The organism is Enterococcus sp. AZ101, assembly GCF_050499005.1.
GTDB classification, from domain to species: domain Bacteria; phylum Bacillota; class Bacilli; order Lactobacillales; family Enterococcaceae; genus Enterococcus_L; species Enterococcus_L ureilyticus.
Genome location: NZ_JBMHEZ010000003.1, coordinates 346,029 through 576,714, shown reverse-complemented (window position 1 = coordinate 576,714; position 230,686 = coordinate 346,029). Strand labels below are relative to the sequence as shown.

At 35.2% G+C, this 230,686-nt stretch carries 229 protein-coding genes, 1 tRNA gene, 5 pseudogenes and 1 other annotated feature (2 of these 236 only partly in view); of the genes and pseudogenes, 173 read left to right on the top strand and 62 right to left on the bottom strand.

Features of this window, described 5'->3' with window-relative positions; all coding sequences use genetic code 11:
• From IGJ50_RS16655 to IGJ50_RS16630, 6 genes are all read right to left on the bottom strand, one after another.
• A protein-coding gene (locus IGJ50_RS16655) for a tyrosine-type recombinase/integrase (RefSeq protein WP_069640165.1) crosses the window boundary here: on the bottom strand, nucleotides 1-452 show its beginning. 652 nt of this gene lie to the left of the window's left edge; 452 of the gene's 1,104 nt are visible here — the first part of the coding sequence; its start codon is at nucleotides 450-452; the stop codon falls past the left edge of the window.
• Between the two features lie 380 nt (nucleotides 453-832).
• Nucleotides 833-2,056 carry a hypothetical protein gene (locus IGJ50_RS16650; RefSeq protein ID WP_429951538.1) on the bottom strand — a complete coding sequence of 408 codons (1,224 nt, stop codon included), beginning with the start codon at nucleotides 2,054-2,056 and terminating at the stop codon, nucleotides 833-835.
• 145 nt (nucleotides 2,057-2,201) lie between these two features.
• Nucleotides 2,202-3,401 (bottom strand): DUF916 and DUF3324 domain-containing protein, encoded by a 1,200-nt coding sequence (locus IGJ50_RS16645; RefSeq protein WP_069640163.1) that lies wholly within the window; start codon nucleotides 3,399-3,401, stop codon nucleotides 2,202-2,204.
• Nucleotides 3,402-3,729: 328 nt separating this feature from the next.
• Nucleotides 3,730-4,860 (bottom strand): hypothetical protein, encoded by a 1,131-nt coding sequence (locus IGJ50_RS16640; protein ID WP_069640162.1) that lies wholly within the window; start codon nucleotides 4,858-4,860, stop codon nucleotides 3,730-3,732.
• A gap of 18 nt (nucleotides 4,861-4,878) precedes the next feature.
• Complete coding sequence (locus IGJ50_RS16635) at nucleotides 4,879-5,676, bottom strand: hypothetical protein (protein ID WP_207121832.1); 798 nt, start codon at nucleotides 5,674-5,676, stop codon at nucleotides 4,879-4,881.
• A 35-nt stretch (nucleotides 5,677-5,711) separates the two neighbouring features.
• The gene (locus tag IGJ50_RS16630; protein WP_069640160.1) at nucleotides 5,712-6,530 is read right to left on the bottom strand and encodes a helix-turn-helix domain-containing protein; all 819 of its coding nucleotides are present in this window, start codon (nucleotides 6,528-6,530) and stop codon (nucleotides 5,712-5,714) included.
• Between the two features lie 1,032 nt (nucleotides 6,531-7,562).
• Here IGJ50_RS16630 and IGJ50_RS16625 point away from each other — a divergent pair.
• Nucleotides 7,563-8,956 (top strand): IS3 family transposase gene (locus tag IGJ50_RS16625; RefSeq protein ID WP_429949949.1). Its coding sequence is split into 2 segments (ribosomal slippage): nucleotides 7,563-8,103 and nucleotides 8,103-8,956, totalling 1,395 coding nucleotides; the frame shifts between segments, so codons are not numbered across the junction.
• Between the two features lie 91 nt (nucleotides 8,957-9,047).
• On the opposite strand, the gene IGJ50_RS16620 is transcribed toward IGJ50_RS16625, so the two are convergent.
• From IGJ50_RS16620 to IGJ50_RS16585, 8 genes are all read right to left on the bottom strand, one after another.
• Nucleotides 9,048-9,941 carry a ParB/RepB/Spo0J family partition protein gene (locus IGJ50_RS16620; RefSeq protein WP_069640043.1) on the bottom strand — a complete coding sequence of 298 codons (894 nt, stop codon included), beginning with the start codon at nucleotides 9,939-9,941 and terminating at the stop codon, nucleotides 9,048-9,050.
• Nucleotides 9,934-10,695 carry a ParA family protein gene (locus IGJ50_RS16615; RefSeq protein ID WP_069640042.1) on the bottom strand — a complete coding sequence of 254 codons (762 nt, stop codon included), beginning with the start codon at nucleotides 10,693-10,695 and terminating at the stop codon, nucleotides 9,934-9,936. Before IGJ50_RS16615 ends, IGJ50_RS16620 begins: the two co-directional genes overlap by 8 nt.
• A 15-nt stretch (nucleotides 10,696-10,710) precedes the next feature.
• Complete coding sequence (gene rsmG, locus IGJ50_RS16610; RefSeq protein WP_429951534.1) at nucleotides 10,711-11,427, bottom strand: 16S rRNA (guanine(527)-N(7))-methyltransferase RsmG; 717 nt, start codon at nucleotides 11,425-11,427, stop codon at nucleotides 10,711-10,713.
• Between the two features lie 231 nt (nucleotides 11,428-11,658).
• Nucleotides 11,659-12,417 carry a class II aldolase/adducin family protein gene (locus IGJ50_RS16605; protein WP_069640040.1) on the bottom strand — a complete coding sequence of 253 codons (759 nt, stop codon included), beginning with the start codon at nucleotides 12,415-12,417 and terminating at the stop codon, nucleotides 11,659-11,661.
• Nucleotides 12,418-12,423: 6 nt separating this feature from the next.
• Nucleotides 12,424-12,681 carry a hypothetical protein gene (locus IGJ50_RS16600; RefSeq protein ID WP_069640039.1) on the bottom strand — a complete coding sequence of 86 codons (258 nt, stop codon included), beginning with the start codon at nucleotides 12,679-12,681 and terminating at the stop codon, nucleotides 12,424-12,426.
• Between the two features lie 26 nt (nucleotides 12,682-12,707).
• A complete protein-coding gene (locus tag IGJ50_RS16595; RefSeq protein WP_069640038.1) occupies nucleotides 12,708-14,063 on the bottom strand; it encodes a PTS galactitol transporter subunit IIC in 1,356 nt (451 codons plus the stop codon).
• 334 nt (nucleotides 14,064-14,397) lie between these two features.
• Nucleotides 14,398-14,700, bottom strand: coding sequence for a PTS sugar transporter subunit IIB (locus IGJ50_RS16590; RefSeq protein WP_069640037.1), 303 nt, complete (start codon nucleotides 14,698-14,700; stop codon nucleotides 14,398-14,400).
• Complete coding sequence (locus IGJ50_RS16585) at nucleotides 14,693-15,163, bottom strand: PTS sugar transporter subunit IIA (protein WP_207121691.1); 471 nt, start codon at nucleotides 15,161-15,163, stop codon at nucleotides 14,693-14,695. Before IGJ50_RS16585 ends, IGJ50_RS16590 begins: the two co-directional genes overlap by 8 nt.
• A 197-nt stretch (nucleotides 15,164-15,360) precedes the next feature.
• Here IGJ50_RS16585 and IGJ50_RS16580 point away from each other — a divergent pair, with 197 nt between their 5' ends.
• Both IGJ50_RS16580 and IGJ50_RS16575 read left to right on the top strand, forming a co-directional pair.
• Complete coding sequence (locus IGJ50_RS16580; RefSeq protein ID WP_069640036.1) at nucleotides 15,361-16,119, top strand: DeoR/GlpR family DNA-binding transcription regulator; 759 nt, start codon at nucleotides 15,361-15,363, stop codon at nucleotides 16,117-16,119.
• Nucleotides 16,120-16,182: 63 nt separating this feature from the next.
• Complete coding sequence (locus tag IGJ50_RS16575; protein WP_207121689.1) at nucleotides 16,183-17,133, top strand: 1-phosphofructokinase family hexose kinase; 951 nt, start codon at nucleotides 16,183-16,185, stop codon at nucleotides 17,131-17,133.
• A 79-nt stretch (nucleotides 17,134-17,212) separates the two neighbouring features.
• Here IGJ50_RS16575 and IGJ50_RS16570 read toward each other — a convergent pair whose 3' ends face one another.
• Entirely contained in the window at nucleotides 17,213-18,607 is a 1,395-nt protein-coding gene (locus tag IGJ50_RS16570) for a M24 family metallopeptidase (protein ID WP_429951530.1), read from the bottom strand.
• 36 nt (nucleotides 18,608-18,643) lie between these two features.
• Nucleotides 18,644-19,345, bottom strand: coding sequence for a GNAT family N-acetyltransferase (locus IGJ50_RS16565; RefSeq protein WP_429951528.1), 702 nt, complete (start codon nucleotides 19,343-19,345; stop codon nucleotides 18,644-18,646).
• A gap of 268 nt (nucleotides 19,346-19,613) precedes the next feature.
• On the opposite strand from IGJ50_RS16565, the gene IGJ50_RS16560 reads away from it, so the two are divergent.
• The 13 genes from IGJ50_RS16560 to IGJ50_RS16500 all read left to right on the top strand — a co-directional run bounded on the left by IGJ50_RS16560 (nucleotide 19,614) and on the right by IGJ50_RS16500 (nucleotide 34,590).
• The gene (locus IGJ50_RS16560; protein ID WP_069640033.1) at nucleotides 19,614-20,351 is read left to right on the top strand and encodes a LytR/AlgR family response regulator transcription factor; all 738 of its coding nucleotides are present in this window, start codon (nucleotides 19,614-19,616) and stop codon (nucleotides 20,349-20,351) included.
• A 226-nt stretch (nucleotides 20,352-20,577) separates the two neighbouring features.
• Nucleotides 20,578-20,880, top strand: a complete 303-nt coding sequence (locus IGJ50_RS16555) for a WXG100 family type VII secretion target (protein ID WP_069640032.1) — start codon at nucleotides 20,578-20,580, stop codon at nucleotides 20,878-20,880.
• 71 nt (nucleotides 20,881-20,951) lie between these two features.
• Nucleotides 20,952-24,305 carry a type VII secretion protein EsaA gene (gene esaA / locus IGJ50_RS16550; protein ID WP_429951526.1) on the top strand — a complete coding sequence of 1,118 codons (3,354 nt, stop codon included), beginning with the start codon at nucleotides 20,952-20,954 and terminating at the stop codon, nucleotides 24,303-24,305.
• The gene (locus tag IGJ50_RS16545) at nucleotides 24,302-24,772 is read left to right on the top strand and encodes a hypothetical protein (protein ID WP_069640030.1); all 471 of its coding nucleotides are present in this window, start codon (nucleotides 24,302-24,304) and stop codon (nucleotides 24,770-24,772) included. The genes esaA and IGJ50_RS16545 overlap by 4 nt, the downstream gene beginning before the upstream one ends.
• A complete protein-coding gene (locus IGJ50_RS16540) occupies nucleotides 24,762-25,019 on the top strand; it encodes an EsaB/YukD family protein (protein ID WP_069640029.1) in 258 nt (85 codons plus the stop codon). Before IGJ50_RS16545 ends, IGJ50_RS16540 begins: the two co-directional genes overlap by 11 nt.
• 4 nt (nucleotides 25,020-25,023) lie before the next feature.
• On the top strand, nucleotides 25,024-26,256 hold the full coding sequence (essB, locus tag IGJ50_RS16535) for a type VII secretion protein EssB (protein WP_429951523.1): 1,233 nt from the start codon (nucleotides 25,024-25,026) through the stop codon (nucleotides 26,254-26,256).
• Nucleotides 26,257-30,735: a type VII secretion protein EssC gene (gene essC, locus IGJ50_RS16530; RefSeq protein WP_429951521.1), complete on the top strand. Its 4,479-nt coding sequence runs from the start codon at nucleotides 26,257-26,259 to the stop codon at nucleotides 30,733-30,735.
• A gap of 4 nt (nucleotides 30,736-30,739) precedes the next feature.
• Nucleotides 30,740-31,177, top strand: coding sequence for a YwqH-like family protein (locus IGJ50_RS16525; RefSeq protein WP_086314726.1), 438 nt, complete (start codon nucleotides 30,740-30,742; stop codon nucleotides 31,175-31,177).
• 24 nt (nucleotides 31,178-31,201) lie between these two features.
• Entirely contained in the window at nucleotides 31,202-31,468 is a 267-nt protein-coding gene (locus IGJ50_RS16520) for a TIGR04197 family type VII secretion effector (protein WP_429951519.1), read from the top strand.
• Nucleotides 31,465-32,877, top strand: coding sequence for a T7SS effector LXG polymorphic toxin (locus IGJ50_RS16515; RefSeq protein ID WP_429951517.1), 1,413 nt, complete (start codon nucleotides 31,465-31,467; stop codon nucleotides 32,875-32,877). Before IGJ50_RS16520 ends, IGJ50_RS16515 begins: the two co-directional genes overlap by 4 nt.
• A gap of 29 nt (nucleotides 32,878-32,906) precedes the next feature.
• Nucleotides 32,907-33,671, top strand: a complete 765-nt coding sequence (locus IGJ50_RS16510) for a hypothetical protein (protein WP_429951516.1) — start codon at nucleotides 32,907-32,909, stop codon at nucleotides 33,669-33,671.
• Nucleotides 33,668-34,123, top strand: coding sequence for a DUF5085 family protein (locus tag IGJ50_RS16505; protein ID WP_429951515.1), 456 nt, complete (start codon nucleotides 33,668-33,670; stop codon nucleotides 34,121-34,123). The genes IGJ50_RS16510 and IGJ50_RS16505 overlap by 4 nt, the downstream gene beginning before the upstream one ends.
• On the top strand, nucleotides 34,120-34,590 hold the full coding sequence (locus IGJ50_RS16500; RefSeq protein ID WP_429951514.1) for a DUF5085 family protein: 471 nt from the start codon (nucleotides 34,120-34,122) through the stop codon (nucleotides 34,588-34,590). The genes IGJ50_RS16505 and IGJ50_RS16500 overlap by 4 nt, the downstream gene beginning before the upstream one ends.
• A 67-nt stretch (nucleotides 34,591-34,657) precedes the next feature.
• On the opposite strand, the gene IGJ50_RS16495 is transcribed toward IGJ50_RS16500, so the two are convergent.
• Nucleotides 34,658-35,128: a helix-turn-helix domain-containing protein gene (locus IGJ50_RS16495; RefSeq protein WP_429951512.1), complete on the bottom strand. Its 471-nt coding sequence runs from the start codon at nucleotides 35,126-35,128 to the stop codon at nucleotides 34,658-34,660.
• Nucleotides 35,129-35,444: 316 nt separating this feature from the next.
• Here IGJ50_RS16495 and IGJ50_RS16490 point away from each other — a divergent pair, with 316 nt between their 5' ends.
• The 11 genes and pseudogenes from IGJ50_RS16490 (at nucleotide 35,445) to IGJ50_RS16440 (ending at nucleotide 44,861) form a co-directional block, all read left to right on the top strand.
• The gene (locus tag IGJ50_RS16490) at nucleotides 35,445-35,735 is read left to right on the top strand and encodes a hypothetical protein (RefSeq protein WP_429951511.1); all 291 of its coding nucleotides are present in this window, start codon (nucleotides 35,445-35,447) and stop codon (nucleotides 35,733-35,735) included.
• A gap of 128 nt (nucleotides 35,736-35,863) precedes the next feature.
• Nucleotides 35,864-39,082 (top strand): annotated as a pseudogene (gene essC, locus IGJ50_RS16485) (type VII secretion protein EssC); the annotation flags it as partial.
• 12 nt (nucleotides 39,083-39,094) lie between these two features.
• The gene (locus IGJ50_RS16480) at nucleotides 39,095-39,544 is read left to right on the top strand and encodes a hypothetical protein (RefSeq protein ID WP_207121815.1); all 450 of its coding nucleotides are present in this window, start codon (nucleotides 39,095-39,097) and stop codon (nucleotides 39,542-39,544) included.
• A 17-nt stretch (nucleotides 39,545-39,561) separates the two neighbouring features.
• Complete coding sequence (locus IGJ50_RS16475; protein ID WP_206838434.1) at nucleotides 39,562-39,834, top strand: hypothetical protein; 273 nt, start codon at nucleotides 39,562-39,564, stop codon at nucleotides 39,832-39,834.
• Nucleotides 39,835-39,849: 15 nt separating this feature from the next.
• The gene (locus IGJ50_RS16470) at nucleotides 39,850-40,320 is read left to right on the top strand and encodes a hypothetical protein (RefSeq protein WP_207121814.1); all 471 of its coding nucleotides are present in this window, start codon (nucleotides 39,850-39,852) and stop codon (nucleotides 40,318-40,320) included.
• A gap of 3 nt (nucleotides 40,321-40,323) precedes the next feature.
• A complete protein-coding gene (locus tag IGJ50_RS16465) occupies nucleotides 40,324-41,463 on the top strand; it encodes a hypothetical protein (protein WP_429951510.1) in 1,140 nt (379 codons plus the stop codon).
• A 48-nt stretch (nucleotides 41,464-41,511) separates the two neighbouring features.
• On the top strand, nucleotides 41,512-42,159 hold the full coding sequence (locus IGJ50_RS16460; RefSeq protein ID WP_206838426.1) for a hypothetical protein: 648 nt from the start codon (nucleotides 41,512-41,514) through the stop codon (nucleotides 42,157-42,159).
• Nucleotides 42,149-42,607 (top strand): hypothetical protein, encoded by a 459-nt coding sequence (locus IGJ50_RS16455; protein WP_206838423.1) that lies wholly within the window; start codon nucleotides 42,149-42,151, stop codon nucleotides 42,605-42,607. Before IGJ50_RS16460 ends, IGJ50_RS16455 begins: the two co-directional genes overlap by 11 nt.
• Complete coding sequence (locus IGJ50_RS16450; protein ID WP_206838420.1) at nucleotides 42,604-43,011, top strand: hypothetical protein; 408 nt, start codon at nucleotides 42,604-42,606, stop codon at nucleotides 43,009-43,011. The genes IGJ50_RS16455 and IGJ50_RS16450 overlap by 4 nt, the downstream gene beginning before the upstream one ends.
• Before the next feature lie 145 nt (nucleotides 43,012-43,156).
• Nucleotides 43,157-44,014 carry a hypothetical protein gene (locus IGJ50_RS16445; RefSeq protein ID WP_429951508.1) on the top strand — a complete coding sequence of 286 codons (858 nt, stop codon included), beginning with the start codon at nucleotides 43,157-43,159 and terminating at the stop codon, nucleotides 44,012-44,014.
• A gap of 25 nt (nucleotides 44,015-44,039) precedes the next feature.
• On the top strand, nucleotides 44,040-44,861 hold the full coding sequence (locus tag IGJ50_RS16440) for a hypothetical protein (protein WP_429951506.1): 822 nt from the start codon (nucleotides 44,040-44,042) through the stop codon (nucleotides 44,859-44,861).
• A gap of 72 nt (nucleotides 44,862-44,933) precedes the next feature.
• On the opposite strand, the gene IGJ50_RS16435 is transcribed toward IGJ50_RS16440, so the two are convergent.
• The gene (locus tag IGJ50_RS16435; protein ID WP_206838414.1) at nucleotides 44,934-45,143 is read right to left on the bottom strand and encodes a helix-turn-helix domain-containing protein; all 210 of its coding nucleotides are present in this window, start codon (nucleotides 45,141-45,143) and stop codon (nucleotides 44,934-44,936) included.
• A gap of 330 nt (nucleotides 45,144-45,473) precedes the next feature.
• On the opposite strand from IGJ50_RS16435, the gene IGJ50_RS16430 reads away from it, so the two are divergent.
• The 14 genes and pseudogenes from IGJ50_RS16430 to IGJ50_RS16365 all read left to right on the top strand — a co-directional run bounded on the left by IGJ50_RS16430 (nucleotide 45,474) and on the right by IGJ50_RS16365 (nucleotide 54,050).
• On the top strand, nucleotides 45,474-45,779 hold the full coding sequence (locus IGJ50_RS16430) for a hypothetical protein (RefSeq protein WP_429951504.1): 306 nt from the start codon (nucleotides 45,474-45,476) through the stop codon (nucleotides 45,777-45,779).
• 107 nt (nucleotides 45,780-45,886) lie between these two features.
• A pseudogene (locus IGJ50_RS16425) lies at nucleotides 45,887-46,513 on the top strand (FtsK/SpoIIIE domain-containing protein); the annotation flags it as partial.
• A gap of 125 nt (nucleotides 46,514-46,638) precedes the next feature.
• Complete coding sequence (locus IGJ50_RS16420) at nucleotides 46,639-46,824, top strand: hypothetical protein (RefSeq protein WP_242551070.1); 186 nt, start codon at nucleotides 46,639-46,641, stop codon at nucleotides 46,822-46,824.
• A 110-nt stretch (nucleotides 46,825-46,934) separates the two neighbouring features.
• Nucleotides 46,935-47,405, top strand: a complete 471-nt coding sequence (locus IGJ50_RS16415) for a hypothetical protein (protein WP_207121733.1) — start codon at nucleotides 46,935-46,937, stop codon at nucleotides 47,403-47,405.
• 115 nt (nucleotides 47,406-47,520) lie between these two features.
• Nucleotides 47,521-47,874, top strand: a complete 354-nt coding sequence (locus IGJ50_RS16410) for a DUF6560 family protein (RefSeq protein WP_429951502.1) — start codon at nucleotides 47,521-47,523, stop codon at nucleotides 47,872-47,874.
• Between the two features lie 200 nt (nucleotides 47,875-48,074).
• The gene (locus tag IGJ50_RS16405; protein ID WP_207121731.1) at nucleotides 48,075-48,701 is read left to right on the top strand and encodes a hypothetical protein; all 627 of its coding nucleotides are present in this window, start codon (nucleotides 48,075-48,077) and stop codon (nucleotides 48,699-48,701) included.
• Nucleotides 48,691-49,143 (top strand): hypothetical protein, encoded by a 453-nt coding sequence (locus IGJ50_RS16400; RefSeq protein ID WP_207121730.1) that lies wholly within the window; start codon nucleotides 48,691-48,693, stop codon nucleotides 49,141-49,143. The genes IGJ50_RS16405 and IGJ50_RS16400 overlap by 11 nt, the downstream gene beginning before the upstream one ends.
• A complete protein-coding gene (locus tag IGJ50_RS16395) occupies nucleotides 49,133-49,552 on the top strand; it encodes a hypothetical protein (RefSeq protein WP_429951500.1) in 420 nt (139 codons plus the stop codon). The genes IGJ50_RS16400 and IGJ50_RS16395 overlap by 11 nt, the downstream gene beginning before the upstream one ends.
• A gap of 46 nt (nucleotides 49,553-49,598) precedes the next feature.
• Entirely contained in the window at nucleotides 49,599-50,138 is a 540-nt protein-coding gene (locus tag IGJ50_RS16390; protein WP_429951498.1) for a hypothetical protein, read from the top strand.
• 308 nt (nucleotides 50,139-50,446) lie between these two features.
• Nucleotides 50,447-51,061 carry a hypothetical protein gene (locus tag IGJ50_RS16385; RefSeq protein ID WP_429951496.1) on the top strand — a complete coding sequence of 205 codons (615 nt, stop codon included), beginning with the start codon at nucleotides 50,447-50,449 and terminating at the stop codon, nucleotides 51,059-51,061.
• Between the two features lie 263 nt (nucleotides 51,062-51,324).
• Nucleotides 51,325-52,062 carry a hypothetical protein gene (locus IGJ50_RS16380; RefSeq protein ID WP_207121726.1) on the top strand — a complete coding sequence of 246 codons (738 nt, stop codon included), beginning with the start codon at nucleotides 51,325-51,327 and terminating at the stop codon, nucleotides 52,060-52,062.
• Nucleotides 52,063-52,563: 501 nt separating this feature from the next.
• Nucleotides 52,564-53,103, top strand: a complete 540-nt coding sequence (locus IGJ50_RS16375; RefSeq protein WP_429951494.1) for a hypothetical protein — start codon at nucleotides 52,564-52,566, stop codon at nucleotides 53,101-53,103.
• 73 nt (nucleotides 53,104-53,176) lie between these two features.
• Nucleotides 53,177-53,650 carry a hypothetical protein gene (locus IGJ50_RS16370; RefSeq protein WP_429951492.1) on the top strand — a complete coding sequence of 158 codons (474 nt, stop codon included), beginning with the start codon at nucleotides 53,177-53,179 and terminating at the stop codon, nucleotides 53,648-53,650.
• Nucleotide 53,651: 1 nt separating this feature from the next.
• Nucleotides 53,652-54,050, top strand: coding sequence for a hypothetical protein (locus IGJ50_RS16365; RefSeq protein ID WP_429951491.1), 399 nt, complete (start codon nucleotides 53,652-53,654; stop codon nucleotides 54,048-54,050).
• A 1,265-nt stretch (nucleotides 54,051-55,315) separates the two neighbouring features.
• Here IGJ50_RS16365 and IGJ50_RS16360 read toward each other — a convergent pair.
• From IGJ50_RS16360 to IGJ50_RS16350, 3 genes are all read right to left on the bottom strand, one after another.
• Nucleotides 55,316-56,368, bottom strand: coding sequence for a bifunctional transcriptional activator/DNA repair enzyme AdaA (locus IGJ50_RS16360; RefSeq protein WP_429951489.1), 1,053 nt, complete (start codon nucleotides 56,366-56,368; stop codon nucleotides 55,316-55,318).
• Nucleotides 56,369-56,383: 15 nt separating this feature from the next.
• Nucleotides 56,384-57,211 carry an isocitrate lyase/PEP mutase family protein gene (locus tag IGJ50_RS16355; RefSeq protein WP_429951488.1) on the bottom strand — a complete coding sequence of 276 codons (828 nt, stop codon included), beginning with the start codon at nucleotides 57,209-57,211 and terminating at the stop codon, nucleotides 56,384-56,386.
• Nucleotides 57,212-58,159: 948 nt separating this feature from the next.
• Entirely contained in the window at nucleotides 58,160-62,770 is a 4,611-nt protein-coding gene (locus IGJ50_RS16350) for an SdrD B-like domain-containing protein (protein ID WP_429951487.1), read from the bottom strand.
• 354 nt (nucleotides 62,771-63,124) lie between these two features.
• Between IGJ50_RS16350 and IGJ50_RS16345 the strand changes: the two genes are divergently transcribed.
• A complete protein-coding gene (locus tag IGJ50_RS16345; RefSeq protein ID WP_429951486.1) occupies nucleotides 63,125-67,402 on the top strand; it encodes an LPXTG cell wall anchor domain-containing protein in 4,278 nt (1,425 codons plus the stop codon).
• A 760-nt stretch (nucleotides 67,403-68,162) separates the two neighbouring features.
• Here the strand turns inward: IGJ50_RS16345 and IGJ50_RS16340 are convergent.
• From IGJ50_RS16340 to mnmE, 4 genes and pseudogenes are all read right to left on the bottom strand, one after another.
• A pseudogene (locus IGJ50_RS16340) lies at nucleotides 68,163-68,448 on the bottom strand (amidinotransferase); the annotation flags it as partial.
• 43 nt (nucleotides 68,449-68,491) lie between these two features.
• Nucleotides 68,492-69,250, bottom strand: a complete 759-nt coding sequence (locus IGJ50_RS16335; protein WP_429951485.1) for a peptidoglycan amidohydrolase family protein — start codon at nucleotides 69,248-69,250, stop codon at nucleotides 68,492-68,494.
• A 260-nt stretch (nucleotides 69,251-69,510) separates the two neighbouring features.
• Nucleotides 69,511-71,418: a tRNA uridine-5-carboxymethylaminomethyl(34) synthesis enzyme MnmG gene (gene mnmG / locus IGJ50_RS16330; RefSeq protein ID WP_429951484.1), complete on the bottom strand. Its 1,908-nt coding sequence runs from the start codon at nucleotides 71,416-71,418 to the stop codon at nucleotides 69,511-69,513.
• 13 nt (nucleotides 71,419-71,431) lie between these two features.
• Entirely contained in the window at nucleotides 71,432-72,829 is a 1,398-nt protein-coding gene (gene mnmE, locus IGJ50_RS16325) for a tRNA uridine-5-carboxymethylaminomethyl(34) synthesis GTPase MnmE (RefSeq protein WP_429951483.1), read from the bottom strand.
• A 279-nt stretch (nucleotides 72,830-73,108) separates the two neighbouring features.
• Between mnmE and IGJ50_RS16320 the strand changes: the two genes are divergently transcribed.
• Nucleotides 73,109-73,450, top strand: coding sequence for a hypothetical protein (locus tag IGJ50_RS16320; protein ID WP_069640156.1), 342 nt, complete (start codon nucleotides 73,109-73,111; stop codon nucleotides 73,448-73,450).
• Nucleotides 73,451-73,722: 272 nt separating this feature from the next.
• On the opposite strand, the gene jag is transcribed toward IGJ50_RS16320, so the two are convergent.
• From jag to rpmH, 4 genes are all read right to left on the bottom strand, one after another.
• Nucleotides 73,723-74,490 (bottom strand): RNA-binding cell elongation regulator Jag/EloR, encoded by a 768-nt coding sequence (jag, locus tag IGJ50_RS16315; RefSeq protein WP_069640157.1) that lies wholly within the window; start codon nucleotides 74,488-74,490, stop codon nucleotides 73,723-73,725.
• A gap of 15 nt (nucleotides 74,491-74,505) precedes the next feature.
• Nucleotides 74,506-75,333 carry a YidC/Oxa1 family membrane protein insertase gene (locus IGJ50_RS16310; protein WP_069640158.1) on the bottom strand — a complete coding sequence of 276 codons (828 nt, stop codon included), beginning with the start codon at nucleotides 75,331-75,333 and terminating at the stop codon, nucleotides 74,506-74,508.
• A 15-nt stretch (nucleotides 75,334-75,348) separates the two neighbouring features.
• Complete coding sequence (rnpA, locus tag IGJ50_RS16305; protein WP_069640159.1) at nucleotides 75,349-75,687, bottom strand: ribonuclease P protein component; 339 nt, start codon at nucleotides 75,685-75,687, stop codon at nucleotides 75,349-75,351.
• Nucleotides 75,688-76,642: 955 nt separating this feature from the next.
• Entirely contained in the window at nucleotides 76,643-76,777 is a 135-nt protein-coding gene (rpmH, locus tag IGJ50_RS16300; RefSeq protein ID WP_010762140.1) for a 50S ribosomal protein L34, read from the bottom strand.
• Between the two features lie 682 nt (nucleotides 76,778-77,459).
• Here rpmH and dnaA point away from each other — a divergent pair.
• Complete coding sequence (gene dnaA / locus IGJ50_RS16295) at nucleotides 77,460-78,803, top strand: chromosomal replication initiator protein DnaA (protein ID WP_069640138.1); 1,344 nt, start codon at nucleotides 77,460-77,462, stop codon at nucleotides 78,801-78,803.
• Nucleotides 78,804-79,003: 200 nt separating this feature from the next.
• On the top strand, nucleotides 79,004-80,134 hold the full coding sequence (gene dnaN / locus IGJ50_RS16290) for a DNA polymerase III subunit beta (RefSeq protein WP_069640137.1): 1,131 nt from the start codon (nucleotides 79,004-79,006) through the stop codon (nucleotides 80,132-80,134).
• 319 nt (nucleotides 80,135-80,453) lie between these two features.
• Here the strand turns inward: dnaN and IGJ50_RS16285 are convergent, their stop codons facing one another.
• Complete coding sequence (locus tag IGJ50_RS16285; RefSeq protein WP_069640136.1) at nucleotides 80,454-80,762, bottom strand: PadR family transcriptional regulator; 309 nt, start codon at nucleotides 80,760-80,762, stop codon at nucleotides 80,454-80,456.
• 304 nt (nucleotides 80,763-81,066) lie between these two features.
• Here IGJ50_RS16285 and yaaA point away from each other — a divergent pair, with 304 nt between their 5' ends.
• The 6 genes from yaaA to IGJ50_RS16255 all read left to right on the top strand — a co-directional run bounded on the left by yaaA (nucleotide 81,067) and on the right by IGJ50_RS16255 (nucleotide 87,780).
• The gene (gene yaaA, locus IGJ50_RS16280) at nucleotides 81,067-81,309 is read left to right on the top strand and encodes a S4 domain-containing protein YaaA (protein ID WP_069640135.1); all 243 of its coding nucleotides are present in this window, start codon (nucleotides 81,067-81,069) and stop codon (nucleotides 81,307-81,309) included.
• Nucleotides 81,296-82,423, top strand: coding sequence for a DNA replication/repair protein RecF (gene recF, locus IGJ50_RS16275; RefSeq protein ID WP_069640134.1), 1,128 nt, complete (start codon nucleotides 81,296-81,298; stop codon nucleotides 82,421-82,423). Before yaaA ends, recF begins: the two co-directional genes overlap by 14 nt.
• Nucleotides 82,420-84,369 (top strand): DNA topoisomerase (ATP-hydrolyzing) subunit B, encoded by a 1,950-nt coding sequence (gyrB, locus tag IGJ50_RS16270; protein WP_069640133.1) that lies wholly within the window; start codon nucleotides 82,420-82,422, stop codon nucleotides 84,367-84,369. Before recF ends, gyrB begins: the two co-directional genes overlap by 4 nt.
• Before the next feature lie 19 nt (nucleotides 84,370-84,388).
• Nucleotides 84,389-86,908, top strand: a complete 2,520-nt coding sequence (gyrA, locus tag IGJ50_RS16265) for a DNA gyrase subunit A (RefSeq protein ID WP_069640132.1) — start codon at nucleotides 84,389-84,391, stop codon at nucleotides 86,906-86,908.
• Between the two features lie 145 nt (nucleotides 86,909-87,053).
• Nucleotides 87,054-87,485 carry a hypothetical protein gene (locus IGJ50_RS16260; protein ID WP_207121520.1) on the top strand — a complete coding sequence of 144 codons (432 nt, stop codon included), beginning with the start codon at nucleotides 87,054-87,056 and terminating at the stop codon, nucleotides 87,483-87,485.
• Between the two features lie 127 nt (nucleotides 87,486-87,612).
• The gene (locus tag IGJ50_RS16255) at nucleotides 87,613-87,780 is read left to right on the top strand and encodes a hypothetical protein (RefSeq protein ID WP_157804678.1); all 168 of its coding nucleotides are present in this window, start codon (nucleotides 87,613-87,615) and stop codon (nucleotides 87,778-87,780) included.
• Nucleotides 87,781-87,898: 118 nt separating this feature from the next.
• Here IGJ50_RS16255 and IGJ50_RS16250 read toward each other — a convergent pair whose 3' ends face one another.
• Nucleotides 87,899-88,270: a PaaI family thioesterase gene (locus IGJ50_RS16250; RefSeq protein ID WP_429951478.1), complete on the bottom strand. Its 372-nt coding sequence runs from the start codon at nucleotides 88,268-88,270 to the stop codon at nucleotides 87,899-87,901.
• Between the two features lie 183 nt (nucleotides 88,271-88,453).
• Here IGJ50_RS16250 and IGJ50_RS16245 point away from each other — a divergent pair, with 183 nt between their 5' ends.
• The 9 genes from IGJ50_RS16245 (at nucleotide 88,454) to menC (ending at nucleotide 99,403) form a co-directional block, all read left to right on the top strand.
• A complete protein-coding gene (locus IGJ50_RS16245) occupies nucleotides 88,454-88,837 on the top strand; it encodes a YccF domain-containing protein (protein WP_429951476.1) in 384 nt (127 codons plus the stop codon).
• A 297-nt stretch (nucleotides 88,838-89,134) separates the two neighbouring features.
• Nucleotides 89,135-90,652 carry a zinc ABC transporter substrate-binding protein AdcA gene (locus IGJ50_RS16240; protein ID WP_429951475.1) on the top strand — a complete coding sequence of 506 codons (1,518 nt, stop codon included), beginning with the start codon at nucleotides 89,135-89,137 and terminating at the stop codon, nucleotides 90,650-90,652.
• A 165-nt stretch (nucleotides 90,653-90,817) separates the two neighbouring features.
• Nucleotides 90,818-91,318: an Abi family protein gene (locus IGJ50_RS16235; RefSeq protein WP_429951555.1), complete on the top strand. Its 501-nt coding sequence runs from the start codon at nucleotides 90,818-90,820 to the stop codon at nucleotides 91,316-91,318.
• A 723-nt stretch (nucleotides 91,319-92,041) separates the two neighbouring features.
• Nucleotides 92,042-92,857, top strand: a complete 816-nt coding sequence (gene menB / locus IGJ50_RS16230; protein WP_069640125.1) for a 1,4-dihydroxy-2-naphthoyl-CoA synthase — start codon at nucleotides 92,042-92,044, stop codon at nucleotides 92,855-92,857.
• An 18-nt stretch (nucleotides 92,858-92,875) separates the two neighbouring features.
• Nucleotides 92,876-94,348 carry an o-succinylbenzoate--CoA ligase gene (locus IGJ50_RS16225; protein ID WP_429951473.1) on the top strand — a complete coding sequence of 491 codons (1,473 nt, stop codon included), beginning with the start codon at nucleotides 92,876-92,878 and terminating at the stop codon, nucleotides 94,346-94,348.
• On the top strand, nucleotides 94,345-95,727 hold the full coding sequence (locus tag IGJ50_RS16220) for an isochorismate synthase (RefSeq protein ID WP_429951471.1): 1,383 nt from the start codon (nucleotides 94,345-94,347) through the stop codon (nucleotides 95,725-95,727). The genes IGJ50_RS16225 and IGJ50_RS16220 overlap by 4 nt, the downstream gene beginning before the upstream one ends.
• Complete coding sequence (gene menD / locus IGJ50_RS16215; RefSeq protein WP_429951469.1) at nucleotides 95,711-97,444, top strand: 2-succinyl-5-enolpyruvyl-6-hydroxy-3-cyclohexene-1-carboxylic-acid synthase; 1,734 nt, start codon at nucleotides 95,711-95,713, stop codon at nucleotides 97,442-97,444. The genes IGJ50_RS16220 and menD overlap by 17 nt, the downstream gene beginning before the upstream one ends.
• On the top strand, nucleotides 97,434-98,255 hold the full coding sequence (gene menH / locus IGJ50_RS16210) for a 2-succinyl-6-hydroxy-2,4-cyclohexadiene-1-carboxylate synthase (protein ID WP_429951468.1): 822 nt from the start codon (nucleotides 97,434-97,436) through the stop codon (nucleotides 98,253-98,255). The genes menD and menH overlap by 11 nt, the downstream gene beginning before the upstream one ends.
• A gap of 38 nt (nucleotides 98,256-98,293) precedes the next feature.
• Nucleotides 98,294-99,403, top strand: a complete 1,110-nt coding sequence (gene menC, locus IGJ50_RS16205; RefSeq protein WP_429951466.1) for an o-succinylbenzoate synthase — start codon at nucleotides 98,294-98,296, stop codon at nucleotides 99,401-99,403.
• Nucleotides 99,404-99,458: 55 nt separating this feature from the next.
• Here the strand turns inward: menC and IGJ50_RS16200 are convergent, their stop codons facing one another.
• Nucleotides 99,459-100,985 carry an AMP-binding protein gene (locus IGJ50_RS16200; RefSeq protein ID WP_429951465.1) on the bottom strand — a complete coding sequence of 509 codons (1,527 nt, stop codon included), beginning with the start codon at nucleotides 100,983-100,985 and terminating at the stop codon, nucleotides 99,459-99,461.
• Between the two features lie 307 nt (nucleotides 100,986-101,292).
• Between IGJ50_RS16200 and rpsF the strand changes: the two genes are divergently transcribed.
• The 5 genes from rpsF (at nucleotide 101,293) to rplI (ending at nucleotide 105,149) form a co-directional block, all read left to right on the top strand.
• Entirely contained in the window at nucleotides 101,293-101,595 is a 303-nt protein-coding gene (gene rpsF / locus IGJ50_RS16195; protein ID WP_010762119.1) for a 30S ribosomal protein S6, read from the top strand.
• Nucleotides 101,596-101,643: 48 nt separating this feature from the next.
• The gene (ssb, locus tag IGJ50_RS16190; RefSeq protein WP_069640118.1) at nucleotides 101,644-102,195 is read left to right on the top strand and encodes a single-stranded DNA-binding protein; all 552 of its coding nucleotides are present in this window, start codon (nucleotides 101,644-101,646) and stop codon (nucleotides 102,193-102,195) included.
• A 25-nt stretch (nucleotides 102,196-102,220) separates the two neighbouring features.
• Entirely contained in the window at nucleotides 102,221-102,460 is a 240-nt protein-coding gene (gene rpsR, locus IGJ50_RS16185) for a 30S ribosomal protein S18 (protein WP_010762117.1), read from the top strand.
• Between the two features lie 184 nt (nucleotides 102,461-102,644).
• Nucleotides 102,645-104,621 (top strand): DHH family phosphoesterase, encoded by a 1,977-nt coding sequence (locus IGJ50_RS16180; protein ID WP_429951463.1) that lies wholly within the window; start codon nucleotides 102,645-102,647, stop codon nucleotides 104,619-104,621.
• Between the two features lie 75 nt (nucleotides 104,622-104,696).
• On the top strand, nucleotides 104,697-105,149 hold the full coding sequence (gene rplI / locus IGJ50_RS16175) for a 50S ribosomal protein L9 (protein ID WP_429951461.1): 453 nt from the start codon (nucleotides 104,697-104,699) through the stop codon (nucleotides 105,147-105,149).
• 104 nt (nucleotides 105,150-105,253) lie between these two features.
• On the opposite strand, the gene IGJ50_RS16170 is transcribed toward rplI, so the two are convergent.
• The 4 genes from IGJ50_RS16170 to IGJ50_RS16155 are packed head-to-tail and all read right to left on the bottom strand — an operon-like array spanning nucleotide 105,254 to nucleotide 108,693.
• Entirely contained in the window at nucleotides 105,254-106,021 is a 768-nt protein-coding gene (locus tag IGJ50_RS16170) for a hypothetical protein (RefSeq protein ID WP_429951459.1), read from the bottom strand.
• Nucleotides 106,008-106,913, bottom strand: a complete 906-nt coding sequence (locus tag IGJ50_RS16165) for a DMT family transporter (protein ID WP_429951457.1) — start codon at nucleotides 106,911-106,913, stop codon at nucleotides 106,008-106,010. The genes IGJ50_RS16170 and IGJ50_RS16165 overlap by 14 nt, the downstream gene beginning before the upstream one ends.
• 2 nt (nucleotides 106,914-106,915) lie before the next feature.
• Nucleotides 106,916-107,779: a serine O-acetyltransferase gene (locus tag IGJ50_RS16160; protein ID WP_429951455.1), complete on the bottom strand. Its 864-nt coding sequence runs from the start codon at nucleotides 107,777-107,779 to the stop codon at nucleotides 106,916-106,918.
• A 29-nt stretch (nucleotides 107,780-107,808) separates the two neighbouring features.
• On the bottom strand, nucleotides 107,809-108,693 hold the full coding sequence (locus IGJ50_RS16155) for a PLP-dependent cysteine synthase family protein (RefSeq protein WP_429951452.1): 885 nt from the start codon (nucleotides 108,691-108,693) through the stop codon (nucleotides 107,809-107,811).
• Between the two features lie 319 nt (nucleotides 108,694-109,012).
• On the opposite strand from IGJ50_RS16155, the gene dnaB reads away from it, so the two are divergent.
• Nucleotides 109,013-110,383 carry a replicative DNA helicase gene (dnaB, locus tag IGJ50_RS16150; protein ID WP_010766608.1) on the top strand — a complete coding sequence of 457 codons (1,371 nt, stop codon included), beginning with the start codon at nucleotides 109,013-109,015 and terminating at the stop codon, nucleotides 110,381-110,383.
• Between the two features lie 55 nt (nucleotides 110,384-110,438).
• Here the strand turns inward: dnaB and IGJ50_RS16145 are convergent, their stop codons facing one another.
• Nucleotides 110,439-110,987 carry a GNAT family N-acetyltransferase gene (locus IGJ50_RS16145; protein WP_207121792.1) on the bottom strand — a complete coding sequence of 183 codons (549 nt, stop codon included), beginning with the start codon at nucleotides 110,985-110,987 and terminating at the stop codon, nucleotides 110,439-110,441.
• Nucleotides 110,988-111,233: 246 nt separating this feature from the next.
• On the opposite strand from IGJ50_RS16145, the gene IGJ50_RS16140 reads away from it, so the two are divergent.
• The 4 genes from IGJ50_RS16140 to IGJ50_RS16125 all read left to right on the top strand — a co-directional run bounded on the left by IGJ50_RS16140 (nucleotide 111,234) and on the right by IGJ50_RS16125 (nucleotide 114,793).
• Complete coding sequence (locus IGJ50_RS16140) at nucleotides 111,234-112,526, top strand: adenylosuccinate synthase (RefSeq protein ID WP_069640114.1); 1,293 nt, start codon at nucleotides 111,234-111,236, stop codon at nucleotides 112,524-112,526.
• Between the two features lie 156 nt (nucleotides 112,527-112,682).
• Nucleotides 112,683-113,549 (top strand): DegV family protein, encoded by an 867-nt coding sequence (locus IGJ50_RS16135; RefSeq protein WP_429951449.1) that lies wholly within the window; start codon nucleotides 112,683-112,685, stop codon nucleotides 113,547-113,549.
• A 135-nt stretch (nucleotides 113,550-113,684) separates the two neighbouring features.
• Nucleotides 113,685-114,128: a DUF3290 domain-containing protein gene (locus tag IGJ50_RS16130; RefSeq protein ID WP_206836138.1), complete on the top strand. Its 444-nt coding sequence runs from the start codon at nucleotides 113,685-113,687 to the stop codon at nucleotides 114,126-114,128.
• Nucleotides 114,129-114,151: 23 nt separating this feature from the next.
• Nucleotides 114,152-114,793 (top strand): DUF421 domain-containing protein, encoded by a 642-nt coding sequence (locus IGJ50_RS16125; protein WP_429951445.1) that lies wholly within the window; start codon nucleotides 114,152-114,154, stop codon nucleotides 114,791-114,793.
• A 68-nt stretch (nucleotides 114,794-114,861) separates the two neighbouring features.
• On the opposite strand, the gene IGJ50_RS16120 is transcribed toward IGJ50_RS16125, so the two are convergent.
• A complete protein-coding gene (locus IGJ50_RS16120) occupies nucleotides 114,862-116,493 on the bottom strand; it encodes an ABC-F family ATP-binding cassette domain-containing protein (protein ID WP_069639452.1) in 1,632 nt (543 codons plus the stop codon).
• Between the two features lie 416 nt (nucleotides 116,494-116,909).
• Here IGJ50_RS16120 and IGJ50_RS16115 point away from each other — a divergent pair, with 416 nt between their 5' ends.
• The 6 genes from IGJ50_RS16115 to IGJ50_RS16090 all read left to right on the top strand — a co-directional run bounded on the left by IGJ50_RS16115 (nucleotide 116,910) and on the right by IGJ50_RS16090 (nucleotide 124,122).
• Nucleotides 116,910-119,807: a sigma 54-interacting transcriptional regulator gene (locus IGJ50_RS16115; RefSeq protein ID WP_429951443.1), complete on the top strand. Its 2,898-nt coding sequence runs from the start codon at nucleotides 116,910-116,912 to the stop codon at nucleotides 119,805-119,807.
• 240 nt (nucleotides 119,808-120,047) lie between these two features.
• Nucleotides 120,048-120,542 carry a mannose/fructose/sorbose PTS transporter subunit IIB gene (locus IGJ50_RS16110; RefSeq protein ID WP_429951440.1) on the top strand — a complete coding sequence of 165 codons (495 nt, stop codon included), beginning with the start codon at nucleotides 120,048-120,050 and terminating at the stop codon, nucleotides 120,540-120,542.
• A 284-nt stretch (nucleotides 120,543-120,826) separates the two neighbouring features.
• Nucleotides 120,827-121,825 (top strand): mannose/fructose/sorbose PTS transporter subunit IIA, encoded by a 999-nt coding sequence (locus IGJ50_RS16105; protein WP_207121782.1) that lies wholly within the window; start codon nucleotides 120,827-120,829, stop codon nucleotides 121,823-121,825.
• A 33-nt stretch (nucleotides 121,826-121,858) separates the two neighbouring features.
• Nucleotides 121,859-122,665, top strand: coding sequence for a PTS mannose/fructose/sorbose transporter subunit IIC (locus IGJ50_RS16100; protein WP_010762081.1), 807 nt, complete (start codon nucleotides 121,859-121,861; stop codon nucleotides 122,663-122,665).
• Nucleotides 122,666-122,687: 22 nt separating this feature from the next.
• A complete protein-coding gene (locus IGJ50_RS16095) occupies nucleotides 122,688-123,599 on the top strand; it encodes a PTS system mannose/fructose/sorbose family transporter subunit IID (RefSeq protein WP_069639456.1) in 912 nt (303 codons plus the stop codon).
• A 139-nt stretch (nucleotides 123,600-123,738) separates the two neighbouring features.
• Nucleotides 123,739-124,122, top strand: coding sequence for a DUF956 family protein (locus tag IGJ50_RS16090; RefSeq protein ID WP_069639457.1), 384 nt, complete (start codon nucleotides 123,739-123,741; stop codon nucleotides 124,120-124,122).
• A 31-nt stretch (nucleotides 124,123-124,153) separates the two neighbouring features.
• Here the strand turns inward: IGJ50_RS16090 and IGJ50_RS16085 are convergent, their stop codons facing one another.
• Nucleotides 124,154-124,957, bottom strand: a complete 804-nt coding sequence (locus IGJ50_RS16085; RefSeq protein WP_429951437.1) for a hypothetical protein — start codon at nucleotides 124,955-124,957, stop codon at nucleotides 124,154-124,156.
• A 2-nt stretch (nucleotides 124,958-124,959) separates the two neighbouring features.
• A complete protein-coding gene (locus tag IGJ50_RS16080; RefSeq protein WP_083244320.1) occupies nucleotides 124,960-125,289 on the bottom strand; it encodes a PadR family transcriptional regulator in 330 nt (109 codons plus the stop codon).
• A gap of 443 nt (nucleotides 125,290-125,732) precedes the next feature.
• On the opposite strand from IGJ50_RS16080, the gene IGJ50_RS16075 reads away from it, so the two are divergent.
• The 4 genes from IGJ50_RS16075 to IGJ50_RS16060 all read left to right on the top strand — a co-directional run bounded on the left by IGJ50_RS16075 (nucleotide 125,733) and on the right by IGJ50_RS16060 (nucleotide 128,806).
• Nucleotides 125,733-126,260, top strand: a complete 528-nt coding sequence (locus tag IGJ50_RS16075; RefSeq protein ID WP_069639459.1) for an HdeD family acid-resistance protein — start codon at nucleotides 125,733-125,735, stop codon at nucleotides 126,258-126,260.
• Between the two features lie 18 nt (nucleotides 126,261-126,278).
• Nucleotides 126,279-126,680: a hypothetical protein gene (locus IGJ50_RS16070; protein WP_069639460.1), complete on the top strand. Its 402-nt coding sequence runs from the start codon at nucleotides 126,279-126,281 to the stop codon at nucleotides 126,678-126,680.
• 118 nt (nucleotides 126,681-126,798) lie between these two features.
• Nucleotides 126,799-127,587 (top strand): HNH endonuclease, encoded by a 789-nt coding sequence (locus IGJ50_RS16065; RefSeq protein WP_207121130.1) that lies wholly within the window; start codon nucleotides 126,799-126,801, stop codon nucleotides 127,585-127,587.
• Nucleotides 127,588-127,714: 127 nt separating this feature from the next.
• On the top strand, nucleotides 127,715-128,806 hold the full coding sequence (locus IGJ50_RS16060; RefSeq protein ID WP_069639462.1) for a DUF5105 domain-containing protein: 1,092 nt from the start codon (nucleotides 127,715-127,717) through the stop codon (nucleotides 128,804-128,806).
• 86 nt (nucleotides 128,807-128,892) lie between these two features.
• On the opposite strand, the gene IGJ50_RS16055 is transcribed toward IGJ50_RS16060, so the two are convergent.
• Nucleotides 128,893-129,090, bottom strand: coding sequence for a hypothetical protein (locus tag IGJ50_RS16055; protein ID WP_083244322.1), 198 nt, complete (start codon nucleotides 129,088-129,090; stop codon nucleotides 128,893-128,895).
• A gap of 165 nt (nucleotides 129,091-129,255) precedes the next feature.
• Here IGJ50_RS16055 and IGJ50_RS16050 point away from each other — a divergent pair, with 165 nt between their 5' ends.
• The 5 genes from IGJ50_RS16050 to dhaS all read left to right on the top strand — a co-directional run bounded on the left by IGJ50_RS16050 (nucleotide 129,256) and on the right by dhaS (nucleotide 135,023).
• Entirely contained in the window at nucleotides 129,256-129,834 is a 579-nt protein-coding gene (locus tag IGJ50_RS16050; protein WP_429951433.1) for a TMEM175 family protein, read from the top strand.
• Between the two features lie 464 nt (nucleotides 129,835-130,298).
• Entirely contained in the window at nucleotides 130,299-132,446 is a 2,148-nt protein-coding gene (locus IGJ50_RS16045) for a hypothetical protein (RefSeq protein WP_429951431.1), read from the top strand.
• Nucleotides 132,447-132,701: 255 nt separating this feature from the next.
• Nucleotides 132,702-133,568: an ATP-binding cassette domain-containing protein gene (locus IGJ50_RS16040; protein ID WP_429951429.1), complete on the top strand. Its 867-nt coding sequence runs from the start codon at nucleotides 132,702-132,704 to the stop codon at nucleotides 133,566-133,568.
• An 11-nt stretch (nucleotides 133,569-133,579) separates the two neighbouring features.
• The gene (locus IGJ50_RS16035; RefSeq protein WP_069639467.1) at nucleotides 133,580-134,341 is read left to right on the top strand and encodes an ABC transporter permease; all 762 of its coding nucleotides are present in this window, start codon (nucleotides 133,580-133,582) and stop codon (nucleotides 134,339-134,341) included.
• A 133-nt stretch (nucleotides 134,342-134,474) separates the two neighbouring features.
• On the top strand, nucleotides 134,475-135,023 hold the full coding sequence (gene dhaS / locus IGJ50_RS16030; RefSeq protein ID WP_069639468.1) for a dihydroxyacetone kinase transcriptional activator DhaS: 549 nt from the start codon (nucleotides 134,475-134,477) through the stop codon (nucleotides 135,021-135,023).
• Between the two features lie 43 nt (nucleotides 135,024-135,066).
• Here dhaS and IGJ50_RS16025 read toward each other — a convergent pair whose 3' ends face one another.
• Nucleotides 135,067-136,059 carry a dihydroxyacetone kinase subunit DhaK gene (locus IGJ50_RS16025; RefSeq protein ID WP_429951426.1) on the bottom strand — a complete coding sequence of 331 codons (993 nt, stop codon included), beginning with the start codon at nucleotides 136,057-136,059 and terminating at the stop codon, nucleotides 135,067-135,069.
• A gap of 314 nt (nucleotides 136,060-136,373) precedes the next feature.
• Between IGJ50_RS16025 and dhaK the strand changes: the two genes are divergently transcribed.
• From dhaK to rihC, 7 genes are all read left to right on the top strand, one after another.
• Nucleotides 136,374-137,357, top strand: a complete 984-nt coding sequence (dhaK, locus tag IGJ50_RS16020) for a dihydroxyacetone kinase subunit DhaK (protein ID WP_429951424.1) — start codon at nucleotides 136,374-136,376, stop codon at nucleotides 137,355-137,357.
• Nucleotides 137,358-137,432: 75 nt separating this feature from the next.
• Complete coding sequence (dhaL, locus tag IGJ50_RS16015; protein ID WP_429951422.1) at nucleotides 137,433-138,020, top strand: dihydroxyacetone kinase subunit DhaL; 588 nt, start codon at nucleotides 137,433-137,435, stop codon at nucleotides 138,018-138,020.
• Nucleotides 138,013-138,381 (top strand): dihydroxyacetone kinase phosphoryl donor subunit DhaM, encoded by a 369-nt coding sequence (dhaM, locus tag IGJ50_RS16010; RefSeq protein WP_429951420.1) that lies wholly within the window; start codon nucleotides 138,013-138,015, stop codon nucleotides 138,379-138,381. Before dhaL ends, dhaM begins: the two co-directional genes overlap by 8 nt.
• A gap of 24 nt (nucleotides 138,382-138,405) precedes the next feature.
• On the top strand, nucleotides 138,406-139,533 hold the full coding sequence (locus IGJ50_RS16005; protein WP_069639473.1) for a glycerol dehydrogenase: 1,128 nt from the start codon (nucleotides 138,406-138,408) through the stop codon (nucleotides 139,531-139,533).
• Between the two features lie 157 nt (nucleotides 139,534-139,690).
• On the top strand, nucleotides 139,691-142,282 hold the full coding sequence (gene mprF, locus IGJ50_RS16000) for a bifunctional lysylphosphatidylglycerol flippase/synthetase MprF (RefSeq protein WP_429951417.1): 2,592 nt from the start codon (nucleotides 139,691-139,693) through the stop codon (nucleotides 142,280-142,282).
• A 131-nt stretch (nucleotides 142,283-142,413) separates the two neighbouring features.
• On the top strand, nucleotides 142,414-142,746 hold the full coding sequence (locus IGJ50_RS15995; RefSeq protein WP_207121137.1) for a hypothetical protein: 333 nt from the start codon (nucleotides 142,414-142,416) through the stop codon (nucleotides 142,744-142,746).
• A 133-nt stretch (nucleotides 142,747-142,879) separates the two neighbouring features.
• Entirely contained in the window at nucleotides 142,880-143,803 is a 924-nt protein-coding gene (gene rihC / locus IGJ50_RS15990) for a ribonucleoside hydrolase RihC (RefSeq protein WP_429951415.1), read from the top strand.
• Between the two features lie 79 nt (nucleotides 143,804-143,882).
• Here the strand turns inward: rihC and IGJ50_RS15985 are convergent, their stop codons facing one another.
• The 4 genes from IGJ50_RS15985 to hisJ all read right to left on the bottom strand — a co-directional run bounded on the left by IGJ50_RS15985 (nucleotide 143,883) and on the right by hisJ (nucleotide 149,454).
• Entirely contained in the window at nucleotides 143,883-145,010 is a 1,128-nt protein-coding gene (locus IGJ50_RS15985; RefSeq protein WP_429951413.1) for a hypothetical protein, read from the bottom strand.
• Nucleotides 145,011-145,520, bottom strand: coding sequence for an RNA polymerase sigma factor (locus tag IGJ50_RS15980; RefSeq protein WP_429951411.1), 510 nt, complete (start codon nucleotides 145,518-145,520; stop codon nucleotides 145,011-145,013). It abuts the gene before it with no gap.
• Nucleotides 145,521-145,670: 150 nt separating this feature from the next.
• Nucleotides 145,671-148,307, bottom strand: a complete 2,637-nt coding sequence (locus IGJ50_RS15975; RefSeq protein WP_429951409.1) for a YfhO family protein — start codon at nucleotides 148,305-148,307, stop codon at nucleotides 145,671-145,673.
• A gap of 313 nt (nucleotides 148,308-148,620) precedes the next feature.
• On the bottom strand, nucleotides 148,621-149,454 hold the full coding sequence (hisJ, locus tag IGJ50_RS15970) for a histidinol-phosphatase HisJ (RefSeq protein WP_429951407.1): 834 nt from the start codon (nucleotides 149,452-149,454) through the stop codon (nucleotides 148,621-148,623).
• A gap of 1,282 nt (nucleotides 149,455-150,736) precedes the next feature.
• Here hisJ and IGJ50_RS15965 point away from each other — a divergent pair.
• Nucleotides 150,737-153,169, top strand: a complete 2,433-nt coding sequence (locus IGJ50_RS15965; RefSeq protein WP_429951405.1) for a MucBP domain-containing protein — start codon at nucleotides 150,737-150,739, stop codon at nucleotides 153,167-153,169.
• Between the two features lie 302 nt (nucleotides 153,170-153,471).
• On the opposite strand, the gene IGJ50_RS15960 is transcribed toward IGJ50_RS15965, so the two are convergent.
• The 6 genes from IGJ50_RS15960 to IGJ50_RS15935 all read right to left on the bottom strand — a co-directional run bounded on the left by IGJ50_RS15960 (nucleotide 153,472) and on the right by IGJ50_RS15935 (nucleotide 160,163).
• Nucleotides 153,472-154,719 carry a glutamate-5-semialdehyde dehydrogenase gene (locus tag IGJ50_RS15960; protein WP_429951403.1) on the bottom strand — a complete coding sequence of 416 codons (1,248 nt, stop codon included), beginning with the start codon at nucleotides 154,717-154,719 and terminating at the stop codon, nucleotides 153,472-153,474.
• 18 nt (nucleotides 154,720-154,737) lie between these two features.
• Nucleotides 154,738-155,538, bottom strand: coding sequence for a glutamate 5-kinase (gene proB / locus IGJ50_RS15955; RefSeq protein WP_429951401.1), 801 nt, complete (start codon nucleotides 155,536-155,538; stop codon nucleotides 154,738-154,740).
• Between the two features lie 149 nt (nucleotides 155,539-155,687).
• A complete protein-coding gene (locus tag IGJ50_RS15950; protein WP_429951399.1) occupies nucleotides 155,688-156,926 on the bottom strand; it encodes a DUF1015 domain-containing protein in 1,239 nt (412 codons plus the stop codon).
• A complete protein-coding gene (locus IGJ50_RS15945) occupies nucleotides 156,926-158,113 on the bottom strand; it encodes a phosphoglycerate dehydrogenase (RefSeq protein ID WP_069639490.1) in 1,188 nt (395 codons plus the stop codon). Before IGJ50_RS15945 ends, IGJ50_RS15950 begins: the two co-directional genes overlap by 1 nt.
• On the bottom strand, nucleotides 158,114-159,205 hold the full coding sequence (serC, locus tag IGJ50_RS15940) for a 3-phosphoserine/phosphohydroxythreonine transaminase (RefSeq protein ID WP_429951397.1): 1,092 nt from the start codon (nucleotides 159,203-159,205) through the stop codon (nucleotides 158,114-158,116).
• 262 nt (nucleotides 159,206-159,467) lie between these two features.
• Nucleotides 159,468-160,163, bottom strand: a complete 696-nt coding sequence (locus IGJ50_RS15935; protein ID WP_429951395.1) for a MurR/RpiR family transcriptional regulator — start codon at nucleotides 160,161-160,163, stop codon at nucleotides 159,468-159,470.
• Between the two features lie 42 nt (nucleotides 160,164-160,205).
• Between IGJ50_RS15935 and IGJ50_RS15930 the strand changes: the two genes are divergently transcribed.
• The 25 genes from IGJ50_RS15930 (at nucleotide 160,206) to IGJ50_RS15810 (ending at nucleotide 183,049) form a co-directional block, all read left to right on the top strand.
• Nucleotides 160,206-160,823 carry a hypothetical protein gene (locus IGJ50_RS15930; RefSeq protein WP_069639493.1) on the top strand — a complete coding sequence of 206 codons (618 nt, stop codon included), beginning with the start codon at nucleotides 160,206-160,208 and terminating at the stop codon, nucleotides 160,821-160,823.
• 13 nt (nucleotides 160,824-160,836) lie between these two features.
• A complete protein-coding gene (locus IGJ50_RS15925; RefSeq protein WP_429951393.1) occupies nucleotides 160,837-162,153 on the top strand; it encodes a PTS sugar transporter subunit IIC in 1,317 nt (438 codons plus the stop codon).
• 198 nt (nucleotides 162,154-162,351) lie between these two features.
• A complete protein-coding gene (locus IGJ50_RS15920; protein WP_207121144.1) occupies nucleotides 162,352-163,737 on the top strand; it encodes a hypothetical protein in 1,386 nt (461 codons plus the stop codon).
• Between the two features lie 111 nt (nucleotides 163,738-163,848).
• Nucleotides 163,849-164,328: a dUTP diphosphatase gene (locus tag IGJ50_RS15915; protein ID WP_069639496.1), complete on the top strand. Its 480-nt coding sequence runs from the start codon at nucleotides 163,849-163,851 to the stop codon at nucleotides 164,326-164,328.
• 104 nt (nucleotides 164,329-164,432) lie between these two features.
• The gene (gene radA, locus IGJ50_RS15910; RefSeq protein ID WP_069639497.1) at nucleotides 164,433-165,803 is read left to right on the top strand and encodes a DNA repair protein RadA; all 1,371 of its coding nucleotides are present in this window, start codon (nucleotides 164,433-164,435) and stop codon (nucleotides 165,801-165,803) included.
• 88 nt (nucleotides 165,804-165,891) lie between these two features.
• Nucleotides 165,892-167,034, top strand: a complete 1,143-nt coding sequence (locus tag IGJ50_RS15905; RefSeq protein ID WP_069639498.1) for a PIN/TRAM domain-containing protein — start codon at nucleotides 165,892-165,894, stop codon at nucleotides 167,032-167,034.
• On the top strand, nucleotides 167,021-167,746 hold the full coding sequence (gene ispD, locus IGJ50_RS15900) for a 2-C-methyl-D-erythritol 4-phosphate cytidylyltransferase (RefSeq protein WP_069639499.1): 726 nt from the start codon (nucleotides 167,021-167,023) through the stop codon (nucleotides 167,744-167,746). Before IGJ50_RS15905 ends, ispD begins: the two co-directional genes overlap by 14 nt.
• A gap of 9 nt (nucleotides 167,747-167,755) precedes the next feature.
• Entirely contained in the window at nucleotides 167,756-168,229 is a 474-nt protein-coding gene (gene ispF, locus IGJ50_RS15895) for a 2-C-methyl-D-erythritol 2,4-cyclodiphosphate synthase (protein ID WP_429951390.1), read from the top strand.
• Between the two features lie 15 nt (nucleotides 168,230-168,244).
• Complete coding sequence (gltX, locus tag IGJ50_RS15890; RefSeq protein ID WP_429951388.1) at nucleotides 168,245-169,702, top strand: glutamate--tRNA ligase; 1,458 nt, start codon at nucleotides 168,245-168,247, stop codon at nucleotides 169,700-169,702.
• A gap of 1 nt (nucleotide 169,703) precedes the next feature.
• Nucleotides 169,704-169,904 (top strand) — a binding site (T-box leader).
• A gap of 87 nt (nucleotides 169,905-169,991) precedes the next feature.
• Entirely contained in the window at nucleotides 169,992-170,540 is a 549-nt protein-coding gene (gene epsC / locus IGJ50_RS15885; RefSeq protein ID WP_069639502.1) for a serine O-acetyltransferase EpsC, read from the top strand.
• Nucleotides 170,524-171,936 (top strand): cysteine--tRNA ligase, encoded by a 1,413-nt coding sequence (gene cysS / locus IGJ50_RS15880; RefSeq protein WP_429951385.1) that lies wholly within the window; start codon nucleotides 170,524-170,526, stop codon nucleotides 171,934-171,936. The genes epsC and cysS overlap by 17 nt, the downstream gene beginning before the upstream one ends.
• Nucleotides 171,933-172,331, top strand: coding sequence for a Mini-ribonuclease 3 (locus IGJ50_RS15875; RefSeq protein WP_069639504.1), 399 nt, complete (start codon nucleotides 171,933-171,935; stop codon nucleotides 172,329-172,331). The genes cysS and IGJ50_RS15875 overlap by 4 nt, the downstream gene beginning before the upstream one ends.
• On the top strand, nucleotides 172,321-173,163 hold the full coding sequence (gene rlmB / locus IGJ50_RS15870; protein ID WP_429951383.1) for a 23S rRNA (guanosine(2251)-2'-O)-methyltransferase RlmB: 843 nt from the start codon (nucleotides 172,321-172,323) through the stop codon (nucleotides 173,161-173,163). The genes IGJ50_RS15875 and rlmB overlap by 11 nt, the downstream gene beginning before the upstream one ends.
• A gap of 68 nt (nucleotides 173,164-173,231) precedes the next feature.
• Nucleotides 173,232-173,762 carry an NYN domain-containing protein gene (locus IGJ50_RS15865; RefSeq protein WP_429951381.1) on the top strand — a complete coding sequence of 177 codons (531 nt, stop codon included), beginning with the start codon at nucleotides 173,232-173,234 and terminating at the stop codon, nucleotides 173,760-173,762.
• Between the two features lie 87 nt (nucleotides 173,763-173,849).
• Nucleotides 173,850-174,410 (top strand): sigma-70 family RNA polymerase sigma factor, encoded by a 561-nt coding sequence (locus IGJ50_RS15860; RefSeq protein WP_069639507.1) that lies wholly within the window; start codon nucleotides 173,850-173,852, stop codon nucleotides 174,408-174,410.
• Nucleotides 174,411-174,544: 134 nt separating this feature from the next.
• Nucleotides 174,545-174,790, top strand: coding sequence for a Veg family protein (locus IGJ50_RS15855; protein ID WP_010761984.1), 246 nt, complete (start codon nucleotides 174,545-174,547; stop codon nucleotides 174,788-174,790).
• A gap of 394 nt (nucleotides 174,791-175,184) precedes the next feature.
• A complete protein-coding gene (gene ispE, locus IGJ50_RS15850; protein WP_069639508.1) occupies nucleotides 175,185-176,036 on the top strand; it encodes a 4-(cytidine 5'-diphospho)-2-C-methyl-D-erythritol kinase in 852 nt (283 codons plus the stop codon).
• A gap of 255 nt (nucleotides 176,037-176,291) precedes the next feature.
• The gene (locus tag IGJ50_RS15845) at nucleotides 176,292-177,248 is read left to right on the top strand and encodes a metal ABC transporter substrate-binding protein (protein ID WP_069639509.1); all 957 of its coding nucleotides are present in this window, start codon (nucleotides 176,292-176,294) and stop codon (nucleotides 177,246-177,248) included.
• Between the two features lie 72 nt (nucleotides 177,249-177,320).
• Nucleotides 177,321-178,001, top strand: coding sequence for a metal ABC transporter ATP-binding protein (locus IGJ50_RS15840; RefSeq protein ID WP_069639510.1), 681 nt, complete (start codon nucleotides 177,321-177,323; stop codon nucleotides 177,999-178,001).
• The gene (locus IGJ50_RS15835) at nucleotides 177,974-178,810 is read left to right on the top strand and encodes a metal ABC transporter permease (protein WP_429951377.1); all 837 of its coding nucleotides are present in this window, start codon (nucleotides 177,974-177,976) and stop codon (nucleotides 178,808-178,810) included. Before IGJ50_RS15840 ends, IGJ50_RS15835 begins: the two co-directional genes overlap by 28 nt.
• A 266-nt stretch (nucleotides 178,811-179,076) precedes the next feature.
• On the top strand, nucleotides 179,077-179,904 hold the full coding sequence (gene purR / locus IGJ50_RS15830; RefSeq protein ID WP_083244324.1) for a pur operon repressor: 828 nt from the start codon (nucleotides 179,077-179,079) through the stop codon (nucleotides 179,902-179,904).
• Nucleotides 179,905-180,092: 188 nt separating this feature from the next.
• Nucleotides 180,093-181,238: an ArgE/DapE family deacylase gene (locus IGJ50_RS15825; RefSeq protein WP_429951375.1), complete on the top strand. Its 1,146-nt coding sequence runs from the start codon at nucleotides 180,093-180,095 to the stop codon at nucleotides 181,236-181,238.
• 248 nt (nucleotides 181,239-181,486) lie between these two features.
• The gene (locus IGJ50_RS15820; RefSeq protein WP_429951373.1) at nucleotides 181,487-182,005 is read left to right on the top strand and encodes a hypothetical protein; all 519 of its coding nucleotides are present in this window, start codon (nucleotides 181,487-181,489) and stop codon (nucleotides 182,003-182,005) included.
• A 12-nt stretch (nucleotides 182,006-182,017) separates the two neighbouring features.
• On the top strand, nucleotides 182,018-182,344 hold the full coding sequence (locus IGJ50_RS15815) for a DNA methyltransferase (RefSeq protein ID WP_429951371.1): 327 nt from the start codon (nucleotides 182,018-182,020) through the stop codon (nucleotides 182,342-182,344).
• 309 nt (nucleotides 182,345-182,653) lie between these two features.
• Nucleotides 182,654-183,049: a hypothetical protein gene (locus tag IGJ50_RS15810; RefSeq protein ID WP_429951369.1), complete on the top strand. Its 396-nt coding sequence runs from the start codon at nucleotides 182,654-182,656 to the stop codon at nucleotides 183,047-183,049.
• A gap of 677 nt (nucleotides 183,050-183,726) precedes the next feature.
• Here IGJ50_RS15810 and IGJ50_RS15805 read toward each other — a convergent pair.
• Nucleotides 183,727-184,188, bottom strand: a complete 462-nt coding sequence (locus tag IGJ50_RS15805; RefSeq protein ID WP_429951367.1) for a MerR family transcriptional regulator — start codon at nucleotides 184,186-184,188, stop codon at nucleotides 183,727-183,729.
• A gap of 533 nt (nucleotides 184,189-184,721) precedes the next feature.
• Here IGJ50_RS15805 and IGJ50_RS15800 point away from each other — a divergent pair.
• Nucleotides 184,722-185,768, top strand: a complete 1,047-nt coding sequence (locus IGJ50_RS15800; RefSeq protein WP_429951365.1) for an alcohol dehydrogenase catalytic domain-containing protein — start codon at nucleotides 184,722-184,724, stop codon at nucleotides 185,766-185,768.
• Nucleotides 185,769-185,899: 131 nt separating this feature from the next.
• Here the strand turns inward: IGJ50_RS15800 and IGJ50_RS15795 are convergent.
• Nucleotides 185,900-186,769, bottom strand: a pseudogene (locus tag IGJ50_RS15795) (transposase); the annotation flags it as partial.
• An 85-nt stretch (nucleotides 186,770-186,854) separates the two neighbouring features.
• Here IGJ50_RS15795 and IGJ50_RS15790 point away from each other — a divergent pair.
• The 10 genes from IGJ50_RS15790 (at nucleotide 186,855) to IGJ50_RS15745 (ending at nucleotide 192,092) form a co-directional block, all read left to right on the top strand.
• A complete protein-coding gene (locus IGJ50_RS15790) occupies nucleotides 186,855-187,091 on the top strand; it encodes a hypothetical protein (RefSeq protein WP_429951363.1) in 237 nt (78 codons plus the stop codon).
• A 185-nt stretch (nucleotides 187,092-187,276) separates the two neighbouring features.
• Nucleotides 187,277-187,501 (top strand): type II toxin-antitoxin system RelB family antitoxin, encoded by a 225-nt coding sequence (gene relB, locus IGJ50_RS15785; RefSeq protein ID WP_429951361.1) that lies wholly within the window; start codon nucleotides 187,277-187,279, stop codon nucleotides 187,499-187,501.
• Nucleotides 187,502-187,768 (top strand): type II toxin-antitoxin system RelE family toxin, encoded by a 267-nt coding sequence (locus tag IGJ50_RS15780; protein WP_429951359.1) that lies wholly within the window; start codon nucleotides 187,502-187,504, stop codon nucleotides 187,766-187,768.
• A 361-nt stretch (nucleotides 187,769-188,129) separates the two neighbouring features.
• Nucleotides 188,130-188,417, top strand: coding sequence for a TIGR04197 family type VII secretion effector (locus IGJ50_RS15775; RefSeq protein ID WP_429951357.1), 288 nt, complete (start codon nucleotides 188,130-188,132; stop codon nucleotides 188,415-188,417).
• The gene (locus tag IGJ50_RS15770) at nucleotides 188,417-188,548 is read left to right on the top strand and encodes a hypothetical protein (RefSeq protein WP_429951355.1); all 132 of its coding nucleotides are present in this window, start codon (nucleotides 188,417-188,419) and stop codon (nucleotides 188,546-188,548) included. The genes IGJ50_RS15775 and IGJ50_RS15770 overlap by 1 nt, the downstream gene beginning before the upstream one ends.
• Before the next feature lie 33 nt (nucleotides 188,549-188,581).
• A protein-coding gene (locus tag IGJ50_RS15765) for an IS3 family transposase (protein ID WP_429949650.1) occupies nucleotides 188,582-189,984 on the top strand; the annotation gives its coding sequence in 2 pieces (ribosomal slippage) (nucleotides 188,582-189,128 and nucleotides 189,128-189,984; 1,404 coding nt in all).
• 42 nt (nucleotides 189,985-190,026) lie between these two features.
• Nucleotides 190,027-190,326 carry a hypothetical protein gene (locus IGJ50_RS15760; protein ID WP_429951353.1) on the top strand — a complete coding sequence of 100 codons (300 nt, stop codon included), beginning with the start codon at nucleotides 190,027-190,029 and terminating at the stop codon, nucleotides 190,324-190,326.
• Entirely contained in the window at nucleotides 190,310-191,227 is a 918-nt protein-coding gene (locus IGJ50_RS15755) for a hypothetical protein (RefSeq protein WP_429951292.1), read from the top strand. Before IGJ50_RS15760 ends, IGJ50_RS15755 begins: the two co-directional genes overlap by 17 nt.
• Nucleotides 191,170-191,751, top strand: a complete 582-nt coding sequence (locus IGJ50_RS15750; RefSeq protein WP_429951351.1) for a hypothetical protein — start codon at nucleotides 191,170-191,172, stop codon at nucleotides 191,749-191,751. Before IGJ50_RS15755 ends, IGJ50_RS15750 begins: the two co-directional genes overlap by 58 nt.
• Nucleotides 191,751-192,092 (top strand): hypothetical protein, encoded by a 342-nt coding sequence (locus tag IGJ50_RS15745; protein ID WP_429951349.1) that lies wholly within the window; start codon nucleotides 191,751-191,753, stop codon nucleotides 192,090-192,092. Before IGJ50_RS15750 ends, IGJ50_RS15745 begins: the two co-directional genes overlap by 1 nt.
• Before the next feature lie 343 nt (nucleotides 192,093-192,435).
• On the opposite strand, the gene IGJ50_RS15740 is transcribed toward IGJ50_RS15745, so the two are convergent.
• On the bottom strand, nucleotides 192,436-194,403 hold the full coding sequence (locus tag IGJ50_RS15740; protein WP_429951347.1) for a bacterial Ig-like domain-containing protein: 1,968 nt from the start codon (nucleotides 194,401-194,403) through the stop codon (nucleotides 192,436-192,438).
• A 355-nt stretch (nucleotides 194,404-194,758) separates the two neighbouring features.
• Here IGJ50_RS15740 and IGJ50_RS15735 point away from each other — a divergent pair, with 355 nt between their 5' ends.
• Nucleotides 194,759-195,166 (top strand): DUF2871 domain-containing protein, encoded by a 408-nt coding sequence (locus tag IGJ50_RS15735; protein ID WP_429951345.1) that lies wholly within the window; start codon nucleotides 194,759-194,761, stop codon nucleotides 195,164-195,166.
• 824 nt (nucleotides 195,167-195,990) lie between these two features.
• Here the strand turns inward: IGJ50_RS15735 and IGJ50_RS15730 are convergent.
• Nucleotides 195,991-196,815, bottom strand: a complete 825-nt coding sequence (locus IGJ50_RS15730; RefSeq protein WP_429951344.1) for a hypothetical protein — start codon at nucleotides 196,813-196,815, stop codon at nucleotides 195,991-195,993.
• 84 nt (nucleotides 196,816-196,899) lie between these two features.
• Here IGJ50_RS15730 and IGJ50_RS15725 point away from each other — a divergent pair, with 84 nt between their 5' ends.
• Complete coding sequence (locus tag IGJ50_RS15725) at nucleotides 196,900-197,217, top strand: DNA-directed RNA polymerase subunit delta (RefSeq protein ID WP_429951342.1); 318 nt, start codon at nucleotides 196,900-196,902, stop codon at nucleotides 197,215-197,217.
• A 374-nt stretch (nucleotides 197,218-197,591) separates the two neighbouring features.
• Nucleotides 197,592-198,131 (top strand): hypothetical protein, encoded by a 540-nt coding sequence (locus IGJ50_RS15720; protein ID WP_429951340.1) that lies wholly within the window; start codon nucleotides 197,592-197,594, stop codon nucleotides 198,129-198,131.
• Nucleotides 198,132-198,643: 512 nt separating this feature from the next.
• Here the strand turns inward: IGJ50_RS15720 and IGJ50_RS15715 are convergent.
• Nucleotides 198,644-199,198, bottom strand: coding sequence for a TetR/AcrR family transcriptional regulator (locus IGJ50_RS15715; RefSeq protein ID WP_429951338.1), 555 nt, complete (start codon nucleotides 199,196-199,198; stop codon nucleotides 198,644-198,646).
• 123 nt (nucleotides 199,199-199,321) lie between these two features.
• Between IGJ50_RS15715 and IGJ50_RS15710 the strand changes: the two genes are divergently transcribed.
• Both IGJ50_RS15710 and IGJ50_RS15705 read left to right on the top strand, forming a co-directional pair.
• Nucleotides 199,322-200,449 carry an alpha/beta hydrolase gene (locus IGJ50_RS15710; RefSeq protein ID WP_429951336.1) on the top strand — a complete coding sequence of 376 codons (1,128 nt, stop codon included), beginning with the start codon at nucleotides 199,322-199,324 and terminating at the stop codon, nucleotides 200,447-200,449.
• 168 nt (nucleotides 200,450-200,617) lie between these two features.
• Nucleotides 200,618-201,151: pseudogene (locus IGJ50_RS15705) on the top strand (transposase); the annotation flags it as partial.
• A 268-nt stretch (nucleotides 201,152-201,419) separates the two neighbouring features.
• Here the strand turns inward: IGJ50_RS15705 and IGJ50_RS15700 are convergent.
• Nucleotides 201,420-201,893 (bottom strand): hypothetical protein, encoded by a 474-nt coding sequence (locus IGJ50_RS15700; protein WP_429951334.1) that lies wholly within the window; start codon nucleotides 201,891-201,893, stop codon nucleotides 201,420-201,422.
• A 273-nt stretch (nucleotides 201,894-202,166) separates the two neighbouring features.
• Here IGJ50_RS15700 and IGJ50_RS15695 point away from each other — a divergent pair, with 273 nt between their 5' ends.
• The 17 genes from IGJ50_RS15695 (at nucleotide 202,167) to IGJ50_RS15615 (ending at nucleotide 211,103) form a co-directional block, all read left to right on the top strand.
• Nucleotides 202,167-202,766 carry a site-specific integrase gene (locus IGJ50_RS15695; RefSeq protein WP_111246957.1) on the top strand — a complete coding sequence of 200 codons (600 nt, stop codon included), beginning with the start codon at nucleotides 202,167-202,169 and terminating at the stop codon, nucleotides 202,764-202,766.
• Between the two features lie 190 nt (nucleotides 202,767-202,956).
• Nucleotides 202,957-203,559, top strand: a complete 603-nt coding sequence (fic, locus tag IGJ50_RS15690; protein ID WP_069640192.1) for a protein adenylyltransferase Fic — start codon at nucleotides 202,957-202,959, stop codon at nucleotides 203,557-203,559.
• A gap of 355 nt (nucleotides 203,560-203,914) precedes the next feature.
• The gene (locus IGJ50_RS15685; protein ID WP_429951332.1) at nucleotides 203,915-204,118 is read left to right on the top strand and encodes a hypothetical protein; all 204 of its coding nucleotides are present in this window, start codon (nucleotides 203,915-203,917) and stop codon (nucleotides 204,116-204,118) included.
• 38 nt (nucleotides 204,119-204,156) lie between these two features.
• Nucleotides 204,157-204,621: a hypothetical protein gene (locus IGJ50_RS15680; RefSeq protein ID WP_429951330.1), complete on the top strand. Its 465-nt coding sequence runs from the start codon at nucleotides 204,157-204,159 to the stop codon at nucleotides 204,619-204,621.
• A gap of 173 nt (nucleotides 204,622-204,794) precedes the next feature.
• On the top strand, nucleotides 204,795-205,325 hold the full coding sequence (locus IGJ50_RS15675; protein WP_429951328.1) for a hypothetical protein: 531 nt from the start codon (nucleotides 204,795-204,797) through the stop codon (nucleotides 205,323-205,325).
• A gap of 188 nt (nucleotides 205,326-205,513) precedes the next feature.
• A complete protein-coding gene (locus tag IGJ50_RS15670) occupies nucleotides 205,514-205,864 on the top strand; it encodes a hypothetical protein (protein ID WP_429951326.1) in 351 nt (116 codons plus the stop codon).
• Between the two features lie 42 nt (nucleotides 205,865-205,906).
• Complete coding sequence (locus IGJ50_RS15665) at nucleotides 205,907-206,350, top strand: hypothetical protein (protein WP_429951324.1); 444 nt, start codon at nucleotides 205,907-205,909, stop codon at nucleotides 206,348-206,350.
• Nucleotides 206,351-206,500: 150 nt separating this feature from the next.
• Nucleotides 206,501-206,944 carry a helix-turn-helix domain-containing protein gene (locus IGJ50_RS15660; RefSeq protein ID WP_429951322.1) on the top strand — a complete coding sequence of 148 codons (444 nt, stop codon included), beginning with the start codon at nucleotides 206,501-206,503 and terminating at the stop codon, nucleotides 206,942-206,944.
• A 13-nt stretch (nucleotides 206,945-206,957) separates the two neighbouring features.
• Nucleotides 206,958-207,185 (top strand): hypothetical protein, encoded by a 228-nt coding sequence (locus IGJ50_RS15655; protein ID WP_429951321.1) that lies wholly within the window; start codon nucleotides 206,958-206,960, stop codon nucleotides 207,183-207,185.
• Nucleotides 207,186-207,220: 35 nt separating this feature from the next.
• Nucleotides 207,221-207,418 carry a hypothetical protein gene (locus IGJ50_RS15650; RefSeq protein WP_429951319.1) on the top strand — a complete coding sequence of 66 codons (198 nt, stop codon included), beginning with the start codon at nucleotides 207,221-207,223 and terminating at the stop codon, nucleotides 207,416-207,418.
• Nucleotides 207,419-207,447: 29 nt separating this feature from the next.
• Nucleotides 207,448-207,711 (top strand): hypothetical protein, encoded by a 264-nt coding sequence (locus IGJ50_RS15645; RefSeq protein WP_429951317.1) that lies wholly within the window; start codon nucleotides 207,448-207,450, stop codon nucleotides 207,709-207,711.
• 32 nt (nucleotides 207,712-207,743) lie between these two features.
• On the top strand, nucleotides 207,744-207,887 hold the full coding sequence (locus IGJ50_RS15640) for a hypothetical protein (protein ID WP_157804652.1): 144 nt from the start codon (nucleotides 207,744-207,746) through the stop codon (nucleotides 207,885-207,887).
• Between the two features lie 38 nt (nucleotides 207,888-207,925).
• On the top strand, nucleotides 207,926-208,300 hold the full coding sequence (locus IGJ50_RS15635; RefSeq protein WP_429951315.1) for a hypothetical protein: 375 nt from the start codon (nucleotides 207,926-207,928) through the stop codon (nucleotides 208,298-208,300).
• Between the two features lie 27 nt (nucleotides 208,301-208,327).
• Nucleotides 208,328-208,930, top strand: a complete 603-nt coding sequence (locus tag IGJ50_RS15630) for a hypothetical protein (protein WP_429951313.1) — start codon at nucleotides 208,328-208,330, stop codon at nucleotides 208,928-208,930.
• A 589-nt stretch (nucleotides 208,931-209,519) separates the two neighbouring features.
• On the top strand, nucleotides 209,520-209,762 hold the full coding sequence (locus IGJ50_RS15625) for a hypothetical protein (protein WP_429951311.1): 243 nt from the start codon (nucleotides 209,520-209,522) through the stop codon (nucleotides 209,760-209,762).
• Between the two features lie 391 nt (nucleotides 209,763-210,153).
• Nucleotides 210,154-210,348, top strand: a complete 195-nt coding sequence (locus IGJ50_RS15620; RefSeq protein WP_429951309.1) for a hypothetical protein — start codon at nucleotides 210,154-210,156, stop codon at nucleotides 210,346-210,348.
• A gap of 23 nt (nucleotides 210,349-210,371) precedes the next feature.
• Nucleotides 210,372-211,103, top strand: coding sequence for a hypothetical protein (locus IGJ50_RS15615; RefSeq protein WP_429951306.1), 732 nt, complete (start codon nucleotides 210,372-210,374; stop codon nucleotides 211,101-211,103).
• Nucleotides 211,104-211,280: 177 nt separating this feature from the next.
• On the opposite strand, the gene IGJ50_RS15610 is transcribed toward IGJ50_RS15615, so the two are convergent.
• Nucleotides 211,281-212,717: a SulP family inorganic anion transporter gene (locus IGJ50_RS15610; protein ID WP_429951304.1), complete on the bottom strand. Its 1,437-nt coding sequence runs from the start codon at nucleotides 212,715-212,717 to the stop codon at nucleotides 211,281-211,283.
• 145 nt (nucleotides 212,718-212,862) lie between these two features.
• Here IGJ50_RS15610 and IGJ50_RS15605 point away from each other — a divergent pair, with 145 nt between their 5' ends.
• The 4 genes from IGJ50_RS15605 (at nucleotide 212,863) to IGJ50_RS15590 (ending at nucleotide 216,504) form a co-directional block, all read left to right on the top strand.
• Nucleotides 212,863-213,159 carry a helix-turn-helix domain-containing protein gene (locus IGJ50_RS15605; RefSeq protein ID WP_429951302.1) on the top strand — a complete coding sequence of 99 codons (297 nt, stop codon included), beginning with the start codon at nucleotides 212,863-212,865 and terminating at the stop codon, nucleotides 213,157-213,159.
• A 137-nt stretch (nucleotides 213,160-213,296) separates the two neighbouring features.
• The gene (locus tag IGJ50_RS15600) at nucleotides 213,297-213,419 is read left to right on the top strand and encodes a hypothetical protein (protein WP_429951300.1); all 123 of its coding nucleotides are present in this window, start codon (nucleotides 213,297-213,299) and stop codon (nucleotides 213,417-213,419) included.
• A gap of 1,942 nt (nucleotides 213,420-215,361) precedes the next feature.
• Complete coding sequence (locus IGJ50_RS15595; protein WP_429951298.1) at nucleotides 215,362-215,673, top strand: bacteriocin immunity protein; 312 nt, start codon at nucleotides 215,362-215,364, stop codon at nucleotides 215,671-215,673.
• 531 nt (nucleotides 215,674-216,204) lie between these two features.
• On the top strand, nucleotides 216,205-216,504 hold the full coding sequence (locus IGJ50_RS15590; RefSeq protein WP_069640181.1) for a hypothetical protein: 300 nt from the start codon (nucleotides 216,205-216,207) through the stop codon (nucleotides 216,502-216,504).
• Between the two features lie 351 nt (nucleotides 216,505-216,855).
• On the opposite strand, the gene IGJ50_RS15585 is transcribed toward IGJ50_RS15590, so the two are convergent.
• Nucleotides 216,856-216,939: transfer RNA gene (locus tag IGJ50_RS15585), tRNA-Ser, on the bottom strand.
• A 336-nt stretch (nucleotides 216,940-217,275) separates the two neighbouring features.
• On the opposite strand from IGJ50_RS15585, the gene IGJ50_RS15580 reads away from it, so the two are divergent.
• From IGJ50_RS15580 to IGJ50_RS15550, 7 genes are all read left to right on the top strand, one after another.
• Complete coding sequence (locus IGJ50_RS15580) at nucleotides 217,276-217,620, top strand: potassium channel family protein (RefSeq protein WP_069640195.1); 345 nt, start codon at nucleotides 217,276-217,278, stop codon at nucleotides 217,618-217,620.
• A gap of 301 nt (nucleotides 217,621-217,921) precedes the next feature.
• Nucleotides 217,922-218,317, top strand: a complete 396-nt coding sequence (locus IGJ50_RS15575; RefSeq protein WP_069640177.1) for a hypothetical protein — start codon at nucleotides 217,922-217,924, stop codon at nucleotides 218,315-218,317.
• Between the two features lie 51 nt (nucleotides 218,318-218,368).
• Nucleotides 218,369-219,097 carry a hypothetical protein gene (locus IGJ50_RS15570; protein ID WP_207121693.1) on the top strand — a complete coding sequence of 243 codons (729 nt, stop codon included), beginning with the start codon at nucleotides 218,369-218,371 and terminating at the stop codon, nucleotides 219,095-219,097.
• Between the two features lie 237 nt (nucleotides 219,098-219,334).
• The gene (locus IGJ50_RS15565) at nucleotides 219,335-219,538 is read left to right on the top strand and encodes a hypothetical protein (RefSeq protein WP_207121694.1); all 204 of its coding nucleotides are present in this window, start codon (nucleotides 219,335-219,337) and stop codon (nucleotides 219,536-219,538) included.
• A gap of 171 nt (nucleotides 219,539-219,709) precedes the next feature.
• Nucleotides 219,710-220,261, top strand: coding sequence for an alkaline shock response membrane anchor protein AmaP (gene amaP, locus IGJ50_RS15560; RefSeq protein WP_157804654.1), 552 nt, complete (start codon nucleotides 219,710-219,712; stop codon nucleotides 220,259-220,261).
• A 10-nt stretch (nucleotides 220,262-220,271) separates the two neighbouring features.
• A complete protein-coding gene (locus IGJ50_RS15555) occupies nucleotides 220,272-220,469 on the top strand; it encodes a DUF2273 domain-containing protein (RefSeq protein ID WP_069640458.1) in 198 nt (65 codons plus the stop codon).
• Between the two features lie 38 nt (nucleotides 220,470-220,507).
• Nucleotides 220,508-221,044: an Asp23/Gls24 family envelope stress response protein gene (locus IGJ50_RS15550; RefSeq protein WP_069640459.1), complete on the top strand. Its 537-nt coding sequence runs from the start codon at nucleotides 220,508-220,510 to the stop codon at nucleotides 221,042-221,044.
• A gap of 394 nt (nucleotides 221,045-221,438) precedes the next feature.
• Here IGJ50_RS15550 and IGJ50_RS15545 read toward each other — a convergent pair whose 3' ends face one another.
• Nucleotides 221,439-221,810: a hypothetical protein gene (locus IGJ50_RS15545; RefSeq protein WP_069640460.1), complete on the bottom strand. Its 372-nt coding sequence runs from the start codon at nucleotides 221,808-221,810 to the stop codon at nucleotides 221,439-221,441.
• A 396-nt stretch (nucleotides 221,811-222,206) separates the two neighbouring features.
• Here IGJ50_RS15545 and IGJ50_RS15540 point away from each other — a divergent pair, with 396 nt between their 5' ends.
• The 8 genes from IGJ50_RS15540 (at nucleotide 222,207) to IGJ50_RS15505 (ending at nucleotide 226,184) form a co-directional block, all read left to right on the top strand.
• Nucleotides 222,207-222,404, top strand: coding sequence for a TIGR04197 family type VII secretion effector (locus IGJ50_RS15540; protein ID WP_207121695.1), 198 nt, complete (start codon nucleotides 222,207-222,209; stop codon nucleotides 222,402-222,404).
• A gap of 192 nt (nucleotides 222,405-222,596) precedes the next feature.
• On the top strand, nucleotides 222,597-222,851 hold the full coding sequence (locus IGJ50_RS15535) for a hypothetical protein (RefSeq protein ID WP_429951294.1): 255 nt from the start codon (nucleotides 222,597-222,599) through the stop codon (nucleotides 222,849-222,851).
• Nucleotides 222,835-223,752, top strand: a complete 918-nt coding sequence (locus IGJ50_RS15530; RefSeq protein WP_429951292.1) for a hypothetical protein — start codon at nucleotides 222,835-222,837, stop codon at nucleotides 223,750-223,752. Before IGJ50_RS15535 ends, IGJ50_RS15530 begins: the two co-directional genes overlap by 17 nt.
• Nucleotides 223,695-224,273 (top strand): hypothetical protein, encoded by a 579-nt coding sequence (locus IGJ50_RS15525; protein ID WP_429951290.1) that lies wholly within the window; start codon nucleotides 223,695-223,697, stop codon nucleotides 224,271-224,273. The genes IGJ50_RS15530 and IGJ50_RS15525 overlap by 58 nt, the downstream gene beginning before the upstream one ends.
• Nucleotides 224,270-224,665: a hypothetical protein gene (locus IGJ50_RS15520; RefSeq protein ID WP_069639114.1), complete on the top strand. Its 396-nt coding sequence runs from the start codon at nucleotides 224,270-224,272 to the stop codon at nucleotides 224,663-224,665. Before IGJ50_RS15525 ends, IGJ50_RS15520 begins: the two co-directional genes overlap by 4 nt.
• Nucleotides 224,666-224,936: 271 nt before the next feature.
• The gene (locus IGJ50_RS15515) at nucleotides 224,937-225,407 is read left to right on the top strand and encodes a hypothetical protein (RefSeq protein ID WP_207121696.1); all 471 of its coding nucleotides are present in this window, start codon (nucleotides 224,937-224,939) and stop codon (nucleotides 225,405-225,407) included.
• Nucleotides 225,408-225,463: 56 nt separating this feature from the next.
• The gene (locus IGJ50_RS15510) at nucleotides 225,464-225,700 is read left to right on the top strand and encodes a hypothetical protein (protein WP_069639116.1); all 237 of its coding nucleotides are present in this window, start codon (nucleotides 225,464-225,466) and stop codon (nucleotides 225,698-225,700) included.
• Between the two features lie 34 nt (nucleotides 225,701-225,734).
• Entirely contained in the window at nucleotides 225,735-226,184 is a 450-nt protein-coding gene (locus IGJ50_RS15505) for a GNAT family N-acetyltransferase (protein WP_069639117.1), read from the top strand.
• A gap of 618 nt (nucleotides 226,185-226,802) precedes the next feature.
• On the opposite strand, the gene IGJ50_RS15500 is transcribed toward IGJ50_RS15505, so the two are convergent.
• The gene (locus tag IGJ50_RS15500) at nucleotides 226,803-227,243 is read right to left on the bottom strand and encodes a hypothetical protein (protein ID WP_069639118.1); all 441 of its coding nucleotides are present in this window, start codon (nucleotides 227,241-227,243) and stop codon (nucleotides 226,803-226,805) included.
• 247 nt (nucleotides 227,244-227,490) lie between these two features.
• On the opposite strand from IGJ50_RS15500, the gene IGJ50_RS15495 reads away from it, so the two are divergent.
• The 3 genes in view from IGJ50_RS15495 to IGJ50_RS15485 are tightly spaced (at most 25 nt apart) and all read left to right on the top strand, a layout consistent with a single transcriptional unit that may run on beyond the window.
• A complete protein-coding gene (locus tag IGJ50_RS15495; RefSeq protein WP_429951287.1) occupies nucleotides 227,491-228,585 on the top strand; it encodes a metalloprotease in 1,095 nt (364 codons plus the stop codon).
• Between the two features lie 25 nt (nucleotides 228,586-228,610).
• Complete coding sequence (locus IGJ50_RS15490) at nucleotides 228,611-230,524, top strand: ATP-binding cassette domain-containing protein (RefSeq protein WP_429951285.1); 1,914 nt, start codon at nucleotides 228,611-228,613, stop codon at nucleotides 230,522-230,524.
• A 10-nt stretch (nucleotides 230,525-230,534) separates the two neighbouring features.
• Nucleotides 230,535-230,686, top strand: partial view of an ATP-binding cassette domain-containing protein gene (locus IGJ50_RS15485; RefSeq protein WP_429951283.1) — the 5' portion only. The gene runs 1,753 nt beyond the window's last position; 152 of the gene's 1,905 nt are visible here — the first part of the coding sequence; it begins with the start codon at nucleotides 230,535-230,537; its stop codon lies beyond the right edge, outside the window.

Sequence of the window (230,686 nt, the reverse complement as noted above, 5' to 3'; positions counted from 1 at the left end):
AAGGAGACTGCTTTACTTAGACAGTTTTTCAACACAGAGACGATTGATCTAATTGAGCTTGCTTTTAGTGTTTTATCCATCTTTTTAAGCATAGAATCAATATCCGCCTGCGTTAGTTTTTGTAATTTAATTGATCCAATTCTTGATAATACGTGGACGTTCATTTTATTTTTATAGCTCGCGTATGTACTACTTTTTACGGTTGGACGAACGAATGTCTCTAACCAATAATTCGACCAATCTAGTAATTGCCCTTCATAAGGAAGCAGATTTTTACTATGGTTTGTCTGTTTCTCGTATTTTTTTAAGATAAGTTGATGCTTTACTTCTGAATATTTATAGCCATAAATATAGCCATAATGAATTTTCCCATTTTGCTGTCTGCCTTTTATGTATCTGCCTTCCCAACGCCCATCTTTTCTTTTATAAATATTTTCCCCTCTTCTTGCCATAACAAAGATCCTTTCTAAAATTTAATTTTTAATGCTTTAAGAATCAACAATCCTTACAAATTTCTAAATTGTTATATGTTATTTTTACAAACCCAAAAACTGTTTATTTAAAATCGATGCAGTGGATTTCTTTTCTCGTTTACTCCCAAATAAGTCCAATCAAGACTTTACAATACGTTCAATTTTCTTAACTAAGTATGCATTATATTTTTTTTTACTCAGTTTCAAAAATTTCGGAAAAAAAAGGAATTTTTGGAAGTTTAAGGTCATGTTTTTGTTGTACACTTACTATTTAGATAATATTATGCTGAAAAAGAAAGAGAGCCCATACATCTGAAACCGTTCTAGTTTCTTGTATACCACCCTTTCCTGCAGATCAATTATTCATTAAGCATTGTATTTGTATTAAACTTTAAAGCGTTACTTAAAAAATCTTTTAGTACAGCATATCCTTCTAGTTTGACCAACATCTCTTGCGAACAATACACCCAATAACTAAATATTGTCGGACCTGTAGCCACCTTTTCTACACTTTCCATAAACTGACCTAACTCTTCAATCAGCTTCCGACAACTCAGTTTATCCGCAATAATAATTTCTTCTTTCCCTTCTAGTTCCAACAACATCCATAAATAATCAATAAATTCTACTTTTGCTTTTAAAGTTAAAAACTTTTTTTTCGGTACCATGTGTTTCTTACTTCCCTCTTCACCTTCTGTGAAACATTTTAAAACATCCATCTCAAGTTTTGTAACTGCTTTTTTTAATCCTTCTTTTTTTGTTGTTTTTTCTCTCTTTGTGCTCTTTTTTAATTGTTGAGTTGATACCCAACGCTGGACTTCTAAAGCTTCTGACGATTGCTTAGAACGATCGAGCATATATTTACGTACTTGTGTGTTCTCTTTCTTCACCGCTTTTTTCTTGAAAGGTGCTTCTACAACCTTAGGGGTTATTTCTTTAACTCGTTTGTTCTTTTTAGCATTATTTGGGGCATTCTCTGTACTAGAGTCTACTTGGTGTAGTTGTTCTTTTATTGTTTGACTTACCTTTGTAAGTTCCGTTTTCAATAACTCACCAGAATCCATAACGATGGATTCATTTTTTATCAGTTTGTCTTCTAACGCTTCCATCTTTTTCGTTAATTGTCCAAATTTTTCTAAAGCGCTATAAAGTTCTGTTTCTTTCTTGTTATACTCCGCTTCTTTTTCCTGTTTGACTAAGTTGTCATATGTTTCAATAAGTTCTTTGGCGCACTCTTTTAACTCCCTTAATTGTTTTACATGAGCTTCCTCATAAAAACCTATAGTAAACGTTAATACGATATAGGCAGTCGATGTGTATACATTGATTTTCTTTATAAGTAACTGGTTGTTCTTTTTTGTCCAAGTTTCATAAATTTTTTTTGTTATTTGCTCAAGTTCTGTTAATGAGCGAATATCTTTTTTAAAAATCAATTTACACGATAAATATGCTTCGTGTGGCGTATCTAAATGCTTATTCAAAAGTTCGACTCCTAAAAGTTTAGGGTTAACTTTTTGATGGAGAATATATTTTTTGATTATTCTTCTTCCTAATTTTGAGGTATTTTCCTCAGCTTCGTTCATATCCACCAACTCCTAAAATCGCTATACTAAAAATCCTTTTTTCATGATTCAAAACCATTGATCCATAATTTTCTGATAATCAATTCTGTTATCTAAAACAATAACAACAGATTTCACCTAGCTTTTCTCTTTTTCAGTAGATCTTTTAGTCTGAATCTATTTTGATTGTTTTTTTAGGCCTTCTCGGCTTTTCAGAACTTATAGGACGTTTTTTCCTAGTACTAACTAGTTTATTATTTCTTGGTCTCTGAACCTGTTGACTAGCTTTATTGGTGCGTCCTCTTTTTTTCTTTTTTTGGTATAGAGCCTCTACGTAGCGTTTTTCTTTGCGTTTCCTTGAAATCAACAGTACTAGTAAAAATATTAGCAATGCACTAAGTGTCATAACACAAATAGTGATGTACAGCATTAGGTTACTTTTATCCGAACCTATAGCTGTATTCGTTGTCTTTTTTTCTTCATTCTTTGTAATTTTAAATTCCTTATCCCATTCCCACTCCTGATTCGTTGCTTTAGATTTAGCCGTCAGATGAATTTGATATGTTCCATCTTGAAATACTTGCTTTTCCTCAGCGATATGAAAAGTAAAACTTGAATTAGGAGCCATTCGATAACCCGTTACTTTAGCCTGATGGATAATTTTATCTGAGTTTTTTTTATAAATCTTTGCTATATATTCAATATCTTCTACATTTATGGCTTGATCATTTTGAATAGTTGCTTTTATAGCCTTTTTACCTAAATTAGTTTCTGAAACGACACCTAATAAGTTTAATTTTGCGACAACAGGAACATCCGTTTCCGTTAGCTTCACAGCGACAATATATGTTTTTTTTTCTTCGGGAACAGCCTCTCTTGGTTCAATTGATTTTTCTGCTGAAACAACCTTGATTCCACCTAGAATCATTCCGTCAAACCGTTGTTTGGGCATCTTTAAATGTACTGTTGCTGTCATCGACTTGTTTGCAGGAATTGTCAATTCTGATTCAACAGTTGCAATATCTTTTAGCGAAGTCTCCAAACTCTTATCTCTTGAAACGATTTTGGAACGGTCAGAATAATCTATATCCCCAATTTCATTAGTTGTAGCATCATTGATTTGCATGGTAACTTTTTGTTGTCTATTTGACGTATTGGTCAATTCTAATTGCAATGCTTGTTCCTGACCAGGATTCATTCTAAGGTCATAATAAGTTACTTCTGGATCATGCTGATTTTCTGGTAAAATCGGTTTTACCGAAACAGCTAAGCCAATTTCAGTTCCAATAAACATAAATGACAGCGATAGAATAAAAAATACTATCACTAAAATCACCAAATGAAGTGTTTTTCGTTTATTAATCATTACATTTTAAACTCCCTGCATAGTAAAATCTTATGTATTAAAAAAGAATCAAGTCTAGCAGTTCTATATATCAAATGACCATAGATAGAAGTACTATTTCCAAGTAATTAGTTCTTTTTTATTTATGTCAACCGATCTTCTTTTACTTTACTGGCGGGTAGTATTTTCATTGATTGACCTGTTATATGATGATGTTTATTTTTCAATATTGTTTAAAAAAGAGTCGATACTTCAATAAACTATGTAAGATTGGATGGGAAAAGCCGACTATTCCCAATCCTCTTCATCTCCTTACGTTAAATCATAAAGATTCTCGTAAATGATTCTTTTAATCGTTAACAATAGACTCCTCGCTCAATACTATTTGTTCAAGCAAATAATTTTCACCTTGTATCAAATCAAAATAAGCAGCTTTATTCAATATACTGTCATAATCCATTTTCATGATCCGAACATGAGGCTGACGGAACCAAGATTTTTTTTTAATTTTGACTCTTGACTCAATTAACTTACACTCATCTAAAATCAAGTAAATTTCATTTGTAGAAACTGAGTCCTTAAAACTTCTTACTTGTTCTCTTTCATAAGTTAGTTGATTATCTGAAATCGTCATTTTTTCGGACTTTGTAACCAGTTCTTTATTCATCATCCAAGACTGCTCTAGAAATTTAGCCTTTTGTAGTAATTGAGAATATTCTCTCAAATCAACTCTTAAAATTTGATCCCAATTTTCATTTTCATCACTAGTTGATTTACTTAATTCTTTCATTGCTCTGGATAGATTTTGTCGCTCCATTTGATCGATGACAACTTCCAGTTTCTTATTTGCAAGCCGCATTCTTTCTTTTGCATATTTTTCTCTACTAATGGATTCTTCTAACTTCAGTAAATAAGTTGCATCACCCTCACCGTATTCTACAACTTCTATTTTTTCTGTAGATTCAGAACTAACGGTCTTAAAAGGTTTGATAAATTTTGCTACGAGTCTTTCAATCTCATAGGCAAATGCTTCCAGCACATCTATATCTTCTTTATTATCGTATAATTGTTGCTTTAAAGATTGTAGCAAATTGACCATAAAAGGAAATCCGCTCTCTCTATAGGCAATCGGGACAAAGTCGATATAGTAAACCACTCGATTGTCTTCTTTTTCCTTAGAACCGCCGATCCACGCAATCTGAGGGAATGTATGGATCAGCTCATCTAATAAAGCAGACCAATCAAGATCGACAAAATCTAAAGTAATCTCTACATGTTTAAAAAAAGAAATTATGGTGTGAAATTCTTCAAAATATTCTTCAACTTCTTTTTGAGGATAAGGGATTCTTTTATTCTTTGTTTGAAAAATCTCTTCACAAATATAATAAATATCCCGCAACATATCATCATCAAAAAGGCGCTCGCCCACTGCTGGAGAAGCGGCTTGATAGATATCGACCATAATATTTTGATAAACCACTTCTTGTTCCCCTTTCCCTTACTCTAGTGATTGATCAGCTAGTCGACTAGATTTGCTTAACAATTCTTCCATCAGTACGCTTGTTTCACTTTGCAATCGTAATATCCGTGTATGATAATTTGCCGCTTCCTGATTGATCATTTTCAACTCGATTGAGGCTTCTGAAACAGCCTTTTTGGTTTCATGCCTAGCAGCTTCTACTGTTCGATCAGCTTCAATGGTGGCACGTTCAATAATTTGTTGTGCCTTTTCTTTTGCTTCCATCAAAACTTCTGCGATTTGATTTTTCATTAAATCTTGTTGACGCAATTGTTTTTCCGTCTCAATGCATTTATTTCGTTCATCTAATAGTTGTTCATCTAATTGAATCCTTAGATTTTCTGCTTGCTTCACTTGTTCTTCAAGTGCGATAATTGTTTCTTTAGACTTAGAAGAACTTGTCAAACGCATGGTTAGCTGATCAATCTCTTGCTGTTTGTTTTCAACTTCCGCCTTTAATCGTTCCGCCATGGTTCGTTGACGTTGCATTTCCTTTTGAAATTGCTGGTTTTCATTTTTTAAATGTTCAATTACAGCAGCTTGTTCTTGTTGAGCTTCTTGTTCTTGTTTTCTCATAGTATTGTCCAAACGCTCTCTTTTATTTGAAGTTTCTGGCCGACTTTTTTTCGGAGGCTCATAAGTTTCCTCTTCAAATTCATCATCAGAATATTCCTCATAATCATCATACTCATCGTATTCGTCATATTCATCGTAATATTCCTCGTAATCATCATCATGGTTCTTTTTTTTTTTGCTTTTTTTGTTAAATATAGCCAAATCTCCCGCTTCCCTTCTTACTTAATCCTTTTGGGTTAAACACTGCCTACCAGCAGTTCTCTTATTTTTTCATTATTTTGTTCATCTAATGCCACAAATTCTTGATTCAAGTAATAGCCAATACCTTTTTTATTTAGAATAAAGGGTTCAAAAATCGACGTTTTTTCCATTATTTTTTGTTTGATTCGATTAATCAAATTACTTAACAACGCTTGTTTATTTTTTTGTTTAGCATTTGTCCAAATGGCTTCACACAAGGACTGACTTGAAAAGACTCTCTGATCTGATTCTATAAAATGTTCTAATACTTGATGTTCCTTTTTAGTCAATGGAATCAACCAATTGTCTATAATCAAGGTACGATCTTTCAATTGGAAAGAATATTGTTTTTTTACTTTCACTACATTTGAAAAAGATGACGCATTTTGAGTATTGTCAATAGAAGCGTCTACTGCCCTTCCTTGACTATTTTTACTTGCTTGACCCGCAACCTCCTCAAAAATAGAAGCCAATTTACTTGCTAAATCAGTGACCGATATTGGATAGCGAACGAAGCTCACATTAGTATTATTGAGATACTTAGACTTGTTAATCTGTTCTGATTCAAAAGTTAAAACCACAATTGGTTTGTTCAACAACGCTAAATTATCTAAAAACGATTCTTTTAAGCCACTGTACATTGACTGTTGATAAATAATGAGATCAAAATTTTGCAGAAAGTAGAACTCTTTATCTTTTGGCTGAGTCAATATATCTTTTGAAACCATTATTTCGTAATCCATATTCAATAAACTATTTTGCAACAGTCCATTTGCACTTAGTGTGTCAGTCAATATAATTATTTTTTTCCTCATAATGGAAAATCCTCCTCTTAATTTTTATATATAGTAAATTCCAACCATTTACGTTTGATAAAATTCTCTAGATAGATAAATGTAATACATGCTTTAAACTGCAGAATACATAAAACTTAGCTAACGAGAATTTCCTATTCTTATATAAAATAAGAAAAAACATATTAGATGTTTAGTTATATGGACATTTATACTTCATTAATGACGGCTATATGACGGTTTAATGATTGAATAGTTGTAAAATAATACTTTAAAAAATAATTATTTTAGTAAATTAAACGAATTAAAAATGTTTATATAAAATAAAAAGATGAATATTAATTGCCCATTACTTCCAAAATACAAATAGACTAAGTTTTCTTTTTTTAAATTTTCTTTGTAAGTCTATATTTTTTTGTAAGATTAAAAAAAGGAAGAATATAGAAAGTCATAATTTTTATGGTAATATAGTAGAAAGTTTAATGATTTTTTGACGGTCTATTTGACGGCGTATAGAACTAAGTAAATTCATTTAGCACCTATATTTATTAATAACCTACGAAAATTAAATATAATTTATCGTAGCGCTGTATAATCAGGTAGCTGTTTATCAACGTTTTGAGGTTAAGCGTATGATTTACTCTGTTGTCACGATCATAATATATATAAATTAAATATATTGTTATTTTTTTATTCCTCATTGACATGCACAAATTATGTATTGTATACTCATATTATAAGTATTTAACTTAAGCACCTATTAAACTAGATTCTTATAATTTAATATGGTTTAATTTAAACAATTATAAATTTTTCTTATTTTATATAAAAACAAGAAAAATTATATTTATTTTGGCATATAGTAATTTTTATAGATATTTCTATCTAAAATTAGTCATTTCCGTACAAACCAAGCTCTTGCATTGTCATTAAAGCCTAGTTAATACTGGTTATCTTTCAATCGCTCACGGTAATCAAAAAGAGTGCAGAACAAGTTTCTGAGCCGACCCCCAAAAGTTAGACCCAAAAATCTAACTTAGGGGGCTTTTTATAGTGGCTAAATATGATTATGACTTTAAAAAATCAGTAGTTGAAGCGTATCAGAGGGGAGAAGGTGGGTATGTGGCTCTAGCTCGCCGATACGGTATTCCAGCGGATTCAACAGTAAGAAAATGGGTAAAGATTGTAGAAAAATTGGACTTTAATGCCTTAAACCGACGTAAAAATAAACAAACTTATTCTTCCCAATTCAAGCAAGATGTCATACACTATTATTTGACTAGCGGTGACTCTTACCTTAATGTCGCATTGAAATATGGATTGCCATCTGGAAATCTACTCCAACATTGGCACCAACTATTTCTGCGTGAAGGCATTGAAGGTCTCTTACCGAAACTGAAAGGAAGGCCTTCAATGACTAAGAAAAAGAAGAAACAAATACCAAAAAGGCCGTTAACGCGTGAACAAGAACTGGAACGAGAAAATGAACTGCTTCGTGCAGAACTGGCCTTCGTAAAAAAGCTCCGAGCTTTAGGGATGAATATCCCAGATCGACTCAAGAACGAGATGCACGAATCATCCACGAACTCCGAAAGGAGTTCCGATTAACGATTCTTCTTGAAGCGACAAAATTTCCTAAAGCGACATACATGTATTGGCAAAAGCGATTGAATCGTGGGAATCCAGATGCCAAGCTAGAGGAAACCATTCAAGAAATCTTCGAAGAAAACGATGGGAACTATGGGTATCGTCGGATTCAAATCGCCCTGAACGAACAGGGAGTAAAGGTAAATCAAAAGAAAATCCGTCGAATCATGCGTAAGCTTGGGCTGAAGAGCGTAAAGTTTACACGCAAATCACGTAAGTACAATTCCTACAAAGGGACTGTTGGACGAGTGGCAAAGAATCGGATTCACAGACGATTTGTTACCTCGGTTCCTCATCAAAAGATTACAACTGATACTTCTGAATTTAAGTATTATGAACAAGATACGAACGGAAAACCTGTCATCAAGAAGCTGTATTTAGACCCATTCCTAGATCTGTTTAACGGGGAAATTCTGTCCTATCGAATATCAGAAAAACCAAATGCAAAGGCCGTTCTTGATGCTCAAAAAGAAGCCATAGAACAAACCGCGGACTGCCCCTATCGTCGGACTTTCCATTCTGACCAAGGCTGGGCTTACCAGATGAATGGTTATAGAAAGCCTTTAGCGGAGAAAAAAATATTCCAGAGCATGTCCCGAAAAGGGAATTGTCTTGACAATTCACCGATGGAAAGCTTCTTTGGTCTATTAAAGCAAGAAATTTATTATGGTGTGATTTATACAAGCTTTAAAAGGTTGAAGAGGGCAATTAAAGAGTGGATTAATTACTATAATCATCACCGAATCAAAACAAGGCTCGGCTGCAGTCCCGTTCAATATCGCAAACGGATGACCGCATAAAAACCCGACCAAATTTCTTCGGTCGGGTTATGGTCTAACTATTGGGTCTCACTTCATTCACCAAACTTGTTCTGCACTCTTTTTTTTCGTCTTACGCTTCATCAAAGTGAATCTCTAAGATGTCTAAGATTCTTGCTAAATCAGACTGGGAAAGGTACTCTATCTCAATTTTCCCCTTGCCTTCTTTTTCTTGAATGGCAACAGTCGTACCAAATTTATCCATTAAACGATCTTCACTTTCACGAATATAATATGGTTTGTCCTTGCTGTTTTTCTTGTCCTTCTTTGGTATCTTTTTCCCTTGATTCTCATTTAAATCATTAACGATTTGTTCTAGTTGACGCACGGTCAAGTTTTCTTTCACAACGCGTTTTGCCAAGGTTAAAATCAAGTCTTTGTCTTTTAATCCCAGTAAGGTTCTGGCTTGTCCCATTGATAAAGTTTCACCTTGAACCATTTCTTTGACCTGTGTTGGTAATGTTAATAGGCGTAAGTAGTTCGCGATATACGGACGGCTTTTTCCTAAACGTTCTGCGACTTCTACTTGGGTCAGCTTCAAGTTCTTCATCAGCATATCGTATGCTTCTGCTTCTTCTAATGGATTTAAATCTTCACGTTGTAAGTTTTCTAAAACGGCCACTTGCATCATTGCTTCTTCATCAAATTCACGAACGATAGCAGGAATCGTTTCTTTCTCTGCTAGTTTTGATGCACGGAAACGTCGCTCGCCTGCAATGATTTCGTATCCTTTAACAGCAGATTTTCTAACGATGATTGGTTGAAAGACACCTGACTGCTGGATTGAATTTGCCAATTCTTGAAGAGATGCTTCATCAAATGTTTTTCTCGGTTGGTATGGATTTGGACGAAGTTCATTTAAAGGAATTTCAATGACTTCTTCTTTTTGGACATCTACATCTTCTAGACTAGCAAAATCTTGAAACAACGCATCAATACCTCTGCCTAAACCTTTTCCTTTACTCATTATCCAACACTTCCTTTGCTAGTGCTTGGTACACTTCGGCACCACGTGAACGGGGATCATAATCAATAATCGACAAACCATGACTTGGCGCTTCAGACAAACGAACGTTTCTAGGAATGATCGTATCATACACTTTCTCACGGAAATATTTGCGGACTTCTTCTACAACTTCAGCACCTAAATTCGTGCGGGCATCGTACATCGTTAGCAAGACTCCTTCGATACGTAATTCAGGATTAAAATGCTTTTGAACTAAACGAATAGTATTTAATAATTGGCTCAAGCCTTCCAAAGCATAGTATTCGCATTGTACGGGAATCAAGATCGAATCACTCGCTGTAAAGGCATTGATCGTTAAGTGTCCTAATGAAGGTGGACAGTCGATCAAAACAAAATCGTAGATATCATCGATTTCTTCAATAGCCGCTTTTAAGCGAGATTCTCTGGCCATCATTGACGTCAATTCAATTTCAGCTCCAGCTAATTGGATCGTTGCCGGGACAATATCCAAATTTTCTCTAGAGGTTTGCTGAATCACATTTTTGATTGGTTCTTCATTGACTAATACATCATAAACGTCTGTTGCAACGTCTGGTTTACGTACACCGATTCCACTTGTTGCATTTCCTTGAGCATCAATATCGATCAGCAACACTTTTTTGCCATAATAAGCAAGACAAGCACCCAGATTCACAGTGGTCGTCGTTTTACCGACACCGCCTTTTTGATTCGCTACAGAAATTATTCGTGCCATTTGTGTCCCTCCATCTTATTTGATTGGTTGTTTATTTGGTAACCCTGGTTTTCTTGGGTATTTTTTAGGGGTTTCTTTTTTCTTTTGGATCACAACGATATGACGTTCATCTTCGGTAATGGGTAACTCAAATGACACTTCTTTTTGAAATTTACCACCTAAAATCGCAATCGCAGGTTTTGCTTCAATAATTTCCTCTTCACTTTTGGCTGCTTTCAAGGCTAAGAAAAAACCTTCTTTCTTAACTAACGGCAGACATAACTCACTCAACACATTCAAACGAGCGACTGCTCGAGCGGTCACATAGTCAAAAGCGCCACGAAATTCAACCTTTTGACCAAACGTTTCTGCACGATCATGATATAAAGAGACATCTTCCAACTTCAATTCATTGACTAATTCAGTTAAAAATGTGATCCGTTTATTCAAAGAATCAACGATCGTTACTTGTAAAGTCGGAAAAACGATTTTCAGTGGGATACTAGGAAATCCTGCACCTGCACCGACATCACAAATTGATTTGTTAGTTGAAAAATCTTCGAAAAAGGCTAGTGAAATAGAATCATAAAAATGTTTTAAATACACCTCTTTTTCTTCCGTGATTGCTGTCAGGTTCATTTTTTCATTCCATTCAACAAGTGATTCAAAGTAACGGGCAAATTGCTCCATCTGGTGATCCGTTAGCTGGATCGCTTTTTGACTTAATAATTGTTTAAATTCTTCAGGTTTCATATGTTTCCTTCCTTCCGTGAAACAGAAAATGTTTCACAGTTGTCTTTTCTTACTTTAACGCAAATAGAGATTTCTTGCAATGTTTTTAGCAAGATTTTTAGTAGTTGTAATAAAATGTTTCTTTCTATTATATACCACAAAAAAATCCCGCTCTTTTTTACAGCAAAAAAAAGAAGCAACCAGTTTAAAATGTAAGAATATCTTAAACCAGTTGCTTCATTTTCGCTTTTTTTAGTCTCCACCAGCCGTGATTTTGATTTTCTGATTATAAATCGGTTCATGGTTCATTAAATCGGCAATCGTACCAATTTTCACTCCTTTAGAATAGTAACCATCCAAAATTCCTAGCTTTTGGAAAATTGTTTGTTTATAAGCAATTTCAGCATTCCATTCAACGGTGTCAAGGATTGCTAAAGCAGAATGGATTGCTTCCATTCCTGTTTCTCCACCAGTAGTGATCAACACACCATGACTATCTAGTAAAAATTCATGCGGTAATGTTTTTCTGGCCATTGTTTTAATATGATTACTCACGATTTCAGCTAATTCTTCTGAGCAGTTCGGTTCAAATTCTAATACTTCGATGTATTCTACTTTTTGCGTAGCTTCGGTTAAGTTCGGCATATCCAATCCGCTCGTTGCCCAAAACATACTATTAGGAGCATGGGCATGCAACACAGCTTTAATTTCTGGATTCGCATCATATACTGCTTCATGCATATTGATTTCCCGAGTCAAGCCACCTTCACCTGCAATGACTTTCCTTGTATGAGGTTCTACCACTAAAATCTGTGAGGGTGACACTTGGCCTAAATATGCCTGTGACATCATCGTTGGTGTCATAATAATAAATTCTTTGCCTGCTTTATCAGTTGTCTTAAAGGAAAAGTTGCCGCCTGCTACATTTGTATTCTTACGTTCAAAAATCAATTGTACAATCTTTGCCATATCTTCTCTTTCACGCTCAAATAATATTCTGCCATCTGCCATAATTGATTACAGCTCCTTCTTTTTTAATAATTTTCCTGTACGGATCGTTTCTTTTGCCGCTTGCTGAACGACTTTATATTCTTCATATTTTTGTTTTTTTCTTTCATCATATTCTTTGAAAAGTACTGCATTTCCATTTTTATAGATGAAAAAGGAAAGAAACATGACTAGAAAATACATCGGCATACTATTCAGGGATAGCGCGCCTATAAACAATAAGATAGCCAAAAATAGTAACATCATCCACTTTGTTTTTTGATTCATACGATCCAGTCCTCTCTAGCATTTCCCTAATTTTTGATTTCATCATAGCGTTGACTTGGAACTGGTTCTTTTGCCATATATTTGTACAACCAGACAAACATGGCTATAAAAATGATAAACCCAATAATAGCTGGGATATTTAAATTTGCCGCCTCTGCAAAAAGAATTCTAAATTCCGGTCCTTCAATAGATGACCAAGTAATACTGCCACCTTTTAAATCTACTGCTCCAGTTTTCTTCGCCAATCCTGTCAAAACTGGTGCCAGATACGTTGCGCCATATAAATAAAGCGGCGTATAAATAATGCCCAGCGTGATCATGCGGTACAGGTTTCCGCCAGTTAGTAATAATCCCCCGACCGCAATGGAGTAATTAATGATTCCGGCTAAAGGCAACACTTGATTACCAGGTAAAATCATCGCGTATCCAATAAAAACAGGGACTAAAATAATCGCTGTTACCCAAATTTCAGAACGTCCTGCTAAAATCGGCCAATCTAAACCAATATAAACTTCACGATCCTTGAACCGTTTTTTCATCATTTCAGACATCGCATCCGCTAACGGTGAAAGGGACTGCATGAACATCTTACTGATCATTGGAAACAAAGCCATTGCTGTCGCAACTTGGATTCCTAAATTCAATGAACCAGAAATGCCATAGGCTGCGCCAAAACCAAGCAATACACCAATAATAAAACCCATTACACTATTTTCAGAAAAAATCCCAATTTTTGCTTTTAAAGCTGATGTATCTGCTTTTTTATTAAAGAAGGGAATTTTATCCATCACAATATTGACTGGTAACATCAACACTGCGGAAATGTTCATTAAATGCGTCACTGTTACTAATGGAATTCCAGTTAAATCTTGAATATGACGCTGGAACATATCGCCCATTTTCAGTTCCAATACAACTTGAATGACAGCCGCAATAAATCCTGCAACCAACGAACCGCTAATAAAATAGACCAGATAAGCCGTTAAAGCTTTGCCCCAAACATTCCACATATCGACATTTAATGTCTTGGTTAAATTTAGCAATAACATAATGAAATTCACGCCCAAAACGACGGCGAAAAAGACAAAAGCATAAGACCAAGACCAGGTAATACTCGCAGCTCCTGTCCAGCCTAAATCAAGTGCTGGCAAACTGATTCCAGTATTTTTAGCCATTGCAACAGACGCTGGACTTACCGCATCTGACATAAATCCAATCACCATGCTCATGCCAGTAAAGGCAACCCCTAAAGTAATGGCTGACATAAAGGCCTTTTTCAACGGCATACGGGCAATCAGCCCAATGATCAGGATAATCAACGGAACAAAAATTGCTGAACCCAGATTTAATATATAATCAATCACAGATTGAAAAATTTCCATCTCTTCTACCTACCTATCTTTTAAAATTTTTGGTATGATTAATTTGTATGTTATAAATGCTGAGAGAAGAGCTTAGCCTTTTCTCACAACTATCGGGAGGTTGGGACAGGGGTGTTTAATCCCGAGAACCACGTAGGTACTGTACAACATCAACTCATACTTCGTTGTGTTTTACAGCAATAAGAAGGAGTTCACGAAAATTGTATTTCAAATTTTTGTGAATTTCGGCTTATTTCCGAAGCCTTCAAATCTTAGTGCTTTAGCACTTAGAATTTGATGTGATCGAAGCGTAGTGATTGCTTCTGCTCCCACCGTTTATACAGACTCTTCTTTTTTACTTTCTCGTGTCGTTGATGATTCCTTCATAAATAGTATCAACGCCCATACCAGTTAAAAATGGTACGCCGGCATACACTGAAACGCCTAATTTCTCTGCTTCTTCTAATACTTCGTCATCAGGTTTTGCAATATAAACATAAATACTGGCACTTGGTAATTCTTGTAAGATCGATTTATAATCCACAGCTTCTACAGGATAGTCAATTCCATCTTCATCGAATTTACTCTTGATTTTTTCTGCTACCGTAGTACTTGTTGCGACACCACTGCCACATGCTACAATTAATTTTCTAGCCATTTTTTACTTCCTCCCATTGCTTCATGAATAAGTTGAAAAGCTGTTCATTTTCACTTATCGCTTTTAATTCTTCTACAAACGCTTCATTTTGGAATAAAATCATTAGTTCTTGCAGTAAGCCAACCTGTTTTGTAGGTTCTTTGATTCCTAAGAAAAATAGATCTCTCACCTCCATTTCTTGATTATCGCCCATTTGTTTGACCTTGATCGGCTTTGTTGTTCTTGCAATATATATGAAAGGCCTTTCAATATAGTCTGTATCAGAATGGGGTAAAGCGATATTTAGATATTCTGTGATCAGTCCAGTCGGAAATACCTGTTCTCTTGACTTGATTCCTTCCAAATAACCACTATTTACATACCCTGTTTGCTGCAATCGCTTTGCAATAAGTTCAAATAATTCTTCTTCATTTTGAACCGTTATGTGCAAATCAATCAATTCTGGTTGAAACATCTGTTTCATCTTTGTAATTCCTCCTTCATTTTGCTTCAATTCAAAGTTTTTATGTTCAACTTTGTAAATATATGTTAAACTTTGTTTATACAAAAAGAATACAACTTGTTAAATGGTTTGTCAACGCTTTCTTTCGATTGTTTTTTGTTCATTTTACGTTTAAAATGTAATAGATAAACATTTTCGAACAAAAAGGGGAGCATATTATGTTAAAAAGAGAGCGTCATGCCCATATTCTAGAATTATTAGAAAAAAATACCTTTATGACCGTATCCGATATTGCAGCAGAGCTTCAAGTTTCTGAAATGACGATTCGCCGAGATATCACTGAATTGAGCGACACGAATCAACTCGTTCGTTTATACGGTGGCGCTCAAAAAATCGATCGTAAAGATAAGGAACTGGCAACGCATGAAAAAATTAATCTACATATCGAGCAAAAAGAATACATTGGGAAGATCATGAATTCATTGATTCAGGACCATCAAGTTGTTTTTGTTGGGGCTGGGACGACTATTTTATATGCCCTACCATTCATTCAAAAGCAAAACTTGATGATTGTGACAAACAGTTTGCTCGCGTTTAATTATGTTATTGCGCACACGGACTATCGGATTTTATTAACAGGGGGGGATTTTACACCGATCACAGAAGAATTTATCGGAGAACATGCCGAGCAGACATTCGAGACCATCAATATCGACATTGCTTTTGCTGCAACAAATGGCATTTACAACAATAATGTCACCACCTCCAACTATCTAGAAGGTGGCGTACAGCGGGCAGCATTTAAAAATGCGAAGAAAAAAGTCGTGGTAGCTGACAGTACAAAATTCAACGTCAGTGATGTCTATACTTTTTATAAAATGTCTGATCTAGACTACGTGATCACGGATGACAAAATAGACGAACAAACATTTAAATTCTATCAATCTTATGGAAAACTATTAAATAAAAAAAGTTAAACTGGGTTTCACAGCTCTTTCGGGGACCCAGTTTAACGAAGGACCTGAAGGAGAGAAGCAATTATGATTTTAACAGTGACACTTAATCCATCAATGGATTCCATTTATTTTGCAGAAACATTTATTTTAGGTGAAATGAATCGTTGTAGTAATCCGATCAAAGCCGTCGGAGGTAAAGGAATCAACGCTGGCAGAACAGCGGCAATTTTAGGCAGTGACGTAACAGTAATGAGCGTTTTAGCTGGGACAAATGGAGAACTGATTCGAAACGCACTTGAACAAGAAGCTTTTAAATCCGTATTTATCCCCATTCCAGGTGAGTCTAGAAATGCTGTAACGATAATGGATCGCGAGAAAAATCAAACCGAAATCGTAGAACTTGGGCCCGTGATAACGGTCGAAACTGCCCAAAAAGTACTTGCTAACGTGATTGATTTTTCCTTTACACAACAAAAAAGACCGATCATCGCACTATGCGGATCAGCCAATACTAAAAACGAACGACTATACCAAGACTATTTACAACAGTTATATGAACAGCTCGGAGCAGAGGTGAAAATTCTAACCGATATTTCAGGCCAACAGCTTAAAAATGTCTTACAAGGGACGATTAAACCCTATTTTATCAAACCGAATATTCATGAATTTGCAGAATTACTTAGTCTTTCAATTGTAAACAAACAGGAAGTTATTAGACAACTCACCCATCCGATATTGCAAGATATTCCGTTTATTCTCGTTTCTTGCGGCGGAGATGGCGCTGTCGCAAAATACCAGGGACGGATTTTTGATGTAACGATACCAGCCATCAATAGCATCAATCCAACAGGTTCTGGCGATGCGACAGTAGGCGGGATTGCATTTGCTTTGGATCAGGGGCTTTCGATCGAAGAGACGCTCCGTTATGGGATGGCTTGTGGCATGAGTAATGCTTTGGAGCAAGCGGTAGGTTATGTTTCGGTTGAAAATGTTGAGGAACTGAAAAATAACATCGTTTTACAAGAAATAAAGTAAATGTTTCACGTGTAACAATGGATTTTTCAAAATAAAATAAGGATCAATACGTCAAATGACAGGTTGATCCTTATTTTTGCTATTTAACACATTGAAACGCTTGATCTTTTGCTAAATAAAATGGCCGTAAATAGCCTACTGTATTAGACATCGGGATAATATCTTCACTTAGATCGATGTTTAAGGTTTCTTTGATATATTTTTTTCTGATCGTGATTCGTTGCCACAATTCTGGATAGTTTTCTTTGATTTGGTTTTGTAGATCCGAATCTGCTAAAGCCACGCATTCTTCAGCACTTACTCCAGTGAAGCCTGACACAGAAGGAATAATATCTAGCTGTAAAATCATACCGCTTTTCAATTTTTCCTGCGAACCAGCATAAATCGGTGACGACATCCACTCTTCATCTGCCACTAAATGTCCAGGATTCAAGTGCCAGTGATAATCCGCTTTTGGAAAGACTGTTTCAATTGTTTGATAAAGTTCGTTTCCAGACATACCGATCTTGATGGTTTCCAACCAGGCTGTAATTGCTTGATAGTATGGCTTTGCTACCTTTTCTACGTATTCTTTTTGTGTTGCTGGGAGTTGTGTTGCATTTTCTACAACAAATCCAGTACGGCTAGACAAGCCACCTTTGAAGGCGGTTGTTAGAGATAGTGGATCGCCTAATGTCACTTGTTTGTGTGTGGGATAGATATTGGCATATTCAAATCGTTGCCCTGTTGCAGCAATTGTCACAACTGTATTCGTTTGTCCTTCCGCTGTTAATTTATTCCCTAAAACAGCTTCAGTTACACCGATTTCAACGGCATCCATTGCGTTTAATACGGCACTGGATGATAGATTTGCCCCATATTCATAATGAGCAAGTTCGTTTACATTATTTGTTATCCGAACTCCTTTATCTCCTCGAATAAATAAATGCGCTGCGTTTTTAAGAACTGCCTCCTCCCTTTTACTTGCTAAAAGAGCTTGAACAATAAAATAAGGCAAATCAAATAGTGTATCATTAGCTGATTGCGTTGCGGTAAACATTTTCCAGCCGACGACGCCGATCTTGTTCTTTTTCGATAAGCCAATCGTTTCAAAAATATTTTCCAAACTCACTTCGTTATCCATCGGTTGATTTGGCAAAGAAAACAACGGATAGTGGACTAATTGATTGTCGATCCGTGAAACTTTTGCCATTTTGAGATTTTCATTGCCTAATAGTAATGTGCATGCTCCAGTAACATCCAAAACAAGCAGTCCTTCTTCAAAACGAGGAATAAATCCAGTTAAATATTCAAAATTCCCGCCATGCTCTTTGTCCGCGTAGACCACTAAGGCATCAAAATCTTCTGACTTCATATTTTCCAAAAGCTTATGCTTTCTTTCAGCCATTGTTTCATCCGTTAAAAAGGTTGGTGCAACATCCGGAAAAATGGCAGGCTTAGGAATCTTTGCTAATTGAATTTCTATTTTTTTCATTTGATTCATTTCCTTTCAAATACACTATTTTTGTGTTTAACATTCTTTCAGGCGCTTTTTTTGCTGGCCATCAGCCGTAAAATTGCTAGGAGCTAACCATGATTCTAGACGGGATTTCGTTTGTGTCCATTCACTATCAATGATAGAAAACCATGCCGTATCTCTGTTTCGATCTTTATAAACCACAGCATTACGGAAAATTCCTTCAAAGACAAACCCTAAACGTGTGGCAGCTTTTCTGGAAGGGTCATTCAAGGCATCACATTTCCATTCATAACGTCGATAGCCTAGCTCATCTAGCGCATAACAAGCTAAAAGATATTGGGCCTCTGTAGCGATCCGCGTTTGTTTCAATTGATCAGAATAGATAACATATCCTACTTCGATCGTCCCTTGCTCTCTATTTGTTCGCATCAAAGCCAACGTGCCTATGGCTTTTCTATTAAACTTATCAATAATCGCATAATGAAATGGATCTTGTGATCGACTAATTGACTCTAAATAAGTAAAAAATTCAGCTTTATCTTCAAATGGCTCCATTGGTAAATATGTCCAGTTCTTAGCTGGACTCGTTGGACCATAAACTTGATATAAATCTTCGAGATGCTGCTTAGGATCTATTTTTTCTAAATCACAATAGGTTCCCTCTAGTATAGCTTTTGTTGGGTACTCTCTTTTTGACCAATTCGTTACAGAATAGCCAATTGGTTGCCCATCTGAATTGTAACGTACTTCCATTTCATCTCCCCCCTCGTCATTCTATGTTAGTTTAACAAAAAAAACGCTTCATATATAGAAATAGCCTTCTTAAAAATCAATTAACATTTTTATTTATTGATAAAGATTATAACAAATTCTCTAAAAACACCGCTTTTCGTACAATTTTTGAGAATTTCTGTAAAAAAAATATGCTACAATTGTAATTGACCAAAATAAAGCAACTGAAAAGTGATAAATACTTTATAAACATACATTTTTAATCTTATACTCAAGGGGAGATGAGCGATTGAAGATTGCATTGTGTGATAATAACCAGAAAGAAATAGGAAACATTGAGAAGATAATCCATCTGCACACTTCTCAGCAATACGAATTTGATTTTTTTAGTAACGGTGAAAAGCTGATACGACACCTCAACGAAATTGGGACAAGTTATAATATATACTTTATCTCTATTGAAATGACTGAAACAGATAGTGTTGCGTTAGCCCAACAAATACGAGCCTTTGATGTAGAAGCATTGATCATTTTTGTATCAGATGATATTAAACGGATGCCAGATGTGTTCAAAGTGCAAGCTTTTGATTATTTAGTGAAGCCAATTTCAAGTGCTTGTTTATTGGAAACCATGGATCGAGCAAGAAATTATTTTAATGCGATTCATGCTTATTTTGAGTTTTCGTTTAATCGAAAACTTGTGGTATTGCCGATGAATGAAATTGTCTATATCGCAAAAAGTGGACGTGTCGCATACATTCACACGACGGAACGAATCTATAAGACGTATTTAACGATGGCCGAAATCATCGCTAAATTAGATAAACATTTATTTGCTCGAATCCATGGCAGCTATGTGGTGAATTTGAACTATATTGTTGAAATTGCGAAAAATGAAATCTTCGTTAAACAATTTGAAGATGGTCTACAACAAGAAAATAACCTTTCCTTACCAATGAGCAGAACATTTAAAGAGGAGTTAAAAGTATCCTATGCAACGTTCCTAAAAGCTAGAAAAAGTCTATAATGTATAGGCTTTTTTTATTTTTCAGACTTCTAGATAACTATAAAAACCACAGAAATCTAAAAAATTTCCTTAAAGGTAAATTATAATTCTATTACCCTTGTTATTTTTTACCTAAAACACGCAACTTATTACATTAAGTATTTTACAGCCTCTTTTTATGGTAACGTTTAGGTAACTAGCGGGCACAAATAGTGCTCTCTAAAATAACAATTTGGAGGAATGAAAAATGGCAGGCGATAGAATTAAATTATCCCCACAAGAACTTAGAACTTCTGCAACAAAATATACGGACGGTTCGCAACAAGTTCAAGATATTTTACAAAAATTACAATCTGAACAAGATACGATTCAAGGAAACTGGGAAGGTAGCGGTTTTGATAGCTTTAACGATCAATTCACTGCTTTAAAACCAAAAGTAAGCGAGTTCGCTGAGTTATTAGATCAAATCAACAAACAATTGAACGAAGTTGCTACTATTGTAGAAGAAACAGATCAAAATATCTCTTCAGCAATCGGAAGAGGTCTATAAGAAACACATAACTGAGGAATAGGGAGGGCACTTGCTCCTCGCTGTTCCTCTTTTGTTTAGGAGAATGATAAATGAACAGTAAAAAACTATATTATATGTTGAAATCTGTTTGGATGGTTGTAATTTTACTTATTATGCTGATATTTATGAATCGCGATTTTACCGATATCTCTGCGAATAAAGCGAAAGAAGATCAAGATATGCGGTTGAATATTGCGTTAGTAAATGAAGATAACGGGATTAACAAAAATAACATAGACTATAACCTAGGCGCAGATTACGTAAAGAAAATCGAAAAAGATGCGACATACAACTGGTTCACAGTGAGTCGAGGAATTGCCGAGAATGGCTTAAAAACTGGCACTTATAACCTACTTGTTACGATTCCAAGTAATTTCTCAAGCAAGCTTTTAGAATTAGACAGCGAAGCACCTGAAAAAGTTCAAGTCAATTACAAAATCAATGCGAATGGTAATGCTACTTTAGAAAATGAATCAAGAAGTGTTGGCCGAAAAATCGTCAATGATTTGAACCAACAGCTTGTGGATTTATATGTGGTGAGTATCATTGATAATTTGTATACGGCACAACAAAATATTGAAAAAGTGTATACAAATCAAACAGATTCCGTTGGGAAGTTTCAAGACATTCTTTACCAACCGACGATTAATTTTAAAGACTATTTACCAGGTATTACCTCACAGTCTCAAAGTGCCCTACAAGCAAATGACTTGTTGACAAATACATTAACTGAATTTATTAAAAATCCTGAGTCTCTCGTAAGTAGCCATCAAGATTTTTCTACTTTGCTAGAACAGTTATTACAGCAACGGGCTGATGGAAAATTGACTTACGAAGAGTTTGTTAAGATTTTGACCTCAATGGATGACAGTGTGTTAAGTTCTGAAACAAACAAATTATACAGCACACTAGAAAGCTTGAATCAATCATTACAGGATGATTTCATTGCCTCAGATGATGGAAATGGCCGTTATATCGAGCAGATGAATGCATTGAATGAACAACTACTTGCTTCTAAAGCAGATGTTGAAAAGCAGATTGATGAATTGACCGCTATTCAGAATGAGTATTTTGATACTTATAGTGAAGAGTTCTTCAACCAATTTAGAGTTACTACTCCAGATGAAGTGACGTTTAGAGATGTCCTTAAAAAAATGGATTACGATTCTGGTCAACTCTCAGATGTTACTAAATTTAATGATAATTACCTGCTGAAGATGCAAGAGCGTTTGGACAGCTTACCTTTTAAACAAGATACCCGAGATATTAATCAGTTCAATGAAGTCTTTTTATATGGTCATTTTCCATATACTGAAAACCCTGCTATTGATGACATTCGAACATCTATGTATGGAAACTCTGGCATGTTGGCTACTATAGAAAAAATCAATCAAAAAATTCGCGATACCAATGATAAATATCCTGATAATCCTAAGATCGAAGAATTGGAATGGAAAGTCGATAGTGAAACAGTCAGTAAAAGTCAATATCATGAGAAGTTGAGAACAACCTATGATAATTTGATTAAGGAAAGAGATACTGCTATTACAAAATCCCGTTCGTTCAGAATCCAAACAGAAAACTATAAAACGGATGGAAAGATTATTTTTGGTGAAATTCCTTCTGAAATTGCATCTCTTACTTATAATAATGGTACCGACCAAGTTGATCCTGCTGGTGAAGAGATTCCAATTACTAGTTCTTACATGGACTTTAAGTACACCTTTGCAGACAATTTTGAAGAAACTAACGGTGCACCTACAATCCCAATTTCAGTGGTAAAAGTGCTTCATCCAGATAATGATGGAAATGCACAAGTTACACGAGCACTACCAACTGTTGATGTAACGACCGACGAAACAGAGCCTGAGTCCCAAGAAAACCAAACTACTGAGAGTACTTCTACTGAAGAAACAAGTCAGTCAGCACAATCAACTGAGGCAGTTACGCCAAAAGATACACCTCAAGTTGACACGTATACAGCTAGAGCTGTTAAAGGCACCTATGTAGTTACTTGGGAGCAGACAACCGATCTATCTGCCTTTTTAACACCCAATTATCAAAGGGCTCAAAGAAAATATGCTGAACAATTAGGAAAAACAATCGAATTGTATCAAACAGTCAACGCAGAACTAAAAGACTTCGATAAATACCCATTCGATGTCTTCAACAACTTATTGGACATGAACATGACGGAAATGTTCAAACAAGTCCTTAACGGAACCTTTGCGACAGGTCATTACAAAGACCAATATGCCAAGCTTGAAACACTACGTCGCCAAGCCGACGATATCGATCGTCAATCTGGTCGCATTGGTGAAAAGCTTCAAGATATTCAAGGCAATACTATGAGTCTAAACGAAAATGTCCAAAATCATTTAGCTCAAATCGCCGACTGGCAAAAGAATATGTCCGAAGCCACAGCATCTAACCTGAAAGTTGAAGCGGATAATGCTGCCACAGACACAGAGATATCTGCAATCGACTCGATGCTTAAAACGATCAAACAACAAGCTGAAATGCTGAAAGAAGCATCTGATATGAATGTTAAAGAAGCCGAAAGCGTTAAATCGGTCTTCACATCTTTCGACAAAGAAGTCCAAACTGCACAAAAAAATGGGGAAGATCTATCTGCTAATGCCGATGTGATCATGGACAATTTAAACAAAGAATTAGCCAACAACAATGATTTCGTTTCAGCCTTTATCAAAGTGCTGAACAACGCTCATAAAGACGGCGTACCAAACAATACCTTACTACAATTTATCGCCAATCCAGTGAACGGAAAAGCGGAAGCAACCATCAAAACAACTGAGGTCAACGAACCTTTCACTTGGATCTTGATCATGTACACGTTGAGCTTATTTATCGCTTACCTCTTTGCTACGCAACCTGTCGCAAGAAAAGTCAAGAATAAATTCAAACGAGAAAAACTCTGGCTCAAAGACAACATGCTTGAAACAATGCTACTCAGTTTAAGTGCTATCGGCATTGGCTTGATTTTAAGTCTGTTAAGTATCAGTGAATTAGGAATCGTGAAAGAATCCCAAATCGTTTGGGGCATGATGATCGTACTCTTTATGCTGATTTTCTCATTATTGAATCACTATGCGTTGAAGCAATTCCATATCGCAGGCTTTGCCTTAAGTCTTTTCCTATTTATCAGCTATGTCTTTGTCACCAATGCCATTGGAAAAACCAAAGGCAATAACCCGATGGTCGATCTTATTCGCTCCATCAATCCATTGTCGATCGGTGAAAATAACCTAGCAGATATCTTGGCAAATAACGCCTTGAATATTATTCAGATCATTTTATATCTACTAGCGATCGCAGCATTGATCGTATTCAATATTTTTATTTGGAAACCGAGACGTAAAGCGAAGGAAGTGGCCTCAAAATGAAAAAGCGAATGTCCTTATTTTTACTAGGAATCAGTCTCATTTCTTTTTCTGTTACGGCTAACGCAGAAGAAACATTACTTGATAACAACTTAGAATTACAAACAGATCGCTTGAATAAAGAACAAGTCGACGATGGCAAAACCAAAAGTTTCGTCGCAGAAGATCGCCTGTTCGAAGCAGAAATGATCCAAAAAACAAGCGATGCAAAAGCACTAGAAGAAAAACAAAAACAAGAAGACATGTCTAAGCTCTTCCTAACAAAAGCAACAAAAGTAAAAGAACTAGATGCGACACAACTATTTGCAGGAACTGAACAGAACCAAGCAGCGGTGAAAAAAGAAGAAACGGTCTCCACCGTTTCTTCTCCCCCTGCTTTGTTTCCTTTAATTTTAGGATTAGCATTAGTGACAGTCGTTACCTTACTTTTGTATCACAACAGAAAAAGAGGACAAACTCATGGCGGATAATACAGAACACATCAACGTAACGTTGTTGTATCAGAAAAATAAAGAAAAAATGGTCGATTTAAGAATCCCGAATAACATTACCGTTTTTCGATTCATTCGAGAATTAAATCAAATCTTTGGAAAAGAAAAAAATGTCCAAAAATACCAAATCAAAGTATTGAATAAAGGAATTCTTCTAGATGAAGAGAAAAAATTAAAAGATTATCCGATTACAGACGGAGACATAATTGAAGTGTTGGGAGAGTAAATAAATGGAAGCAATGAAAGAAACGATGGTCGCAATCATTATTGAAAAACATACGTATGAATTTAAGAAAACAATCGAAAACTGGCAACTTGCGTTAAGAAAATCAGAGGTTCAAGTCAACGAAGAAAAGGATTTAGCCTTACTTAAAGTCGCTCACCCACTATTAATGGATACAAGCATCCATTGGGAAGAAGACGCTGTAACATTTACCTATGATTTGCCAAAAGAACGCATTACCTTCAACGAATTAAAAGCAGGATCAAAAGAAGATAAGCTACGCGCCATGACCAATATGGCTGCGGTTGAGCAACTATTAGACTTACCACTCACCTTCTTTATCCACCCGGAAAACCTGCTGTTTGACTACAACTTACAGCCCAAAATCGCCTACCGCGGTCTAGAAGGAAAAATGCCGCCAACAGTGACGAGCAATGACTTATTATTACGACAATACAAAAGCTTGATCATTGCGTTATTTGAAAAGAAAGACGATTTTACTAAGCTTTATGAAGGACAATTAGAAATCAAAAAAGGCTCTGAATTTATCCAAACGATCTTGAAGAAAGAAAGCTTTGAAGACATCAGAGAATACCTCGTTCAAATGTATGACCAAACGATGGAACACACAGCAAAAACAACCAAAAAAGTCAGCAAAACAAAATTCCAAGTGATGAAACAACTGTCGATCTGGATGACTGTGTTATCTGCTATCTTGGTGATTCCATTAGTCTATTTACTCTTTTTCCGTTTACCGTTCTTAGATCGGATGCAAAACACAGATACAGCCTTCTTGAAAAATGACTATGAAGCTGTTATCACAACATTAGAACCTGTTAAAACAACCAGCATTCCATTTACTCAAAAATATGAGCTAGCCTTTAGCTTCATTCAAGGGGAAGCTTTACAAGAACAACAAAAAAAAGTCATCTTAAATAACGTAACACTGCGTTCTGATGAAAATTATTTAGATTACTGGATCGAAAATGGTCGTGGGAATCTGGATGAAGCCTTAGACGTAGCGAAAAACTTAGAAGATTCTGATTTGATTTTATACGGCATTACGCAAAAAATCGAACAAGTTCGAAAAGACACGAAAATGTCTGGAACTGAAAAAGAAGAAACCATCGGTAAATTAGAAGCCGACTATAAAAAATACAAAGAAAAACGTGACGAAAGTGTGAATGCTGCAGCGCAAGCGGAACAAACACAAGGATCGACTGCTCAGGAGGGAAACTAGATGACACAGACACAAGCCATCCTTTACCTTCAAGGCTATCGCTATCAGCTACTCCTTGATGAAGAAAAAGTACAACGGATCGGTTCAGACAATCAAGCCTCTCTTCACCTACCTTTACTAACAGAAGTAGACGAATTAACGATCGAAATGAAAGAGGAGTGGATCTTAACACACCAAGGTCAAGAACAGGTCTTATCACTAGACTCGCCCCTTACCCTTTCATTATCTGACGCGCAACAAGTCACGGTCATTTTAGCACCTGTCACGAAGATGCATGTATTTGACCTATTAGATAAAAAAGAACTGATTTTAAGTACTGATAAAGGCGCTACGCTGGAATTACCGAAAGACGATGTGACCAAAACGATTTCAGCTATTTTGAAAAAACAAGAAGATCAATGGTTGTTGACCGTCTTATCTGGCGAGTTGATGATCAATAATCAACTCTTTACTGGGACAGACTATTTACTTGGCAAAGGAGACGAGCTGTCTTTCCTACACCATACATTGAAAGTCTTTACTCATGAAATCCATGCCACAGAAGGCACGATCATCAAATCAGACCTCTGTGAAATTTACACATCGCGTTACGATGTCTATGAAGATTACCCAGATTTCCACCGTTCGCCACGGATCATTTACCGTGAACCAGAGGAAAAAATTACGATCAATGCCCCAAGCGAACCGAACAATAAACAACAAGATCAACTGATCAAAACGATTTTACCACCGATCGTCATGTTGATGGTAACGGTGGCAATGGCCTTTTTCAGACCAAATGGTTTATTCGTTTTAGCCAGTGCCGCAACGACCTTGATCACGATTATCTTCTCGATCACGAATTACTTTAAAACGAAAAAAGAACACAAACAAAGCTTGATCGACCGTACTGTCAGCTACAAAAAATACTTAGTCGACAAGTCAGTAGAATTACACCAATTAAATCAAGAACAAAAACAAGGGCAATTGTATCACTATCCAAACGTTTCAGAACTATTGGAGATGACCAAAACTTACAGCCCAAGAATTTATGAAAAAACAGCACTACACTTTGACTTTCTCTTCTACCGCTTAGGGTTAGGAACCCTGCAATCGTCAAGTGATATTACCTACTCAAACAAAGAACGTGGGAAAGAAACCGATGATTTAGAAAAAAGTGGGTATGAGCTTTATACGAAGAGCTTAGAGCTTGAGGATATGCCAATCGTGGCGAATTTAGTCAATGGACCTGTTGGGTATATTGGCCCTAGAAACTTAGTGCTAGAACAGCTTCATTTATTAGTCAATCAATTATCTGTCTTCCATAGCTACCATGATTTACAATTTATCTCAATTTTCCCAGAAGCCGAAAAAGACCAATGGGAATGGATGCGTTGGTTGCCTCATGCAACGATGCAAGATGTGAATGTGCGTGGGTTTGTCTATAACCAACGGAGCCGTGACCAAGTCTTGAATAGTTTGAATCAAATCTTGAAAAACCGTAAAAATTCCATGGAAGAAAACCGCAATAGTCGGGATAGTACCATCTTCTCCCCTCACTATGTGGTGATGATTACTGATGAGAAGCTAATTTTGGATCATGTCATTATGGAATTCTTCAATGAAGATCCGAGTGAACTTGGTTGTAGCGTGATTTTCGTGGAAGATGTTATGAGTAGTTTATCGGATAATATCAAAACCGTTATCGATATCCGTGACCGTAATACTGGGGTTCTTTTATTGGAAGAAGGCAAATTGAAGAATACACCGTTCCAATTAGATCACTTCCCTGCTGACTTTAGTAAAGAACAATTGCCACGTTTGTTGGCACCATTGAATCACTTACAAAACTTGAAATCAAGTATTCCAGAAGCCGTGACGTTCCTAGAAATGTACGGCATCGAGAAATTTGATGAATTTAACGTGACCCAACGTTGGGCTGAACATTCGCCACATAAAACCTTAGCTGTGCCTTTAGGTTTACGTGGAAAAGACGATATTGTCTACTTGAACTTACATGAAAAAGCTCACGGACCGCATGGTTTAGTCGCTGGGACAACAGGTTCTGGTAAATCAGAGATCGTACAGAGTTATATTTTGAGTTTAGCCGTGAATTTCCATCCTTATGACGTAGCTTTCCTCCTGATTGACTACAAAGGTGGAGGAATGGCGAACTTGTTCCGTAACCTGCCTCACTTATTAGGGAGTATTACCAACTTAGATGGCGCTCAAAGTATGCGTGCCTTAATCTCGATCAATGCCGAGCTAAAACGCCGTCAGCGCCTGTTCTCGGAGAATAACGTGAATCATATCAATCAGTATCAAAAATTATATAAAAGTGGCGATGTTGAAGAGCCAATGCCTCACCTCTTCTTAATTTCAGATGAGTTCGCCGAGTTAAAATCAGAACAACCAGAGTTTATGAAAGAACTTGTTTCCACTGCTCGTATTGGGCGTTCCTTAGGGATTCACTTGATACTTGCGACACAAAAACCAAGTGGTGTGGTAAACGATCAAATCTGGAGTAACTCGAAATTTAAATTAGCGTTGAAAGTGGCGGATAAAGCCGATTCGATGGAAATGTTGAAAACACCTGATGCGGCGGAAATCACCCAAGCTGGGCGTGCCTACTTGCAAGTTGGGAATAATGAGATTTATGAATTGTTCCAAAGTGCTTGGAGTGGTGCGGATTATCAGCCTGAAAAAGATGACCAACAGATTGAGGATCATACGATTTACTTGGTTAACGACCTTGGTCAGTATGAAATTTTAAGTGAAGATTTAAGTGGATTGGAGAATGCGGATGATGTGAAACAGATTCCGACTGAGTTGGATGCCATTATTGATGGGATTCATGAAGTGGCGGAACGTGAGAATATCACCCCACTACCGAGACCTTGGTTACCACCGTTGGAAGAACGAATTGCTTCTTCTACCCTTCATCCTGTGGACTTTAGAGAAGAATGGTTGACAGAGAAACAGCCGCTTGAACCTGTTTTGGGTGTGGTGGATGTACCGAGTATGCAGGCACAGAATACACTACGTTTGAACATGACACAAGAAGGTCATATGACCGTGTTTAGTAGTCCTGGGTATGGGAAAAGTACGTTTATGCAGACGGTTGTGATGGATTTAGCACGTGTGCATAGTCCAGAAAGATTGAATTTGTATCTATTGGACTTTGGGACGAATGGATTGTTACCTCTTAAAAAATTACCGCATGTAGCCGATACGATGAGTATTGATGAAGAAGAGAAAATCGAGAAATTTGCACGTAGAATCAATGATGAGTTGAAACGTCGTAAAAAACTGCTTAGTGAGTTTTCTGTGGCGAGTTTGGAAATGTATGAGCGTGCTAGTGGGAAAGAAGAACCGATTATTTTGATTCTTTTAGACGGTTTTGAAGGATTGAAAGATGCGAAGTTCAATGAAATCCTTGAGAAAGTGATTACCCAAGTTGCCCGTGAAGGTGCCGGAATCGGGATTCATTTACTTCTATCTGCGGGTAGACAAAACTCATTGAAAGCCATCCTTTCAAGTAATATCAAGACACAGATTGTCTTGAAGATGATTGATGATAGTGAGCCAAGAGCCATCGTTGGACGTACAACATTAACGATTGATGACTTACCTGGTCGTGGCTTGATCAAGTTGGACGAACCAGAATTATTCCAAGCAGCATTACCAGCTGATGGTGAAGATACACTGCAGATTATTGAAGCGATTCAAGAAGAAGTTAGCCAGATGGATGAGCATTGGACTGGTGAAAGACCTGAACCGATTCCTATGGTTCCTGAAATACTTTACTTTGAAGAATTTAAACAGAAAAAACAAGTCCAAGAGCTTTCACTAAGAGGAATACTACCATTAGGTGTAGATTTTGAAGAAGTTCAACCAGTTGCTATTAATTTAGATGATTCTGGCCATTTATCAGTGATGGGTGAGTCAAATAATACTTTCATGCCATTAAAACGTTCTATTCTCTCAAGCATGGAGCTTTTAACTGGAAATATGCAAACGATGGTTATTGATACAGGAAAAATTACAGATGGAATAAACCTGAATGTTAATACTTATATATCCAAAGAAGAAAATATCAAACAAATGAAGCCTTTAATATTGCAAGAAATTCAAAATCAAGTAGCTGAAAAACAAACGCCTAAAAGAATAATATACATTACAGATATTGAAAAATTTATTGAGTTAGTTGACTTGACTGAAGATGAATTAAAACTTCTTTTACAAGTAAATGAAATAAACAACATTCACTTCATATTGGCTGGATCCCACCAATATATGGCACGTACTAGAATTGGATTACCACGTTTGTTTAAAGAATTAGTAAAAACTGCTATTTTCCCTATGCGTATCTCCGATCAAGAATATATTGAAAAGCCATATATTTCAAGAGAACCAGAATTAGAAAAAAATGCTGCTCATTATAGTGTAGATAAACAATTTATAAAAATAAAGTTTGCTGTGTCTGAAAAGGAGGAATAATTTTATGACAACTGATGCTAAAGAAAAAGCACAAAAAGCGGCGATGCGAACTCAACTCCGCATACAATTAAATACTGAAACTTTACATTTAAATACTTTAAAAACAGAAAAATCTACTTTGGAAGCAAAAATAAAAAAATTAGAAACAGCAATTAAAAATATTCAATCTTCTAAAGAAACTTTTGATTCTAGTAGTACTACCTTAGGTAGTACTACTATAGAAAGCTCGTTTTGGCAAGGCGAAAATGCAACCAAAGCAAATACAGAATACTCTACTATAAAAGAAAATACTACTACTGCTAAAACAAAAATAGAAGACGGCTTACAAAAAATAGAAGATAAACTAACTGAATTAGAAGAAGAATTAATTGAACTAGAATCTAGGGTAGTTAATCAAGAAGCATCGGTTGCTGACCTAGCAAATCTATTAGCAACTATATAAATTAGACATAAGAAGGTGAAGTAAATGGGAGATAAGATAAAATTTGATCCAAAGGAATTTGAAGACAAAATCAGTAAATTCTCAACGGGAGGGACAGATCTGTCTATGGATGTTACAGACTCTATTTCTGAAACTGATATAGAACCCTACACTTCTTTTAAGACTGTTCAACAATCTTTGAGCCAATTTTTAGGAACTTATCAGTCTTTGATTGAATCTGATGTCACACAAATGAAAAGTATCGGTGCAGCATTAGTAGAAACTGATAAAAGAATAGGAGGTAAAAAATGACAACTGTAAAAATTAGTGAAGTCCAAGATTGGAGCAATAACCTCTCTACTTTTACAACTGAATTTTCTGGAAAACTTGACACATTAAAAGAAGCCTCAAATGGTTTAGCCACACTAGAATCATTTGACGGGAACGGCGCAGGATCTGTTAAAAATTATTTGAAGGATACCCACTCAAAGTTAGCAGAAAGTTACAAAGAAGCTGTTGAATCCTTTTCTGATGAAGTAACACGATCATTGACTGATTTTTCAAGTCAAGTAGACAACTCAGGAGATTGCGTTATTAAGAAAAGCGAAATTGAAACCTTCAAAACAACCGTTGAAACACAATACAAATCTGTAAAAACAAGTTTAAAAACAATTAATACAGAATTTTCAAACGTTAGCAGTATTTGTTCAGTATCTAAAATAGAGTTAACAGAGGCAAATGAAGCATGGACGGAGCTAAAAAAGATTATTAAAACAATGTTTGAAGATTTACAAACCTTTGAAAGTAGTTTTTCCGGCGTCTTATCAATATTCTCTACACAATTAGACGGTTTAAATCAAGTTAGTCAGACAATGGGGCAAATTGGTGAAGTAGGCTTGAATAACTACAATGCTAAAAATTTTAATAAACTTAATGATGTTTGGGGAAATCTAGACCTTTTAAAAGATGGATTTAAATTAGGTAAAGGACTAAAATTTTTTGAGCAATGTATAAAAGATGGTAGTCTAGTGCTAGTAGAAAATGCAAAAGGACAAAAAATATGGAAAGTTACTACTAAAAAATTATATGATATGATAAATACTACGAGACGTCCGTGGAGATCTGGTAGTCAATTTAGATATGTTAGCGAATGGAATGGAACTTTTAAATCGGGAACAATGGATTTATTTGAGAATAAATTCCAATTACCTGGTACTCACCCAGCATATTTAAAACCTGGTGGACTTAAAAACTCTGTCAAAGGAGTTGGAAGTGCAACTTGGAAAGGAGCACTCAGTGACTTTAAACCAGATGAATTTAAAGCTTTAAATAAAGTAGGAAAAGGCCTCTTCTTTTTGAATATCGGAATGTCTGGATTAGATAATTATAATGATGCCTACTCTGATCCAAACTTAACAAATGTTGAAGCATTTTTTGCAACGGGAGTTAATACTGCTTCAGATGTAGCTATTAGTGGAGCAACTTGGGCGGGCTCAATGGCTACCGCAGCTGCTATAGGTACAATGATATTTCCAGGTGGAGGAACTGTCGCAGCTGTTGCAGTTACAGGAGCTGCGATAGGAATTAACTGGCTAGTAAATGAAGGTTTAGAAAAAATAGGGGTTAAGGATGCTGTTAAGGATGTTGGAAAAGGAATTGTAAAAGGTGTATCCGATAGTTTAAGTTGGGCAGGGAAAAAACTTGGAAACTTTTTTGGCTAATAAATAATTAATAGGAATAGGAAAAATAAATGTTAAAAAAATTAAGTTTGAAACAATTCACCGAATCTCAATTGACTAATTGGGATTCCGCAATTCGCTTTGGAAACACAGATAAAGATAAAGTACAAACTTTTCAATTTGCTTTATATTTTCTAGGATCAATTTTTATTCTTTTTATTCTACTAGGTCCCAAAAAATTTGATTTTAATTTAGGGTGGATAGAATACGTTTCTACAGTATACACATTACTACTTTTTATTTATATGGCAATATTGTTAATTTCAAATAGAAATAAAAATATTTCTCCCAAAATAGAAATTTACAATACTTTAAACATGGGTTTAGGAACATTATGGGTAGTACTATTTTTTTTCAATGGATATATATTTATGACAAAAGTATTATTTGCTGAGAACACTTATAAACAGTGGATTTTTAAGTATGAAGATCAATTCAATTTAATTTCTAATATGCTGTTTTTATTATTAATAATCACTTTTTTCTCTGGTTATTTTTATGATATTATTTATAGAACAAAGCAAGATAAACTAAAAAAAATGACTGATACGGATAAAACGGAAGGAAATAAATTAAGAGGTTATGCATCGGTTGGCGCATTAATAGGACTCGCATTATCAAAAGTATTTATCTCTGGAGATTTATTTCTATCGATTTTTCTATTGATTCTATCTTACTTCTTTATGTTTTTCACACCCAGAACTTTTATACCAACTTATTTAAAAATTAGATTCCCAGAGAAATATTTAACTAACAGAATGGAGAATGAACATTGAAAATAGAGCAACGGCCACTATACATGAAGAACTTAATTAATTTTTCAAGAGAAATTTTACCAAAGGAATGGGAAAATGGTCTAAATACATTACAAGTTCTGGAATTGAACGAAGGCCTGTACCAATCTGGTCCATTATTCTTTTCTATAAAAGATATTCAAGATCATGAAGAAAAATCCTTTACATTTTATATGCCAATAAATTGGGCAACTGAGATTCCGCCTGAATTGGATTCATTAACTTTCACAGAAGAATTATCAATTCGAAACGCAGTAATGTTACGACAAGCTGATAATGAGGACAACTTTCTTGTAGCAAGAGAAAAAATTGAACAATATGCAAAAGAAAATAAAATAACTTTAGAAGACACTTCTTATGTTATTTGCACAGATGTTTTTGGAGAATACGTATTAGATATCTACATTCCCATAAAGGATGTGTCTACAAAATGATTGTGGAAGGGCAAAAAATAGAATACAGAAATGTAATATCAAAATATTATACTTTTATTCCAGCTGAAATGCAGTTAGCCATAGATGATTTTTTTGAAATAATCAGTGAGAATAAATTGACACCAAACGGTTCTTTTTTCTACTCCATTAATACCTATAACCAAAAAGATACTTCAGAACCCATATTGGCTGAATTCTTTCTCCCAGTTCAAGAGAATAATGTGGAAATAGATATGGAAATTTTAAATTTCCGAACCTACTTTGCTGTTTCTAATATGATTATGACACGAATTGATCATGATTTTGAAAATAAAACTCTAGAAAGTTACGGTAAGTTATTAGAGTATACAGACAAACAAGGTATGGAATTAACTGCTCCATTTTTCCATCTTTTAAAAGTTATGGATGATATAAGCTATCTGCAAATTTATTTAGGTGCGACAAGAATATTTGAGTATCAAAAATAATCATTAAATTAAAGAAAGTATCAAACAAATCTCAAATAATTTGTTTGATACTCTCTTTTTGCTTATCTTAACATCCTTTATTCAAAAAAGTATCGGCTATTTTGATACGTTCAATTTCTCGAACTATATATTTTTCAACATTTGTTTTAAAAATAAATTCATTGTAATTTATCAATAAATCCATAGTCTGTTTCTCCAAGTATGGATATTCATTAATCAGCTGTTCCAAAACACTCTTTTCATCCCCAACTTCCAAGTTACGAAAAATCTCAGCTTGTAAATGTGCTTCGTTATTGATGGTTTTTAATAATTTATTGATGTTATCACTTTGACTTTGGTAACCAAATAAAACATTTGGATCGACTCTAAAAAATTGAAGAATCTTCTCTATTTTTTCTGGCGGAGGAAAAGTAATGCCATTCTCATATTTATAAATTGTTTGACCACTAACTCCAAGTTTTGTACCTAATTCATCTTGAGTCAGATTTCTTTTTATTCTTAGTTGTTTTAATGATTCCTGAAAATTTTCACTTAACAAGCATATCACCTCTCCTTATCTATTTTAGATTATTGAATTGAAAAATTCAATCTAATTTAGACTACTACTCTATTGACAATCACATAAAGATTGTTTAAAATCAATTATAGTCTTAAAAAGACTATATCATGTCAATTACTTTTGAAAGGAGGTACTATGATAGTATTGATTCTACAATTCAAAGTATAAAAAAAGCAGAGTTCCAAAAATAAGAAACAAATTTCTTAAATTAAAAACTCCACCCTCAACAAGTTGAGTATATCATACATTTAAGAAATTCTCCATGTCACTCATAAAAATTGAAGGGAGAATTATAATGAACAAAATCAAATCATTAACCATCGCTACTAAAAATAATCATGCTTCAAAAAATATCACTCAACAAGATATCCAATCTTTGAGTAAAACGCTAAAACAACTTGATTCATGGAACCTTGTGTTAAATCTACTACACCAATTTTTTAATGAAAATCCACAACCTCTAGATAAGGAAAAGGTCATGAGTGAATACCATGTTTGTTCTAAGTTATTCAACAATTTCCATAAAGATTTTTATCAACTTTCAAAAAAGATAAACAAGCAGATAGAAGAATTACAACAAAAATAAAAAATATAAGCACCCCTTACCTTCCAAAGTCAAAAATTACTATTTTGAGTAATTTTTGACTTTTTATTTTGAATTTAAATATCTACTCATTCTTTAGATTAAACTTAGTATAAAAAACTGATATATAGCTTCATTTATTAGTCAATCAATTATCAGTGTTTCATAGTTACCATGATTTACAATTTATCTCGATTTTCCCAGAAGCCGAAAAAGACCAATGGGAATGGATGCGTTGGTTGCCTCATGCAACCATACAGGATGTGAATGTGCGTGGGTTTGTCTATAACCAACGGAGCCGTGACCAAGTCTTGAATAGTTTGAATCAAATTTTGAAAAACCGGAAAAATTCTATGGAAGAAAACCGCAATAGTCGAGATAGTACGATTTTCTCCCCTCATTATGTGGTAATGATCACCGATGAGAAGTTGATTTTGGATCATGTCATTATGGAATTCTTCAATGAAGATCCGAGTGAACTTGGTTGTAGCGTGATTTTCGTGGAAGATGTTATGAGTAGTTTATCGGATAATATCAAAACCGTTATCGATATCCGTGACCGTAATACTGGGGTTCTTTTATTGGAAGAAGGCAAATTGAAGAATACACCGTTCCAATTAGATCACTTCCCTGCTGACTTTAGTAAAGAACAATTGCCACGTTTGTTGGCACCATTGAATCACTTACAAAACTTGAAATCAAGTATTCCAGAAGCCGTGACGTTCCTAGAAATGTACGGCATCGAGAAATTTGATGAATTTAACGTGACCCAACGTTGGGCTGAACATTCGCCACATAAAACCTTAGCTGTGCCTTTAGGTTTACGTGGAAAAGACGATATTGTCTACTTGAACTTACATGAAAAAGCTCACGGACCGCATGGTTTAGTCGCTGGGACAACAGGTTCTGGTAAATCGGAAATCGTGCAAAGTTATATTTTGAGTTTAGCCGTGAATTTCCATCCTTATGATGTGGCTTTCCTACTGATCGACTACAAAGGTGGAGGAATGGCGAACTTGTTCCGTAATCTACCCCACTTATTAGGGAGTATTACCAACTTAGATGGCGCTCAAAGTATGCGTGCCTTAATCTCCATCAATGCCGAGCTAAAACGCCGTCAGCGCCTTTTCTCGGAGAATAACGTGAATCATATCAATCAGTATCAAAAATTATATAAAAGTGGCGATGTTGCAGAGCCGATGCCTCACCTTTTCTTAATTTCAGATGAGTTCGCCGAGTTAAAATCAGAACAGCCTGAATTTATGAAGGAACTTGTTTCCACGGCTCGTATTGGGCGTTCATTGGGAATTCACTTGATCCTTGCGACACAAAAACCAAGTGGTGTAGTAAATGATCAAATTTGGAGTAACTCGAAATTTAAATTAGCGTTGAAAGTGGCGGATAAAGCCGATTCGATGGAAATGTTGAAAACACCAGATGCGGCAGAAATCACGCAAGCTGGGCGTGCCTACTTGCAAGTGGGGAATAATGAGATTTATGAATTGTTCCAAAGTGCTTGGAGTGGAGCGGATTATCAGCCTGAGAAAGATGACCAACAGATTGAAGATCATACGATTTACTTGGTTAACGATCTTGGTCAGTATGAGATTTTGAGTGAAGATTTAAGTGGACTCGAAAATGCGGATGATGTGAAACAGATTCCAACTGAGTTGGATGCCATTATTGATGGGATTCATGAAGTGGCGGAACGTGAAAATATCACACCACTACCGAGACCTTGGTTACCGCCGTTGGAAGAACGAATTGCTTCTTCTACTCTTCATCCTGTGGACTTTAGAGAAGAATGGTTAACAGAGAAACAGCCGCTTGAACCTGTTTTGGGTGTGGTGGATGTGCCGAGTATGCAGGCGCAGAATACGTTGCGTTTGAATATGACGCAAGAAGGTCATATGACCGTGTTTAGTAGTCCTGGGTATGGGAAGAGTACGTTTATGCAGACGGTTGTGATGGATTTAGCGCGAGTGCATAGTCCAGAAAGATTGAATTTGTATCTATTGGACTTTGGGACGAATGGATTGTTACCTCTTAAAAAATTACCGCATGTAGCCGATACGATGAGTATTGATGAAGAAGAGAAAATCGAGAAATTTGCACGTAGAATCAATGATGAGTTGAAACGTCGTAAAAAACTGCTTAGTGAGTTTTCTGTGGCGAGTTTGGAAATGTATGAGCGTGCTAGTGGGAAAGAAGAACCGATTATTTTGATTCTTTTAGACGGTTTTGAAGGATTGAAAGATGCGAAGTTCAATGAAATCCTTGAGAAAGTGATTACCCAAGTTGCCCGTGAAGGTGCCGGAATCGGGATTCATTTACTTCTATCTGCGGGTAGACAAAACTCATTGAAAGCCATCCTTTCAAGTAATATCAAGACACAGATTGTCTTGAAGATGATTGATGATAGTGAGCCAAGAGCCATCGTTGGACGTACAACATTAACGATTGATGACTTACCTGGTCGTGGCTTGATCAAGTTGGACGAACCAGAATTATTCCAAGCAGCATTACCTGCCGATGGTGAAGATACGTTACAAATCATTGAAGCGATTCAAGAAGAAGTTAGCCAGATGGATCAACACTGGACTGGGGCTAGACCAGAACCGATTCCTATGGTGCCAGAAGAATTAACATATGAACATTTTGAAGATATTTTAGACAGAAAACATCCTGCTTCAAACGAATATATACCTTTAGGATTAGATTTAGACACAGTTGAAGTAGTTCCTTGGTTGACAACTAAAGAAGAACATCTAACAGTTGTAGGAGCTAGTCAACAAGATACCGAAGGCTTAATGAAACTCTTTATTACACAAATTAACCGTATGAATCAAGTCAATCCAGTTAATTATTTACATGTAATTGATACTAGTCGACAAACGTATCAACATTTAAGCGGCTCAGTGGTTAGCTATGTTTCAGAACTTGAGGGAATTGAACAACTCTTAACAGGCATTAGAAATGAACAAGTCGCTCTAAAAGAACAAAATAGAACCGATGTTGAAATGAATCATTATATTTTAATTGCAAACATTAATGATTTCAGTACTAAAACAAGAGATACTTTAGCTAAGATAAACATTGAGCTTTATGAAGAATATGATTCAATTAAATTCATTACATTCGGTTCAGCAAATGATTACGGTGCGAACTATGATGATTTTTCTAAGCTATTAAAACAAAATAAATATGGTTTACTATTTATGAAATATTCAGATCAAAGCCTATTAACAGCTGCTAACCTGAACTACAAATCACCTGCGCTGACTAATCAAGAAGCTTACTTTGTAGAAGATGACTACGCAACTATTCTTAAATTACCAACAATATTTTAAAAGGAGGACAAAATGACGAAAAAAAATGTATCATTAGAAAGACAAAAAGTGAGAGATCGTTATGAACCTGTTATTGCAAACATGCGTGGACAAAGAGACGATTTAGTAACGGAAATCGAACATTTAAAACTGAAAAAAATATTTGTAGACCAACATATCAATTCGTTTAATACCTTATATGAAAAATATTCTAAAACTATTGATTTAGCTGATAAAAATTTAAGAAAAAAAAATTCATTAAAAGGTAATTATATGACGGATGTCAACGAAAATATGCATCTAATTTTAGAACAAGGTTGGAGAGCGAATCGTATAATTGAAGACTGCGAATTACGAATGAAAGATGGACAAACCAAATTAAATGATAGAATAGACGAGTTACAGTCGCAATTAAGCTCTACGATGACACTTATAAGTGCAGAAATAAGTCTAATGAATGCAACATTAGCTTTAATCAATTAACCGAAGGAGGACATCCAATGTCGAATTATACATTGAAGGTAAAAACAGAAAAACTCACCCAACAAAAAGATGGTTTAAAAAATGGATTTCTCAATATTCACAATGGACTAATTAATATCGAAAAGGCTTTAACAGATATTGAGAGTAAAGGATATGAAGGTATGGCTGCAAACAGCTTAACTGAATTAATGGATGTTATTAAATCGGATGTTATTGCACCAACTGACCGCTATAACGATTTAGTCCTCAGTAGTTTGAACGCTACATTTCAAGTATTTCAAGAACTATAGTAAAGGAGAATCCTTATGCCAAATTCATACGGAAATAAAGTCCCAACTAACGCAGATGCTGCTAGCAAAGTCTATATTCCAACCTATTCAACAACTCAGCCAACTCCGTCTTATGCAGGTGGCTACGCCCCAAAAGTAGCTGAAACAAGAGAATCTTATGCTGCAGGGGCAAGAATTCTCATTGATAAAAATAAAGTGGAAACTGAAATTTGTGTCAATATAATGTTAGGTTTAACTCAAATAAAAGAAGGAATAACTTCTATTAAGAATCAAAAAGAAACCTTGACAGATGAAGACTGGGCCTCAGACTCTGATGATAGCTACAGGGAATATGTAGAAAACTTTTTAGCTTATATGAAAGAAGTCGAAAGCTTTTTCGAAACTTTATCAAAAAAAATTATAAATGATGCAGATACTTTTTCACAATTAGATGCGTATATTAGTAAAATTGTGAACTCTGATTCTGATATATCAAGTTGGAGGTAAATAATGACTGAAAAAAAACTTTCGGGTTCAGTAATTGACACGTATAATAAAGATACAATCACTGCTATAACTGATATTGTTGATAGTTATACTTCTGCTAAAAAAACAGCAGACAAAGTTGAAGCTCTGTTCGAAGAATGTTCCATTACGCCTAGAAATAACATAACTGAAATATATACTTTAGATACTCTTGAATCTGATTTAGAAGATTTAGCTAAAACAATAAAAACTAAGTTAGATAAAGCTAAGAGTGATGCACAAAATAATGATGCAATGATTAAAGCCAAAATGACTGAGCGTTCTGCTGAAGTAAAACAATTGAAATCAATTATTAACCAATACAAAGGAAATATCGCAAGCGCCTCTTCTTTAAATGCTTCTGGTTTAGCTTCTGGACTAAAAGCTATTGGTAAAATGAATAATATTGATAAAATACCTGGTGTCTCTGAAGGTAGAGGAAAACGATTAGAACAAACATTAAATGGTTTTGCACATAAAGGAGTTTTGCTAACTGAAGAAGAAATGTTAAAAGAAATACGTAAACATTACCGCAATTTAAGTGATGAAGACATTGCAGAAGTATTAAAATATTATATGCATCAGGCAAAAGAACTTTCTGGTAAAGATGTGGATAATAAAAAAGCACTACTAGTTATCGAAAACGGGAAATATAAAGTGAAATATGTTGACTTAGAGAACAATATCACCTTCTTTAATTTTGAAACATCGGCTGACGCTAACCTACTCAACCCTTCTGCATCACTAGGCAAGAATGTTAAAGCTGGAACAGAAGGGTCCATGAGTTCAGGTTTTGGTGCAACAACTTCTGCAGACTTAAATATAATGAAAGGTAACTCAAGAAATGCAGAATGGAGTGTCGGAAATGTTTCCGGTACAGCTTCAGTAGATCACAGTGGAGCTGAAGTATCCTTAGGTGCAAATCTGGCAGAGTTTAATTTTGAGTATATATTTTCAGAAGATGATTTGTATCAATATAAAGCCGGTATTGATGTAACACTTCTATCTGCGGAGATAAAAGCTAAGTTGGCAGCAGACGGAATCAAAGTAGGAACCCCAGGCTTAATAGGTATTAATGTATCTGGTGGTAGAATTGAATTAATAGATATCAATATGGATCTATAAATACTTACGTACAAATAAATGATGATAATCAAACATTGGGAGGGCAATATGGTTTCTAATAAAATAAAGCTTATTTTTTCAAGTGTATTTCTTTTACTCTTAGTTGGTGGATGTACAGGTAAAGTTAAAAGTGATAACAAGAAACAACAAAGTTCTGCCACTACAGAATCACGTGTTGATTACTCCTCAACAATTCAAAAATATAATGGGTACGATTTAGGTGACTACAAATACTATGTAATGAACGGTCAAAAGAAGCAGTCAGAGTTTTTAGAAACCCTCTTAACTGATTTTGATACAACTATTAAAAATAATTTTGAAACCTATCAATATAAGATAGATAACAAGCAAAAAGTAAATTTAATACCTTTCCGCTTTCGAATTAATGTTAATGAAGAGACCGTTACTACTAATTATTTTATGGTTAATAATAGTAACACAGTAATTAATGAAATCTCATTTAAAGGTTATCCACGTTTTAAAAATGTTGAGGTTGAAGCAAAAACAGAAGTTGAGTTTAACAAAACTGAATTAGCAGAATTACCACCTAAAGGGATTGTAGTATTTTCATTAAATATGTCTGCACCTAGTGAATATCAATCTAAACTAAAAGAAAACAAAGTAGCTGATTTAAGTTTTGACATCACTGACCTAGAAATTAACGGAGAGCAGGTGGACAATAGTAATGAAAATTGAATGGTCAAAGTACCTACAAGAAATACCCGAATATAAACCTATGATTGAAAACCAAGACTATATCAATGCTTGGCAAACCTTTTTAGACCAACAAAAATCTTCTCTTCCTTCTAATGAACTAGTCATTGTAGCAGGAAACATGACAATTCAAGAAGGTAATATGATTTTAGAATATCTCTTAGTTAACCAAACAGAAAATCCAATCACAGAAGTTGAAATAGGCGTAACACTTTCTGTTTTAGGAAAACCTTATTTCCAAGGACTCCTGAGAACAAATAAAGGTTGTTATCAGGAGTTATCACCTAAAAATGCTCGACTTGATTTAATTGATTTTGGTAATGATCGCTATGAAGATCAAGAGATAACGCCTAAAGATTATGATTTAGTTATTCATTTTTGTAGAGAAATTGAATATATTGAAAATGAAACTACGGAGACAACCGCATGAAAGTAAGTAATTCACTAAATAAACTAGATAACATGTTAAACATTTTACTAGTAATGCAAATAATTACTATGCTTAAAACAGTTGCTTGGGCATTATTCATTATGACGACAACTGTTACAAGCAGTACACCGTTTGGAGGGGTAATCTTCAGATCACTCCTCCAAGGTATCATAACAATTTATCTAATTAACAAAATGAAGAATAGCCTATCTGCTATAACTGCATGGTTAGTATTTATCGGCTGTTTAGCTGCTGGTTTTGCAAGTTTAGGTTCTGTTGTAAGTCCCCACATGATTTTCTTTAACTATGGTCTTTTCGAGATTATATTAGTTATTTGCGCTGTTGTATTTATGGTTAGGTATTATAATTATAAAAGTGCTGTATCTAGGGAAGCAAAACAGTAGCTGCTTTTCATGTATAGGATAAATAAAAACTGTGTAAGTATCATGTTTTAAAGACTTACACAGTTTTTCCTTCATTTGAAATATAGACATTAGTTCAGAACTTCAAGCAGCTACAGCCAAATTTAACAATAAGATGACTTTGGCTGTGGCAAAGGACTTTTTAGATAGTGACACACTAAAACGCCTTTCTAAAATAGGTGTCAATGTAAAAGACATCAATGATTTAGTCAAAATGCTTTATGGGACAAAAGATCCTAAGAAATTAGCCGAAGTTATTGCTATTCTTAAGGGAAACGAAAAACTAGTAAAAGTTTTATCTGCATCAGATAATTTTTTACAGGGGCTTAAGAATAATAAATATTTGGCAGAAGCTATTTCTGAAACAAAAGTATTTGCTGATGCCATTAAGAATGTGATGAAAGACTTAGGGATGTTGGCTGATTTAGGAAATGGAAATGTTGTAAAAGCATTTGTTAATAGAATGAAAGATGCCAAATGGTTTGGTAAAGTGAAAGGGGCTCTTGGTAAAGCAAGCCTTGGAGTTTTATTAGTTGATGCTGGTATTAAAGGTGTTAACAACTTTAATGCAAATAAAAAAGATTTTAGAGACGGAAAAGTTGTGCGCGGAAGTTTAAAAACTGCAGCCGGAACTGCTATAGATATGGCTTCTGACGTAGGAATGATTGAAGGAGCTGCTTTAGGGGCTAAACTAGGAACCATGATTCCAATTCCCGGAATCGGTTCGGGAGCTGGAGCTTTAGTAGGTTTAATCGCAGGGGGATTAAACCAAGGCGCTCAGCTAATTTGGCCAAATATGTATGATGATTTAAAAAAAGGTGTTAATGGTGGAATCGATAAACTAGCAGATGGTGCACAAAAACTTACCGACAAAGCAAGTAAATGGGTTGGTGATACCGGTAAATCTATAGGTAATAGTGTCAAGAATATGAAAAATAATGTATCGAATGCTTGGAACGGTTTATGTAAATCATTTGCTTGGTAAATATGGATAATGGAGAATATAAGTATTGAAGAAAAATATATTTAGATTTAATGACGTAGAAGAAATAGTCACTAAAGAATTTGCCCTAGAATGTTGTGAGATGAGTGAAAAATTTAGTCTTTTTAAAAGAGTACTTGTAGGAGTTTTTTTCTCCACAATACTTTTATTAATAGGTTTTATTTCTCAATACGCTATTACACACTTTGATTCTGCTACAATTGCTTTGGATTCTACAAATGAATATCAACACCTTGTTGCGCCTATATCAATAATTTTTGTATACTCTAGTATATTATTTTTAACATTAGCCTTTAGTGGTATATTTTATAGAAAAAAAAATAATTTAAAATTATCCCTATTCAGTGCTAAATGGTTGATGATAATGTGTTTATCTGCTTATATCTTATCATTTATTCTAAGCCAACTTTTTATTAGTGTCAGAATTTTACGTTATTTTTACTCAATTATGTTTATTGTGGGAATATTGTTAATAATATTTAGAACAAAAAAGAATGTTCATGAATTTTTATCTAGTAACAAAAAAGAAGAAGATTTCTTATCAAAAAATTGGAAAATAATCAGAGATGGGATTGGAATTCTTTTTTCTATAACTATGATCTACAGTGTATTTTTTAGCAATGATAGTGCTTTGAAACAAAATTTTTATTTGATTTTGATGTGGTTTTTCCCAATGATCATTATTGCATCTGGATTTTTTTGGACAAGTATCTATAAATCTTATGTAAAGCTATTCTACCTAAACTATTTTTCAGAAGAATTTAGAAAAAAATTCGATGTAGACTATAAAATATGGTATGGATCAAAATTTAAAGAAAAAGAACTTTAAATTTTTAAGCTCTACTTTTTTACTATAATAAACAGTGCCCTCACAAGTGCATAAAGTGGTGGGCACTGCTTATTATTTTTTCTCAGAAACATACTCCATAATATCCCCTGGCTGACAATCAAGAGCCACACATATCCTCTCAATAACATCCATTGATACCTTTTCATTTGCAGAAAGCTTCGCTAATGTAGCCGTTCCTATCCCTATTTCTTTACGTAGTTGCGTTTTTGTCATTTCTTTATCTATCAATAACTTCCATAAACGATTATAAATTATCGGCATTTACCTTATCCTCCCGTTTTCTACTAACTATATACTCAGTATAAAATGTAGATATTCTACAGTCAACATAATAAATTCGTTTAATTGAACAAATAATTCTTAAAGCGAAATAAAACCGTTGACTAAATATTCTATTTACGGTATTATATATTCATTAAAGCGAATATTAAATTCTTTTTATCGAATAAAAAGGAGGATTGTTTATAAATAAAAAGAAGCAGAGCTTTAACGATTAAGAAATGAATTTCTTAAACTAAAACTCCACCATAGACAAGTTGAGTATATCATACATTTAAGAAATTCTCCAAAAAAATTTGAAGGAGAATCACAATGAATAAAATACAACCATTAACTATTAAAAACGACAGAAATCAACCAATTAAAAGTATCAGCCATCAAGATATCTACTCATTACATGATCTTTTAGAACAACTCAATTCTTGGCAAAATGCACTGAATCTACTAAATGATTTTTTTAGCGATAAACAAAGACCAGTAAACAAGAAAAAAATTGCAAGTAATTACTATGCATGTTCTCAAATTTTCTGTGCATTTCATAACGAATTTTCACAAGCATTACAGGAAATGGAGAAACAAATTACAGAGTTGAGACAGAAAGAAAAAGTTAAATATTGAATCACATTTAAAGTAAAAAATTACTATTTCAGTAGTTTTTTACTTTTTTCTTTTATCTGCCTAATATTATTCCCTATTTTGTTAGTATTAGACAGAATACAGCTAATAAAACCTTAGCTGTACCGCTTGGTTTACGTGGAAAAGACGATATTGTCTATTTGAACTTACATGAAAAAGCTCACGGACCTCATGGTTTAGTCGCTGGTACGACTGGTTCGGGTAAATCGGAAATCGTACAGAGTTATATTTTGAGTTTAGCCGTGAATTTCCATCCTTATGATGTGGCTTTCCTACTGATTGACTACAAAGGTGGGGGTATGGCGAACTTGTTCCGTAATCTACCCCACTTATTAGGGAGTATTACCAACCTAGATGGCGCTCAAAGTATGCGTGCATTGATCTCGATCAATGCCGAGCTAAAACGCCGTCAGCGCCTGTTCTCGGAGAATAACGTGAATCATATCAATCAGTATCAAAAATTATATAAAAGTGGCGATGTTGAAGAGCCGATGCCTCACCTCTTCTTGATTTCAGATGAGTTTGCGGAATTGAAATCAGAACAGCCTGAGTTTATGAAAGAACTTGTTTCCACTGCTCGTATTGGGCGTTCCTTAGGGATTCACTTGATCCTTGCGACACAAAAACCAAGTGGTGTGGTAAACGATCAAATCTGGAGTAACTCGAAATTTAAATTAGCGTTGAAAGTGGCGGATAAAGTTGATTTGATGAGAATCACACCGAATAGAATGAACCACTGAAACAAATTAAGTATATTTTAGCTTTAACGAAACTGTATAACAATCTTTTAGAACGAAAAGTGAATGAAGACAAAGAACAGTAGTTATGGGATAATGACTTATTGGCAAAGAATGAAGAAGAGTACTTCTTGTTAGATGATTTAGGCAGTCCGTTAAGACAACTAACGATCACTGGACAGTCTCTTGAAAACTATGGATTTGATGAGTTTGGGCAAGCGTTATTCGGCACACCGACAAACCACCTCTTTGGTTTTACTGGTTACAACCTGGTGAAATTAGTGAGTTGAATTATGCAATGGCTAGGTACTATGACCATAGATTAGGAAAGTTTATCTCAAAAGATGCAGATCACTTTTTAATTGTTTGGATTAAATAACTATATAAGGAGAGGAATGTTTTGTCTAAATCCTATTTATTTTTAATCTACACTTTAGTTATCATTTTTTCTATTGCAGGATTTGTGGTCGTAAAAAAAACTATTTTTAGAGAAAGCTTTATTGATTTAACTAAAGTAAAAAAAGAAGATTTTGAATATACAAAAAAACATCAAGGAAAAGTTGATATCTTTATTAAGATTACTGGGAATATTTTTACTGTTATACTATTTTGGTCTTATATTTTGCCTGGACTAAAAGATTTACCTGCTGTGCTTACTGAAGACTATCAATTAATTGAAGGGACAGCAATAACTCGTGCAGGTATCGGAAACAGAAGAGAGCCAACTGTGGTCACAATTGCGGGGGAAAATGGAGAAACAGTTCGTTTAAGATTCTATACCTCAGAACCTATTGAAAAAGGAGACACTCTAAAGGTTATTTATCTGCCGAATTTAAAAAGAGGAACTCTACTTACTCATCTATCAGAATAATCAGTCTCAACAATTTTAAACTACGTTTTGTTTGGAAAGGGGAATGTATGAATAACTACGAATTGAGGATTTCAACCTTTTTAAAAATGCCTGTAAACTCTGGATTTTAGCAGGAATGTTATTATTACTATTCTTCGGATCTTCGATTTTCTTTAAACAAGGGAATGTTACTATTGGGCATTTTTGTATTGCTACATTTTTCCTTGTTGGTGGTTTTCTAATGTTAATCGGTGCAAACAGATGGAAAATCTATGTGACAGAGGAAGAGATAACAATTCAATTTATATTAAAAAAAAGGAAGACTCTTACTTTTAGTCAAATTGAAAAAGTGGAAATAGATACACATAAAAATTTAAGACTATTTTCAAGTGGGAAAAAAATTATTACTATTGATTGCTATACGACAAACTACTCTCTGTTTATAAAAGATTTAAAATCAAAAGGTTTACAAATAGAATATAAAGTTTAGTTGACCCCAATAGTATCTCCATCACCTAATAGTCACTTTACTATCAGGTGATGGTATCTTCAGCCAAAATTAAAGCTAATTTAGCATCAGATGGAATAGAAATAGGTACCCCAGGGCTAATTGGTATTGGTCTATCTGGAAAAAAAGTTGACCTAATAGATTTAGATACTGATCTTTAATTTGAAAGGAAGAATGGTGTCATGCATTTAAAACAAAAAATAGGCTATGTACTTATATTAGTTTTTACTACTATATTTTTTATCGGTTGTAAAAATACCACTGATACCGATGTTTCAGCTAGTACTAGCAACGAAATGATTACTAAGGAACAAGAAGATTATCTAAATAATGGCTATCAAATTGGAGAGTACAAACTCCTATTAACAGAAAATCAAAAAAAAGACGAGAAACAGATATTTATAACTAATAATTTTTTTGAATCTGATTTTCTAAAAAAACAAAATGATATAGATTTATCTAAAAAAATAAATATTATATTATACGGATTACATTATTCTCCAGAAGAAGAACTTTATACATTGGGAACTTTTATGATAAACACTTCGGATATAACTATAAAGAAAATAAGTCTAACTGTCACTACTAAGTTTAAGAATATAGGTGAGGTATCGCCTACAAAACTTACTTTAGAGGGAGATGATTTTGCTGAGTTAGCGCCAAAAAACTTTTTGACACTAGCGCTCTCTGGAGATGCTCCTTTAAAATCCGCAGATCTATTAATGGAAAATAAAGGTCCAGATATCACTTTTAAAATAACAGATTTAGAAATAAATGGAGAGAAGGTGGATAACACCAATGAACATTAAATGGGCAAAATACCTACAAGAAACACCTGAATATGATACAGTGACCATTGATAAAAATTACATTATAGCTTGGAAAGAATTTCTAGAACAAAATAAGGACAAATTTCCTACCAATGAACTAGTAATCATCACTGGAAATATGACTATTAAAAATGAAAATATGATATTAGAGTATGCTCTACTTAAACAATCTGAAAAAACAATCAAGGAAATTGAATTTGGGGTTACATTATCTTTATTTGGAAAGGAATACTTCACGGGTGCTTTAAGAACCAACAAAAACTGCTATGAAGAACTTCTTCCGAATGATGTGCGGCTAGATTTAATTGACTTTGGAAATGATCGCTATGATAACTACCAATTAGTCATTCACTATTGTAACGAAATAAACTATGATACAGATGAATTAACTGTAAAGGAGCTACAAAATAGTGCAAAGTAAACATCCTGGAGATAAACTAGATACTATGGCGACTATTCTTCTTTTTGTCCAAGTGATAATGACTATATTTAATGTTATTTTTGGATTTTGGGCTGGGAGTCAATACTATTTATATGGGCTACTCGTAAGCGGAATGCTTATTCGTGCGGTTATTCAAACTATTGTAATGTTTTGGCTAGTAAATAAAGAAAAAAATTTCCCAAAAAACTCAACTGCATGGTGGATATTTGTTTGCTGTTTAGCTTCAGGTTTTACTAATATTTTTTCTAGCTACAGTTCCTTTACTTGGGGAAACTTAGAATTGATACTCATTTTATGCGGTATTATCTTGTTGTTTCGCCACTACGCTTATATGAAAGCTATTCGGATAGAATACGAAGAAAAAAAGAAGCAACAGCAGGAAGAATAGAACTATGTAACTTATAAAATAGGCAATAGCAAAAAAGGAGAAAATTTTGAAAAATAAGAAAATCTTTATTGTTACTTTAATTAGCGTTGTCCTTGTTGCTATTATCGGAGGATGGCTATTCGTATCTTCCAACAAGAAAACATATAACTCTTTCCCAGACATTTTTAAGACAATGGATGTTTCCACCAAAAGTGAAAAATCCAATACTGAAACATTGAAAAGATTTGCTGAAAAAAATGATTATACTTTCCAAGAAACTGAGGATAACAATGTTTCTAAAATTTTAGTTGTTTCAAAAGACTATATTCAGAATTTAATATACTCTCCAGAAGAAAATGAATTATCGTTTATCAAAATGAACAGTGCTGATTTAACGATGCCTGATGATAAGAAGATTAAAAAAATAGCAGAAGAAGATTCATTTGATAAGGTAATAAACGAGCTTGGAGAGCCTGACAGCATGAAAAAGGATGGAAATGGGCTAATTGTATTGATATGGAGAGATACATTAGAAAAAGGATATGAATCTCTATCTATAGAACTAAAAAATAATAAGGTAACTAAAGTAACAAACTTAGACATATAGAATAACAAACTGTGTAACTATTACATTTCTGATAGTTACACAGTTTTTCACTTCAACCAAATTATGTCAGATATATCATTAATATACCACACCCAATTCACAGACTATTCGTAAAATGAAAATTTTAATTGAGGTGTTGCTTTGAAAAAAATTAATTACTTATTACCTCTTAGAATTAGAAACTATTTTTTTAGAGCAACTTTTGACTTTTTCTTTCAAACGAAAATATACGTTCACTCTTTATGTTAAAATTAAATAGAGTTCGTGTTCGAAGTATTTTGATTCTAATGAAACTATGGAGGGGAATAATGAAAAAAATAGTTCTTTTAGTAGGTGGATTAGTCCTCTTGACTGCTTGTCAAGACACTAAGAGTAATAATGACTCTACAAGGGATAGTCTTTTAGAAAAATATCAAGCTAAAGAGAGCTCTATGGATACCGAGCGTAAAACAATTAATTTAAAAGAATATAAATTTTTTATTCCTAGAATATATGATGATGCACTTGTTAAAGATTCAAAAAAAATGGAAGAATTTCTATTTAATCAAAAAGAAATAGAGGTCCAAGATTTACCAATCTCCACAATCATGTATGGTGGAACTTATGATAAACAAAATGAAATGTTCATTACATTAATGTATTTGGTGAATAATACTGATAGGGAAATCGAAAATATTTCTTTCGAATACCATTTAGACTTAACTACAATTGATGGAGAGGATGAGGGAGATTATCCTTATAATTACAAGAAAATAAATGATGAGATTATTTCTCCTAAGACTATTTTACCTATTTTTTTAGGGTCTAAAAACATTAAATTATCTCCCCAAAAGGACTCCTACTTCGGAGAAGATTTAAGTAAAATAGAAGTTAATAATATTATAATTGATTATAAAGATGGACTTGAAGAATCTAATAAATAAATATCCAACAATATTTTCGATTATAAATAATTTTCATTCTTTCTTTATGTTAAACTTAATATAAAGGTAGCAGAATAGCGAACTTGTTCTGTCACTCTCATCACTTGTCAGGGAGCATTATCAACCTGTATGGAGCTTAAAGTATGCGTGCCTTACTCATTACGATCAATGTCCAGCTAAAACACCGTCAGCGCCCTTTTCTTGTAGAATAACGTAAATCATCTCAATCAGTATCAAAAACTACATACAAATGGAGAAACAAAATGAATCTTAATTTAAAACAATTTAAAAAAGAAGATTTATTTGAATATACACTATCAATAAAATCTGGCCGACATGATTCAGATAGCTTAAAAATACTGACTAATTTTTGGATACTACTGGGTCCGTTATTTGTTTTTGGTATAACTCATTACTTTAATGAATACATAGGTTTTGTGCCTAGTATTGTTAAAATAATATCTACTGTTTTTATAGTAGTTTCTGTCATTTGCCTCTTCTTTAGTATAAACAAAATAAGAAAACATTTTGAAAAAGCTCAATCGATCCTTTTTCTTATCGTTCTCTTTCTCTTTGCATGTTTAGCTTTTTGTATGGGAGTCATTTTATATCTTCAAAATATCTACAATCACTACAAACAGTTTACTCTAGAGGTTATTCCTCTCAATATAATTAATTTAATCCTAATAATGGGGTTTCTTAGTTTCATCATTCCGATAACATCAGGATACATTACGATCTTCACGTATATAAAAAAAGGAAAAGCTAGAAAAGAAAATCTTGTAAATCAGAATGAAAAAATGTCTAGAGAGACTTTCATAAATCTTCTTTTCCTATTTTTCACGCCTATAGTGTTTCCTTCAATGCTCTTTTTCAGTCACGTACCTATGAATGGGCTTTTTAATTTCATTTTAGGTCTATTAGTAAGCTATGGTATATTGTTTTTTTTACCTGGTCTAGCAACGACTTTTTATACAAAGTGGAGATTTCCGGAGTTATAAAAGCAGAAGGAGTAAATGGAAACGTACAAAACCTTTTATACTATTTTTATTTATATTATTACTAAATATTTGTCAAACCAACATATAAAATAGTGGAAAGAAATAAATCTTGATAAATTAAACCCCACAAAGAAGAATTAGCATTAATTTATAACAGAAGGACAAACACATGTCTAACAATAAAAATTAATTCATACTATTATTTTCTTTAGCAATCATGTTAACTGCTTATCAAATATATACTATTAGCGATACCAATGAATCTAGTTTTCAAACTTTCATAAAAACGCTAACTGATCAACAAAATGAAGTATTAAATAATGTATGGCGAATCTGGAAGATGTTATTCTAGCCGTTTCATACTTTATTTTCTACTATTAGATAATAATAGCTTTACAATGCTTCATAATAAGAATAAATTTTCAAGTTAATCAAAAGATAGATGATCTAGAACGAATTGAAATTATAAAAATAAAGCTTCTATTAAAGGGGAAATTTATCGTGGAAAATTTAGTATACAATAATGAGCTTATCTCTTGGACTTTGGATGGAGAAAAAATTGACATCAAACTAAATAAAGTGTTCTTTGCCTCTTATAATGAAGAATCCAAATTAATTTATGCTGAAGTCGGCAAAAATTTTATAATAACCTCTGTACATTATTTTGAAGTAGACGGAACTTGTAGAATGAAATACAATCTTGAAACTGGAGAAATCAACTGGTTATACCAAGGAATTTCTAAGTTTCTTACATTTAATGAACTAATACAAGTTGGGTATTTTCCTTTAAAAAATTTACTTTTAGTTATGCTAAATAAGATAAGGAAAAATGTCATTGCTTTAGATTTGGAAGGTGAATTCTTATATGCTGTAGACAAACCTGTTGACTACGAGATACTATATTTTCAAGAATTTCCTCTCTATATAGCCTTTGTTTGTGAAGGGAATACCAATCACGAAGAGCAATATGGCAGGAGTAGGTTTAATTTCAAGTTAAATTTAACTACTGGGATTTTAGAGAAAAAAGCTCTCTCTCACTAATGAGTATTAGTTATCCGAAAAATCTAGATGTAACACTTTTCAACTTTAAATTTTGGCTGGGAGGCTATAGTTCATGATAAACAAACTAAAAAACAAGTGGTGGTTATTCACTATTTTATCCGGTATTTGCCTATATAACGATCCTTACTTTGGTCTATTTTCTATTTTTATGATACTTATTTTATTTTTTGATATCATAATGTCCACCATTATGATAGGTCATTTTAATATATTTTCAAAAAAAATAGCAGATAAAACTGAGCACCTCAATATAATTAAGAAGATTTTTAATAAGGAAATACTTTCTTTTAAAATTGGTAAATTATTCACTACTATTTTTACGATTTTCGTAGTATTTGTCATTTTCATCCAAAATCTAAAAGCAAAAGAGATACTGAGTCCTTATTATTTTTTAGCTATAAAAAATAGCGTTGCTTTGCAATTAATTTGTATAATTCTCGCTTTAGCTTCAATAATATTTTCCTCCGTTCTATTCTGGTTTTATACAGATGCTTATAAGCAAAAATTGAATGAATTGGAGCATTAACATGAGAAAACATTTATTAATCTTATCTACCTTTTTTATGTTTATCGTTACATTATTAATCAATAATCGTATAAAATATTACGGATTAATCAGCTTATTCTTAATTCTTCCTTACTTTATCCATACTGTGAATTTAGCTATACACAAAAAATTGGCAGCTAGAGAAGATTTTCTAGGACAAGAAGCACAGCGGCAACTAAAATGGTTCAGCAGTTCCAGTTATAAGAGGCTCCTACTAGTCTTAACCATTCTTCTTGGGGTAGCGTTGTTCATTACTTATTTATTTTTAGTATTTGTTTCAAGTAAATCATTTGAATTGTACAACATCCTCTTATTGTCGATCAGTGGTGCCATTCTGATGGTTTTTTTATGGCAGTTTTATTTAGAGATGAGAAAATAATTCAGAACATGATGGGACTTTTACTTATTTTTTGAAAGCCAAGAGGTTCATTTAAGGACATTTTTATAAAAAGGACAATAGATTCAAAAATAATTATCGTGCATTATAAAGCTGGTGTTAAAAAATCTAACTAATCATCAAATAAAAATCACTTTATCAATTTTTCTGATAAAGCAAAACAAGGAGCCAAACATGTCTGTACATCCAATCAAAGGATATCATTTAGAAAAAACAATCAGATACACCATTTTTTTTCAAATTGCCACCACATTATATATCTTAGTAAGAACAATCATCACAGGACAAAGTGCGTTTATTTATTATAGCCACTCTATGGATATGAAAATATACCTACTACTAATTCTATTGCAATGTGTAGTGAGTCTCTATTTATTAAATTCTCAAGGGAAAAATCCAAACTATTGGAAAGCATGTTTTTTGCTGCTTTCCACTATCTTTATAAGTTCAATTAAAATCAAAAGTCACAGCTATTCAATCGTGTTAGATATTATCGGCGTTCTTTTAGTTCTCTCTTGTATATCTGTCATTATTACGACACATAATTATCTAAAGAAGATAGAAAAAGCTTCTTAGCATTTTTAAGCTTATCGTTATCTGTTGTTTAAAAAATTCACAAAGAATTATTGACTCTTCAAACAGAAAAAAGGAGTACGGGGTACAATGAAGGATTTCAAAAAAATAGCAGGTATATTATTTACAATAACCTTAACCCTCATCTTCACAAAAAAATATTGTCCAACAACTACTCACCAATCAGAACAGGCATTACAAAAAAAGCTGCAACAACTGAAATCCTAAAATCTCCTACTCATTTTTTTATCGTTCAACCAGAACTATGGACAACAAGTAAAGGATGGAAAATCACGTCCATTAACAAGAACCGTTCAGAAGATGTCGAATTGGTCAGTAACTCCCCAGCCAATGCCTTCCTAGTATGGTTCTATTGAATGAAGCAATGTCTTTTTTATCTAATTAATATAATTTAAAATAAAATTATCGCTAAACTGGTGAAAAAATTCAAGTAAGTGAGAGTATTATTGGATTGATGTTCCTATTAGATTCATGTTTATATTTGGTATATAGGAAAAGGAAGTCTGTTAGATAATCTAAAATAAACTATGAAAGTAACTGACCTAGAATCAGTTACTTTCATAATCTTTTATTTTCTACTATTGTTTTTTATCTTCGTTTTACGTCAACCTATTTTAGAAAAACGTTTCAAATATAGCTTTTTAGACGGTCATTCATCTAATGAGATACTCCCGCTCATGCTTCAACAACCATTTCTTCCGCTCTACCCCGCCGCCATAGCCACCTAGACTCTCGTCTGTCTGAATCACCCGATGACAGGGAATAATGATTGCTAACTGATTTGCGCCGTTAGCATTCCCAACCGCTCGCATACCCTTCGGACTACCGATTTTCGCTGCTAGCTCTTTATAAGAAGACGTTTCACCACGTTTAATTTCTGTCAATGCTTGCCAAACACTTTTCTGAAAATCAGAACCTAAACACAAATAGGGTGTTTGAAATTCATCCAACTTCTTCTCAAAATACAATGCTAATTCATTTTTGATCTGTTCATTGATTTTCGTTTTTCCTGGAACGATCGAAGCATTCATCCGATTGCGGAGGTGTTCGATTTCTCTTTCCAAGCCACGACGATCGACAAACTCAAGTAAGTACAGGTATTCATCATCGGCAATGCTCATCATTGGTCCGAGAATCGTATCGATCCAATCAGCAGATAATACCTTGATTTCTTGTAATTGCTTCGGGTTTCTTCCCATGATTTTTGAAAAAGCGTCATAAAAGCCACTGGGAGAATCATACCCCGCATCTAGCTGCGTGTCGATTCGTTTTTCACCATTCTTGATTGATTTCAAGGCGATTCCCATTCTTCTTGAACGTGCATATTGTACAAATGTCATGCCATAAACTTTTTTAAACTGTCTTCTCGCAGTCATTGAGTGAATACCTAAATCAGCGAAATCTTGGTCTTTCCAACGCTTTTCAGGATTTTCTTCCACTAGCTCCACCATTTTCTGAACGAATGGCGGAATTTCTCTTGGAAAAGATAACGGTTTACATCGTTTGCACGGTCTATAACCCGATAGAAGAGCCTCTTCTGCTGTTTCGTAAAATGTACAGTTTTCATACTTCGGTTTTCTTGCGGGACACGTTGCGTGGCAAAAAACACCTGTGGAACTAATACCCACAAAGAAAATTCCGTCATAGGTTGAATCTTTTGCTAGTAACGCTTGATAATAGTCTTTTTTTTCTTTTTCGCTGATCATTGGACATTCCCCTTTCTACTTTATTTTGAATAATTCGATGCTTTTTTGTTCTTCGTATTGTGTTATATCAGCAATTAGTGCAGTATAAAAATGGTTTAAATTTTTGCTCGTATTTTCATTATAAAGTAGATAAATCGATGGGCCAAAACTGATTCTAGAAATTCCTGTATTCAAATATTCTTCGATAGAATCCTCATGAATATCCAGCATGATATTGAGTGGTACTGTGATTTCATTTGCTATTTTTTTGATGTGTTCTTTATTTTTTAATCCTGGTATAAAAATACCATCAATTCCAGTTTTTTCATAGGCTTTGATTCGATGGATCGTTTGGTTTAGCACCTGTTCATCTTGATTATTTTTAATGATATCTCCAGTAAAATAGGTATCCGTTCGAACATTAATAAATAGATCTTTTTTTATCGTATTGAGTTGTTGCTTAATTGAATCTAATCGCTCACTTTGTTCGGTAATTGTATATAAAACTTCTGTATTTGGTCTTTTGTCCTCGATATTGATGCCAACCACACCAATATTGATAAGCGCTTCTATATTCTCTGCTAGATCTGTTAGTGTTGAGGCATATCCTGATTCGATATCTGCTGTGATGTAGTTAGTGATCGGGTCCATTTGTTTAATATAGTCTAGTATTTCTGTAAAAGGCATTGTTTCACCATCTTGATAACCATAATGAGTAGACATTGCATAGCTGCTAGTTGGAACCAACTTGATTGTTTTCTTTGTTAGTTCAGTCGCACTTGCCACATTCCAGCAATTTATTAAAACAAGTGGTTGGTCTTTTTTATGTGCTTTTCTAAATTGTTCTACTTTATTTTCCAGCATTGATCATCCCCTCCTTCATTTTATATCTTTAGTTTACTGCGGATAGATCAATGCTTCTTTCGAAAAATGAACATCAATTTTTTTCTAGTGATCCTTCTCTTTATTTTCGTGAAGTCATAACTTACTGGTGATTCTCTTGTATGGAAACTTCGCTCCCTTTGGTCGCCAAGTATTGTTCATCATCTGCTCTGGCGAAGCCTATCGTGCTATGGTTCTTTCTGATTATCCTTCTCTGTACTTTTGTAAAGTGAGAACTTGTTGGTGATTCTCTTGTATGGAAACTTCGCTCCCTTTGGTCGCCAAGTATTGTTCATCATCTGCTCTGGCGAAGCCTATCGTGCTATGGTCTTTTCTGGTTATCCTTCTCTGTACTTTTGTGAAGTGAGAACTTACTGGTGATTCTCTTGTATGGAAACTTCGCTCCCTTTGGTCGCCAAGTATTGTTCATCATCTGCTCTGGCAAAGCCTATCGTGCTATGGTTCTTTCTGGTTATCCTTCTCTGTACTTTTGTGAAGTGAGAACTTGTTGGTGATTCTCTTGTATGGTAACTTCGCTCCCTTTGGTCGCCAAGTATTGCTCATCATCTGCTCTGGCAAAGCCTATCGTGCTATGGTCTTTTCTGGTTATCCTTCTCTGTACTTTTGTGAAGTGAGAACTTGTTGGTGATTCTCTTGTATGGAAACTTCGCTCCCTTTGGTCGCCAAGTATTGTTCATCATCTGCTCTGGTAAAGCCAGTCGCAGTGATTCACAACAAATAACCCACTCTTCGGGGAAAGAGTGGGAAAAGGAGTTAAAAAATGAAAAAGTGTTTGGTTAGGGTTGTTTGTTTGGTACGACTATATATTATCGCGAAATTGTGATAATTTTGTGTTGAAAGTTTGGATTATTTAGTACAACTATTTATTTAAAGTATGAATTTTTTCATGTTTTATTGCTTTTTCTATTCTTATTTTAAGTTTTCGAGAGATTTTCTTTTCATTAACAGAATCCCAATAGTTCCGATTAATATAGCTATCCCCATAAAATAATAATTTTGTGGTTGTTCACCTGTTCTTGGTAATTTATTTCTATTTGTTTCATTCCGTTCAGAATTTTTGCTCATAGGATAAGAGGAACTCGTAGAATTGTTCCCTTCAATTGGGCTTATTTTTTCTTCACTAGCATTATTTGAACTACTCGTTGATTCACCTGTCGTTTCTTCAGTATCACTGGAATTGGGTTCTTTCTCAGTATCATCACCGATATAGGTATTGGTAATCGTTAAGCTTGTATGGTCGACCTCACTTGTATAGTTTACCGGAACATCAACTTCTTTCATTGTATAACTATATTTTTGATCGCTTTGTACCTTATATTCTGGTAATCCTTCTAGCGAAAATGACCATTCATCTGTCTGATTCGAGTTTACTATGAACGGATTCCCGTAAGCTTGTCCATCTTGATATACTTGAACCTTGATTGATTGAGGCCGTTCACTTTTTTTATTTTTATCCCCTTTCCAAATTTTCTTTCCTTCAATTTTTGTATATGTCGGCAGCGCTAATAATAAGCCTAAATCCCACTCACCATTGCGGCCTTTTGTCACTTTTATACTATCTGTTTTCCCATTAAGATTAAATTTAGAAACTTGTTTTTCCGTTCCTTCTCCTTTGATTGTCGGGACGTAATCAACCGGAATCTCTGCTTGAATCTGGTAATCTCCAGGTTTGATATCTGAACCTGTAAAATAATATTTGCCATTTGCACCAGTTTGAACCTTTTTTACAAATAAGTTTTGTCTATTATTATCTACTCGATAAAGAGAAACGGTGATATCATTCGTAGGAGCTTCACCAGCCGATTGTCGCCCGTCACGATCACTATCATACCAGATATATCCATCAATCGTAGTTGGTTCCGTGTATCCGCCATCAATATCCAGCGGTTTTTCTTCTGTTGGTAGGTCAACAAAAGCTTCTCCGTACTGTTTGGCTCCATCTAGTTCTAAAAAATCATTGTCAATCGTTTTATCGGAACCCGCTTGATACGTTGTTAAGTTGAAATTTGAATTGACTCGTTTAATTGTTATTCGATATTTTTTATTGTACAATCGATTAAATTCATAGGATCCATCTTCTTTTGTTTTTGTTGTTTCAACCAAATCATTATTCCAGTCATAAAGATTAACCTCAGCATCAGGAATTCTTATCTCAGACTCTTCTCTTAGTCCATTCATATTTTCATCTGCCCAAAGAATGCCTGCTATTTGTTTAGTTGGTTCGTCTGCAGCAAGGTATGCACCAGATTTTACAGGTTCTCCGACTTCTAAAGTTGTATTGGTTGTACCGTCGACATAACTACCACCAACAGCAAAACTATTCCAAAGTGTCTCTAGATCATTTGTTGCTTTTGGAATATGATATGACAAGCGGAAGGAAACGAGCTGATTGCTCTCTAATCCATCCTTTTTGATGATTTTAATTGCTGAAACGGCCTTATCCAAAGGCGTTTGACCATCCCAAGACTGCCATATAGATTGATCGTTTGTTAAATTATTTAATTCCCTTAGATTATTTTCAGCTGTCGTATTTAATGAGTAAAATAATTCATAATTTCCATCTAGATAAGAGCCATCAGCTAATGTGATCGATTTCAGCTGTCCCCCTATCGTAGAATGACGGCCATCCGCTGAGATAGTCATGGTATCCTGAGGATTCGGAAGGTTATCAATGACATGCAATTCATTGATTTTAACATTACCATTGTTTGGAACCGTTAGTCGATACGTTACATCTGTTCCTGTACCTTGTTGATCTAACAGGTGAATAAAACGAGAAAAATCAGCACCGTTGTTGGAAATTTCCATTTTACTATCTAACCCAACTGAACGATTGAATTGAACTACTCGATTTTTCGACATTGCTGCTACAACATTTCCCACACCAGGAACACCTGTAACCCAGTCGGCTCCACCGTCATAATTTTGTTTGGCATCTCCTGATACTAAATAATTATTGAATTCCTCCATGCTATTTACATTTTTGGAGCCATTTGCGGTGATTTTTATCTCGTGATCAGCGTTATAGTTTTCATTGTTGCGCCAATCATTATTGTAGCGAATCGTCACCAGTTGTATGGTATTACTCACTTGTTTGATTTCAATTTGCGCATCTGGATCATTCTGTGGATTCGTTAATGCTACATTTTCAATAGTGATACTCGAGGGTACAGTGATATATAAAATAGGATCTTTCAATTTCCCTGAGCCTAAGACATTATTGACACGAATTTTGTAGCTGAAGGTTGAACCAATGTCATTGATCCTCGGATAAAAAGGAGACTCCCATCCAGAATAGCCAGGATATGCACCTTCACCTGTAAAAATTGTCGTTGCTGTTTGCGTATTATTTTTATTATCCTGATTCGCTTCATAGCCACCTTGTACAAAAGGCTCATAGGAACTTTCAGATGCATTCGCATGTTTGCGGTCTCCGTAAATATACAACGTATTGGTCAAACCATCTACTAGTGAAAGAGTAGGATCTTTCACTCCTTCCATGGTTTTACCAACTGCTGAAATTGACACCTTCCCAGCATCTTTAGGGATGTTCTTTGACCCTTGATAAGTAAATACATACTTTACAGTGGTAATATAATCATCCGCAGCCAGACCTAAACTTGATACTTGAATTGTATTGCCTAGACTTGTGGGTCCCATCGAAACCCAGTTGTTATTTTTTTTAGTTTGGTAAAATAATTCTGTACTAATCAATCCTGTGATTCCCGGATTTTTGCTTTTTTGTGCTGACCAAGAAAAACTTTGATAGCGGAAACCTTCAAAAAAATCTATCTCATCTGAACTTCTGAGAGGATCGTCCACTAAATAACTATTTCTCATATCCAATTTCGGTGAAAATGAAAGTGTATAAGCCAATGTTTGATCTTTCTCTTTAAGCATTCTGTTAGGCGCTGTTTTTGTAAAAAATTTAATGCCAGGGTAACCGCTTAAATCTCCTAAAGCTGGCACTGTTTCTGATAAAATGACCTCATCATTTACAAATGTACCGTCCAAACGTTCCCCCTTCAGAGTTGCTTTGATTTCATGATTTTTGGGCATTCCCGTTGTAGAATACGGGTATTCGTAGGTTAAATCCACCGTAGTCACTGCACCTTCAACATTGATATCTCCAACTGGAATAACTACGTTGTAAAGTCCATTTTCAGGTCCAACTACAGGATAATTCATTCCTTGATAGGTTACACTATAGAGCTCAATTTCAGCTGGGAATTCAATATGCAAATTGCCATTTTTAATATTGACACCGCCGACTTCTGATTCAGGAACGATCTTTATTTTAGATGTATGGATCTCTATAGGTTCCGCGTCTGGATCTTTTTCGGCAATCAAATGATTCACGCTTTCATTGATTTTTGGGTGAATACCATCTAGCGTTTTTTCTTTTCCATTTGCATTATTTGCACTCACTTTGATTAACCCACTCAATGTTGTTGTAGGCAAACTAACGCCTCTTTTAAAACGCAAACCAAAAGGTAGTGTCAGCATCTTTCCAACGGATAACTCTTTTAAATAGTTAATCGTTATTTGTTTATTTAAACCTACATTTTCCGTGGTTACTTGATAAACATTACTTTCTGGTACTGAAATAATTTCTATAGTATCAGGTAAAGTAACAATAATTTTGGTGTTTTTAATTGGTGCATCTGATTCACCAATACTACCGCTATTGATCCGAACAGTCATATCAAAGTATTCACCTGCCAATGGCGTACGGTTAGAGTAGACTTCTGAAATGGAAAGATTGGCTACAGGTTGATTATTATTTTTGATATCCGGTAATTCACGAATAATTGGGGATAATCCTTGTTGTTCAGGTTTTATTTCAGGGATTTTTTGTGTTTCTTCCTCTTCAGTTGGGATAGTCAAGACTAAGGTTAATGGTTTTACTTCTTCTCTACTCTCCCCATAAATTAACTGAATAGAATTAAATTCGAAACTACTTTTCTGATTGTTCATCTCTTTTTTTTCAAGTACCACATCTATTTCTTCACAATACTCTGTTGCTTCATCTAATAATGACGTACTGATGATTTCCCATTGTCCATTTTGAGGCAGATTATGTACACCTACTTCAGGATTTTTACTGGATAATGTTCCATTAAAATCACTACCCATGTCAATAATATAGCGTATTTCAGCATGATCTTCCCTTGGAACAGTTCCGCTAATGCGTAATAGCCCTTTCCAATATTCTTGTGTAAAAATTTCGTTCAAATAATTAGTCTCTGTTCCATCGACGCCTACCCATGTAACATTGAGTTGATTCTTTTTTTCTGCATCAGGATTTGACAGTTGATGCTCCTCCTCTACAGCCTCTACATGTGTACTAGACATACTCGTTTCGTCTAGTGGTTCATTTCTCAGTAAATTTTGGGTATTTGCACTAGTTGACTCAACTCCCTCTACATCCATAGCCAGTCCATAGGCATTTATCGGCCCTAAAAAAATAGGTACTAGTAAACACACAAGCATCAATACATTTATTTTCCTCTTTTTCACTCTATCGCTCCTCTTTAAAAGATATTTCAAGCCTTTATATATTCAAACTTTATCATTTTTTACATAAGAATACAAATATGTTATAAAAAGAGTTATACTATTAATAGAAAGATTGGTTATAATGCCTTTTTCTAATTACTATTTTTTTTAAGAAGGAGAATTTTTTTACTTACATAAACAAAACCTGCCCTTTAGGCAACGACGGGACAAGAAGTTAAACAATGAAAAAATGTTTTGTTAGGGTTGTTTGATCTGGATTTATACTAACAAACACTGTTCATCATTATATTTACGAAAGTTTTGATTTTTTACTATATTAACATTATTACAAAAAAGGAAGGTAAGTGTGCTTTAATGAATGACTCATGGAAAAAAGGTTCATTTAAATTTATATTATTTTCAAGTACGGTTCTAATCGGCTCTGGTAGCTCAGTACACGCATTAGCTGCAGCAGTTGAGCAGACCCGATCTGTTCAAGCAACGTTGGAAAAAGATTATAAGAGTATATTAGAAGAATATACAACTGCAAAAAAAGAATACGAGGATACAAAAGAAGCGTACGATACTGCATTAGAAGACTATGATACCCATAAAAACCAAGCTGATAAAACGTATGCTGCAGCAAATCAACTTAAAACAACTTTAGACGAACTAAAAGAAACCTACCAAACACAGTTAACGATTTTTGAAGCAGCGGCTAAGACTTATAACACACATAAAGCTACATATGAAACAAACAAATCCAGCTACGAAGCACATATTGAAACTTATAATGAAGCCAAAGCGGCTTACGAAACAGAAAAAGCCCTTTATCAAAGGGCGGAAGCAACTTTTTTGGATAAGCAAATAAAGTATGTAGATGCGCAAGCTAAATATGAAGCCTTGAACAAAGATGCTGAAGCAAAAAGAATACTCTACGAAAATTTACGAAGTAAGTACGAAACGAATCGAAAAATTTACGAAGATGCTGCAACAGCTTACCAAACCGTTCAAACAGCATACAATGAGGAAAAAAATAAATACAACACTCAACTAACAAACTATAACGCACAAAAAATTTCTTATGGAACGCTGCTTAGCAATTACAATACTGAAAAAACAGTTTATGATACCAAAGCAACAGAATTAAACGGAGCAACACAGGTATACAACACCTTAAAAATAGAATTTGAAACAGCCAAAACGGACTATATTAAAGTAAAATCTGATTATGATAAAGACCTTGAAAAATATAACGAACTATTAACAGAATATAATGAGGCGAACACAAGTTATATGACTGATAAAACAGTTTACGAAAAACAGCTGTCCGATTTAACGATATCAATCAATGATTATGCGCGAAAACTAGCGGGGTATAATCAAATCAAAGAAAATTACGTTACTACGAAACAAGTATACGAAGAAGCGAAAACAACTTATAAGACTTTATCTAGTCAATTAAAAGAAATCGCAACTCAATATGAAACGGAACGCACAACGTACGAAACAAAAAAAACGACCTTCGATCAACAAACCAAAGCATATGAGACAACTAAAACAGCCTATGATCAACAAAAAGCTGAATACGATGCTACACTCACTACTTATGAAACTGATTTGACTATCTATAACGAAAAAAGAGCAGACGCAGAGGTAATTTTAAAACAGTATAAAGAAGGGACTGCAGAATATACCGCCGCCCTAGCAGCCTATAACGAAAATAATGCTCGCTATATCGAAGTAAGCAAAAAATACCAACAAGTAAAAGAACAAGGAGAGCTACTCACTACGAAATTTAAAGAAATTCAAACAGTATATGAAACAGCAAGCGCTGACTATCATCTGTTTGCTGCATCTTACCAGTCGCTCAAACAAAAGCATGATACTCTTGTAACACAATGTAATCAAGCAACTGCTGACTATCAACAATTAGAAAAAGACTACCATGCACTCAGTATTGAATACAAACAAGCAACGAGTGTCTATGCTGAAACAGAAAGCGCCTATCAAGCGGCGCTCACAGAATCTGCTGAAGTAAAAGTCCAGTATGATCAGTTAAAAGAAGCCTATGATGCCCTATCAGAGAAATTTATAAATGGATCAGAAGCCTTCAAGACTATTGAGACGAACTATCTTAAGGTGAACGAAAAATATAAAGAAGCGCAGCTAAAATATGAAGCAGCACGTACCAAATATGATCTTATTTTACCGGAATATCACGTATTAGCAGAGCATTTAATCAAGCTAAAAACCGACCTGACTATAGCTGAAACATCTTTCGCCAAACTAGGTGAAACATTGAACGTAACCCAAAAACAATACACATCTTTAGAAACACAATACACTGAAACAAAAGTAAATTACGATAAGATAACGAAACAATTTGCTGATTTAAACACCGAATACATTGTTGCTGAAACGGCTTATACAACAGCCACAACAGCTATTTCTAAAGCCAAAGAAACGTTTATACTGCGCGAGGAAGAATATGCAGATCTAGCTGCTTACTATGCTGGTCTAAAAACTAAATATGGCGAAACTTTAGAAATTTATACCGCGACTTTGACTAAATTAAGCGAAGCGAAAAATGAGCAACAAGTCCACGAAAAAGAATTCACGGCTGTTTCAAAAGAGTATACAGAATCAGAAAATGCATTTAAAACACTTCATGAAAAGTATAAGGAGGTTGGTAAAGCATACGATGCCGCCAATGGTGCATGGAAAGTGGCTGATGCTGACTATAAAATAGCTAACGGAAAATTAAACACTGTTAATACAGACTATGATACCGCCCTAGCACTCTTTACTAAACTAAAAACCAAGTATGATCTTGCAAAAGAAAGCTTCCTTACAGCTGGAAAACCCTACGAAGATGCACTTGATGTTTATCAGAAAGCTGTTACTGCTGCAAGTGAAATCAATGCTGCCAAAATGGGAATGGATAACATTCTTAATGACTTTCCAGCTGATAACATTACATTTGAAAACCTTGATAATATTCCTGCTGATTTAGCACTATGGCAAACGAAATATGACACAGCTAAACTAGCTTTAACTAAAGCTTTAAATGAGTCCTGGCCAATCATTGAAGAATATCAAACTAAAAATGAGCTTTACAATGCTAGTTCTATTAAACCAGAAATCGTTCATGACCTTATTTATGGACCAGAAAATTTTCAAACTACTTTAATGAACTATATTGCGGAAGCTGAACAGGTGATGGAAACTAATAAAAACAGTGCTAGCGCCTATCAGCAATATTACCAATCATACAAAAACTATTCTGAGGCTTTCGATGCATACACTACAGGGTGGTCTAAAGGAAATGCTGGAGATCCTAACGAAGAATTAGATTCTTGGCTTGACATTATTAACACCACAGGAAACCTTGATTTTGCTCCTATTGGCTATCCAACTGAACGTTTAGAATCATTAAATACATCTGAAGAAAAGGATAAATTTGTATCAATCTATAAGTCAATTACAGGTGGAGCAATTGATAAACTTGGGAAGTATGTTGACTACCTAAAAGGTGTTTCTAATAAGTGGAAAGCGGCCAATTCTACCATGGCTACCGCTATTGAAGAATTCAATTTAGCAACGGGAAATAATGTTGAGCCACCCAAAAACTCAGATAAAATTTCGGCCAACGCTACTTCAAATCTTAGAATCATGACATTTACTTATGAAATAAATTTAGATGATTTCTATACAACTCATTATAACGAAGGTGTCTCTCTCTACGAATGGATAAAAGATGTTGTTTCAGGTTCAGCAACTCCTTGGAAAGTAACCGCACAATCTAAGATTGGAGAGGTCATCCTTCCACCTATTAATCTAGAAACAATTAAAACTGAATTAGACACGCTAGTACTCAAAAAAATTAATGCTCCAGAAATTCCCGAAGTTCCTGATATGTCTTTGACTCCTACAAAACCTGTAGGAATCAATATGCCGAAGGAAGTACAAAATGGAGCAAAACAACCTAATCCAGTATCTGCGCCAGCTGTTGCTTCAACTAAAATAATTGAACCAATCACAGGAATTAATTTACCTACTCTAACAGAAAAGCGTGTGTCTACTCCTCCGGATTCAATTGTAGAATTAGGTATTTCTGATGATGTAACAAATGTGGCATTAGATAGTGAAAAAGCTGAGGAAAGCAGCCATCCTAATGGTCCTGTTGCACTAGACGACTTGGAAGATGTTAAGGATATAGCTCCTTTAGAACAACCTAAAGAATTTGAAAAAGCTCCCATCGTTGACACCACAATTATTCCAGAAATTGTAACACCAGAAATAATTGATCCGGTAATACCTCCGATAGAACAGCCAATTGAGCTTACTGCACCAACTAAACCTAATACACTAGAAGCACCTGTTGCAGTCCAGCTAACCGAGGCACCAGCAGCATTAGTAGAACCTAAGAAGAAACTTGAGGAAAAAGGAACAACTGTTGTCATAAGTAAAAAAATAGACACAACTTCAGCTCCTACAAACAGTAAACTACCAAATACTCGTTCTGAAAGAAGATTACCAAATACAGGTACAGAAACTTCTTTATTGGGACAAGGACTAGGTGCTTTTATAACAGGCACAGCCGGATCCCTCCTTTTCTGGAAGAGAAGAAAAGGAAAACATACTAAATAGTAATATAAAAAATGAACGATACTCTGGTAAAGCTTATCGTGCTATGGTTCTTTCTGGTTATCCTTCTCTGTACTTTCGTGAAGTCATAACTTGCTGGTGATTCTCTTGTATGGAAACTTCGCTCCCTTTGGTCGCCAAGTATTGCTCATCTTCTGCTCTGGCAAAGCCAGTCGTGCTATGATTATTCCGGTTATCCTCTTCTGTACTTTCGTGAAGTCATAACTTGCTGGTGATTCTCTTGTATGGAAACTTCGCTCCCTTTGGTCGCCAAGTATTGTTCATCATCTGCTCTGGCAAAGCCAGTCGTGCTATGATTATTCCGGTTATCCTCTTCTGTACTTTCGTGAAGTCATAACTTGCTGGTGATTCTCTTGTATGGAAACTTCGCTCCCTTTGGTCGCCAAGTATTGTTCATCTTCTGCTCTGGCAAAGCCAGTCGTGCTATGATTATTCCGGTTATCCTCTTCTGTACTTTCGTGAAGTCATAACTTGCTGGTGATTCTCTTGTATGGAAACTTCGCTCCCTTTGGTCGCCAAGTATTGTTCATCATCTGCTCTGGCAAAGCCAGTCGCAGTGATTCACAATAAATAACCCACTCTTCGGGGAAGAGTGGGAAAAGGAGTTAAAAAATGAAAAAGTGTTTTGTTAGGGTTGTTTGTTTGGTATGACTTAATAATAACTGGAGATTGTGACTATTTTGTGGTGAAAGATTGGTTTCTTTTTTACTATTATTTGGCGAAAATCTGAAGTTGCGGTTTTTTATACTCTTTTTGATTCGTTGGTTGTTCTTAATAATGCTTGTGTGGTACAGCGGAATGAACCACCGAATATTCTAGAAACCTCATAATCTAAGGTTTCCACTTTTATGTCATGTGCTTTCAGCTCTTCGATCAACTGTGTAAATGACTGATCGGTAATGTAGACAGATTCATTGATTGGAAGTCCATTTGCCATCAATATTGACGCAGCTTAACGCACAATCTAAATGTAATATAGTAGGATCGGTATAGTCAAAATGAGCTAAAATTGACTGTAACCAATTGAGCTATCTGTTCTTTTTTATTTTTTATAGAAATCCAGTTTTTTTATCAATTGAAGAAGCCAGTTCCCCATGTTGTATCGGTCCGCTCATCATCTGGTCCTACTGCAACATAGCGGCGTACACCTCCAGGACTGACATAACTGATCCAAACATAGCCATTGCTATGCAGATAATGATCGTAGTTGATCGCCATTTTCGGTAAATAATACGCCAGTGCTGGACTAATTTTGTCATCTGGATTGGTATCTCGGCTTACTGCTAATTTTCGGTCTGGATAGAATGTCCCTGACATTGGGATTAACCGTGATTGTGTCTCTTGTGGAGTAGGTTTAGCATTTGCAGTGACTAGATGTGAGGATGACTCTGCCTCTTTATTATAGCGATAAATCGTTATCTCAGGGCAACTATTTAATCGCCAAATTGTATCATGGTCGTTGATTGTAATGCCGTTGTAGCCGTAATTACAGTGAATAATGTTGTCACTGTTGTCTATAAAAATACCTGTGTGACCTGCCGCACCACCAGATGCTCCACGTTTTCCCCAGATAAAAATATCACCTTTTTTTGCAGGATAATTGCCTGTTGTATCTACTTGAATCTGAACCCAACCGGCATTTTCTAGATGTGAGAAAAGAGTATCCGTATTTCCCATCATTCCAGCTGATAAAAACCCTCCATTGATCAACGCGAAATAAACAGCACTAGAACAATCATAGCTATTCGGTCCTAAGCGTGCCGCCATAGAATAAGTGATTCTTCCTTTTCGATCTGACATCCATTTGATCATTTGTTCCATACTTTTCATCTTCTTTTGCTCCTTCATTTTTTGATTAATAAGACTGTTATTGCTATCTATGTAAAGCAGATAAATTATAGCTAGCATGTTCTTTACACCTTGATCTTACTTCATATTTGTTCTGAGTAACTTTTACTTTACTGTTAAAAGTCTCCCTAAAATAGTTATAAAAAAATTAATGCAAAATGATTAGATTTCGACAGTACGCCAGCTTTTTTACGACGAATAGAGACAAAATGTTTCACATGAAACAAAAAAAAGGCTTGAAATCAAGCCTTTTCTGGTTGTACCTTTGCTATTTTCCCTTGTTCGATATACACCATCAAAATCGAAACGTCAGCCGGATTGACGCCACTGATCCGACTTGCTTGGGCAATTGTTTCTGGTTGGATTTTTTGTAATTTTTGTTTGGCTTCTGTCGCTAAACCGTTGATTGCTTCGTAATCAATATTTTCTGGAATTCGTTTGGCTTCCATTCGTTTTAGTTTATCAACTTTGTCCAACGCTTTTTTGATATAGCCTTCGTATTTTATTTGAATTTCTACTTGTTCAATCACTTTATTATCCAGTTCTTCTTGTGCTGCTGGAATAAATTTTGTCACTTCGTAATACGACATTTCCGGACGTTTTAAGAAGTCGCTGGCTAAGACTCCATCTTTCAATGGAACAGATCCTTTTGCCTCTAAAAATGCTTGTACATCCGCTGTAGGTTTCACTCTGACTGAACTTAAGCGTGTGATTTCTGCTTCAACAGCTTTTTTCTTTTCAAGATAGGCTGTATATTGGTCTTCTTTCACTAACCCAATAGCATGACCTTGTTCTGTCAAACGTAAATCTGCATTATCATGACGTAAAATCAACCGGTATTCCGCTCTTGATGTTAATAAACGATAAGGTTCGTTGGTTCCTTTTGTTACTAGATCGTCGATCATTACACCAATGTAGCCATCACTACGTTTCATCACGAATGGTTCTTTGCCTTGTACTTTAAGTGCTGCATTGATTCCTGCAATCAATCCTTGGCCTGCTGCTTCTTCATAACCGCTCGTGCCATTGGTTTGACCTGCTGTAAATAAGCCGTCGATGACTTTTGTTTCTAAGGTTGGACGCAATTGATGCGGCACGACCACATCATATTCAATTGCATAGCCTGTACGCATCATTTCAGCTTTTTCTAACCCGGCAATCGAATGTAGTATATCCGTTTGAACATCTTCTGGTAAAGAAGTTGACAGCCCTTGAACATAGACTTCCTCTGTATTCAAGCCTTCTGGTTCTAAGAATAGTTGATGACGAGGTTTGTCCGAAAAACGAACGATTTTGTCTTCGATCGATGGACAATAACGTGCGCCTACTCCTTCTACGATTCCGGTAAACATTGGTGCGCGGTGTAGATTGTCTTGAATGATTTCATGCGTTCCTTCATTCGTATAGGTCAACCAACAAGAACGTTGATCTAAATTATAGGCATCATCTGGCGTACTGAAACTAAAATGATTTGGTTCTTCATCGCCTGGTTGTTCTTCTGTCACTGAATAGTCGATCGTACTAGATTTCACACGTGGTGGTGTTCCAGTCTTGAAACGATCCATTTCAAGGCCTAGCTCTTTTAAATGATCCGCTAAACCAATTGATGGTAAAGAATTGTTAGGCCCAGAAGAATATTTCAATTCACCGATGATGATTTCTCCGCGCAGTGCAGTTCCAGCTGTAATGATCACCGCTTTACTTTGGTATTGTGCGCCTGTTGTTGTGATAACGCCTTTGCAAATACCGTCTTCTACGAGCAAGCGCTCCACGATTCCTTGTCTTAATGATAAGTTGTCCGTACGCTCAATCGTGTGTTTCATTTCAGTAGCGTAAGCATGTTTGTCCGCTTGGGCGCGCAAGGCGCGAACGGCCGGACCTTTTCCAGTGTTTAGCATCCGCATTTGGATGTATGTTTTGTCTATATTATGACCCATTTCGCCGCCTAAGGCATCGATTTCTCGAACCACGACGCCTTTAGCTGGACCTCCCACAGACGGATTACATGGCATAAAGGCCACCATATCTAAATTGATTGTTAAAAGCAGCGTTTTGCTGCCCATGCGAGCGGATGCTAAGGCCGCTTCTGAGCCTGCGTGCCCTGCTCCGACTACGATTACATCATACGATTCTGCTTTAAATTGATTCATCGACTCTTCCTTTCTATTTTCCTAAACAAAATTGACTGAATAATTGGGTGATTAGTTCGTCTTGAACACTGTCACCGACGATTTCACCTAAAAAGTCCCAGCAACGTGTCATATCCATTTGAACGAGATCCACAGGCATTCCAGCTTCGATTCCTCGAATCACTTCATCTAATGCGAGCGCTGCTTGATCTAGTAAAGCAATGTGACGGGTATTGGATACATAGGTTGCATCTTTTTCTCCAGTTTGTCCACCGAAGAAAAGATCAGCGATTTTTAATTCCAACTGTTCCATCCCTGTGTTAGATAAGACTGACACAGGTAAAATTTCTTCATTATTAACAAGTTGTGTTAATTCTTCTCGATTTAGTTGAGTAGGTAAATCCATCTTATTCAGTAGGATCACTCGTTTTAATCCGTCTGTTGCTATCAATAATTGACGATCTTCTGCTGTTAGTGGTTCATTTTGATTCAAGACCAATAAAATCAAATCAGATTCAGCTAATGCTTTACGGCTACGTTCCACACCGATCCGCTCTACGATGTCTTCCGTTTCTCGGATACCTGCTGTATCGATCAATTTCAATGGAACGCCACGGACGTTGACATATTCTTCGATCACATCACGCGTTGTGCCAGCGATATCTGTTACGATGGCTTTTTCTTCACGTAATAAATGATTCAATAAGCTTGATTTCCCAACATTTGGACGACCGATGATCGCCGTACTTAATCCTTCACGCAGAATTTTTCCTTGTTTAGCTGTTGTTAGTAACCCTTCGATCTGGGCTTTAACAAAACCTGCTTTTTCAAGTAATAATTTAGTCGTTAATTCTTCCACATCATCATATTCGGGATAATCGATATTTACCTCAACTTGAGCTAATGTTTCTAAAATTTCTTGTCTTAAAGAACGAATCAAGGAAGATAAATTTCCATCTAATTGATCCAAAGCCACGTGCATCGCTCGGTCTGTTTTCGCCCGAATCAAATCCATCACAGCTTCTGCTTGTGACAAATCCATTCGACCATTTAAGAAGGCTCTCTTTGTAAATTCACCTGGTTCAGCTAAACGTGCGCCTTCTCTTAATAATAGCTGCAATAATTGGTTCACAACGACGATCCCACCGTGACAGTTGATTTCCACCACATCTTCTCTAGTAAATGTTTTTGGTGCCCGCATCACTGAAACCATCACTTCATCCAGCAAGCTATCATCTTTGGGATCAAGGATGTGCCCATAATGGATTGTATGTGTGGGAACCTCTAACAATTGTTTACTTCCAGATCGGTAAACTTTATCGGCAATCTTGATTGCTTCATCACCGCTTAAACGAACAATGCTGATTGCTCCTTCACCAGGCGGTGTTGAAATTGCGGCGATTGTATCGAACTCTAGCGTTATTTGTTGCATGATTAACTTCCTTTCATTGATGGATTGAGATGTTTTTTGCGTAATAATTACTATGTATGAAGCCATTTTTGGCTACAAAAAAAGCGCCCACTCCACCCCTTATTTTTTCAGGTTGGATCTAGCACTTTCACTGCGTCAATTCCTATTAATTTCATGACATAGAATAGCATATTTTTTATTTTTTCGCAACATTGTTTATTTAGGTTCATTGTTCTTTAACTTTGCATTTCTTAAAGATTATCTTTAAAATAAACGTAACAAGACGAGGAGGTTCCTACTATGAAACAAACAAAAAGAGACGAACTAAACGAACAAGAATTAGAGAATCGTTTAAGTGGAATCACGTTATCTACGGGAAATGTGAATAAAAAGTATATCGTTCGGGATATTGTTTTTGCAACAGATCGAATTGAGACAGACTTATTTTCACCTGAAGTTAATCCAAATGATGTGTTTAGTGGTGTCTACCGCCAGCTGAAAGTGATCGCATTTGAGTATGAAGCAGATGCTGTTATCAATTGTCACTTTGAAGAAAAATATGTAGAGTACCAAGGAAAATGGGTCGTGGAAATATTTGCTTATGGAACTGTGGTTCAATTTACTCAAACGACGATTGGTTGATTATTCTTTAAGAAAAAAGGAAGAGCTTTAATTAGCTTTTCTTTTTTTAATAGAATATAGAAAAAACCTGATTCTAAAAGAACCAGGCTGGAAGAAGCACAAATGCTCCAACTACTTTATCATCGTATTTTGTACGTTGATAAGAATGATTTCGTTTAAAATATACTTTGTTTCATAGTATTTGTCAATGTGTTTTTTAGTGCTGTACCGTGATTTCAACAAAAAATGACCCTTTAAAAAATTGCTTTTTTAAAGGGTCATCAACTTTATTATTAATATTTTTTAACTGGTTCAACAACTAGGTAACGATAAGGTTCATCGCCTTCTGAGTGCGTTTTGATATGGTCATCTTTGCTTAGCGTAAAATGAATTTGCTTTCTTTCAAATGCTGGCATCGGTTCTAGAAAAACTGGACGCCCTGTTTGTTTAACCTTCTCTGCTGTTCTTTCCGCTAAACGCTGTAAAATCGCTTGGCGTTTTTCACGATAATCACCAACATTTACCACTACAGACAATTTATTCTTAGCAGCACGATGAACAAAAACTTGTGCTAAATATTGCATCGCATTTAAAACTTTTCCGTGTTTCCCAATCAAAATCCCTTGTTTATCTGTATCTAAATGGAAAACCAATAATCCATCTTTACGTTCTAAACGGACTAAAGCTGGTGCATTCAATTCTTTTGAGATCGCGGTTAAATACATAGCTAACTCAGTGATTGCTTCTTCATCTTCTAGGTTTTCCAAGACTTTTGTTTCTGAGGGATCAGCCTTATGCACTAATAATTCTTCAAAAGCTGTCTCAGCTTTGACTTCCTCATCAGTCACAATGATATCTTCAACTGTCTCTTCAATGGCTTCTGCGATTTGTTCACTGACTGTAGGTTCAATTGATACTTGAGCAAATTTTTTACCAAAACCCAAGAACCCCTTTTTAGCATCTGTGATCACGTTGATCTCTACATCTTCTTTTGACAAATTCAGTGCGTGCAACCCTTTATTTGTTGCTTCTTCAATTGTGTTTCCCTCATAAACCGGCATCTGGAAAACCTCCTTTTATTTTTTCTTATTTTTTTTCTTAGGATTCATTGCTTTCTTCAATGCTCGCTCGCGTTCTTTTACTTGTCGCTCTGCTTCTGCTCGTTCTTTGCGGATTTTGAATGGATTGTTGATCAATAAAGTTTGACCTACTTGGAAAGCATTTGAAACCACCCAGTAAAGGGATAGTCCACTGGCTAAGCTCATCCCCATCACAAAAATCATAACGGGCATGACAAAATTCATGATTTTCAATGAAGCATTTGATTCGATTTGACTCATACTTGTTAAATAACTGCTGGCAAATGTAAAGACTGCCGCAAGAATCGGTAAAATTAGATAGGGATCGGGTTGACCTAAATTCAACCACATGAAACTTCCTTGCTTCAATTCTGGAACGCGAGAAATGGATTGATATAACGCCATCATGATTGGCATTTGAATCAATAATGGTAAACAACCTGCATATGGGTTTACATTATTTTCTGCATATAGTTTTTGTTGTTCTTCACGGAATAAACGTTGTGTTTCTGGATCTTTTGATGAATATTGTTTTTGTAGCGCTTTTAATTTAGGTTGTAATTCTTGTGTTTTGCGCATACTTTTGGTTTGGAAATGCATCAATGGTAATAAGATAATCCGAATCACTAATGTAAATAGGATGATCCCAACACCTGTATTTGCTGAAATGGATAAAAATTTAATTGCTTCAGCGAAATAATAGACAATATAGCGATCCCAAATTCCTGTACTACTCTCGTTAATCGGAGCTGTTCCACAGGCAGATAATACGAAAACAAGCGTTACTAAACCTGCCATCAATAATAAGCGTTTATACTTCTTCACAAAACTGTTCCTCTCTTATTTCAAAATTTTTGCAAGTTTTAAAACATGCTTGATATTACTATGAACTTCTTCAGATGTTAACTTGTCGATACCTGGTCGTGCAATAATAATAAAATCGCACATCGGATCGATTGATTCTTTCAATTGGTAGATCGATGTACGGATTTTACGCTTTACAGCATTTCTAACTACGGCATTACCGATTTTCTTCCCGACGGAAATTCCGACCCGAAAATGTTTTTGTTCCGGTTTTTCCAATACGTATACAACAAATCTTCGATTTGCGCAAGACTGTTTATGCTGAAAGACAGTTTGAAATTCTTTCTCTTTTTTTACTCTATAGGATTTCTTCATCTGCATCCCTTTGTTTCTTTCTATCGTTCTTTTTTACTCACTCTATAATAATAGCATATTTCGGTCATTTTTTTTCAAATTTCAGGGAAAATATCCAGAGATTTTAGTATTAATGACTTCAAATTCATATAGTATCATTTTTTTGCTTTTTTTTCACTTTATTTCTTGTTGTAGCGAAATACTTTTGGAAAAATCACTTGCTGCATTTTCTATTTTTTTAGCAATTCATTAATTAGATTGCTACGCTTCTTAGATATAGCTATTCCTGTTCATCATCCACTCTGGCTAAGCTCCATGAGCTCAGTTTTTCTAGCTATTTACTTCTCTGCTTTTTATTAAAGTGCTATCTTGATGTAGTGATTCTCTACTTAGGTAACTTCGCTCACTATGTTCGCCAAGTATTGTTCATCATCCACTCTGGCTAAGCTCCATGAGCTCAGTTTTTTTCTAGCTATTTACTTCTCTGCTTTTTATTAAAGTGCTATCTTGATGTAGTGATTCTCTACTTAGGTAACTTCGCTCACTACGTTCGCCAAGTATTGTTCATCATCCACTCTGGCTAAGCTCCATGAGCTCAGTTTTTTTCTAGCTATTCACTTTCTCTGCTTTTTATTAAAGTGCTATCTTGATGTAGTGATTCTCTAGTTAGGTAACTTCGCTCACTACGTTCGCCAAGTATTGTTCATCATCCACTCTGGCTAAGCTCCATGAGCTCAGTTTTTTTCTAGCTATTCACTTTCTCTGCTTTTTATTAAAGTGCTATCTTGATGTAGTGATTCTCTAGTTAGGTAACTTCGCTCACTACGTTCGCCAAGTATTGTTCATCATCCACTCTGGCTAAGCCAATCGTGGTGATTCACAACAAAAGAACCCTTTATTATTTCCACACATACATTGTGAAGATAATAAAGGGTTCTTAGTTTGAACTTGATTCGTTATTTAAAATCAACATAGATTATGCTGAAATAACTTTTCTGCCTTTACGACGTCTGCTCGCTAATACGTTGCGACCATTTTTTGTGCTCATGCGTTTACGGAAACCGTGAACTTTTTGACGTTTGCGTTTGTTTGGTTGATACGTTCTTTTCATCTCTTGTTCCACCTCCTGAAATTGTAACTATCCATCAATACATAGACATACTTTGATAGTATACCTAGTATTGGGTATATTTGTCAATAAATTTTAAGAAATTAATTTTTCCACTTAACGAAATAAGTTATCCACAAAATAAAAAACATTCGGGATAACTTGTGGATAGTTTTTTTAAGCAGCACATTTCATTTTTAGTTTTCTCCACACTTTTACACAAAAAAACAGGTTGTTAAAAAGTTATGCACATCCTATTTTTAAGCTGTGCATAACTTTGCGAAAAGTCTGTATTCCTTGGATTTGTTTTGCAGAACGTGCTGTGGATAAATAAATTTTTGATGAGAAATCCACCGTTTATTCTCTCTTTGTGGATAAGTTTATAACCCTCTGTGAATTTTTTTTCCACAATTCACAATTTGCCTGTGGAAAAAGTTCCGAAAAAATGCTAAAATTCTATTTGCTTATCTATTTATATTTATTCTGCTTTTTTATATACAAAAATTTATTTTCGTTCTTCTGAAAAAGTGCTCATTACGCTTTTATTTCTATACTAGCTGCACAAGCCAGCTTTTCAGAAAAAAGAGAACCTATGAATAAGGCAAAAAACACCTTCGTCATATTTTCCTATTTTTCTGTCAGAGCTAAGCGGCTTGTTTCGCTTTTAAACTAAGGAGGTCACCATATGCCCGATATGGAAAGTTTCTGGAGAGATCTGGAAGATACTTACCAATCTGTTTTGTCTGCGCCAAGTTTCGATGCTTGGATAAAAACGACTAAACCGTTAAAGTTGGAAAATAACCAGTTATGGTTAGAGGTTCCTTCTGCCGTTCATAAAGACTATTGGGAAAAGAATTTAGCCGCAAAAATCGTCGAGACTGGCTTTAAATTAACTGGTGCTGAAGTGATGCCTCATTTTGTTGTCACTGGCGAACAAGAGACGATGACCGTTCAAGAAGAGAAAAAAAGCCCAGTGACGCAAGACAAAATTGCTGAACATGGGAAAAAAGCCTTATTAAATCCAAAGTACTCTTTCGATACATTTGTTATCGGAAAAGGCAACCAAATGGCGCATGCTGCGGCTTTAGTTGTGGCAGAAGACCCAGGTTCTATTTATAATCCCTTATTCTTTTATGGTGGTGTTGGACTGGGTAAAACCCATTTGATGCACGCAATTGGTCATCAAATGTTGCAAAATCGCCCTGATGCCAAAGTGAAGTATGTTAGTAGTGAAACATTCACAAATGAATTCATCAATTCGATTCAAACAAAAAATTCAGAGCAATTTAGAAAAGAATATCGAAATGTTGATTTACTTTTAGTCGATGATATTCAATTTTTAGCTGAAAAAGAAGCAACCTTGGAAGAATTTTTCCATACCTTTAATGATTTGTATAATGAGAACAAGCAAATCGTACTAACTAGTGATCGGCCGCCCAATGATATTCCAAAACTACCTGAGCGGTTAGTTTCTCGTTTTGCATGGGGACTATCTGTCGATATCACACCACCTGATTTAGAGACTCGAATTGCTATCTTGCGGAAAAAAGCAGATGCAGAACGACTAGAGATCCCAGACGATACGTTAAGTTACATTGCTGGCCAAATTGATTCCAATATTCGTGAACTCGAAGGTGCACTAGTCCGTGTTCAAGCATATGCAACGATCAATGGCGAAGATATCACGACGAGTTTAGCAGCAGATGCATTGAAATCTTTAAAATCGGTGGGGAGTCAAAACCATCTATCGATTTTACAAATTCAAGAAGAAGTGGCAAAGTATTACCATATTCAATTAAAAGATTTAAAAGGCAAGAAACGGGTCAAATCGATTGTTGTGCCTCGACAAATCTCCATGTATCTTTCTCGAGAGATGACAGAGAATTCTCTACCAAAGATCGGTGCCGAGTTTGGTGGAAAAGATCATACAACTGTCATCCATGCCCATGAAAAAATCCAGCAATTAATGGAAAAAGATCCAACGATTCAAAAAGAAGTTGGCGAAATCAAAAACTTACTTAATTCGTAGCCTGTGGATAAAAAAGCGAATAAGCAAAAAGTTTTCCACAAGTTATACACAGGTGGAAAACTTATCTTGTATTTCATTTCCTGACTTTTCCACAGAATTAACAGGACCTACTACTTTTATTATTTATTTATATATAAATACAAAACTAACTTCGCAAAATTTATGCTTTTAAAATCAATTAAAAAAGGAGTTCAATCATTATGAAATTAACTGTAAAGAGAAATATATTTTTACAAGAATTACAAACAGTTCAAAGAGCTATCTCTTCTAAAACGACGATCCCTATTTTAACCGGTGTTAAAATTGTTTTAACAGATGAAGGATTAACCCTTACAGGTAGCAATGCAGATATCTCTATTGAAAGTTTTCTAAGTAAAGAAGACGAAAAAGCCCAAATGACGATTGAATCAACTGGGAGTATTGTTTTACAAGCACGTTTCTTTGGCGAAATCATTCGTAAATTACCAGAGGATATGTTTACTTTAGAAGTCTTAGATAATAATCAAGTCGCCATCACTTCCGGAAAAGCTGATTTTACAGTAAACGGATTAGATGCAGATAATTATCCACACCTGCCTGTGATCGATGCTAAAAATCAAATCCAATTGCCGGTTCACCTGTTGACAAAAATTATCAATGAAACAGGCTTTGCGGTTTCTCTGCACGAGAGTCGTCCGATTTTGACCGGAGTTCATTTTATTTTGGACAATCAAAAATTATTGGCAGTAGCGACAGATTCACATCGTTTAAGTCAACGAATCATTCCAATCGAACAAGCAGCAGAAAATTTCAATATCGTGATTCCTGGGAAAAGTTTAACTGAGCTTTCTCGTTCATTCACAAATGAAGAAGAAATGGTCGAAATCAGTATTATGGAAAACCAAGTATTGTTCAAGACGCAAAATATGTATTTCTATTCTCGTTTACTAGAGGGAAATTATCCTGATACAAATCGTTTGATTCCAACAAGCTTTAATACCGAAATCGATTTTTATGTTCCTGAATTATTATCCGCTATCGATCGTGCCTCATTATTGTCACATGAAGGCCGTAATAATATTGTTCGTTTAGCCATTGCTTCTGATTCGGTGATTCTTTATGGAAACTCTCCTGAAATCGGTAAAGTGGAAGAACCATTAAATTATGAAAAAGTAACGGGCGATCCGTTGGAGATTTCTTTCAATCCAGATTATATGAAAGATGCATTGCGTGCATTCGGGGATATGAGTATTACAGTTAAATTTATTTCAGCGATTCGTCCCTTTACTTTGGAACCGACAGAAACGGATTTAGACTTCATTCAATTGATTACTCCTGTTCGTACAAATTAAAAAACGAAAACTATTAACCATATATGGAAAAAATGTGTGTAAAAAATGGAAATTCCATTTTTTACACACATTTTTTTATAGTTATTGCAGCGAATAGAAAAAATAACATTGGCAGCATCTGTATTATTTAAAAGAAGGTTTCCATAAGAATCATTCCAACAATTACCATTGACGCGATACCAACCACTATCTTCAAAAAAAGTTAAATAAGTAAGATAGTCAGATTTCTTTTCAAATGTTTAATAATCAATCCGATAGTTCAAATTCTTAGGTATTGTCTTTTCAAACGTATAAAGATTCTTCTTTTTTTCATTGGCTCCTATAATAAATCATCAGCAAGCACGACTAATTGTTTCAAGCGTTTTACTTCTAGCTTTAAAACATCTTTTCCTATATCGGTCAAAATATAAACGCGTCGGCGCTTGTCATCGCCAGGTACCTCACGAATCAACTTCTGTTTCAATAAATTTTCTGTGGCTCCATACATAGTACCAGCTGCGATTTGTACTCGACCTCCGCTTAATTCTTCTACTTTTTGCATAATCGCGTATCCATGCGATGGGTTGATTAGTGAAATCATAATGTAAAACGTTGTTTCTGTTAGTGGTAATATCTTATTACGGTTCATAGATGCACACCTTTTTTACAATTTAATTATACAGTTCAACTATACAAGTGGATTATATATCGACGAACTGTATAAGTCAATTATTGATAGTATCAAAATAAAACCAGTAAAAAAATTTTCAAGAACCTCAACTTACAAATTTCTCCTTAAAATGCATTTTAAGCCTTTTTTAATCGTTAGAATATTTTTTGTCGATTGTATTCAAAATTGCTTAGAAACAAAATTAGACGGATAAATTTGTTTTTTGGCTTAAAAAAGAGTATAATATGAGAGTAAAAGTGAAAACAAAAAAGAGGGATGCAGTTTGAAAAAGACGATTGTTTTAGAAACGGATTATATGACACTTGGTCAAGTCTTAAAAGAAGTCGATGTTATCAGTAGCGGCGGTGCTGCCAAGTGGTACTTAGCTGAGAATACTGTTTTCGTAGATGGAGAATTAGAGAATCGCCGTGGTCGTAAATTATATGCTGGTATGATGCTTGAGATACCTGAAGAAGGTACTTTTTTTATGGTAAAAAAAGGCGAACCAATCGATGAGACTGAATGAAATCGAGGTACAGCATTATCGCAATTATGATGGGCTGACGTTAGATTTCCCTAAAACACTAAATATTTTTCTAGGAGAAAATGCGCAAGGCAAGACAAATCTGCTGGAAAGTATTTATGTTTTAGCGATGACCCGCAGTCATAGAACAAGCAACGAAAAAGAGTTGGTTCACTGGGATTCTGATTCTGCAAGAATCAGCGGTGTTATCCAAAAGAAGACAGGAACTGTTCCTTTAGAGATCCTTATTTCTAATAAAGGTCGTAAGACAAAAGTCAATCATATTGAACAAAAGCGCTTAAGTTCATATATCGGTCAGCTAAACGTCATTTTATTTGCGCCGGAGGATTTATCTTTAGTCAAAGGATCGCCACAATTGCGGCGTAAGTTTATCGATATGGAATTAGGTCAAGTCAATCCAATTTATTTGTATGACTTGGTTCAATATCAGTCTGTCTTAAAACAACGCAACCAATATTTAAAACAATTAGCTGAAAAAAAACAATCAGATCTTGTTTATTTAGATATTTTAACGGAGCAATTGGCGGAATTTGGCGGTAAAGTTTTATTTGCTCGTCTAGAATTTATCCAAAAACTAGAACATTGGGCTAATCTACTTCATAAGAAAATCAGCCATGAAAAAGAAGAATTAGCAATCGACTATTTTTCAAGTATCCCATTAGACAAAGAAAATTTTTCACTAGAAGAGATCCAAAAGCAACTATTACAGAGCCTTTTTGACAGCCGAAAACGAGAATTGTTTAAGGCAAATACATTTTTAGGGCCTCATCGAGATGACCTGATTTTTAATGTAAATGGACAAAATGTCCAAACATATGGTTCACAAGGACAACAACGAACCACGGCTCTTAGCGTAAAGCTTGCGGAAATTGATTTAATGTATTCAGAAACAGGAGAATATCCTGTCTTGTTATTGGATGATGTCATGAGTGAGTTAGATAATGAACGACAATTGCACCTGCTAGAAACGATTGAAGGAAAGGTTCAAACTTTTTTAACAACCACGAGTTTGGATCATTTAAACAATAAATTAACTGTTGAACCAGATATATTTTATGTTCATCAGGGAGAGATAGAGAGGGAAGCATCTATATGACAGAAGAAGAAAAAAACATGAAAGAACGTGCCCAAGAATATGATGCCAGTCAGATCCAGGTATTAGAAGGTCTTGAAGCGGTTCGTAAACGTCCTGGTATGTACATAGGATCGACAAGTTCAGAAGGGTTACATCACTTAGTTTGGGAGATCGTTGATAATTCGATCGATGAAGCTTTGGCTGGCTTTGCATCAAGTATCCAAGTAATTATTGAAGAAGACAATAGTATTACAGTTGTCGATGATGGACGTGGGATCCCTGTCGGTATTCAAGCTAAAACAGGTCGTCCAGCGGTAGAAACAGTCTTTACGGTTCTCCATGCTGGAGGAAAATTCGGCGGTGGAGGATATAAAGTTTCCGGCGGACTTCACGGGGTAGGTTCCTCTGTTGTTAATGCTCTATCAACAACATTAGACGTAAAAGTCTACAAAGAAGGTAAAATTTATTTCCAAGAGTTCCATCAAGGTGCTGTCAAAGATGATTTGAAAGTAATTGGTGATACAGATCGTCATGGGACGACTGTCCATTTTATTCCAGATCCAGAAATTTTTACAGAAACAATTGTATTCAACTTTGATAAATTAGCGACGCGTGTTAGAGAGCTAGCATTCTTGAATAAAGGGTTAAAAATCTCTATTGAAGATAAACGTGAAGAAAAACCTGTCTTGAAAGAGTATCACTACGAAGGCGGGATCAAGAGTTACGTAGAGCATTTGAATGCGAATAAAGATGTATTGTTCCCAGAACCTGTTTTCATTGAAGGAGAACAACAAGACATCATTGTTGAAGTCTCTATGCAATACACAGATGGTTACCATACTAATTTACTAAGTTTCGCCAACAACATTCATACCTATGAAGGCGGAACCCATGAATCAGGTTTCAAAACGTCATTAACGCGTGTCATCAATGATTACGCTCGTAAACAAAAGATCATGAAAGAAAATGACGAAAATCTAACTGGGGAAGATGTTCGTGAAGGATTGACAGCTGTTATTTCGATCAAACATCCAGAACCTCAATTTGAAGGACAAACGAAAACAAAATTAGGAAATTCAGAAGTTCGGACTGTTACAGATCGTTTATTCTCTGAGTATTTCAATAAATTCTTGATGGAAAACCCAACTGTGGGTAAACAAATCGTTGAAAAAGGTCTACTTGCGTCTAAAGCTCGTATGGCGGCTAAAAGAGCCCGTGAAGTGACTCGTCGTAAAGGCGCTCTTGAAATCAGTAATTTACCCGGTAAACTAGCCGATTGTTCAAGTAAAGATCCTGAAAAATGCGAAATCTTCATCGTCGAAGGAGATTCAGCCGGTGGATCAGCAAAACAAGGTCGCAGCCGCGAATTTCAAGCAATTCTACCAATTCGTGGGAAAATCTTGAACGTTGAAAAAGCCAGCATGGATAAAATTTTAGCGAATGAAGAGATTCGTTCACTATTTACAGCGATGGGGACAGGGTTTGGTGCTGATTTTGATGTATCTAAAGCACGATATCACAAATTAGTAATCATGACCGATGCCGATGTCGATGGCGCACATATCCGTACGCTGTTGTTGACACTGTTCTATCGTTTCATGCGTCCGGTTGTTGAAGCGGGATATGTATATATCGCTCAACCACCGTTATATGGGGTCAAACAAGGGAAAAATATCACCTACGTTCAACCAGGAAAAAATGCTGAGGAAGAACTAGCTCAAGTTTTAGAGAGCCTACCAGCTAGTCCAAAACCGAGCGTTCAACGTTATAAAGGTCTTGGAGAGATGGATGATCATCAATTGTGGGAAACAACCATGGATCCTGAAAAACGTTTGATGTCACGTGTCAGTGTTGATGATGCGATCGAAGCCGATCAAATTTTTGAAATGTTGATGGGGGACCGTGTTGAACCACGCCGAGCATTTATTGAAGAAAATGCCCATTACGTGAAAAATCTAGATATTTAATGAAGAAGGAGATAAATTCATGAGTGAAGAAATCAAAGAGAACATTCAAGACGTCAATCTGACCAGTGAAATGAAAGAATCCTTCATTGATTATGCAATGAGCGTTATTGTGGCGCGTGCGTTGCCGGATGTTCGTGATGGGTTAAAACCAGTTCATCGTCGTATTTTATACGGGATGAATGAATTAGGTGTGACACCTGATAAACCACATAAAAAATCTGCTCGTATCGTTGGGGACGTTATGGGTAAGTACCATCCCCATGGAGATTCATCCATTTATGAAGCAATGGTACGAATGGCTCAACCATTTAGCTATCGCAGTATGCTAGTTGATGGACATGGAAACTTCGGTTCTGTCGATGGCGACGGTGCTGCTGCGATGCGTTATACCGAAGCGAGAATGAGTAAGATCGCATTGGAAATGTTACGTGATATCAATAAAAATACCGTAGATTTTCATGGAAACTATGATGACTCAGAACAAGAACCAGATGTACTGCCAGCACGTTTCCCTAACCTGTTAGTGAATGGTACGACAGGGATCGCTGTTGGGATGGCAACCAATATTCCGCCCCATAATTTAGCTGAAGTAATCGAAGCTGCAAGTTTATTGATGGAAAATCCCGATGCAACAACGAATGAATTGATGGAAGTATTACCTGGACCAGATTTCCCTACAGGTGGTTTAGTTATGGGTAAATCGGGTATTCGCCGTGCCTATGAAACAGGTCGAGGATCGATCACGATTCGTGCCAAAGTTGAGATCGTTGATATGCCAAACGGTAAAGAACGTATCTTAGTTTCTGAGTTACCATATATGGTCAATAAAGCACGCTTGATCGAACGAATTTCAGAATTGCACCGTGAAAAACGAATCGAAGGAATCACTGATTTACGTGATGAATCTTCTCGTGAAGGTATGCGGATCGTCATTGATGTTCGTCGTGATGTCAGTGCCTCTGTTATCTTGAATAACCTTTATAAAATGACCGCATTGCAAACCTCTTTTGGTTTTAATATGTTGGCAATCGAAAAAGGGATTCCTAAGATTTTGAGCTTGAAAGAAATTCTTGAAAATTATATAGAGCATCAAAAAGAAGTTATTACACGTCGTACAGAATTTGATAAGAAAAAAGCTGAAGCGCGTGCTCATATCTTAGAAGGTTTACGAATTGCGTTAGATCACATTGATGAGATCATCGCAATTATTCGAAACTCAAAAGCAGACGATGAAGCAAAAGCTTCTTTGATTGAACGTTTTGAATTTTCAGATCGTCAAGCACAAGCGATTCTAGATATGCGTCTACGCCGTTTAACAGGTTTAGAACGTGATAAGATTGAAAATGAATACCAAGAATTATTGAAATTTATTGCTGATTTGAATGATATTTTAGCTCGTCCAGAACGTGTTATTGAGATCATCAAAACAGAGCTAGGTGAAATTCATGATAAATACGGCGATGCTCGCCGCACAGAACTATTAGTCGGTGAAGTCCTAAGTTTAGAGGACGAAGACTTGATCGAAGAAGCCGAAGTCGTGATTACTTTGACGAACAATGGCTACATCAAACGAATGGCTAATAGTGAATTTAGAGCACAACGCCGTGGTGGTCGTGGTGTTCAAGGAATGGGTGTTCATGATGACGATTTCGTGAAAAATCTTGTTTCTTGTTCAACCCATGATACGTTACTATTCTTTACGAATAACGGTAAAGTTTACCGTGCCAAAGGCTATGAAATTCCAGAATACGGCAGAACAGCCAAAGGTATTCCTGTGATCAACATGCTAGGTATCGATTCTAGTGAGAAGATCCAAGCGATCATTGCTGTTGAAGGACAAGCTGAAGAGGGTCATTATCTCTTCTTCACGACTCGTAAAGGTACCGTTAAACGTACCGCCGTTAAAGCATTCTCTAACATTAGAAGTAATGGTTTGATTGCAATCGGCCTAAAAGAAGAGGATGAACTAGTTAATGTTGTCTTAACGAATGGGGAGCAAAACATGATCATCGGAACACATAATGGTTATTCTGTGACCTTTGCTGAAACTGCCGTTCGTGACATGGGTCGTACAGCATCAGGTGTGCGTGGTATTCGTCTAAGAGAAGATGATTACGTCGTAGGAGCCTCTCTACTCGACGCTAACACGGAAGTTCTAGTGTTGACGGAAAATGGTTACGGTAAGCGTACAAAAGCCTCTGAGTACCCTGTGAAGGGCCGTGGCGGTAAAGGAATCAAGACCGCCAACATTACAGCGAAAAATGGACCACTAGCAGGACTTACGACTGTTCATGGAGATGAAGATATTCTAGTGATCACCAATAAAGGGGTCATTATTCGTTTCAATGTCGATTCAGTCTCTCAAACAGGGCGTGCTACATTAGGGGTTCGTTTGATGAGAATGGAAGAAGATGCAAAAGTGGTGACGATGGCGGTTGTTGAGCCGGAACCAGATGAAATCGTTGAAGAAGTTGAAAGTGTTGAAACAATAGTTATTGAAACAGAAACACCAGATGCAGACACAACAACAGAAGAATAAATACAAAAAGAACGTTTCAGCGCAAGATGCTGAAACGTTCTTTTTATATACTAAATAAATTCAAAAAAAATATAATATCTTTTTGCTTTGTTTTGAAAAAAATTATGATTATAATGGAGAGTAATAAGAAGTGAGAGGTAAGAATATGACACAAGAAAAATTATTATTATCTAAGACTTTTTCAAAACAATTAAATATTGGAACGGCATTATCTAACTTCATTGATAATATACTTGAAATATTCGGAGAAAAAACGAGTGTTTATGAGCGCAGACCGATTACTTTTTCAGAATATTTATACGTTGAAATGATTACTTTTTCAAATGGTTTTCAGATCAGAACTAGCTTAAAAAGAAATCCAGAAACGTTTGAGATCGATGCTTTTGCTTTTTCTGAACCGAATCATGTCTATTTATCAAATTTAACTTCAGAAGAATTATATCTGATGTATTCGCTTGTCAAAAAAGAAAGGGAAAATATGTTAAATCAAAAATATGCAGATGTAGATCAACAAAAATTAGAAGTACTTTCCTCTTTATTGATGAATTTGAAAGTCATAACAGGGGAAATAATCTAGTTTAAGGCTAAATTTTATGTTAAAAAAAAGGGTGACATTTGTCATGTTGATCCCTGACAAAAGCTTCTATTTTTCTATTGTGGAATCCGTCATAATAAGTTTATCAACTAATTAGGAGCGGATAAATATGACAAACCAAAATGAAAAAATCGAAGCATTAAAAGTAGAAAACGAAAACTTGAGATTACGTTTAGCAACGATGAAAGAGGATAATAAAAATGATCGGAATTCATGGATTTGGGTATTAGTGCCAGTGATGGGAATGCTGATTGGATTAGCAAGAACGATTTTTTAAAAGATAACAAAGAAGGTCTGTGACATGATAACGCTTAGCATTATCATGTCACAAACCTTTAAAAATCGCATAAACGGTGGTTAAAAAGAGACAAGCTTTTATTCCAACCTCGTTGTCATTACTTCTTTATTTTTCGACTCATCAATGTACAACGCCCAACAGCAGTCAATTCCCCAGAAGCATTAAAGATTTTACCTTCCCAAACTTGGAGGGCTTGTCCAATGCGATCGGCTGTAGCAACTACAGTCAACGTTCCATCGACAACACTTTTTAGATGGTTGATTTGAAGATCGATACCAGCGGCATATGAATCCTGATCCAGCTGTTCATTGGCACCTAAACTACAAGCTGTTTCAATCAAAATACCATTCATTCCTCCATGCAAAACGTCATAAGGTTGTTTATGATAATCTTCTATTTTCATTGTTAAGACAACTTTTTCTTTTGATAATTCAGTTGTTTCGATTTTTAGATAGTCTAGTAAATGCATGGAAATCCATCCTCTCGCTTGTTTTGAAGGTAAGTAGTTAAAGTATAGCACAGGTCGTGAGTTCATTAGAGTATGTAGGTATAATCTTTAAACTAGTTTTTATGCTTCAAGCAAGGGTTTATTTCTTGATTTTGTAGTATAATTTATTTTCATAATGAATTAAGAAGAAAGTAGGAACTAAGAATGGGTTGTTTAGGCAATATTATTTGGTTTATTTTTGGCGGTTTTTTTGGTGGGTTGACTTGGCTGTTAGCTGGGCTTTTATGGTGCGTTACCATTATTGGGATTCCGATCGGGTTACAGTGTTTCAAACTTGCAGGATTGAGTTTTTGGCCATTTGGTAAAAGAGTTGTGTATAGCACAAGTACGACCTCATTTTTAGTGAATATTCTTTGGTTGGTTCTCAGTGGCTTCTGGTTAGCTGTAGGGCATTGTATCAGTGGAATTATTTTATGTGTAACAATTATTGGGATTCCTTTTGGAATGCAGTCTTTTAAACTAGCTAAGCTAGCGTTGATGCCATTTGGTGCACAAGTAGTACCTACAAATAGTACTTATATGGAATAATCTTTAAAAAGTCAGCTGATATAAAGTTAACCATTTCGTTTGCCATCATCTGTATAAAATTGAAAAGCAGAGAAAAAACTTAAATGTTTTTTCTCTGTTTTTTAAATGTTTCTTGACAACAGTAAAAAAAATTGTTATATTCTCATGTGATCAAAACGTAACCGTTACGATTTATCCGTGAGAAATCGGAAAGGAGTTCTCAGATGAAAGACTGAGTAATTAAAATTTTTACAAAAAAATTATTCAGATTGGCAATATGCAGAGGAACGAAACTATCGAAATTGAGGGAGATTAAAAATGAAAAAGAAGTCAAAGATTATTATTACAGCAATATTTTTACTAACGATTATTCTAACGGCATGTACAAGACCCACAAACGAAAAAGAAGTCAATAAAGATAAAAAACAGCTAACGATCGTCACTTCTTTTTATCCAATGTATGAATTTACAAGAAATATTGTCGGTGATGCTGGCGAGGTTACATTGATGGTGCCAGCAGGAACTGAAGCACATGATTATGAACCTTCTGCAAAGGAAATCGCTAACTTACAAGATGCGGATGCGTTTGTTTACAATAGTGAATATATGGAAACCTGGGTGCCTAAGATGGAAAAATCACTCAAGAATGTGACCAGTATCAAAGCAAGTGAAGGAATGGTTCTTTTACCCGGGAGTGAAGAGCATGACCATTCAGCAAAGGAAAATCATGAAGGGCATTCTCATGACTATGATCCTCATTTATGGTTGAGTCCCTTTCGTGCAATTAAAGAAGTGGAAACAATCAGAGATGGGTTGATCGACCAATTTCCAGAGCAAAAAACGACATTTACTAAAAATGCAGCTGATTACATTGAAGAGTTAACAGAGCTTAATAAGTTGTATGAAGCAAAGTTGGTGAATGCCAAACAAAAGAATTTTATTACGCAACATACAGCTTTTTCTTATTTAGCCTTAGATTACAACCTAAAACAAGTACCGATCGCAGGGATTTCTCCAGATCAAGAACCAAAACCTTCACGGATTGCGGAATTGAAAGAGCTAGTTGAAGAAACAGGAATCAACTATATCTATTTTGAAGAAAATGCGAATGACCGAGTAGCGAAAACCTTAGCGAGTGAAGCCGGTGTTGAATTACTTGTGTTAAATCCGTTAGAAGGACTTACCAACGATGACATGAAGGCGGGAAAAACGTACATCAGTGTGATGGAAGAGAATTTAGAAGCGCTGATAAAATCAACGGAAGTGACACCTAAAAAAGAAGTAACTGAAACTGCCGTAAATAAGACTGTTTCAAATGGGTACTTTGATGATAAGGATGTTAAAGATCGTGCTCTTTCTGATTATGCAGGTGAGTGGCAATCCGTATTTCCTTATTTAGAAGATGGCACGTTTGACCAAGTATTTGATTATAAAGAGAAATTAACAAAAAAAATGACGGCAGAAGAATACAAAGATTACTATCAAAAAGGGTATCAAACGGATGTTGATCGTATTGATATCAGTAAGGACGCTATGACATTTATAGTGGGGGATAAAAAATACACATCGAAATATAAATACGTAGGAAAAGAAATCTTAACTTACAAAGCTGGAAATCGTGGGGTTCGCTTTTTGTTTGAAGCAACGGAGGATACGCCATATAAGTATGTTCAATTTTCCGATCATGGCATCGCGCCTTCCAAAGCAGCACATTTCCATATCTATTTTGGTAATGAAAGTCAACAAAAATTATTGGAAGAAATGGATAATTGGCCGACTTATTATCCTGTAAGCATGACTGGATTTGAGATTGCACAAGAGATGTTAGCACATTGATAAAGAATGGAAAGAGTTAGATTTAATCCCATAAAAAATCCGTTAGTTGAGATTTTTTATGGGATTATGTTTGAATTAATTCACCTAAATACATGGTGGCTATTTTTATCAATAGTAGGTGGAACGAATCTCCATCGGGAGTAGGATGAATACTGCAAAAATAAGATACTTTCAGAAAATCCTTATTTTGATGTAAGTACATATATTTCTGTAGAAAAAAAGATAATGTCTAGGAATAGAAATAGTGAAAGCTACCATTATGATTTATATGTAAAAAGAAAATGCAATCCACCTTTTTGGGTGTTGATTGAGTTAATGTCTTTTGGGGAGCTGATTAGATTTGTCGAATTTTATTATGAAGTTGATAAATCCAATCGTAATATATTTCATGAGGTATATGAATTATTAAAGTATACTAAAAACTTTAGAGATTCTGCGGCACATAGCCGACTTTTACTTTTGAATATAACAAAGAAAAAACAAATTAATCCTACTCAAAAAGTTACAGAATTTGCCGGTAATGCCGGAATTGCAAAATTAGATAGAAAACAAAGAATTTCAAATATGAAAATATATGATTTTATTTGTATTCTGTTACTAAATGAAAAATATATACAAAGCAGTGCAATGAAAGCTAATAGAAAAAAAGAGCTAATGGAGTTGTGAAAAAGGTGTCTAAAACGAAGTAGTTGTTATAATGAGCATGAAGAGTTTAAAAAGATAGTTGAACTTTTCTGTAAAATCGTTGACTATTATTATTCCAATTGATAAATTATATTCAAAGGAAAAAACGGTACGACCGTTTATCGCTTAATCGCTATGCTGTGATTAAGATGGTTATTCTTAAAAAAACTATTTGATACAAGCAATGTTCAGCTGTTTGTATCAAATAGTTTTTTATTTATAAATAAACTATAGCTAAATTTGCAAAAAAATCAATCGTTTATTTTTGATGAAGTATTACACTTCATTTAAGCGTATCATCATAAAAATATAAATCATTGATGACATTTTTTTCTGACATAAACTTCAAGAAAAGATGTCGTAATAATTAGCTATAAAAAATAGAGGTCCTCCACCTCCTCTTTCATCACACTTTAAACCGTCTATCATTCTAAAAACTACATAATTGTGTATAATAGAAACATTGAAAACAATTTTTTTCTGTCAGAGCTAAGCGGCTTGTTCCGCTTTTATGTTAGCTAGCTACGCAGGCTAGCCTCGACTGGACGAGCCCACTACGCTTTTAAAATTATCTAGCTGCACAAATCAATCCTTAGGAAAATAGATAAATTGTCAGTGAAACAAAGAACGTTTCAATGCCAATTTCCTAATTTTCTACAGGATTAATCGATTTGTTCCGCTTTAAAATTATAAGGAGGTTTCCTCATGAGAAACTGGACAACAATCAAAGAATACGATGAAATTTTATTTGAACAAGAAGGAAAAGTGGCGAAAATTACGATTAATCGCCCTCAAGTACACAATGCCTTTACGCCGAAAACAGTTATGGAAATGATTGATGCATTCAACATTAGCCGTGATAAACAAGATGTCGGCGTGATTATTTTAACGGGTGCAGGAGATAAAGCGTTTTGTTCCGGTGGTGACCAAAAAGTCCGTGGACATGGTGGTTATGTGGGTGAAGATAGTGTTCCTCGCTTAAATGTATTAGATTTACAACGGTTGATTCGTGTGATTCCCAAACCTGTTATTGCGATGGTCAAAGGCTATTCGATCGGTGGAGGAAATGTTCTTCAGCTTGTTTGTGATTTAACGATTGCAGCAGACAATGCAAAATTCGGTCAAACTGGACCGAATGTAGGAAGTTTCGATGGCGGCTATGGTTCTGGCTATTTAGCTCGTGTGGTTGGTCATAAAAAAGCTAAAGAAGTGTGGTTCCTATGCAAACAGTATTCAGCAGAAGAAGCGTTGGATATGGGCTGGATCAATACCGTTGTACCTTTAGCAGATGTTGAAGAGGTTACAATGGAGTGGGCAGAAGAAATGTTGAAGAAAAGTCCGCTTGCTTTACGTATGATCAAAGCATCTTTAAATGCTGATACAGACGGATTGGCTGGAATTCAGCAACTAGCAGGAGATGCGACCTTACTTTATTACACAATGGATGAAGCCAAAGAAGGACGCGATTCATTTAAAGAAAAACGTGATCCTGATTTCGACCAATTCCCTAAATTTCCATAAAATAAAAGGGTGAATAACATGAGTAGTTGGCTGCAAAAACAAGTGAATGAAAGACCGGATCATCCTGCTTTTTACTGGCAGGATGAAGCATGGTCTTTTGCTGAGGTCGCTCAAGAAGTCAAACGATGGACAGCAGCGTTTTCGCTAAAGATACCAAATAAAGAAAAACGAGTTGCGCTATTTAGCCGTAATTCAAAAGAAATGTATTTTTCAATATTAGCTTTGTGGGAATTAGGTAAAGAGCTAGTTTTATTAAATACACATTTAAGCTTGCAGGAACTCCACTACCAATTGACCGATGCAAAGGTGAAGCTGGTGGTGGTTTCTACTGAAAGCTTGCCATTTTTAATTGAATTGGATCAATTAACGCTAATTGAAATGATAGAGCCAGATGGGACTGGAGCAGCTATAGAAGCAGAAATAGACTCTATCTATCAACTTAATGCTACGGCTTCGATCATGTACACTTCAGGTACGACAGGAAATCCTAAAGGCGTCGTGCAATGTTTTAGTAATCATTTGGCTAGTGCTTTGGCAACACAAAAAAATATGAACATTACAAGTGAAGATTGCTGGCTTTGTCCAGTTCCTTTATTTCACATTAGCGGGTTGTCGATCATTATGCGCCAATTAGTGCTGGGTTGTAGTTTCCGTTTATATAGTAAATTTGATGCAAAAATAGTAACAAATGATCTAGCCGATGGTCGGGGGACCGTGATTTCTGTGGTGGCGATTATGCTGCAAGAGTTACTGGAAAATTATCCTAAACAAGGCTATAGCTCAAATTTTAAGGCAATGCTGCTTGGTGGCGGACCAATTTCACCTAAAGCACTAGAAAAATGTGAAAGCTATGGGATTCCGGTGATCCAATCCTATGGTATGACTGAAACCTGTTCCCAAGTGGTTGCTTTGAGTTTTGAAGATGCCACAGCGAAGATTGGTTCTGCAGGCAAGCCACTCTTAGGGATGCAAATCAAAATCGTTGATGACCAAGAGAAACCACTGCAGAAGAATCAAGTGGGAGAAATCTTATTAAAAGGGAAAAATGTCGTTCATAATTATCTAAATGGTACACAATGGCAAGCTGTCAAATGGACGACAGATGATTGGTTTAAAACAGGTGATATGGGGTATTTGGACGAAGAAGGCTATTTATACTTAGTCAGTCGCTTGAGTGAGTTGATTATTTCAGGTGGTGAAAATATTTACCCCACAGAAATCGAACATGTAATTCAAGAGTTTCCAGGGGTAAAAGAAGTTGCCGTCGTTGGTGAAGCCGATGTAAAATGGGGCGCTGTTCCAGTCGCTTATATTGTGGGAGAATCGACAGTCACTTTAGAAAAAATCAATGAATTTGCTAAACACTATTTAGCAAAATACAAACTACCTAAACAGCTCTATTTATGCCATTCACTACCAAAAACAGCTAGCGGTAAATTAGCAAAACATCGCTTAACAACAAGAGAAAGGGAGGCTTTTTTAAGCAAATGAGCATTCCTAAAGGATTAGAACAAGCCTATGAAAAAGGTTATCGTCAATTTAGCTGGGTCAAAGAAATAAATGAAAAGACAGATTCTTTGCGTACTTCTTTTATGAAGGGACAAAATGTATTTAAAGGTGAACGATTTTATTGGCAAACGCCGGAAAAAAACTTTACGCTAGTCGGATTTGGCAAAGAAAAAGAATTAGTGCATGATCTTGCTTCATTTGAACAAGTAGATCGTTTTATTTTAGAAGAAAAAGAAAAAATTTATCAAAACTGTTCTATTACAGGAACGGGGGCTATTTTATTTGGTGGTTTTGCCTTTGACGATAAGCAAACGAAGCAAAATGATTGGGGCAGTTTGGCGCAAGGTTTATTTTATTTACCCGTTTTTTTACTAACAGAAACAGCTGGAAAAGTCTATCTTACAATGAACTTCAGCGCTGAAAATAAAGAAATATTGCACAAAAAATGGCTAGAGCTGACTTCAGAATTTGTTGAAATAATGACGACTACACTAGTAAAAAATCAAGACAGTACACAAATTAAAACAGAGGAAGTCGCTGTAGCTCAATGGTTGACGGTTGTTGACGAAACGGTGAAGAAGCTCAAAGAAGCAGGACCATTAGAGAAGGTTGTTTTAGCACGACGGATGAAGGTAAAAAGTAACAGTCCTTTTCAAGCAGATGTTATTTTAAAAAATCTGCAGCGCCAACAGACAAATACTTATTTTTTTGTTTTGGAATCAAAGGATCATATATTTATCGGAGCTACACCAGAACGCTTACTAAAAGCGTCTAAAACGACCTTTTCAACAGCTAGTATAGCAGGGTCTGTTTCACGTGGAACAACGCAAACTGAGGACGAATCTTTGGGTAATTATTTATTGAATGATAGGAAGAATAAGCAGGAGCATAGGATAGTCGTGGATAGAATTGTCAAAGAATTGGAAGCGATGACTGGAACTTTGATTCAGACACAAAAACCACAGTTATTAAAAAATCGAGATATTCAGCATTTATACTTACCGATTGTAGGGAAAAGACAAAAAGAATATCGCTTCTTGCAAGGAATCAAGCAGTTACATCCAACGCCTGCATTAGGTGGGGAACCTAAAGAATTGGCTATGGAATGGCTCAAAGAACATGAACAGCTAGATCGAGGGTTATATGGCGCGCCAATCGGATGGGTCGCTATTAAAGAGGATATAGGAGAATTTGCCGTGGGAATTCGTTCTGCTGTATTGTCTGGCAATATTGGCTACTTGTATGCGGGGTGTGGCATTGTTAAAGATTCACAAGCAGAACAAGAAAGAATCGAAACAAAAATCAAGTTTCAACCGATGTTAAGAGGAATAGGTGGGGATGAGTATGACAAGTCAAAGTGAAATGACCAACTATTTACACGCTTTTGTTGAAGGAATGATCAGTAATGGCGTAGTACAAGCTGTAATCAGCCCAGGTTCTCGTTCTACTCCATTAGCCTTATTGTTACACCGTCAGGAAAAGATTGAGACCTTTATCGAGGTAGATGAACGCTCGGCTGCTTTTTTTGCCTTAGGATTAAGCAAAACGAGTGGCAAACCTGTTGTTTTATTATGTACATCAGGAACAGCAGCAGCAAATTATTATCCAGCGGTTTGTGAAGCTTACGCTAGTCATATTCCATTGCTCGTTCTTACAACCGATCGACCGCATGAATTAAGACAAGTTGGTGCACCACAAGCCATGGATCAATTTCATTTATTTCAAGGTCATGTAAAACTATTCATAGAAATGGCAATTCCAGAAGGAAGCAAAACAATGTTGGACTATTCCTATTGGCAAGGAATGCGGGCGACAGATACAGCTTGCCAAACACCAAAAGGGCCTATTCATTTGAATTTTCCATTAAGAGAGCCACTATTACCTGATTTGACGCATCCAATGCTTGCTGAAAAAACAACAGAAGTCATTGTAGGAAAAAAACAATTGTCCGAATCACAATTAATGATGTGTGCCAATGCCTGGCAGGGAAAAAAAGGGGTTTTAGTGGTGGGTGGCAGTCATACGCCAGAAGAAGCTGGATTATTTATTGAATTAGCAGAAACATTGAACTGGCCGATCATTAGTGATCCATTAGCCAATATTACATCTAATAGTAAGACTAGTCCGCTGATCATGAGCTGTGCGGATTTATTTATCCAAGAAGTAGACATGAACCACCGACCAGAAGTTGTTGTTCGCTTTGGTATGCTTCCTATTTCAAAAAATACGATGTTTTGGTTACAATCACTGAATGAAGATGAAACAATGATTTATTTTATTGATGAAACAGGTGAGTGGCAAGATCAACTAAAGCAAGTTCAGACGGCAATTCAAGTAGAAGAACAAACTTTTGTTCAAATGCTCCTAAATAAAATCAAAGTACAGACATCTGTTTCTTGGCGAAATCAATGGATCAATTGGCAAAAAGCGACAGAACAATTATTAAAAGAATTTAGTGAAATGAACACATTAAATGAAACATCAGCTAGTGTTCTTGTCCATGAAAAAATGGCGGAAGATGGGCAATTGTTTGTTTCGAATAGCAATGCTATCCGCTTTTTAGATCGATTTGCTAGCGCTGAAAATAATGTCTATCAGTTGTTCGGTAATCGAGGTATAAATGGGATCGATGGTATTGTGTCAACTGCGTTAGGAATGTGTGCGATAAATCCTGATCGCCAGAATATATTATTGATTGGTGATTTGGCTATGTATCATGATATGAATGGTCTGTTACTCGCAAAACGATACAAATTACCCTTAACGATTGTTTTATTGAATAATAATGGCGGTGGTATTTTTTCTTTTCTGTCACAACGTCAGTTGGAGACAGATGATTTTGAGCCCATTTTCGGTACCCCGATTGATTTAGATTTTTCTTTAGTGGCGCAATTATATGATGCGGAATATGTGAAAGCTGTAAGTTTGGAGCAACTGGATTGCTTATTAGAAAAGACGAAGAAACAGCCAAAATTTCAGCTTATTGAAGTAGTTGGTGATCGTCAAGACAACGTGTTGTTGTACGAGAAAGTTGTAAAAAGTTTGAGAGAAATCTTTGGGATAGATTATGAAAAGTAATGTAAACGGCGTAAATTACTATTATGAATGGCTTTCTGGCTATCAAGCAGACCGCTCAACATTGGTTTGCTTCCATGGGTTTACCGGCAGCAGTCAGACATTTGTTTCAGTTTTTCAAGAAATGACCGATTTCAACATTCTAGTGATTGATTTGATTGGGCATGGAAAAACGGATTGTTATGTCCATCCATACCGCTATCAAATAGACTGTTTATGTCAAGATATTGCTTTATTGACTAAACAACTAGGCATCGAATACTTTGTCTTATTGGGCTATTCAATGGGGGCTAGAGCAGCTTTAGTATTTACTTATCTATATCCTCAAAAAGTGCAGCAATTGATCTTAGAAAGCGGTTCTCCTGGGTTAGAAAGTGCGACAGCTCGCTTGAGACGCAAACAATCAGATGAATATTTAGCTAGTTTTATCATGAGTCATCCTATCGACGACTTTGTTAATAAATGGGAGAAACTGCCTCTTTTTGATAGTCAAAAAAGACTAACGCTTCACGTTCAAAAAGCGATTCGGCAAGAGCGATTAGCGCAGCAAAGTTTTGGGCTTGCGTGCAGTTTATGGTTTATGGGGACAGGGGTTCAGCCTTCACTTTGGCAAGAGTTACACAACATACATGTGCCGATATTGCTGATTGTAGGAGCGCTTGATCCAAAGTTTCAACAAATCGCTATAGAGATGAAAGAAAAGCAACCAAATCTAACAATTGAAATCGTAGATGATGTAGGCCACTGTGTTCATTTAGAGAAGCCCTCCACATTTGAAAAAATTATTTATTCTTTTTTAGCTAAATTTGTCTGACATAAACACTACATTTTTAGAATAAGGAGGAGATACTGATGGAAATTCATCGCATTGATCGTTATCGTGTTCGATTACCTTTACGGATTCCCTTTGAAACAAGTTATGGTCAGTTAACAGAAAAAGCGTTTGATATTTTGGTGGTGACGGATGATCAGGGGAATCAAGGGATAGGAGAACTTGTTCCTTTTGAGCAACCAGATTACATAGAAGAGACAATCGAGACTGCACGAATCATGATTGAAAACTATCTGATTCCTTTGTTGAAAGATGTAGATATTCGACATCCTAAAGAAATAGCACTGCTTTTTGATGAAGTAAAAGGCAATTATATGGCTAAATCCAGTCTTGAGACGGCTATCTGGGACTTATACGCCAAACGGGAAGGAAAGAGCCTAAAAACATATTTTGAGGATACTCGAACCCAAATCCCAGTTGGTGTCAGTGTGGGAATTCAAACTGATCTAACCAAATTGGTCACTCAAATTACTCAGTATGTGGCACTTGGTTATCAAAGAATCAAATTGAAAATCCGTCCGGGTTATGATTTAAAACCAATCGAAGCAATTCGTCATAGATTTCCTGACTTAACATTGATGGTAGATGCTAATTCAGCGTATACCATTAATGACATGTCGCATTTGAAGCAATTTGATGATTACGACTTAGCAATGATTGAACAACCTTTTGCTGCAAATGATTTTTTAGACCACGCACAATTGCAAAAAGAAATAAAAACAGATATCTGTTTAGATGAAAATATTCGAACCCTTAAAGATTGCGAATTAGCGTATGCTCTTGGAAGCTGTCGAAGCATCAATTTAAAAATTCCCAGAGTAGGCGGCATAACGGAAGCATTGAAAATAGTCGGTTTCTGTAAAGAAAAAAATCTTCAGGTATGGTTAGGTGGAATGTTTGAATCGGGTGTTGGAAGAGCGTTAAACTTACAGTTTGCCTCACAAAAAGTCTTTACATTTCCAGGAGACATTTCAGCTTCAGATCGTTATTATTATGAGGATATCATTACGAACCCTTTTGTGATTGAAAACGGCGAGATTGCTGTACCTGATGGGCTAGGGATCGGTGTTACTTTATCTAAAGAAGCGTTAGCGAAATATGGACTCTACGAAACAATATCTACTAACTAAAAAGAATCACAGGCAAAAGGAAACATTTGTCTGTGATTCTTTTTAGTTATGAGAGTTATTCTTCCTTCAGAGCTTTTTCAATTTGTAATCGTTGGACTTTCATCGTAGCTGTACGAGGAATTTCGTCCCAATCCATAATAATTGGTTTGTTTAAATGAGGTAAATCAGTGACTTGTTCCCACCAAGCATCCCAGTCCATCCCTTGTTTTGGATCAACAGCCAAGATTGGTTGAGGAGAATTATTTTTTGCTCTGACGATAATCACTTCTTGAAGAAAATCTAGTGCATCCAACAAATGATCTTCAATTGCTAAATTACTATCGACTTTTTCAATCAAATCTACTTGACGGTCTTTCAAGAATAAATGGCCATTTTCATCCATAAAACCATAATCACCACTGTCCCACCAAGGACCGAAAACCGTTGCTTGAAAACGATTATCTTCTTTATAGTATGTTAATGCACGTCCTTTAGATAAAAATTGGATATGACCATCTGTCAAAGCCGGTAAAACATTGCCTTCTTTATCTGCGATTCGAGCTTCGGTCAATCCTTCTAAGCCAACCCCCATATCACGAGCATCAGATGTTTTTAGGGATTCTAAGGTATGAGCCTTCAAAATCATTGGACCACATTCACTTTGTCCATAAACTTGAAGAAAAATTGGCTCATTTTTTTCTGAAGCTTTTAAGAAGCTAGCCATCGTGGCATTGTTGATTGCATCAAAAGTAGAATGGTAATAACGAATACTTGCGAAAGCTTCGGGTTGTCTTTTTGCCAAAGAAGTCCACTGAACGAAATTATTTGGATGAGTCTCAAGAGCAATCGGTTCATGTTTTAAGAGCATTTCCGCAACAGAATCACTATTTGATATCGATAATGGCATCAGTGGGAAACCCATTGCCATCAAAGAAGAGATGCCAATATTAAAACGAGAGTGAACGGGTGAAATATGGAATCCAACCATTTTTTTCTCAGCGATTTTTGTGAAAATTGTTTTTTGCCATTTTGTACGCCACCCCATCGAATTAGCAGAATGACAAATTAGTTTAGGAATGCCAGTTGTCCCAGAAGTATGTGTCATATATGCAATCGTATCTTTAGGTAATTCCACTTGAGAAACTTTGTTCGCAGGAGCTTGCAAAAGTCTAGTAACTGAAATCTGTTTGTCTGGTGTACTATTTTTTACTTTTGCTATTTTTTCTGCGGTTTCATCATCAAATAGGATAAACGGATTTTCCAAACGATCTACAAAAACTTCAATCGTTTCAGTTGGAAAATGATAAGAAATCATTACTGGAACAGCACCTAAATATGAAGCAGCAACGGCTAACAAATACGTATCAAATTTTGAGCTTTTGAAAATAATGATTTTATCTTCTGCCTGGACTCCTAAACTGGCTAATTGATAGGAACGGTTCAAAATCGCCTCGTGACTTAATTGGTAGGTGTAATTTGTTCCAAGTTCAGGAAAAGCTGGCAATGGTTCATCGTGAACAATGGCAGTTTCAGGGGCATTAAGTGCCGCCTTAAGATAGTTTGTGTATAAGTTTAGCGGTTGGTATTCTAACAATTGATTCAAGGTAACAGCATCCTTTCAAACTACATTAAAGTATTTGTGTAATTTCAAACAAGGATAGTATATCATGAAAAATAAATAACCTAAATCAATAGCAAAAAAAATGAAAAAAGCGAATTTGTACGTATATTTAAAGTAAGACCTGAGAGAAAAAAAGATTGCTAAAAAAAGATCAAAAATTGCTAAGAACACTTGATTTTATCAGCTTTTAGCTGTATAATGAAGCCTTGTGAGTAGTCTATATATTTTAGATAACTCTCCTTGCTCTTAGCAAACTAAGAGCCTAAAGTCCATAGGGAGGTGAAAATCAATGAGTCAAGTTACGAATTATGAAGTTATGTACATCATTCGTCCGAACATTGATGAAGAAGCAAAAACTGCTTTAGTAGAACGTTTCGATACAATCTTGAAAGATAACGGAGCAGAAGTTATCGAATCAAAAGATTGGGAAAAACGCCGCTTAGCATATGAAATGAACGGATTCCGTGAAGGCATCTATCATATCGTTAAAGTATCTTCTCCATCAACTGCAGGAGCAATCAATGAATTTGATCGTCTTGCTAAAATCAATGACGATATTATCCGTCACATGATTATCAAGGAAGAAGCATAACCAATTGTTTCACGTGAAACATTTGGATTGACGAAAGGAGATGTTTAAATGATTAACAACGTTGTATTAGTTGGAAGACTAACAAAAGATCCCGATTTACGATATACATCTAGTGGTTCGGCAGTTGCGACATTTACTCTAGCGGTAAACCGGAACTTTACGAATGCAAATGGAAATCGTGAAGCAGATTTTATTAACTGTGTGATTTGGCGTAAACCTGCTGAAACAATGGCAAACTATGCGCGTAAAGGTACATTATTAGGCGTAACTGGTCGCATTCAAACTAGAAATTACGAGAATCAACAAGGTCAACGTGTTTACGTGACTGAAGTTGTATGTGAGAATTTCCAGTTGTTAGAGTCTCGTTCTGCATCAGAACAAAGACAAACAACAGAAGGATCAGATTCGACACCAAGTTACAATGCTGGTGGCGGAAGTTTCCAACAACCACAGAATAATAATTTTTCAGGACAAAACAATTTTAATCAATCATCCTCTCAGTCTAGTAATAACGGTATGCCTGATTTTGATAGAGATTCTGACCCATTCAGTGGTTCAGGTTCGACTATTGACATTTCAGATGATGATTTACCATTCTAAACGAATTTGATAGGAGGGAATAAGAATGGCACAACAAAGAAGAGGCGGACGTAAACGCCGTAAAGTTGATTATATTGCAGCAAACCATATTGAGTATATTGACTATAAAGATATTGAGTTACTAAAAAAATTCATTTCTGAACGTGGAAAAATTTTGCCACGTCGTGTAACAGGTACAGGTGCTAAGAACCAACGCAAATTAACAATTGCAATCAAACGCGCACGTATCATGGGCCTATTACCATTTGTTGGTGAAGAGCAATAATATAGAATTATGAAGGATCAAAGAACTAGTTCTTTGATCCTTTTTTTATTATTTTTTTTATTATTCTTTATTAGAGTACATAATTTGCCTCGAAATGTTTCACGTGGAACATTTTGAGGTTCGCAGAAATTCCTTTTTTATGCTAAAATAACCTTATCTGCAGAATAATGGGGGAGTCATTATAATGAAAGAAAATAGAGTGAAGCGGATTTTAGGGGTTGTATTCGTTCTCTTTTTATTAGAAGTAATGCTATTGTTCTTCATATCTAATAAATATTTAATTTTAGCTGGATTATTGATACTCAACTTTATACTGATCAATCGAATTTTCTATTTGGTCAAAAAAATTGAAATATCGAATACAGAAAAAATTAGAGAAGCCAGTTCGATTGCAGAAAAGTCGTTGGATTATGCTTTCAACGAAGTATCTGTAGGGATCATAAATTATGATTCTACTACCAAAGAAGCGAAGTGGTTAAATCCTTTTGCAGAAGCTATTTTTCGGAAAGATGGACAAACACTTATTAGTCCAGAATTAATCCAGACATATGTATCACTAGCTGAAAAAGGCAAGGACATATTTAAAGTTGGTGAGCATGTTTATCGCTTTAATATTGACACAAGTCAAAATACAATTACTTTTAAAGATATTACAGAAGAGAGTAACTTGTACCATGAGAAAATAGAAATGCAGACAGCTATTGGGATTGTTTCAGTTGATAATTATGATGATATTACCGATAATATGGACGAAAAAGAGATATCGTACTTAAATAGTTTTATTACTACAATGGTTTCTGATTGGATGGATGAATATCATGTTTTTTATAAACGACTAAATGCTGAACGGTATTTTTTTATTGCACAGTTAGAAGATGTAAAAAAGATGATGGAATCAAAATTTCAAATTTTAGATAATATCAGAAAAGAATCTAGCACAAGAGAAATAGCGATCACACTAAGTATGGGAATCTCCTATGGTGGCGAAACGCTAAGTCAAACAGGAAATACAGCTCAAACGAATTTAGATACAGCTTTAGTCAGAGGTGGAGATCAAGTTGTTGTGAAAGAGGCGAAAGATAATGCTAAACCACTCTTTTATGGTGGACGATCAGCATCTGTAGCCAAGAGAACGCGTGTTCGTTCTCGTGCAATGAGCACCGCGATTCGTGGGATTTTATCTGAATCATCAGATGTTTATATCATGGGGCATCGTTTTCCAGATATGGATGCAATTGGTTCGGCCTTTGGGATGGCTCGATTAGCTGGATTTCACAATAAAGAAGCATGGGTTGTCTTAGATAAAAGGGAAAGTATTCCCGATGTTGAACGAGTGATGACCGAGTTGGAGAAGTATCCTGAACAGGCTAAGCAAATCATTACACCAAAAGAAGCAATGAAAAGAAAAACAGACAGTAGTTTGTTGATCATGGTTGATTACCACAAGCCCTCGCTTTCGATCTCACAAGAGTTATACGAACAATTTGATAAAGTTGTGATCATTGATCATCATCGGCGTGGCGATGAATTCCCAGTGAAACCATTGCTTACGTATATCGAATCATCTGCATCATCTGCATCAGAGCTAGTGACGGAATTGATCGAGTATCAAAGTAACGCACAAAAACGTTTAGACAAACTCGAAGCTACGTTGCTACTAGCTGGTATCGTTGTCGATACCAAGAGTTTCAGTGTTCGGACTACAGCACGTACATTTGACGTGGCTAGCTATTTGAGAACTTGTGGTGCCGATTCATCTTTAGTACAATATCTACTGAGTTCAGATTTAACAAGTTACTTGGAAATGAACAGCTTGATTGCTAAAAGTGAATATGTTACTCCAGATACAGTTATCGTTACAGGTAGTGAAGACAAAGAATACGATAGTGTCACGGCAGCTAAAACTGCAGATACATTGTTATCAATGGTCGGAATCAACGCAGCATTTGTCATAACTAAACGAACAGATAAACAAATTGGGATCAGTGCACGAAGTAATGGGTCAATAAACGTCCAACTAATTATGGAAAATCTTGGTGGAGGTGGTCATTTTACTAATGCTGCGGTACAATTATCTAATGAAACAGTAGCTGAGGTAAAAGAGCAACTGCTGAAAGTGATTCATCAAAATATAGATATAATGTATGATCCAGCTCCATAAGCTAGTCATGTTTTTAATGGTATCTAGCTTCACAGAAAAAGCTCTCTCAGTTTTTAAATAAGGAGGAATAATAGTATGAAAGTTATTTTTTTACAAGATGTCAAAGGCAAAGGAAAAAAAGGTGAAGTGAAGGAAGTACCTGCTGGGTATGCCCAAAACTTCCTAATTAAAAATGGATTTGCTAAAGAGGCAAATAAAGGCAACATCAGTGCTCTTGCTGGTCAAAAAAAAGCACAAGACAAGCATGATGCAGAAGTATTGGCAGAAGCTAAAAAAATGCAAGAGTTTTTAGAAAAAGAAGAGACTGTTGTAGAGCTTAAAGCGAAGGCTGGGGAAGATGGACGTCTCTTTGGGTCTATTCCTTCAAAACAAATTGCCGAGGCCTTAAACAAGCAATATAACGTTAAATTAGATAAACGCAAGATCGAGCTGTCACAACCAATTCGTGCCTTAGGTTTTACAAAAGTTCCAGTGAAATTACATCACGAAGTGACTGCGACGATCAAAGTTCACGTTGTTGAAGAATAATTAATTAAGTTATCTGTTAATCTAGATATCAACTAAACAAGGAGAGCAGAGCCACTATTTTTTAGTGGCTCTGCTCTCCTTGTTCGTGTAAACTATATTACTTTTTAGTTAATCAGTATATCAGCTTCTGTTACATAATCTTCTTTACAAAGAGACCAATCATCAACAACGGCAATCAATCTTTCGGTATTCTTTCCTTTTGTTTTTCTTCGAACTGTTATTTTTGATAACTGATTTGTATTTTTTACATGCATACCACCGCAAGGAATTTCAAATGAATCACATTTCCAATCCCATGCATCCTCAATTCCATTGTGCATCGTTGTTTCTATTGGAAAAGAAGATACTAGTAAAAATTCAACTTTTTGATTTATTTTTACTATGTCGTCTTCAGAAAACTTATTTGAAGATGAAAAGTCTAATCGAGCAGAGTTGGTTTCAATTTTACAACCTTTAATATATTTTGTAATATCAGGTCGAACTTCTATTGCAGCCATCAATGCCAAATGAATAGCAGTGTGATGAAGAGTGGTTTTAATTCTATGATTGATGTCTAGCTTTATTTGTATAGTATCACCAACCGTAAAATCTGGTAAAGTACTTCGTTCAACGTGATGGTAAATTGGAGTATCGACTTGAATAAGTGGAAAATCAGGGATTACTAGGGGTTTTCCGAGTCCTTTTTTTGTATCGTTAAAAGTAATGGATTTGTCATTTGTTACAAGCCAACCTTTGTCACCGATTTGACCACCACCTTCTGGAAATGCAACAGTTCGATCTGTGATAATCCCTTTTTCATCAACTTTAATAATGGTAGCTAAACAATCTGTTTGAAAAGAATTTTGGTAATATAATTTTTCAGTTTTCATCATATTCTAAGGCTCCATTTCTCTTTTTAGGAATCTTTTTTGCGTAGTAAACACCAGTTAATGTTATAAAAATGCCGATAATTTCATTTAGAGTAAGATGCTCGCTGAATATAAAGAAAGAGTAGACAGCTGCAACAACAGGTTGAGTTAAAGTAATGATTGAGGATATTGTAGCATTCACATTTCCTAAACAGTAAGATAACAGACCTTGACCGAATATTTGTGAAATCAATGCTAAGCCAACTAATGGTAATAGCTCATTTAATGTTTTTGGAAAATGAAAACCTTCAGTGAAGTACATTGCTATGCTTAAAACTGCCAAACTGCCAATTGTGCTGACTAGCATAATAACATTAGTATTTATACGTTCTCTAAGCTTGTAAACAGTTAATAAAAAGCCTGAATAAAAAATAGATGTTAATAAAGCAAGCCCATCTCCTTTCATAGTATAAACGAAGTTGGGTGATATTTTTCCGGACAGTAAAACGACAACACCTAGTAAAGTTATGACAGCTCCCAATAGAAACTGTTTATTAATTTTTTCTTTAAAAATAAAATAAGAGATAGGTATTACTGTAAAGGGTGTCAGATTAGCAAATAAGTTTGCGTTAGCTACGGTAGTATATTTAAATGAAATATTCCATAAAATTAAATCTAAGGCCAAAAAAATTCCAGCTATAATAATAATGATTCCTTGTTTTCTTGTAAGTTTTCTTGCTTGCTTTGCAGAAAAAGGAAGTAGAAAGGGGATAGAGAAAAGTACACGATAAAAAGCTGTATTAATTGGCGGTAATGTGCTCATTTTCACAAATATACCACCAGTTGCAAGAAAACAAATTGCAAGGAAGATTAGTAAAATATATCTAAGCTCATTTTTACGTTCGATAGTTCTCATATTTAACTCCTCAAATCTGTAATAATAAATTCATTTTGTCTATCTGATGTATCCCAAAAGACTAATTTTAAAGATGATAGTTTAGATATTCCAGAATGAATTATTATTTTATTTTTTTCGATACTGCTTATTGGTAATAATTGATTAATCTGATAACATTCGATTTTCTTAAATTTTCTCAAGTCTTTTCCAATAAGAAAAATAGTGATGTTATTTTTATCTGGCCAATAACCTGTATAAAGCAAATTACTTTTATTTATGTTACGTTCAATTTGAAAGACGGAGGAGACAATAACTTTAGAATCTTTGGGAATATCTTGTTTTATAATAGCATTGGGACTAATTTTTACATTGTCGCCTATCTTTATACGACCAAAAAGTTTACAAAAACCACCAATTTCTACATTATTGCCAATAATGGGATGTCTAGCTTCGTTTTTATTTGTAGCTATTTCATTGGCTCCAAGTATTACATTTTGCAAAAAGTAGCAATTATCACCGATTATACAGGTTTCACCAATAACTGTTCCAGTACCATGATCTAAAACAAAGTTTTTTCCGATTTTTGCTGCTGGATGAATTTCAATATTGGATAAAAGTTTAGCAAATTCGGAAATCTTTTTTGCGAGCGATTGGTTTCCACTTAAATACAGGTAATGAGCAAGTCTATAATGTAAGACAGCTTCATAAGAAATACTGGTATCTATTAACTTTTTTTTGTCTCCTTTGCTACTAGGATCTTTTTGAGAAAAGCTATTTAAATCGCCTTCGGCTAGAGCAACGATAACATTTAAGTCTTTTAGGTTTAAATTTATTTTAAATAGGATAAGAATCCTATTTACTTTTTGTACTATAGAGTCTTTCATTTTATTCATCTCTTTTCTGTAAAAATAAATTATATATAACTTTTCCCACTATCAGGAGCGATTGTCACAATTTTTTGATTGCTATGATAATTTTTAGATAATTCGAATGCAGCTAAGATATTTGCACCTGATGATATACCAACAAATAGCCCTTGTTTTTTTGCTAGATACTGTCTTGTTTTTTGTACATCACCATAATTAACGTCAATCATAGAATCTATTAATGTGTGATCAAAGAATGTACCAACTTTTCCAACAGCTGTGGCTTGGATTTTATGCGGAACATATTTATTATTTAAAATGTCACAACCTTCAGGCTGTACGCCAATAATAGAAATATTTTTAATATGTTCTTTTAATTTTTTCCCAACACCCATGATGGTACCTCCGCTACCAATTACTGAAACAAAACAGTGGATATCATTTTGCATGGAAGCAAGTATTTCTGGTCCAGTAAATAAATAATGGGCTTCTGGATTAGATGGATTTTCAAATTGATTTAGACATTTATAATGAGTGTTGTTTTTTTTGATTTCCTTGGCTTTTATTATGTGACAGTCATTTCCCAGTCTGTGATCGGCTAGGATAACTTGAGCACCATATTGCTTCAAAACATTGATTTTTTCTTGACTGAAATTATCAGGAATAGTCAAAACTAACTTGTATCCCTTAAGAGAAGCTGCTAAGGCCAATCCTAGTCCAGTATTACCACCAGTGGGTTCTAGTAACGTATCACCTGGTTGAATAAATTCCTGACGTTCTGCATCTTCGATCATCTTGATGCCTACTCTAGATTTAACACTGCCTCCAGGATTAAATTCTTCTAGCTTTACAAATACTGATCCAGCATTTTCCCCATATGGATTAATTAATTTGACCATGGGTGTGTTGCCTATAAAGTGAATAATGGACATTCTATAAAGTTCCTTTCATAATCGATTTTTATAAAGAGAATAGAAAAAATATTCTGAAAACTCTTCTTATTGTCATAAATAGTATCATATAGAATTAAAAAAAACAACTTAATGTTCGTTTAGTTTGAGCGTTGAAATAGTGTTTGCTAGGATATCATACAGCTATACTTTTCTCTTATTTCTTGTTAAAATAGAAAGACTGAATAGGTCGGAACAAACGGTGAGAAAGAAGTAAGCGAATTCGATCAAATTGAATTTACTAGTTGAGCACCATAGAAATTTCGCTGTTTCTATCTCGAAGATATTAGGAGAGAAAAAAATGAATGAAGTATGGCAAGATCGAGTACCGCCGCAAAGTATGGAGGCAGAGCAGGCCGTTTTAGGGTCGGTTTTTTTAGATGCTGAGGTCATTATCGATGCTTTAGAATACATAGAACCCAAAGACTTTTATCGCCGTAATCATCAATTGATTTTTCAGACTATGCTTACCTTGAATGATCGAAATGAAGCAATTGATGTGATCACGATCAAAGATCGCTTGGAGCAAGAAAATTTATTAGAAGATGTCGGTGGTCTGAGTTATCTATCAGATTTGGCGTTGGCTGTGCCGACGGCTGCGAACATCGTTTACTATGCGAAAATTGTTGAACAAAAATCATTGCTTCGCAATTTGATTCAAACCGCTACAGAGATTGTTACCAAAGGTTTTGAACAAGGTGAAGATGTTGAAACAATACTAGATGATGCAGAGCGTAGCATTTTAGAAGTTTCAGAAAAAAGAAATCGCAGCGGCTTTTTGTCGATCGCAGATGTTTTGAATACATCGATTGCCAACATTGATCAACTGTATCAAAATGATGAAGAAATCACGGGATTACCTACAGGGTATCCTGCTTTAGATAAAATGACTGCTGGATTACAAGCAGAAGAATTGATTATTTTAGCTGCCCGGCCAGCCGTAGGGAAAACAGCCTTCGCTTTAAATATAGCGCAAAATATCGGAACTAAAACGGATCGATCGGTTGCTATTTTTAGTTTGGAAATGGGGGCCGAATCATTAGTGAATCGGATGCTTTGTGCAGAAGGTTCGATTGAAGCCGGCCATTTACGTACGGGTCAGTTATCAGAAGAAGAATGGCAAAATCTAATTATTGCAATGGGTAGTTTATCTAGAGCGCAAATCTATATTGATGATACGCCTGGTATTAAAATTACAGAAATTCGAGCAAAATGTCGTAAATTAGCGCAAGAACGCGGTAATTTAGGCTTGATTTTGATCGATTACCTACAATTGATTGAGGGAACCGGTCGTGAAAGTCGTCAACAAGAAGTATCTGAAATCTCTCGTCAATTAAAGAAATTGGCGAAGGAATTAAAAGTTCCTGTTATTGCCTTGTCTCAATTATCTCGTGGAGTGGAACAACGTCAGGATAAACGTCCCGTTTTGAGTGATATTCGTGAGTCTGGATCTATTGAGCAAGATGCGGATATCGTAGCTTTTCTTTATCGCGATGATTACTATGATCGTGGTGAAGAAGGCGAGGATGGTGCACGTGAAGAACCGGAAATCGACAACGTGATTGAGGTTATCATCGAGAAAAACCGTAGTGGTGCCCGTGGGACTGTGGAACTGTTATTCATTAAAGAGTTCAATAAGTTCGCTTCGTTATCGCCTAGAGAAGAGTTTTAATTGTGAAATAATAGCCCGAGTAAGTGTCAACCGACGACTTACTCGGGCTATTATTTCAGCTAAAATCTGTTTTTAAAAGAGAATATTTATTTAAATCTCTAAACTTATCATACATAATAATATCTGATTTATCTGTTCCAACGAAAGAGAAGCCATTTTTTACTGCAACTGCATTACTGGCTTTATTTTCAGTATCAGCTCGAATACTTAATTTATTTAATCCCATATCTTCAAAAGCAATCGCACAAACTTTTTTCACTACTTTTGACATAATACCTTTATTGGTTTGAGACGAATGAAGCCAGTAGCCAAGTTCAGCTTTTTTATTATTGGTATCAATAAAATGTAAATCAATACAGCCAATTATATTCTGGTCAAAAGCAATTAGAAATAAACGATCGGTTTCATTGATATAGCCTTCTAATTTCATCTTGATATATTGCTCTTGTTGTTCAAAAGATGTTGTAGCATCAACAAAATCAAGGAATTTTCGTAAGTGTTTCCGATCTGAATCAATCACTTCGAAAAGTTCATGTGCCATAGATAACGTTGGCTGAACTAAAGATAAAGATTCGTCAATCTCTAAATAAAAATAATGTTTCATATCCCGAATAGACCTCCTAGTGAATTCATAATATATTGTGTATGATTATAACAAAATGCAAATTCTTTACAAGAGAATAAATAAATTTTCGTTTTTTTATCTACTGTAAAATCATTTCCTGAATAATGTTCGTGTTTTGCTGTGTTTTCTTATTTCCAAAAAAATAACATTCGATTTTTCCTTGAAAGCGTTGTGTTTTATTGGTACAATGAATCAGGACAAAATAATTTAGAACGAGGTGTTCGAATGTCATCAGTTGTAGTAGTCGGAACGCAGTGGGGCGATGAAGGAAAAGGAAAGATCACGGATTTTTTAAGTGAGAATGCTGAGGTCATCGCACGTTATCAAGGCGGAGATAATGCAGGTCATACCATTAAGTTTGACGGTGTTACTTATAAACTACACTTGATTCCTTCAGGTATCTTTTACAAAGACAAGATCAGTGTGATCGGAAATGGTGTTGTAGTCAACCCGAAATCTCTTGTAAAAGAACTGGCTTATTTAAAAGATAATAATGTCACGACAGATAATTTACGTATTTCTGACCGTGCTCACGTGATTTTACCTTATCACATTCAATTGGATCAATTACAAGAAGATGCTAAAGGTGAAAATAAAATCGGTACTACAATCAAAGGGATCGGTCCTGCATACATGGATAAAGCAGCTCGTGTGGGAATCCGTGTCGCAGATTTATTAGATAAAGAAATTTTTGAAGAACGTTTAAAAATAAATCTAGAAGAAAAAAATCGTCAATTCGTTAAAATGTTCGACAGCGAACCAATTGCTTTTGAAGATATTTTTGAAGAATACTATGAATATGGTCAACAAATCAAACAATACGTAACGGACACTTCTGTTATTTTGAATGATGCATTAGATGCAGGTAAACGCGTATTATTTGAAGGCGCACAAGGCGTTATGCTAGATATCGACCAAGGAACATATCCATTTGTAACCTCATCAAATCCAGTTGCTGGAGGCGTTACGATCGGAAGCGGTGTTGGTCCTTCTAAGATCAATAAAGTCGTGGGTGTTTGTAAGGCTTATACATCTCGTGTTGGTGATGGTCCGTTCCCTACAGAATTGTTTGATGAAACAGGAGAAACCATTCGTAAAGTTGGGAAAGAATACGGTACAACTACTGGTCGCCCACGTCGCGTGGGTTGGTTTGATACGGTTGTGATGCGTCATTCTAAACGGGTGTCAGGAATTACAAATCTGTCATTGAACTCGATTGATGTATTAAGTGGCTTAGACACAGTAAAAATCTGTACAGCTTATGAATTGGACGGTGAATTGATTTATCATTATCCAGCTAGCTTGAAAGAGTTGAGCCGCTGTAAGCCAGTCTATGAAGAATTACCAGGTTGGTCAGAAGACATTACTGGTTGCAAAACATTAGCTGATCTACCAGCGAATGCAAGAAATTATGTGCATCGTATCTCTGAATTAGTTGGTGTACGCATTTCAACATTCTCAGTAGGTCCAGACCGTAACCAAACGAATGTATTAGAAAGTGTTTGGGCACAAATTTAAATTTTAAAACGAGAGAGGGACAAGGTAAGAATTGTCTCTCTCTTTTTTCATTTTTCTCCAAATAGAAGTCTTTTTTGATTGCTTACGCATTTAATAACACATGAGTATCCATTGATTATGTGTTAAAATAGAGAAGGAATTAGGGAGGATTTAAAAATGACATTCAAATTAATGACAGATTCATGCTGTGATTTACCATATATATATTTAGGCGCCAATGATGTTGAGTTTATCAGTATGACGATTCAGTTGAATGGTAAGGAATTAGTGGATGATTTGGGAGAAACGTTCGACTATGACTGGTTTTTACAAGAAATAAAAACTGGTGGTATGCCAACAACTTCTCAAGTAAATGTAGGTCGTTATATCGAATTCTTTAGACCGTTTGTAGAAAAGCAGGTTCCCATATTGTATTTGGCTTTTTCTTCTGGATTAAGCGGATCATACCAAAGTGCCATGCAAGCTGTTGATATCTTGAAAGAAGAATACCCGGATGCTGTAATTTATGTTGTTGATACGAAAGCTGCTAGCCTTGGAGAAGGCTTGTTAGTCAGCGAAGTAATCGAGTTAAAAGCAATTGGTCATTCTTTAGACGAAATCCTACTATGGTTATCTGACAATACAATGACCGTTCATTCTTGGGTCACAGTGGACGATTTAAAGCATCTAGAGCGTGGAGGTAGGATTTCTAAAGCAGCAGCGGCAATCGGTGGTTTAATGAACGTTAAGCCGATCATTGTGGTAGATGACCAAGGTAAGCTGCAAAATATCGGAAAAGTCCGTGGACGTAGCAAAGCATTGAAGAAACTAGCAGATGAAACAGTCAAAGGGATGGTTGAACCGTTGAAACAAACCGTATTTATTGCTTATGCTGGTGATTTAGAAAGTGCAGAGAAAGTCAAAGCTTTGATCGAGGAGAAAATCCAGGTTAAAGAGATTCGTTTGCATCCACTAGGCCCTACGATCACTAGTCATACTGGGAATGGTTGTATTGCAGTTTTTTCAAGAGGTAAAAAGAGATAAAAATAAAACACCCAGTACATTCTTTGTGACGGGGTGTTTTTTTTTTATAAGTAAGTATGCTTTTATTTTGAACCAATAAAGCATATTATATTACTATATATTTTAAAGACTAAATTTCTATGGGAGGTATTTTTATTGAATTTCTATGGTATAGACTACTTGGAATCACAATCAAATCTCAATGATTATATCAAATATTTTTTTATTTTTGGTGCATTGATTGTAATGATTATTGCGTTTAGTTTGTATATGCGTCATCGTATTCAAACGAAATATCGAGATTTGAGTATAATCACTTTTTTGCTACTATTGTTTTTACTAGGTGTTCAGTATTCTGACTATACACAAAATCAAAGCAAAAATTCACAATCGTCTCAAATGGTCAATTTTGTGAAGCAGATATCAAAAGAAAAAGGGGTAGACAAAAAAGAGATTCTTGTAAGCTCAACTCAGTTAGTGGATGGAACACTTGTAAAAATCGAAGATAAATACTACAAGACAATATTAAGTACGGATCAAAATTCTTATGTCTTGGAAGAAGCGCACTTGATGAATTCAGATATTATAATTACGAAATAAGTTAAAGTAGAAAGGAAGATATTATGCAACTCTATAGTCCAATTATTATCAAACTTGGCTTGGGAATTATTTGTTTAATCATTCAGATCAATTTAATGGGAAAAGGCAACCTAGCACCTTCCTCAGCAATGGATCAGGTTCAAAATTATGTCCTAGGTGGAATTATAGGCGGGGTAATTTATAACGACTCAATAAGTGTACTACAGTTCGTTTTAGTATTGATTATTTGGACGTTGCTTGTATTGACTGTTAAGTTTGCAAAAGAACATAATCGATATGTAAAATATATTGTAGATGGTAGGCCAATCACTTTGATCAAAGATGGAAAAGTTGATGTGAATGAGTGTCTCAGGTGTGGGATTTCAGCAAATGAATTGATGTTTAAGTTAAGAGCGAATGCTATTTACGAAGTTGAGAATGTCAAAAGAGCTGTCTTAGAGCAAAATGGCCAGTTAACAATGATAGAATTCGGAGATGAAAGCATTCGGTATCCAATTATTGTAGATGGTCAAGCAAACTATGATGTGCTGGAATTAATTAATAAAGATATTGAATGGTTGGCTGAACAGGTGCAAAAGGAACAGTACAAAGGAATCAATGAAATTTATCTAGGGGAGTACCTCTCTGGTAAACTAAAATTATATGGGTATGAAGATAATGAATAAAAATAGGGTGAGACGAAAGCCAAGAATACCTTTCGCCTCATCCTATTAAGTTATGGAGAAAATTCTTTTTAATACTCGCCAGAAAACAATTCATCTAATTGTTTTTGAACGTCTTTATTTTCTAAGAATTCATCATAAGTTGTATCCGCACGATCAACTACACCTTTATCAGAAACAGCGATGATGCGGTTTGCTAATGTTTGAATAAATTGATGGTCATGTGAGGCAAATAAAATCGCGCCAGTGAAAGCCATCAGTCCATCATTTAAAGCTGTAATCGATTCTAAATCCAAGTGATTTGTCGGATCATCTAAAACAAGTACATTTGATTTAGACAACATTAATTTAGAGAGCATCACACGTACTTTTTCGCCCCCAGATAGGACGTTGACTGATTTCAGTACGTCTTCACCAGAGAATAACATTCTTCCTAAGAATCCACGCAAGAAGGTATTGTCATCTTCTTCTTTGCTTGCAAATTGACGTAACCAATCTAAAATCGTTAAATTGGTATCGAAGTCTTTACTGTTATCTTTTGGTAAATAAGCTTGAGTCGTAGTAACACCCCAGCGTACGCTACCTGTATCAGGCGTGATTTCGCCCATGATCACTTTGAATAAGGTGGTTGTAACGATATCATTGTCAGCAATGAAGGCCACTTTATCAACGTTATTTAAAGAGAATGAGATATTATCTAAAATTTTCTTGCCATCGATCGTTACCGAAACGTTTTCCACATGAAGCAAATCATTTCCGATTTCTCTTTCAGGTGTAAAGCCAACGAATGGATAACGGCGTGAAGACGGTTGAATATCATCTAATGTAATTTTATCCAACATTTTTTTACGAGAAGTTGCTTGTTTTGATTTTGATGCATTGGCACTGAAACGAGCGATAAAGTCTTGCAGCTCTTTGATTTGCTCTTCTTTTTTCGCGTTAGCATTTGATTGTAATTTTGCCGCTAATTGGCTTGATTCCAACCAAAAATCATAGTTACCAACATATAATTTGATTTTTCCAAAATCAAGATCGGCCATGTGTGTACATACTTTGTTTAAAAAGTGACGGTCATGGGAAACGACGATAACAGTATTTTCAAAGTTGATCAAGAATTCTTCTAACCAATTGATCGAACGAGTATCCAAACCATTGGTCGGCTCGTCTAATAGTAAAACATCAGGTTTACCGAATAGAGATTGTGCAAGCAAGACTTTGACCTTTTGGCCGGCTGTTAATTCGCTCATTTTTTGGTCATGTAGACTTTCAGGAATGTTTAATCCTTGTAGTAAAACAGCTGCTTCTGGTTCAGCTTCCCAACCGTTTAACTCCGCAAATTCACCTTCAAGTTCAGCTGCTTTGATTCCATCTTCATCCGTGAAATCTTCTTTCATATAGACAGCATCTTTTTCTTTCATTACTTCGTACAAACGTTTGTGACCCATGATAACCGTTTCTAGAACAGTGTTGTCTTCAAAGTCAAAGTGGTTTTGTTTCAAGATAGCCAAACGTTCATCAGGACCTAAAGCAACATTTCCAGTTGTTGGCTGAATATCACCAGATAAAATCTTTAAGAATGTTGATTTACCAGCACCATTTGCACCAATCAAGCCATAACAGTTACCAGGTGTGAATTTAATATTTACATCATCAAAAAGTTTGCGGTCTGAAAATAGCAAACTTACATCATTTACAGTAATCAATTGTTTTCCTCACTTCATATAGAATAGTTAAACCTCTCTGCATTATAGCGAGGAAACCCACATTTTTCAAGGAATTTCAGACTTTTTCAGAAATACCTTATAGTTTTCCCAAAAAGAAGCAGCTTAAAAATAATAGTGTTTCATGTGAAACATTCTAATAAAAAGGTTATCAGTGTACTTTTAAAACGATACACTGTATGATACACGTAAAATTAGTGTATCGTTTAATCGATTTAGCATTTGTTATTATGTGGCTCCACAGGCTAGTCTCTCAGAAAAAAGATAAATTAGGAATGAGGCAGAAAACACCTTAGTCATAATTTGCTATTTTCCAATCAAGACTGAACAAGCCTACGACACTTTTATTATCTATTTTCACGAGCTGATTCACATTTAAACGGAAAGGAGAAGTGGTGATGAAGCGTATCGAACGAATTTATCTTTATGTAAAAGAACAGACTGAAAGTTTAACGCCTAACGATGTTTCTTTAGGTGGTGGAGTGACAACAGGTGATGTTTCAGAAGCTCTAGATATCCAAAGAACCAATGCCAGCAAGGATTTAAATCAACTTGTTCGAGAAGGATTATTGGAAAAAACGGATGGACGCCCGGTCAAATATGTTGATAAAGGCATCTTTAAATATCAACCATTATCCAAACCAGTTAAAAGTTACTGGGAACATAGTTTAGTTGAAGCGTCTGCCACGGTCACTGATCCTGTACATCAACCAAATAAGAAATTTGCTGGAGAAGATATATTTAAAGGGATGATTGGTTCTACTGGGAGTATGAGAACGCCTGTTGAGCAAGCTAAGGCTGCGATTTTGTATCCACCAAAAGGGTTGAACTGTTTGATCACAGGACCAACAGGATCAGGTAAAACTTATTTTGCTCATGCGATGTTCCAATTTGCTTTGATGAATCAGGTGATCGATGCGGATAAAAAGCTGATTGTGTTTAATTGTGCCGATTATGCTCATAATCCTGAATTATTGATGTCTCATCTATTTGGTTATGCTGAAGGCGCCTTTACAGGTGCCACAAAAGCCAAAGAAGGGATCATTCACCAAGCTGATGGCAGTATTCTATTTCTTGATGAAGTGCATCGCTTACCGCCAGAAGGACAAGAAATGGTCTTTTACTTTATGGACCATGGTACCTATTCAAGATTAGGAGAAACGGTTAAGAATCGACGAGCAGATGTGCGAATCATCTGTGCTACAACTGAAAACCCAACCTCTTCTTTATTAAATACCTTTGTCCGTAGAATTCCGATTATCATTCAGTTGCCTAATTTTATTGATCGACCAGCAAAAGAAAAAATTGATTTGCTGAGAGTGATGATTTCAATGGAGGCTTCACGCATTCATAGAAAGATATCACTATCAGAAGATGTGGTGAAGGCGTTGATTGGTAGTGTTTCTTATGGAAATGTTGGCCAGTTGAAGTCAAATGTTCAGTTAGTAACGGCTAGAGGCTTTTTAAATCATATTGACCAAGATGAATTGACGATTACAATCGATGAGTTGACGGATAGTATCAAAGAAGGCATGATGCAATTGGCAAGTAATCGCGATGCATTAGCTGAATTATCCAAATATTTGGAGCCGCAAATGATCGTGTCTCCAAACGAGCCTTTAGTAACGATCCAGTCAGATGCTTATGAATTGCCGTATAATTTATATGAGATCATCGGAGATAAAGCTGCTTTATTAAAAGCAGATGGATTAGAGCAAGAAGTAATCAATAATTTCATCACGACAGATATCAATGTTCATCTAAAATCCTTTTATAAAGACCATGGATTTACTTTTGATACAGAAAATAAATTAGCTGAGATCGTAGATCAGCGAATCATTGATGTTACCAAAGAAATTTACAATTTTGCCAAACAAAAATTAAATTATAATTTCCAATCGAATTTTATTTATGCGATGAGTTTACATATCAGCTCGTTTTTAAAACGAATTCAAAATGGTGAGGAACGGCAGCATCAATTAAACGAAAATATTCGAAACATGGTGTTGGATTATCCTGTAGAGTTTGAAACAGCGCAAGAAATCAAACGAATCATTGAAATCAATTATCAAATGAAGATTCCAGAATTTGAAACGTATTATCTAGCGGTCTTATTGATTTCCCTTAGAGAAAATAAAGATGCTGGACGTATTGGAATCGTGGTCGCAGCGCACGGAAAAAGTACAGCTACAAGTATGGTACAAGTCGTATCACAGCTATTGAATGTTGATAATTTAAGAGCAGTCGACATGCCTTTAGAAATGCAGCCAAAAGAAGCTTTGCGTCAAATTGTCAATGTGGTGAAGGAGGTCAATGAAGATAGTGGTGTGATTCTTTTAGTCGACATGGGTTCTTTGGCTACATTTTCAGATGAAATAACCCGGCAGACAGGTATTGATGTACGAACAGTTGATATGGTCACAACCCCAATCGTATTAGAAACTGCGAGAAAAACAACATTGATCGATACACAGTTAGATTCATTATACGATTCTCTAAAGAACTTTCAAGGTTATGCAGGCATCCAGCAGGAAAGAGAAATCGATTCCTTAGCTCCGTGGAAAAAGCGCGTGATTGTCGCAATCTGTGCTTCTGGAGAAGGTACGGCAAAACGGATGAAAGAAATGATCGAAGCTTCTGTTCCACCTCAATTAAACTTAGAACTAGAAGTATTACCTCTTTCTATTATTGATATGAAAGAGCAATTAATCACCATTCAAGAAGAATATCGTGTGATTGCAGCAACAGGGATCACTGATCCTAAAATTGCAGTCCCCTTCATTCCAATGGAAACCTTCTTCTCTGGGGAAGCTGAATCTGTGATCAGTAAGCTATTATTGGATAGCGATATTGATATAGAAGCACAAGAAATGGATGAATTGGCGGCTAAAAAAATCTGTATTGATTATATGGAAGAAAGTTTCACGTTTATCAATCCTAAAAAAGTGATCGATCCTTTATGGGAATTTGCAGATATCATCCGAACAAAGCTGGATTTAAAGCTAGACTATTCCTTTTATGTGAATTTGGTCATGCATTTAGCAGGTATGCTTGAAAGAGTACTGCAACACGATACCTTGACCCTTACTGAAGAAGAGTTGAAACAGATTACGTCAGAACCTAGCTATGAGGTTGTAATGAAAGCTGCATTCTATTTAAAACAAACATTTAAGATAGATATGCCGTTGGAAGAAGTTTACTATGTCATTCAATTAATCAAAAATACACAGCTGAACCAAGCACAGAATACAGAGAATACACTAGATGCGATACACAAAGAAGATACACTATTTTAGTGTATCTTCTTTGTGTATTTTCTTAAATAATCCCTTAGTTTTTCATCTATTCTAACAATACACTAGTTTTGGCATGGAAATTGCTTTAAATAAGATGTAGGTGAATTCTATATGTCCTGCAACCATTTTTAGCTGATTTTGTTGGTCGTTATTTTGGCAATAAATGACCGGGCGTAGTATTTTATTAATAAAGTATTAAGAATTGACTGAGCAGACTAATGAGTTGAAGGAGAACCAGACATGATGGATATTCGCTTAGTTCGAATCGATGATCGACTGATACATGGACAAGTTGCAACGGTTTGGACCAAAAGTACTAATGTAAACCGAATTTTAGTCATTAGTGACGCAGTTGCACATGATACACTGCGAAAAGCGTTACTTGTACAAGCAGCGCCGCCTGGTGTGAAGGTAAATGTCATTACCGTTGAAAAAATGATCGCAGCTTTTGCCGATGAACGTTTTGACAGCATAAAAGTAATGTTGCTATTTACTAACCCAGAAGATGTCAAACGTGTAGTAGAGGGCAATGTCGTTTTTGATTCAGTCAATATTGGTGGTATGAGTTTTACCAGTGGCAAACGAATGATCACAAATGCCGTGGCTGTTAACAAAGAAGACATTGCAGCATTCAAGTACTTAGATGATCAGGGGATTCAGTTGGAGATCCGAAAAGTAGTTGCGGATAACCAAGTAGATTTGATGGAATTGCTGAAAAAAGAACAGTTAGTGTAATTCTTTTTTTGGATTTCTATATAAATGATGTGCTGCACTGACTCAATGCTAATTGTCGTAGCTTATGCATAAAATTGGGAGGAGTGATCCAATTAGTGAAAGTGGTTGTCAAAGTAGTTTGAGTAATGGGTAATCATTAAGAAGCATCCGCGCTATCGATCATAAGGAATTGAAAACACAAGCAGAGTAACGCATTTTTTCTTTTATATATTTCTAGTAGTGTTTTTATCTGTTGATGACCGACGTGATGTAGTAGTTGAAAAAAATATAGGAGGTATCAAATTATGGTAGGAATTATTATTGCTAGCCATGGGGAGTTTGCTCAAGGCATTTTACAATCCGGTTCCATGATTTTTGGTGAACAGGAAAAAGTACAAGCAGTTGTATTGATGCCTAGCGAAGGCCCAGACGATTTAAAAGCTAAATTAAAAGCAGCAATCGCAACGTTTGATGAAGAAGACGAAGTATTATTTTTAGTCGATCTTTGGGGAGGAACACCGTTTAACCAAGCGAATAGCCTTTTTGAAGAACATAAAGACAAATGGGCAATCGTTAGTGGTTTAAACTTACCAATGTTGATCGAAGCATATTCGTCACGTTTTTCTATGAACTCAGCGCAAGAAATTGCAACGCACATTTTGGAAACTGCTAAAGAAGGGGTAAGAATCAAACCAGAAGAGCTAGAACCCGCTGAAGCACCAAAAGCTGTTGTGGAAGATGCTCAGCCTAAAGGTTCTTTACCTGAAGGAACAGTTGTCGGTGATGGCAAAATCAAATTTGTTTTAACTCGTGTTGATTCACGTTTATTACATGGTCAAGTCGCGACAGCCTGGACAAAGTCAGTTTTACCAAATCGAATCATCGTAGTTTCAGATGCCGTATCGAAAGATGATCTTCGTAAAAAACTGATCGAACAAGCGGCTCCTCCAGGAGTGAAAGCGAACGTTATCCCAATCAGTAAAATGATTGAAATTTCAAAAGATCCACGTTTTGGGAATACTAAAGCATTACTGCTATTTGAAAATCCAGAAGATGTAGTAAAAGTGGTTGAAGCAGGCGTAGACATCAAAGAAGTAAATGTTGGTTCTATGGCACATTCAGTCGGAAAAGTAGTCGTAAGTAAAGTATTATCGATGGGACAAGAAGATGTCGAAGCGTTTGAAAAACTTGAAAATATGGGTGTTAAATTTGATGTCCGTAAAGTTCCAAATGATTCTAGCGCGAATATGGATGAAATCCTTAAAAAAGCAAAACATGAGTTAGCACAAGCACACTCAAAATAATCCAAAAATTCAAATGAAAATAGGAGGCTTATCATGTCTATTATAACAATTATTTTAGTAATTTTAGTTGCCTTTCTAGCTGGTATGGAAGGAATTCTTGATGAATTCCAATTTCACCAACCGTTAGTGGCATGTACCTTGATCGGTTTAGTAACTGGTAACTTGGAAGCTGGGATCGTTCTTGGCGGAACATTACAAATGATCGCACTTGGTTGGGCGAACATCGGAGCCGCAGTAGCACCGGATGCGGCCTTAGCATCTGTTGCATCAGCAATTATTTTAGTATTAGGCGGACAAGGTGTTAAAGGTGTTCCATCAGCAATCGCGATTGCTGTACCACTTGCAGTAGCAGGTCTATTCTTAACAATGATCGTTCGTACACTTGCTGTGCCGATCGTGCATATGATGGATGCAGCAGCTGAAAAAGGCGATATCAGAAAAATTGAAATGTTGCACATTTTAGCAGTATGTATGCAAGGGATTCGTATTGCGATTCCAGCAGCAGCCCTTTTATTCATTCCGGCAGAAACGGTTCAATCAGCATTAGAATCAATGCCGGCCTGGTTAACTGAAGGTATGGCTATTGGTGGCGGTATGGTCGTGGCTGTAGGTTACGCATTGGTAATCAATATGATGGCAACCAAAGAAGTATGGCCATTCTTTATCATTGGTTTTGTCGTAGCGGCAATTTCTCAATTAACATTGATTGCACTTGGTGCTTTAGGTGTTGCGTTAGCATTGATCTATTTGAACCTTTCTAAAATGGGTGGTTCATCAAATGGTAGCGGTGGCGGAAGCAATACTGGTGATCCGCTTGGCGATATCTTAAACGACTATTAAACTGAAGGAGGAGAGAAGAGACATGGCAGAAAAAATTGAATTATCCAAAAAAGATCGTTTAGCCGTTGCATGGCGCTCTACATTCATTCAAGGCTCTTGGAACTATGAACGTATGCAAAATGGTGGGTGGGCATTCTCAATGATCCCAGCGATCAAGAAATTATATAAAACAAAAGAAGATCGTTCTGCGGCATTAAAACGTCACTTAGAGTTCTTTAACACACACCCATACATTGCGTCACCGATCCTAGGTGTAACATTAGCATTGGAAGAAGAACGTGCCAATGGCGCCCCTGTTGATGATGTAGCAATTCAAGGGGTGAAAGTTGGGATGATGGGCCCTTTAGCAGGTGTTGGTGATCCAGTCTTTTGGTTTACGATTCGTCCGATGCTAGGTGCGTTAGGCGCTTCACTTGCAATTGGTGGAAATATTCTTGGACCAATCATTTTCTTCGTCGCATGGAATCTTATTCGTTGGGCTTTCATGTGGTATACGCAAGAATTTGGCTATAAAGCAGGTTCTAAAATCACAGAAGACCTTTCAGGTGGATTATTGCAAGATGTCACCAAAGGAGCTTCGATTCTGGGGATGTTCGTACTGGCAGCCTTAGTACAGCGGTGGGTATCAATCAAATTTATTCCAACCGTTTCTACAGTTAAGCTAGATAAAGGTGCATATGTTGAGTGGGATAAGCTTCCAATAAATGGAGAAGGATTACAAAAGGCCTTTGAAGAAGTCGGTTCAGGTAAAGCACTCTCAGCAATGAAAGTGACAACTTTACAAGATAACCTAGATCAATTGATTCCAGGATTAGCAGCATTATTGCTTACATTCTTTTGTATGTGGTTATTGAAGAAAAAAGTATCACCAATCATTATCATTCTTGGTCTATTTGTAGTCGGTGTCGCTGGTCACGTTATCGGATTACTATAATTAAATCAAGTGTTTAATGAGACATACATTTAGGGCAAAACGGTTGACTAGTTTTGCCCTAAACTCTTTTACACAGCATGATCATCAAAATAAACGTATGCTAAATCGCATAAAGCACTAAAGAAATGGAGCGGATAAAATGGTTCAATCACTGAATACACAAGTAGATTTCATAACGGATGCCACTGCATTTACTGGCCTCACGGACTATGGAAAAATTATGATCGGCGACAAAGGTTTTGAATTTTACAATTCTCGTGATAGCCGTAAATTTATTCAAATTCCATGGGAAGAAGTGGATTATGTGATCGCATCGGTTATGTTTAAAGGCAAATGGATCCCACGATATGCTATCCAAACGAAAAAAAATGGCACCTATACGTTTTCTTCAAAACAGCCTAAAAAAGTGCTTAGAGAAATGCAAGATTATGTCGCACCAGATCATATGGTACAATCTTTAGGTTTTTTTGATGTAATCAAACGGGCGTTTCAATCATTAGGAAAGAAAAAAACTAAGCCATAAAATAAAAAGTTAACTCACTTGTGGAAGTGAGTTAACTTTTTATTTTTTCTCTTAGAATCCCAAGAACATTAGCAAGAATAATGACTACCCAAAGCACGATTTGTAAGCCAGATGAAGCTATAACTGGATTGATCAAATTGATCAACACAGCCCCTTCTAATACAGCGAAAAAGGTTGTGATATAAATTCCGGCAGCATTGTTCATTTTGAAGCGGAATTGTAGCACCAATAGACTGATTGAAAGGATGAACAGAAATGCTGCAAACGCCTGATGTGAAAATAATAAATAGCCAACGAGCCCATTCATCTGTCTATCGATAATAGGTAGTAGAATACTACCCATCCAAAACAGCAAAGCAAGAAAAGCGAATAAATAGCATTTTTTTCTATCACTTGCAAAAGTGGAATATTTAATCGAAAAAAGACCTAAGATAGCGGTGACCATTAACAGAATTACAGGAAAAAGCGTATTGAACCAATTAATAGCAACAACAGGCTGTAATAGTAGGTCAAAGAGATTGTACTGTAAAAGAATCAAGAAGAAAATAAAGAAAAGTTTGCTCCAATATTTCTCGGAGTCACTAGGTAGTTCAGTAAGGATTGCATCACTGATTTCTTTTGGATTTTTCCCAAAAAATACTTGAGCAGATGTGCCTTTTTTTTGTGCGTCTAAGATATCTTGCAAAATTTCTAAGAGGATTTCTTCTGTTTGCTGTTCCTCTTTATTTAAATTAACTCGGATATAAACAAGGATATCTTCATAGTATTTTTTATTTTCTGGAGTTAGTTGTTTTCTTAGTTCATTGTTTTGTTTGATTAAATCGGTTGTTTTCATTTTTAGCCCTCATTTTCTTTTTGCATAATAGTTTGCACACCAGTTGAGATCAATGACCACTGTTGTTCAAATTGTTTTAGATAGTCTGCCCCAGTAGCTGTTAGAGAATAATACTTTCGCTTAGGTCCTTCAGAAGAAGGGCGCATTTCTCCGATGATCAGCTGTTTTTTTTGGAGTTTAAGCAAGATAGGATAGATGCTGCCTTCACTGACCATATTTAAACCATATTCAGATAATAAAGTAATCATTTCATAGCCATAAACTGTTTTTTTTTGAATGATTTTTAAAATACATCCTTCGAGTAATCCTTTTAACATCTGAGTAGTATCCAAACGATCTCCTCCTTTTGAATAGAGTCTGGGACATAACTCTACGAGTTATCTCTCAGACTCAAAGAATCCGTATAAACGGTGGGAGCAGAAGCAATCACTACGCTTCGCTTCGATCACATCAAATTCTAAGTGCTAAAGCACTAAGATTTGAAGGCTTCGGAAATAAGCTGAAATTCACAAAAATTTGAAGAGCAATTTTCGTGAATTCCTTCTTATTTCTCGGGATTAAACACTCCTGTCCCAACCTCATTAATACGCTATGTTGTAAAACAATATAGCGTATTATAAACTAAATTTTTTCTTACGTTTAATATAAGAAATTAATTTAATAAAAATTTATGAAAACATATATTTTTGTTATTTTTCAGACCTTTTGTTTTGACCCAACCTTTTTTTAGGAGTACCATAAAACTGTAAAAAGAATTAAAAAGGAGCGAGACACTATGAATGAAACAAGCAAGAAGGGTATTGACTGGGGTTCTTTGATTTTAGGGATTCTATTTGTTTTAACAGCATTACTATCTTTCCAAGACCCAGCAGGAAACTTAATTGCAATTGTGATGGTTTTTGCAGTATTTGCAATTGTGAAAGGGATTTTTGAAATATTAGTACGAAATAGAATGAAGGAATTAACAGGATATAAAGCCTATGCGCCAATTATTTTAGGTATCATCGATATTATTATAGGGATATATTTCCTATTTAACTTAAATATCGGTGTTGCAGCATTACCCTTTATTTTTGCGGTTTGGTTTATCCTAGACTCTGTTTTTGGACTTTTCGCTTTGGACTTAGCGAAATCAGTTAGTACTGGCTACTTCTGGTTTACATTAGTCGTTGATGTTTTGGGGATTATTTTAGGGATCATGTTATTAATGAATCCTTTATCTTCAGCATTAACATTAAGTTTTCTAGTTGGATTTTATTTTATGCTTTTTGGTATCACGCAAATTGTTTACGCATTTAGATAAGACGAGGAGGAACAAATAATGACAAATTATGCAGAAAAAGAAGTAAAATTGGTAGAAAAAATCGGTAAAGAAATGGATAAGTTAGACGTGACTCTTGGAAAAATGGAAGATACAGATAGCAAAATCAAACATTTTTATGAACAAGAAAAAGCGTTACATGAAATAAAATCAATTATCCGTAAAGAAAACAAGATCGAAAAAGAAGAGCAAAAAGCTCTTGATAAAGCAGTAGAAAATGCTGAAAACTGGATCGATGATCAAGATTCATTGGTTTATCAAATCAATGCTGAAATTGATAAATTAGACGCAACTTTAGGTAAAATCGATAGTGATGAAAGCAAAGTGAAAAGCTACTTGGAACAAAAGAAAGCCATTCATGAAATCAAAAAAATCATTAAAAAAACAGATGAATTAGGTTGATCGGTAGTATTTAACTGAATAGGAGTAAAAAGTAGGAGATGATCTGGTAAGGATTGTCCCCTACTTTTTTGTAGTATAAAATACGTTATAATAGAAAAAAATATAAGGGAATGACACTATGAACTATCATCGTTTCAAACAACCAAAAGCTTATTGTCCAAAATGTTCTAGAAAAGTAGATTTACTTTGTTCAGAAGAATCGTCAGACATGCCGCAGTTTTATATTTGCTTTAAATGTAAAATGGTTGGGCAATTTAGTGTAGGCGAATTACCAACAAATAAATTTTCTGTCTTCTCTACCGAAAGAAAAAAAGAAATCCAAGAAATGATTGAAGATATTCCTGATAAATATATTTATAAAGCCAAAGGCAGTCAATTACGTTTAGAAGAAAAATCCGATACCTATACAAGGCGTTGGTTAAGTCTTTATGAATATGAAAAAGCATTTGGTGAAGCTTTAGGATATGAAACGATTGATTTTAGAGAAGATACTCATTTGTGTAAATGGTGCAATCAACCGTTAGAAGGTCGCAGAAGATCATTTTGTTCTGATCGCTGCAGCCGTAGTTATGGGAAAGCAACCTTTTTCAAGCGGGGGATCTCAACTTTACCGTATAGAATTGCTAGTAGAGATCAGTTTTACTGTAGAGTAACGGGGGCAGATTTAGCCATTACGAATCGAATGGATGTCAGAATTCCAGCAAGCAATCAGCAAATGGAAATCCATCATTTAATCTTCGTAGCACAAGGCGGCAGCGATCATGAAAGCAATCTGATAACAGTTTCTAAACAAGTTCATAAAGATTATCATAAAGGTGTTTCTTATGCTGTTCAAGCAATTGAAAAAATCAAAAATCAACAAATGTTGTCTTACCGAGATAAGATGTACTCAATCGAAACCAAATAAGACGAGATTCACAAAATCAAGTTAAATTCTCAAAAAATTAGACTAATTCTAAGATTTTTGAGATAAAATGACCTTCTTACTATAGTAAAATGAAATAGATGTAAAATAAATGTTAGAGGGAGAATACATGAAAAAGTTAGGATTAGTATTTTTGTCAGCGGTTGCTATCATTTCATTAGCGGCGTGTGGGGGAACTGGGTCTGCTAAAAAAGATGGAGACGACAGTAAGACAGAAAAGAAAGCATCAAAATCTAAAATTGCTTCTATTTCAATCGATGAAGGCGAATATGTCGTGCCAAAAGAAGAGGAAGCAGAAGATGGGGAAGGTTTTCTTGCGTTAAAAGTAACGATCAAAAATGAAACAGATAAAAGTTTAGACATGAGCGCAACGGATATTATGCTTTATGACGAAGACGATAGCAAGATCGAAGCATTGAGTCTTTATCTAGATGAAAGTAAAACACCACTTCTTGCTTATGAAAAAATTTCTGGTAAGAAAAGCAAGACAGGTTATATTGTATTTCCTGTAGAAAAAGAAGCAAAATACAAACTACATTTTGAACCTAGAATTTATGAAATCGAGAAAGAATCAAAACCAATTATTCTTGATGTTGATGCCTCTGAATACAAAGATCATAGTGAAGATGCTAAGAAAGCTGCAACAGCTTTTGTTGATGAAGTCTTTTTAGCAACTGAAAACAAGGACTATAACGAACTTGTTGCCAATGATCGTGATGCAGCGGTCAAAACCTTTGATGAAAACTTCAACAAAGCAATCAAGAAAAAATTCTACGATTATAAAGTAACAGACGAAGAAGGCTTAGCGTTAGCTAAAGTCTTTAGAGAAGACAATGCCAAAGTCGCTACTGTTGAATACGAAGTTGCTTCGTACTTCCCTGATGCAGCTGAAGTAACAGTAAACATGGAAGGCTTATCATTCAATGAAATGAAGGATGATATGGAGGCTGTGAATAAAGAGTACTACGATGCGCATGTAGATCAAGACTACGATGAAAGAAGTAAAGCGGCTCAAAAAGCTGAGCTTGATAAACTTCCTGAAATCTTCAAAAATACAAAGCCGGTCAGCATTGATGATTATAGCGATGGATTTAAAGTAATCATGAAGAAAAAAGACGACAAATGGGAGATTCAGACAAAAGGTACACTGAACTACTTCGATAGTTTTGAACAAGCTTTCCGTGGCGATATTAGTAAATAAATAGAAAAACCGATTTAGTTCCACTGGGAACTAAATCGGTTTTATTTATTTATCATAAACCTAAAAAGCTGAGTTGTTGATGACGTTTAATAGTACCTACGATGATTTGACGGACCTGAAATCATACGAACTAACCAAACTGCAATTGCGACAGGAATCATAATCTTAATCGCAAGCCATAGTAGACCGCCTAAAAGGCCAAGTACGATGCTTAAAATAATACTCCCTACGAAAAATAACCCAATTACTATTAATATATTCATGACCATTGATTGTTGTCTCATTGTTAAAACCTCCATTTTTTTCTCTCGTTGTCTATGAATAAAGTATAGCAAGAATTTTTGCTCAAGAAATCCACCTTTAGGCTGATTTTCTCTCCATCTTTAGGCGGGCAGAATTATTGCATTTACTTAAAAAGGACGTAAAATGAAAATGGGGAGATGAAGGACATGTCAAAATCAAGACTAGAAGCGTTTACGGATGCCGTTATCGCGATCGTGATGACGATTTTAGTGTTAGAATTACATCAACCGACAACGGATACCTTAGCTGGTTTAGTCGGAATAGAAAAAAAGTTGTTTATCTACATTGTCAGCTTCGTGATGCTGGCAATCTATTGGAATAACCATCATCATATGTTTCAGCTTGTAAAAAAAATCGATGGACGCGTTCTTTGGGCAAACAATTTTTTTATTTTTACTTTAACACTAGTTCCATTTGCTACTGCTTGGGCAGGGGATTTTATCGATAGTCTAGTGCCGCAAATAACATACGGACTGATGGTTCTTTTAGCGAATATTTCCTATTTGGTATTAACGAGAGAGCTAATACGAATAAATGGGAGTGACGCGCCATTAGGTGAATTGTTCCAACGCTATAATAAATCCTATATAACAATTTTTCTAAATGTCTTAGGGTTACTCTTAGGTTGGCTGATCCATCCTTATTTTGTGTTGGTTGTAAATATTGGCATTTTGATCATGTGGATCATTCCAGATCGGCGAATTGAAAAACAATATAAAAAGTGATATTGCTAAAATATTTTTAATTAAAAAAGGTGAGATAAAACTATTTTTAAGTTTTGTCTTATTTTTTTATTTTAAAATATACATATAACTAGAAAAATAGCGTGTTATTCTCATTTATTTCGAATATTAAGACATTTTATGAAAACAAATTCGGTTGTTTTTAGGGTAAAATTAGAAATGATTGTTTAAAAAAGAACGTAATAAACATAGAATTATAAAAAGGATGTAGAGGGGATTGACACATTAGTAGTTTCTGCGTTACTGATGGTATTCAAATCCGAATAAACTGGTGCTGTGGGAATCATTTTGCCAATAAATGACCTATTCAATCTGATCTGCTTTTATGTAAAGTGGATGGTTTTGATTGTCAAAGTGAAACATAGACTCCAGCCTCTTTGATTATGAAAAGGGTATTTTTAAATAAAAAGGCAAGTTACAAGTAAAAAAGGGGCCGGTTAGTACATATGGAAAAGTTGAATCTTACAAAAAATACAACAGGAAATAAGAAGGTTTTTTTACGAAAAGAAATAGAAGCCAATCGTTTAGGGGAAGAGCTTTATGCAGATGATGTACTGAGTCAGTATTCTGTTTACCTACTAAGAAAATTTGAAGTATCGACAGATTACGAACAACCAGAGCAATTTGAAGCATTATTAGAAGATTTACCAGAACAGTTTAATCACGAGTTTGAAGATTGTGTTGCAAAAAATCTCTATGTAAGAGTGACGCAAAAGGCTGTCTATGTTACGTTATTACTTGCATTAGCACATCCACTCAGCAAACTGCAAATCAGTGATTTACGTACGTGGATCAGTAGCTTAGAAGTGCCAGAGTTACCTTTAAAGCATCGCTCTGCTTTTTCGGAAGAAGTGCCGATTGAAATGGTCAAAGGATTGCAGGAAACGAATAGTGAAGTCTTACTTTTAACCGAGATGATGAATCAATTTAGTGAGAATTTGAATGATATTTACAAAGAAATCCAGACGGTTAAAGATAAGAGAACACCACCAGTGGTCAAAGTAGTGCAAAGCAAAGTCGCAGCCAAAGAAGCTTTGGAAACAGCCAATGCGAAACAATTAAAAATAGTCGATGAAAAAATTGGACAATTAGCAGAAGAATTTTCGACATTTAGAGCGGCTGTCACTGAAAAGCTGAGATCAATACCAAAATCTAAGACACCACCGAAATTTAAGATTACCTTTGGTCCAGGAGAAGAAGCTGGTCCAACGGTAGAAACACGCTTAGAAGAAGCAATACAAACAATTGAATTGTTAACACAAAGAATAAACAGTTCAGATCAGAAAGTCACAGAACTAAATCAAATCATTGAAAAAAACAAACAAGAAAAAGGCCCTAGGCTAAATTTTTCTATCGCTAAAAAAGCCAGTGATGAGCAGATTAAATTAGTAGATAAAGTAGAAAAAACAGGCGAAAAAGTCACCACTATTGCGCAGCAGCTACAACAAATCAATGATAAATTGAACACGGTGGAGTCAAGCGTTTTAGAGGTCAAGCCAGATGCTGAGGCTTTAGCAAGGATAGAACAAGATCATGGTCAATTACAAGAAACAGCATCCGAAACAATAAAACTAAACCAAGTGATTGATCAGCTAACAAAGAAACTACAAACAGTAGAGACAGAATTGACAACAGTAAAAACAGAAAAGAAAAAAGTTCCTACAGTAAAACTGACAAAAAGTGATTCAGCGAAAAAATTAGCTGAACAACACCAAAAAGATCAGGAGCAATTAAAATCAAATGCGACAGAAATTAAAAAATTAACTCAAACAGTTGGGAAAGTCGATGTCCAATTGATCAAAGCGCATCAAAAAATTGCTGAATTAGAACAAAAAATGCGCCGAACAGCACAAGCGGTAGAGGTACCAGTAGCTAAAAAAGAACCCATTGTAGCCGTTCAAGAGGCTTCTGTACCAAGTTCAGACAAGATAATGATTGGACCACCAGCACCGCCAGTAAAACCTGTGGCGACATCGCCAAAACCTATTGCACAAACAAATAGAAGTTTTCCATCAAAAGAGACTTTCTTACAAGCGAATAGACCAGTGAAACCTGTTGAAGATGTGGTAGAAGAGCGACCGACGGTTACCTTGGCGATTGAAGAAATGCTTGATCGTGTGTCAGAAAAGCATCCCCAAGCAACAGAAACGAAAAGTCCATGGACATTGGAAGAAGGCTATCACAATAGCAATCCTTCTCAAGAGGCGCAAGGGTCGTCTTTACGTCGCTTGAAAAAATTAGAGTGGGATATCCATTCATTTTTCCAACAGGGACGAGGAATGGGACATAAAGGCATGCTACCAAAAGCTGATTTTTATGCGAATATCCGAAAAATCGAAGTTTTACCTTATTTATGGGCGTCTGTATATGAACGAGAGAAGAAAGATATCCTATTAGGAAATGAGTTAAGCAGCCAACAGCTGATTGAGGATTTGAATGAATTTCTAGAAGAGATCGAGGTCTTATCTAAGAAACGAAAAGTTATGGGCAAGTGGATCTATTGTCCAAAAGATGTTGAGCAAAAAATGGAAGGCTACAAACTTTTTAGTGAATATCTGGAAACGTACTTGGCGCGTCAAAATGAAGGACAATAAGTGATAAACCATGAACTGAGGATGACTCCTTTTTAGTCGTTCTCAGTTTTTTCTTAATAAATTAAAGAAAGTTGGATTGTTTTTATGTAAATATAAGTATAAATCCATTTTTATGATAATAGTAAAACGTTTTCACCTATAATTAGTTTCCATAAGGAATAAAAAACATGATAAACTATTATTGTTAGTCTTTTATTATATTTAAGGTGATTATATTAGTAAAAAAGACAACATAAAAAAATAAAGGAGTTTACTATGGAAATTAAAGTAAGGGATTTAGTTATGCGCTATGGTCGTGCAGAAGTTTTGAACATTCGTTCATTGGACTTTGAAAAAGGCACATCCTATGGTTTAGTTGGTCACAATGGTGCGGGTAAAACAACATTATTCAAGTGTATGACCAACATCATCGCCAATTACCAAGGAGATATTTCAATCGACGGTATTACTGTGAAACAACATAATGAAGTGTTGTTAAATGTGGGAATCGTATTAGATGGGATGTCAGTCTATTCAAATCGTTCAGGTTGGTTCAATATCCAATATTTTTCTGGATTACGAGGTAATTTTGACGAAGAGAAAGCCAGAGATTTAGCCAGAGAATTAGATTTGTTCGCTGTGTTGGATCAAAAAGTAAAAAGCTATTCTTACGGTATGCAGAAAAAATTGATTTTATTGATTGCCTTGATGCATACGCCGGAAGTCTTGATTTTAGATGAACCGTTTCGTGGTTTAGATATCGATACCGTTAAATGGTTTAAACAATACTTGAAACACTTGACGGAACAAGGGTTAACTTTGGTGATTTCCAGTCATGTCCAAAATGATTTAGAAGCATTATGCGATATCGTCTATGTGATCGATCGTGGTCGAATTTCAGAAACCATTGATCTTAATGCTGAAAAAGAAAAACAAATTCGTCGTATCGATACAACAAATAATGACCGTTTGAAAGAAATTTTAGATGAAGTGAATTATTACTATCAAGTGGATGAAGAAGGCGGCGTGAAGTTGGATATCTCTGATGAGCGCTGGATTCTTGTGAAGCAACACTTGACGGCAGAATCGATTGAAATTTCCGAATTATCTAAAGTGAAAATTTTAGATGAGAAATTGAATTAGGAGGGGCGATAATGACTGGAAAACTGATTTTTAAAATGGAGTTATTTAAATTTTTACGAGATAAAAGCTTTTTGATTACTGCTGGAGTTATTGGCGTTTTAAATATTGTTTTAACACTCTTTTCATTGAGTATGGCATCGAGCTTCTCAGATACATATTATGAGTCAAGTTCAGCGGCGTCAATGGTAGGGACAATGGCATTTGTTAGTGTGATCGTAGTGTTTGGTAATATTATTTTTGCTTATGTCTACCCATTTCATATGATTTCGATGGATTATAAGAATAATGTGATGGCGATGATGGTAGCATCAGGTGTTAATCGCCGAAAATTATTCTTTGCTAAAGTGGGTGCCATTTTTATCTGTACGCTTGTATTGATGTTGATGATCACACTGATTCCTGCGATTTTATTTTTGATTAAGCTAACTCAACTGGATGGCTGGGATAGTTTTGTAGATGGGTTTAATTCTGTCTTTTACTATACAGACTTGAGCTTTGGGAAATTTATTTTTTCAGGTTTACTTGGCTATTTAAATATGTTGATGGTGATTGCCACTTCTTGTATCATCATGAAAGGCAAAAATCTTTCATTTCTACTATTTATCGGATTTAATATTCTAAGTAGTTTAGTGACTGGGATTTTAAATACGATTGCGTACTCATTTGATTTTAGTGCAACAGGAAGCTATATTTTCCAATTATTCCTGACAATTATTTCCATTGTTGTATTTGGCTATATTTCTTTAAGAACGTTAGAAAGACAAAATTTGTAAATATTATTTAAAGCTAAAGCTAGGCATGAAACTCTAGTTTTAGCTTTTTTTATTTGAGGATAGGATGATTGATTTTCTAAATGCAAATTAACTGGTACAATAAAAGGACTAAAGAAACTAAAGGTGCAGATAGATGACAGGATCATTGATCACAAAAAAGAAAATTGCGAAGGTCTTTAAACAACTTGTTGCGGATATCGGTTTTGAAAAAGTGACGATCGCAAAAATCATGAAGGAAAGTAATATGCGTCGCCAGACGTTTTATGATCATTTTCAAGATAAATATGATTTGGCGGACTGGATTTTCCGACAAGAGGCAATCGAGAAAATCGAAGATAATTTAGCTTACGAAGGTTGGCAGTTTATTGTAGAGAATTTATTTGTTTACTTTGAGGAAAATCAGGTTTTTTATCGCAGGATTCTGACTTTTGAAGGACAAAACTCCTTTCAAGAGTATTATACGCAACATTTAAAAGCCTTGATTCGCCAAGTTTTAGTCGTCAAAAAGGAAACAGATGAAGGGCTAGAGGAAGTAGATCGTTTATTTTTGGAAGAATTTTATGCGAATGCATTTGTGTCATTAACGACTAAATGGATTATTGAAGGTTGTAAGATTGATTCACATCGTTTTGCGAAACAAATGAAAACTGCTTTTTTAATAGGCTTTGAAGAAAGACAATGAATAACAGCATGTAAGTGGAATTATGCCGTTGTTCATTGTCTGTTTATCTCCAACCAAAGGCGTCAGTCGGAATACGTAAATAATCTAGCCATTTATCGTCTTTGATTGCTAATAAAGTTAAAGAAAGACCATTTGTATTATATGCAGTTAAGAAATTGCCCATTCGTTTATAGACTACCTGAATGTCTTCAATGTCCATTAATTGTTGAACATCATTCATAAAAACACCAAGTTCTAGTAAGGGAGTGCTGCCTAGTCCGTTCACTAATACAGCTACTTGGGTCAGGTCTTTTTTTGCGTATTGTTGTTTTAATTTATTGACCAACTCAATAGCGATTCGTTCAGATGATTGCATCGTTTCGATACGGTAACCAGGCTCTCCGTGAATCCCGATACCAAAATACATTTCATCTTCTGCTAACTCATATTGTTGAGGAATGACTCCAATAGGAGAGGCGGGTGAAAAAGCAACACCTAATGTTTTGATCAGCGGTATCAGCTTTTCCCCTAAGGATTGGAGTTCATCTAGAGATTTTCCTTGCGATGCAGCAGCGCCCAAAATCTTATGAACCAAAACAGTTCCAGCTACACCGCGACGTCTTTTTTTTAATGTACCACTTTCGATGGAACAATCATCATCTACTATTACATGAGCGATTGTTAGCCCTTTTGCTTTAGCTAGACGTTCAGCTTCTAGAAAACGTGCTAAATCCTTTTCAAAATTTTTGATGATCAGTAAAGTACCTTGCCCATTGTAGGTTTCTTCGATAGCTTGAAGAATTTCAGAGCTGGCAGGCGGCTCGAAAATAGTCCCCATTACCGCACAATCCAACATATTCTCACCGATGTAGCCAACGTGAGCAGGCTCATGCCCACAACCACCTCCGCTAATCAAAACGACTTTATTTTTAGAGATTGTTTTTTTAGTAACGATGCCAGTTTGTTTGTGCCAAATTAATGTGTCGTTATATGTATAGGTAAGTCCAGCTAATGCTTGCTGACGAATCTGTCCGCTGGAATTAATTAACTGTTTCATTGAGCCTCTGCCCCTTTTCAATAATATCTGTTTTCATTATACGCTGTATTCTATTTGAAAACTATAATCTTTAGGTAGAATAAAATGAAAGCGGACACATTTTGTAGTTTGTCCGTTGCAACATTTTGCATATGCGAGTATTGTAAACGTATACAATAAGTAGAAGCGCAGCAGGCTCGTCTAACTCCGACAGAAAAACAGGAAAATATGAAGGTAGTGATTGTTGGCCACAATATATGATCATCTTTTTCTCGAGAGGCTAATTAAGACGAAATTGGTGTCACTAAAGCATAGGCATAATAGGAGGGAATACCATGAAAAAAATTATTAACCAAGCACAAAATGTCGTGCCAGAAATGGTCCAAGGCTTTATCCGAGCGCATCATGAAATGATCGAGCAAATTCCAGAAACATTTGTATTGAAGCAAAAAGAAATTGGTAAGCAAGTTGCCTTGATCAGCGGTGGTGGCAGTGGACATGAACCAGCTCATGCCGGATTTGTCGGATCAGGTATGCTGCAAGCCGCGGTTTGCGGTCAAGTTTTCACATCCCCAACACCAGACCAGATTCTTGAGGGAATCAAAGCGATTGATCAGGGTGAAGGTGTTGTAATGATCGTCAAAAACTATTCGGGCGATATCATGAATTTTGATATGGCTAAAGATTTAGCAGAAATGGAAGATATCAAAGTAGGCACAGTTGTCGTGGATGATGATATCGCAGTTGAAGATAGTACGTATACTCAAGGAAAACGTGGGGTAGCTGGAACTATTTTGGTTCATAAAATTCTAGGTGCGGCAGCACGCAAAGGCGCATCTGTAGATGAGTTAGTCGACTTAGGAGAACGTGTTGTCAAGAATATTAAAACGATTGGTGTTGCTTTAACTGGTGCAACAGTACCTGAAGTTGGAAAACCTGGTTTTGTTTTAGGCGATGATGAGATTGAATTTGGGGTTGGAATTCACGGTGAGCCTGGTTATAAACGAGAAAAAATCAAACCTTCTAAGGCGATGGTGGAAGAATTGATTTCAAAATTAGCTGCAGCTTTCCAATGGAAAAAAGGGGAAAAGTTCGCCATTTTAGTGAACGGCTTAGGCGGAACACCATTGATGGAACAATACATTTTTTATAATGATGCGATGCGCTTATTAGACAATGAAGGAATCAAAATTTCTTTTTCAAAGGTTGGGAATTATATGACCTCATTGGAAATGGCAGGGATTTCTATCACGTTATTAAAAATAGAAGCTGATTGGGTAGAAGCTCTGAATGAAGAGGTTAATACAGTAGCATGGTAATGATTTAGCGTTATTTTGTTAAAGCTTATTAGACGGTTCGCTGTATTATTAGTTTGAAAAATAGGAGGAATGACCATGTTTACAATAGATAACTCAAAAAAAGCACTACAATTATTTAAAGAGAAAATCGATCAAAATAAAGATTATTTAAGTGAACTAGATACACCGATCGGAGATGGCGATCATGGAAATAATATGGCTCGTGGGATGGAAGCGGTAAGTGAGAGCTTGCAGAATAAAGAAACTGCAAGTGTTCAAGATGTTTTTAAATTGACTGCGATGGCGTTGATCAGTAAAGTTGGCGGTGCTTCTGGTCCGCTATACGGAACTGCAATGATGGAAATGGCAAAAGCTGCGGCAACAACATCCGATGTGTTGCCGATTTTAGAAGCTGGTTTAGCTGGTATTGAAAAAAGAGGAAATAGTCAGCCCGGTGAAAAGACGATGCTAGACGAATGGGCACCAGCACTTGCAGCAATCAAGGAGAACAAATTAACCGAAGCAACATTGGAATCCGCTGTAGAAGCAACAAAGGATATTGTGGCGACAAAAGGTCGCGCTTCATATGTAGGGGAGCGATCCATCGGCCATATCGATCCAGGAGCGATGTCCAGTATGTATTTCTTTCAATCTTTAATGGAAGCAGGTGTGATTGATGAATAATGGTGTAGTAATTGTGTCACATGTCAAAGAAATCGGCGAAGGAGTCGATCGTTTGATCCAAGAAGTGGCAAAAGATGTGCCAATCACTGTCGCAGCAGGATTAGATCAAGGTGAGGTTGGAACATCATTTGAAAAAATCATGGATGCATTTGAAAAGAATCCTGCGCCAACTCTATTTGCATTTTACGATTTAGGCAGCGCAAAAATGAATTTAGAAATGGCTATCGATATGACAGAAAAAGAAGTGTTATTATTTGATACAGCATTAGTAGAAAGCGCATATACAGCGGCAGCGTTGTTACAAGTAAACACACCGATCGAAGCGATAAAGGAGCAGCTAGCCCCTTTAAAAATAAAATAAGTTAAAGGATAGGAGTTTATACACATGAGAAAAGCGTTTATTAGTCCAGCAAAATACGTTCAAGGTGAAGATGAGTTATTGAATTTAGGTTACTTTGTCACAACTTTTGGGAAAAAAGCTTTACTGATCGCTCATGCAGATGATGTAAATCGTGTAAAAGATAAACTGGATAAAACGGCAGAAACATTTGCTATTTCCTTTGTTGAAAGTAATTTTCATGGAGAAGCTTCAAGGGTAGAAGTTGCTCGTTTGCAAAAAGTAGCTGAGGAGAATGCCTGTGATTGTATAATCGGTCTTGGTGGTGGTAAAGCCATTGATACGGCGAAATGTGTAGCACAAGGGCATAACTTGATCATTGTTCCAACAATTGTAGCAACGGACGCGCCAACGAGTCACTCAGCTGTTCTTTATACCGAAGAAGGTCAATTCGATGACTATGCTTATTTTGTTCAAAGTCCAAGTGTCGTTTTGATAGATACAGTAGTGATTGCGAATGCACCAACACGTTTTCTAGTTTCTGGTATGGGAGATGCCTTATCCACTTATTTTGAAGCAAGAGCAACACATAATTCTTATTCTAATGTAAATGCAGGATTGCCTTGTGGTGCACGTGAAGGGGTCTGTCCCCCAGCTAAAGGAACCAATACAGCCTTGGCATTAGCGAAATTATGTTATGAAACGATTTTAGAGGATGGTTTGAAGGCAAAGGAAGCTTCAGATAATAATGTGGTAACACCTGCCTTAGAAAATATTATTGAAGCAAATATCTTACTTTCAGGTTTAGGGTTTGAAAGTGCAGGACTTGCAGCAATCCATGCGATTCATGATGGCTTGACTGTTTTACATGATGCACATGGCGCAACACATGGCGAAAAAGTAGCGTTCAGCACGATTTGTCAGTTGATTTTAGAAAATGCACCAAAAGCGGAATTATATGAAGTATTGGATTTTGCTTTGTCGATCGGGTTACCAGTTTGCTTAGCCGATTTAGGGGTGAAGGAAATCTCAGATGCTGAGCTAACAGAAGTTGCTGAAAAATCATGTATTCCAGAAGAATCGATTCATTCAATGCCATTTCCGATTACTGTGGATCAAGTGAAAGCAGCAATTATTGTGGCCGATAAGATTGGGCAAGAGTATAAGAACAAATAGGATCACCCGTTTGAAACAGTTGTTAAGCTTGGATAGTGAAGCTTAACAACTGTTTTTGTGTATAAATCAAGGATTTCAAGAGTGAAACTGGAAAAACAATCGGTTATAAGATAACATATAAAAGAAAACTCTTAAATTATATAAAGGTGGTGAGCAGATGAAAAATCGATTGAATCAATTATTTCATTGGATGAAAGAACACAGCTTATTATTAAAGCTGATATTTCTTGGCTCAGTCTTGATTTTCGTAGCCAATCAAGTGACACATATCGTGCAGGGAATGACTTGGCAGGATGTTTTTCAGACAATGGGGCAGCAAAGTCGTTTTCGAATTATCGGAATGATTTTAGCGGGCTTACTTGGGGTTTTACCAATGCTTTTATATGATTTAGTAGTGGTGAAAGTCCTAGAAGAACAAGGGAAGCCGAAAATGAATCGTTGGGAATGGTTTGTCTCTGCCTGGGTCACAAATACGATCAATAATCTTGCCGGTTTTGGCGGTGTCGTTGGTGCGACGTTGCGGGCCAATTTTTATGGCAAGGAAGCGCCACGTAAAAAAGTTGTTGCGACCGTTTCTAAAGTAGCGTTGTTTATGATTTCTGGTCTATCTATCTTAGCCTTTGTAGCATTTATCGATATTTTTTTTATTCGACCAGATAGTCTATTCAGGGAGTATTGGGTTTGGCTACTTGCTGGAAGTTTGATCGCACCAGCATTGTTGCTATTTGCGCAGTTAAAGAAGTATACGTTGTTTAAAGATTTTTTTCCGAAAGGGATTTTTCTTTTGTTCGGGGCTTCCTTTGGACAATGGCTAGGTGCGATGTTTGTCTTTTTAAGTGTGGGTGCGTTGATGCAAGTGGATGTCTCGTTACTTTCTGTTTACCCAATGTTTGTGATTGCCACGTTGATTGGCATGTTGACCATGGTTCCAGGGGGGATGGGTACGTTTGATGTGTTGATGATTTTAGGTCTTTCACAATTAGGGGTGGGGCAATCAACTGCAGTTGTTTGGTTGATTTATTATCGTTTATTCTATTATGTCCTCCCGTTTATTACTGGAATTATTTTATTTATCCATCAAACAGGCATTAAGATCAATCGTTTTTTTGACAATTTACCACAGATTTTTTCACAGAAAGTAGCCCATTTTATTTTAGTAGCGGCTCTGTATTTTGCGGGAATCATGATGGTTTTATTGTCTACGATCACGAACTTATCCAACGTTAGTCGATTGTTTAAATTTTTATTGCCATTTTCCTTTGACTTTTTAGACCAAACGTTTAATATGTTGATCGGTTTTTTACTTTTAGGTTTAGCGAGAGGGATTTCAATGAAAGTGAAAAAAGCGTACTGGCCAACGATTGGATTATTGATTTTTGGTATTATCAATACAATTTCTCGGACAGCCTCTTGGCAGTTGATTCTGGTTTATCTCGTGATTCTTTCAGCCGTTTTTTTAGCAAGGAAAGAGTTTTATCGAGAAAAATTTGTTTATTCTTGGGGGGCTCTTGCCGTTGATGGGGTTTTGTTTAGCTTTTTGTTTATCATTTATGCGGTTGCGGGCTATTATAGTTCTCATCCGGATAAAGCAGGACCATTGCCACATATGTTCTTATTATTTCCATCGGATGATGTGTGGTTTTCAGGACTACTAGGGTTAGGGATCTCAATGATCGGCTTGATCACGCTATATCAATACTTAGCTGAGACTTCAAAGCGGTTAGGGAATTCTTATCAAGGCGAGCGTTTAACAACGTTGATCACTAAATATGGAGGGACACAAGGCAGTCATCCGTTACATTTAAAAAATTATTCCTATTATTATTATCAAGAAAACGGTGAAGATGAAGTCTTATTTGCTTATCAAGTCAAGGCCAACAAATGTTTTGTACTGGCAGATCCGATCGGCAATCAGGAAAAATGGGCACAAGCGACACTAGCGTTTATGGATGCAGCTGATTTGCTTGGCTATCAAGCCGCTTTTTATCGAGTAAGCGAAAAATATACAATGCTTTTACATGATTTAGGCTTTGAATTTATGAAAGTTGGAGAGGAAGGAATCGTTGATTTTGCAAGTATCGAGTCAACACCACTTTCTTTGGCAACAAATAGTATGGAATTACAGCATTTAACTAATTTAGGGTATACATTTACAATGTATCGTGAACCTGTTTCAGATGAGGTGTTTCAAGAACTAGCTCGTGTGTCAGATGACTGGTTAGGGTCACAGCGGGAACGTAATTTTGTCGGCGGTCGTTTTGACAGAGCATATTTAGATTTAAGTGATCTTGGTGTATTGCGAAATGAGGGCCATGAAGTGATCGGCTTTATCACGGCAAAGCCAATCGTTCAGCATCGTAAAATGTCTTATGATTTGTTGCGTTATGTTGAAGCGGCGCCAAAGCCTGTGACCGATTATTTATTGACGCATTTTATTGCAGAGTATCAAAAACGCGGCTATGATTCTGTGGATCTAGGTGCAGCTCCGTTATCAAATGTTGGGGAAACAAAATACTCGTTTTTAAATGAGCGATTGATTAACATTTTTTATAAGTATGGGGATCAAATGTACGGCTTCAAAGACACCAGAAAAGAGAAAGAGCAATATGTGACAACGTGGGAATCTAGATATTTTGCTTACTCCAAACAAAGCAATGTGTTATTTGCCATTATCCAGTTGGCTTTGTTGATTGAACGAAGCAAAGGAAAAGTAGTTTCTTTGGTAGAAGAGGTAATGGTCGGATCATAACTATAAAATAGAAAAGCTGAGAACAACGCCAGAGTAGGTTTTGTTCTCAGCTTTTTAAGTCTCAAGTTCCTCTAGTAAAAAAATGTAGATAGCGTATAATAATTAGAAAAGGTATACTGGAGGTTTTTGAGATGACGATTGAACGGGTGAGTGTCAGCACTAAAGCTGAATTAGCTGTAGAATTAGCTAAACAGACAGATGAAATTATCGTTGTAGGGGATTTTAGTCAAAACATCGCAGAAATCAAAAAAGGACAGCTAAATGATACTGAAATGATGGGATTTGCCATTGGTAGTGGTGGAGTCGGTACTTTAGTAGAGTATGGAGCGAACAAATTGCTGGATGTTTTTGATCCGGCTACAAAAGAAGACAAAAAAATCCGTAAACAAATTGAACGGTTATACACGATTAAGCGTTTAACAACAGATTCATTTTTACTACATTTGAAACAATTAGACTATTAAAAATAGAAGAAGCCAAAGAATCAGTTTTTTGCTGTTTACAGTCTTTTTATATAAAAAGGGTAGCTCTAGTTTAATAAGCTGGTTTGGGAGAAATTTCAGCATAGCTAGAGTTTAAAAGGAAGGATAAAGTAACATGAAAAATACAAGAAGAATCATCATTGACACAGATCCAGGAATTGATGATGCTGCTGCAATTGCTGCTGCGCTATTTGATGAGAGGTTGGATATTCGATTATTTACTACCGTTGCTGGCAATGTTAGCGTGGATAAGGTAACAAAAAATCTGCTGAAACTATTGGCATTTTGGGATAAGACGATTCCTGTAGCGATTGGTTCAGATCGGCCATTACTTCGTGAAGCAATCAATGCCAGTGATGTTCACGGAAATTCAGGAATGGATGGGTATGATTTTCCAGAATCTAAGTATGAATTATTGACAAAAAATCATGCAGTGATCGAGATGTATAAAGTATTGATGGACTCTAAAGTAAAAACAACGATCGTTGGGATTGGTCCATTGACAAATATTGCACTGCTGCTTAGGTTATATCCAGAGTGTGCGGAAAAAATTGAAGAATTGGTGATTATGGGAGGAGCACTAGGTCGAGGCAACCAAGGCGTGTTATCAGAATTCAATATTGCTGCTGATCCTGAAGCGGCAAAGATTGTTTTTGAAAGTAAAATTTCGTTAACCATGGTTGGATTAGATGTTGGGGAGAAGGCACTAGTTCTGCCCAAAGAGCGAGAACAGATTCAGAAAATGAATAAAACTGGGGATATGATCGATCACTTGTTTAGAAAATATCGTGGCGGCAGCTTAGATACTGGTTTGAAGATGTATGATGGCTGCGCGATTGCGTATTTGTTAGCGCCTGAAATGTTTGACGTTAAGCAAGCTTATGTTGCGGTTGAAACACAAGGCATGTTGACAGCGGGGGCTACTTTGGTAGATTTAGATGGCTATTTGGGAAAAGAGGACAACTGTCGAGTCTGTGTCGATCTTGACGAGCAGCTATTTAGACAATGGTTTTTAGAAGCAATTGAGAAGTGTGATTGATGGTATATTAAAGTATAGAATAAAACCGCGATTGGTTTTATTCTATATTTTTTAATTTAGAGGATTCGCTTTTTTCGATTTATTTAGTTTCAGAATGAGGGTAGGGTACTTTTTTATTTTGAATGTCAAAATGACCAATTTCTTCAATCGGTTCACCAGTGAAGTCATCAATTTCGTTTACTTGAACCGTATACACAGAGGACGTATCTAGTGCACTTATACTTAAAGTTAACGCCATTTCACCCGTTTCGTAATTAAATAATTGTGTAAGAATTTGATTTTCCGTTCTTACACCATCTTTGTAAAGCAGAGCTGCTGGATAAACGTCATTTTTAAGAGGCGTAATAAATTTGACTGTTGTTTGCAAGGCATCACTGCTAGCGGTTGGATTTGTGATATTACTTAAGTTGCTAAACTGAGTCTCAGCCGTTTGAGTCAAGGGTTTATAAGCAATATCAAAACGCCAATCGCCTTCGTATGTTAAAGCATTATCAACGCCGAAGGGACTATTGGTTTTAGAAGCTTCGGTAAAGGCTTGATCCAGCTCCTCATCATCCTGCCACATAAGTTTATAAATGTGAAGCGTTAATTTAGCGTTGCTAGGTATGTCTTCTTGATTAAGCGTTGCAGTAACAGAACCGTAAAAAGTATCTCCTTCTACATGAAAAGTAGAGTTATACATTCCACCCCCACGGATATCGTCAGTCTGGCCATCAACAAAGAGGCCAATGTCAAAATCTTGAAAATTTGTAGCGAATTTGGTAAATTTTCGATCAGGGGACTGTTGCTTTTCCAGTAACTCCTTTAATTTTTCATCGTCTAATTTAAATTGATAGTCAAAAGCAAATCTTTTCTTAGTTGAAACGAATTTTGTTACGGTGATTTCTCGATTATTATAGGTACTGGTTAAATTAAGTTCTGTTTGGATACCGTGTTCTTCCACAGTTACAACACCGGAATCAGTACTAATGCCTAAAGCATTTTTGATTGCTGTATTCGTTTGTGGATTGATCAGGGCAATTAGAATAAGAGACGCAACTATTGCCAAAGTGATAATGAGTTGTTTTTTGAATTTAATGTTGAATTTCTTTTTTTCCTGCTTTATAGGATTATTTAAAATATTCTCGCGATTTTGAACTAATTTATCCATTACTTCTTTTGGAATTTCCGTTTCTTGTCGGATGATATCATTCTTCTTTTTATCCATTCACTTCTCCTCCAATAATATTTTTAATTTTATTCTGCCACGTGCAAGCCTTGTTTTAACAGTATTTTTAGATAGATTCAGTTGTTCAGCAATCTCGTTAATGTTAAAACCTGCGTAATAATGTAAAATGATCGGGATTCTATACCTATCTGGTAACTGGTTAAATTCTTCTTCTAAGTGAGATCTTTCATAGTTGCTCTCTTTAGTATTCATATAACTTTCCTCAAATTTAACTGTTTCAACTCTTTTTTTTAAAATGTCCTTAGCAATATTGATCATAATTCTAAAAATCCAAGAATTAAACGCTGCGTCATTTTTGATATTCGTAATTTTTTGCCACGCGCGAATTTCAGTTTCTTGCAGACAGTCTGCAACATCTTCATTATTTAAAAGTAATTTATAAGCTGAATTGTATAGTACGATTTGATAGGCTTCACAAAGTTTTATAAACGATTGTGCATCGCCTGTTTTTGCTTTTTTAACCAAACTTATTTGTTCCTTTTTTTTCATGGACTTCCCCCTCCTATTTATAACTGTTTAGACTCTAATTTTATCAAAAAGGTTTCATCGAAATTTATTTTTCTTTTTTTGTAGAGATTTATGATGAGCATTACAAAAAAAGAGCTTGGGACGCCAGTCCCAAGCTCACAAATCATCGATTTAACGTTTTCGACGCTTACGCTTATTCGATTTTACTAACGCCAGTTTTGGCTTGTTTGTGAATCGTACATAGACCACAAAGCCACCAATACAAACAATAAACAAAACCACACCAGGCATAAATCCTTCTGGCAGATAAACAAATTCAATTGTATGTTCACCCTGCGTTACGGGAATACTAACAAAGGCTTTTTTAAATGGTTCAACGGGTACTTTTTTTCCATCGACATAGGCTTTCCATCCTTTGTCATAAGGAATCGTTGTTAAAAGGACTTGATCTTTCTCTGCGTTCACAGTTCCAACAGCTTTCCGTCCTTTAGCTGTTAAATCAGCGCCTTTATCTTGAATTACCTGAATAGAACGTTCAAAGGCTTTTGTATCTAAACCAACCACCTTAGGTTCCATAAAACTAACAGCTGTTGTACCGTAGAAACTAACCGTAAACGTAACCGTGGTAGGTTTGTCATAGTAACCGATATTGTAATATTGTCCTGTAATATTGATCTGAGATTTTTGACTCGTCCCATTCACAGACATTGTAGCAGTCGAACTTTCCAATTGGCCAAAATCGGTTGGAAACAGGCTTAGGTAAGCTTGTGTATAAGCTGGTACATCAACAGTCCAGGTAATATCTTTGGCAATGTTGTTTTGCACTTCTTTATACGTTACATTCCCTGCATTTTGTTCGATTTTGACATTATTTTTATTAATGATCGTTGGTTGATAAAACTTAAAGTACGTTTGTTTTTGATTAGATAAGGCATTGAACAGTGCCGTTTGACTAGTTAAATTATCATTAGTAGGTTGTTTGACTTTGTAGATATCATTATCAGCTAAAAAGCCTAAAGGCAACGCATTGCTGTTTTCGTATAATGAGAATTTCCCAGCTTTATCTATTGGGAAAAAGCCGAATTTCAAGGGATCACTTTCCGAAATATTGTATTTAATTCCAACGAGTGAATCCATCAGTAACGTGTTATTTGGGTAGCGAATATTCAAACCAGTTCCTCTAGACCGAAATCCTAGATCGTTTAAATAAGCAGAAGAATGTCGATTTCTGATGGAAGAAAACAAGCTGACTCCGCTGTAGCCATAGTTGATACTATCATTAGAAGAAACAGGGTTTAAATTTTCTAAGCGGTAAAAAGAATCATTCTCTTTTTTTGTCTTATCGACCAACTGTTTGATTGATGGATATGGTTCTGAGTAAAGACTGCGTGAAGCATAGTTCCAATCTTCTAAAATCCCTTTTAGCATTGAATTGGTATTGATAAACGCCTCTGTTGAAACAAGCAATAACAGTAAGACAATCAGATAATGCATCGGTATTTTTTTTAATTGATAAAAAACAATTCCGGCAAGATACAGGAGTAAAAATAAAGCTGTGATGACAAATGCTGAAATCGGAATATAGTCATAACTTGTCGTACTTTTTGTCCCTTCAGCTAGTGCAAAAATCGCAATCAGCATGATCGTAGAGCCCACTAGTACCCCTAAATCATCAGTTTTGAATTTCTCAAAGCCATATCCCGCTAGTAGCACCACTAAGAAAGAAAAGAGGAAACTATAACGGAACAAGAACATATTCGGTGCATGCATCCCGTGCCAAAATAAATTTAGTGGTGTGATATAAAAGCTAGCAATTAAAATGATAAACAGACTACCAAATAATAGCTTGTTTTTCTTAGGAATTTCTTTTGTGATAAAGTAGAAAACACAGAATATCAAAGGAAGTAGCCCCACATAGATAAAGGGAATCGAGCCGTACTTCGTCGTGTCATAAACACCGATCATATTTTTCATGACAATATCCCAAAAAGCAGTTGCTTCGGTTTTAAATTGAGTGACTTGTGACAAGGTTTCACCATTTGCTCGTAAATCAAGGACCGCTGGTAATACTAAGATCATCGAAGCGCCACCTGCTAAAAGTGAGGTGATTCCATAAGGTAGGATACGTTTTTTATAACTCTTCCAGTTTGTCAACATTCGGGCGATAAAATATAGGAAAGAGAAGATACCGATCATAAAGCCCATGTAAAAATTTGAGATAAACAATAGTAGATAACTTACAAATAATAGTGTTGGTTTTCGTTCATCCATCAAGCGGTGAATTCCTAAAATAACCAACGGTAGATAAGTAAACGCATCTAACCACATAATAATTTCTGAATGCGCCGTAGCAAATGACATCAAAGCATATGGCACACTAAGCATCACATGGCCCCATCTTGGTATCTTATAAGTATTTTTAGCAAAGAACCAAAACGCTAAGCCAGCTGAACCGATTTTCAGCAAAGTAATCAAATACAAGGCATCAGGAATATTCTGATTTTTAAAGAAAATGACTAGTGGCGTAAATAGCCCACCAAGATAATAGGAAATCAATGAGAGATAATTTAGTCCTAAGGATGCATTCCAAGTATAAAAAATACTTTGTTTGCCATGCAGCATATTATTGAAACTAGCATGGAAATTGGAAAATTGTGAAAAGGAATCGCTGGCCATCACACTACGGCTACTTCCAGGATAAATTCCGAGACTTAAATAAATAATGACCATCACAAAAAAGGGAATGAAAAAGCTGGCGGTCATATATGGCCAGTTTTCTTTGATAAATGTCTGTATTTTTTTCTTCATAATCAACCTCACAACGTAATAAATAGAATATATATAGTTTAGCATATCCATAGAAAAATTGATCGCCAGAAAGAAAAAATTAATGAAAATCGAAAGGTTTAAGTGGAAAATTATTGTTAAAATAGTTTAATTAGCTATTCTAACAATAATTTTCATGAATAAATAATTCATATATATATTAATGAGACGACAAGAAGAGCGGGTCAACTAAATGTCTAAAAGCCTGTAGCAACATGCAACATGCAGCATGGAAGTGTTGAATTAACCGAAAAACTAAGACTCATGGAAGAAAATATCCGTGAGTCTTAGTTTTTTAAAGCCAATGCTGAATTTTGTCATATCCTTGACCAACATCGTTTAGTGCGTGAGTGTCTGATCCATAAACCAATGGAATCCCTGATTCAATCGCTTTTTGAGTTATCCACACCTGTGGATAACTCTGTTGATAACCTTGTTTATAAAATCCTGCTGTGTTTAAATCTAAGCTGTATTTTTCTTGTTGAATACGGCTCAATAGGGTGTGGACAAGTATTTTATTTTCTGATGAATAGCTTGTTTCTTCATCAAAAAAACGTTCGAATTTTTGACACAAAGAAATGTGACCTAGACGTTTAGGTTTAAAAGGACCTAGATCAGCTTCTAGAGAGTCTAAAACGCATTGGTAGTAAAGATTTTGGGCTTTTTGAAAGCTGCCTAAATAGTCAATTACCCCACTCTTATATTCTTCAAAAGAATAGTCGATCCCACGCAATCCATCTTGTCCTTCGAGGAAATGGACAGATAAAATGCCATCATCAGTTTGAGGACCATATTCCGCTAAAAAATCTCGAGTCCAACCTACAAAATCTGAAAAATAATCCAATTCAAATCCAATGTGGATAATGATGTCAGAGGCATACTTTTTCCGCAGTTCATTCATCCTTTTAAAATAGTTATCCACATCATTTAAAGCCATGGACGCAGTTGTCCACACGTCAAGATCACCAGCTGCTTTTTTTTCAATCCCTTTAGGTAATGGGGCATGTTCTGTAATACTGTATTCTTTAAATCCGAGGCTGATTGCACGTTTAATTAGCAATTCTGTATCTTCGACTTTTCCATGTGGACAAAATTCTGTGTGGGTGTGACCGTCACGCATGTGAACCATGAGCTCCCTCCTTGTGGTTATCTATTTTTGCATAATTAATTTATATGCTATCGTATAATTTATTTTCTGTCTATCCTCTTTTATTTTCGAACTAAATATTTTTAGCAAAATTATCTGAATTTGGGATTCATTATGCTGATCCAAGGCTGACTGAGCAAGGGTAGCAATTGCTCAATCACTATTATTCATAACTGAAAGAGCAGTGAAGATCATAAATTTTATCGAATCAGTAATTTGTACAAGTGATAGGCACATCGGAAACAATTCAAACAGTACGATCAAAAGGGTGTGTGTTGTATATTGGATGGTAAAGTAAATTTTGTCGTGGAATAATTTTTTTATTTTAAATTATTAAAAAGAATAAAGTTAGAAAGATAAAAAAAGAATATTGAAGAGCTCGTTTATTAGAATCAAGTTCCCTTTTTTATACGGATACAAAAATTCAATCTGTGATCAATCAACGTAGAATGGATTTTTGTTGCGTGAAGTCACGGTATTTATGAATGAAAATGATAATTGATAAGAAGATAATTACTTAGGAAAATCTGTAGCTATTTCGTCGTAAATAAGAGAATTAAAATAAAGAATTGTTATTTTAAGAATTAGTTTTTTTCCTAGAAATTTGACTCTGTTTTGATAAAGAAGATGTGCTAGTCATTCGAATAATCTGAATCAAATAAGTCACCCTTTAACGAATCAGATTGCTAATACTCCTATTATAATTTTTGTATAGAATGCAATGATAATCGATAAAATCGCTATTTATTGGTAGTTTTATCTTGTGTGTATCACTATTTTAACCTGTTCATGATAGAAGGATTTTTTCTTTGATTTGACGTTTAAATTATGGCTGGAAGCTAGCATAAAATGATATTATTTACTCATTTAAATTTAATTTTATTCTTTAAGTTAAGAAATAAACATAAAAAAAAGACTATTTTTGTGTTATGGAATTTTTTGTTTGTTTATACTAGAATAGTGTAAGGAGGAGTAAGAAGTGGTAATTTTGTAACAGAAAGTTTGGTACGTTCCATTCTGAGAATAAGATGAATTGTTAAAAGGTAATTACAATATAAATTTAACTATTATTTTTCTATATTAAGAAGTTGAGGCGGAAGTACCTGATACTTAAAATTGGTTGAAGTTATGTTGAAGATGCATTCTTATTAACTAGAAGAAATTAAGATAGATACTATTCGTATGAAGTAAGTAAAGATGGAAGGTATCTTTTGGTATCAATCTTTCACTATGATAGGAAGTAAAATTGGAAGGAGAACTTTTTATGAGAAACTTTAAAAATAACGCAATCGTTGGAGCAATCATCAGCTTTCTAGTAGTAATCTGTCTATTCTCACTGTCTATAGAGGCACAGGCTGAAACGATCCCTAAAGGACCTGAGTATGTCTATGGAACAGTTAATAACAATACGGATAGTAACTATCTTTTTTGGTATTCTCTTGACGAGAACGATGTCGTAACTAAAGGGTATACTAGGATAGTAAAAATTAATGGATCAGGTGTTAGCTTTGCTTATATGAACGCTTTAGGTGTAAGAGATGACGGTTTTTATGTTAAATCGAATACCGGAACTACTATGCAGTATATTGACTGGAACGGTGTCGTCCAGCGGGAATGGAACGCAACTGGCTTAGCTGGCTCTGCTAGAGCTGGTGCCTTCACTTCAGATGGTAAATACATTACCACCTCTGATATAGCATCGAGTGAAGGAAAGCTAAATATTTATATTTATGATGTCGATGCTCGTACATTGGTATCAAAGACTCCTATGACCAATTCAACTAGTCTCCCGATATCTGATTTTTATGCTATGGGAGATGCTGTGGCAGATGACAATGGATTTTTGTATGCTGTTGTTTCAAACGATGCTACGACGAATAGAAAAGTACGCATGCTAAAAATAAAAATAGCAACTGGAGAAATAGTGGATGTTCTTCCTATTCCTAAGTTGGATCACTCACCAGCTGTTGCATTTATGTCAGATGGAAGATTACTGGTCAGTGATCAGAATAATTTGGGAGCAATTGTTAGTTTTGAAGAAGGAACGGTTGTTTATACGGATAAGAAGGGCACTAATTTACCAAATATGGGAGGATCAGTAACATTAGTTACAGACTTTGCTTCACTGAACTTTCCAAAATATAATACTGAATTGTCTATAGTTGCACAAGCTCCGCTAACTGCGAATTATCGTGAGACGATTCAGTATAAATTTAGTGTTAGGAATACTGGGAACATCATGTCATTACAGACTAAAGTGAAAGAGACACTTTCACCATATGTAGAGTATGTTCCAAATACAACAGCTGTTAATGGCGTGCCGGTTGCGGATATAAACGGCACAAGTCCAATATTGACAACAAGTGGGCTGACTGTTAACAGTCCTGACAGTGAATCTGCCGTACTCGTATCAAACGAAGAAAATCCTAGTCACAACGATGCGGTAGCTACTTTTAGTGTAAAGATAAAAGACGAAGGTGATTTGTCCCAAAGCATCCGTATACAAAATCTGGGAATAGTCTACAATCCTGAGGAAATGAAAACTAGTAACATGACGTATACAGATGTTGGGCCTTTTCCTTCTTCTGTGACTGTCAATTTCCTTGATGACGCTAATTTACCAATACAATTAGCAGGAGTAGAGCCGGTAGTCAAAAACTATTTAACTGGTGAGTCAGCTGATTTAACACAAAACGCGGATGTTAAACGTACACTTGACATCATCAAAGCATCAGGGAAATATGAGCCCGAGCTGATCCGTCCGACTAATGAAAATGGTGTGCTTATTACAAAAGATGGAACCCAGGTGTCCTATATCTTTACAAGAATCAAGCGGAATCTTACCGTTAACTTCGTTAATGAAGAGGGTGAACCAGTTGATGATCCGTTTGTTTTAAATCTACCCATCGATACGTCGATTAATGTCGGAGAAAATCCAACGGTCAGACAAAAGCTTGCAACGCTTGAAGCCAATCATTATGAACTCCTCAAACGTCCAGACAATGAGGCTGTAACTATAGGAATGGAAGATAGTAGTGTTGAGTATGTATTTAAAGAAACATTAGGAAGAGTCCAAGTTATATTTGTTAATGAAGAGCAAAAACCGATTAGTGATCCGATTACGATCAAAGGTGTTATTGAAAGTGAAGTAATATTAACAGAAAACGAGGCAATCAAAAAGACTATTGCAGACCTGAAAGAGAAGCATTATGAATTTGTTACTGGACTGGAGAAGGTAACAATAGAAAAAACAGCAAAAACTATTTCGTATGAATTTAAAGGAATGCTGTATATAGAATCCTTCCCTTCAAAAATGAACTTTGGCGATAATTATTTGATTCGTCCGCATATCAAGGCCGAACAACCGAAATATGATGTTCCGCTGATTGTGGGTGATAATCGAGTAACTAAAACACCTTGGACACTAACAGCTACGCTAGAAGATTCATTGAGAAGTGTCGACAGCCCAAGTGAAGACCTTCCAAGAGCGCTTACCTATAAAGTGAGTGATACAGAGAAATTCTACTTAAGAAAAGGAGAAGCCCAACCGATAGAAACAGGATCTGGCGTATACAACGTTAGTGAAAAGTGGATAACGGATCAAACAGGTTTACAAATAGAAGTTTTTTCTAATGAAGTGATTCAAAAAGGAAGCTATAGAACGTCTATATTATGGCAAGTAGGAGTTACACCTTAGGTAAATAGGATTTAAGAAATGGACTGAATGGGAACAACTTATTCGGTGTACTAAAATACTTTGTTCTATAAAAATCATGTAAAATCTGAATAAATGATGTAGGAAAATCAGCTACTTCAAGGTTAGGGCATTTCAAGCAACTTGTTTAATCTGGCAAACTGAAATTTAGCTTCAGTACATTACTCTGCAAGCTTATCCTTTTTATGGAAAGAAGAGCAGTAAAATCTGTTTATAAAATAAAGAAAGACTCCAGAGATAAAGTGATCTAAACAACTTTACCTCTGGAGCATTTTGTGTTGAAGTTATTTCCGATATTGCCCATCTCCATAAACAATATATTTTGTAGAAGTTAGTTCTGCTAAGCCCATCGGACCACGTGCATGTAATTTTTGTGTGCTGATCCCAATTTCGGCACCAAATCCAAAAACAAAGCCATCCGTAAATCGTGTGGAGGCATTAGCATAAACTGCAGCAGCATCAACTTGTTGTAAAAATTGTTGTGTCGCAAAATAATTGTCACTAACGATGCTTTCAGAATGTTTTGTGTTATAACGGTTGATATGTTGGATCGCTTCTTCTAAAGAATCTACGACTTTAACAGCGAGAATAAAATCGTTGAATTCCGTTTCCCAATCTTCTTCCGTTGCTAGGATCGATTGTTCAAAAATAGTGATTGCCCGTTCATCTGCACGCAATTCTACATTATATTCATTCAAAGCTTTTTCGATAACAGGTAAGAAATCTGCTGCTACGTCTTGATGGATCAATAGTGTTTCTGCTGAGTTACAGACAGAAGGGCGTTGGCATTTTGCATTGACAATGATCGTTGTAGCCATTTCTAGCTGTGCTTCTTTATCGATATAGACATGACAATTGCCCGTTCCTGTTTCGATCACTGGCACAGTCGCTGTCGTTAAGACCGTCTTAATCAAATTTGCACCGCCGCGAGGGATTAGAACATCTAGATAGTCATTGAGTTTCATTAACTGTTGAGCAGTTTCACGAGAGGTATCAGCAATAAACTGGATTGCAAAAGGAGAAGCTCCTTTTTGTTCCAGTGCCTGTTGTAAAACCGATACTAAGACTTGATTGGAATAAAAGGCTTCCTTTCCACCACGTAAAATCACGGCGTTTCCAGTTTTAAAACAAAGACTTGCTGCATCTGTAGTCACATTCGGGCGAGATTCATAGATGATCCCGATCACCCCAAGTGGGACACGTTGCTTGCCGATCATCAAACCATCTTCATTTTTCCACATCTTGTCGACTTCACCAATTGGATCAGCTAATGTTGCGACTTGGCGAACACCGTCAGCCATGTCTTTGATTCGCTCATCAGTTAAACGTAAACGATCTAGCATTGTGTCAGTAATGCCATTTTCTTTGGCTGTAGCTAGATCTTTTTGATTTTCAGCTAAGATTTTCTCGGTATTATTTTCTATGGCATCGGCCATATGCAACAACAAATCATTTTTCGTTTTTGTATCCATCAAAGCTAATTGGTAGGCTGTTTCTTTCGCTTGTTTCCCTAGTTGGATTAAATCAGTCATAAAATGTTCCCCCCTTTTTTAGAATGAAATGAATAACGTGCCGATCATTTCACCCGCTAAAATATCAAAAATAATTTTAGGTTGTTGTCCGTTTGCTAAAATCATCGCGCCATTATGCTCTAATACGCGTTCTGCCGCTTTTAATTTGCTATACATACCACCAGTACCAAAACGACTACCTTTGCCTCCTGCAACTTGTAAAAGCTCGTCATTGATAGCGTTGATTTCAGAGAAGAGGGTGGCATCTTTGTTGGTATTGGGATTATCAGAAAAGAAACCATCAATATCCGATAACATGATCAAGGCATCTGCTTGAATGAGTTGGGTAACAATTGCGGATAGTTGATCATTGTCACCAAATTTCGTCAGATGGTCTAATTCATCGATCGCAACCGTATCATTTTCATTGATAACTGGGATGATGCCCATCTGCAGTAATTGTTCTATTGTATTCGTTACGTTTTTACGGCTTTCAGGATATTCGATCACATCTCGAGTCAATAGTAGTTGGGCAATTTGCTGGCTATAAGTCAAAAAGCGCTGATTGTAAATATTCATCAACTCCGCTTGCCCAACTGCCGCCACTGCCTGTTGCTCTGGAATGGTTGGGGGTCGTTTGTCCATGTTTAATTTATTTAAGCCAACACCGATTGCGCCAGACGAGACTAAGATGATCTCTTTGTCTTGGTTACGCAAATCGGATAAGGTAAAAGCTAATTGATCGATGGCGCTTAAATTGATATTGCCATTGGGGTAGATCAATGTACTTGTCCCAACTTTGACGACGATTCGTTTTGCTTCTTTTAATTGTTTTCGCATGGTTGACCTCACTTATATCCTAACATTTCCAGGTTATTTTACTTAAGGCTATTATCTAGCCATTTCCGTTTATTTGCAAGAAAGCTTGGACAAAAAATTCTGCTTTTGTCCAAGCTTAGATTTTATTCTTCTATTTTACAGCTTTCCGTTCAATTTGTCTCTAAGTCATGGACAAATAATCCACTTAACAATTTAGGTTCAAACCAAGTTGATTTTGGCGGCATGATTTTTCCTGCATCTGCAACATTTAGTAGATCATCCATCGTTGTTGGGTAAACGGCAAAAGCAACCGACCATTGTCCGCTATCTACTAATAGTTCTAATTCCTCCATGCCACGAATGCCGCCGACAAAATCGATCCGTTTATCTGTGCGGACATCTTGGATATCAAAAATTTCTGCAAATACATGATTTTGAAGTAAAGAAACATCTAAACCAGCAACAGGATCATCAGATAAAATTCCTTCTTTAGCGGTTAAAGTAAACCACTGTCCTTTTAAATACATCCCAAATGCTTTTGCTTGGGTAGGTTTTCCATTGTCTGTTTTTGTGACTGTGAATGCCTCTGCTAAACGATCAAGGAAATCTGCTTCGATCGGGACATTCAAGACCCGGTTATAATCTAAAATTTCTAACTCTTCTTTTGGAAAAATAACAGATAAGAAGTAGTTAAATTCAGCTGTATCAGTTGCTTCAGGATGTGCTTCTTTTTTCTTTTGTCCAACTTTTACCGCAGATTCGGTCCGATGATGTCCATCTGCAATGTATAAAGCCGGCACATCTTGAGCGAAACGTGTCACTAGTTGTTCGATCACTTCCGGTTGGTCTACAAGCCAAACACGATGTGTAACGTCATGGAAACTTGTAAAATCATAAACGGGAGTATGAGTTGTTTTCCAGTCGTCTGTCACTGTTTGAATCTGTTTGTTTTGGCGATAAGTTAGAAAAATCGGGCTAGTATTGGCATCACAAGCTTCAATATGACGGATGCGGTCGACTTCTTTTTCTGGACGAGTAAATTCATGTTTTTTGATCTTACCTTCTGTGTAATCCGTGATCGAAGTACACGTCACAAGACCAGTTTGAGCGCGGCCATTCATTGTTAATTCGTAAAGATATAAAAGCGGTTGCTCATCTTGGACCAACCATTCTTTTTGTAAAAAGGCTTGTAAATTACTAGCAGCTTTGGCATAAACTTGCTCATCGTAAGGAGAAAGAGTTTCAGGTAAATCGATTTCTGCTTTGTCGATGTGCAGGTAAGAATATGGATTATCGGCACCTAATTCTCGAGCTTCTGCTGAATTTAGAACATCATAAGGCAAGGTAGGGATTTTTTCGCTAAACGCTGCCGCTGGTCGAATACCTTTAAAGGGATGGATCATAACCATTAGTAACTCACCGCCTCAGTATTTTTGATGGTTCTGACACGAATAATATTTTCAGCTGCTTGAATTTTTTCTGCAGCAGCATTGATTTTTTCTTCATCCGTTTCGGCAATATCAACAATTGTATAGGCATAGTCATCACGACTACGGTTGATCATCGTATCAATATTGATTTCTAAATTAGCAATGCCTGTTGAGATTTGTCCTAACATATTGGGAACGTTTCTGTGGATGATCGTGAAACGGAATGGCGAATTGAAGGCCATTTCGACCGTTGGGAAATTGACAGAGCGTTTGATATTCCCTGTTTCTAAGAATTTTTTCAGTGTACGAGCAGCCATCTTGGCGCAGTTGACCTCAGCTTCTTCCGTTGAAGCACCTAAATGAGGTAAAACCAAGATTTTGTCGTTGTGCAATAAGCGTTCATCTGCAAAATCTGTGACAAAATTACTGATTTCTCCTTGAGCAAGGGCTTCGATCACAGCTTGCGTTTCCACTAATTCACCACGAGCAAAGTTAAGTAAAACAGCATTTTTTTTCATTTGTTTCAGTTGTTCTTTGCCAATCAAATGATGGGTATTTTCAGATAAAGGCACATGGACAGTGATAAAATCACAGGTTTTTAATACCTCTTCCATACTTTGCGCTCGTTTGACACGACGTGAAATACTCCAAGCAGTATCAACGGATACAAAAGGATCGAAACCTGTTACTTCCATGCCCAAACGATAAGCATCATTAGCAACCATTGCACCAATTGCACCTAAACCGATCACACCGAGTTTTTTGCCTTCTAATTCCGTTCCAGCAAACTGTTTTTTCTGTGCTTCCGCTTGTTCTTCTGTGTCAGCTCCAGTCAATGTTTGGACCCAGTTGGAACCTTTTAAAATGGGACGTACGGATAGAAGTAAGCAAGCGATCACTAGCTCTTTTACAGCATTTGCGTTGGCACCTGGGGTATTAAAGACCACGATTCCCTCTTCAGTACACTGTTTGACTGGCACATTATTGGTTCCAGCTCCGGCACGTGCGACGGCTAAGACTGACGCAGGAAAGGCATAATCATGGAGTTTTTCACTACGTAAGATGATACCGGCTGGGGCTTCTGTTTTATTGATCGTAAAATTTTCTTCGTTAAAGCGTGCTAAACCAACTGGGGCGATCGCATTGAATGTTTTAATATCATACATCTAGTTCGTTCCTCCGTATTCTGCTTCAAATTTTTTCATTAAGTCGACTAAAGCTGAAACACCAGCTTTAGGGAAGGCATTGTACAAACTAGCACGCATACCGCCGACAGAACGATGCCCTTTCAAGTTTTCAAATCCTGCTGTTAAGGCTTCTTGATTAAATTTTTTATCTAGCTCATCACTTCCAGTAATAAAAGGAATGTTGTTGATTGAACGGTCTTTCGGATTTACAGGTGAAGAAAATAAGTTGGAGGCATCGATTGCATCATATAAAATGGCTGCTTTTTCCTTATTTTGTTGTTCCATTTGACGAACGCCACCTTGTTCTTTGATCCATTCAAAGACAAGTTTAGCCATGTAAATGCTGTAAGTCGGCGGCGTATTGTACATTGAGCCATTTTTTGCATGGATCTCATAATCCAACATAGCGCTGAGAACATCTGCTTGACCAATCAAATCATCACGAACAATCACAACTGTAAGTCCGGCTGGTCCAATATTTTTTTGCGCACCAGCGTAGATCAACCCAAAGTCAGCGACGTTATAGTCAATTGATAAAATATTGGAAGACATATCAGCGACGATCGGCACATCACCTGCATCCGGCAAATTAAAAATCGTGGTGCCTTCGATCGTATTGTTGGTCGTAATATGGAGATAAGCAGCATCTTGCGGAATATCTTGTTTATGGGTATCGGGAATATAACTGAAATTTTTATCTTCACTTGATGCAATGACCTGAACATCAACGTTATCGATTTTTTTCGCTTCGCTGATGGCTTTTTTTGCCCAAGAACCAGTATTGACGTATAAGGCTTTTTTATTTTGTGCTAAATTCAAAGGAACCATCGTAAATTGCATACTAGCGCCCCCTTGTAAGAAGAGGACTTTATAGTTATCAGGAATCGTCATCAATTCTCTGAGTAGTGTTTCAGCATTTTCAATGATCGATTCAAAAAGGGAGGACCGGTGACTCAGCTCCATCACGGACATGCCGCTGTTCTCGTAATTCACCAATTCGGATTGTGCTTTTTCCAATACACTTTTAGGTAAAACGGCGGGACCAGCTGAAAAATTGTAAACAGTTTTCATACATCTATCTCTCCTTCGATATGATCATTCATTTACTCAATTTAGTATTAGTAAATGTGAAAACCATTATAACAGAAAGGCTAGATTAAAAAAAGATTAAAAAGGTAGTTTCGTAAAATTTTTCACGGAGTTTTCATTCTGAAGAGCATCGCAAACATGTTTATAAATTGGTAAACATGTTCACATCCGCTTGAAAGCGCTTCTTATTGTGGATTTTTTCTACTATAATATGGCGTGAAGAGACATCGGCCGAATCGTTCTTCTATCGTAAGTTTTGAAGGGTATAACTCATTAATAATTCAAATTGAATCAATACAGTACCAAAGAATAATTGCGGATAATAGTCTTGATGAGAGCTTGGTGAATAAGTATTCGTGCTAATAGACAGTGTAGAAGTTTTACTGATAGCTGACTGATCACTGCCTACAAAACAAATACTTTCAAGTTCATTGGTTTGAGCAATTTCTGCTAGTTCAGAGATCCTACCAGTGTTGCCGGAATTGCTGATGAAGATCAAAAGTACGTCATCTTTATGACTTTTCCTTAAAAACTCTAAGTGACTATTCGAAGTTGCTCTAAAGCCATAAAGATTGAGGTATTCAGCAAAGTAATTTGCTAAATTTTGTGAAAACCCAGAACCTAAGATCATAATATTCTTCTCTTGATATTTTTTTAGAAGTCCTAAAAAAGGTTCTCCGTATGCTGCAACTACATCGTGTTTTTCTAGTCGTTCTTGGTTGAGATTAAATTCACTGATGTAAAAAACGAGTTCGCTATAGCCAGTGAAATTCATTTTTTTCGCCATATTGATGATCGTTGCAGTAGAAACAAAACTTTTTTTCGCAATTTCTCGAATACCTAAGTTTTTTAATTCAACACGATGATCATTCATGTACGCTAAAATTTGGCTTTCCGTTTTATTTAATTGGTATTTTTCTGCAAGACTATCAATATTCACTTGAATCACCCTTAAATTCATTTTAGTTAGGAGTATTATAACATGACAGAACAAGAATATATCCATGATCCGTGGGCAAGAGTTAAAACTAGAAACAATCTAAACGGAGATGAAGTTGTCTCTGCTTTACAAAAGTCGATTCGTCGTGGAAATGAACGCGCAGCCTGCGACTTCGCTTATGAAATGTACATTACTTCCCCTCAATTTGAAGAAAAATTATGGCGTAGGTTGCTGGCAATTTCAGTTGAAGACATTGGCATGGGTAATGAAAATGCTGCAATCATGATTAATAACTTAAATCAAATGCGTAAAGAATTCCAATATAATGAATCTGATCGAGCGATGTTCTTTTTCCATGCGATTCGCTATTTATGTCACTCTGAAAAAGATCGTTCTTCTGATTTATTAAAAAATATCGTGATAAAAAGCTTTGCGATGGGGTACGTTCCTGAAATCCCTGATATTGCTTTGGATAAACATACTACTCGAGGAAAAGAAATGGGACGTGATTCCAAGCACTTTTTAAATGAAGCAAGCATCGTCATTCCCCAAGCTGAAGTGACCAATGATTATAAAGAGGAGTACGCCAAAATCATTGAACGCTATGACCCGAATGAAGTCGTTGAATCGGCTTTTGAATTTAATTCTTGGCAAGTCTAAGGAGGACTTTTTGATGAAAAATTCAGTGAGTACTAAAGGATCTATGGTCAATCGATTAAATGATATTTTAAGTCCGTTTGCAACTAAAATTGGCAATCAACGACATCTTAAAGCAGTTTCTACCGGAATGATGTTTGGCTTACCGTTTATTGTGATTGGTTCCTTTTTTTTAATTTTTGCCAATCCGCCGATCAATATGGATCAGTATGATCCGACTCATGCTGGACTTTTTATGAAATTTTTAGCGAATTGGAAAGAATTCGCAGTTGCCAATTACGATATGATCACAGCGCCATACAATCTTACGATGGGTATCATTGGCTTGATCAGTGTTTTTGGGATCGCTTATTCGTTATCAAATGAATACAAATTAAATGCTGCGATGAACGGCATGGTCAGTATGGTGACATATTTATTGGTTTGCACGCCTGTGAAAGAAGGGACGATTTCTCTAAATTATTTAGGGACGAATGGATTGTTTGTGGCAATTATTTTAGGTCTTTTAGTAGTCGAAGTCAGTCGCTTTTTTGAAGTGAAGAATATTAAGATTTCACTGCCAGACACAGTACCGCCAATGGTCGTGACATTTATCAATACCTTGATTCCCTTGTTGACAAACATTGTGCTTTTTTATGGTATGAATCTGTTTTTTCTAGGATTGCTCGATCAAACATTTCCTGACGCAGTCATGTCCGTGTTGACTCCTGCTGTGAATATAGCTGGAAGTTTAGGCGGGCTGTTATTGATCGTGACCTTAGGAAATGTCCTTTGGTTATTTGGCATCAATGGATCATCGATTATTTTTCCCATTGTATTTACATTAGGAGTCGCTCAAACAGGATTAAATGCGGAGCAAGCTGCAAATGGAGAAGTGATGAGTCATTTGATGAACTTGCAGATGTTCCGAATTTCTGTTTTGGGTGGTGCTGGTAATACGTTAGGTTTAGTGATTTTAATGATGTTCAGCAAAGTACCGCAATATCGTACGATTGGGAAATTGTCCTTTGTACCAGGAATTTGTTCTATCAATGAGCCTGTTATTTTCGGCTTACCGATTGTGTTTAATCCGATTTTAGGGATTCCATTCTTACTGATGCCTGTCATTTCGTTGTTTCTAACGTATTTTGCGCAGAAAATAGGCATGATCTCTCTAGGTTTTATCGTGGATCCTTCATTTACACCATTTTTCGCTCAAGCGTATCTAGCTACGATGGATTGGCGTAATATTGTATTCTATGTTTTCTTGGTCGTTTTGAGTATCTTTGTTTATTACCCATTCTTTAAAGTCTTTGAAAAAAATCAAACGAAGTTAGTGGATGAACCAGTGTAGATGAATGCACAAAAAATTAGTGCAACAGACGGAATTGATGTTTGTTGAGGAATAGTTAAGTAATTGTCTCGGTGTTGAGAATTCGGTGATCGACTGAATTCTTTTCATCGAGTTTTTTTTAGTCAGTGATTCATTTCACTTTTTCTGTTAACGTGGTAGACTACCTACATAACAAACTGTATCAAAGGAGAATAATTAATGGCTAAATTAAAAGAACTGGCCCGCAATGCTTTACAAGTTGCGCCGTTTACTTTATCGAATACAATTACTTTTATCCCTTACTTTTTATTTCTAAGTTTAAGCGATGGCAAGACAATGGAGCGGATTTTACCGTTTGTCTTGTTTTATACTTTTCGTATGACAGGTATTTTCCTGTTGAAGAGTTTCAAACTGGCATTGACAAGCTTTAATGTGTTGATCATTTCTATATTGATCGGAGGTGCTGGGTGCTTGCTTGGTGTGATGGGGCAATTTTACTTTCCGGCGTATCTTTTTTCAGCAGTTTTACTAGGGTTAAGTGCCTCGTGGCTGCCAGCTGCCAATACAACTGTCAATTATCATGAAAAAAGACAAGGATATTCTGTATTGACTGCTAGAAAATATCTGTTCATTATACTGATTTTAGCTGGAGTGATTGCCTCACTAACACTGACAAAAGAATTGAGAATTCCTTTAGTTTTAGGAGAGTACACGTTATTGTATATTGCGGCGTATCATACAGTGACCCATTATCCAGATTATGAAATTGATTTTAATGAAGTCGATCAACAGGTAATAGCGATCAAAGAGTTCTTTTTATTTCTAGTTTTCTTCGCACTCTTGCTATTTATTCGTTCAGCACGTTTATTGTTTGATCCTCAATTGTTGGATGCGGGAATTATTGGATTTTCGGTTTTGTTTTTAATCTCTGCTTGGTATTTGAATCGTCGAAGAAAGACTTGGAAGTTACCATTGTGGCTTAATTTACTAACATTTGGCAATGGGATGTGTATGAATTTTCTCCTGCTTTTTGGCACGTTTTATGTTTCACTACGTTTAGGTGCAAGTCGACTTACAGTCAATTTGTATGTTCCGTATATTTTAGGAATCGTTGCTTCGGCCTTCGTTATTAAATTGTTGTATCGTTTGTTCGCTACACTCGATCCGAAGACTGTCCATGTTGGAGGCTTTATCTTTTCTTTATTTTTACTGTTGTTTCGTCCGCTTTTTCCTATTGGCGTCTTTCTTTTAAGTTGCCTTATCAGCGCTACTGGTAATTTCTTGAACCGAAGCTACTATCAAGAAGAGATTTTGCCGCAGGATCAGCGAATCATCACAAAATATAGTACTCAAACGAAAGGCAGTGTTAGTCATCAATTGTTGTTGATGAGCATTTTGTGGCTGTTGGCTAAGCAAGCGCACTTACCTGTCAAAACTGTTTTGCAGATTACAGCACATCGAACCCAAAATCCTGGTGCGCTCCAGTTAGTGGAGCATATTCACATCATAAGTATCGTTGGATTGATTCTCTTTTTTTCTTTCATCTTATATACGATGATAAAATCGAATATTAAACAGGATTATCAACAAAATCAGCCTAAATGATCTGAAAACACTAAAAAAGCACAGGAGAATATTAAAGAAAGTATAAAAGTAAACTGGGGACCATGGGAATATGTTAAAATAGAAATAGTTTACAAGTAGAGGAGCTTTTTAATGAAACAACGAGGATTTGAAATTATAACAGATTATACAGACAAAGGAATCTCGATTCCGCAGCGTGCGACCAAAGGTGCTGCAGGATATGACTTTGAAGCAGCAGAAACAGTAGTAGTACCAAGCGTTTGGCAATTACAAGCCCAAGGCGTCGCACCTAAACCTGTTTTAGTAAAGACAGGGATCAAAGCATATATGGCTGAAAATGAATACTTAGAACTCGTGAGCCGTTCATCGAACCCCTTGAAACGCTTTTTAATGTTAGCGAATGGCGTAGGTGTGATCGATCGCGATTATTATAATAACGAAGGCAATGAAGGACATATCATGTTTCAATTTCTAAATTTCGGGTATGAAGAGATGACCATCGAAAAAGGGGAACGAATCGGACAAGGGATTTTCAAACCGTTTCTTTTAGCGGATGTAGATGACGTAGAAAATGAACGTACAGGTGGTTTTGGTTCATCTGGCAAAAACTAAAATGGAATCGCTTGGAAATTGCGTATCTTAATAGAGGGAAGTCTTAGTCTAAGCTGCTTATATTATGGTAAAATAAAGAATACATCAAAATGAGGAGATAGCATATGGCAAAGAAAGCAAAAGTTCAATTTGAGTGTCAAACGTGCGGATACATCTCCCCTAAATATTTAGGCCGTTGTCCGAACTGTGGTCAGTGGAACACGATGACAGAAGAAATTATTCAAGATACGACCGATCGTCGTGCGAGAGTGAGCCTAACGGGTAAAAAAACACAGCCCCAACGTTTAGCTGAAGTGGTTCCCAAAAAAGAACCTAGAGTTAAGACGAAGTTGGTAGAGTTGAATCGAGTCTTAGGCGGCGGCGTGGTTCCTGGGTCGCTAGTGTTGATTGGTGGGGATCCTGGGATCGGTAAATCAACATTACTTCTACAAGTATCTCAGCAACTAGCTGAAATCGGTGGTAAAGTTCTTTATGTTTCTGGTGAAGAAAGTGCAGAACAAATCAAAATGCGTGCGGAGCGTTTAAGCTCGATCGATACAGAATTTTACTTATATGCAGAAACAGATATGAATGAAATAGCCCGAGCAATCGAAAAACTGGAGCCTGATTATGTCATCATTGATTCGATTCAAACGATGACACAACCCGATGTAACCAGTGTTGCCGGTAGCGTCAGTCAGGTGCGAGAGACGACAGCTGAGTTATTGAAAATCGCAAAAACGAATGGGATCGCCATTTTTATCGTGGGTCATGTGACCAAAGAAGGGTCAATTGCAGGACCTAGAATGTTAGAGCATATGGTGGATACGGTTTTGTATTTTGAAGGAGATAAGCATCATACATTCAGAATATTAAGAGCAGTAAAAAATCGTTTTGGTTCCACGAATGAGATCGGTATTTTTGAAATGCGGGAGCATGGACTAGAGGAAGTAGCAAATCCTTCTCAAGTATTTTTAGAGGAACGCTTGGCTGATGCCACTGGTTCAGCAATCGTCGTAGCCATGGAAGGCACCCGTCCGATTTTAGTCGAGGTCCAGGCGCTGATCACACCAACGATGTTTGGCAATGCGAAACGGACCACAACGGGTTTAGATTTTAATCGAGTTTCCCTAATTATGGCTGTTTTAGAAAAACGTGCAGGGTTATTGCTGCAAAACCAAGATGCCTACTTAAAAGCGGCAGGCGGTGTCAAAATCAATGAACCGGCAATCGACTTAGCGGTGGCAGTCAGCATTGCTTCCAGTTATAAAGAAAATGGAACAAAACCCACGGAATGTTTTATTGGTGAGATTGGATTGACTGGCGAAATTCGTCGTGTGAATAGTATTGAACAGCGAGTGCGCGAAGCGCAAAAGTTAGGCTTTACCAAGATTTATTTACCGAAAAATAATTTAGGTGGTTGGACACCTCCAGAGGGAATCGAGATTGTTGGCGTGGCGACGATCGGAGAAACACTAAGAAAAGTATTCAAATAGACTGAATGTGAGAATCGTTACAATGACTAACCAACGATTTCTCCTTTCATTCTGTAAAATTAAGTATATTATATTGGAGGATGAATCTATGCAAAAACGTGTCATCACTTTGCTGATGATCGTCGTTGGTGCAAGCTTAGGTATTTCACTATTACCGATGGCTTGGGATATGGCGAAACAAGCAGATAATACATGGCTGAACAATAACTTCACTAACAGTTTGATTGGTGCACTTATTTTCTTTATTTTATCGTTAGGGTTAGCAAAGTATATTGTTTCAGGTGTAAAAAGAGTAGAAGCAGCATTAAATGAAATGAGTTTGACCTATCTATTATTTGGAAGTGTAGGAGTAATCATAGGGTTGATCATAGGTGCGATTATTTCGATTCCAATGTACAACTTGAATATTCAGTTTGTAAACAGTGTTTTACCGATTTTAGTTATGATTATCTTTGGGTACCTTGGCTTTCGTATGGGGACGACTCGAATTGATGAATGGCGTAGAATTTTTACGCCTAAGCAAAAGAAAATTCCAGCTGAAAGCGGTGGAGAAGTTTTAGATCGTAAAGTGGAAGATCATTTTCATAAGTACAAAATTTTAGACACTAGTGTGATCATTGACGGTAGAATTTATGATATTGCCAAAACTGGATTTTTAGAAGGCGTTATTTTGATTCCTAATTTTGTCTTGTATGAGTTGCAATATATCGCGGATTCTGGTGACAGCTTAAAACGTGTTCGTGGTCGCCGTGGCTTAGATATTTTAAATGCCCTACAAAAAGAGGACGGAATTTCTGTAGAAATGTATGAAGGTGATTTCGAAGACATTGCAGAAGTAGACAGCAAATTGATTAAATTAGCCAAACTGTTGGATGGTGTGGTTGTAACGAATGATTATAATTTAAATAAAGTATCTGAATTTCAAAATGTACCTGTGTTGAATATCAATGCCCTGGCTAATGCAGTAAAACCTGTTGTGATTCCAGGTGAGACGATGAATGTCATGGTTGTAAAAGCTGGAACAGAGCGTCAGCAAGGTGTGGCTTACTTGGATGATGGTACGATGGTTGTGGTCGAGGACGGACAGCATTATATGAGTCAGCATATTCAAGTAATTGTTACTAGTGCGTTACAGACGGCTGCTGGACGGATGATTTTTGCGAAACCTGCTCATTCAGGACGCGGCATCGACGATAGTAAAGAAGAACATAAAGCTAATGAGAAGAGCTGACAATCGAAACACAGCACTAGATTATGAAGTTATTTTATTGGCAGCGGGGCAAGGAAAAAGAATGGGTGCTAGCCGTAACAAAATTTTACTACACTTAATCGGTAAACCAGTCATTTCTTATTCGTTGAAGACGTTTTTAAATGACCCTGCCTGTCAGCATATTATCTTAGTCACCCAAGCAGATGAACAAGATTTGTTAGCTGCGATGATCAAGAAAGAAATAAAAAAAAAAAGGTGTCCTATAACGCTGGTATCTGGTGGCAGCGAACGTCAATATAGCGTTTTCAATGGATTGAGTGCCTTATTTGATCTTGAAAATATTGTAATGGTTCACGATGGAGCAAGACCATTTGTTAACCTGGCTCAATTGAAAGCATTACATCGAAAGGTGCAAGAAACGAGAGCTGCAATTTTAGGAGTTCCAGTGAAAGATACGATCAAACGTGTTGTTGAAGGAATCGTTCAAGAAACCGTTCCACGTGAAACATTGTGGCAAATTCAGACCCCACAAGCATTTTATGGAGCCGATTTGCTAGCAGTTCATGAATGTGCGCAGCGACAAGGTTATTTAGGGACAGATGATGCTTCTCTTATTGAAAAATATAGCAATTTGTCAGTCTCAATGGTATTGGGTAGTTATGAAAATATCAAATTGACCACGCCAGAAGATATGCTGATCGGTGAAGCTATCGTGAAACGAAAAAGAAGCTAGGTGAAAAAGATGGTACGAATTGGACAAGGATTTGATGTTCATCAATTAGTTGAAGGACGTAAATTGATTATTGGCGGTGTAGAATTACCGTTTGAAAAAGGGTTGCTGGGGCACTCAGATGCGGATGTTTTACTACATGCCATCACAGATGCTTTACTAGGAGCGGCTGGACATGGCGATATTGGACACTTGTTTCCCGATACAGATCCTGCATTTAAAGATGCTGACTCAATAACATTACTATCAGAGGCAAATCAAAAAATATTGGCGGATGGCTTTACTATTGGCAATATTGATTGTACAATTTTAGCTGAACAACCAAAGATGAAACCCTATTTAGAACAAATGAAAAAAAACATCGCCAAGGCCTGTCAAATTGACACAAACCAAATCAATTTGAAAGCAACAACGATGGAGCAAATGGGTTTTATTGGTCAAGAAGAAGGTATGGGAGCGATCGCGGTCGCTTTACTCGATAAATAGAAAGAGGAATGCACAATGACAAAGGTACGTGTACGTTATGCACCAAGTCCAACTGGACACTTGCATATTGGAAATGCAAGAACAGCTTTATTTAATTACTTATTTGCTCGTCACAATGATGGCGAATTTATTATCCGTATCGAAGACACAGATCAAAAAAGAAACATCGAAGACGGTGAAAAAAGCCAATTGGAAAACTTAGCATGGCTAGGGATGGACTGGGATGAATCTCCGGAAAAACAAGGGGAGTACGGTCCATATCGTCAATCAGAACGTGGCGAGATTTATCAACCTCTAATCGATCAATTACTAGTAAGCAATCGTGCATACAAATGTTATTGTACAGAAGAAGAGTTGGAAGCTGAAAGAGAAGCACAACGTTCTCGTAGTGAAATGCCTCATTATTCAGGAAAATGTGCAGAATTGACACCATCTGAACAAGCTGAAAAAGAAGCGCAAGGACTTAAATCAGTTATTCGTTTCCGCGTACCAAGAAATACTTCTTATACATTTGAAGATATGGTCAAAGGTGAAATTGTTTTTGAATCAGATAATATCGGTGGTGATTTCGTTATTCAAAAACGTGACGGTATGCCGACTTATAACTTTGCGGTAGCAGTAGATGATCATATGATGAAAATCACTCATGTTTTACGTGGGGATGACCACATTGCCAATACGCCAAAACAATTGATGATTTATGAAGCATTTGGTTGGAAAGCACCTGCGTTTGGTCATATGACGTTGATCATTAATGCTGAAACAGGTAAAAAATTAAGCAAACGCGATGAATCGATCTTACAATTCATCGAACAATATCGTGAACTAGGTTATTTACCAGAAGCAATGTTCAATTTTACTGCTTTACTAGGCTGGTCACCAGTGGGAGAAGATGAGATCTTCTCCCAAGAAGAATTGATTAAAATTTTTGATCCAGAACGTCTAAGCAAATCCCCAGCAGCTTTTGATGGGAAGAAGCTTGAATGGGTCAATAACCAATACATGAAACAATTAGATTTAGATGTTCTAACCGATATGTGTCTTCCTTATTTAATAGCGGAAGGTAAGATCGAAGCTCAACCAAGTACAGAAAAGCTAGAATGGTTGAAAAAAGTCGTTAGCTTATACCAACCACAAATGAGCTATGCAGCGGAGATCGTCGATGTCTCTGAATTGTTCTTCAATGAACATCCAGTCTTAGATGAGGCAGCAAAAGAAGTCTTAGCTGGAGAAACGGTTCCAACTGTTTTAGCCGCTTTCAAAGCTCAGTTAGAAGCAATGGACGTTGTTGATGTACCAAGTATCAAAGCAGGAATCAAGGCTGTTCAAAAAGAAACCGGTGTGAAAGGTAAAAATCTATTCATGCCGATTCGTGTAGCTGTTTCAGGACAGATGCATGGTCCTGAATTAGGCGATACAATCGAACTTTTAGGAAAAGAAAAAGCTTTAGATCATTTAAATAACGTTTTATAATAGAAATATGTAGAGAAGAAGAAGTAAAAAAGCGTGTGTCTTTAGAGAGACTGTGGGTGGTGAAAACAGTTGTCAGCACTTTTTGAAATGCATCTTTGAATAGTTTCAGCGATACGTAGCTGAAAACGGCCAACAACCGTTATCTGTTTTGAGGCAGGGAAACCTGTGAAGAAAAGTGGAACCACGCGTAAGCGTCTTTTAAACGAAGTTATTTCGTTTAAAAGACGCTTTTTTATTTTATTATTCAGCTATGCTCTACTTTTAAGTTTAAAACGAAAGGAGAATAACTATGGGGTGGTTACAAAAAGCTGTAAAAGCGGTCAAAACCAATGATCCAGCAGCGCGTTCGACAGCAGAAGCATTACTTACATACCCTGGTGTACATGCATTGTTTTGGCATCGCTTTTCACATTTTCTTTATCGCCATCGCTTGTTTTTGCTAGCCAAAATTCATGCACAATTTTGGCGTTTTCTAACCGGGATCGAGATCCATCCAGGAGCCAAAATCGCTTCAGGAGTTTTTATCGACCACGGAATGGGGATTGTGATCGGGCAAACGGCGGAAATTGAGGAAGATGTCGTTTTATTTCATGGAGTAACATTAGGTGGAACAGGTAAAGATACAGGGAAACGCCACCCAACAGTTAAAAAAGGGGCAATGATCCATGCACATGCACAAATTCTAGGGCCGGTCACAATCGGCAAACGAGCTAAAATCGGTGCAGCAGCAGTTGTTTTAACAGATATCCCAGACGATGCGACCGCTGTAGGGATTCCAGCAAAAGTGGTCAGAATCAAAGGAGAGAAATTGGAGGAAGCGTATGATTCAAATTTATAATACATTAACGAGAGAAAAAGAAGTTTTTCAACCGATAGAAGCAGGGAAAGTTCGCATGTATGTCTGCGGACCGACTGTGTATAATTATATCCACATCGGCAATGCCCGCAGCTCGATGGCATTTGATACAATCAGACGTTACTTAGAATATCGCGGCTATGAAGTAAACTATGTATCAAATTTTACAGATGTTGATGACAAGATCATTCGAGCAGCGAAAGACTTAGGTATCACGGCACCAGAAGTGGCTGAACGCTTTATCCATGCATTTGAAGAAGACACGAATGTGCTAAATGTAATGCCAGCGACCAGTCATCCTCGCGTAATGGATCATATGCCGGATATCCTGACCTTTATTCAAGCACTAATCGATAAAGACTATGCCTACGAATCACAAGGAGACGTATATTATCGAACACGTAAATTTGAAGGGTATGGCAAACTGAGTCACCAATCGATCGACGAATTAGAAATCGGCGCGAGTCAGCGTACCGGTGTAGAAAAAGCACTGAAAGAAGATCCCTTAGATTTTGCCTTATGGAAAAGCGCAAAAGCAGACGAAATTTCTTGGGACTCTCCTTGGGGAGCTGGGCGTCCGGGTTGGCATATCGAGTGTTCTGTTATGGCAACCAAACATTTAGGTGATACAATTGATATCCATGGTGGCGGACAAGATTTAGAATTTCCTCATCATGAAAATGAAATTGCGCAAAGTGAAGCGAAAACGGGACAAACATTTGCGAATTATTGGATGCATAATGGCTTTGTCACGATTGGTGAAGACGATGAAAAGATGAGTAAATCATTAGGAAACTTTGTAACGGTCCATGAACTAGTGAAACAAGTTGATCCGCAAGTATTACGGTTCTTCATGACAACCACCCAATATCGTCGTCCGATTCGTTATAGTGAAACAACGATGAAAGAAGCGGGAGTCAATTTACAAAAATTGAAAAATGCATTTGAAAACTTGTCTTTTAGAAAGTCTGATGCATTAGCAGAGCTTGACGAGGATCACCAAAAATTACAAGAACTAATCGAATTTGAGACACGTTTCACGACAGAAATGGATGATGATTTTAACACGGCTAATGGCATTACTGTCGTGTATGAATTAGCTAAGTGGTTGAATCAATACAGCGAGCAAGCAAAGGTTTCAATGGGCGTTACAGAAAAGGCGTTGGAGCAATTTACACAGTGGGTAAGTATTTTCGGTATTTTCTTCTTATCAGACGAATTGTTGGATGATGACATTGATCAATTACTCCTAGAACGCAATCAGGCACGTAAAAATCGTGATTTTGCCCGTAGTGATGAAATTCGTGATTTATTGAAAGATAAAGGAATAACCTTGGAAGACACAGCTCAAGGAACTAGATGGAGAAGAAGTGAATGAGAGATTATACACAATTAAATGGTTTGGCTTTAGCTTACGTGGGAGATGCAATCTATGAAATCTATATACGCGATTACTTAGTGGAACAAGGTCAAACAAAGCCCAATACGCTGCATCGTATGGCTACACATTATGTTTCAGCAAAAGCGCAGGCATTTCTAATTCAAGCTTTGATTGAAGAGAAACGACTTACTGAAGATGAAGAACTAATGTACAAACGTGGACGTAACGCTAAAAGCCATACCTCTGCAAAAAATGCAGATATTACTACTTATCGAATTGCAACAGGTTTTGAGTCCTTGATGGGGTATTTACACTTAACGAAACAAACAGAACGCTTGGAAGAATTGATCGATTGGTGTATAAAAAAAGTAGGTGAAAAAAATGAAAAATGACAAAAAACATCCTTTTAAAGGCGAGAAGCCACAAAGAAATCAACCGTTTAAAAAAGAACCAATCAAAAGAGAACGAGAAGTTTCACAAGAAGAAATCGAAGATAACTTTGTTTTTGGCAATCATGCGACGATCGAGGCTATTCAACAAGGACGTGGCAATAAATTATTTTTGCAAGAAGATAGCAAAAGTGAAAAGGTCGAACACTTAAAACAATTAGCCAAAGAAAATGCAGTCCCTGTTAAATGGGTTCCAAAACAAAAGTTAGACACAATGACTAATCATGGGGTTCATCAGGGGATCGTATTAGCGATTACAGCCTATGAATATCTAACGCTAGATGAATTACTTGATCGGACAAAAGACAAGACAGAAGCCCCTTTTTTCTTGATTTTAGACAGCTTAGAAGATCCTCATAACTTTGGTTCGATCTTAAGAACAGCAGACGCTACAGGAGTGGATGGAATCATCATTCCCAAGCACCGTGCAGTTGGAATCACACCAGTTGTAACAAAAGCGTCGACTGGCGCGGTAGAGTACATTCCTGTTGCTCGTGTGACCAATTTAACGCAAAGTATTGCGACCTTGAAAGAAAATAATTTTTGGATTTTCGGAACGGATATGAAAGGGACAGATTATCGTCAGTGGAATACCCAAGGTGCGATTGCATTGATTATTGGAAATGAAGGACGCGGGATGAGCCAAGGTCTTCATAAAGAAGTAGATGAGTTATTGACAATACCAATGACAGGACACGTTCAAAGCTTAAATGCAGGTGTTGCAGCTGGTCTGCTGATGTATGAGGCTTATCGTGGGCGAAATCCTATAAAATAATTAGTTGAATGGCGAGAAAAAAGTTACTTTTTTCTCGATTTCTTATATAAAGAAGGTGGCAAAACAAAATGAAGAAACAGTTACTGATCGTTGATGGTTATAATATGATCGGCTCTTGGCCGGAACTTGTTCAATTGAAGAACCAAAATAAACTTGAAGACGCCAGAGAAGTTTTGTTGCAGCGTTTATCTAATTATGCAAAATATGAGGATCTAGAAGTAATTGTTGTTTTTGATGCACAATTAGTTCCCGGAATTCAGCAAACATATAAAAAATATCATTTAACAGTAGTTTTCACGAAAGAGGATGAAACAGCTGATAGCTATATTGAGCGAATTGCAGGAGAGAAAAATGATCGTTTGACTCAAGTGACGGTTGCAACTAGTGACTTAGCAGAACAGTGGTTGGTTTTTTCAAAAGGAGCTTTACGCGCGTCGGCTAACGAGCTGTATAAAAATGTTCAAAAAACAGAACATACGATTACTGTTCATACAAAAGATATCCATTTTCAAGACTTTCGACGAAATTCCCCTTGGAATATTGATCAATTATCAAAGTTGTCTGAAAAACTAGACGAATTGTCTAAAAAGAAAAATTAAATGTCAATTTGTTTATATTTCTATTGAGAATAGTGGTACGATTTTTCCAAGCATTTTGGTAGAATGCTTGGAAGGAGAATGTTGTCAATGAACAAATATGAAGAAATCCTAAAAGGGGACACTGTGTCATTTGATTGTTTGTATCGGAAATATCACCCAATCGTGTACAAGTTTCAAAAAAAGTATTATCTGAGAGACTTTGATCGTGAAGACTGGCTTCAAGAAGGCCGGATCATTTTTTATCGTTCTTTAGAAAAATATGATGAGGTACATAACGTTTCTATTGGGCAATTTTTTAAGTCAAATTTTGAGAATCATATTCGTAGTTTGGTTAGAAGGCAATGTGCAGTTAAGCGGACAATCGACGTCCAGTCCATCTCATTAGATCAGAAGATAGAGAATCAGGGAGAATCTTTTTTTGACTATATTGAGACAGAAGATGCTGACGTGCTAGAGCAAATGATCATCCGAGAGAAGCTGGAGCAGTTGCCGACAGTACTGTCTTCATTTGAACGAGTGACGTTTCAAGAATATATGAATGGTAAAGAATTGAAAGAGATCGCCAAAGATACGGATAGCCGAGAAATTACGGTTAGAAGTGCCTATGATCGAGCTAAAAAGAAATTGAAAGGAATTATTTATGATTAAATGAGAATTTTTAAAATTATTCACATCAAATAATTATCCATTTATCAATTATAAATAGTTGCATTTCATTTTCTGCTATGGTAAACTTGTTATTTTTATTAATATGTGATATACTGGCTCTTGAGGTGAATGCAATGCCAACAACTTTAGCGTCAATTAAAAAAGATCTAGAATGTCGTATCGGCAGCAAAATCACATTAGTTGCTCAGACCGGCAGAAAGCGCCAAACAGAACGTAATGGTATTTTGACAGAAACGTATCCATCTGTCTTCGTTGTAGATTTAGATCCAGATGAAAACTCATTTGAACGAGTTTCTTATAGTTATTCTGATGTGTTGACACGCACAGTAGAGATTGAATTTGTCAGTGAAGCAGTCTAAACATGACTGATTTTAAAAATAGAGCTAAAGCGAGAACGCTTTAGCTCTATTTTTTATACTATAATTGCACATCTATAGCAAAAAAACCTCTAACTATTCAATTTGATTACGAAAGAAACTGGTAAAGACACTAAGCAAGTTAAAAATGATACTGCTAGAGAGTATTAGATGACTGCAGAAGAAGCACTTGATTATGGACTCGTTAATAAAACTATTTAATCCGTCAAAAAGTATGAAAGCCATGAGTCCACAGTGTTGAGTGGGTTCATAATTTTTTAGTCATAACTTGAACTATAAAGCAATTTTTATCCGAATATATACTTCTCTGACAACATATGTTAGAATTTAAAAGATTGTGAAGATGGTTAGGTATTGGATTAGATAGGTGAAAAGAATGGAAATCATAGAAAAAGCGCCCGCAAAAATCAACTTGGGGTTGGATGCGCTCTATAAAAGAAAAGATGGCTATCATGAATTAGAGATGATCATGGCTAGTGTGGATTTAGCCGATCGGCTGACTTTTGAATTATTGCCGAAAGACGAAATACTAATCGAAACAGATAGCTCTTTTTTACCAGTAGATAGAAGAAATCACGTGTACCAAGCAGCAGAATTGCTGAAGAACACGTTTGGCCTTACTCAAGGAGTTAGGATTTATATAGAAAAAAGAATACCTGTTGCAGCGGGATTAGCTGGTGGTAGCAGTGATTGTGCTGCTGCATTGCGAGGTCTGAATCGTTTATGGAACCTTGGACTGTCTTTAGAAGAGCTTGCAGAATTGGGTAGTAAAATTGGTTCAGATGTTCCTTATTGTATTCATGGAGGAACAGCTTTTGTCACAGGGCGTGGTGAAAAAATAAAGTTTTTACCATCGATGCCACAGTGTTGGGTTGTCCTAGTAAAACCTAGAATGAGTGTTTCGACAAGTTCTATTTTTAGTAGTTTGTCCTTTAATAACATTCAGCACCCCGATATTCATGGGTTGAAGCAAGCGATTGAAACGGATGATTATCTATTGATGACAGAAAAAATCGGTAATGCTTTGGAAAGTGTGACGATCAAACGGCATCCTGTGATCCAGCAAATCAAAGATCGGATGATGAAATATGGGGCAGATGCAGCGTTAATGAGCGGTAGTGGTCCAACTGTATTTGCATTATGTGAAAAGAAAACGCGCGCACAACGGATTTACAATGGTTTAAAAGGTTTTTGCGATGAAGTATATATCGTGCGGACGTTAAAATAATCGAAGCAGAACATAGTAGAAACATGAATAGTAATGAAAAACCACTCAATTGAGTGGTTTTTCATTACTTATAAGACGTTTAAAATGTAGCTATTTTTCATCAGTAACATATTTCAAAGTCAGCAAAGCTCTCTGCACTAAAATATTTTTGCTGTTTTCTCTTGACGTTCTCTTTTTCATCTGTTAAATTAGTTCTTGCTAACAAATCGTAAATATTACGATTTGATCAAGGTAAATCGAAATGAGGACAAAAAGATGAGGATAAAAAACTGGAAATATAGTGTTGGATTACTATTAATGACAGTGATTTTTACACTAACTGCTTGCGGACAAACAAAAGAAACAGATAAAGCTAAAAAAAATGGTACAATCAACGTTGTGACTACGTTTTATCCAATGTACGACTTTGCTAAAAATGTGGTAGGTGATGCTGGAGAGGTTCAATTGTTGATTCCAGCAGGAACAGAACCGCATGATTATGAACCTAGTGCCAAGGACATCGCCAAGATAACAGATGCTGATGTATTTGTGTATAATAGTCATGAATTAGAAACGTGGGTCAAAGATGTTTTGGAAAATGTTGATGAGAAAAAAGTTGCTGTGGTAGAAGCGGCAGGTTCAATCGATTTAATGGAAGGCGCTGCTCATGAGGATGAAGAAGATGACCATGATGGACATGACCATAGCCATGAATTAGATCCTCACGTTTGGTTAGATCCTGTTTTAGCTAAAAAAGAAGTGGAAGCAATTCGTGATGTTTTAGTGGAGAAATATCCAGAGCAAAAAGAAACGTTTGAAAAAAATACAACCGCTTATTTAGAAAAACTGCAAGAATTAGACACAGAGTACAAAGAGGCTTTCGCGAAAGCTAAAAACAAAACCTTCGTCACCCAACATGCTGCATTTGGCTATTTAGCGAAACAATACGGATTGACACAAGAATCGATTGCTGGAATTTCACCAGATCAAGAACCTTCACCAAGCCGTTTAGCAGAATTAAAAAAATATATCGAAGAGCATAATGTATCAGTGATCTACTTTGAAACAACAGCTTCATCAAAAGTTGCTGAAACCCTGGCACGCGAAACAGGCGTTGAATTAGCAGTGCTGAATACGCTGGAAAGTGTTACCCAAAAAGAACAAGATCAAGGGGAAGATTATATTTCAGTGATGAAAACCAATCTTGAAGCCTTGAAGAAAAGTGTGAAATAAAAATAAAAATCAAGGGCAAAAGCGATCCTCGTTTTTGTCCCAGATTTTTTTAGATCAAAAAGGAGAATGGACATGCATTATCTTGAAGTCAAAGACCTCACATTCTATTACGATGATGAGCCTGTTTTAGAAGATGTGTCGTATTATGTTGATCCAGGTGAATTTGTGATTCTAACCGGTGAAAATGGCGCAGCAAAATCAACATTAATCAAAAGTACCTTGGGACTATTAAAACCAACGAAAGGCGTCATTACGATTGCCAAGGAGAATTCAGAAGGACAAAAACTTAGTATTGGTTATATTCCTCAGCAAGTAGCGTCATTTAATGCAGGGTTTCCAAGTACCGTGATCGAGTTAGTTCGCTCAGGCCGTTTTCCGCGTAATCGCTGGTTTAAGCCATTAACTAAACGAGACCATCAGCATGTGGAAAAAGCCTTGAAAGCAGTTGGTATGTGGGACATGCGCCATAAACGGATCGGTGAACTTTCTGGTGGACAGAAACAACGTATCAGTTTAGCACGTATTTTTGCGACAGACCCTGATTTATTTATTTTAGATGAACCAACAACGGGAATGGATGAAACGTCTAGAAAAGAATTTTATCGCTTGTTAAGGCATAATGCTCATGATCATGGCAAAGCGATTTTGATGATCACTCATGATCATGAAGATATCAAATCGTATGCTGATCGACAAATTCGTTTAGTTCGGAAGGAGGATTCACAATGGAGATGCTTTCATATGAGTTCATGAGAAAAGCCTTCTTGGCCGCAACCTTTATTTCGGTGATTGCACCGATGCTAGGTGTATTTCTTGTTATCAGAAGACAATCGTTGATGGCAGATACTCTTTCTCATGTATCACTCGCTGGAGTTGCTCTAGGATTTTTCTTAAATTGGAATCCAGATATCATGACGCTTGTTGTCGTGATCATAGCTGCTATTATTTTGGAATACCTACGAATGATTTATAGTACGTACTCGGAAATCTCGATTGCGATTTTGATGTCAGGCGGACTCGCTTTAGCACTGGTGTTGATGAATCTTAGCGGAGGGAATTCAGCAGCTAGTATTCAGTCCTATTTATTTGGCTCGATCGTAACGATCACTTGGCAGCAAGTAGTCATTTTAGCTGTTCTCTTTGTGATCTTAGTCGTTTTATTCCTATTATTCAAACGCCCGATGTACGTTTTGACTTTCGATGAAGATACTGCCCATGTAGATGGATTACCAATTCATTGGATGTCAATGTTGTTTAATGTGATCACAGGTGTGGCAATCGCAGTGATGATCCCGATTGCTGGAGCGTTATTGATCTCAGCGATCATGGTTTTACCAGCTGCAATCGGAATGCGAATTGGAAAAGGATTCAATACAGTTATTATTATTAGTGTCATCATGGGGTTGATCGGCATGCTAACAGGATTAACAGGTTCGTATTATTTAGAAACACCACCAAGTGCTAGCATCACTTTGATTTTTATTGGATTATTCATTCTTGTAAGTGTGGTTCGTAAAGTAGTGGTGACGATGCAACGGAATAAAAAGATAAATCAGAGATAAACAGGTATAATTTAGCTGAAGATAAGAGGAAAAACGAAAGTTTTTTCTTTTATCTTCTTTTTTGTTTCTTAAATTGCGAACTATTTTCCAATTTTGTTAAAAAATGCTCGATTTTTTTTACAAAACACCCTATAATAGGAACGATAGATAATGAGGAAGTATCATTTATTTTAGTTGTTGAAAATTAATGAATAACGAACCTATAAAAAATAAGGAACAGTGATTATTCTTGTGAATAATAAGCCTTAAAGGAAAGAGGAGAAGAAGTGACAGATTCTAAAATTCGAAGAAGTGAACGATTGATCGATATGACACAATACTTATTGGATCATCCCCATACATTGGTTTCTTTGACCTATTTTGCACAGCGCTATAAATCAGCTAAATCATCGATTAGTGAGGATTTAGCCATCATCAAAAAGACATTCAAACAGCGAGGAACAGGAATTCTTGAAACGATTCCAGGAGCTGCTGGCGGCGTTCGGTTTATTCCAGAAATTCCATATGAGGAATCAAAAGAACTGGTGAAGTCTCTATGTGAACGTTTATCAGAACAAGATCGTCTGCTGCCAGGAGGATATGTCTATCTTTCTGATTTACTGGGACAGCCGAAACTACTACGTCAAGTGGGCCTAATTATTGCTTCTAAATATTTAGATGAACAAATCGATGCCGTTATGACGGTAGCCACTAAAGGTGTACCGATCGCTCAAGCTGTGTCTTATTACTTAAATGTTCCCTTTGTAATTGTTCGCCGTGATTCAAAAATCACTGAAGGTTCAACCGTCAGTGTAAATTATGTTTCTGGATCATCTGAACGAATCGAAAAAATGGAATTATCAAAACGCAGCTTAAAACGTGGTTCAAGAGTGTTAGTCGTGGATGACTTCATGAAAGGTGGCGGAACCGTTAACGGAATGAAGAGCCTGATCGAAGAATTTGAGGCAGAGCTTGTTGGGATCACTGTGTTTGCAGAGTCTAAATTTAAAGGTCAACGTGCGATCGAAGATTATACTTCGTTACTTTATGTGGAAGACGTTGATACACGGACGAAAACGATCAATGTTGTGCCAGGGAATTATTTTGATGAATAGAATTGGAACCAGCTATCAGAAATGATGGCTGGTTTTTTGTTAAGAAAACGGTACATTTTTATTAAAGTAGCCAGTTTTATTTAACGAATCCCCTAAACAGGTGTATAGTTAATTCGTAAGCAAATTTATCCAGTTTTTCTCACACACAATGAGAAACTGAATAAATCAAATGAAAGAAGGCTAACACAATGGAAAAACAAGAAAAAATCCAAATCTTAAAAGACCTCGTCGCAATCAAATCAGTCAATGGCAACGAAAAAAAAGTCGCTGAGTATTTAAGCAAACTATTCAAAAAACATGGCATCGACTCAAGCTTTTTAGAATACGACAAAGACCGTGACAATCTAATTGTTGAGATCGGCAATAAAAATAGCGAAAAAGTCTTAGCCTTTTCAGGGCATATGGATGTGGTTTCAGCAGGAAATGTTTCTGACTGGACCTCTGATCCGTTCAAACCTGAAATTCGTGATGGTAAAATGTACGGTCGTGGCACTTGTGATATGAAGAGCGGGTTAGCTGCGATGGCAATTGCTATGATCGAATTGAAAGAAGAAAAAGCAGAATTTAATGGACGTTTGCGTTTAATCGCTACAGTGGGTGAAGAAGTCGGTGAATTAGGGGCAGAACAATTAACCAAAGAAGGCTATGTTGATGATGTGACCTCAATGGTGATCGGTGAGCCGTCAGGTTATGCTGGGATCGTTTATGCTCATAAGGGCTCGATCAATTTCAAAGTAGCGTCTCTTGGAAAAAATGCCCACAGCTCAATGCCCCAACTCGGTGTAAATGCAATCGATCATTTGAACGACTTTTATTCTAGAGCCAATCAATTATTTCGCAGTGAAATCCATACAGATGAAGTCTTAGGCGATTTTATCTATAATGTAACGATGATTTCCGGCGGGGAACAAATCAACAGTATTCCAAGTGAAGCGAGTCTTCAAGGGAATATCAGAACGATCCCTGGTTATGATAATGAGCTGGTCATCAAAAAAATGAACGAACTGATCGATGAGCTGAACCAAAAAGAGACGTATCATTTAACCTTGAGTATTGAAGCGAATAAAATTTCAGTGAAAAGTGAAAAAGATTCTGATATCGCGAAAATCGCTCAACAAGTAGCGAAAAAACAAGTCAACGTCGATATTCCAATGGTTGGTATTTCAGGTACAACCGATGCAGCTGAATTTACAAAAGGGAAGAAAGTATTTCCTGTGATCATTTTTGGTCCAGGTAATGAAACACCTCATCAAGTAGATGAATATGTGGATGTGGATAACTATTTGGAAATGGTGGCTATTTATAAAGAAATGGCAACGACCTATTTAGATTAAATCTAATCAGAAAATTAGAAGAGAAGAAGCCTGAAAGTGCCTATCTGTGTGTTTCGCAGATAGGCACTTTTTTTATGAAAAATTAGGTAACGAAAACATTGAACTAATTGAAAATATTAAGGGGTATTTGGATTTTGAAATGTTTCTTTAATTATAGAATAAAAAGTAAGCTAATCATAGACGACCATTTTTGGGATAGATTTATTTTATAAAAAATTTATCCTTTAAATTGGAAATGTAGTGTCAAAATGTTTTTGAAAAGAAGGAAAGTAAACAATACTCTATATTGGAGTTTAGCGGAGAATTATAGAGAAGGAACCAAAGTCAAACAACGTGTGATTCTCAATTTAGGAACTACAGATCGAGTAATTCAAAAATTATCTGAAAATAATCAGTATGGTCATTTTTTAACTAAAGTAGCAAGTGAAGCAATGAAAACAGTAGAAAGTGTTACTGAACTGTGGGATCAAGTTTTTAATGAAAATTGTTTATTAGACATGAGAACGATTCCAGATCATACTATAGATATGATTTTTTGTGATTTATCCTATGCAACCACAAATAACCATTGGGACAGTTTAATTCCTCTTGAACCTCTTTGGAAAGAGTATAAACGAATCATAAAGGACAATGGGGCAATCGTTCTTACAGCTCAAACACCTTTTGATAAAATCCTTGCTAACAGTAATTTAGATATGTTGAGGTATGAATGGATTTGGGAAAAAACAACTGCTACTGGATATTTAAACGCAAAAAAATGCCAATGAAGGCACATGAAAATGTTCTTGTTTTTTATAAAAAGCTACCTACTTACAATCCTCAAAAAAACAACAGGACATAAGCCAGTAAATAGCTATACTAAGCACCAAAATGATAGTAGTAACTACGGTAAAACCAAAGTAGGCATTTCTGGTGGTGGTTCTACAGAACGATACCCACGTAGCGTTTTAACGTTTGCTACTGACAAACAAAAATTAGCAATACACCCAACGCAAAAGCCTGAATCACTTGTTGATTATTTTATAAAGACATATTCTAACGAAGGCGATTTGATACTTGATAATGCTTGGAGTAGTGGAAAAACTGGAGTTTTATGTAAAAAATAATAGACTTTTTTTGGATTTGAAAAGGACAAAGATATTTACTTATCTTCGTTAGAACGATTGAACAGCGTGTAAATTCTGAGTATAGGCAAAAGTGAGCTCATGTAGTTGCTTTAGGATAGGTCTCTTTTAATAAAGAATAAGTGTAAAAGAACACCTGTGCAAAAAAATAGTCTTCGGAAAGTTTAGAGTTGTTAAATGTATATCACAATCAATCCTAACAAGTATTTCATTCTTTTTAAAATAAATGTTTACAAGAATACGTTTTCATTGTATAATTCAATTATCAAATAATAGAAATTGGGTTACATTATGAAAAAGAAATTATTGTTTAGTGTTTTGTTGGGTATTTCGTTGACAGTGCTTGCGTTTCCAACGTCAGCAAAAGCAGAAGAAGTAGAGACATTAGTTGAAAGTGGAACAGTGGTTCAAGTTGAAGAAAATGAGAACGCACTTCAAGCTATGCCTAGAGGTGGATATATTGCAAAAAATCATAGACAAACTAATTACAGAGTAACTTCTGGATGGTATTATTGGTATACACAAACTATTGGTGCATTAGGGGCTAGCAGGACATATCATATTTATCATAGAAATGTTTCTTATACAGCTCAATACGATTTGTATGATCAGTATTCTGGGCGCTTCATTAGAACAGTCTCTCAAAATGTAAACTCTGCAGAGGAACAATGGCGATTAGTTTATTAGAAATGAGGAGAACAGTATGGCTAAAACTAGTAAAGGTTATATCTTTGGCATTAATTTAGCTATTGTTATTTACTATTTTTTACCCAGAACTAAAATATCAACACACTCACAACTATGGAACATGTTTTTCGATTTCAGAGGTATCTGTGTACTTTTGATTACGATATTAATGTTGCTAATTACTTTTCAAAAATCACATTCTGGTAAGTGGAAAAATGTTAATCTTAGCAGGATGGTCACGGGTTCGTATATTTTATATTTTCTAGCGACATTCTTTTATCTGATGATTGTCGAATTGATCTAATTAGTAAATTTAAAGGAAGTTGATATAACTCAACTTCTTTTTTATTTGTTCAAGTATAAAAAAATGCAACTCTGACTGAAGCACGTTGAGTAAGATTTTCTTAATTGGGTGATCCCCAAAAATATTCGTTTTCGAGACATGTATTTTCTAATTTGAATCAAAAACAAGGATTGTCACATTAAAAGATAAATTACGCAGTTTTTAAACGTTATTTTGCACCAATAAAACAAACTTCCAACCTAGAACAACTAAGTAAGAAGTATATTTATTCGATTCATATTACTAATCTTGTTATTTTTAAGAAATTTGTATGATAATTTGAGTGAATTTTATCTCTACAAATGATGAAAATAATGAATTTTTTAATATTTTTTTAAACATTATGAAGGTCATTTAACCTATTTTTTATTTCAATCATATTCTCAGGGATTTGACTAGATTCAATTGAGTCGTAAATAGAACAAGTCCCTAAATCGCTGGCTGTTTCATAATACCAACATTTGTATTTGACTACATTTAGAACATCTTGTAACTCATTAATTTGTTTTTCGATTTTTTTCTGTCTCTCCTTAAACATTGTCAGTCGCTCGTTAATTGTAGAATCACCTTCCATAGTCCAATCTACAAAGGATTTTATATCTTTAATAGACATTCCAGTACTTTTTAAGCATTGAATAATATGGATGAATTCTAAATCAGCTGGCTTAAACATTCTTGTACCTATTTTATTAGAACTACGTTCTACAAAATCGAATAGTCCTTCTTTTGCGTAATATCGTAGAGTGTACGGTGTCAAACCAGTTTTTTTTGAAATATCATTAATTGTTAGGTACATTCTTATCCTCCTAAATTTTAAAAAACTTGACTGATAGTTGACTATTAAGTGTAAACTTAATATAAAGTTGGCGAAGAAATTTGTCAATAACTAATTCAAATTGAGTACTGAAAAATTGTATATATATTAATTTGACTGTTGCGCTTAATATATGTAAAAAACAAGGAGGAATTTTAATGATTTAAAAAAAATAGAGTTTTCATTGTAATTGAAGTTAAAGACGGAATTGCGAGGAAAGCGGTCTAATTATTAACTAAAGAAGGAACTAGCTGTACTTTAGTTGATAGAAATAAAAAAATGAAGGTCAGATTTAGGAGATTTAGATTATAAAGTAATTGCTATCCAATGTGATGTTTCTTATGAAAACTACCTTCAAGCAATTGCAGTTAGTATAGGCTATACAAGTTCAAGAGGAATGGTTACTATGTATTTGAATTAAGTAAAAATATTAGTTAATATATTAAAGTTGAAAGGAAAAGAATTCCGAATAATTTAGCGTTTATGTGTATTCGGTAGTTCAAGGTACTATTAATATGAAATCTACAATTTTTGAAAAAGCTGGTCTAGTAACAGTTCAAGAAGTGGACAAACCACATTTACAAGCTGAAGATGATGTTATTATCAAAGTTGTCCGTGCGTGTGTTTGTGGCTCTGATTTATGGTCATATTCTCATGGTGACAACAAAGAAGCACACTCAATCAACGATGGACACGAAGCTCTTGGGATAGTTGAAGAGATTGGTTCTGCCATCACTTCTGTAAAACCTGGAGATTTTGTTATTGTGCCATTTACTCACGGCTGTGGTGAATGTGAGGCTTGCCGCGCAGGGTTTGACGGTACATGTGATCGTCATCAAGGTTTTACTAACTGGTCTAATGGTTTCCAATCGGAATATATACGATTCCATTATGCAAATTGGGCTTTGATCAAAATTCCTGGTCAACCATCAGATTATACAGAAGGTATGATTAAGTCGCTATTAACTTTAGCAGATGTGATGCCGACAGGATATCATGCAGCGCGTTGTGCTAATGTTAAAAAAGGTGATAAAGTTGTTGTTATCGGTGATGGTGCGGTAGGTCAGTGTGCTGTGATTGCTGCGAAAATGCGTGGTGCTTCTCAAATTGTTCTTATGAGCCGACACAAAGATCGCCAGAACATGGCACTCGATTCAGGAGCTACTTCTGTCATAGCCGAACGTGGTAAAGAAGGAATTAACAAAGTCCGTGAGATTCTTGGTGGTGGTGCAGATGCTGCTCTTGAATGCGTGGGAACAGAATCTGCTATTGAACAAGCCATTGGAGTTCTTCGCAATGGGGGTAGAATTGGTTATGTAGGAGTACCACATTACAATAATCGACCACTGGGTTCAACATTCGCACAAAATATTTCAATAGCTGGTGGTTCTGCGTCTGTAACGACGTATAACAAACAATTTCTTTTAAAAGAAGTTTTAGATGGCAATATCAATCCTGGTCGTGTTTTCACACAAATGTATAACTTAGATAACATTAATCAAGCCTATCAAGACATGCAAGACCGTAAAACAATTAAATCAATGGTTGTTGTATCTAAATAAGATTACAAGTTTTACAAAAGCAACTAAATTGGATGAATCTTCAACACAATGACATATTAATTCTCTAAAGAGCTTGGACGTAAGTCCCATGAACCTTATAATAGAAGACTGAAAATCGTAAAAAATGATTTTCAGTCTTCTATTTTTAGATTATTGGGAGAGTCCTTCTTATTTTCTGGCTTACTTAGCCTATATTTCCTTAAATTTCCTGCCATTAACGTGAAACCAATTTTATTGTGTGTCTGCTGTTTTCCTCGAACAGAGAAACGAGTGAAGCCTAAACAAGCTTTCAAATGTCCGAAAGCAGGTTCAACGTCAATTTTTCGTTGGCGATAGAGTATACCCGTGTTTTCTTCTGAAAGCAGCTGTTGAATCGTTGCTTTAAAGTATTCCCAGTTCATGTTCTATTGAATCTCACGATTCTTGTCACTCTTCGCTTTTATACATTGGCTTCGAAGAGGACAATTCGAGCAGTCTTCACATTCATACCGTTTTAAATACCGTTTAAATCCATATTTATCTGCACGAATAGAATAATTTCTAAAACTCATTTTCCGTCCGTTTAGACAAAGAAACGCATCCTCTAATTCTTGGTACAACCAGTTTGCGGGAAGAAACGGATTTTGTTTAAACTTTTTCTTTTGTTCTTTATGATACATAGCATAAGTAATGAGTGGTGTTCGCTCGTGATCCTCTAAAACCGCTTGATAGTTTTCTTCACATCCGTAGCCAGCATCTGCGACAATATAGTTTGGCAGTTCAAAGAAACGCTCTTTTAAAGTGGTCAAAAAAGAGCGCAATGTCCGTGTATCTGTTGGATTTGAGAAAAGGTCGTAACCTAAAATGTACTGGCTATTTGTGGCGATTTGAAGATTATAGCCTGCTTTCAATTGACCGTTTTTCATGTGATCATCTCTAGAGTAACTGTTTCGTTGCCCTAAAATCCGTCTATGTTTTTGATAAGCGAGTTTTTGCTCTTTAAAGTACTGGAAAAGTTTCATTACAACAAATGCGATGAGATTTCCAGAGGTTCAAGCTTTTTGGAAAACCTGTTAAAAGCTGAATAACTATTTAGTGCTATTTTGTATGGATGATGAAGATTTAATTGCCTCTTGTTTAAAAGCAAATCCTCGAGGATCAGTTTGTATTTTGAATTTAGAAACAAAGCATGTACTCCTGTTGAAAGGAATATTTACTCAAGTGAAAGTGACTAAAGTGCAATCAAAAGATTACTATGTAGAGTATGAAGAAATGAGACAAAGAATCAACCCAATGCTGTTTGAAATTCAGACGTTAACAAAAGAAGAACTAATGATTTACTAATTTGATGCTTAAAAAGAAAGGTTCTTTCTAAAGAGCTTTTCTTTTTATTACTGGCTATACCAAAAACAGTTGTTTTTGGGACAGAATATTTTTAGCTTTATTAAACAGTGAACACAAATGTGTTTACCCGCGTTTATGTTCATGATATACTTTAAGTATACTAATGAAGAAAGAGGTGTCTAAATATGGCAACTATTACTGTTCGTGTTTCCGATGAGGAAAAGAAATTTTTTGATGAAATGGCAAAATTTGAAGGCAAAAGTTTATCAGATTTGTTAAGAACGTCTACTTTAGAAAGTTTAGAAGATAGCTATGATGCACATATTGGAGATCTTGCTTATGAAGAATACTTAAAAACTAGAGAAAGTAATCCTTTAGCAAATCTCTTGAAAAAGTATGAGGTAGATTAATTGCCAAACTATAAAGTAGAAACTACACCAAAATTTGACAGACAATTAGCAAAGCTGGATAAGTTTACTGCAAGAATGATACTGAAATGGTTATCTAAAAATATAGATAATACTAATAACCCAAAAAAATTTGGAAAATCACTTGTTGGAAATCACAACGGAAAGTGGCGATACAGAATTGGTGACTATCGAGTGATTTGTAAAATAGAAGAAAATGAATTAATTGTTCTTGCATTAGAAGTGGGTCATAGAAGAAAGATATACTAATTTTCAGATTAATAAAAAGTATGAGTGAGATTGTCTTACTCATTTTTTTAAAAGCTAAACTATCAAAACTTAAAAGTATCGATCACATAAAATCGATCAATAAAAATCAGGATGTTAGACTATCAAAAGTTACAATCATAATTTAAACAATAATAGAGCTGACACAATAAAAGTGTGTCAGTTTCTCTAAAATGTACGTTTCCCAAAAACATTCGTTATTGGGAATAGATATTTTACAAATAATTAGAGTTCTTTTCTAGATGCTTATTTTTATTCTATAATGTCAAAGTGTCTTCCCTTTTTAGTTGTAATCATTTAAACTAATGATAGCAAACTGTATTTTACAAAAGGAGGGCTATAATTGTCTATTAATAGCACAACCAGTGTAGCAGGGGGCGTGTCAGCTTCATTCAGCCAATCTGCAAGCGCATTAAATAGAATTTCTGTCTCTGTTAGTTCAGGACAAACCAACGTTGCAGGAAATAGTGCAGCAATACAGAGTTTTTCAACCTTTCAATCCAGTCTAAAAGGGATCTCTAACAGTGTTGTACAAGCAGGGGACAACATTCATTCTGTCGCCAAAGAGTTTGAACAGATTGATCAAAAAATTGCTCAGTTACCGACTCTTTCTTTTGGAGGGCTGAGATAATGAAATTAACAGCACAACAACTCTTTGACGATAAAAAATATCGTTTCAATAATCAATTGGAGGAACTTCAAGAAGCACAACGAGAGAATAAAAAAGAGCAAGGATTCATTGAGCCGACCCCCAAAAGTTAGACCCAAAAATCTAACTTTTGGAGGTCTTTTTGTATGGCAAAATATCGTTTAGAATTCAAATTAAAAATTGTTCAAGAGCATCTTGAAGAAAAAAGAGGAATAAATTGCTTAGCAAAAAAATATGGATTTAATTCTAACACTCAAATAAGAAAGTGGATCCATGCGTATAATGAATTAGGCGAAGAAGGACTACTTCGTAGTCGGAAATGTAGGAATTACTCTGTTCAATTTAAGTTAGATGCGATAGAGTTGTATTTAACTACAGAGTTGTCCTACCAAGAAGTAGCCAATCTTCTCAAAATGAACAATCCATCATTGATTGCGAATTGGCTTAAAACCTATCGTAAGATTGGTATAGATGGACTCTCTAAACAGAAAGGACGTCCACCTACAATGTTTAAGAAGAAACGAAATGAAATCCAACCATTACCAAGTGAACAATCTCAATTAGATAAACTAGAAAAAGAAAATAGAATGTTAAAAATTGAGAATGCCTATTTAAAAGAATTGAGGAGGCTGCGTATAGAGGACGAACAAAAAATGAACGAATCGCGCGAATCATTCACAGCCTCCGAGGATACTTTCGATTAAAAGATATTCTGGAAACCCTAAGGTTTCCAAAATCCACTTACATGTACTGGCAAAAACGCCTCGACAGAACAACTTCAACACAAATGATTGAAGAAGAAATTCAAGCAATTCGTAAAGAACATCAACATTATGGCTATAGAAGAATGACACAAGAATTAAAACGACGTGGATACCAAGTAAATAAAAAGAAAGTACAGCGATTAATTCAAAAGCTACAGTTACAAGTCAACGCATTTACCAAGAAATCTAGGAAATATAATTCATATAAGGGAACCGTTGGGAAAGTAGCTAAAAACTTGATTCATCGAAGATTCAACACTTCGGTCTCTCATCAAAAAATCACGACGGATACAACTGAATTTAAATACTATGAAACAGATGACGCGGGCATTCTTCGACTGAAAAAACTATATTTAGATCCGTTTATGGATATGTATAACAGTGAAATTCTAAGCTACAGCCTTTCTACTCAACCAAACGGTAAAACAGTTATGGCAGGGTTAGCAGAAGCAATTTCTCAAACAAATGATTGTCCTTATCGCCGCACCTTCCACTCTGATCAAGGCTGGGCTTATCAAATGAATACCTATGTACAGACATTAAAGGACAACCGTATCTTTCAAAGTATGTCTCGGAAAGGAACCTGTTTAGATAATTCTCCTATGGAGAATTTCTTCAGTATTCTAAAGCAAGAATTGTATTATGGCAAAGTCTATCGGAGTCAAAATGAGTTAAGACGAGCAATTGAAAACTATATTTATTATTATAATAATCATCGAATCAAAGAAAAACTTAACTGGAAAAGTCCAGTAGAGTTTCGACAGTTCGATCAAAAAACTGCATAAAAAATAGAGTAGAAAAATCCACTCTATAAAAAGTCTAACTTTTTGGGGTCACTACACATTGAACAATTACAAGAACGCTTTTATAGGGTGCAACAACAAGAACACAAACTATATGAACATTCGTTGAATGAAGTAGATCCAGAAGAAAGACCCTTTTTTGAAGAGCGACAAGACGAGGGATTTCATTTGTCACGCAAAGCATTACAGGAATTTGAAGAAGAGCAAGAACAATTGGCACAAGATCGTAAGAACTTGTTAGAGCAAGAGGATTCTGTCCGTTTCGATCAACGAACTTTCTTAAAATCGGAAGGAAAGGAGAATCTTAGTGGGACTAAAATTTAGTGTATCAGAAGCACAAACGAGAAGCTCACAGGCTGCACAAGTTAGTACACAAGCCCAACAAGCGGCCGCTTCTTTACAACAAAGCGTAAGTTCGTTTCTATCTGCCCCTTTATCCAGTAAAGCCTATGATTCTGCAAAGAGTTACTTTATGGTTGCCTACACGCCAATTTGCCAGTCTATTATTATGACAGGTGAAGCATTAGCTAATGCCCACAAGAAATTTCTAAGTGAGTATCAATCAACGGTTAGTGGTATGGATATGGATGAGGATAAAATCTTAGCAGAAATTGACGACTACAGGGCGTTATTGCATACGATTGACGAACTAATACGTGATGCGAAAACACCTAGACCAGATTTGGAAAAACGATCGATGAATGCCTACGAAGCCATGCAAAAGAGACAAGAGAAGCTAGAAAAGTTTCGTGCATACAGTGCGCAGTCAGCAAGCTACTTTGATGAATACAACTCGTCACAACAGGAATTAGACAAAGGTCTTGCCCAAGTGAAGGACTGTAAAGCATGGAATGCTGCTTCAGGGACGTTTGATATCAAGAAATTAGACATGAATTGGGCAAAGCCAATTGCGACTCGTTGGGGAGATCGCCAGAAAAAAATTGATGCTAAAGTAAAAGCATATACTCTTGCAAATCAAGAGATTATAACAAAATTTGATGAATATGGGAATGTCTTGGGTGTGTATGTTGATGGAAAATTTGATGCAGAATTAACGAGTACATTGCAAGAATCTATTAGGACGCAAAATATAGATATGATTAAAGGCTTCGGGTCTGGATTTATTGATCAGTTGGCTAATAATAATGGTAAATCTTTATTAAATGAATGGTTTGGGAAAGAAAATTTGGCGCAGAATTTTCAGGAACAAAAAATTATGCTGTAGGGCAATTTGTAGCAGACTTAACTTCTTTAGTACAAGGTGGAGCAGAGTTTATCGGCGGAGGAATATGGGCCTTTGGTGGTTCAGCAGCGTTCACTGTCTTTTCAGGTGGTGCAGGAGTAGTTGCTGTTCCTGCAATTAATGCAAGTGGATTAGCAATATCTGGTCATGGAACTGGTGTGTTTACAAGTGCTTGGGGTAGTTTAGGTGATGGCTATTCTTACAAACCAGATAACAATGCTGTTGCGAATATGAAAGAGTTTTTTGAAACGGAATTTGGATCTAATATAAAAGATAATGTTTCAAAAAATGGAAAAATAGTTGATGGGCAGCAAGTTTATAAAGTAGATGACAAGCAACTAAAAAAATATGGATTAAAAAAAGGGGATCAAATTTATTTAGACGGGATGCACAAAGATCATCTAGAAGTTTTTAATAGCAGTGGTAAGTTAGAAAAAGTTTTGAATTTAGACGGAAGTGTCAATGCCGATAAAACCAGAAAAGCTTTAGGGAGGGTTTTAAAATAGTGGAAAATGCTGATTGGAAGACTTTAGTAAAATTTTATGAAGAAATAGACAAGAAAAACAAAAAAGAATATACTTCAGATTTCCCAATAAAAAAATTAAAAGAAGACGTACTTGAAGAGATTGAAGACGATTTAAAGGAATTGCAGCAAACTATTGCTACGATAAAGTCTATAGATGTTGATGTTGACTTAAACGTATTAAATAGTAATCAGATGTTTAAAGAACAGTTAATAATATTACTTGGAATATATGGTCATTTAAATACTGAATTTGAACAGTTGTATGATTTTCATGCACAGTTTATTAAACAGTTGCCTGAATGGGATGAAGACACCAATTGAAGAAAAGAGGATAGACAAAAAATTCAATAGTTACTGTACAATTTTTTTTAGTAAAGAATTAATGTAAAAATACGTATACCAAAAACATTGGTTTTAGGTGAAAAAGGACAACTACAACAGAGAGTTTAAATTCGACAAAAGAACAAAAAATGAGGACAAAAATATCAAAGAGTGAATTTCCTTATTTTCGAATTTTACAACAGTTCTTGGAGATAAAGTGAGGGATACCATTGGCTGTTTAGGTAGAACAGTTTTAATTCATAAAGAGAACCCATGTATCGGTTGATACATGGGGTACTTGGGGTAATTGAGATTATGTGAACTTACTATTTAAATAACTTGATTAGTTACTTTTTTTACGTTTAAAAGTTAATATATATGCTCCACTTGCAAGCAGTATCATTGCACCAACGTCTGTTAATAAAGGTGAGTTTGTTTCACCTGTTTGTGGCAAGGTGGCTGTTGTAGAAGCTGAATTAATTGTCTTTGCTTTAACTACTGGTTTTGTATATGATTCAGAAGGTTTAGTCGGTTCTAAAGGCTGATTAATCGTGTTTTTCGTATAAACATAAGTCACAGTTTGAGCTGTATCAGTAAATGTTCCGTTTGGATTCCCATTAACCTCTTTAAATGTATAGCCATCTATGGTTAATTGTTCAAAAGAATAAGGGTCTCCAATATTACCAGATTTCACAACATCAGGAGCAATTGTATTTCCCTCTGTATCTTGGTAGTGAATGGTTACATCAGCACCAAGTATGCTATCTTGAACGATAACAGTCATAGTTTTATCAATAAATGTTCCAGCCATGACATTTTCAAGTCTATAAGTAATCGTATAAGTCCCTGCTTTAGAGGTATCTACATCATTAAAAATAGCAGTAAATTCACCATCTCCATAAGGTATTTCTTGGTCACCTCTGAAAGCTGTAGCATAATTTTCAGGAGAGAAAATATCACCAACATTGAGAGTTACCGTATCATTAGGTAACTCTATTCTATCGTTATCTTGAACGATAACAGTCATAGTTTTATCAATAAATGTTCCAGCCATGACATTTTCAAGTCTATAAGTAATCGTATAAGTCCCTGCTTTAGAGGTATCTACATCATTAAAAATAGCAGTAAATTCACCATCTCCATAAGGTATTTCTTGGTCACCTCTGAAAGCTGTAGCATAATTTTCAGGAGAGAAAATATCACCAACATTGAGAGTTACCGTATCATTAGGTAACTCTATTCTATCGTTATCTTGAACGATAACAGTCATAGTTTTATCAATAAATGTTCCAGCCATGACATTTTCAAGTCTATAAGTAATCGTATAAGTCCCTGCTTTAGAGGTATCTACATCATTAAAAATAGCAGTAAATTCACCATCTCCATAAGGTATTTCTTGGTCACCTCTGAAAGCTGTAGCATAATTTTCAGGAGAGAAAATATCACCAACATTGAGAGTTACCGTATCATTAGGTAACTCTATTCTATCGTTATCTTGAACGATAACAGTCATAGTTTTATCAATAAATGTTCCAGCCATGACATTTTCAAGTCTATAAGTAATCGTATAAGTCCCTGCTTTAGAGGTATCTACATCATTAAAAATAGCAGTAAATTCACCATCTCCATAAGGTATTTCTTGGTCACCTCTGAAAGCTGTAGCATAATTTTCAGGAGAGAAAATATCACCAACATTGAGAGTTACCGTATCATTAGGTAACTCTATTCTATCGTTATCTTGAACGATAACAGTCATAGTTTTATCAATAAATGTTCCAGCCATGACATTTTCAAGTCTATAAGTAATCGTATAAGTCCCTGCTTTAGAGGTATCTACATCATTAAAAATAGCAGTAAATTCACCATCTCCATAAGGTATTTCTTGGTCACCTCTGAAAGCTGTAGCATAATTTTCAGGAGAGAAAATATCACCAACATTGAGAGTTACCGTATCATTAGGTAACTCTATTCTATCGTTATCTTGAACGATAACAGTCATAGTTTTATCAATAAATGTTCCAGCCATGACATTTTCAAGTCTATAAGTAATCGTATAAGTCCCTGCTTTAGAGGTATCTACATCATTAAAAATAGCAGTAAATTCACCATCTCCATAAGGTATTTCTTGGTCACCTCTGAAAGCTGTAGCATAATTTTCAGGAGAGAAAATATTACCAACATTGAGAGTTACCGTATCATTAGGTAACTCTATTCTATCGTTATCTTGAATAGACTGTTCTTGGACAGTACTTTCGGCTAAAACAATTCCTGAAGGAATAAATTGAAAAGACAATACAAAAATTGCTAACACAATATTAATTTTTTTAATAGAAATCCCATCCGTTCCTTATATATATATTATTATATACATAGTATATAATAATATTAGTTAAAGATAAATAGCTAAATAAAAAATTAATAAATAAAACAAGAAATGTATAAAAAACAGATGGTATAGTCTACAAAAATTGACATGATTGAAAATAGACAAAAATATCTACAATTTATAAAAGTTTTATTCGTTCCATAAACACTCATTTTTCATATAGGTAGGACATTTATAAATTGTAGATAGATTATCCTTGACTCTTCTTATTCCTAAAAAATAATTACTTAATTTTTAAAGTATGGTATAATTTATTATAAAAAAATAATAAGGAGATATAATGAAAAAATTAGTACGTGTAAGCATGTTTTATATGATTTTCGGTTTGATCTCGGGTGTCTATTATAGGGAATTTACTAAGCTTTTTAACTATTCTAAGGAGACACAGTTAAGTACCCTACATACTCACATTTTAGTATTGGGCATGTTTTTTTTCTTGATTGTCCTGCTATTAGAAAAAAATTTTCAATTAACGAGGCATAAAAACTATAAAAAATTTTTTGCAATTTATAACAGTGGCTTAGGTATAACTTTATTAGTCATGATTATAAATGGAACTCTGACTGTTTTAGGTAAGTCACTAGGTGCTGCTATTTCTGGTATTGCTGGTTTGGGACATATTGTATTAACTATTGGATTAGGTTATTTTTTTAATGTTCTTTTTGATTCAGTTGAATTAGATGACTAGTTCATATTCAGATCAAAGATTTAATTTTTGAGAGGGTTTCTAATCACGCCTATTTAAAATATGACTGGTGCAAACCGTATGACCATTTATCGAATGAAGAAGGAGCTGGAAAGTTAATAATTGGGGAACAAAAAAATCATAGTATTCAGCTTATTTATAAAATTAATTGGTATTTTACTATATCAGTTTTAAAAGAAGCTATGTATTGCGGATTTTTATGTTATATTGAGACTGAAAAATGAGCGGATGTTGCACTTCATAGGATTAACCCCATCCCATCATAATACACTACTTATTAGCAGGTATTATGATGGGATGATTTATTTTGAAGCGTATGGGCTAGGAAAAAATCCGGCGACTCTCTGAATGATACTATATGTTTTCTTAATTGTAATAGTTTTTCAAGAGTAACATACCTCTCAATTTTAGTATGGATAGCAATTGGTATCCATATTATTTGGAATATAGCATAATTGAATACACTCTTGGTTAAGAGAAAGTAACTATGCTAACCAGTAATAATTCAAATTTCTTTTTTTATTTCCTATGAATCTAACAGGTTGACTTTGATAGTTTTAACAATGTTTGTTATTTTCACTATGTATGAACTAATAAAAAACTCTACTAGAGAGCCTTAATTATTAAAAACCAAAGAATTAGATGAAGTATTATAAAGAGTCTAAAGGAAAAATTCTCCAGACTTTTCTTCTATTATACATTAAAAAATCACGGATTTCTCATTAATACAAAAAGTGTAGAGCAAACAGAATTTCATGCTAAAAAAGGTTAAAACAAAAAGATTCCCAAAAAATGAAATAAAATTTTTAGAGTAACTTGATTAAAGTACCTTGAAAGATATCAAACTTATTCACTGCAGATGAATAAATGGGTTTTTTTAAGATAGTAGAGACTCTCTGATTTTCTAACTCAAGTATTCCGTAGTCTTCAGAAACCTTTGAACCAATTTCTCCTTTTATATTAGAAGGAATCACAATCCATAAATAATTCATATGTTGCTGGTATTGTCTACTACTGAAAGACCGGTGAAGATCTTCTTCAGTTAGAATGACTTCAATAGAGTGCAAATTCAATTGATGTGGTTTGCTAGTATAATTTTCAATAACTAAAAAGTCTATAGTATGTAATCGATCACTTAAAGATGAGTAAAACGAAAAATTAGGGAACAACTTATAAACTTTTTTTCGAGAGTGAGCGGTAAAATTGTTCATATTAACATCAGGAAAGTGATCTAGCCAAGAACTATAAGTTAAGGAGATAGCGATGTCTGAAACAGATAATGCTATCTCTTTTTCTTTTTCAGAGCAGCTGACTTCAGAGTGGCTGTTCTTTTTGATTATGCTGCCCTGATCATTCTGTCTAATTGTTTTGACTGATTTCCAAGCACTTACTAAATCAGACCGCTTTAACTCTCTATGCAATACTTTGTCCATTAAATCGTCTTTAATGTCTTTATTTCCCTGACTGATCTTTTCTACTAATTCAAAATTATCTGGGCTAACTTCGACGTCTTCGATTCTTGGGACAGATAATCCTTTCTTTTTTGCCCTCGTTTGATAGTCAGAATAAATCTCGCCAGCTTTTTTTCGTTTCCATATTAAGGACTCCGTTACTCCAGACTCATAAGCCAAGTGTCTGATCCAACGAGTAAAGGATAAATGTTCTGGTTTCCATAAAGCACCATTTATGGGACAAAAAAGAAAGAAGGAAAAGATATGAAATTTTACAGATATGAAAGTTCTAAAAATACTGGGAATTGGACAGAGAACTTTGGTCAAGCGGTAAAAGAATATGAAAGTGAAAAAGAGTATCTTATGGCAGACGAACCCAATGAAGATGAAAATGTAAAATTGGTGTTTATTGAGGTGCCAGACGATTTGATAGATGAACTTGAAGACGAAAGCAAAGAATTAAAGTCAGCGACAATAATTCATGATCCTGACATGATTGATGAAGATCCACGAAAAGATGGATATGATTTTGACTACTATGCAGCGTGGTCAGATGATGTAACGAAACGCTTGGAAAAATAATAGCAATTTAAAAAGGATAGAATAATCCTATTATTTTCTCCTTTTTATGTAAATTTAGAGTATAGACAAAAATTATCTTCAGCAGCTGCTACATGATCACTTTCTTTGAATTAAGAATAAGTGTAAAACAATACCTATACCAAAAACATTCGTTTTTAGTTGAGGTATAAAAATGGTTTAGCAATTCGTGATTAATAGTTTACGTACGTGTGTTACTCTTATATTAATTATAGGAGGGATATAATGAAAAAATAACTACAACTGAAGCAAGGAAAGACCTCTACAATATAATTAAGGAAGTTTCTTTCCTTCAGAAACCAGTAGAAGTGACTAACAAGGATGATAGTGTAGTAATAATCAGGAAGAGTGATTGGTTGGGTATCAAGGAATCTGTTCATGAGCTAAAATTTGAAAGAAACGTTTATCGTCAAGCTTTCATTGTATTTGAAAAAGATGGAATTGAGTTATTTGAAATAGCTCAAATAAATTATGATGGTACTATTGAATACTATTATGAAGATGTCCCAGATGATATCCAAAAAAGAATCCAGTTAGAAGAAAAGAAATACCCAAACCAAGCTAATGAACAGCTTAGATTAATAAAAAGTAAGTCGATAGATCTAGAAAAAGATGAACGTGCAGGTGACAGCTATCAAGATTTGGGTAACATGATGATGATCACAGGGAAAACAGGTTTTATAAAAGAATTTCAGGAGGATCTGAAAAAGCTTCAGCAACTAGTAACGAATAATGCGTCAGTTATATTATTAGATATTGAGGTTGACTATTGGCAATCATTAAAAATTTTAGGATCTTATCCAGAATCACTTGATCATTATCAATCAATCGAAAATGTGAAAATTTTATTGAGACAATTTATTAACCGGTTAGAAATGATTGAACTGTATTCTTAATGAGTAAACAATTTACTCATTTTTTCTTCAGGTAGTACTATCAAAACTTAAACTATTATCTATTATTTTTGTAACAGAACATATTGAGTTGAGTGACAAAGAAATAGGCAACCTTATACTTGTAGCATTGATCATTTTAGGTCTAAGTTGAGTTAAGCAATTATGGGGTAAAGTAGTGCTACTTGTTTCGTTTTTTATTGCTCTAGTGATGGACATATTTTTGCAAGCTTACAATTAAAAAAAGCGTATGTTAAAGCAAAAATAAAAGAAAAAGTCTTTTTAGAAGAAATGAATAGCTCCCTTTCTACTACCATAAAAATCCTAGAAGAATCAATTGAAAAGCAATTTGGAAAGTCAATTCATGAATCCTTTGATATACAAGAGAAAAATTCAATAGTTTTTTTGAAATAATAGTTTTAATTCTAGTTAGATCTTTACTTGTTATTTTGTTTATTAATTCAGACCATAGAGGGTGTAGCTGCTCTTTTATATCCAAAAGAGTTGGTAAATGGTTAAGCATATTTTAATCCATTATCAAATAGTTTATGTAGAAAAGAAAAAATATCATCAGAAGTTTCATTTTCTAGTGAGTAGTTAATTACTGACATTGAATTTGCGGTATATAATTCAACTATAAATGGAATTGGAAGAGAGAAGCTTTTGTATTTACTTATTCTCTGTACGTATCGAACACAGTGCTTTTTTAAAATAAATTGAAAATTTTTTTCTAGATCATACTGATCGAAAGAAGAATGTATTAAAGTTGTAATTTCTGTTCTGTTTTTATTCAATTCTGTGACAATTATTTTTATAGATTCAGATATATCGTTTGTCAAAAAGCGTTGGCTTAGGAGCGTTTCGAATGATATCGTATAAACTTTTATAGTTTTTTCAAATAAATCGAACTTATCTAGATAGTGAGTGTAAAATGTTGATCTTCCAATTCTTGCATGTGCACAAATGTCTTTAACTGTTATTTTTTCAATAGAGTAATGAGTTTTTAATAGTAGAATGAGTGACTGTTGGATCAATTCTTCTGTTTTAATATAACGTAAATCTTCGTACATTAAAATACCTTCTTTCTGAACAATTGATTTTGTTATGTTCATTATAATACATTTACAATGAATCTGTATCTGTTTTTTTTATTAAGTTACTAGCATAATAAGATTTATGAGGAGGAGATTAACATGTTTAAAAACTATCATAAAAATGAGCAATTCAATTTTCAAATGAATCGCTTTTTAGAGGTGTATCAGAATGAAAATGATGTACAAGAAGAAGTAAAACAAGCATCCTTAAAACTTAAAGATTTTGAATCATGGTATAAAGTATGGTTTACTCTTGGAAAAAAAAGAGAAAACAAGAATGAGTATGCCATTGCGTCTTGCTATTATCAATTAGCAGAATTTTTTTTATCAGAAGAAGATGAAAGAAAACTACCAGTATATAATCTTTTTAAAGACACCTTTTATAAAAGTATTGATACAAGTCAGATGACGTTTATTCAGATTCCTTATGAAAATACTTTTATGCCTGGTGTTATAATTAGGAATAATAAGCAGACAAAAAAAACACTAATTATCCATGGAGGGTTTGATTCTTATCTAGAAGAATTAATCAGAATAGTCAATCTATTTGAACCGCTCGATGAGTATCAGTTTGTCTTATTTGAAGGTCCTGGACAAGGAGAGATGATTAGAAAAAAAGTACCAATGATTAGTAATTGGGAAAAACCAGTTACAGCAGTTTTAGATTATTGTAATTTAATAAAAGCAGACTTGATGGGAATGTCATTGGGTGGTTACTTATGTATGAGAGCAGCAGCGTTTGAACCAAGAATCGAAAAAGTTGTTGCATTTGACATTATGTACAGTATGAACGATGCTTTTAAAAATAAACTTGATCCAAAACAATATCAATTTATAGAATCAGCATTAAAAAATGGAAATGAACATCAAATCGATGAGTTATTATCAAAAGAAGCTGAATTGAACATAGATTTAAATTTTAAATTATCAAAAGGCTATGCTATTTCCAATACACATAAGCCATCTGAACTCTTAAAATATATTTCAACTTTTTCTCTTGAAGGAATTGAAGATAAAATTACTCAAGAGGTCTTATTGATGGCTGGCACAGAAGATTTTTATGTACCAACAAACAGACTACCATTTTTAATCAATAAACTTGTGAATGTAAAAAAATTGGAAGCTATTCTTTATACAGAACGTTCTGGTGGAGCAGAACACTGTCAAGTGGGTAACAAAAAATTAGCATTTACAGATATATCTGCTTTTTTATTGAAGGATAGGTAAATATTTAATTATTAATCTATGTAAAATAAAATCACAATAATTGTTATAATAAAGTTGACACACACAAAGTGTGTCAGTCAGACTGTAGACAAACTCCTAAATTTGGAGTGTTGTTTGCAGTTTTTTTGTTTTATACTAATTATATACACTATTTTGGGAGTAATTCTAATGATGAAAAAACAATCTGTTGAAGGTAGAAATCAATTTTCTATGTTAACAATTGACGATCTTGTACCAAAAGATCACTTAGTTCGAAAGATTGATGCTACGATTCAGTTTGATTTCATTTATCCTATCGTAGAATCTACGTATTCGACCTCTGGTCGTCCCAGTATTAATCCGGTCGTCTTAATTAAATTAGTTTTTATCCAATATTTATTTGGTATTCGTTCTATGAGACAGACAATTAAAGAAGTTGAAACAAACATTGCTTATCGTTGGTTTTTAGGCTATTCTCTCGAAAAGCGTATCCCACATTTCTCTACATTAGGTAAAAATTATGTGCGAAGATTTAGAGAAAATACTTTATTTGAAGATATTTTTTCTCATATTCTAGAACAAACTGTAAAAGCTGGTTTTGTTACGGAAGACAACCTTTATATTGATTCTACTCATATCAAAGCGAATGCCAATAAACATAAGTTCGCGAAAGAAATGACCTACAGTCAAGCAAAAGCTTATCAAGATGAATTAGAAGATGAAATAAATAAAGAACGTATTTTGATAGGGAAATGTCTTTTTACATGGAACGCAGAAAGTGAGTTGAATCTTCCAAAAATAAGTCATTCAGATCCAGAAAGTGGTTATTACGTTTGGGAGCGAGAAAAACAATTTGCTTATTCTGCACATGCTTCTTGTGATGACAACGGGTTATTTTAGCTACAACTAGTCACACCAGGAAATGTGCATGACAGTCAAGTCGCAATTAATCTGGTTAAACAGTCAAAAAGAGCTGTTCCATTTACTCACCTCAAAATAAGTTTGTACCTTCAGAGTGGCTGTTCTTTTTTATTATGCTCCCTTTATCATTCTGTCTGATAGTTTTAACTGATTGCCAAGCGCTTATGAGATCTGAACGCTTCAACTCTCGTTTTAGAACTTTCTCCATTAAATCGTCTTTAATTTCTTTATTTCCCTGGCTGATCTTCTCTACCAATTCAAAATTGTCAGGACTGACTTCAACGTCTTCAATTCTCGGTACAGTGATTCCTTTTCTCTTTGCCCTCTTTTGGTAATCGGAATAAATTTCGCCCGCTTTCTTTCGTTTCCAAATTAAAGACTCCGTTACACCAGACTCATAGGCTAAATGTCTAATCCAACGAGTAAATGATTTATGCTCTGGTTTCCATAGAGTGCCAATTTCGACTTCTCTAATTAATTCAAATAATCGAACCCAGGAGCGTTTGTCTTTAATCAGAATTCTTTCGATCTCTTCTTCAATCATTTTGATGTTTGTTATAAAAAAACTCCTTTCTTATCATTACTATAACGTATTATAGTAACTAATGTAAATTAGAAAATGTGTCTCATAATTATCGAATTATTCTGAATACGACACAACTATGTTGTGTCGTATTCAAAGAAATGGGCCAAAGATAGATGGCTCTAAGGGTTATTCATTATATGAGTAGCCCTTTAGATTTATAGATTGTTTGAATAAGACTAAATATGTAGTATAATAAGATTAAGTCATATTAATAAAATGAGGGATTTTTACATGAAAATTGTCCAACCAATCAGAGAAAAAAAGCAAATCGATGCAATGAAGGCCATTTTGTCTTCTGGAAAAATGGGGCCAAGAAATATGTTACTATTTTCTATTGGAATAAATACCGCTTATCGCATTTCAGATTTACGTCGATTAAAATTATCAGACGTGCTAATTATTTCTCGTGGTCGGGTGATCGCGAAAGAACGATTAGAAATGAAAGAGCAAAAGACCGGAAAACACAATTCCATTATTATTTCGAATAAATTGAGAAAACAGATTTTAGAGTATGCGAATGACTCTTTTCCAACTCAGGTAGCAAATCATGAATTTGATCATTTTTTATTTCCAAGCCGAAAAGGAAATGATCAGCCATTAAGCCGGCAAGCTCTTTGGGATGTTTTGAGTAAAGCAGCTAAAAGTATGGGGATGAAAAATATTGGCAGCCACTCGATGAGAAAGACGTTTGGTTATTTTCTTTACAAGAATGGAACCCATATTGAGATCATTCAAGAATTATTAAATCATTCATCGCAGCGTGAGACATTACGCTATATTGGGATCACACAAGAAGATAAAGATACTGCCGTAATGAGTTTAGATTTATAGGGTGTAATTATTTACTATATAATAGAAGAAACACGTCATTTTTTTGGAAATTTGCCGATTTTTTATAGATAGAATACGGTAGAGACTTTGATCATTTCCGTAGATAGTTCAATTAAAGAAGCGACAGTAACTAAATGATCAAAAATTTGATCATTGGTTTGAAAATTAAGAATGGGCTAGGAGAGGAAATATGTTAGAAAATAAATTAGGCATTACAAACCAAGTTGAATTAGCAAGAGTAGAAGAAAAGATCAGTAAATCGAATGCAAAGAAATTATACGATAGTGGTGATATTAACAAACTAGAAGTAGGAACGTTCAAAGGGCTAGCAGCTATTCATCGATACCTTTTTTCAGATATTTATGATTTCGCTGGTGAAATGAGGACGGTAAATATTGCTAAAGGGAATTTTCGATTTGCGCCGGTGATGTATTTGAACGTTTCTTTAAATCATATTGATCAAATGCCACAATCTACTATTGATGAAATTGTAGCAAAATATGTGGAGATGAACATTGCACACCCGTTTCGTGAGGGAAATGGTCGTAGTACAAGAATATGGCTAGACTTGATTCTTAAACAAGAAATAAAAAAAGTAATCGATTGGAATCTGATTAACAAAGAAGATTATCTTTCTGCAATGGAGCGTAGTCCTGTAAAGGATTTGGAAATTTCTCATTTAATTAAGCAAGCACTAACTTATTCAGTAAATGATCGTGAAACATACATGAAAGGTATTGATGTTAGTTATTACTACGAAGGATACACAGAGTTCAATACTGAAGACTTGTAGTCAGTGAAAAGGACAAAATATCACCAAAACTTATATCTAAATCTATATCCGGTAAAACTACGTTAATGGTAGAGAGATTCTAAGCTCATTTCAACTTTTAAACTGAGGTATTGTCTTGAACAAGCAATCTAGTGATTACCTAAAACGCCGTTTTTGGTAAAATAAAAAAGTTGCCCCAAAACTAGGACAGCTTCCAGTAATACCAGTATTTCATTATCATTGAATCATTAATTATGCAAATTATCGAAAACGCTCGTTTTCGGTATAAAGGCTTGTTCCCTTATTTTTAATGTTAAAGGAATGAAGCAGCATTGTCAATTTGAAAAAGGATCAATAAACTGAAGGAGGATAAATTATGTGGCAAGTCACTGAGATATATAATGATGGTATGAATGCAACATTTAGCAAATTCAAAACTAAGGAGAAAGCACTGGCTTATTTAGAAGCAGAAGAATACGGAATGGAAGAATCTTTTCATTCAGGTGGTTACGTTCAATACTCACAAGATATACATACAGCTTATTTAATAAATTCAAGAAACATTGAGACAAAGGACTAAACGGAATACCAAAAAGGATAATTAGGAGGAATAACCCGATGTCTAATATAGAAGGAAAGCTAATATACGATCTTTCAAGCAGGTTTAGAAACGCTATCGAAGAAGCAAAAAACACTGGTCAGCTCTTTGAAACACCGTTTAATAGATTTCCTAACGGTTGTTGTGCAGATACTAGCGAACTATTGGGTCAGTTCTTACTATTAAATGGAATACATACCCAATTGGTGACTAATGCTTTTAGTCAGGGGCAATCACATGCTTGGTTATTAGGAGAAGACGGCTCATTAATTATTGATATTACAGGTGATCAGTTCAAAAATAAATCTAATTTTTTAAACTTTAACGAACCTGTTTATATTGGGAAAGATAATAAATTTTATCAATTATTTGATAACGAACGGTATACAGTTAAGGAAGTTAAACTACTATCAGATATGAGGTATAACGAAACTTACCGCAATCGAATTAAAAAATTATTGGAGATAATTTTAGAATTTTGCTGATGGACCATTCCAAAAATTAATCGTTCGAAAAAACAGGCTATTTTGTCCGGCTACAGCGTGAGATCTCTCCAGGTATTTGAAGGTATTGACGAACGATTGCAGAGGTCAGGACAATGGCCAAACTCAAAATGGCGAACTATACGCCAAAAACGATAGAAAGGTAGATAGAAAGGGTGGACAAAAAAGCAAAAGTTTTAATGAAAGGAAAGTTTAACTATTCTAATTCAAAATTTAAAAAAATGTCAGTAAGAATTTTGTTAGTTCTTACATTTATCTTTGTATTTCTTTTTGGAATAGAGATAATTAGTAACACTAGCATTAATCTTGATGGTGAAGTGTTACTAATTCTATTTGGAACAATTTATTTTGTAGGAGCAATATATTTGTCTGAGATAATTTATGAAAAGTTATTCTTGAAAGAAGTTGTAATAACTAAATGCACAAAGGGTGTAAGGATTTTGGTTGGTAGTGACGAAATTATAATTCAGATGAATAAAATACGTAGAGTTAAGGCAGAATTGAGTTATGGTGTAGGTTCAAGAGGAAGCTCAAGAGGAAGCTCACGATCAAGCGCTAAACTAGTAATTTACACAAACACTGAAGTATTTCATTTTACTACCTCGGGAATAAACGAAGATGTTAAAAAAGTTGAGAGCTATATCAACAAAGGTATAGAGATAAATAGCCAGAAGAGTTCTAAATGAACTGGATACGTTTTTTCAAAAACGATCGTTCGGAAAAATAGGTTGTTTTGTCCAGCTGCAGCGCGAGATCTTCCAGGTGAATTAGATATAATGACGAACAATCTCAGATGCCAGGACTATGGCCAAACAGAAAATTTCGAACTATATATCAAAAAGGATCAATAAATAATTGAAATGGAGCAAGATAAATGAATTTTTCAAGCATTCAACAAAAAAATATACCAGGATTAAATTTTTATGGTGATGTAACTGATAAGGCAATTGACAATTTAGAATCTAGTTTTCAAGACTTGTTTTTCCAGTCAGAAGACTATGAATTACAAACATTTGAAAGACAGTTCTTTGAAGAAAAAAACACTAAAACAATATTGGTGAAAATGCCTGCGGCTATTCAAAAAATTAGTCATAAGCTACCCTTCTACAGAGCAGTGTTACAAGAAGAAATAGATAGTGAAAATTTAAAGAAGGTCAAGACTATTCGCTATTACGTGGATATGAACCGTGTTTTCTATGTGCAGATTATTTTTGAAATGAACTAGAGACACTATCCCAAAAAGGATCAATAACTGAAGGGGGAAAACATGATAAAAATATTCAAGTATGGATTTTATAGGTATGTGAAAGCAATTTTTGCTTTAGTAATTTTAGTAGGAGGATTTTTCTTTGCTTACAAAAATGAACTTTTGAATTTCGAGGCAATTGTTCTATATATTCTGTTTGCCATTTTTTTAACGATTCTTGTTTGGTGGCAACTATCCAGTCAAATCATACTCAAAGAAGGGATCATTACAATTAAGTGTTTTGGAATGACTATTAAAGAAATGAAGATAAATAATACATTATTCAAATTTAATGGATATGAAGACTCTAATACTTATCGTTCTTTGACTAATAAGTCGGAACCTTACTATTGCATTAGTACTACAGATAAGAATTCAAAAGACCACTATAAAATAAAGATATATGATAAGAAAGACTATCTGATTTTTTCGAGCACACTTCAAAAAATAGTGAACTTAACTTAGTTCCTAAAAAGGATCAATAGCTGCATGCATTAGATCCACAGAAAATGAAAATATTTCTTGATTAATTGTAAAAAACGCTTTACTAGAAACCTTATATAATGTATAATATATTTATACATTATATAAGGTTTTTAGATTAGGAGTGATCAGTTGAATTTGAAAGAGTTAGGTATTATGACGTTTCCTGAAGCAAGTGAAAGATGGAATAAAGAACGTACGTATGTTTTACAGCAATATAATAATTATCCTGAAAAGTTCCTTGAGGGAACTTTTACTAAGATAGGCAACGGAAAAGGAACGCAGATCATAAGTAGGGAAGGTATGGAGTATCTAACTGGCATGACGGAACAAGAAGCAAATAATGAAGTATGGAAAATAATTGTTTTGCAGGACTCTAACATTGTAAATGAAAAGATTGCTACTTCTGAAAAAAAGGCTCATGTTCAATTTTTGAAACTTGTACGAGATTATTTAGAGCGGACAGGTGTTTCTATAAAAGATATTCCAAAGCCAACGTACCTAGATAAGGCTCAAAAGAATCGTGGAATCAAATTTGACTTTGGTACAGTTATTTACTATAAAAAAGAAAAATGAAGGAGGAAGAATGATGAAAAGAATGTTAAGTGAGATTGAATCAGACTTCAATGAGATCAAAAATCAGAAAGGCTCATACAATAGAAATTTGGCACTAGTAGAATTAATGAATGAACTGGAAAAGCATTACACAACAATGATGATTTATGAAACTGAAGAGCAGCTGCAAGCAGAATTAAAAAAGAATGCTGCAATGAGATTATACAGGGAAATTTCTTTTGCTAGAACCAATGAAGATTAGTTCCCAAAAAGGATCAATAATTAAGGAGAAGTGAAATGAAAGTCACCAGTCGGACAGTAGTAGTTACAGTTTTTCTCTCATTATTTGTGTTAGGTACGGTAGGTAGCATAGTATATAGAAAAGCTGAAGATAAGAAAGCAGAGCAAGAAACTGAACAATATTATTACGATTATTTAATATATGGACGTAATGACCGAAGAAAAATAAGAATAGAAGATTCAAAAAAAGATTAGCTGAATTAAATAAAAATGGAATAAGTGGTATGTATATTGAACAATTAAATATAACGATTAAAGAAAAAATGCAACAAGTATACAATATCGGCGATGAGAAAGGGCAAAAAAAGTGGGGAGATTTAACTGTAACAGAACAATATATTGCTGGTGAAGGAACAGGGAAATTAGGAGATGAATCTTGTAAGGCGAAAAATATAAGGTATGAAATTGATAATTTTGCTCGTATGGCGGGACTTGACAAGACAGATATATATAATTATATATCTGATATTCCCAAAAAGGATCGGTAGCAGCATGCATGAAAAATAAAGGAGGAACAAAAATGAAAAATAGAACAAGGTTAAAAATATGTGGATTTGCAATACTTATTGTAGGTGCAACGATTGCTTTTAAAAATCCGTATCAGTGTATTTTATTGACGATAATTGGTGCAGTGATTTTAAACACCACATATAAAATGGATTGAAGATTAGTTCCCGAAAACGATACGAAAAGGAGATTGTAATGGGGCAACACAAAAATAAAAAAGAAAAGTTATGGAAAGAAGGAGGGAAGACACTTAACCAAGTAGCAATTATTTTTGTAATACTATTTGTCATTCAAAAAATACTGGATATTATTAAGTATAGAGGTTGGCCAACTATAACAATACCGAATGAAAGCTTTCCAAATAACGATAATCTTTCAACGACCGTAAATATTGGGATATTGATATTTATTATTCCATGTATGATAGCTACTCAATTCAATTTTAAAATAGCTACCAAAAAACAGAAGAATCGTATCATAGGAATCTTGCTTTTGTTTGCATTGATATTTATTTATACATTGTATGATGTATTTACAAATGTTTTTTTATGTGTAATAAGTTGTGTCTAAAATGATCAGAAAGAAGTGTGAAGAAAGATGAAAAAAACTATTTGTTTTGTTTTAGTTTCAGTTACACTATTAGCGAGCTGTGCTAATAATGAATCAACCGGGTCTGTAGATTCAACTAAGCATTCGGTCACTAATTATAGCACTCATAAAAAAGAAGAAACCTCAGTATCAAGTTCGATAAAAAAAGAATCAATAGAAACTACTCAAAGTTCACAAGTAACCACAAATTATGAGGAAGCTAAATACCCTAAAATTACAAAGACGTTGCTTAATGGAAAATCTTGGTATGAAGGAAACTCTACTGGTGTAGAGAACCAACCAAGACAAGGTTTTACTGAAGATAAGCTTCATGACCTTTTCGGTAATGAATTGGAATATGAAATTGTTGCTGATGATAATGAACAAACATATAGAGTTCTTGATTCTAGAAAAAATGAACTTGTTGATATTAAACTTAAAACAAAAATTAGAGTGAGTAAACCAACGGTTGACGGTACTTATAGAGACGTATCCTACTATTTATATTATAAATATGACGGAACATTGATGATTGCACTAGAAGGAACTCCGTCAGAAGAAAGTGATTTGACAAGTTATCCTTTGGAAGAAATAAATATTTGGGAAAATTAGAGTTAATGAACAAACGGTATATTTCCAAAAGTGACAGCTATAATATACTCAAACAGTTATAAAAAACGATCAGTAAAGGTGGTTTATAAGTTGTGGTAAATAATATAATAAAATTTCTATTCTTAGTTTTTGTTGTGATCTTACCTTTCATTAGCTATAGAAATTTTAAAATAGAAGCTACTGGAAAAAAGAGTAATGCGTACTATTACTGGAAGATACTGTTTATTTCGAGTATTCTTCTTCTACTCTCTTTAATGCTACCAACTTTAATTTATTTCATTATAAGCAGATAAAAACAGAGTGCTAAAAACGATCGATACTTAAGCTTAAGGAGGATTGTATGAAAATAGAGTTTCGCTTGTTGGATAAGACAACAGAGACATTAAGAATTGTCTATTTCCAAAAAATGGAAAGATAAAGAGCTTTTTTTTTTACAAGTGATCCTCAATCAGCAAAAAAATATTGGCTTGATCGATTAGCTGAAGAGGATATCGATTTACTTCAAAAGGCAAAATCAGAAACGGCAATTACTGTATCAATAAAGTTAGTGCTGTAACTAACCTAAAAAAGATTGAAAAGGGGTAGAAAAATGATTTTTAAGCAAAGAAGTGAAGAACAGAAGCTAATAAAAAAAGTTGAACACGAATTATTGAAACTTAAACGTAAACGGGACTTTCTACAACCTAGAGTAAAAACTACTTTTTTCTTAAAAAAAGAAGTTGTCCCTGTTTCTCAATGTGAAGAAGTACAGGAAATAACTAGTAAGATTATTGAATTAGAAGACAAATTAGTGGTTCTCAAAAACGATGAGTTGGGACAGATATATGGGTGATAGAGAGCAACAACGAAAATTTGCACAAAATTCAAATATAAAAAATAGTGAATATGATCGTCAAAATACTAATGTGATAGGCGTACTAATGCAGAAAACAAAGGAAATATACTAGCTACAGACATTGAAAACCAAAAGAGTCCTCAAACAAATATATTACTTGTAAATATTATAAGTGTTGTGTTAGGAGTAGGATTTTTTATTTTTATTATTCCGATAAGCAAATATTTTTTAAGAAAAGATTTTTATTCTGGTTCATTATTCTTATTAATCTCACTTGTAATTACGATTCTTTTTGTTTACCTGATGATATTTGTTGGAAACAGAATTTTTCGTATTAATTATTGATTAGATTAGTACTACCAAAAAGGATCAGAAAGAAGTGGAATAAATGGAGTTTAAAGATTTTCAAAAGAAAAATATTCCAGGATTAACTTTTTATGGTGATGTGACAGAAAAAGGACTAATAAACTTAAAAGAAAGTTATACAGATTCTGAAGCGTTTGAAAAGGAATCCAAGTGTTGTAAGATAGAAGGTTTTGTATGGCCAAGTATTGATCAAGACTTCATAGATCAAATGAAATAAAAAGAAAATATATAGGAGGTAATATGATCAATAAAAAAAACTCGTTAATCCTTTTGCTTTTTTTGGTTGTGCTGGTTGCTATTACAATTATGTTGTTTAGTTTCAATGTAAAATGGAAAGTATTTAGAATAAAAGAAACACCCACTATTGAAAATAGTTTAGACAAGTCGAGTAGTAAAATTAAGCATCAAAATATTACTATGAGTTCTTTAGATGGCTGGTATATTGGGTATAGTAACGGTGAAACTGTTGACCAGTCAAATGAGAATACAAATACAGGTAATCTAGATACTATAGTACTGTTGAAGATGACTCATATTAAAACTAAGGATGGGATTCAGACGAGAGTACAATATTTACCTATCACGGAGGAATCTTTGAAAGGAAATTTGATGGATTCAGTAGTTGAAGAACCCCACATTTCTATTATTAAGCTTTATAATTTTAATCAGGGATTATATTCAGCTCAATATCAAAATTTTCAAAATGAAGTTTCAGGGAATAATGCTTTTGTTTACTCTTTTGAAAAAAAATACGATCAGCTTCTTATGCGTTTTGAAGGTCTGGTTAACAGATCCTTCTCAGTTACCTATGTACCTGATCAAATGGTACATTCTTTAACCTCTGAAAATATAGAGGGCTTTCAGAGGAAATTGGATGAATTAGAAGTGGTTAAGTTACAACCAGCAGAGAATTTAATAAATCAAGCGGCTTCTCAACATGTTGGACAAGAAGGTATACCAGTTACAAAATAAAAAAATATCATTGTGTCACCAAAAAAATGGTTCGAAAAAGTAGCCGATTTTTGTTAATAAGAAAAAAATCTCGAAAAGGATCATTTTCAGAGAAATTATTCTCTTAGTACAATTTTTTTAAAATAAATTACTTAAATAGCCTGTCCAACAATTAATACAGTTGGACGGGCTACTTTTTTATTCAAAAAGAAGTGACTCAATTTCTTTGGATAATTCAGGATTATGAATATCTAAACCAATAATTGATATTTTTCTTTTTTGATTTTTCATATCAATTACAAAAGACTTTAATGCTTCAACTCCAGAATGATCTAAGATATGAGAATAAGAAAAATCTATTGTTAGCTGTTCGTTGTCATAATTAACAGTTTCAAAATAATGGAGAAACGAATGTGTGGAAGCAAAAAATAAGGGTCCTTTTACTGCAAACAAATCATCTTTTTGAACAATTGAAATCGTGGATAGCTTTGCCATAAAAATGACTGCGCTTAATAGAACACCTACAAAGATACCAATCGCCAAATTATGTGTATAAACAACAACACCTATCGTCACAAGCATTACTAGACTCTCTGTTACTTGGAAAGAGCGGATGAGAGATAAACTTTCCCATTCAAATGTTTCAAATGAAACAGTAATCATAATACCAATAAGAGCTGCAGTAGGTATCTGTATCATGATATCTTTTAGACCAAAAATTAGGATTAATATAGCCATTCCCGCAACAAAAGTAGAAAGTCTTTTTCGTCCACCAGATTTCACATTGACCACAGCTTGACCAATCATTGCACAGCCTGCTGGACCACCAAATAACCCCGTCACTATATTTGCAAGACCTTGTGACTTCACTTCCCTTTTATTATCTCCTTTGCTTCCGGTCATTTTATCAACTACAGGAATAGTCAATAATGATTCTATCAGACCTACCATTGTTAAAGCAACTGCTGTTGGAAAAATGATAGAAAATGTTTTAACAGTGAAAGGAACCCCTGGAAATGATAATGTTGGTACAATTGTCGACATATTTCCCATATCTCCAATTTTTTGTAGATATCCTGGGTAAGCCAATGCAACAACAGTCATTACTATAATAACAATTAATGCAGGTGGAACAGCTTTTGTAACTTTTGGAAGTCCGTACATTAGCATGATTGTGATAATTACCATGGAGTACGTCCATATTGATTGCCCAGGTAATTGTTGTACTTGAGCTAGAAAAATTAAAATGGCTAAGGCATTTACGAAGCCAAACATCACAGTTTTTGGAATAAATTTCATTAATCTTTGAATACCAAGATATCCTAGAACTAATTGCATAATACCTGTTAAAATAGTTGCTGCTATCATATATTCAAGACCATGGCTTTTAATTAGCGCAGCCATAACGAGTGCCATAGATCCTGCGGCGGCTGAAACCATGGCTGGTCTTCCACCTGTAAAGGATATAATTAAAATAGTTGTTGCTGAAGCAAATAGTGCTGTCATTGGATTTACTCCTGCAATAATAGCAAAACCTACAACCTCTGGAAGTATGGCTATAGACGAAACTAGACCAGCAAACAAATCATTTTTCCCATTTCCAATCCACTCTTCTTTTTTTATACTAAATAACATGTAGATAAATCACACCCTTTTAAGTTTTTAGTTGCATTTGACAACTTTATTATAGTATCATAGTCACATTGTTAAATAAAGTCTTAGGTGAATTTAAATACAATTAAAATTAACCCTATAGTGAATTTTTGAGGTGATTGAATAGATGAATATTGGAATAAGAATTCAAGAATTAAGGAAAGCAAACCACATGACTGCAAGAACATTAGCTGAAAAAATTAATATTTCCCCATCTTTTATTTCTGCAATAGAGAATGATACAACAAAGCTCTCTTTAAAGACACTAACATATATTTGTGAGGCATTAGGTGTATCATTGTCAGATTTTTTCAATCCTAAATTAAGTCCTACAGATCAGAAATTAATAACTGTTATTATGAGTTTACCAGAACAAAAAAAATATGAACTTCTTCAGTTTTTAACAGGCTTAGAAGAGAAGTAGTTTTTCCATAGATCAAATTTCTGATTTTAAAATTACCACTCAATTTCTGTAGCTTTTTAACCATTGTTATTAACTCAAGAGATGATCTTGAAAAAAATGTTTACTTCTCATTGACACAAAGTAAATGGAGTAAGTTCATGACTAAACGTTTATTTGTACCAGCAGTTTCAATTATATTTAATGGTGATAATAGATATAATAATAAGAGTAAGAAAATTAAAGTATCTCTTAGCATTGAAAATGGAAAAAAACCGCAGTAATTAAAGTACAATTAATTTCACGAGATACAAACAAAATTTTAGGACGCCAATGTCCCACGTATTCTTATGATGATTGGAAAAATGTGGAAATTGCAAGTAAGGGGTTGTTTAAATACTTAGATATCAATAAGAATTTTTATGATGAATTTAACGGATTTAACGGTTCTGATATTGTATTACCGAACCCAGAAGCAATTAAAAAATTTGATTAATTTACAATCGTAATTTAAATATATTAATCTTCCCAAAAAGGATCGTTCGGGAAAATAGACCATATTGTCCAGTTGCAGTGTGAGATCTACCGGAGAAAAGGGTCAAAGAGACGAACGATTGATTTTACCTAGTCAATGAATAAAGTTAGAATTACGAACTATGTATAGAAAAGGATCAGAAATGAGTGTGAGTGAATTTGCGTTGTCGTCTAGTCTGATATTGATAACTTTACCAGTTGAAATGATATTGGCTTTCTACTTATTAACTAAAATCATAGTTACTGTATTTAAAACAAGCCTTTATTCCAAGACTACCTTCGGAAAGAAAAACTATAAAGGATTGCAAACTTTCATGAAAAGTCCGTCACCGCCTATTTATATAGGGGTTAACATTATTCCTAAAGGATAGTAAAACGTATAAAATTAAATCGCAATTTAGGGACAAAAACATGTTATTAATAGTAGATATTATCTTGTGGATTATGGTGTTTTTTTAGTCTTTCTTCCAGCCACTGCTTCACCAACTCGATATCTTCATTCTATTTTTAGCTATCCTACTAATATTTTGATATAAAAACAGCTTCCAGAGTTTGATACCAACTGTATTTTCCAGTTAAAATTATGGATGATACAACAAAATATCTGAATAACTAAATTAAATATGTCATAAGCTATAAAATATGGTAGAATTATATTATTCGATAGTTTCATTCATTTGACGACTTTATATTCATTGAAATTTAGGAGTAGATGAATATATGCACAAATTTTCTAAAACGATTCAGTTATCTGTATTATTTCTCGTAGTAATGGTAGTTTTAGTATTTTTTATTTCAGCGATAAAAATTATTGTATTTGGAAATGAAGCAGATGTTATTTCCGTATATAAATTAAGCGCCAACTTAATTGATACAATGATTAAGACAATTTTTAATTAACATAATTAAAATATTTCTAATGAAATAATGATTTACGGTCGGAGTCTAATTGAAAATAAGATTTGAATATAAGTAAGCTAATCAAGTTGAATGAACCCAACTTGATTTTTTTCATAAAAAAAACTCCCCTGAACCTAGGGAGTTAAAACTAGCTATTCCACTATTCATTTTTGTTTTTCCTTTACTTTGTATTCTGATAGTAATAATCAACAAGAAATTGTTTAAAAATTACTACTTAGCTCCTTATTAATTTAATAGCAATTTTTACAGACGTATACTATCAAATTTAGAGATAACGATTTTATATTATTCGCCAAAATAATTTTAAAATTTTTTCAAAATTTAGATCGGATCTTAGAATAGCTGTTTTCATTAATTTCAATAAATATATGCATTTACATTATATCATAGTTGTGACAACTATGATATAACTTTAAACTGAAAATAATATTTTCGATCATTATTTTGTTTACTGGTAATCAACACTAAAATAATTATCGTCAGTTAGTTAACTATTACGACTGAAGGAGGAAAATTTTTAATGCTAATTCATGGTCAAGAACACGGTAATTCGCATGGCTGTGTTTACTCTATCAAATTTTCTAATGTAGTAATAGTAGTATAGATGGTGTGGGAAGAAGGTTTCTTAACTTACAATAAAGGATCTATAAATATCCGTGCAGAAATGAAATTAGCGATATATCAGTATATTGAGAAAACAAACTCTTTATGTTTCTTATCATATAAATAGAAAAATTGAGACTACCAAAAAGGTTAGAAAAGAGGATTAGTATGACTAATAACAAAGAGACAAAACAACTAATAACGGATTTGTATAACAGTTTTAAAGACCATCAAGAAAATAATTATGCGGAACTAAAAGAGGTTTTATTAAAAGTATATAAAAAGCTGGATGTGTCTATAAATGAGGAAGCGTTAATTGCTAGACTAACTAACTTTATCTATTTTAAAACACTCACTGAAAAATGGAAATTTAATCCAGAACAAAATCAAATTATAAGTGAATTGAGTGATATAGCTAAATCAGCTGGGGTGAATAACAATTATAGAGGTGATTTAGGAAGCTTGTCTCAGTTTGACTAAATTTGAGTGAACTAACTTCTCAAAAAAGATAAGATAGGTGACTCATGAATAGAAGGAAATTAAAGCATAAAGGTAAGTCAGCAACGCCCATTTATCAAAGTATTCTAATGATATTTTATTGTATAAGTGCCGTTGTCTTAGTTTTTGTCTCTTTTATCTTTTTTGGAAGATATGGGCGTCCTAGCATGTATGAACGCTATAAAATTTTATATAGAGACAATACGAACGAGCTTTTTTCAGCGATATTGACTGAAGTAAGCATAAGTTTAGTACTATTAGGTGTGAGGCTGGGACAGAAGCGTTTAATCCCGAGAAATAAGAAGGAATTCACGAAAATTGTTTTTCAAATTTTTTTGAATTTCAGCTTATTTCCGAAGGGATTGCTTCTGCTCCCACCATTTATTCGCATTTAGGGTGTGCTACAAAAGTGATTTTTACTTTTGTCCCACACCCTTTGTTTTTAAAAAGAAGGAAATATAATCGAATTAAACAAAAAAAGTTTCCTAAAAAGGATCAGTAGGAGGATAAATGATGGAATTAACAACCAGTCAAGTGGGTATGATCTTACATGGTATGTATATGTCAGACTACTTTGAATCTGAGGATTTAGAAGAAGCATTACAGCAACTTATAGACGATACAGAATCAACTATTGGAATTACTGTCCAAACAGAATTACCAAGCGTTGATCCAGTGATAGAGAGACTAGTAAAAGAACGCAAAAGTTTAATTGAGTTGGCACCTAGCAAAGAACAAGACAATTTTATAGAAGCCCAAAAATATATTGAGGGATTTGAATATGCTATAGAAATTCTCAAAAAGGATGGTTAACTCCTGATAGACAAAAAAGACCTACCTTAGGGAGAAGGTAGGAAAAAGAGTTAAAAAAGAAGAAAATGTTTTGTTAGGGTTATTTGATATAAGTAAACAGTATCTTATAATAATGAAAAATAGGAATAAAAATCATCATTTTCATTATTAATTTAGAAATTACCAATTACTAGAAAAGAAAATTTGTAAACAAAGTAACTAACTTTTCAGGCTAGACTGATACACACGGGAATGTTTACGATATTGTTTCACAACAATAGGAATAGCGATAGCAGCAAGTACAACAAATGTTTTTTTCATAAAACCATTCCTTTCTAAAGTATCTATTATATTTCAAGTGCCGAAGCACGACGTGGACGGTAGGATTCGAACCTACACCTCGATGATAGAGTACCAACAAACGTTTAGCCTCTGGGAGTTAAACACCACGTTCACCCACATAATTTAAGAGTAGCGAAAGAGACAAATGAGTCTCTTTCACTCAAAAATTTGGAACAAGTTTCTTACTTTCTTTGTAGAATAAATAAATAAATTTGAGATATCTAATTGTTTCAAAAGCAATAATGACCTCCTTTGTTTATCTGTATCTAGAATACCGTTTAAACCTTAAATCAACCCTAAAAAAGTAAGAAGTAAATGTGAAGAATGATTAATAAAGTGATAAGAGCTATATTACCAAAAAGAATAGTTAGAGGCTAACTATGAAAATAAATACTATTTTAAATTTTCATATAATTTGTCTTCTATCAGAAAGAAAGGAAAGTGGTTACTGTGATTGCTTTTATTTTATTATTTCGTAGTTTATGGAGAATCTTAAAAATTCTATTCCTTCAAGAAGAACAAAAAGCTATTATGTTAGCCGTTCTCTTTATTTTATCGATAGGCACTTTTTTCTACCATGGTGTAGAAAGCATGAGCTTTTTAGATGCCTTATACTTTTCTGTAATTACACTTGCCACGGTGGGGTTTGGCGATTTATCTCCCCATACAGCAGTTGGTAAAATTTTCACAATAATTTATGTTTTAATTGGAGTAGGTATTATTTCCGTAATGATTGCCAACTTTAATCACGCAATGGCCACATACCACAAAGAAAAAAAGAGTAAAAAGCAATAAGAGGGTAAATATAGTTAGAATACCAAAAACAATCGAATAGCTGTATGCATTAGATCCAAAAAGGAATGGTAGATGAAAAATGACTAAATCTTGTGGAAAGAAACTAAATGATGGTGATTATATCTACTATGTCGATAAAGGATTTTATCATGAAGAGTGTTTGAGCTTAAAACCAATAGCTTAGATTGTTAGAGATGGAAAGGAAAAACAGGAAAAGAAATTGAACAAGTTTCTTCGCATACGTGAAGAGCTTAATGAAGATTGATTATCTCAAAAAGGATTAATAACAGAAGGAGTCAATATGGAAATTATAATTGATAGACAAAGTGTATGTATGGGGGATGATGTTACAAGTCACGAAACTAAAAATGAAGTAAACGAACATATCACATTTCTAGAACTCTTTGAAGAGTTAATAGCAAAAAATTATTTTCCTCATATTCAAGGAAATGACGTCGTTTGGATTCTAAGATTTGATGGGAAAGATAGGATTGCTTGGAAAACAAAGGAAAATAAATTTTATGAATACAATAAGACTTATTGTTCGATAAGTAAGAATGGAAAAAGGATTCCAGAGGTTACGTTTATTTATTATTCATCAGTTGAAGAGTGGTCAGAAAGACGTGAAGACTGTCTAGAGAATAAGATAGTGCAAATAAATTGGTTGGATAAGTTGAAGAATTTTTTTTATAAATAGCTATTTGCGGAATACTGAAGGCATTTCTAAAAAGGAAAGGAAAGTGCTAGAGTGATCAAATCGCTAGTTAATTTTTTTAAAAAAAAGAATGATATTGGTGTTACTGAAGATGATCTAATCAATACTAAGAGAGCTTTACAAAATATAAATAGATTATCTGAACAATTGGACGAAGAAAATTTTTGTAGAATGTTCAATTCCACCCTAAATGTTTTTGATTTAGATATATCTAATCAAGAGAAAGCAAAACGGATATTGGCAAAGTCACAGGTATTTGGTGGGATGGGATCTTGGAATGATTCTCCGGGTTACGAAGCTTACAGATTAGGTATTCAAAAGGAATACGAAGAAGTTACAGAAGAGCTGTATAAACAGCGATCAATTCTTCAGGAAAAGATCAGTTTTTCCGAAAAGAATCAGTTATTAAAAATAAAGGAAGAAACTAATATGGAAATTAATATAGATAGACAAAGTATTTGTATGGGTGATGACATGGAGAGTCACGCAAAATTATATGAAATAAGCGATATGACAACTTTTCTAGAACTCTTTACTAAATTGATAGAAGATAATTATTTTCCATATACAGGTAAAAATAATATTGTTTGGGTTCTAAGATTTAATGGAAAAGATATAATTGCTTGGAAAACAAGAGAAAATAAATTTATTGAATACAACGAGACTAGTTATCTGGTATCAAAAGATCAAGAAATAATTCCGACTGTTGTTTTCAAGTATTATAGTTCATTCAAAGAGTGGGAAGAAAAGAATAAGTATTAGCAAAGTAATCAGTATTTTTCAAAAAGGCTCGTTCGTATTATGGATGAATATTCTTTGGCTACAGCTGTGAATCTTCCAGGAAGATTTCTCTAAAAGCGAACGGTAAGAATTCTTAAAGTTGAAGATAGATCGGCTTCTCGAAACGGATGAATAGCAGCATACGTGAGATTCAAAATGTTCAGTAGTAGCTTTTGTACGAATAAAAATCAGAAAGATAACTAAGTGATGAATAATGAAATGAAAATTACAGAATGGCTAACGGTTTGTCCAGATTTTAAATTAAGTAAAATAGAAGAAAATTCAATTATTAATAAATCGTTGGTATGGGGTAAGTTGCCTAACAAATCATTTAATGGAGTAACATTCGCAGAACTTAAACACTATCTTGTTGATAGCTATCAATGGAATACTGAAGATACTCCCAAAAACGATCGGTTTTAATCTTAAAGTTAGAAATCACTTTTATAATTTTTATTATTGATCTCTGTTTTTGCTTATTGTTTTTGTTAATCAACTAATCACTCATAAGCATACCTTTTGACAGAAATAGCAAATTATTGTTATTTTAATAGATAGATATAAATTGAGACAATAACTGATAGGAGGTTCACTTTGAGTAAGCTAAAAAAAACAATTGTCACTGTTTTTCTTTTTTTATTTATGTATCTGTGTTTTTCAGTGATAGTTTCCAATCAAACATATGTATCTATACCATTTTACTTATTAAATTTGGATGAGTATCCATTAGTTGGGGATTGGCTCCCTGTGATTACATTCTATCTTGCAGGTAGTGTCTTCATTGTTTTATTTATTTTAATGTTGGGTACGATATTTTACCCAAAAAAATTGAGCCAATTTAAATTTAAAAAAACAGATGGCGTTTTACGAATTACCAAAAAGGCGGTTGAAGGAGTTGTTTCTGAGGCCTTGATAGCAGAGAAGTTGATGGAAAATCCAAATGTGAAAGCAACAATGAGTCAAAGAAAGATAAAGATAAAAGTTAAAGGTGATTTTCAAATATTTTCAGATTTATATGGTAAAACTGATCAATGGAGTAAAAATTTAGAAACTCAACTACACGATTTGATTGGACCTGATGTAAAAATTTTAATCAAAATTAAATTCGAAAAACCTCGACCAGAAAATAATAATCGTGTGACATAGGAGGAAACGCATGAATGAGATATGGGAAACATACCGAGGACCTATTATTGGTGCACTAGCAGGTTTGCTTATTGCACTGTTGATGTTGACTTTAGGTTTTTTTAAAACAGTTCTAATTATCGTATTTATTCTTATAGGTGGTTTTATGGGATGGTATGCTACTGCGCATGGATTGATAGATATCTTTCTTTCTAAAAAAAGAAAGTAAAACTATAAATAATTAACTAAAAGAAGGGATTTGAAGATATGGACAACAAAAATGTACCTAAAAAAGAAGAAGAAAATGTAAATGGAATTAAGGGTGAACTTACTTATGATGATAAAGTGATTCAAAAGATAATCGGGATTGCGTTAGAATCAGTCGATGGATTATTAACAGTTGAAGGCGGTTTTTTCTCAAATGTTGCTAATAAGCTTGTTAATAGGGAAGATGTTACTACTGGAATCGATGTTGAAGTAGGGAAAAAACAAGTGGCTGTTGATTTAGATGTTGTCACCGAATACGGCAGAGACATTGCAGCGTTATATGAAAAAATCAAAGAGGTCATCTCTAGAGAAGTGGAAAAAATGACTTCTCTTAAAGTAGTGGAAGTTAATGTAACTGTAACAGATGTAAAATCAAAAGAACAATATGAAGAAGATTCAACAACTGTTCAAGACCGATTAAGTGATGCGACAGAATCAGTAGGCAATTTCACAAGTGAACAAACAGAAAAAGCAAAAAAAATGGCAAGTAATGGTATATCGAAAGCAAAAGATGCAACAGAGTCAAGAGTTCAATAAACTATTAAATTTAAACCTCTCAATAACAAATATTTAGTGGTTTTATTGTGTTCAGTATAGTTTCTCAAAATAAATATCCAGGATAGAGAATTTCTCTATCCTTTTTTCATTTAAGTAGCTGTACCAAAAACATTGGTTTTAGGTGAAGAAAAGGAAACTATAACAGAGAGTTTGAATTCGATAAAAGAACAAAAATGAGGATAAAAATATCAAAGAGTGACTTTTCCTTATTTTCAAATTTTACAGCAGTTCTCGGAGATAAAGTGAGGGATACCATTAACTGTTTAGTTAGAACAGTTTTAATTCACAAAGAGAGCCCATGTATCGGTTGATACATGGGGTACTTGGGGTAATCAGGATTATGTCAGCTAGGTAGTTAAATAATAAAGAATGGTTATATAGACCCATTAAAAATTTCTGTTTCGTTATTTTTAAGATCAACAACTTTGAGGAACTGGGTCGATTTCACAAAAATACTCTTATAAAATTTTTGATTATCTTTTGAAAAAAGGAGGACTCTTTTTTCTGAATTATCGACTAGTTTAGTAACCTTAAAATTATTTGGAGTAAAAATTGTTGTTATTTTTGTTCCTTCTTCAAAATTATTTAAATTTTCTTGATTCTCTGAATTAAATTGTACATTTTGGCTCTCTGCAGCTTCAGTTTGATCAATGCTCCGAGTTGAACTATTTGTAACGTTCGACTGTTTTAAGGAACACCCTCCAAGTGATAATATAAGGAATGCTAATAAAGTTATTTTTTTCATAAAATTCTCTCCAGTTCATTTAATTGTTTAAGATAACTATTAGTTTTAGTTTATCAGAAATGAAGTTAGTAGCGTTAAAATTTTAATAAAATTACTTAGAATAATTCGATTTATGTAAATATACTTCTTTATATTTTACAACAAACAAGACATGATTGAAAATAGATAAAAATACCTGGAATTTATAGATGTTTTATTTGTACCAAAAACGTTCGTTATTGGAAATAGACATTTTACAAATAATTAGAGTTCCCGTCGAGGTGCTTATCTTCATTCTATAATGTCAAAGAGTCTTCCCTTTTTAGTTACATTCATTTAAACTAATGATAGCAAACTGTATTTTACAAAAGGAAGGCTATAGTTGTTTATTAATAGCACAACCAGTGTAGCAGGGGCGTGTCAGCTTTATTCAGCCAATCTGCAAGCGCATTAAATAGAATTTCTGTCTCTGTTAGTTCAGGACAAACCAATGTTGGAGGAAATAGTGCAGCAATACAGAGTTTTTCAACCTTTCAATCTAGTCTAAAAGGGATCTCTAACAGTGTTGTACAAGCAGGGGACAACATTCATTCTGTCGCCAAAGAGTTTGAATAGATTGATCAAAAAATTGCTCAGTTACCGACTCTTTCTTTTGGAGGGTTGAGATAATAAAATTAATAGCACAACAACTCTTTGACGAAAAAAAATATCGTTTCAATAATCAATTGGAGGAACTTCAAGAAGCACAACGAGAGAATAAAAAAGAGCAAGGATTTCATTGAACAATTACAAGAACGCTTTTATAGGGTGCAACAACAAGAACACAAACTATATGAACATTCGTTGAATGAAGTAGATCCAGAAGAAAGACCCTTTTTTGAAGAGCGACAAGACGAGGGTTTCCATTTGTCACGTAAAGCATTACAGGAATTTGAAGAAGAACAAGAACAATTGGCACAAGAACGTAAGAACTTGTTAGAGCAAGAGGATTCTGTCCGTTTCGATCAACGAACTTTCTTAAAATCGGAAGGAAAGGAGAATCTTAGTGGGACTAAAATTTAGTGTATCAGAAGCACAAACGAGAAGCTCACAGGCTGCACAAGTTAGTACACAAGCCCAACAAGCGGCCGCTTCTTTACAACAAAGCGTAAGTTCGTTTCTATCTGCCCCTTTATCCAGTAAAGCCTATGATTCTGCAAAGAGTTACTTTATGGTTGCCTACACGCCAATTTGCCAGTCTATTATTATGACAGGTGAAGCATTAGCTAATGCCCACAAGAAATTTCTAAGTGAGTATCAATCAACGGTTAGTGGTATGGATATGGATGAGGATAAAATCTTAGCAGAAATTGACGACTACAGGGCGTTATTGCATACGATTGACGAACTAATACGTGATGCGAAAACACCTAGACCAGATTTGGAAAAACGATCGATGAATGCCTACGAAGCCATGCAAAAGAGACAAGAGAAGCTAGAAAAGTTTCGTGCATACAGTGCGCAGTCAGCAAGCTACTTTGATGAATACAACTCGTCACAACAGGAATTAGACAAAGGTCTTGCCCAAGTGAAGGACTGTAAAGCATGGAATGCTGCTTCAGGGACGTTTGATATCAAGAAATTAGACATGAATTGGGCAAAGCCAATTGCGACTCGTTGGGGAGATCGCCAGAAAAAAATTGATGCTAAAGTAAAAGCATATACTCTTGCAAATCAAGAGATTATAACAAAATTTGATGAATATGGGAATGTCTTGGGTGTGTATGTTGATGGAAAATTTGATGCAGAATTAACGAGTACATTGCAAGAATCTATTAGGACGCAAAATATAGATATGATTAAAGGCTTCGGGTCTGGATTTATTGATCAGTTGGCTAATAATAATGGTAAATCTTTATTAAATGAATGGTTTGGGAAAGAAAATTTGGCGCAGAATTTTCAGGAACAAAAAATTATGCTGTAGGGCAATTTGTAGCAGACTTAACTTCTTTAGTACAAGGTGGAGCAGAGTTTATCGGCGGAGGAATATGGGCCTTTGGTGGTTCAGCAGCGTTCACTGTCTTTTCAGGTGGTGCAGGAGTAGTTGCTGTTCCTGCAATTAATGCAAGTGGATTAGCAATATCTGGTCATGGAACTGGTGTGTTTACAAGTGCTTGGGGGAACCTTGGGGACGGTTATAGTTATGACTCTGGGAAGTCTGTTAATAACATGGATGAATTTTTTGATACAGACTTTGGATTTGATTTTAAGACGAATACCTCAAAAACTAAAAAACGTGTGGATGGACAGAATGTTTATAAAGTTGGAAATAAAAATCTAAAAGAATATGGATTGAAAAATGGAGATCAAATTTATCTAGATGGGTTACATAAAGATCATTTGGAAGTATTTAATAGCAACGGAAGATTCCAAAAAGTATTGAACCTAGATGGATCAATAAATGTTGAAAAAACAGCAAAAGGGATGGGGAGAGTTTTAAAATGACGATAAGCTCGCAAGTTTTTCTTGATTTATTAAAACTGTATGAACAAGTAAATGAAAAAAATGGTAATAAGATTGATTTAACAGCATTTAAAATAGATAATGATGTTGCAGAAGGAGAAAAGAGCATTGTCTATGATTTAAAAGAAGATGTGATAGATGACATTATTGATGAACTAAAAAATATGAAAGAAATTATGACAGAGTTGAATAGTATAGATGTGACTAAGAGCATGGAAGAGCTTAATTATATGTACAAATTTAAACTAAATATGGTTAAGTTAATTGGTATCTATTCGAGTCTCAGTAGTGATTTTGATGACTTATATGAGTTTCACAGTAAATTTCTTCAAAGTTTTCCAGAAGGACCAAAAAATGATTCTGAGCTTCTCTAAATAAATAACACCAGATGAAAGAGTTACAAGATATTATGTAAAATTTTATAAGAGTTCACCTATCCCGAAAATATGGTTTTAGGCTAAGGAATGAACCATATATTTTATAACAAATTAGTAAGTAGTCAAAAGTGATTTTGCACAGCTGCAGTGAGATCACTTTTTCAATTTATATATATATATGTGATTGATTATTGTATACAATAGCATTTTGAATTAGGTAGCTTAATCAGATGTTGCTTAAAAACAATAGGAAAGAGGGTGATAGATCATGATGAACAAGCTAAAAAACAAGTGGTGGTTATTTACTATTTTATCTGGTATTTGTTTATACTTAAATCCTTATTTTGGATTGTTTTCTATTGTTACAGTACTTATTCTATTTTTTGATATCATTTATTGTATCCTTATTAAAGGTCACTTTAATATCTTTTCAAAAAGAATAGCAGATAAAACAGAACATAATGATACAATCAAAAAAGTATTTAGCAAAGAAATCCTTTTTTTTAAAATTGGGAAATTGTTTACTACTGTCTGTATGATCTTTGTGATACTTGTAATTTTCATAAATAATATAGAAATACAAAAAATAATGGCTCCATATTATTTTTTATCAATAGAACAAAATTTTGGCATACAAGTAATGTTAATTGTTTTGGCTGTAGCTTCAATAATATTTTCGTTTATTTTATTTTGGATGTATGTAGATCTATATAAACTAAGATTGAATGAATTAGAGTAGTAATGTGTACATTAATAATTAATTCCCAAAAGTATCAATAGAAGGGGGGTAGAAAAATGCGACAAAATCATAAAATGGGTGACTATCTGTATAAAAAAGGGAATATATATAAAATTGTCCCTCATTGGGATGATTTGTTCGCTTATGGTGGTCTCGTCTCATTATTTTTACAAGAATCAACAGGGAAAATGTTTTATAGTCCCTATTTAATAGAAAAAGATGACTTTAGTTACATACCTGCAACAACAGAACAAATAGAAATGTTTGACTTGGTAGAAAAAAATTATCACTGATTCTCAAAAAATGCTGTTAACAGGAGGTAAATTAATGATCGATAAAATCAATAGTATGGACACAGAAATACTAAAATTGCTCACACTTGCAACGTCAGAAAAGAATAGTGAAAAAATATTGGAAGATTACTTAGGACCTTCTAATAAACACTTGTATGTAAAGCGTTGTAATAATGTGGCAGTAGGTTGTATAGGCATTAATATATCCGACGGAAACTCATTAACAATTACTCATATAGCTGTTGGAAAACCTTATCAGAGGAATAGAAATGCTAGTGAAATGATTGATTTTATCAAAAGAGTATATAAACCATCAATGATAATCGCTGAGACAGACAACGAAGCAGTAGGCTTTTATCAAAAATATGGGTTTAAAATAAATAGCCTAGGTGAAAAATATCCTAATGTTGAGCGTTTTCAGTGCTCTCTTATAATAAATCATCATAAGAACGATGTATCAAAAGGACAAACGAAAAAACTGTAGACATCATCCCATTTCAGGACATCGTCTACAGTCTGAGACACCTTCCAAACAATGGAAAGTGTCTTTTTCTTCTTATTCTTAGAAGAAAGCTCCTACAATTGAACCAACTGTATAGCCAACATTATACCAAAAACCTGGTGCAGCTACTTCTTCATATTTTTCGATACGAGATAAAGTCATCATAATTTGCTCCTTTCTATAAAAATTTATTCAAATAATTGCTACTATTTCTTAAAAGAAAGCTCCTACAATTGAACCAATTGTATAGCCTACGTTATACCAAAATCCCGGCGCGGCTACTTCTTCATACTTTTCGATTTGCTTTAAGACCATTGAAAACCCCTCCTTTTTTTAATAAAAATAGTCGTATTAACCTCTAATTCCGTCAACAAGTCCATGACAGAAGTCAATAATATTTGCCACGATCCCTGGAGCTGCGACTGCTTCGTACTTCTCAACTTGAGTTAAAATCATCATTTTAGTTCCTCCTTTTTTTAATCTTTAATGGTTCAAATTAACCTCTGATTCCGTCAACGAGTCCGTGACAGAAATCAATAATATTTGCCACGATCCCTGGAGCTGCTACTGTTTCAAATTTTTCCACTTGCGCTAAAGTCATCATCTTAGTCCCTCCTTTTTATCTACTTGTTGTTGGATAACTTTGACATAATCAACACACTCTCTGATTTCCTGTTTACAAGTCTGCTTCGATTTTGCGGAATCAATAAAAGCCAATGTTCTTATTTTGTACTTGTAACTCAACAGCATGAGCTCTTTTGATAGACTGGAACAGATCACGATAAAGTGTAAAGGCAGATAGTTATCATGGGCTAAAAACTCTTTACTAAACCGCATAAATGTTTCAACAGTTGGAATGTAAATAAAATAGAGGCTTAAAGAATTTTTTACGGGCAAGTGATGAAATGAGCGCTCATTTTTCATGCATACGTATGATGTAGACACATCTTCTTCTGCGACTTCTTTTAGCGCTTTCGTTATATTTGTATATTCAGTTTCATAGATAATTGAATACAAATGTAGTAATTCATTGCTCCCCATGTGACGATCCTCCTTTCAATTTACAACGGATCTTATCAAGTTTGTACGTGTTATCCTTGCTACACCACTAACTATACAGTGCTTCTTCAAATAAATACTTCTCTCCCTTCAAACAGTTCGCTTTTTGTCGCGAACTGTCTTGAATGAACCATTCACGGCGGAAAAATTACCGTTTATGAAACACGATTCTCTTCCTTTAACATATTCGATAAAGTCATAGTATCAATAAAAATTGGAGGACGAAAAAATGAAAATGACTGATTTACAGATAACAGAAAAAGAAGATCATTATGTTGTCCTAAAAGAAGATCAATATTTTCGATTAGGTATTTCAGAAGGAAAAGTTCTAACAGAATTAAAGGAAGGACGTTCACTAGAAGCGATCTCCGAACAATATGGGGTTCCTATCGAGGAAATAGAACGCTTTATTCACTCGTTGGAAGAGCTAGGTGTATTAGGGGAGAAAAAAGTAGAAAAAAAGAATTGGCTCTATTACAGAATCAAGGTATTCAATCCTGATAATCAATTTCAGTGGGTCGTAGACCATTTACTCAAAAATAAGCTCTTTAACCGACTGTTCCTTTTAATCTTGGGTGCTATTTGTCTAGGAGGGATTGTGGAGTGGGGACTGCATTCCCAAATGATTCTCACTAATATTTCTTATGACATAACAGTGAAAAATATTCTGATCCTTTATACAGGAACAATTTTAACAGTGTTCTGTCATGAGCTAGGGCACGGCTTGGTCTGCAAGTATCACGGTGGAAAAGTGAAAGAAATTGGTTTTTTATTTATTTGTGGTTCACCAGCGCTATTTTGTGATGTGAGTGGGGTCAGAGAATTTAATGAAAAAAGAAAAACGTTGGCTACATTGTTAGCAGGGGTAATGGTTCAATTTATCATTACAGCGTTATCTGTGATGGTATCTATCCGTATGGGCGGAGCAAATGCGTTGTTAAATACATTCATTTTCTGGAACTTGATCATGATGCTGTCCAATCTTTTGCCTGTGACGAAACTAGATGGCTATTGGATACTTTCAACTCTGTTAAATATTCCCAATCTCTATGACAAGTCGATTAAATTAGCTTTAGGCAAGAAAAAAGATGTTCTGTTTAATAAATATGAAGAAAGCAAAGCTGGACTTATAAAATTTTATGGAATCATGAATCTCCTCATTATGTCGGTAATGATTATTAGTATGATTTTAGGTATTTCAAAAATAAAACTTGAAAGCAATAATGTTTTTTCCACAGGGTTAACTATTTTCCAAGGTATTCTTGGGTTCGCCATGATTTTTTATTTGCTAAGAATGATTGTAAAAGTACGGAGAGAGAACTAAATAATAGAAAGAAGTGAAATGTGTAATGATTGAACTTAAGTCTGTTTTCAAAAGCTATAAATTAAAAAAAGAAACGGTTCCAGTATTAAAGGATATCCAGCTAACGATAACAAAACCTGGGCTGGTTTACCTAATAGGGGAATCAGGCAGTGGCAAATCTACTCTGCTGAATATTATTGGTGGGTTGGATCAGATCGATCAAGGCAGCTACTGCCTTTTTGGAGCAGATACAGCAACCTTGAGTGAAAAAAAATGGGCTGCGATCCGCCAAAGTAAGATGGGGATTGTATTTCAGCAGTATAACCTGATCGACCACTTATCGATTTTAGAAAATGTTAAATTGAGTTTAATGTTAGGGAAGTCTAATGAAAAGGAACAGAATGCAAAAGCAGAAGCATTATTGAAAAAGGTAGATATGTGGGAAAAAAGGGACTATTTTCCAAATCAATTAAGCGGTGGACAAAAACAACGTGTAGCAATTGCTCGTTCCTTGGCTAATGATCCAGAAATCCTCTTGGCAGATGAACCGACGGGTGCATTGGATTCAGAAAACGCAGATAACATTATGGCCCTCTTCAAAGAAATTTCTGAACAAGGAAAGCTGGTCATCATCGTGACGCATTCACAAGACTATATGGAACTGGCAGATCAAATCATTGAATTGGCGGATGGGAAGATTATCAATGAAACACAGATAGCGACCAATAGCTCAGTCCAATCAGCTAAAAATAAATTAAGGCAAAAAAGATTGTCGCTAGCCGCTGTTGTGAAGCTAGCCTTTCGCAATATCAACAGTAAAAAGAGCCGGACATTCCTAACGGCTATGGGTGCCTCAATTGGAATCATGTCGGTCTTACTGATTTCGTTCTTTAGTCTAGGAATGAACAAGTATATTGAAAATGAATTTAGTATCTATCAAACCAACCAATTGTTAATGGTGAATAAAGCTGGATACGGTTTACTCTCAGAGGAAACCAGGGCAGAGCTTGCGAAACAACCGGGAGTGAAAGAAGCAGTAACTGATTATGTTTTTTCAGCGAGTTTGAAAAGTGGAGAAAAGGTCCAAAACATGAGTCTGTATACAGCTTTAGATAAGAAAAATATCTCTTTGTACAATGAAAGTATTTTAGAGAGTGGGCAAATGCCGATCAAAGACACAGAAATAGCTATCCCCGAAGACACAGCAGATCAGTTTTTTGGCAGTGCAGAAAAAGCAATAGGACAAGAAATCGAGCTAGTGACACAATTAATGTCAAAAAGTGAGATGATGCCAACGTCGCAAAGAAAGGTAACCATTTCAGGAGTGACGCGAAAGAAAATCGTAGAACTGCTAAATCTAGCCTATGTTTCCCATTCTTTAGCGGAATCTTTAACGAATGATTTTGACTTAACAGCAAAGCAGTCAACGGGAATGATTTTACTCTTCGATACTGTTGCAGCTAGTGAAAAAGTCAATAAATCACTAAAAAAAGAGGGCTACATCTCCGTTACACCTGAAGAAGATACCGAAACAGGCAAACAGTATATCACCATTCTCTTTGTCTTCTTAGGCTTAGTAGCAGGTATTTCCTTAGTCGTTGCAGCGATCATGATTGCAATTGTGATTTATGTTAGTGTGATCGAACGTAGAAAAGAAATCGGTATTTTAAAATCCATTGGTGCAGCCAGAAGTGATGTGCGACGTTTGTTTGTAACAGAAGGTGCGATGATCAGCTTATTAGGTGGATTTACCGGTGTTCTGTTGAGTTTAGTGATTGGGACAATTGCGAATTACTTACTAAAAAACAAACTAGACTTTGCTACCTCCTTACTTGAGTTTAATGGTGGCACAATCATCATCATGCTTGTCTTTAGTGTGCTATTAGGCATGATTGTTTCCTTCATACCTGCTAGAAAAGCAGCAAAAGCATCAATTGTTTCCGTTTTAAATAATCCATAGAGGTGAGAAAATGATTCGTATTGAAAATGTAACGAAAAGTTATCAACTAAAAGATGAAACGATAACCGTTTTAAAAGAACTTTCTTTTGATATCTATTCGGGTTTAACGTATATTTCAGGGAAATCCGGAAGTGGGAAATCCACTTTATTGAATATTATTGG

Bases quoted from the DNA above. Each gene is read 5' to 3' on its own strand.
- IGJ50_RS16605 (WP_069640040.1), bottom strand. From the start codon at position 12,417: ATGGCAGATGGCAGAATATTATTTGAGCGTGAAAGAGAAGATATGGCA.
- IGJ50_RS15790 (WP_429951363.1), top strand. From the start codon at position 186,855: ATGGATGATGAAGATTTAATTGCCTCTTGTTTAAAAGCAAATCCTCGA.
- IGJ50_RS15645 (WP_429951317.1), top strand. From the start codon at position 207,448: ATGTATATTGAACAATTAAATATAACGATTAAAGAAAAAATGCAACAA.
- cysS (WP_429951385.1), top strand. From the start codon at position 170,524: ATGATTCAAATTTATAATACATTAACGAGAGAAAAAGAAGTTTTTCAA.
- IGJ50_RS15835 (WP_429951377.1), top strand. From the start codon at position 177,974: ATGGAGATGCTTTCATATGAGTTCATGAGAAAAGCCTTCTTGGCCGCA.
- dnaA (WP_069640138.1), top strand. From the start codon at position 77,460: ATGCCCGATATGGAAAGTTTCTGGAGAGATCTGGAAGATACTTACCAA.
- menH (WP_429951468.1), top strand. From the start codon at position 97,434: ATGAAAAGTAATGTAAACGGCGTAAATTACTATTATGAATGGCTTTCT.
- IGJ50_RS15495 (WP_429951287.1), top strand. From the start codon at position 227,491: ATGAAAATGACTGATTTACAGATAACAGAAAAAGAAGATCATTATGTT.
- IGJ50_RS16005 (WP_069639473.1), top strand. From the start codon at position 138,406: ATGAGAAAAGCGTTTATTAGTCCAGCAAAATACGTTCAAGGTGAAGAT.
- relB (WP_429951361.1), top strand. From the start codon at position 187,277: ATGGCAACTATTACTGTTCGTGTTTCCGATGAGGAAAAGAAATTTTTT.
- IGJ50_RS15665 (WP_429951324.1), top strand. From the start codon at position 205,907: ATGATAAAAATATTCAAGTATGGATTTTATAGGTATGTGAAAGCAATT.
- IGJ50_RS16615 (WP_069640042.1), bottom strand. From the start codon at position 10,695: ATGGCACGAATAATTTCTGTAGCGAATCAAAAAGGCGGTGTCGGTAAA.
- menB (WP_069640125.1), top strand. From the start codon at position 92,042: ATGAGAAACTGGACAACAATCAAAGAATACGATGAAATTTTATTTGAA.
- IGJ50_RS15845 (WP_069639509.1), top strand. From the start codon at position 176,292: ATGAGGATAAAAAACTGGAAATATAGTGTTGGATTACTATTAATGACA.
- IGJ50_RS16345 (WP_429951486.1), top strand. From the start codon at position 63,125: ATGAATGACTCATGGAAAAAAGGTTCATTTAAATTTATATTATTTTCA.
- IGJ50_RS16060 (WP_069639462.1), top strand. From the start codon at position 127,715: ATGAAAAAGTTAGGATTAGTATTTTTGTCAGCGGTTGCTATCATTTCA.
- IGJ50_RS16040 (WP_429951429.1), top strand. From the start codon at position 132,702: ATGGAAATTAAAGTAAGGGATTTAGTTATGCGCTATGGTCGTGCAGAA.
- recF (WP_069640134.1), top strand. From the start codon at position 81,296: ATGAGACTGAATGAAATCGAGGTACAGCATTATCGCAATTATGATGGG.
- IGJ50_RS15805 (WP_429951367.1), bottom strand. From the start codon at position 184,188: ATGTACCTAACAATTAATGATATTTCAAAAAAAACTGGTTTGACACCG.
- IGJ50_RS16405 (WP_207121731.1), top strand. From the start codon at position 48,075: ATGCATTTAAAACAAAAAATAGGCTATGTACTTATATTAGTTTTTACT.
- rlmB (WP_429951383.1), top strand. From the start codon at position 172,321: ATGAAAAATGACAAAAAACATCCTTTTAAAGGCGAGAAGCCACAAAGA.
- dhaM (WP_429951420.1), top strand. From the start codon at position 138,013: ATGAATAATGGTGTAGTAATTGTGTCACATGTCAAAGAAATCGGCGAA.
- IGJ50_RS16450 (WP_206838420.1), top strand. From the start codon at position 42,604: ATGAAAGTAAGTAATTCACTAAATAAACTAGATAACATGTTAAACATT.
- IGJ50_RS15525 (WP_429951290.1), top strand. From the start codon at position 223,695: ATGGTTTGGGAAAGAAAATTTGGCGCAGAATTTTCAGGAACAAAAAAT.
- IGJ50_RS15565 (WP_207121694.1), top strand. From the start codon at position 219,335: ATGAAAATTACAGAATGGCTAACGGTTTGTCCAGATTTTAAATTAAGT.
- dhaS (WP_069639468.1), top strand. From the start codon at position 134,475: ATGACAGGATCATTGATCACAAAAAAGAAAATTGCGAAGGTCTTTAAA.
- IGJ50_RS16135 (WP_429951449.1), top strand. From the start codon at position 112,683: ATGACATTCAAATTAATGACAGATTCATGCTGTGATTTACCATATATA.
- IGJ50_RS16400 (WP_207121730.1), top strand. From the start codon at position 48,691: ATGAACATTAAATGGGCAAAATACCTACAAGAAACACCTGAATATGAT.
- IGJ50_RS15985 (WP_429951413.1), bottom strand. From the start codon at position 145,010: ATGGATAAAAAGAAGAATGATATCATCCGACAAGAAACGGAAATTCCA.
- IGJ50_RS16180 (WP_429951463.1), top strand. From the start codon at position 102,645: ATGAAAGAAAATAGAGTGAAGCGGATTTTAGGGGTTGTATTCGTTCTC.
- IGJ50_RS16500 (WP_429951514.1), top strand. From the start codon at position 34,120: ATGATTGTGGAAGGGCAAAAAATAGAATACAGAAATGTAATATCAAAA.
- jag (WP_069640157.1), bottom strand. From the start codon at position 74,490: ATGCCGGTTTATGAGGGAAACACAATTGAAGAAGCAACAAATAAAGGG.
- IGJ50_RS16555 (WP_069640032.1), top strand. From the start codon at position 20,578: ATGGCAGGCGATAGAATTAAATTATCCCCACAAGAACTTAGAACTTCT.
- IGJ50_RS16435 (WP_206838414.1), bottom strand. From the start codon at position 45,143: ATGCCGATAATTTATAATCGTTTATGGAAGTTATTGATAGATAAAGAA.
- rplI (WP_429951461.1), top strand. From the start codon at position 104,697: ATGAAAGTTATTTTTTTACAAGATGTCAAAGGCAAAGGAAAAAAAGGT.
- ispE (WP_069639508.1), top strand. From the start codon at position 175,185: ATGGAAATCATAGAAAAAGCGCCCGCAAAAATCAACTTGGGGTTGGAT.
- fic (WP_069640192.1), top strand. From the start codon at position 202,957: ATGTTAGAAAATAAATTAGGCATTACAAACCAAGTTGAATTAGCAAGA.
- IGJ50_RS16595 (WP_069640038.1), bottom strand. From the start codon at position 14,063: ATGGAAATTTTTCAATCTGTGATTGATTATATATTAAATCTGGGTTCA.
- IGJ50_RS15840 (WP_069639510.1), top strand. From the start codon at position 177,321: ATGCATTATCTTGAAGTCAAAGACCTCACATTCTATTACGATGATGAG.
- IGJ50_RS15815 (WP_429951371.1), top strand. From the start codon at position 182,018: ATGTTCTTGTTTTTTATAAAAAGCTACCTACTTACAATCCTCAAAAAA.
- IGJ50_RS16255 (WP_157804678.1), top strand. From the start codon at position 87,613: ATGACAAACCAAAATGAAAAAATCGAAGCATTAAAAGTAGAAAACGAA.
- serC (WP_429951397.1), bottom strand. From the start codon at position 159,205: ATGAAAACTGTTTACAATTTTTCAGCTGGTCCCGCCGTTTTACCTAAA.
- IGJ50_RS15555 (WP_069640458.1), top strand. From the start codon at position 220,272: ATGAATGAGATATGGGAAACATACCGAGGACCTATTATTGGTGCACTA.
- IGJ50_RS16075 (WP_069639459.1), top strand. From the start codon at position 125,733: ATGAATGAAACAAGCAAGAAGGGTATTGACTGGGGTTCTTTGATTTTA.
- IGJ50_RS16580 (WP_069640036.1), top strand. From the start codon at position 15,361: ATGTTAAAAAGAGAGCGTCATGCCCATATTCTAGAATTATTAGAAAAA.
- IGJ50_RS15550 (WP_069640459.1), top strand. From the start codon at position 220,508: ATGGACAACAAAAATGTACCTAAAAAAGAAGAAGAAAATGTAAATGGA.
- IGJ50_RS15490 (WP_429951285.1), top strand. From the start codon at position 228,611: ATGATTGAACTTAAGTCTGTTTTCAAAAGCTATAAATTAAAAAAAGAA.
- IGJ50_RS16460 (WP_206838426.1), top strand. From the start codon at position 41,512: ATGGTTTCTAATAAAATAAAGCTTATTTTTTCAAGTGTATTTCTTTTA.
- IGJ50_RS16600 (WP_069640039.1), bottom strand. From the start codon at position 12,681: ATGAATCAAAAAACAAAGTGGATGATGTTACTATTTTTGGCTATCTTA.
- IGJ50_RS16165 (WP_429951457.1), bottom strand. From the start codon at position 106,913: ATGAGAACTATCGAACGTAAAAATGAGCTTAGATATATTTTACTAATC.
- IGJ50_RS16540 (WP_069640029.1), top strand. From the start codon at position 24,762: ATGGCGGATAATACAGAACACATCAACGTAACGTTGTTGTATCAGAAA.
- IGJ50_RS16470 (WP_207121814.1), top strand. From the start codon at position 39,850: ATGCCAAATTCATACGGAAATAAAGTCCCAACTAACGCAGATGCTGCT.
- esaA (WP_429951526.1), top strand. From the start codon at position 20,952: ATGAACAGTAAAAAACTATATTATATGTTGAAATCTGTTTGGATGGTT.
- IGJ50_RS15620 (WP_429951309.1), top strand. From the start codon at position 210,154: ATGGAGTTTAAAGATTTTCAAAAGAAAAATATTCCAGGATTAACTTTT.
- IGJ50_RS15825 (WP_429951375.1), top strand. From the start codon at position 180,093: ATGGAAAAACAAGAAAAAATCCAAATCTTAAAAGACCTCGTCGCAATC.
- IGJ50_RS15700 (WP_429951334.1), bottom strand. From the start codon at position 201,893: ATGATTGAAGAAGAGATCGAAAGAATTCTGATTAAAGACAAACGCTCC.
- IGJ50_RS16170 (WP_429951459.1), bottom strand. From the start codon at position 106,021: ATGATGAAAACTGAAAAATTATATTACCAAAATTCTTTTCAAACAGAT.
- IGJ50_RS16525 (WP_086314726.1), top strand. From the start codon at position 30,740: ATGACAACTGATGCTAAAGAAAAAGCACAAAAAGCGGCGATGCGAACT.
- IGJ50_RS15965 (WP_429951405.1), top strand. From the start codon at position 150,737: ATGAGAAACTTTAAAAATAACGCAATCGTTGGAGCAATCATCAGCTTT.
- IGJ50_RS15590 (WP_069640181.1), top strand. From the start codon at position 216,205: ATGGAATTAACAACCAGTCAAGTGGGTATGATCTTACATGGTATGTAT.
- IGJ50_RS16585 (WP_207121691.1), bottom strand. From the start codon at position 15,163: ATGAAACAGATGTTTCAACCAGAATTGATTGATTTGCACATAACGGTT.
- IGJ50_RS15915 (WP_069639496.1), top strand. From the start codon at position 163,849: ATGAAACAACGAGGATTTGAAATTATAACAGATTATACAGACAAAGGA.
- IGJ50_RS16545 (WP_069640030.1), top strand. From the start codon at position 24,302: ATGAAAAAGCGAATGTCCTTATTTTTACTAGGAATCAGTCTCATTTCT.
- IGJ50_RS15960 (WP_429951403.1), bottom strand. From the start codon at position 154,719: ATGACTGATTTAATCCAACTAGGGAAACAAGCGAAAGAAACAGCCTAC.
- IGJ50_RS16260 (WP_207121520.1), top strand. From the start codon at position 87,054: ATGACACAAGAAAAATTATTATTATCTAAGACTTTTTCAAAACAATTA.
- IGJ50_RS16630 (WP_069640160.1), bottom strand. From the start codon at position 6,530: ATGAGGAAAAAAATAATTATATTGACTGACACACTAAGTGCAAATGGA.
- mnmG (WP_429951484.1), bottom strand. From the start codon at position 71,418: ATGAATCAATTTAAAGCAGAATCGTATGATGTAATCGTAGTCGGAGCA.
- IGJ50_RS15630 (WP_429951313.1), top strand. From the start codon at position 208,328: ATGAAAAAAACTATTTGTTTTGTTTTAGTTTCAGTTACACTATTAGCG.
- IGJ50_RS15735 (WP_429951345.1), top strand. From the start codon at position 194,759: ATGAAAAAATTAGTACGTGTAAGCATGTTTTATATGATTTTCGGTTTG.
- IGJ50_RS16250 (WP_429951478.1), bottom strand. From the start codon at position 88,270: ATGCATTTACTAGACTATCTAAAAATCGAAACAACTGAATTATCAAAA.
- IGJ50_RS16245 (WP_429951476.1), top strand. From the start codon at position 88,454: ATGGGTTGTTTAGGCAATATTATTTGGTTTATTTTTGGCGGTTTTTTT.
- essC (WP_429951521.1), top strand. From the start codon at position 26,257: ATGACACAGACACAAGCCATCCTTTACCTTCAAGGCTATCGCTATCAG.
- menC (WP_429951466.1), top strand. From the start codon at position 98,294: ATGGAAATTCATCGCATTGATCGTTATCGTGTTCGATTACCTTTACGG.
- IGJ50_RS16380 (WP_207121726.1), top strand. From the start codon at position 51,325: ATGAATCTTAATTTAAAACAATTTAAAAAAGAAGATTTATTTGAATAT.
- IGJ50_RS15575 (WP_069640177.1), top strand. From the start codon at position 217,922: ATGGAAATTATAATTGATAGACAAAGTGTATGTATGGGGGATGATGTT.
- IGJ50_RS16360 (WP_429951489.1), bottom strand. From the start codon at position 56,368: ATGATCAGCGAAAAAGAAAAAAAAGACTATTATCAAGCGTTACTAGCA.
- IGJ50_RS15980 (WP_429951411.1), bottom strand. From the start codon at position 145,520: ATGAAAAAAAAGGAACAAATAAGTTTGGTTAAAAAAGCAAAAACAGGC.
- rpsR (WP_010762117.1), top strand. From the start codon at position 102,221: ATGGCACAACAAAGAAGAGGCGGACGTAAACGCCGTAAAGTTGATTAT.
- gyrB (WP_069640133.1), top strand. From the start codon at position 82,420: ATGACAGAAGAAGAAAAAAACATGAAAGAACGTGCCCAAGAATATGAT.
- IGJ50_RS16140 (WP_069640114.1), top strand. From the start codon at position 111,234: ATGTCATCAGTTGTAGTAGTCGGAACGCAGTGGGGCGATGAAGGAAAA.
- ispF (WP_429951390.1), top strand. From the start codon at position 167,756: ATGGTACGAATTGGACAAGGATTTGATGTTCATCAATTAGTTGAAGGA.
- IGJ50_RS15800 (WP_429951365.1), top strand. From the start codon at position 184,722: ATGAAATCTACAATTTTTGAAAAAGCTGGTCTAGTAACAGTTCAAGAA.
- IGJ50_RS15600 (WP_429951300.1), top strand. From the start codon at position 213,297: ATGACTAAACGTTTATTTGTACCAGCAGTTTCAATTATATTTAATGGT.
- IGJ50_RS16055 (WP_083244322.1), bottom strand. From the start codon at position 129,090: ATGAGACAACAATCAATGGTCATGAATATATTAATAGTAATTGGGTTA.
- dhaK (WP_429951424.1), top strand. From the start codon at position 136,374: ATGAAAAAAATTATTAACCAAGCACAAAATGTCGTGCCAGAAATGGTC.
- IGJ50_RS15635 (WP_429951315.1), top strand. From the start codon at position 207,926: ATGGGGCAACACAAAAATAAAAAAGAAAAGTTATGGAAAGAAGGAGGG.
- IGJ50_RS16650 (WP_429951538.1), bottom strand. From the start codon at position 2,056: ATGAACGAAGCTGAGGAAAATACCTCAAAATTAGGAAGAAGAATAATC.
- IGJ50_RS16110 (WP_429951440.1), top strand. From the start codon at position 120,048: ATGATGGATATTCGCTTAGTTCGAATCGATGATCGACTGATACATGGA.
- IGJ50_RS15925 (WP_429951393.1), top strand. From the start codon at position 160,837: ATGAAAAATTCAGTGAGTACTAAAGGATCTATGGTCAATCGATTAAAT.
- IGJ50_RS16035 (WP_069639467.1), top strand. From the start codon at position 133,580: ATGACTGGAAAACTGATTTTTAAAATGGAGTTATTTAAATTTTTACGA.
- ssb (WP_069640118.1), top strand. From the start codon at position 101,644: ATGATTAACAACGTTGTATTAGTTGGAAGACTAACAAAAGATCCCGAT.
- dnaB (WP_010766608.1), top strand. From the start codon at position 109,013: ATGAATGAAGTATGGCAAGATCGAGTACCGCCGCAAAGTATGGAGGCA.
- IGJ50_RS16365 (WP_429951491.1), top strand. From the start codon at position 53,652: ATGAGAAAACATTTATTAATCTTATCTACCTTTTTTATGTTTATCGTT.
- IGJ50_RS16570 (WP_429951530.1), bottom strand. From the start codon at position 18,607: ATGAAAAAAATAGAAATTCAATTAGCAAAGATTCCTAAGCCTGCCATT.
- IGJ50_RS16050 (WP_429951433.1), top strand. From the start codon at position 129,256: ATGTCAAAATCAAGACTAGAAGCGTTTACGGATGCCGTTATCGCGATC.
- dnaN (WP_069640137.1), top strand. From the start codon at position 79,004: ATGAAATTAACTGTAAAGAGAAATATATTTTTACAAGAATTACAAACA.
- IGJ50_RS16430 (WP_429951504.1), top strand. From the start codon at position 45,474: ATGAATAAAATACAACCATTAACTATTAAAAACGACAGAAATCAACCA.
- menD (WP_429951469.1), top strand. From the start codon at position 95,711: ATGACAAGTCAAAGTGAAATGACCAACTATTTACACGCTTTTGTTGAA.
- IGJ50_RS15615 (WP_429951306.1), top strand. From the start codon at position 210,372: ATGATCAATAAAAAAAACTCGTTAATCCTTTTGCTTTTTTTGGTTGTG.
- IGJ50_RS16480 (WP_207121815.1), top strand. From the start codon at position 39,095: ATGACGAAAAAAAATGTATCATTAGAAAGACAAAAAGTGAGAGATCGT.
- IGJ50_RS16090 (WP_069639457.1), top strand. From the start codon at position 123,739: ATGGTTCAATCACTGAATACACAAGTAGATTTCATAACGGATGCCACT.
- IGJ50_RS15770 (WP_429951355.1), top strand. From the start codon at position 188,417: ATGAAATTAACAGCACAACAACTCTTTGACGATAAAAAATATCGTTTC.
- IGJ50_RS15905 (WP_069639498.1), top strand. From the start codon at position 165,892: ATGCAAAAACGTGTCATCACTTTGCTGATGATCGTCGTTGGTGCAAGC.
- IGJ50_RS15820 (WP_429951373.1), top strand. From the start codon at position 181,487: ATGTTTTTGAAAAGAAGGAAAGTAAACAATACTCTATATTGGAGTTTA.
- IGJ50_RS16645 (WP_069640163.1), bottom strand. From the start codon at position 3,401: ATGATTAATAAACGAAAAACACTTCATTTGGTGATTTTAGTGATAGTA.
- IGJ50_RS16410 (WP_429951502.1), top strand. From the start codon at position 47,521: ATGTTATTATTACTATTCTTCGGATCTTCGATTTTCTTTAAACAAGGG.
- IGJ50_RS16475 (WP_206838434.1), top strand. From the start codon at position 39,562: ATGTCGAATTATACATTGAAGGTAAAAACAGAAAAACTCACCCAACAA.
- IGJ50_RS16045 (WP_429951431.1), top strand. From the start codon at position 130,299: ATGGAAAAGTTGAATCTTACAAAAAATACAACAGGAAATAAGAAGGTT.
- ispD (WP_069639499.1), top strand. From the start codon at position 167,021: ATGAGAAGAGCTGACAATCGAAACACAGCACTAGATTATGAAGTTATT.
- IGJ50_RS16145 (WP_207121792.1), bottom strand. From the start codon at position 110,987: ATGAAACATTATTTTTATTTAGAGATTGACGAATCTTTATCTTTAGTT.
- hisJ (WP_429951407.1), bottom strand. From the start codon at position 149,454: ATGGTTCACATGCGTGACGGTCACACCCACACAGAATTTTGTCCACAT.
- IGJ50_RS15695 (WP_111246957.1), top strand. From the start codon at position 202,167: ATGAAAATTGTCCAACCAATCAGAGAAAAAAAGCAAATCGATGCAATG.
- IGJ50_RS15950 (WP_429951399.1), bottom strand. From the start codon at position 156,926: ATGGTTATGATCCATCCCTTTAAAGGTATTCGACCAGCGGCAGCGTTT.
- IGJ50_RS16105 (WP_207121782.1), top strand. From the start codon at position 120,827: ATGGTAGGAATTATTATTGCTAGCCATGGGGAGTTTGCTCAAGGCATT.
- IGJ50_RS15995 (WP_207121137.1), top strand. From the start codon at position 142,414: ATGACGATTGAACGGGTGAGTGTCAGCACTAAAGCTGAATTAGCTGTA.
- IGJ50_RS15875 (WP_069639504.1), top strand. From the start codon at position 171,933: ATGAGAGATTATACACAATTAAATGGTTTGGCTTTAGCTTACGTGGGA.
- IGJ50_RS15920 (WP_207121144.1), top strand. From the start codon at position 162,352: ATGGCTAAATTAAAAGAACTGGCCCGCAATGCTTTACAAGTTGCGCCG.
- IGJ50_RS16515 (WP_429951517.1), top strand. From the start codon at position 31,465: ATGACAACTGTAAAAATTAGTGAAGTCCAAGATTGGAGCAATAACCTC.
- IGJ50_RS16575 (WP_207121689.1), top strand. From the start codon at position 16,183: ATGATTTTAACAGTGACACTTAATCCATCAATGGATTCCATTTATTTT.
- IGJ50_RS15545 (WP_069640460.1), bottom strand. From the start codon at position 221,810: ATGAAAAAAATAACTTTATTAGCATTCCTTATATTATCACTTGGAGGG.
- IGJ50_RS15510 (WP_069639116.1), top strand. From the start codon at position 225,464: ATGCGACAAAATCATAAAATGGGTGACTATCTGTATAAAAAAGGGAAT.
- IGJ50_RS16590 (WP_069640037.1), bottom strand. From the start codon at position 14,700: ATGGCTAGAAAATTAATTGTAGCATGTGGCAGTGGTGTCGCAACAAGT.
- rpmH (WP_010762140.1), bottom strand. From the start codon at position 76,777: ATGAAAAGAACGTATCAACCAAACAAACGCAAACGTCAAAAAGTTCAC.
- epsC (WP_069639502.1), top strand. From the start codon at position 169,992: ATGGGGTGGTTACAAAAAGCTGTAAAAGCGGTCAAAACCAATGATCCA.
- IGJ50_RS16620 (WP_069640043.1), bottom strand. From the start codon at position 9,941: ATGAGTAAAGGAAAAGGTTTAGGCAGAGGTATTGATGCGTTGTTTCAA.
- IGJ50_RS16065 (WP_207121130.1), top strand. From the start codon at position 126,799: ATGAACTATCATCGTTTCAAACAACCAAAAGCTTATTGTCCAAAATGT.
- IGJ50_RS16225 (WP_429951473.1), top strand. From the start codon at position 92,876: ATGAGTAGTTGGCTGCAAAAACAAGTGAATGAAAGACCGGATCATCCT.
- IGJ50_RS15945 (WP_069639490.1), bottom strand. From the start codon at position 158,113: ATGTATGATATTAAAACATTCAATGCGATCGCCCCAGTTGGTTTAGCA.
- dhaL (WP_429951422.1), top strand. From the start codon at position 137,433: ATGTTTACAATAGATAACTCAAAAAAAGCACTACAATTATTTAAAGAG.
- IGJ50_RS15500 (WP_069639118.1), bottom strand. From the start codon at position 227,243: ATGGGGAGCAATGAATTACTACATTTGTATTCAATTATCTATGAAACT.
- rihC (WP_429951415.1), top strand. From the start codon at position 142,880: ATGAAAAATACAAGAAGAATCATCATTGACACAGATCCAGGAATTGAT.
- rsmG (WP_429951534.1), bottom strand. From the start codon at position 11,427: ATGAAACCTGAAGAATTTAAACAATTATTAAGTCAAAAAGCGATCCAG.
- IGJ50_RS15810 (WP_429951369.1), top strand. From the start codon at position 182,654: ATGAAAAAGAAATTATTGTTTAGTGTTTTGTTGGGTATTTCGTTGACA.
- gyrA (WP_069640132.1), top strand. From the start codon at position 84,389: ATGAGTGAAGAAATCAAAGAGAACATTCAAGACGTCAATCTGACCAGT.
- IGJ50_RS15715 (WP_429951338.1), bottom strand. From the start codon at position 199,198: ATGTACGAAGATTTACGTTATATTAAAACAGAAGAATTGATCCAACAG.
- IGJ50_RS15650 (WP_429951319.1), top strand. From the start codon at position 207,221: ATGAAAGTCACCAGTCGGACAGTAGTAGTTACAGTTTTTCTCTCATTA.
- IGJ50_RS15930 (WP_069639493.1), top strand. From the start codon at position 160,206: ATGACAGAACAAGAATATATCCATGATCCGTGGGCAAGAGTTAAAACT.
- mnmE (WP_429951483.1), bottom strand. From the start codon at position 72,829: ATGCAACAAATAACGCTAGAGTTCGATACAATCGCCGCAATTTCAACA.
- IGJ50_RS16100 (WP_010762081.1), top strand. From the start codon at position 121,859: ATGTCTATTATAACAATTATTTTAGTAATTTTAGTTGCCTTTCTAGCT.
- IGJ50_RS15605 (WP_429951302.1), top strand. From the start codon at position 212,863: ATGAATATTGGAATAAGAATTCAAGAATTAAGGAAAGCAAACCACATG.
- IGJ50_RS16085 (WP_429951437.1), bottom strand. From the start codon at position 124,957: ATGAAAACAACCGATTTAATCAAACAAAACAATGAACTAAGAAAACAA.
- IGJ50_RS15520 (WP_069639114.1), top strand. From the start codon at position 224,270: ATGACGATAAGCTCGCAAGTTTTTCTTGATTTATTAAAACTGTATGAA.
- IGJ50_RS15610 (WP_429951304.1), bottom strand. From the start codon at position 212,717: ATGTTATTTAGTATAAAAAAAGAAGAGTGGATTGGAAATGGGAAAAAT.
- IGJ50_RS15975 (WP_429951409.1), bottom strand. From the start codon at position 148,307: ATGAAGAAAAAAATACAGACATTTATCAAAGAAAACTGGCCATATATG.
- IGJ50_RS16115 (WP_429951443.1), top strand. From the start codon at position 116,910: ATGAAGCGTATCGAACGAATTTATCTTTATGTAAAAGAACAGACTGAA.
- IGJ50_RS16465 (WP_429951510.1), top strand. From the start codon at position 40,324: ATGACTGAAAAAAAACTTTCGGGTTCAGTAATTGACACGTATAATAAA.
- IGJ50_RS15680 (WP_429951330.1), top strand. From the start codon at position 204,157: ATGTCTAATATAGAAGGAAAGCTAATATACGATCTTTCAAGCAGGTTT.
- IGJ50_RS16320 (WP_069640156.1), top strand. From the start codon at position 73,109: ATGAAACAAACAAAAAGAGACGAACTAAACGAACAAGAATTAGAGAAT.
- IGJ50_RS16220 (WP_429951471.1), top strand. From the start codon at position 94,345: ATGAGCATTCCTAAAGGATTAGAACAAGCCTATGAAAAAGGTTATCGT.
- IGJ50_RS16240 (WP_429951475.1), top strand. From the start codon at position 89,135: ATGAAAAAGAAGTCAAAGATTATTATTACAGCAATATTTTTACTAACG.
- IGJ50_RS15625 (WP_429951311.1), top strand. From the start codon at position 209,520: ATGATTTTTAAGCAAAGAAGTGAAGAACAGAAGCTAATAAAAAAAGTT.
- IGJ50_RS15685 (WP_429951332.1), top strand. From the start codon at position 203,915: ATGTGGCAAGTCACTGAGATATATAATGATGGTATGAATGCAACATTT.
- IGJ50_RS15865 (WP_429951381.1), top strand. From the start codon at position 173,232: ATGAAGAAACAGTTACTGATCGTTGATGGTTATAATATGATCGGCTCT.
- IGJ50_RS16370 (WP_429951492.1), top strand. From the start codon at position 53,177: ATGATAAACAAACTAAAAAACAAGTGGTGGTTATTCACTATTTTATCC.
- IGJ50_RS15670 (WP_429951326.1), top strand. From the start codon at position 205,514: ATGAATTTTTCAAGCATTCAACAAAAAAATATACCAGGATTAAATTTT.
- IGJ50_RS16160 (WP_429951455.1), bottom strand. From the start codon at position 107,779: ATGAAAGACTCTATAGTACAAAAAGTAAATAGGATTCTTATCCTATTT.
- IGJ50_RS15505 (WP_069639117.1), top strand. From the start codon at position 225,735: ATGATCGATAAAATCAATAGTATGGACACAGAAATACTAAAATTGCTC.
- IGJ50_RS16335 (WP_429951485.1), bottom strand. From the start codon at position 69,250: ATGAAAAGTATGGAACAAATGATCAAATGGATGTCAGATCGAAAAGGA.
- IGJ50_RS15710 (WP_429951336.1), top strand. From the start codon at position 199,322: ATGTTTAAAAACTATCATAAAAATGAGCAATTCAATTTTCAAATGAAT.
- IGJ50_RS16155 (WP_429951452.1), bottom strand. From the start codon at position 108,693: ATGTCCATTATTCACTTTATAGGCAACACACCCATGGTCAAATTAATT.
- IGJ50_RS15725 (WP_429951342.1), top strand. From the start codon at position 196,900: ATGAAATTTTACAGATATGAAAGTTCTAAAAATACTGGGAATTGGACA.
- IGJ50_RS15855 (WP_010761984.1), top strand. From the start codon at position 174,545: ATGCCAACAACTTTAGCGTCAATTAAAAAAGATCTAGAATGTCGTATC.
- IGJ50_RS16095 (WP_069639456.1), top strand. From the start codon at position 122,688: ATGGCAGAAAAAATTGAATTATCCAAAAAAGATCGTTTAGCCGTTGCA.
- IGJ50_RS15515 (WP_207121696.1), top strand. From the start codon at position 224,937: ATGATGAACAAGCTAAAAAACAAGTGGTGGTTATTTACTATTTTATCT.
- IGJ50_RS16565 (WP_429951528.1), bottom strand. From the start codon at position 19,345: ATGGAAGTACGTTACAATTCAGATGGGCAACCAATTGGCTATTCTGTA.
- essB (WP_429951523.1), top strand. From the start codon at position 25,024: ATGGAAGCAATGAAAGAAACGATGGTCGCAATCATTATTGAAAAACAT.
- IGJ50_RS15860 (WP_069639507.1), top strand. From the start codon at position 173,850: ATGAACAAATATGAAGAAATCCTAAAAGGGGACACTGTGTCATTTGAT.
- IGJ50_RS16510 (WP_429951516.1), top strand. From the start codon at position 32,907: ATGTTAAAAAAATTAAGTTTGAAACAATTCACCGAATCTCAATTGACT.
- IGJ50_RS15655 (WP_429951321.1), top strand. From the start codon at position 206,958: ATGAAAAGAATGTTAAGTGAGATTGAATCAGACTTCAATGAGATCAAA.
- gltX (WP_429951388.1), top strand. From the start codon at position 168,245: ATGACAAAGGTACGTGTACGTTATGCACCAAGTCCAACTGGACACTTG.
- IGJ50_RS16025 (WP_429951426.1), bottom strand. From the start codon at position 136,059: ATGAAACAGTTAATTAATTCCAGCGGACAGATTCGTCAGCAAGCATTA.
- IGJ50_RS15595 (WP_429951298.1), top strand. From the start codon at position 215,362: ATGACTAATAACAAAGAGACAAAACAACTAATAACGGATTTGTATAAC.
- IGJ50_RS16285 (WP_069640136.1), bottom strand. From the start codon at position 80,762: ATGAACCGTAATAAGATATTACCACTAACAGAAACAACGTTTTACATT.
- rnpA (WP_069640159.1), bottom strand. From the start codon at position 75,687: ATGAAGAAATCCTATAGAGTAAAAAAAGAGAAAGAATTTCAAACTGTC.
- IGJ50_RS16490 (WP_429951511.1), top strand. From the start codon at position 35,445: ATGAACAAAATCAAATCATTAACCATCGCTACTAAAAATAATCATGCT.
- IGJ50_RS16520 (WP_429951519.1), top strand. From the start codon at position 31,202: ATGGGAGATAAGATAAAATTTGATCCAAAGGAATTTGAAGACAAAATC.
- rpsF (WP_010762119.1), top strand. From the start codon at position 101,293: ATGAGTCAAGTTACGAATTATGAAGTTATGTACATCATTCGTCCGAAC.
- IGJ50_RS16125 (WP_429951445.1), top strand. From the start codon at position 114,152: ATGCAACTCTATAGTCCAATTATTATCAAACTTGGCTTGGGAATTATT.
- IGJ50_RS16070 (WP_069639460.1), top strand. From the start codon at position 126,279: ATGACAAATTATGCAGAAAAAGAAGTAAAATTGGTAGAAAAAATCGGT.
- mprF (WP_429951417.1), top strand. From the start codon at position 139,691: ATGAAAAATCGATTGAATCAATTATTTCATTGGATGAAAGAACACAGC.
- IGJ50_RS15640 (WP_157804652.1), top strand. From the start codon at position 207,744: ATGAAAAATAGAACAAGGTTAAAAATATGTGGATTTGCAATACTTATT.
- proB (WP_429951401.1), bottom strand. From the start codon at position 155,538: ATGCGAAAACAATTAAAAGAAGCAAAACGAATCGTCGTCAAAGTTGGG.
- IGJ50_RS16355 (WP_429951488.1), bottom strand. From the start codon at position 57,211: ATGCTGGAAAATAAAGTAGAACAATTTAGAAAAGCACATAAAAAAGAC.
- IGJ50_RS15750 (WP_429951351.1), top strand. From the start codon at position 191,170: ATGGTTTGGGAAAGAAAATTTGGCGCAGAATTTTCAGGAACAAAAAAT.
- IGJ50_RS16385 (WP_429951496.1), top strand. From the start codon at position 50,447: ATGAAAAAAATAGTTCTTTTAGTAGGTGGATTAGTCCTCTTGACTGCT.
- radA (WP_069639497.1), top strand. From the start codon at position 164,433: ATGGCAAAGAAAGCAAAAGTTCAATTTGAGTGTCAAACGTGCGGATAC.
- IGJ50_RS16455 (WP_206838423.1), top strand. From the start codon at position 42,149: ATGAAAATTGAATGGTCAAAGTACCTACAAGAAATACCCGAATATAAA.